General features: G+C 65.7%; 130 protein-coding genes and 25 pseudogenes (1 of these 155 cut by a window edge). 85 read left to right on the top strand and 70 right to left on the bottom strand.

Annotated elements, in window-relative coordinates:
- Nucleotides 1-28 carry the 5' portion of a hypothetical protein gene (locus M1248_RS14835; RefSeq protein ID WP_317148843.1) on the bottom strand. It extends 278 nt beyond the left edge of the window, so the window shows 28 of its 306 coding nt (coding positions 1-28); it begins with the start codon at nucleotides 26-28; its stop codon lies off the left edge, out of view.
- Nucleotides 29-97: 69 nt separating this feature from the next.
- Entirely contained in the window at nucleotides 98-805 is a 708-nt protein-coding gene (locus M1248_RS14840; RefSeq protein ID WP_317148844.1) for a hypothetical protein, read from the bottom strand.
- A gap of 106 nt (nucleotides 806-911) precedes the next feature.
- Here M1248_RS14840 and M1248_RS14845 point away from each other — a divergent pair, with 106 nt between their 5' ends.
- Nucleotides 912-2021 carry a hypothetical protein gene (locus M1248_RS14845; protein WP_317148845.1) on the top strand — a complete coding sequence of 370 codons (1110 nt, stop codon included), beginning with the start codon at nucleotides 912-914 and terminating at the stop codon, nucleotides 2019-2021.
- A 194-nt stretch (nucleotides 2022-2215) separates the two neighbouring features.
- A complete protein-coding gene (tcmP, locus tag M1248_RS14850; RefSeq protein ID WP_317148846.1) occupies nucleotides 2216-3355 on the top strand; it encodes a three-Cys-motif partner protein TcmP in 1140 nt (379 codons plus the stop codon).
- Here the strand turns inward: tcmP and M1248_RS14855 are convergent.
- Both M1248_RS14855 and M1248_RS14860 read right to left on the bottom strand, forming a co-directional pair.
- Nucleotides 3333-4088: a phage Gp37/Gp68 family protein gene (locus tag M1248_RS14855; RefSeq protein ID WP_317148847.1), complete on the bottom strand. Its 756-nt coding sequence runs from the start codon at nucleotides 4086-4088 to the stop codon at nucleotides 3333-3335. The two genes, tcmP and M1248_RS14855, sit on opposite strands and share 23 nt — an antisense overlap.
- A gap of 309 nt (nucleotides 4089-4397) precedes the next feature.
- Nucleotides 4398-4838 carry a hypothetical protein gene (locus tag M1248_RS14860; protein WP_317148848.1) on the bottom strand — a complete coding sequence of 147 codons (441 nt, stop codon included), beginning with the start codon at nucleotides 4836-4838 and terminating at the stop codon, nucleotides 4398-4400.
- 111 nt (nucleotides 4839-4949) lie between these two features.
- Between M1248_RS14860 and M1248_RS14865 the strand changes: the two genes are divergently transcribed.
- From M1248_RS14865 to M1248_RS14950, 18 genes are all read left to right on the top strand, one after another.
- A complete protein-coding gene (locus M1248_RS14865) occupies nucleotides 4950-5438 on the top strand; it encodes a hypothetical protein (protein WP_317148849.1) in 489 nt (162 codons plus the stop codon).
- A 268-nt stretch (nucleotides 5439-5706) separates the two neighbouring features.
- Nucleotides 5707-6780, top strand: coding sequence for a hypothetical protein (locus tag M1248_RS14870; protein WP_317148850.1), 1074 nt, complete (start codon nucleotides 5707-5709; stop codon nucleotides 6778-6780).
- Nucleotides 6777-8321, top strand: coding sequence for a type VII secretion protein EccB (gene eccB, locus M1248_RS14875; RefSeq protein ID WP_317148851.1), 1545 nt, complete (start codon nucleotides 6777-6779; stop codon nucleotides 8319-8321). Before M1248_RS14870 ends, eccB begins: the two co-directional genes overlap by 4 nt.
- Nucleotides 8318-12544: a type VII secretion protein EccCa gene (gene eccCa, locus M1248_RS14880; RefSeq protein WP_317148852.1), complete on the top strand. Its 4227-nt coding sequence runs from the start codon at nucleotides 8318-8320 to the stop codon at nucleotides 12542-12544. The genes eccB and eccCa overlap by 4 nt, the downstream gene beginning before the upstream one ends.
- A 70-nt stretch (nucleotides 12545-12614) precedes the next feature.
- Nucleotides 12615-12911, top strand: a complete 297-nt coding sequence (locus M1248_RS14885) for a PE family protein (RefSeq protein ID WP_317148853.1) — start codon at nucleotides 12615-12617, stop codon at nucleotides 12909-12911.
- Nucleotides 12912-12914: 3 nt separating this feature from the next.
- Complete coding sequence (locus M1248_RS14890; protein WP_317148854.1) at nucleotides 12915-14114, top strand: PPE family protein; 1200 nt, start codon at nucleotides 12915-12917, stop codon at nucleotides 14112-14114.
- 149 nt (nucleotides 14115-14263) lie between these two features.
- Entirely contained in the window at nucleotides 14264-14554 is a 291-nt protein-coding gene (locus M1248_RS14895) for a WXG100 family type VII secretion target (RefSeq protein WP_317148855.1), read from the top strand.
- 38 nt (nucleotides 14555-14592) lie between these two features.
- Nucleotides 14593-14892, top strand: a complete 300-nt coding sequence (locus M1248_RS14900; protein ID WP_317148856.1) for a WXG100 family type VII secretion target — start codon at nucleotides 14593-14595, stop codon at nucleotides 14890-14892.
- A 96-nt stretch (nucleotides 14893-14988) separates the two neighbouring features.
- The gene (locus M1248_RS14905; RefSeq protein ID WP_317148857.1) at nucleotides 14989-15903 is read left to right on the top strand and encodes an ESX secretion-associated protein EspG; all 915 of its coding nucleotides are present in this window, start codon (nucleotides 14989-14991) and stop codon (nucleotides 15901-15903) included.
- 120 nt (nucleotides 15904-16023) lie between these two features.
- Nucleotides 16024-17739: a hypothetical protein gene (locus M1248_RS14910; protein ID WP_317148858.1), complete on the top strand. Its 1716-nt coding sequence runs from the start codon at nucleotides 16024-16026 to the stop codon at nucleotides 17737-17739.
- Nucleotides 17736-19346: a type VII secretion integral membrane protein EccD gene (gene eccD, locus M1248_RS14915; protein WP_317148859.1), complete on the top strand. Its 1611-nt coding sequence runs from the start codon at nucleotides 17736-17738 to the stop codon at nucleotides 19344-19346. Before M1248_RS14910 ends, eccD begins: the two co-directional genes overlap by 4 nt.
- Entirely contained in the window at nucleotides 19346-21040 is a 1695-nt protein-coding gene (gene mycP, locus M1248_RS14920; RefSeq protein WP_317148860.1) for a type VII secretion-associated serine protease mycosin, read from the top strand. Before eccD ends, mycP begins: the two co-directional genes overlap by 1 nt.
- Nucleotides 21041-22651, top strand: coding sequence for a type VII secretion protein EccE (eccE, locus tag M1248_RS14925; protein ID WP_317148861.1), 1611 nt, complete (start codon nucleotides 21041-21043; stop codon nucleotides 22649-22651).
- 59 nt (nucleotides 22652-22710) lie between these two features.
- Nucleotides 22711-24612: a type VII secretion AAA-ATPase EccA gene (gene eccA / locus M1248_RS14930; protein WP_317148862.1), complete on the top strand. Its 1902-nt coding sequence runs from the start codon at nucleotides 22711-22713 to the stop codon at nucleotides 24610-24612.
- Nucleotides 24609-24758: a hypothetical protein gene (locus M1248_RS14935; protein WP_317148863.1), complete on the top strand. Its 150-nt coding sequence runs from the start codon at nucleotides 24609-24611 to the stop codon at nucleotides 24756-24758. The genes eccA and M1248_RS14935 overlap by 4 nt, the downstream gene beginning before the upstream one ends.
- Before the next feature lie 29 nt (nucleotides 24759-24787).
- Nucleotides 24788-26536, top strand: a complete 1749-nt coding sequence (locus M1248_RS14940; protein WP_317148864.1) for a hypothetical protein — start codon at nucleotides 24788-24790, stop codon at nucleotides 26534-26536.
- Nucleotides 26537-26648: 112 nt separating this feature from the next.
- Nucleotides 26649-27356 (top strand): hypothetical protein, encoded by a 708-nt coding sequence (locus M1248_RS14945; protein ID WP_317148865.1) that lies wholly within the window; start codon nucleotides 26649-26651, stop codon nucleotides 27354-27356.
- 64 nt (nucleotides 27357-27420) lie between these two features.
- Nucleotides 27421-27600: a hypothetical protein gene (locus M1248_RS14950; protein WP_317148866.1), complete on the top strand. Its 180-nt coding sequence runs from the start codon at nucleotides 27421-27423 to the stop codon at nucleotides 27598-27600.
- A gap of 5 nt (nucleotides 27601-27605) precedes the next feature.
- Here the strand turns inward: M1248_RS14950 and M1248_RS14955 are convergent, their stop codons facing one another.
- From M1248_RS14955 to M1248_RS14980, 6 genes are read right to left on the bottom strand one after another with little or no spacing between them, the layout of a single operon-like run.
- On the bottom strand, nucleotides 27606-29774 hold the full coding sequence (locus M1248_RS14955) for a DUF3824 domain-containing protein (protein ID WP_317148867.1): 2169 nt from the start codon (nucleotides 29772-29774) through the stop codon (nucleotides 27606-27608).
- Nucleotides 29771-32650 (bottom strand): ATP-binding protein, encoded by a 2880-nt coding sequence (locus M1248_RS14960; RefSeq protein ID WP_317148868.1) that lies wholly within the window; start codon nucleotides 32648-32650, stop codon nucleotides 29771-29773. Before M1248_RS14960 ends, M1248_RS14955 begins: the two co-directional genes overlap by 4 nt.
- Before the next feature lie 39 nt (nucleotides 32651-32689).
- Nucleotides 32690-33004, bottom strand: coding sequence for a glycosyl transferase family 39 (locus M1248_RS14965; protein WP_317148869.1), 315 nt, complete (start codon nucleotides 33002-33004; stop codon nucleotides 32690-32692).
- A gap of 11 nt (nucleotides 33005-33015) precedes the next feature.
- Complete coding sequence (locus tag M1248_RS14970) at nucleotides 33016-33945, bottom strand: conjugal transfer protein (protein ID WP_317148870.1); 930 nt, start codon at nucleotides 33943-33945, stop codon at nucleotides 33016-33018.
- A 12-nt stretch (nucleotides 33946-33957) separates the two neighbouring features.
- Nucleotides 33958-35250 carry a hypothetical protein gene (locus M1248_RS14975; RefSeq protein WP_317148871.1) on the bottom strand — a complete coding sequence of 431 codons (1293 nt, stop codon included), beginning with the start codon at nucleotides 35248-35250 and terminating at the stop codon, nucleotides 33958-33960.
- Nucleotides 35247-35465: a hypothetical protein gene (locus M1248_RS14980; protein WP_317148872.1), complete on the bottom strand. Its 219-nt coding sequence runs from the start codon at nucleotides 35463-35465 to the stop codon at nucleotides 35247-35249. Before M1248_RS14980 ends, M1248_RS14975 begins: the two co-directional genes overlap by 4 nt.
- Nucleotides 35466-35564: 99 nt before the next feature.
- On the opposite strand from M1248_RS14980, the gene M1248_RS14985 reads away from it, so the two are divergent.
- The 13 genes from M1248_RS14985 to M1248_RS15045 all read left to right on the top strand — a co-directional run bounded on the left by M1248_RS14985 (nucleotide 35565) and on the right by M1248_RS15045 (nucleotide 49288).
- On the top strand, nucleotides 35565-35999 hold the full coding sequence (locus M1248_RS14985; RefSeq protein WP_317148873.1) for an XRE family transcriptional regulator: 435 nt from the start codon (nucleotides 35565-35567) through the stop codon (nucleotides 35997-35999).
- 196 nt (nucleotides 36000-36195) lie between these two features.
- Entirely contained in the window at nucleotides 36196-36639 is a 444-nt protein-coding gene (locus M1248_RS14990; protein ID WP_317148874.1) for a hypothetical protein, read from the top strand.
- Nucleotides 36639-38090 carry a type IV secretory system conjugative DNA transfer family protein gene (locus tag M1248_RS14995; protein ID WP_317148875.1) on the top strand — a complete coding sequence of 484 codons (1452 nt, stop codon included), beginning with the start codon at nucleotides 36639-36641 and terminating at the stop codon, nucleotides 38088-38090. Before M1248_RS14990 ends, M1248_RS14995 begins: the two co-directional genes overlap by 1 nt.
- The gene (locus tag M1248_RS15000) at nucleotides 38087-38332 is read left to right on the top strand and encodes a hypothetical protein (RefSeq protein ID WP_317148876.1); all 246 of its coding nucleotides are present in this window, start codon (nucleotides 38087-38089) and stop codon (nucleotides 38330-38332) included. Before M1248_RS14995 ends, M1248_RS15000 begins: the two co-directional genes overlap by 4 nt.
- The gene (locus M1248_RS15005; RefSeq protein ID WP_317148877.1) at nucleotides 38310-38639 is read left to right on the top strand and encodes a hypothetical protein; all 330 of its coding nucleotides are present in this window, start codon (nucleotides 38310-38312) and stop codon (nucleotides 38637-38639) included. The genes M1248_RS15000 and M1248_RS15005 overlap by 23 nt, the downstream gene beginning before the upstream one ends.
- The gene (locus tag M1248_RS15010; RefSeq protein WP_317148878.1) at nucleotides 38636-39178 is read left to right on the top strand and encodes a hypothetical protein; all 543 of its coding nucleotides are present in this window, start codon (nucleotides 38636-38638) and stop codon (nucleotides 39176-39178) included. Before M1248_RS15005 ends, M1248_RS15010 begins: the two co-directional genes overlap by 4 nt.
- A gap of 97 nt (nucleotides 39179-39275) precedes the next feature.
- Entirely contained in the window at nucleotides 39276-39701 is a 426-nt protein-coding gene (locus M1248_RS15015; RefSeq protein ID WP_317148879.1) for a hypothetical protein, read from the top strand.
- 35 nt (nucleotides 39702-39736) lie between these two features.
- Nucleotides 39737-40111 carry a hypothetical protein gene (locus M1248_RS15020; RefSeq protein WP_317148880.1) on the top strand — a complete coding sequence of 125 codons (375 nt, stop codon included), beginning with the start codon at nucleotides 39737-39739 and terminating at the stop codon, nucleotides 40109-40111.
- The gene (locus M1248_RS15025) at nucleotides 40108-40320 is read left to right on the top strand and encodes a hypothetical protein (protein ID WP_317148881.1); all 213 of its coding nucleotides are present in this window, start codon (nucleotides 40108-40110) and stop codon (nucleotides 40318-40320) included. Before M1248_RS15020 ends, M1248_RS15025 begins: the two co-directional genes overlap by 4 nt.
- Before the next feature lie 12 nt (nucleotides 40321-40332).
- Entirely contained in the window at nucleotides 40333-40632 is a 300-nt protein-coding gene (locus M1248_RS15030; protein WP_317148882.1) for a hypothetical protein, read from the top strand.
- The gene (locus tag M1248_RS15035) at nucleotides 40619-41371 is read left to right on the top strand and encodes a hypothetical protein (RefSeq protein WP_317148883.1); all 753 of its coding nucleotides are present in this window, start codon (nucleotides 40619-40621) and stop codon (nucleotides 41369-41371) included. Before M1248_RS15030 ends, M1248_RS15035 begins: the two co-directional genes overlap by 14 nt.
- A gap of 221 nt (nucleotides 41372-41592) precedes the next feature.
- Nucleotides 41593-47589 carry a DEAD/DEAH box helicase family protein gene (locus tag M1248_RS15040; protein WP_317148884.1) on the top strand — a complete coding sequence of 1999 codons (5997 nt, stop codon included), beginning with the start codon at nucleotides 41593-41595 and terminating at the stop codon, nucleotides 47587-47589.
- 139 nt (nucleotides 47590-47728) lie between these two features.
- On the top strand, nucleotides 47729-49288 hold the full coding sequence (locus M1248_RS15045) for a helix-turn-helix domain-containing protein (RefSeq protein WP_317148885.1): 1560 nt from the start codon (nucleotides 47729-47731) through the stop codon (nucleotides 49286-49288).
- Nucleotides 49289-49358: 70 nt separating this feature from the next.
- Here M1248_RS15045 and M1248_RS15050 read toward each other — a convergent pair whose 3' ends face one another.
- From M1248_RS15050 to M1248_RS15065, 4 genes are all read right to left on the bottom strand, one after another.
- The gene (locus M1248_RS15050; RefSeq protein ID WP_317148886.1) at nucleotides 49359-50033 is read right to left on the bottom strand and encodes a hypothetical protein; all 675 of its coding nucleotides are present in this window, start codon (nucleotides 50031-50033) and stop codon (nucleotides 49359-49361) included.
- A 43-nt stretch (nucleotides 50034-50076) separates the two neighbouring features.
- Nucleotides 50077-52848, bottom strand: coding sequence for a class I SAM-dependent DNA methyltransferase (locus tag M1248_RS15055; protein ID WP_317148887.1), 2772 nt, complete (start codon nucleotides 52846-52848; stop codon nucleotides 50077-50079).
- The gene (locus tag M1248_RS15060; RefSeq protein ID WP_317148888.1) at nucleotides 52845-56069 is read right to left on the bottom strand and encodes a helicase-related protein; all 3225 of its coding nucleotides are present in this window, start codon (nucleotides 56067-56069) and stop codon (nucleotides 52845-52847) included. Before M1248_RS15060 ends, M1248_RS15055 begins: the two co-directional genes overlap by 4 nt.
- 146 nt (nucleotides 56070-56215) lie before the next feature.
- Nucleotides 56216-56377 carry a hypothetical protein gene (locus M1248_RS15065; protein ID WP_317148889.1) on the bottom strand — a complete coding sequence of 54 codons (162 nt, stop codon included), beginning with the start codon at nucleotides 56375-56377 and terminating at the stop codon, nucleotides 56216-56218.
- 297 nt (nucleotides 56378-56674) lie between these two features.
- Between M1248_RS15065 and M1248_RS15070 the strand changes: the two genes are divergently transcribed.
- Nucleotides 56675-57268: a hypothetical protein gene (locus M1248_RS15070; protein ID WP_317148890.1), complete on the top strand. Its 594-nt coding sequence runs from the start codon at nucleotides 56675-56677 to the stop codon at nucleotides 57266-57268.
- 374 nt (nucleotides 57269-57642) lie between these two features.
- Nucleotides 57643-57789 (top strand): annotated as a pseudogene (locus tag M1248_RS15075) (histone-like nucleoid-structuring protein Lsr2); the annotation flags it as partial.
- A gap of 502 nt (nucleotides 57790-58291) precedes the next feature.
- On the opposite strand, the gene M1248_RS15080 reads toward M1248_RS15075, so the two are convergent.
- Complete coding sequence (locus M1248_RS15080; RefSeq protein ID WP_317148891.1) at nucleotides 58292-61495, bottom strand: large ATP-binding protein; 3204 nt, start codon at nucleotides 61493-61495, stop codon at nucleotides 58292-58294.
- A 177-nt stretch (nucleotides 61496-61672) separates the two neighbouring features.
- Nucleotides 61673-67501: a MobF family relaxase gene (gene mobF, locus M1248_RS15085; protein WP_317148892.1), complete on the bottom strand. Its 5829-nt coding sequence runs from the start codon at nucleotides 67499-67501 to the stop codon at nucleotides 61673-61675.
- A 253-nt stretch (nucleotides 67502-67754) separates the two neighbouring features.
- Between mobF and M1248_RS15090 the strand changes: the two genes are divergently transcribed.
- Entirely contained in the window at nucleotides 67755-68216 is a 462-nt protein-coding gene (locus tag M1248_RS15090) for a hypothetical protein (RefSeq protein WP_317148893.1), read from the top strand.
- Between the two features lie 175 nt (nucleotides 68217-68391).
- A complete protein-coding gene (locus tag M1248_RS15095) occupies nucleotides 68392-68877 on the top strand; it encodes a hypothetical protein (RefSeq protein ID WP_317148894.1) in 486 nt (161 codons plus the stop codon).
- Nucleotides 68878-69131: 254 nt separating this feature from the next.
- On the opposite strand, the gene M1248_RS15100 is transcribed toward M1248_RS15095, so the two are convergent.
- From M1248_RS15100 to M1248_RS15120, 5 genes are all read right to left on the bottom strand, one after another.
- On the bottom strand, nucleotides 69132-69425 hold the full coding sequence (locus M1248_RS15100; protein WP_317148895.1) for a hypothetical protein: 294 nt from the start codon (nucleotides 69423-69425) through the stop codon (nucleotides 69132-69134).
- 433 nt (nucleotides 69426-69858) lie between these two features.
- Nucleotides 69859-70311: a hypothetical protein gene (locus M1248_RS15105; RefSeq protein ID WP_317148896.1), complete on the bottom strand. Its 453-nt coding sequence runs from the start codon at nucleotides 70309-70311 to the stop codon at nucleotides 69859-69861.
- A 96-nt stretch (nucleotides 70312-70407) separates the two neighbouring features.
- On the bottom strand, nucleotides 70408-70962 hold the full coding sequence (locus tag M1248_RS15110; RefSeq protein ID WP_317148897.1) for a hypothetical protein: 555 nt from the start codon (nucleotides 70960-70962) through the stop codon (nucleotides 70408-70410).
- A 501-nt stretch (nucleotides 70963-71463) separates the two neighbouring features.
- The gene (locus M1248_RS15115) at nucleotides 71464-72051 is read right to left on the bottom strand and encodes a hypothetical protein (protein WP_317148898.1); all 588 of its coding nucleotides are present in this window, start codon (nucleotides 72049-72051) and stop codon (nucleotides 71464-71466) included.
- A gap of 403 nt (nucleotides 72052-72454) precedes the next feature.
- Complete coding sequence (locus tag M1248_RS15120; protein WP_317148899.1) at nucleotides 72455-72976, bottom strand: DUF6166 domain-containing protein; 522 nt, start codon at nucleotides 72974-72976, stop codon at nucleotides 72455-72457.
- 531 nt (nucleotides 72977-73507) lie between these two features.
- Between M1248_RS15120 and M1248_RS15125 the strand changes: the two genes are divergently transcribed.
- Nucleotides 73508-74017 (top strand): helix-turn-helix domain-containing protein, encoded by a 510-nt coding sequence (locus M1248_RS15125; RefSeq protein WP_317148900.1) that lies wholly within the window; start codon nucleotides 73508-73510, stop codon nucleotides 74015-74017.
- A gap of 10 nt (nucleotides 74018-74027) precedes the next feature.
- Here M1248_RS15125 and M1248_RS15130 read toward each other — a convergent pair whose 3' ends face one another.
- The 12 genes from M1248_RS15130 to M1248_RS15185 form a co-directional block, all read right to left on the bottom strand.
- The gene (locus M1248_RS15130; protein ID WP_317148901.1) at nucleotides 74028-74324 is read right to left on the bottom strand and encodes a hypothetical protein; all 297 of its coding nucleotides are present in this window, start codon (nucleotides 74322-74324) and stop codon (nucleotides 74028-74030) included.
- 90 nt (nucleotides 74325-74414) lie between these two features.
- Entirely contained in the window at nucleotides 74415-74963 is a 549-nt protein-coding gene (locus M1248_RS15135; RefSeq protein ID WP_317148902.1) for a hypothetical protein, read from the bottom strand.
- Between the two features lie 371 nt (nucleotides 74964-75334).
- Complete coding sequence (locus M1248_RS15140) at nucleotides 75335-75778, bottom strand: hypothetical protein (RefSeq protein WP_317148903.1); 444 nt, start codon at nucleotides 75776-75778, stop codon at nucleotides 75335-75337.
- Nucleotides 75765-75989 (bottom strand): hypothetical protein, encoded by a 225-nt coding sequence (locus tag M1248_RS15145; protein ID WP_317148904.1) that lies wholly within the window; start codon nucleotides 75987-75989, stop codon nucleotides 75765-75767. The genes M1248_RS15140 and M1248_RS15145 overlap by 14 nt, the downstream gene beginning before the upstream one ends.
- The gene (locus M1248_RS15150) at nucleotides 75986-76276 is read right to left on the bottom strand and encodes a hypothetical protein (RefSeq protein ID WP_317148905.1); all 291 of its coding nucleotides are present in this window, start codon (nucleotides 76274-76276) and stop codon (nucleotides 75986-75988) included. The genes M1248_RS15145 and M1248_RS15150 overlap by 4 nt, the downstream gene beginning before the upstream one ends.
- Nucleotides 76273-76437 carry a hypothetical protein gene (locus M1248_RS15155; protein ID WP_317148906.1) on the bottom strand — a complete coding sequence of 55 codons (165 nt, stop codon included), beginning with the start codon at nucleotides 76435-76437 and terminating at the stop codon, nucleotides 76273-76275. The genes M1248_RS15150 and M1248_RS15155 overlap by 4 nt, the downstream gene beginning before the upstream one ends.
- Entirely contained in the window at nucleotides 76434-77096 is a 663-nt protein-coding gene (locus M1248_RS15160; RefSeq protein ID WP_317148907.1) for a hypothetical protein, read from the bottom strand. The genes M1248_RS15155 and M1248_RS15160 overlap by 4 nt, the downstream gene beginning before the upstream one ends.
- On the bottom strand, nucleotides 77096-77386 hold the full coding sequence (locus tag M1248_RS15165; RefSeq protein ID WP_317148908.1) for a hypothetical protein: 291 nt from the start codon (nucleotides 77384-77386) through the stop codon (nucleotides 77096-77098). The genes M1248_RS15160 and M1248_RS15165 overlap by 1 nt, the downstream gene beginning before the upstream one ends.
- Nucleotides 77387-77414: 28 nt before the next feature.
- Nucleotides 77415-77645: a glutaredoxin-like protein NrdH gene (gene nrdH / locus M1248_RS15170; protein WP_317148909.1), complete on the bottom strand. Its 231-nt coding sequence runs from the start codon at nucleotides 77643-77645 to the stop codon at nucleotides 77415-77417.
- Between the two features lie 671 nt (nucleotides 77646-78316).
- Entirely contained in the window at nucleotides 78317-79993 is a 1677-nt protein-coding gene (locus tag M1248_RS15175; protein WP_317148910.1) for a ParB/RepB/Spo0J family partition protein, read from the bottom strand.
- A 513-nt stretch (nucleotides 79994-80506) separates the two neighbouring features.
- Entirely contained in the window at nucleotides 80507-81328 is an 822-nt protein-coding gene (locus M1248_RS15180; RefSeq protein ID WP_317148911.1) for a hypothetical protein, read from the bottom strand.
- A gap of 92 nt (nucleotides 81329-81420) precedes the next feature.
- Nucleotides 81421-81702: a hypothetical protein gene (locus M1248_RS15185; RefSeq protein ID WP_317148912.1), complete on the bottom strand. Its 282-nt coding sequence runs from the start codon at nucleotides 81700-81702 to the stop codon at nucleotides 81421-81423.
- A gap of 388 nt (nucleotides 81703-82090) precedes the next feature.
- Between M1248_RS15185 and M1248_RS15190 the strand changes: the two are divergent.
- A pseudogene (locus M1248_RS15190) lies at nucleotides 82091-82336 on the top strand (IS3 family transposase); the annotation flags it as partial.
- Between the two features lie 359 nt (nucleotides 82337-82695).
- Here M1248_RS15190 and M1248_RS15195 read toward each other — a convergent pair.
- From M1248_RS15195 to M1248_RS15205, 3 genes and pseudogenes are all read right to left on the bottom strand, one after another.
- The gene (locus M1248_RS15195) at nucleotides 82696-83271 is read right to left on the bottom strand and encodes a carboxymuconolactone decarboxylase family protein (protein WP_317148913.1); all 576 of its coding nucleotides are present in this window, start codon (nucleotides 83269-83271) and stop codon (nucleotides 82696-82698) included.
- Between the two features lie 37 nt (nucleotides 83272-83308).
- Nucleotides 83309-84409 (bottom strand): zinc-binding dehydrogenase, encoded by a 1101-nt coding sequence (locus M1248_RS15200; RefSeq protein WP_317148914.1) that lies wholly within the window; start codon nucleotides 84407-84409, stop codon nucleotides 83309-83311.
- Nucleotides 84406-85900, bottom strand: a pseudogene (locus M1248_RS15205) (acetyl-CoA acetyltransferase). Before M1248_RS15205 ends, M1248_RS15200 begins: the two are co-directional and overlap by 4 nt.
- Before the next feature lie 46 nt (nucleotides 85901-85946).
- Between M1248_RS15205 and M1248_RS15210 the strand changes: the two are divergent.
- From M1248_RS15210 to M1248_RS15230, 6 genes and pseudogenes are all read left to right on the top strand, one after another.
- Nucleotides 85947-86488, top strand: a pseudogene (locus M1248_RS15210) (TetR/AcrR family transcriptional regulator); the annotation flags it as partial.
- A gap of 79 nt (nucleotides 86489-86567) precedes the next feature.
- A pseudogene (locus M1248_RS15215) lies at nucleotides 86568-86940 on the top strand (PaaI family thioesterase); the annotation flags it as partial.
- A 1-nt stretch (nucleotide 86941) separates the two neighbouring features.
- The gene (locus tag M1248_RS15220; protein ID WP_317148915.1) at nucleotides 86942-87556 is read left to right on the top strand and encodes a tyrosine-type recombinase/integrase; all 615 of its coding nucleotides are present in this window, start codon (nucleotides 86942-86944) and stop codon (nucleotides 87554-87556) included.
- Between the two features lie 129 nt (nucleotides 87557-87685).
- Nucleotides 87686-87967, top strand: a pseudogene (locus M1248_RS15225) (ATP-binding protein); the annotation flags it as partial.
- A 77-nt stretch (nucleotides 87968-88044) separates the two neighbouring features.
- On the top strand, nucleotides 88045-88284 hold the full coding sequence (locus M1248_RS33390; RefSeq protein ID WP_410506675.1) for a hypothetical protein: 240 nt from the start codon (nucleotides 88045-88047) through the stop codon (nucleotides 88282-88284).
- An 88-nt stretch (nucleotides 88285-88372) separates the two neighbouring features.
- Nucleotides 88373-88591 (top strand): annotated as a pseudogene (locus tag M1248_RS15230) (acyl-CoA dehydrogenase); the annotation flags it as partial.
- Nucleotides 88592-88602: 11 nt separating this feature from the next.
- Here M1248_RS15230 and M1248_RS15235 read toward each other — a convergent pair.
- The 5 genes from M1248_RS15235 to M1248_RS15255 all read right to left on the bottom strand — a co-directional run bounded on the left by M1248_RS15235 (nucleotide 88603) and on the right by M1248_RS15255 (nucleotide 92290).
- The gene (locus M1248_RS15235) at nucleotides 88603-89256 is read right to left on the bottom strand and encodes a TetR/AcrR family transcriptional regulator (RefSeq protein ID WP_317148916.1); all 654 of its coding nucleotides are present in this window, start codon (nucleotides 89254-89256) and stop codon (nucleotides 88603-88605) included.
- Between the two features lie 168 nt (nucleotides 89257-89424).
- Complete coding sequence (locus M1248_RS15240) at nucleotides 89425-90930, bottom strand: carboxylesterase/lipase family protein (protein ID WP_317148917.1); 1506 nt, start codon at nucleotides 90928-90930, stop codon at nucleotides 89425-89427.
- Between the two features lie 173 nt (nucleotides 90931-91103).
- Nucleotides 91104-91466, bottom strand: coding sequence for a hypothetical protein (locus tag M1248_RS33395; protein WP_410506671.1), 363 nt, complete (start codon nucleotides 91464-91466; stop codon nucleotides 91104-91106).
- 371 nt (nucleotides 91467-91837) lie between these two features.
- Entirely contained in the window at nucleotides 91838-91978 is a 141-nt protein-coding gene (locus M1248_RS15250) for a hypothetical protein (RefSeq protein WP_317148919.1), read from the bottom strand.
- Between the two features lie 15 nt (nucleotides 91979-91993).
- Complete coding sequence (locus tag M1248_RS15255) at nucleotides 91994-92290, bottom strand: VOC family protein (RefSeq protein ID WP_317148920.1); 297 nt, start codon at nucleotides 92288-92290, stop codon at nucleotides 91994-91996.
- Between the two features lie 525 nt (nucleotides 92291-92815).
- Between M1248_RS15255 and M1248_RS15260 the strand changes: the two genes are divergently transcribed.
- The 11 genes and pseudogenes from M1248_RS15260 (at nucleotide 92816) to M1248_RS15310 (ending at nucleotide 101548) form a co-directional block, all read left to right on the top strand.
- Complete coding sequence (locus M1248_RS15260; RefSeq protein ID WP_317148921.1) at nucleotides 92816-93982, top strand: thiolase family protein; 1167 nt, start codon at nucleotides 92816-92818, stop codon at nucleotides 93980-93982.
- Nucleotides 93979-94416: a Zn-ribbon domain-containing OB-fold protein gene (locus M1248_RS15265; RefSeq protein WP_317148922.1), complete on the top strand. Its 438-nt coding sequence runs from the start codon at nucleotides 93979-93981 to the stop codon at nucleotides 94414-94416. Before M1248_RS15260 ends, M1248_RS15265 begins: the two co-directional genes overlap by 4 nt.
- Complete coding sequence (locus tag M1248_RS15270) at nucleotides 94413-95456, top strand: LLM class flavin-dependent oxidoreductase (protein ID WP_317148923.1); 1044 nt, start codon at nucleotides 94413-94415, stop codon at nucleotides 95454-95456. The genes M1248_RS15265 and M1248_RS15270 overlap by 4 nt, the downstream gene beginning before the upstream one ends.
- Nucleotides 95449-95901, top strand: a complete 453-nt coding sequence (locus tag M1248_RS15275) for a MaoC family dehydratase N-terminal domain-containing protein (protein ID WP_317148924.1) — start codon at nucleotides 95449-95451, stop codon at nucleotides 95899-95901. Before M1248_RS15270 ends, M1248_RS15275 begins: the two co-directional genes overlap by 8 nt.
- The gene (locus tag M1248_RS15280) at nucleotides 95898-96329 is read left to right on the top strand and encodes a MaoC/PaaZ C-terminal domain-containing protein (RefSeq protein ID WP_317148925.1); all 432 of its coding nucleotides are present in this window, start codon (nucleotides 95898-95900) and stop codon (nucleotides 96327-96329) included. The genes M1248_RS15275 and M1248_RS15280 overlap by 4 nt, the downstream gene beginning before the upstream one ends.
- 32 nt (nucleotides 96330-96361) lie before the next feature.
- Nucleotides 96362-96853: a MaoC family dehydratase N-terminal domain-containing protein gene (locus M1248_RS15285; protein ID WP_317148968.1), complete on the top strand. Its 492-nt coding sequence runs from the start codon at nucleotides 96362-96364 to the stop codon at nucleotides 96851-96853.
- Complete coding sequence (locus M1248_RS15290) at nucleotides 96850-97320, top strand: hypothetical protein (RefSeq protein WP_317148926.1); 471 nt, start codon at nucleotides 96850-96852, stop codon at nucleotides 97318-97320. The genes M1248_RS15285 and M1248_RS15290 overlap by 4 nt, the downstream gene beginning before the upstream one ends.
- Before the next feature lie 43 nt (nucleotides 97321-97363).
- Nucleotides 97364-98131, top strand: coding sequence for an enoyl-CoA hydratase/isomerase family protein (locus M1248_RS15295; RefSeq protein WP_317148927.1), 768 nt, complete (start codon nucleotides 97364-97366; stop codon nucleotides 98129-98131).
- Between the two features lies 1 nt (nucleotide 98132).
- Nucleotides 98133-98946 (top strand): annotated as a pseudogene (locus tag M1248_RS15300) (TIGR03084 family metal-binding protein).
- Nucleotides 98943-100671, top strand: a pseudogene (locus M1248_RS15305) (acyclic terpene utilization AtuA family protein). Before M1248_RS15300 ends, M1248_RS15305 begins: the two co-directional pseudogenes overlap by 4 nt.
- A gap of 50 nt (nucleotides 100672-100721) precedes the next feature.
- A pseudogene (locus M1248_RS15310) lies at nucleotides 100722-101548 on the top strand (SDR family NAD(P)-dependent oxidoreductase).
- Between the two features lie 65 nt (nucleotides 101549-101613).
- Here the strand turns inward: M1248_RS15310 and M1248_RS15315 are convergent.
- From M1248_RS15315 to M1248_RS15330, 4 genes and pseudogenes are all read right to left on the bottom strand, one after another.
- Nucleotides 101614-102984, bottom strand: a pseudogene (locus M1248_RS15315) (AMP-binding protein).
- A gap of 26 nt (nucleotides 102985-103010) precedes the next feature.
- Nucleotides 103011-104165, bottom strand: coding sequence for an acyl-CoA dehydrogenase family protein (locus tag M1248_RS15320; RefSeq protein ID WP_317148928.1), 1155 nt, complete (start codon nucleotides 104163-104165; stop codon nucleotides 103011-103013).
- Between the two features lie 55 nt (nucleotides 104166-104220).
- Nucleotides 104221-105925: pseudogene (locus M1248_RS15325) on the bottom strand (biotin carboxylase N-terminal domain-containing protein).
- Nucleotides 105925-107527 (bottom strand): annotated as a pseudogene (locus M1248_RS15330) (acyl-CoA carboxylase subunit beta). Before M1248_RS15330 ends, M1248_RS15325 begins: the two co-directional pseudogenes overlap by 1 nt.
- A 152-nt stretch (nucleotides 107528-107679) precedes the next feature.
- On the opposite strand from M1248_RS15330, the gene M1248_RS15335 reads away from it, so the two are divergent.
- Nucleotides 107680-108819: an acyl-CoA dehydrogenase family protein gene (locus M1248_RS15335; RefSeq protein WP_317148969.1), complete on the top strand. Its 1140-nt coding sequence runs from the start codon at nucleotides 107680-107682 to the stop codon at nucleotides 108817-108819.
- Nucleotides 108820-109560: 741 nt separating this feature from the next.
- Here M1248_RS15335 and M1248_RS15340 read toward each other — a convergent pair.
- Nucleotides 109561-110127: a DUF6188 family protein gene (locus tag M1248_RS15340; protein ID WP_317148929.1), complete on the bottom strand. Its 567-nt coding sequence runs from the start codon at nucleotides 110125-110127 to the stop codon at nucleotides 109561-109563.
- 301 nt (nucleotides 110128-110428) lie between these two features.
- On the opposite strand from M1248_RS15340, the pseudogene M1248_RS15345 reads away from it, so the two are divergent.
- Nucleotides 110429-110971 (top strand): annotated as a pseudogene (locus tag M1248_RS15345) (Mu transposase domain-containing protein); the annotation flags it as partial.
- 229 nt (nucleotides 110972-111200) lie between these two features.
- Here M1248_RS15345 and M1248_RS15350 read toward each other — a convergent pair.
- On the bottom strand, nucleotides 111201-111827 hold the full coding sequence (locus M1248_RS15350) for a TetR/AcrR family transcriptional regulator (RefSeq protein ID WP_317148930.1): 627 nt from the start codon (nucleotides 111825-111827) through the stop codon (nucleotides 111201-111203).
- A gap of 445 nt (nucleotides 111828-112272) precedes the next feature.
- On the opposite strand from M1248_RS15350, the gene M1248_RS15355 reads away from it, so the two are divergent.
- The 5 genes from M1248_RS15355 to M1248_RS15375 all read left to right on the top strand — a co-directional run bounded on the left by M1248_RS15355 (nucleotide 112273) and on the right by M1248_RS15375 (nucleotide 118227).
- The gene (locus M1248_RS15355; protein ID WP_317148931.1) at nucleotides 112273-113109 is read left to right on the top strand and encodes an SDR family NAD(P)-dependent oxidoreductase; all 837 of its coding nucleotides are present in this window, start codon (nucleotides 112273-112275) and stop codon (nucleotides 113107-113109) included.
- Between the two features lie 37 nt (nucleotides 113110-113146).
- A complete protein-coding gene (locus tag M1248_RS15360; protein ID WP_317148932.1) occupies nucleotides 113147-114070 on the top strand; it encodes a ferritin-like domain-containing protein in 924 nt (307 codons plus the stop codon).
- The gene (locus tag M1248_RS15365; protein ID WP_317148933.1) at nucleotides 114067-115629 is read left to right on the top strand and encodes an NAD(P)/FAD-dependent oxidoreductase; all 1563 of its coding nucleotides are present in this window, start codon (nucleotides 114067-114069) and stop codon (nucleotides 115627-115629) included. Before M1248_RS15360 ends, M1248_RS15365 begins: the two co-directional genes overlap by 4 nt.
- A gap of 80 nt (nucleotides 115630-115709) precedes the next feature.
- A complete protein-coding gene (locus M1248_RS15370) occupies nucleotides 115710-117251 on the top strand; it encodes an NAD(P)/FAD-dependent oxidoreductase (protein ID WP_317148970.1) in 1542 nt (513 codons plus the stop codon).
- A 4-nt stretch (nucleotides 117252-117255) separates the two neighbouring features.
- Nucleotides 117256-118227, top strand: coding sequence for an alpha/beta hydrolase (locus M1248_RS15375; RefSeq protein ID WP_317148934.1), 972 nt, complete (start codon nucleotides 117256-117258; stop codon nucleotides 118225-118227).
- A 321-nt stretch (nucleotides 118228-118548) separates the two neighbouring features.
- Here M1248_RS15375 and M1248_RS15380 read toward each other — a convergent pair.
- The 6 genes and pseudogenes from M1248_RS15380 to M1248_RS15410 form a co-directional block, all read right to left on the bottom strand.
- Nucleotides 118549-118891 (bottom strand): annotated as a pseudogene (locus tag M1248_RS15380) (DUF6188 family protein); the annotation flags it as partial.
- Nucleotides 118892-118986: 95 nt separating this feature from the next.
- A complete protein-coding gene (locus M1248_RS15385) occupies nucleotides 118987-120069 on the bottom strand; it encodes an IS110 family transposase (protein WP_317148935.1) in 1083 nt (360 codons plus the stop codon).
- A gap of 261 nt (nucleotides 120070-120330) precedes the next feature.
- Entirely contained in the window at nucleotides 120331-121308 is a 978-nt protein-coding gene (locus M1248_RS15390) for an IS481 family transposase (RefSeq protein WP_317148936.1), read from the bottom strand.
- A 121-nt stretch (nucleotides 121309-121429) separates the two neighbouring features.
- Nucleotides 121430-121570: pseudogene (locus M1248_RS15395) on the bottom strand (DUF6188 family protein); the annotation flags it as partial.
- A 58-nt stretch (nucleotides 121571-121628) separates the two neighbouring features.
- Nucleotides 121629-122279 (bottom strand): TetR family transcriptional regulator, encoded by a 651-nt coding sequence (locus M1248_RS15400; RefSeq protein WP_317148938.1) that lies wholly within the window; start codon nucleotides 122277-122279, stop codon nucleotides 121629-121631.
- Between the two features lie 907 nt (nucleotides 122280-123186).
- Nucleotides 123187-123306, bottom strand: a pseudogene (locus M1248_RS15410) (carboxymuconolactone decarboxylase family protein); the annotation flags it as partial.
- Between the two features lie 214 nt (nucleotides 123307-123520).
- Here M1248_RS15410 and M1248_RS15415 point away from each other — a divergent pair.
- From M1248_RS15415 to M1248_RS15450, 8 genes and pseudogenes are all read left to right on the top strand, one after another.
- Entirely contained in the window at nucleotides 123521-124165 is a 645-nt protein-coding gene (locus tag M1248_RS15415; protein WP_317148939.1) for a TetR/AcrR family transcriptional regulator, read from the top strand.
- A gap of 10 nt (nucleotides 124166-124175) precedes the next feature.
- Entirely contained in the window at nucleotides 124176-124646 is a 471-nt protein-coding gene (locus tag M1248_RS15420) for a PaaI family thioesterase (protein WP_317148940.1), read from the top strand.
- A 46-nt stretch (nucleotides 124647-124692) separates the two neighbouring features.
- Complete coding sequence (locus M1248_RS15425; protein ID WP_317148941.1) at nucleotides 124693-125577, top strand: alpha/beta hydrolase; 885 nt, start codon at nucleotides 124693-124695, stop codon at nucleotides 125575-125577.
- A gap of 89 nt (nucleotides 125578-125666) precedes the next feature.
- Complete coding sequence (locus tag M1248_RS15430) at nucleotides 125667-126251, top strand: TetR/AcrR family transcriptional regulator (RefSeq protein WP_317148971.1); 585 nt, start codon at nucleotides 125667-125669, stop codon at nucleotides 126249-126251.
- Nucleotides 126252-126341: 90 nt separating this feature from the next.
- Nucleotides 126342-127661, top strand: coding sequence for a cytochrome P450 (locus tag M1248_RS15435; RefSeq protein ID WP_317148942.1), 1320 nt, complete (start codon nucleotides 126342-126344; stop codon nucleotides 127659-127661).
- The gene (locus M1248_RS15440) at nucleotides 127639-127830 is read left to right on the top strand and encodes a ferredoxin (protein ID WP_317148943.1); all 192 of its coding nucleotides are present in this window, start codon (nucleotides 127639-127641) and stop codon (nucleotides 127828-127830) included. Before M1248_RS15435 ends, M1248_RS15440 begins: the two co-directional genes overlap by 23 nt.
- A gap of 118 nt (nucleotides 127831-127948) precedes the next feature.
- A pseudogene (locus M1248_RS15445) lies at nucleotides 127949-128932 on the top strand (LLM class flavin-dependent oxidoreductase).
- Nucleotides 128933-129648: 716 nt separating this feature from the next.
- Nucleotides 129649-130833: a cytochrome P450 gene (locus tag M1248_RS15450; RefSeq protein ID WP_317148944.1), complete on the top strand. Its 1185-nt coding sequence runs from the start codon at nucleotides 129649-129651 to the stop codon at nucleotides 130831-130833.
- A gap of 282 nt (nucleotides 130834-131115) precedes the next feature.
- Here M1248_RS15450 and M1248_RS15455 read toward each other — a convergent pair.
- Both M1248_RS15455 and M1248_RS15460 read right to left on the bottom strand, forming a co-directional pair.
- Nucleotides 131116-132205: pseudogene (locus tag M1248_RS15455) on the bottom strand (BtrH N-terminal domain-containing protein).
- A gap of 191 nt (nucleotides 132206-132396) precedes the next feature.
- On the bottom strand, nucleotides 132397-133635 hold the full coding sequence (locus M1248_RS15460) for an IS110 family transposase (RefSeq protein WP_317148945.1): 1239 nt from the start codon (nucleotides 133633-133635) through the stop codon (nucleotides 132397-132399).
- A 324-nt stretch (nucleotides 133636-133959) separates the two neighbouring features.
- Between M1248_RS15460 and M1248_RS15465 the strand changes: the two are divergent.
- A pseudogene (locus tag M1248_RS15465) lies at nucleotides 133960-134927 on the top strand (IS110 family transposase).
- A gap of 63 nt (nucleotides 134928-134990) precedes the next feature.
- Here M1248_RS15465 and M1248_RS15470 read toward each other — a convergent pair.
- The 5 genes from M1248_RS15470 to M1248_RS15490 form a co-directional block, all read right to left on the bottom strand.
- Nucleotides 134991-136112 (bottom strand): acyl-CoA dehydrogenase family protein, encoded by a 1122-nt coding sequence (locus tag M1248_RS15470; RefSeq protein WP_317148946.1) that lies wholly within the window; start codon nucleotides 136110-136112, stop codon nucleotides 134991-134993.
- 64 nt (nucleotides 136113-136176) lie between these two features.
- Nucleotides 136177-137805, bottom strand: a complete 1629-nt coding sequence (locus M1248_RS15475) for a fatty acid--CoA ligase (RefSeq protein ID WP_410506672.1) — start codon at nucleotides 137803-137805, stop codon at nucleotides 136177-136179.
- 583 nt (nucleotides 137806-138388) lie between these two features.
- Entirely contained in the window at nucleotides 138389-139849 is a 1461-nt protein-coding gene (locus tag M1248_RS15480) for a cytochrome P450 (protein ID WP_317148947.1), read from the bottom strand.
- Nucleotides 139850-139945: 96 nt separating this feature from the next.
- Nucleotides 139946-140143: a hypothetical protein gene (locus tag M1248_RS15485; protein ID WP_317148948.1), complete on the bottom strand. Its 198-nt coding sequence runs from the start codon at nucleotides 140141-140143 to the stop codon at nucleotides 139946-139948.
- Nucleotides 140144-140332: 189 nt separating this feature from the next.
- On the bottom strand, nucleotides 140333-141208 hold the full coding sequence (locus M1248_RS15490) for a metal-dependent hydrolase (protein ID WP_317148949.1): 876 nt from the start codon (nucleotides 141206-141208) through the stop codon (nucleotides 140333-140335).
- 238 nt (nucleotides 141209-141446) lie between these two features.
- Here M1248_RS15490 and M1248_RS15495 point away from each other — a divergent pair, with 238 nt between their 5' ends.
- From M1248_RS15495 to M1248_RS15530, 8 genes and pseudogenes are all read left to right on the top strand, one after another.
- Complete coding sequence (locus M1248_RS15495; protein ID WP_317148950.1) at nucleotides 141447-142658, top strand: MCE family protein; 1212 nt, start codon at nucleotides 141447-141449, stop codon at nucleotides 142656-142658.
- On the top strand, nucleotides 142655-143686 hold the full coding sequence (locus tag M1248_RS15500) for an MlaD family protein (RefSeq protein ID WP_317148951.1): 1032 nt from the start codon (nucleotides 142655-142657) through the stop codon (nucleotides 143684-143686). Before M1248_RS15495 ends, M1248_RS15500 begins: the two co-directional genes overlap by 4 nt.
- A complete protein-coding gene (locus M1248_RS15505; protein ID WP_317148952.1) occupies nucleotides 143683-145257 on the top strand; it encodes an MCE family protein in 1575 nt (524 codons plus the stop codon). Before M1248_RS15500 ends, M1248_RS15505 begins: the two co-directional genes overlap by 4 nt.
- Before the next feature lie 14 nt (nucleotides 145258-145271).
- On the top strand, nucleotides 145272-146909 hold the full coding sequence (locus tag M1248_RS15510) for a virulence factor Mce family protein (protein WP_317148953.1): 1638 nt from the start codon (nucleotides 145272-145274) through the stop codon (nucleotides 146907-146909).
- Nucleotides 146910-146986: 77 nt separating this feature from the next.
- On the top strand, nucleotides 146987-148090 hold the full coding sequence (locus M1248_RS15515) for a virulence factor Mce family protein (protein ID WP_317148973.1): 1104 nt from the start codon (nucleotides 146987-146989) through the stop codon (nucleotides 148088-148090).
- 3 nt (nucleotides 148091-148093) lie between these two features.
- Nucleotides 148094-149662 carry an MCE family protein gene (locus M1248_RS15520; RefSeq protein ID WP_317148954.1) on the top strand — a complete coding sequence of 523 codons (1569 nt, stop codon included), beginning with the start codon at nucleotides 148094-148096 and terminating at the stop codon, nucleotides 149660-149662.
- Nucleotides 149663-149903: 241 nt separating this feature from the next.
- A pseudogene (locus M1248_RS15525) lies at nucleotides 149904-150621 on the top strand (MlaE family ABC transporter permease).
- 1 nt (nucleotide 150622) lies between these two features.
- A complete protein-coding gene (locus M1248_RS15530) occupies nucleotides 150623-151492 on the top strand; it encodes an ABC transporter permease (protein ID WP_317148955.1) in 870 nt (289 codons plus the stop codon).
- Between the two features lie 429 nt (nucleotides 151493-151921).
- On the opposite strand, the pseudogene M1248_RS15535 reads toward M1248_RS15530, so the two are convergent.
- Nucleotides 151922-152393: pseudogene (locus tag M1248_RS15535) on the bottom strand (PaaI family thioesterase); the annotation flags it as partial.
- Between the two features lie 98 nt (nucleotides 152394-152491).
- Nucleotides 152492-152635: a hypothetical protein gene (locus M1248_RS15540; protein WP_317148956.1), complete on the bottom strand. Its 144-nt coding sequence runs from the start codon at nucleotides 152633-152635 to the stop codon at nucleotides 152492-152494.
- Nucleotides 152636-152878: 243 nt separating this feature from the next.
- On the opposite strand from M1248_RS15540, the gene M1248_RS15545 reads away from it, so the two are divergent.
- Both M1248_RS15545 and M1248_RS15550 read left to right on the top strand, forming a co-directional pair.
- Nucleotides 152879-153577, top strand: coding sequence for a TetR/AcrR family transcriptional regulator (locus M1248_RS15545; protein WP_317148957.1), 699 nt, complete (start codon nucleotides 152879-152881; stop codon nucleotides 153575-153577).
- A gap of 104 nt (nucleotides 153578-153681) precedes the next feature.
- Nucleotides 153682-156762, top strand: coding sequence for an RND family transporter (locus tag M1248_RS15550; RefSeq protein WP_410506673.1), 3081 nt, complete (start codon nucleotides 153682-153684; stop codon nucleotides 156760-156762).
- A 256-nt stretch (nucleotides 156763-157018) separates the two neighbouring features.
- Here M1248_RS15550 and M1248_RS15555 read toward each other — a convergent pair whose 3' ends face one another.
- From M1248_RS15555 to M1248_RS15565, 3 genes are all read right to left on the bottom strand, one after another.
- On the bottom strand, nucleotides 157019-158278 hold the full coding sequence (locus tag M1248_RS15555) for an acyl-CoA dehydrogenase family protein (protein WP_317148958.1): 1260 nt from the start codon (nucleotides 158276-158278) through the stop codon (nucleotides 157019-157021).
- Nucleotides 158279-158327: 49 nt separating this feature from the next.
- Nucleotides 158328-159449, bottom strand: coding sequence for an acyl-CoA dehydrogenase family protein (locus tag M1248_RS15560; protein WP_317148959.1), 1122 nt, complete (start codon nucleotides 159447-159449; stop codon nucleotides 158328-158330).
- Between the two features lie 106 nt (nucleotides 159450-159555).
- A complete protein-coding gene (locus M1248_RS15565; protein ID WP_317148960.1) occupies nucleotides 159556-159768 on the bottom strand; it encodes a hypothetical protein in 213 nt (70 codons plus the stop codon).
- 280 nt (nucleotides 159769-160048) lie between these two features.
- Here M1248_RS15565 and M1248_RS15570 point away from each other — a divergent pair, with 280 nt between their 5' ends.
- A complete protein-coding gene (locus tag M1248_RS15570; protein WP_317148961.1) occupies nucleotides 160049-160729 on the top strand; it encodes a TetR/AcrR family transcriptional regulator in 681 nt (226 codons plus the stop codon).
- A gap of 134 nt (nucleotides 160730-160863) precedes the next feature.
- On the opposite strand, the gene M1248_RS15575 is transcribed toward M1248_RS15570, so the two are convergent.
- From M1248_RS15575 to M1248_RS15595, 5 genes and pseudogenes are all read right to left on the bottom strand, one after another.
- The gene (locus M1248_RS15575) at nucleotides 160864-161757 is read right to left on the bottom strand and encodes an alpha/beta hydrolase (RefSeq protein WP_317148962.1); all 894 of its coding nucleotides are present in this window, start codon (nucleotides 161755-161757) and stop codon (nucleotides 160864-160866) included.
- Nucleotides 161758-161763: 6 nt separating this feature from the next.
- Nucleotides 161764-162720 carry an SDR family NAD(P)-dependent oxidoreductase gene (locus M1248_RS15580; RefSeq protein WP_317148963.1) on the bottom strand — a complete coding sequence of 319 codons (957 nt, stop codon included), beginning with the start codon at nucleotides 162718-162720 and terminating at the stop codon, nucleotides 161764-161766.
- 196 nt (nucleotides 162721-162916) lie between these two features.
- The gene (locus M1248_RS15585; protein ID WP_410506674.1) at nucleotides 162917-163324 is read right to left on the bottom strand and encodes a metal-dependent hydrolase; all 408 of its coding nucleotides are present in this window, start codon (nucleotides 163322-163324) and stop codon (nucleotides 162917-162919) included.
- 179 nt (nucleotides 163325-163503) lie between these two features.
- Nucleotides 163504-163641, bottom strand: coding sequence for a hypothetical protein (locus M1248_RS15590; protein WP_317148964.1), 138 nt, complete (start codon nucleotides 163639-163641; stop codon nucleotides 163504-163506).
- Nucleotides 163642-163881: 240 nt separating this feature from the next.
- Nucleotides 163882-164332, bottom strand: a pseudogene (locus M1248_RS15595) (acyl-CoA dehydrogenase family protein); the annotation flags it as partial.
- A 6-nt stretch (nucleotides 164333-164338) separates the two neighbouring features.
- Between M1248_RS15595 and M1248_RS15600 the strand changes: the two are divergent.
- A pseudogene (locus tag M1248_RS15600) lies at nucleotides 164339-164835 on the top strand (IS21 family transposase); the annotation flags it as partial.
- A gap of 37 nt (nucleotides 164836-164872) precedes the next feature.
- A pseudogene (locus tag M1248_RS15605) lies at nucleotides 164873-165718 on the top strand (IS256 family transposase); the annotation flags it as partial.
- Nucleotides 165719-165801 lie beyond the last annotated feature (83 nt).

Below are 165801 nucleotides of genomic sequence, written 5' to 3' on the forward strand. Positions count from 1 at the left end.
CGGAATCTTCCCAAGCGGCATCGAACATATATTCGATAGTGGCAGATGTCGCGGTGGTTGGGAACCGGTGAGCAGCCCGGTCGTGGAGGTAGGGCGGCTACCAGGGCCAGCCGCCGCGGCCGCCGCTGCCTCCTGGGGCGGCGGTTTTCGCGGGTGTTCGTGGCTCGGGCGCGACGCTGATCGGGGCGCGGGTGACGTCGATGCGGGGTTTTTCGGTCTGCGGTGGTGCGCTGCGCGGCCACTGGGTGTACCCGCCTCCACCGCCTGCCGGTGGGCTGGTCTGTTCGGCGGGCGGCGGTGGCGGGGGAGCCGGTGCGGGTGGTGGCGCGATGGCGGCGGGCGGTGCGGTGGTGCTGGGGGTTGGCGTGAGTTTGGTCGCGCTGGGGCGGGTAGGTGGTGTCGGGCTGGGAGCGTTGTGGTCGTCGGTGGGGCGGTGCAGCGCGAAGACGAGGGCTGTGACGCCGGTGGCGGCCGCGGCGGCGATGACGGCGACCGCGCGGGTGCGATACCACGGCGGTCGGTGTTCGAGGGCTGGGCTCCAGGCACCGATGGAGCGGTCGTCGAGGCCACGTATCGGGGCGTGGGCGGGTGCTGGCGCGCCGGCGGCGGCATCCCAGTTGGTGTCGTGGGTGTCGTCGTCGTCCCAAAAGTCTGTGTCGAGTTGACGGGGCGCAGCTGCGCCGACCGGCCCCATCCGCGCAACTGTGTTGTGGTGGGCGCGGCGCGGTGTGTAGTCGTCGGTGGTGTCGTCGTCGTCCCAGAAGTCGTCGACGTCGGTGACGTGGCGCGTCTGTTCTGGGTCCACGGGTCGATGCTAACGCGGTGACCGCGTCCTTTACGTCGCCGAAAACGGCCGGTTTGACAGGTTTTTGGTGTGGTTGTAGCTGGTGGTGGCCGGTTAGCGTGGGTGGGTGACGGGCTCGGTGGGCGCGTATGTGGCGCAGGTGGACCGGGTGCTGGCCGCAGGACAGGGGTTGTTTCCGGCCTCGACCGGGCCGGGCTCGGTCGGTGGTGGTGGGGAGCCGGCGGTGCCACCAGCACCGCCCAGGAGCGGGTTGAACGTCGGGGCGGCCGGTGCGGGTGAGGATTACCGGGCCAACTGGCGCGGCGTGACCGCCCTTGATGCCCAGACCAATGGTGGTGCCGCCGATGGCCGGGCCGAGAATGAGCGGGGGCAGGCCGGGGCTACCGGGGTGCGTCAGACCGCGCAGTCACAAGCCGCGGCGATCGCCCCGGCGACCGGCTCACCGGCCGGTGTGAAGCTGCTGGTGTCGAGCATGGATGAACGCCTGGCGGCGATGCAGCGCGAGATCGAAACCACCAAAGCTCAAAACCGGCTGCTGGCAACGCGGCTGCGACAGATCGCCGCGGCCTACCGCTCAGCGGCACCGATGACCGGCATGGGCGGCGCATCGGCGCTGGGCGGAATGGGCGGGGCGATGGGCGGCCTGCGCGGCCTCGGCGGCGGCGGAATGCCCAACCTCGGCGCACTGAGCGCACCCATGAGCGCACTCTCGCGGCTGTCGGGGTTCGGCAATCAGCTGGCTTCCGGTGCCGCGGGTGGGGGGCCGGCGGCGGGAATGCCGGCTGGCGGCGGCCCGGTCTTGACACGCAACTCGAGTCCTCGCCAGGTGGCTGCCCGCATCCTTTGGGAAGCTCACCGACGGGGATATTCGCGTCAGCAGGCGATCGCGATCCTGTCCACAGCGATGCAGGAGAGCGGGCTTAATCCGCGCGCGGTGCACCCGAATGGGTTGTGGGAGAGTATTTTCCAACAGGACTCAAGCTATCCGGGCAGGCGCGACCCTAACACGAATATTTCGGAGTTCTTCAACAGGCTTGACCGCAAGGGCGGCCCGGGCTCGACAGACATTTGGAAATCCATCTTCTGGCTGCAGCAGCGCCCCGGCGAGCCGTCGGCGGATGCCGCAGTCGCCAACGGGCGCAAGGGCTACCTGGTGGAGATCCAGAGCCAGCTAATGCCGGCAACCCGGCTCTATAACGAGCTCACCGCCGCCTGAGCAGCAGCAGCAGCAAAAAATGCCCACACACACCTGCTGCTGCCCTCCAAGGCGGACGGCGCATCTACATAATGGCGGGTTTCAGCGCCCAGCGCTGGACTGACCGAACGACGTCCGTCACGGCGGCATACCGCTGTGAACCGCAGACGGCTCAGTTCCCGCTGGTCGTCGTGCCTGACTTGTAATCTCTGGATATGGCAACGGGTGCCGACGAGAATTTCTGGCAGAACGCTCGATTGCGTGGCGTACTAAAGCATTGCATCATCAAGCGTTACTTGCCCGTCTTCCTTTCACGTACCTCCGCCTATTACTCGAAATCCGCTGTCTATTTCGACGGGTACGCGGGGCGTGGTCAATACGAGGACGGCAGGCCAACTTCCGCTGGCTTGATCATGGAGTTCGCCATCAACCAGAAGTACAGCCAAGCCCGGGAATACACCCTCCTCCTGTACGAGCGGGACAGGGGGTCTTTCGAATCTCTAGCAGGCCTTGCTGACCAATACCGCCAGCGCGGGCTCGACGTGCGCGCAGAGCGCAAGGACGTGGCCGCCGTGCTCGACGAGGTCATGGCAGCGGCGGCGGACAAACCGATGTTCGTATTCCTCGATCCATGCGGCGTAGGCATTCCGTTTGACGCCATGACTGGCCTCGTCAATCGAAACGCTCTCAGGCATCAGCCACCCACAGAGGTGTTGTTGAACTTCAACCACGCGGCTGTCAGACGCATTGGTGGCCACCTCCGATCGCCGAGCAGTAACGAGGCGACCATCCGACGTTTGGATGATGCTGTCGGCGGAACCTGGTGGCACGAAGCATTCGAACAAGCGGAGAAGGACGTTGTCCGATTTGTCGTTGATGGATTCAAGCTTCGGCTGGCCGAGGCCACCGGCATGCTTGTCCAATCCGTCCAAGTCAGCGACGGGCCAGAAAAATCACCCATCTACGACCTGGTTTTCGGCACTCGACATCCGCGCGGATTGTGGAACTTCGCTGATGGCACCGCTCTTTGCATCAAGGACTGGTGGGAAGCGTCGGAGGCCGCCGAGACCCAAGGATCCCTCTTTCCGATTCAGCCGCGGGTCGAAGATGTTGAGGCAGAGGCTGTTTCAGTTATCGAGCAGAATATTGAACGGCTACTTCAACAACACGGGGAGTATGCTCTCGGCGACTACCCGGAAGAAGTGTTTGGCGAGTACATCGGCCGGGTGCGAACGCTGGTGGCCCGAGCTGCGGTAAAGCGCCTCTACGCCCGCGGCGGTACATCGTCAAACGGCAAGTCTCCCAACAAACAGAAGCTCGAGGACATGGTGATCAGGCCGACACCACCGTCGTGACCTCCGGCATTTCGTTCCACGTCTTACCGTCGAGCAATCGGCCCATCGCCTTCGGCGTTCGGCCGCCCCACTGCTTGAAGAAGAAGGCCACATCAGACTCGAGGCAAGCGTCTCGAATGTCACTGACCCAACGGGCATCCACTGGGCGATGGTTTGGACCCGACTCACCCCCCGCGATCACCCAATTAATGCCGTCCAAATTCATTCCGTTCAGCGGTCCAAGCAAGGGCTCGCAGGAGAGGAAGCGCACCGCGGCGGGCACCTGACGCAGGTGATCAATTCGATTCAAAGTCATTGAGTTCTCTACGGATACGCCCATCCACAGGTTCGTTGGCCAATCAAGTCTGTCGGCTACCCGACGTAGACGCAGGCTGCGCTTCGTCAAAATCTGGTACGTGTGCTGAGGGGTATCGCGGCAGACGTCGAATACGTCACGAATGAAGTCGAGGGGAACCCGCGCGTGGAACAGGTCGGACATCGAATTGACAAACACGGTGCGCGGATTGCGCCAGCGTAGAGGCTCGCCCAGCGCTGAGCGGTGGATAGTTAGGTCGAACCCGGGACCGGACGTTCTCGCATCCCCGTCATTTTGGTACTTGACGGAACCCATTGCCTTGAGCCGCTTTGCGAGTGTCATGGCATAGCAGTTTTCACAGCCGGCAGAGACTCTGTCGCATCCGGTGACCGGATTCCACGTCGCCTCGGTCCATTCGATCGCTGAGCGGTCAGACATCGTTATATCCTTCCCGGGCTGATCGTTGGCCGACACGAATTGCAGCGGCATATTCGATTGCAAGGCTAGTGCCCGCCACCGACACAGTGTCGCTGATCGCACTCCCCGGGCATGTTGCATCGAGGCTCTAGAACCGGCCGCAACGAAAGAATCCCGGTTCCGGTGCCGGCTGCTCAGCCACGAAAACTGGAAAACGGCTTCCGCCATTTCGACGGGAATTCGGCAAGTGCCCAGCTGGGAGATTGGGCGTCCGCCACGGATGCCCGGAACCTACAGCAGCAGCAGCGGAAGCCGTGGTGAGCAAGTTAGTCAGCGGGTTCCCTTGTCTCCTTGCGGGTTTCGCAAGCGATCGACGGCGTCGGCGAGACGCTCAAGCGCTGCAGCGATGGCCCACAGCGCCTGGGCGTGGGTCTCAGGTAATCGGACATCGTGGGGCTGATGTGGGTGCGCGTCGGTGACCGTGGTCTGTGATGCGGGGCGGTCGGGAGCTGGCCTGGGTGGCCTGGAGTGGCGGCCGGGTGGAGAAGGTTCGACACGCTCAAGGCGTGCTGGACCGGTCTCGGACCAGCGAAGCCAGTGCTGCGGTCCCTCGTCGCGGCGATCGGCCGGTGCACCGTGATCGCCCTGATGGCCGTGGTCCAGGACGCAGCCGTGCACCCACGGCACTGCATGCCCGTTCATAGCGGTGAGCGACTGCCAGAGGTCGTTGTCGAGCAACACACTGCCGTAGCAGCCGCCGCTGTCGTTCACCCCGTCGCCCCGTGGCCGCGACTACCTCTGCACAGAACGCCGCGGGCCAGGGTGGTCGTCCGGACTGTGACACTGGCGGCGGTGGAGCGGCGCACCGCATAAGCTTCATGTATGGACGACGTTGGCGGCTACTTGGCGCACACCGATCGTGTGCTGGCGTCGGCTCTGGCGTTGTTCCCTGACGGCGAAGCTGTTCCTGGAGCTGGGCTGGGCGGGCAGTGGCCGCAGCCGTCAGCTCCGGAGGGGGCCAGCGGGTTGGGCGCGGCGACAGAGGAGGCCGCGGCCGGCTATCGGCAGGCTGGTGGGCGGATCGCAGAGCTGACGGCAGCCGTCGACGCCGCGGCCACGACGGCAATCGAGGACGGGCAGCGGGCCCGCGCGGCCGCGACGGATATTCGGGAAACCGCACGGACACGCGCGGCCGGGATCAGGCCAGAGGCCGACACTCCGGAGGGCCTGGTTCTGCTGGTGCAGAGCATGGATGAGCGGCTGGCGGCGATGCAGCAGCACATCGCGGCGGTGCGTGATCAGATGCGCGCCAACGCCGAGCGGATTCGCCAGCAGTCGGTAGAGCTGGCCGCGGTACGCGCCACCAGCTAACGACGCCGAATTCGCCAAGATCAATCGGACTGCCGGCCGAGCCGGTCGCGGACCTCGGCGACGCCAAGCCTTATCGCCAGCCACGCGCCGAGGCGGCTCCAATTTGGTGTCCCGAGGGGTCGCCGGGCGCGGTTAGGTTGGTTGGGTGACGGCGTCGTGGATGTGTCAGCCGGCAGGGTCAGCTCGTTGGCAGCACGGCGCGGATTTGGCGGTAAGTCGCGTGGTTTTGGTGTGGTTGCGGCCGCTGGTGGCCGGTTAGCGTGGGTGGGTGAGTGGCTCGGTGAGTGCCTACGTCGTGCAGGTGGACCGGGCGCTTGCTGCTGGGCAGGGGTTGTTTCCGGCCTCGACCGGGCCGGGCTCGGTCAGTGGTGGGGAGCCGGCGGTACCGCCGGCTCCGTCGCGTAGCGGGCTGAATGTTGGCGTCAGCGGTGCGGGTGAGGATTACCGGGCCAACTGGCGTGGCGTGAGCGCTCTCGATGTGCAGACCAATGGTGGGGCCGCCGACGGCCGCGCCGAAAACCAGCGCGGACAGGCCGGCGCCACCGGAGTCCGTCAGACCGCGCAGTCGCAGGCCGCGGCGATCGCCCCGGCGACCGGGTCACCGGCCGGGGTGAAGCTGCTGGTCAGCAGCATGGATGAACGCCTGGCGGCGATGCAGCGCGAGATCGAAACCACCAAGGCCCAAAACCGGCTGCTGGCAACGCGGTTACGCCAGATCGCCGCGGCCTACCGCTCAGCGGCCGCACCGATGACCGGCATGGGCGGGGCGATGGGCGGGCGCGGTAGTGCACCTGCTGGCCTCGGCGGCTTCGGCAGTGGGGGCGGGCTGTCTAGCCTGGGAGGGTTGGCCGGCGGCCCGATGAGCGCGATGTCGCAGCTATCGGGGCTGCCGGGCGCGGGCGCGCGCACCGCTGGGGTGACGGTCAACAGCGTGCACGGGCCGCTGCCGCCGGGTAAGGCCTCGGAGAAGGGGCTGCAGAAGGACACGATTCTGGTGAATCGTGTTGTGTCGGCGGCGTTTCCGCAGATCCAGGAGATCGGCGGATACCGGCAGGACAGCTTGCACTGGCATCCGGATGGTTTGGCGCTCGACATCATGATTCCGGGCTCAAACACCCCGGCCGGTAAGGCGTTGGGTGATCAAGTGCTGAGCTTCTTGATGACCAACAAGTCGACACTGGGCGTCGATCACGCCATCTGGCGCCAGGCAATTCATTACGACGGCGGCGGCGGCCAAATGATGGAAGACCGCGGGTCGCCGACGGCGAATCACATGGACCATGTTCACGTGGCCACCAAGGGTGGTGGCTACCCGCGCGGGGGCGAGGTGTATCGGATTTGAGCGAACAGCAGCAGGGTTCGGCGGTTGTCGACGAGCCCGACGAACGTCAGAAGTCGGGCCGCGGCCTGGGGCATGCGACCCGGGTGCAGGTCACCGCGCATCAGTTCAATGCGCGCCGGGCGGCGCTGGGGCTGACCCTGCGGCGGGTGGGGATGGAGACCGAACCGGGGCGGCGTCAGTCGATGGCGATGCTGGCGTCGGTGACGGTGACGGCGGTGATTTGTTTGGGCGCTCTGTTCTGGTCGATTCTGCGGCCGGCCGGTTCAGTGGGCGAGTCCCGCATTATCGCGGATCAGAACACCGGGCAGGTGTATGTGAAGGTTGGCGAAACACTTTATCCGGCTTTGAATCTGGCGTCGGCGCGGTTGATCGCGGGATCGGCGGACAATCCCGTGCGGGTGCGGCGCAGCGAGATCGATTCTCGTCCGCGCGGCGCGATGGTGGGCATCCCGGGCGCGCCGTACTACACGACCCCTACCGCGCCGCTGCGCTCGTCGTGGCTGGTGTGCGATGCGGTAACGAAGGCGTTCGGGGCAGGGGCGCCGGAGCCGGTGACGGTCACGGTGATCGATGGCCAACCGGACATGTCGGATCGGCGTCGGGTCCTCGATAAGCGCGATGCGGTGCTGCTGCGCTACGGCGATGATGTGTGGCTGATCCGCGATGGGCGGCGCTCGAAGGTGGATCCGTCGCAGCGGCCGGTGCTGTTGGCGCTGGGGGTGTCGGGGGAGGCGATCACGACGGCGCGGCCGATGAGCCGGGCACTGTTTGACGCGATTCCGGTTGGCGCGGCTTTGACGGTGCCGAATATCGCGCACGCTGGGGAGCCGGCGCGCTTCGAGAATGCGCCCGGGCCGGTCGGCACGGTGGTGTCGACCCCACAGGTGGGCGGTTCGCCCGCATACTCGGTGGTTTTGGTCAATGGGGTGCAGCAGATTTCGCCGATCGTGGCGCAGATCCTGCAGAACGCCAACGGATCTGGCGCGCCAATGCCGGTGGTGGCGGGTCCGGTGTTGGCGGCGATGCCTTCGGTGACCAGTCTGGATGTGTCGGTGTATCCCGATGAGCAACTGAACCTGGTGGACACCCAGATGAATCCGGCGACGTGCTGGTGGTGGCAGAAGAACGACGGCGAGCCGCGGGCGTCGACGTCGGTGGTGTCGGGGCCGTCCATTCCGGTACCTGCCGACCAGGCGGGCAAGGTGGTGCCGATGGTCAAGGCCGATAAGTCGGGCTGGCAGGCCGATCGGGTGTTCTTCGGGCCGGATTACGCCAACTACGTGATCAGCACGGGCAATGATCCGGCCGCGGCGACCCAGGAAACATTGTGGTGGGTTTCTGAATCGGGTGTGCGGTTCGGGGTGGAGCGCAGTCAGGAGGCGCTGGGGGCGTTGGGGTTGACGGCGCCGCCGAAACCGGCGCCGTGGTCGGTGCTGCGGCTGCTGGCGCCGGGGCCCACGCTGTCGCGCGCTGATGCGCAGGTGCGCCACGACTCGCTGCCCGTCGATGTCAATGTTGGGGAATTGGAGCAACCTAAATGACCAAGCTGGGGTTTCCGCGCAGCACACCGGTGCCACCGCCGGCGGAGATTAAACCGGAGCCGGTGGCATTGCCGACGCCGCTGAAAGTGCCTCCGCCAGAAGGCAAGCCGCTGTGGATTGTGGTCGTGGCGATCGGGGTCATCGGCCTGGTGCTCGGCGTCGTGGTGATCTCGTTCGCCAGCGGCGCGCGCACCTTCAGTGGCGGGTACGCGCTTTTTCCCATCCTGATGGTGGTGGGGGTGTTGGCGATGCTGTTCGGCGGGCGGTTCGGCGGCGGCAATGCCCAGCACATGTCGCGGGGCAAGATGGACTCGCTGCGGGCCCGCTACATGCAGATGCTCGACGAGCAGCGCGAACAGGTTGATCGCGCCGCTGACCGGATGGACGCCAACTATCGCTGGTATCACCCGCAGCCTGCGTCGCTGGAATCGGCTCTGGGTGGGCCGCGGATGTGGGAGCGCAATCCCCAGGGCAAGGATGAGTGGTTCGGGGTGGCGCGCGTCGGGGTGGGCATGACGTCGCTGACCGAGGCGGGCGCGGTGAATTTCGCTGAGCCCCAGGATATGCCGACGCCGATCGAGATGGAGCCGGCGACGGGCAAGGCGCTGCAGGAGTTCGTGCGTTACCAGAGCGTGGCCTATGGCACGCCGGCGCTGATCTCGCTGCTGGTCGAGCCGGGCTATCGGCTCGACGGCGATCGGGAGCGGGTGCTGGCGCTGATGCGGGCGATCGTGTGCCAGCTGGCGTTCTCCCATGGCCCGGATCACCTGCGGCTGATGGTGGTGACCGATGATGCGCCCGCCTGGGACTGGGTCAAGTGGTTACCCCATGTTGGAGATGTGCGGGCCGAGGACGCCAATGGGCCGGTGCGCATGGTGTACCGGTCGGTGGCCGACTTCACCAGCGCCCACCTTGAGGCAGTCATCAAGGGCCGCAAGGCGTTTAGCCCGCGGCATGCGGCGAAGAAGGACCCGATCGCTCCGCTTCCCCACACGGTCGTCATTAGCGATATCGAGGACACCGGCTGGTATGCGGTGGCCGGGCATACCGGTGTGGAGGGGGTGACGTTCTTCGATCTGCGCGGCGGGGTTCCTACCTGCCAGGGCGCGGCGCGGCTGCTGCGCGTCGGCGCTGACGGCGTCATCGATGCGGTGCCACGGGATGCGATGACGTGGGCAGCCTACGAGGAGGACGGGCTGAAGTTCTTCGCGGTGGCCGACCGTGTGGACGCGGTTGACGCCGAGCGGTTCGCGCAGACGATGACGCGCTGGCGGCTGGCCGAGGCCTATGAGGACACTGACGACGGCAGTGGGGCGCTGTTTAGCCGCCCCCGCGACATCATGTCCTACTACGGGATCACCGATGGAGCCGACATCGATTTCAAAGCGTTGTGGGCCCGCAGCGACATCAACTCCGTTGAGCGGCTGATGGTTCCGTACGGCAACCGGGCCGACACCGGTGAGTTGATGGTGCTGGACATGAAGGATATGAACGATGGCGGTGACGGTCCGCACGGCGTGATGACGGGCACGACCGGCTCGGGTAAGACGACGTTTTTGCGGACGGTCAATCTTGCGCTGATGCTGGGCCACGATCCGCAGGACCTGCAGATGGTGCTGGCTGACTGCAAGGGCGGCGCGGGTGTGAAGCCGTTTGAGGGCTGCCCGCATGTGGCCAACGTGATTACCGACCTGGAATCTGATCAGGGCGGGCTGATGGACCGGTTCATCGACGCCTTGTGGGGCGAGATCGCGCGGCGCAAGCAGATCTGCAACGACGCCGGCGCTGATGATGCCAAGGAGTACAACCTGATTCGTGCCGAGAAGGCACGTGAAGGCACGTTCCTTCCGCCGCTGCCGGTGCTGATCGTGGAGATCGACGAGTTCAAGGAGTTGTTCCGGCTGCGCTCGGACGCGCAGGAAGTGCTCGACCAGATCTGCCGGCAGGGCCGTTCGTACTGGGTGCACCTGCTGATGGCCAGCCAGGACCTCGACACCCGCGCCGAGAAGCTGCTGGAGAACGTGGGCTATCGGCTGGTGCTGCGCGCCAATACCGCGGCCAGCGCGTCGGCGGCCGGGGTTCCAGCAGCGGTGAACCTGCCCAAGGAGGTCGGCCTGGGGTACTTCCGCGGCTCGGCTAGCGATACGACAAAGTTCCGCAGCGAATCACTGTGGCGCGATTACCGCAGGCCAGGCGTGGACGGCGAGGACGTTATCGACGTGTCGGCATTGGGCGGCGATTACCTTGAGCCGCAACTGTTTACCGTCGCCTACGCACCACTTCCAGTGGCTTCTGAGCCGCAGGCCGAGTCGAACGGCGAGGTGGATCTGGCTGCGGAGCTCGACGGCGCAGGCAGCGATGACGATGAAGGCGATGCGTTGCGCAAGCCGAAGTTGGGCTTGGTGATCCGCGATCAGTTACGCGCAGTCGACTTCGAGCCCTACCGGCTGTGGTGCCCACCGCTGAACAGGCCCCGCACCATCGAGGAGCTGGTCGATATGTATCTGGGCCGGCCCTGGGATCGCGACTATGCCGCCGGAGCTGATCTGGTGTTTCCGGTCGGGCTGATCGACCGCCCGTACAAGCACGATCAGCAGCCGCTGCTGGTTGATGCGGCGGGGGAGGGCTCCAACGTGTTGATCATCGGCGATCTCGGGTCGGGCAAGACGACCGCACTGCAGGCGCTGATCTGCGCGGCCGCTATGACCCACACTCCTGAGCAGGTGCAGTTCTACTGCCTGGCGTTGTCGTCGGCGGCGCTGGGCACGGTGGCCGGGCTGCCGCATGTCGGCGGGGTGGCCTATGCGCTGGACGAGGACGGTATCCGGCGCACCGTCGCCGAGATGATGGAGCTGCTGCGCAAGCGGCAGCGCAGTTTCGCCGATTGCGGGATCACCTCGCTGGAGGACTTCCGGGCGCGCAAGTTCGCCGGGGCTCCCGGGCAGGTGCCCGATGACCCGTACGGCGACGTGTTCCTGGTGGTCGACAACTACGCCGCGCTGACCGACGAGACGTCGTCGCTGCGGGGCAAGGAAGTGCTGCAGGCCCAGATCAACAAGCTGATCACCGACGGGCGCAGCTACGGCATTCACGCGATGGCCTCGGTCAACAAGAATTCCAACCTGCATCCGCACGTGCGGGATGCCTGGCCCCAGCGCATCGAGCTGCGGCTGGCGGCGGAATCGGATACCCGCACCGGCCTGAAGATGCGCGATTTGGCCAAGGTGCCGAAGCGGGCGGGCCGGGGCATGGTGAAACAGAACTATCCACGCGAGGGCTTTGAGCCGGTCGGCTTGCACACTCTGATGGCACGCCCGGCGCTGCGCGACACCGCGGACTCGGTGTTCGACTCGGCCAGTGTGGTGGCGGCGGTGCAGCGGCTGGCCGCGGGCTACCGCCCCGCTCCAGGGGTTCGGCGCCTGCCCGCGCGGGTGGACCTACCCCAGGTGGTGGCGCTGGCCCGCGACCGCGGTGTGGGCGGGATGGTGTACGGGGTCGACGAGTTCACCGCGCCGGTGACGCTGGACACCGCGCGCGAGCCGTTCCTGGTAATCACCGGTATGGCTCGCTGCGGTCGCACCACGGCGGCCGCGACGCTGATGCGCGAGATCGCACGGATCTATGCGCCGGGCGGCTCACGGGCTACTCGAGCGCCCGGCGATAAGCGCCCGCTGGCGCAGGTGTGGCTGATCAGTCCGGACCGCAAACTTCTGCGGGTGCTCGGCGAGGACTACGTGGAGCGGTTCGCCTACCGGGCCGATGGCGTGCGGACATTGGCGGCCGAGCTGGCGGGGGTGCTGCATGCCCGGCAGCCCGAGACACAGGACGCGCTGTCGGTCGCGGCGAACCTGACCCGCAGCTGGTCGGGGTCGGAAATCTTCTTGATCATCGACGACGCGGAGAAATTGCCGGCGGGCCTGGATTCGCCGCTGGCGCCGCTGGCCGAGGCGGTCAAGTCGGCCGAGGACGTGGGCCTGCGGGTGATCTACACCCGCGGATTCGGCGGCTTCAGCGGCGCCCATCGAGCCGATCCGGTGATAGCGGGAATGCTGTTAGCAAACACGCCACTGCTGGTGATGGATTCGGACCCGGATGAGGGTTTTGTGCGTGGTCGGTGGAAGGGCCACGACATGCCCACCGGCCGCGGATTCCTCATGAATACCGCTGAAGCGGGAAAATATGTGCAGGTGGGATGGGTTTCTGTCGATCAGGTAAACGGATGAAACTGGCGGCAGCATAGGGGTGTATACACCGCTATGATTCTTGCAAGGTCAAAAGTTCGGGAGGGTTTGCATGTTTGTCTCAACAGATCCGGCAGCAATGACCGCTGCGGCCAGCGGCCTGCAGGTGATCGGCTCGACAGTGGTGTCGGGCAATGCCGCTGCTGCCGCGCCGACGACGGGTGTGATACCGCCGGCGCCGGAGCCGACGTCGGCGCTGCTGGCCGCGTCGTTTGCTACCCACGGCGGGGTGTATCAGGCCGCCGCCGGTGTGGCGACCGCGTGGCACGAGCTGATGGTGGCGATGCTGGGCACCAACTCGGCGTCGTATGCGGCCACCGAGGCGATCAACGCCGCGGCGTCGATGTAGCCCATGGTCGGAGTGGCGTTTGGTGCCGATTACGGTGGGCTGCCGCCCGAGATCAACTCGGGGCGCATCTGGGCGGGCCCGGGGTCGGGCGCGCTAGCAGAATCGGCGGCAGCGTGGCAGGCGCTAGCAGCCGAGATGGGATCGGCTGGGATGGCGATGCAGGCCGTCCTGGAGGCGCTGGGCACCTCATGGCTGGGGCCGTCGTCGATGACGATGGCCATGGCCGCCGCCCCGTATGTGGCGTGGATGGTGGCGGTGGCCGGCCAATGCCAGGAGGCCGCGGTGGCGGCCGGGCAGGCGGCGATGGCGTTTGAAGCCGCCCACGCCGGGGTGGTGCCACCGCCGGAAATTGAGGAGAACCGGACCCGTCTGGCCGCGCTGATCGCCACGAACTTCCCGTTCAACCAGAACGCGGCGGCAATCGCGGCGACGGAGGCCGACTACGACCGGATGTGGGCCCAGGACGCCACCGTGCTGTACGGGTACGCCACCGATGCGGCCGGGGTGACCGGCTCACTGGTGCCGTTCATGCCGCCGGCGGCGACGGCCAATCCGGCGGGTTTCGCCGGGCAGGCCGCGTCGGTGGCTCAGGCCAGCGGCACCGCGGCGGGCAATGTCGCGGAGAAGGCATCCACGGCGGGCACGCAGGCCAGCCAGATGGGCGGCACGGATGCCCAGACCATGTTGTCGATGGGGCCGCAGCTGATGGGCACCATCCCCAGCGTGCTGCAGGGTTTCGCGCAGCCGGCGATGGGCGGCTTGTCGGCGCCGATGCAAAGCCTGGGCCAGTTCGGGTCGCTGATGTCTCCGTTTATGGGGATGATGGGCAATCCGGGCTTGACCAGCGGCCTGGGCGCTGCAGCTCCGGTGGCTGCGGCCGCTGGCGGGCCAGCACTGGGTGCGGGCATGGGTGGCCTGGGCGGTGCCGGTGGTGGTATTTCGGCGGGCCTGGGCGGTGCCGGGCGGCTGGGCGGTTTGTCGGTTCCGGCCACCTGGGCAGCCAGCTCGCAGGGCGGCGCAGTCGCCGCCGAACCGCTGTCGGTAACCGGAGGCGCCAGCGCCGCGGCCGCCCCGGCGAGCGGCGGCGGTGCGGGCATGGGTGGTGGGGCTCCGGTGGCGGCGATGGCGCCGCGTGATTCCGAGGGCGGCAGCGGCGAACCCCGGTATGGAACGCCGGTGCGAGTGCTACCGAGACCGCGATGATCACGGCGTGGCGGCGGGCCCGCGGAGGGGGGACGATTCTTTTTTGGCAATAACTCGATGACCGTTGCAGTGGGACAGGCGGTCAGTAGACTTCAAAAGTACGGCAGCAAATTCTTTTGCCACCATATAAGTCCAGTAAGGAGCACCAAATGAATTTGATGACGGATTCGGGCGCGATGCGCGATTACCAACGTCGATTCGCCACTCACGCCGACACAATCGAGGCCGAGTCGGCCAAGGCTTACGCCTCGAGTCAGAACATCTCAGGGGCTGGCTGGTTCGGCAGCGCCGAAGGCGCCTCTATGACAAGTGTCGGCGATATGCAGAAGGCGTTCAACAACATTCGCGACATGATGCAGCACACCAGCGACCAACTCGGCCGCAACGCTGACCAGTACGACGAGGGCGAGCACAACGCCACCGCGACGCTGTCGAGCTAGTCCATCCGAAATACGTTTCAAGACAAGGAGATACACCGATGCCTTCACCAGGCTCTCTGAGTTACCACTTCGACGATGTTCACAGCCACGGCGCGACGCTGAAGGGTCAGGCGGCGGCGTTGGAGGCCGAGTACCACGCGATTATCGCCGACGTGAACGCCGCCGCCGACATCTGGGGCGGCGCCGGCAGCACGGGCTTCCAGCAGTTCGTCGCCGAACTGAACCGCAACTTCCAGACCATCTTCATGGCCCTTGACGAGCACGGCGCCAAGGTCCAGACCGTCGGCTCGAACATGCAGTCGCTCGACCAGAGCATCCAAGGCGGCTGGTCGATCTAGCGCGGGAGACCTCGTCGGCCCGAAAGGCTAAGCGGCGGCACCCTGTTGGACAGGGCGCCGCCGCTGGTCGTATCAGGACTTAAGGAGAACCACATCATGTGGGCGGAATCAACCGAGGTGACACCCGACGTCACCGTCAACCTCGAGGGGCTGTGGCTCTTGCAGGCGCTGCTCGGAATCCCCACGCTGGCACCGGAATTGCGTCTGCGCCCGTACGGGGCGGCTCGCTCCAATGACTGGCAAGTCGACCATCCTGGGATCGAGCTGCTGCGCGAGCAGGGTCTGGTCGACGACACAGGTCAGGTGCTGAGTCAACTCGCCTCGCGGCTGCAGGTGTTGGCGGCCCCCGATGTCGAGGTGGCCGTGCTGATTTCCCGCGGCGGGCCGCTGGCCACCGCGCAGATGAACCTGGACGACCCTGCGACGTGGCGCGCCATCCCCGACGATCAGTTGCGAATTGTGTTGGCGCGCCGGGGCGGTCGGTGGGTTTCGGCGGCACGGGCGGGCGAGGACGTCACGATTGATGACGTGGCCGGCGGGGGTATCGAGTGGCTGGCGGCGGTGGTCTGCGGTCAACTTGATGTGGTGCACCCCGCCGCACCCTCGCGTATACCGGCGCTCAACGTCGCCGTCGAGGACCTGATGTCGGTCGCCGCTGAACGTGCGGCGATGCCCGCTGATGCGCCGGGCCGTGACATGTCGCTGCGCACACTGGGGGTTTCAGGTGCGGCGCTGGCCGAGCTGGCCGCGGTGATTGACTCACCGGTGGCCGAAGCGGTGATGTATGCGCGCGGCTACCTCGACGGCGATATCCGGCCGGGCCGGACGGTGCTGGATGTGCGCGACACCGAGGCCGGGCGAGTGGTGATGTATCAGATGGCGGCGGTACGCGGGTCGGGGCAGGACTGGATGACGATCGCCCCGGCCTCCGGCGCGCAGGTGGAGCAGGGTGTGCGATCGGTGTTGGCGAGCGTTGACGTGGCGAATTGGGACACTCACGAACGGATGTGAGGGGTCAAGAAAATGGGTTTTCTCGATAAGTCTTGTTTGGCCGTAGTTAAGCGGAAAAAGCCGCTTTAGACTGGCCCTACAGGGGTTTTCCAAGACAAATATTCTTAGGGGTTTGTTTCCATGGATCCGGACTTCATGACCCGCTATCTGCCCGAACAGGGACCAGAGCGGGAAGCGGGACAAGGGCACGCTGAGCCGGTCGGTGAACCCGACCTCGGCGAAGCACCCTCTATCGGCGAGTCGCCCTCGCTGGGTGAGGCCGGCGCGGACGTCGAACGCGACGAGCGCGACGACCACACCGCGGTGCTGCCGCCCGACGCGGTCGCACGGGTACGCACCGGTCGGCCGCCGAGCCCTGCGCCCGAAGCTGGCCCAGCACCGCAGGCCCCGCCTGCCCCGCCGGGCGCGGCCGGCCCGCACCACGAGACCGTCCGGACACACCCACGAACGCACGGGCCCGACGACCCGTCGGCCCGCGAGGGCGGCCCTGCGCACGGCCAACTGTCCGGCGGATGGAAGCCCGCCCCCGATCCTGAGCGCACCACCCCGGTGGAGCCCGCCGCGCAGGAGCCCGCGGAGTCCCACCCGCTGGCCGGACGCCCGCCCGAACGCGGCAACGCCCGCCGGCCGGAGATCGGCCCCGACGCCGAGCAGCCCGGCCCGCTCGCGCCGGGCTACGGAGACCCGCGTTACCCGCCACCGCAGCGCCAGCCCGGCGGCTATCACAGCGGCCAAGCCCACAACGGCGGGGCGGCCGCTGGGCGGCCGGCGCGGGTACCACCGCCCGGACCGTCCACCGGGCCGCAGCGACGCGCGACCCAGCCGCCGGGACGTCACGGTCCACCGGCGTGGCAGTCCGCAGAACCCTCGACGAGCGCCAGCGCGGGCTGGACGCCCAACGCCGCGCCACCGTCGCATTTCCGTCCCGATGAGCTGACGAAGTCACGAACCCTGCCAGCCGAAATGGGCTGGCGCAAAGCGGTTTACGTTGGCACAGGGCACCTGATCAACCTCGGCGCAGGCCCGGCTGAGCGCACGCTGCGCGATCAGATCGCCCTGATCGGCTCCAACATTCCCGGCAACTATTCGATCGCGTTTGTGTCGATCAAAGGTGGTGTCGGCAAGACCCGCACCACCGCCGGAGTCGGCACCGTGTTTTCGACCTATCGCACCGAGCCGGTGCTGGCGATGGACGCCAACCCCACCTATGGCAGCTTGGCCCGTGTCATCGACCCGGCAACGACAGCCTCGATTCGCGAGTACATGGCCGACGAGCAGGTCCACACCTACCCGAAGGCGCGCAGCTACACCGGCAAGAACCCGCAGGGGTTGGAGGTGCTGGCCGGCAACCAGAACGTGGCCAACCCGCTGGCGCTGTCGGATCAGCTGTTCATCGACACCCTGGACAGCGTGCAGCGCTTTTATCAGCTCACCCTGATCGACTGCGGCAACCACATCGAACACCGGGTGATGAAGGGCGTGTTCGGTTCGGTCGACGCGCTGGTCATCCTGGGCACGATGAACTACGACGGGGCCGAGGCCGCCGAAAAGACCCTGGAGTGGCTGGCGGTACGCAACATGCAGGACCTGCTGGATCGCTCGATCCTGGTGCTCAACGACGTCAACCGCTGCTACAACAAGGCGTTCTACAAGACGGTGCATGACCGGTTGCGGTCACGGGTGGGCGCGGTGACGACGGTCCCGTTCGACCGGCATCTACGCGACGGCGCCGAACTGGACTTCGGGGCCCTGCGGCGGCGCACCCAGCTCGCCTACATCGAGATCGCGGCCTGGCTGGCCCAAGGGTTCGCGACCGCACGGGCGGGCGCGCGATGACCTCGGTTGCCCACCGCTCCGAAACGACCGCGCCGCCACCGGAACCGTCGCGCCAGTCCCGGCGGGTCCGCGTCGGGCTGCTGGTCGCGGGCGTGCATATCGGGATCGGCGTGGACGCATTGGCGCCGGTGGCCGTGCAGATCCAGGCGATCGTGGATTTGGCCAACGCCCATTTGGGTCAGATCGGCCAACCCCGGCTGGCCGCGACCGGCAGCCGCGATGTGGCCAAGAAGGACAGCGCGCCGGTGCGGGGCCGCTGGGCGCTGTGCTGGGTGGACGGCACCCCGCTGTCGCCCAACCGATCACTGACTGATCAAGGCATCGTCGACGGTACCCAGCTGTGGCTGCGGTTCATCGACGACACCGAAGCACGCAAACCCGTGATCGAGGCGGTGACCACCGCGGTCGCCACCGAGCTGCGCAAGCACTGGAAAGACCTCAAGCCGGCGTTCGGCACACGAGTCGGCACGGCGATTCTGGGTGCCGCCGTCGTGATAGTGCTCGCGGTGCTGGCGCGGTGGCGCTTCGGCCACCCCGACTGGCTGGCCGGCGCAGCTGCAGGCGGTCTGACGCTGATGCTGCTGATCGCGGCCGCTGTGATCGGCATCCGATCCGCGCGCCACCGGCGCGCAGCCGCCCGCGACGGCCAGCCCGATCAGAACGTCGCCGACGAGCTGGCTGCCGAGCTGGTGTTGGCCGATGCGCTGCTGCTGATGGGAGCCGCCGCCGCCGCGGTGACGGCGGTGCTGGCGGTGCCCGGCCCGCTGGGCGCCCCGCACGCGGCGTTCGGCGCGGCGATCGTGCTGGGCGCCGCCGCGCTGATCATCCGGTTCACCGGCCGCCATATCGCCTGGTGCACAACGGCGATCGTGCTCGCGTCTGCCGCGCTGGGCACCGGGTTGGCCCGGGCGCTGTGGATCACCTCGGCTCCGGTGCTGCTGTGCATCGTGCTGCTGGCGGCCACGGTGCTGATCAAATGGACACCCAACCTGGCCCGCCAAGCCGCGCGGATTCGGCTTCCGGTCTTCCCGTCCCCGACGGGCCAATGGGTGTTCGACACCCGACCGGATTTGCCCAGCACGGTGGTGGTGGCCGGCGGCAAAGACCCCGAGCTCGACGGGCCGGAGTCGGTACGCAACGTCGTGGTGGCAACCGACCGCGTCCACAGCTATCAAACGGGTCTGCTGGCGGGACTGAGCACACTGGTGGCGATCGCCGCGGTGGGCCTTGCCGACCCGCACACCGATCGACGGTGGCTGCCGCTGATCATCGCCGGAGTGTGCGCGGGCTGGCTGGTGCTGCATGCACGCTCCTATACCGACCGCTGGCAGGCCACCATCTTGACGGTGGCCGGAGTGACGATCGTGGCCGCAACCTCGGCGCGCTACGCCCTGGAGCTGTGGACCGCCCCGACACTGCTGATCACCTGCGCGGTGACGGTGGCCATCCCCGCGGCCGGGCTGATCGCGGCGATGGTGGTGCCCAACAGCTTCTACACGCCGGTGGTCAAGCAGGCCGTGGAATGGCTGGAATACGCTCTGCTGCTGACGATCTGGCCGCTGGCGTTCTGGCTGATGGACGTCTTCGCCGCCATCAGGTACCGATAATGACCCCAACGACGAGCCTATTGCGTGCCAGCGCATCGGTCGGTGCGGTGTGCGCGCTGGTGAGCCTGTCGGCGCTGTGCGGCACACCCACGGCAGCCGCAATCGGGCCCCCGACAATTGATCCGGGCGCAGTCCCTGCTGACGGGCCGCCCAGCCCGCCCGAAGAGATGCGCCAGGGCGCCTACTGCACGCGGGTGTCCACCATGCCCGACACCGACTATCGGGTGCAGCCCAAGTACATGGACATGCTCAACCTGCCCGAAGCATGGCAGTTCGGCCGCGGCGCGGGGGTGACGGTGGCGGTCATCGACACCGGTGTCAGCCCGCACCCGCGCCTGCCCAATCTCGTAGGGGGCGGCGATTACGTGGTCGACGGGGGCGACGGTCTGTCCGATTGCGATGCACACGGGACGTGGGTGGCCAGCCTGATCGCGGCCGAACCGGCCGACGGCAAGACACCGCTGCCGCCGCCGCGCGAAACCCGCCGACCCGACCCGGTGCCCACCACCGAAGCGCCGCCTCCTCCGCCGCCACCACCGGTCCCGACGACGATCATTCAGCAGGTGCCCGCACCGGCCCCGCCACCTCCGCCGCCGCCTGAGGCCGCTCCGGCGGCCTACCGCGGCGATGCCGACGGGCCGGCGGTTCAGCTGGTGAGCACCGAGGTCAAACTCGCCCCACCCGACGACAACCCGCCACCGGCACCGCCACCCCCGCCGCCGGCGGGCAACATTCCGCCCGCCGATGGGTTCTCCGGGGTGGCACCCGATGTCGGGCTGATCTCAATTCGGCAGTCCTCCAAGGCGTTTAGCCCCAAGGATGCCTTCGGTGAGCAGGACCCGGCGCTGCGCCGCAAGGCCGGCGACATCTCCTCGATGGCCCGCGGAATTGTCCACGCAGCCAACATGGGCGCCAAGGTGATCAACATTTCGCAGGTGTCGTGCATGAGCGCACTGAACATCGTCGATCAACGCGAGCTCGGCGCGGCGATCTACTACGCCGCCGTGCAAAAGGATGCGGTGATTGTGGCGGCGGCCGGCAACACGGCCAACACCGATTGCAAACAGAACCCCATCTATAACCCGTTGACCCCCAACGACTCTCGCGACTGGGCGGGTGTCACCACGGTGGTCACCCCAGCGTGGTTCTCCGACTACGTGCTGACCGTGGGCGCGGTGGACTCCACCGGAGCGCCGCTGTCGAACCTGTCGCTGGCCGGGCCGTGGGTGTCGATCGCCGCGCCGGGCACCGATGTGGTCAGCCTCTCGCCGCGCGACGACGGTCTGATCAACGCCTCCGAGGGCCCCGACAACACGATGGTGCGACCGGAGGGCACCTCGTTTTCGGCGGCCATCGTGTCCGGAGTCGCGGCGCTGGTACGCGCGAAGTACCCCGATCTGACCGCCCACCAGGTGATCAACCGGCTGATCCGCACCGCCCGCCCGCCCGCGCGCGGAGTGGACAACCAGATCGGGCACGGCATCGTCGACCCGGTGGCCGCGCTGACCTATGACGTGCCGACAGGGGAAGCCGTTGCACCGGCACGCCTTTCGACACCGCTGATTCTTCCGCCGCCCCCGGTGGGCCGCGATATGACCCCGGTCTGGGTGGCCGTAGGCGGGGTCGGCGCGGTCGCGCTGCTCTCGGCGGTGGTGGTCGGCCTGGCGGCCATGGCCCGATCAAGGAGCGACTAAATGAAGCCGATGTTTCCGCTGGGATTGGCGCTGCGCGATATGCGGGTCATCACCGCGTTCGTGGCGGCGGTGGCGGTGCTGTGGGCGGGCACGTTTGTGCACGGGCCGTGGGTGGTGTGGGTGTTCGCCGCGACGGCGACTCTGGTGGTGATGCTGATCCTGGTGACGTGGCGGCGCGCCCCGTTGTCGAGGCTGTTGGGCCGCTGGGCCGCCCGCCACCGCCCGGGCCGCACCGCCCCGGATCTGCGCGCGGTGCCCGCGGCCATCGATCACCGGCTGCGGTGGACCGACGCTCAGGCCGCGCTGCGCGCCGAGGGCGATGAACTGGTGGCCGTGGTGGCCGTCGACGGCCCCTCACACACCCCGTCGGCGCTGGATAACCACCGGGTGCAGTCGGCGGCGACGCTGCCGGTGACGGTCATCGCCGACGCGCTGAGCCAGTTCGATGTGACCCTGGCTGGTATCGATGTGCTGTCGGTGGGTCGGCGCCGCGCCCCCAAAACGCATCATCACTACGCGCAAACGTATTCCGGGCACGTCGCCGACCACGGCGCTGTCGGTCGCCGGCGCACCGTGTGCGTGCTGCGGATGAACAGCCTGGACAACGCCGCGGCTGTGGTGTGCCGGGATTCGCTGGCCGCCACACTGGACGCGTGCGCCCACCGGCTGGCCACCGAACTGAGTGCGCGTCATCTTCCTGCCCGGGTGGTCGCGGCCGAGGAGCTCGCCGACATCGACGCGATCCTGCCCGCCGGGCTGGGTCTAGACGCCGGTCGACCCCGCTGGGGAGGTGTGCGCCACGCCAACGGGTGGGTGTCGACGTACTGGGTGTCGCCGCGCGACATCAGCACCTCGGCGCTGGAGCGGCTGTGGGCACCTGACACCGATTACACCGCGACCGCGCTGCAGCTTCGCCCGGCACCCGATGGCGGTGTGGCCGTAGGGCTGTTGGTCCGCTATGCCACGGCCGGGCCACAAAAGCAGCCGCCGCTGACCGGACTCAACCCGCTGTCGGGCCGCCACGATCTGGGTGTGCGGGCCGGGCTGGCTGGCGCCCGTACCCCGGCCATCACCGCGCCGCATCGGCGTTTGGAGGCCGGCGAGGAGATCAAAGCGCCGATCGGGGCGTCGGGAATCATCGTGGGCGCCACCCTCAAGGGCCACCCGCTGCTGGTGGACCTGGCCGCGGCCGCGCCGGGGGCACGCTCGACGGTCACGGTTGCCGGCGAGGTCGCCTATGTGGTGCAGCTGGCCATGCGCAGCGCCGCGATCGGCTACCACGTGTTGGTGGTCAGCGCCCGCGCCCAGTATTGGCGCGAGGCCAGCGCGCCGGGGCTGCGGGTGGTTGGTGCGATTCCTGAGCAGCTGCCCGACGACGGGCGCGGCATCATGGTCGTCTATGACCATGCCAATGCGCCGGCGACCTCGAGCGCGGCGATCACCATGCGCATCGTCGCCCCGGGCACGGCCAGCGTCGCCGACGTGCATTTCGAGCAGGATTCGGCGCGCACCGCGGTCATCCGCACCGCCGATTTCCAGTCCCGCATCAACATCAACGTCGAGTCCGAGCGCAACCTGATCAAGTGGCGTCCGCGCCGACCGGCCGCCTAGACCGACCGGGGTTTGACTCACGTCCGACCGCACGCAGAAGAAGGGGACAGTCACAACACATGAGCAGCGTGGACGCCTCCGCTACCGAGACCGCGCGCACCGCGTTCACCCGCGGTCTGCTGGCCTCAGGGGTCAGTGTCAACGGGCTGATGCCCAGCCACAACGAGGAAGTGGCCGACAGGATGTTCCGGCAGGCCACCGAGGCTGATCCGGCGATGTGTGATGCGTGGCTGGCCCGGGTCATCGCCGGCGACGACTCGGTGGCCGTGTTGGCCGGGGCGTGGCAGTGCCGCGAGGCGATGGGGTGGGAGACCCGCCGGCTGGGTGTGCTGGCCGGCAGTTTCACCCCGCTGGTCTACGACGGCTTGTTCGCGCGGCTGGAGATCACCTCGGAGGCCTCGCTGGGCGCGGCCTATGCGGTGGTGCTGGCCCGCGAGGGCCGCTACCGCGACGCCGATGTGCTGCTCGATCAGATCAACACCACCGATCCGTTCGACGCCGATCTGTTCGTCTACGCCCACGGGCTGGTGCATTTCCGGGCGCAACGCTGGTCTGATGTGCTGGCCGACTTCCCGGCCGAGAAGCGGTGGCGCAAACCGGTGTACGGGGCGGCCGCGGCGGCGATGGCCACGACCGCGCTGGCGTCGCTGGGAGTGTTCGAGGACGCGTTTCGCCGCGCCAAACTGGCGATCGATGGCGATCTGTGTCCGCAGGCGGCCACCGTCGCGCTCTATACGCAGGCGATGTGCCTGCGCCATCTGGGCAAGGAAGACGACGCGGTGCAGCTGCTGCGCCGGGTGTATTCGCGGGATTCAAAGTTCGCCCCGGCGCGCCAGGCCCTCGATGACCCGACACGCATGCTGGTGCTGACCACCCCGGAGGCCATCGAGGCCCGCACCGATCCGTGGGATCCCGCCAGCGCCCCCTCGGCCAAGGAAGCCGAAGCGGCCAAGCACGCCGACGAAGCTGCACGGTATCTGGCCGAAGGTGAAGCCGAGCTGGACGCGATGCTGGGGATGGCCGCCGCCAAGCGCCAGGTCGCGCTGATCCGTTCGACGACAAAGGTGAACCAGGCCCGCGCCCGGGTGGGCCTGCCGGTGTCGGTGACCTCCCGGCACACCATGTTGCTGGGGCCGCCGGGGTCGGGCAAAACGACGGTCGCGCGGGCGCTGACGATGCAGCTGTGCGGGCTGGGTGTGCTGCGGCGCCCATCGGTGGTGGAGACCAAGAAGTCAAAGCTGGTGGGTCGCCACCTCGGCGAAACCGAGAACACCACCCGCGAGCTGCTCGAGCGGGCGCTGGGCGGGGCGGTGTTCATCGACGAGATGCACAACCTTTACGACCAGGGCTATTCGCACGGCGACCCGTACGGCACGGCGGTCATCGAAACGCTGCTGCCCTATTTGGAGGATAACCGCGACGACCTGGTGGTGTTCGGCGCCGGGTATCCCAAAGCGATGGAATGCATGCTCAGCGCGAATCAGGGTCTGCGGCGACGGTTTTCGACCACGATCGTGTTCGACTCCTACACCCCCGATGAGCTGTGGGAGCTCACGGGCGTGATCGCCGCGCGCGACGAGGACATCGTCGACCCCGCCAGCGAGGAGGTACTGCGCCCGGTGTTCGCGCACTACTACAACGAGCGGTCGCTGACACCGGACGGCGACGTCATCCGAGGTGTGGACTGGCTCGGCAACGGCGGATTCGTGCGCAACGTGGTGGAAAAGGCCCGCGATCACCGCAATCAGCGCATCGACACTCCAGAACTCGACGAGATGCTGACATCAGATCGCCTCGACGCTGCTGATGAGCGGCTGCTGTTGGCGCTGCGCCAGCTCACCCGCGAAGACTTCGCCGAGGGCCTGTCGATGGCCATCGCCGATGCCGAACGCAGCCGCGCCGAAGAGGCGGCCCAGACGGGTCCTGAAGGCCCACCCACCCCGGCCGAGGGCGAGCGGTGAACGCTCCCGTCGCGGCCGCAGCCGAAACCGCCACCGCCGCATCGCATCCGGCTACGGTGTATTTCGGTCGCCAGCTGCACCTGTTCGGTGTGCCGCCGGAGCATTTCCTGCCCGACCCCACCGAACAGTCGCCCGATCTGCACTAAAGCTGCGCGTGCTGGCGGACAATAGGCCGGTGACCGAGCTCGCGTCGAGGACCTCGTGGGACGAGGTGGACACGCGCGCGGACACACCGATTCAAAAACTGGTGGCCGGATTCGACGAAATCGGCGAGGTCGCGATCCCGTACGCGCGGCTGCCGCGCCGGCTCCGCAAGGTGTGTGCGGCCGACTTCTCGTGCTGGTCTGATATCGGCGGGCAGTCGGCGGCGTCGCTGCTGAACCGACCTAGCGTGGGAGTGGGCGCGGTGCGGGCGTTGTTGGAGGCAGCCACAGATGCCGTCGCGGCGCGGCGCGCGGCCGCAGGTCGCCCGGTTGGGGCTGTCGCGGCGGTGCAGCGGCTCCTGGATCAATTCGACGATCTCGATCGGGCGATCCTGTCGGGGCGGGTGTGGGCGGCGCGGCCGCAGACGACGTACGCGATCGCGGAGCGCCTCGGTGTGGCGAGCGTTCGCATTCAGCGCAATCAGCCACGCGCGCAGGCCCGGCTAGCCGAACTACTCGCCGAGCCCGCGCACGAGGAGGTCGCGGAGCACGCGGAGCTGCTGCGCGACCGACTGGGCCCCTACGTGCCTGCCGACGTCGTCGACGCCGAGCTATGTCGCCTGGACGTGGACCCGTCCAGTGAAACCGCGCAGGTGCTGCTATATCTTGCCGGGCCCTACGTGCAGACAGGCAACTGGTTCGAGAACACGAAAACGTCTGGGAAACAGCACGTCGTGGCCGCCGTCGATGCGGTGTTCGGTCGGTGCCCGGCGCCGTCGACTGCCCGACTCCTGGAGGCTTTGACGAGGCTGGGGATGCCCCACGAGGTCGCCGCTACCTACCTGCAGACCCGGGTGGCGCTGCGGCGCTTTGACGATGTCTGGGTGCGGTGGGGTGAGTCGATTCCCGACAGGGCAGAGGCACTGCTGCACGTGCACGGGGCTCCCGTGACCGCCGAGGACATCCTCGCCGGAATCGGCGCTGAGACAACGGCTTTGCGCGGGGTGCGCGAAGCGCTATATGCCGATGACCGGTTCGTGCGCGCCAGCCGTCTGACGTGGGGCCTGCGGACCTGGCGCATCGACCCGTATCGGGGGGTCTTCGATGAAATCGCGACTCTGATCGACAGCTCGGGCGGATCGATGAAGATCGAGGATGTGGTAGCCGATGTGGTGGCCCGTTTCCCGGATGTGGCGGAGGGCTCCGTTAGGAGCTACCTGGGCACCCTGGCGTTCGTCACCGCCGGCGGGCGGGTCCGCCGGCGTAATGACAGCGACGCGTTGCCGCCGGTGCCAGCCCTGAGGACGGCGCCCGGCGCATTCCGCAACGGCGACAAGGAGATTCGGCTAGCGGTCGAGGTCACCGTCGACACATTACGAGGCTCCGGGTTGAAACTTCGCCCCGCTGTAGCTGCCGCGCTCGGGATCGACCCTGGGCAGCGACGGGTGTTCAACAGCTCCCACGGTGATGTCGCGGTGATCTGGCGGCTGTCGTCGCCCAACGGGCCCAGCATCGGTTCGCTGCGACCGGCGGCGCTGGCGACCGGCGCCAACCTTAAGGACAGCTTGGTGCTCGCATTCCGGCTCGATGACGAGTCGATTCAGTTCGACCGGATCAGCGCCGAACTCACCGGACGCCAACGGCTTAGGCTGCTGCTCGGCCGCACCGTCCGTAACCCGCTCGCCGCACTAGCCGCCAGCCTGGATTGCCGACGCGACGACGTCGCAGCGGTACTGCGCAGCCGCGGCGATCACGACCTGGCCGACCTCATCAGCGACTAGTTGAATTGGCGCTTTTTCGTTGGGCACCCTGCGTCGAGCGGGCACTCCAGCGCAGTCCGTGGAACGGGCGATATCCGCTCAAGGGATGGGGCGATCGAACGATACTGACGTCATGCCGGTGGTCCAGGGTTTTCAGCAGTTGTGGCCGAATCCTTTCGGCATGGACGCCACACCGACGGGGGTCATGCCCTGGTTGGCGCCTGGCCAAGTGGCGCGCGAAGCGTTGGCGTGTCTGGAATTTCCGCCGAGGGCGTGTCAGACGGGCAGCTACTTCGATGCCGCTGACTTCTATTCGCAGTGGCCGGTACGTCAGCTGAAGGCTGTGGAGCGCGCTATTCGCGACGCGGGCCCGCGGCTGGAGTGGCGTTTAGAGCGAGTCTGGGACGTCGACGTCGAATCGTCACCAGAGGAGGTCGCGGAGTACTCGAAGGCCGCAAAGCCCATCGGCGGCTACCGCATCAACCCGCGCTGTTTGGATTCCTACGCGTCAACTGCGTGGGAGCTTGCCGAGCGGGCGGGCATGGACCCCGACGCGCTGGACACCGAAGACCAGCTCGCTACCGCTCCCAAAGATGCCGCGGTGTTCGACGCGGCGCTGGACTGGGCGCGGGCCGGGGTTGTCATACTGCAGCAGAGCCTTCCGTGGCCGTTCACCGGGGTGTTGGCCTACGACCAGCTGGACAATCGGCCAGCCCATCGGGTGCTCTACGCGTATGCGCGTCTGCTGAAGGTGCGGTCGAAGCGCCACGCGCAGCCGTGGTTTCGGGCCATGCTCTACATGAATCCGATGGACAACATGGGTGCCAGGCTTCACCTCTGAAAGAGGGCGTACCTGGCTGTCACCTTGACTCCGCACCACGGGACGCCCCGCATACGCTGAGCGCATGGACGAGCACGGCGAACTGGATGCAATCCACGAGCACAACCGGCGCTCATGGGAGGCGTTCATAGGTGCGCCTTTGGACGAGGTGCTGGCCGCGCTTTCCGAGGACGAGGCGCGAGCAGCACTGGCCATTCTGAAACCGGCACTCGAGCGCAAGCGACGGGACGCCGACCGAAACTAGAAGCATCAGCGGTGTGGGCGGCCGGGGTCGGGATCGAACGGGCCGTCTCCGTAGGGGTCGGGATCGAACGGGCCCTCTCCGTAGGGCTGGTCGAACGGCCCGCCGTAGGGCTGATCGAACGGCCCGTACGGCTGGCTGAACGGTCCGCGGGGGTCTGCGTTTGGCTCGGGCGGGTATGAGCGGGCTGAGTGACCGGTGGAGGGATTGCTGGCGCGTCCCCGGGCAGGCGGCTGGCCTGAATCGGGTGCGGGGCGGTGGTTGGACCGGCCGCCGTTGCCATGCGAAGGGCGTTGGCCGTTGTGCTGCTGGTTTGAGCCGCGGTGGTGGCCACCGGTTCGGCGCTTGACTTCGCTGGCGGCGGCGACTCCGGCGACGACCTCTGGGGCCACGACTGCGGCGCCGGCCTCGGCTGCGGTGGCGGCGCCGCCAGCTGTTGCGGCTTCCCCGCCGACGCCGGCGGCCGCGCGACCGGTGGCGGGTGCGGTCGTGGTCGCCGGGCCGGTGGGCTTCGGTGAGGAGCCCGGGGTGGCGCTGGCTGGGCGGGACTGGCTGCCGCGGGGGCGTTTACGGCCGCCGGGGCGTCCACCGCTGGGGCGGCCAGGTATCGGGTCGCCGGTCAGTGGCTGGTCGGAGTCGTCGCCGTCATCGTCCTCGCTGTTGCGGCTGAATCGTTGGCGGCCACGATCGAAGAGGTCGCGGCCACGGTCGATGCCGCGCTGGCCGCGGTCGTATCCGGAGCGCACGTTGTGAACGAGGTTGCGCACGGCGTGGGTGAGGTCCTGGCGGGTGTGGTCGCCGAGCTCTTTTTTGAGCCACCAGAACAGGCCGGTCGCGACGATCGACATCAATGCGATGAGCACGAGCAGGGCCACGGGGTGGGTCATGTGGACCTGTGCTCCGTATCCGCCGGGTGCGGCGATCTTGAGCAGGATGACGGCGGCGAATGAGATGTAGACGACGTAAACGAAGACCAGGAAGGCGTGTTTGAAGAACTCGCGCAGGCGGCGCATGGCGCGCCTGCGGGGGGTGCCTTTGATCATGGCCGGGCCGGCGGCGAACAGGGCCATGATGGCGTTGAGGAACGCTGCGCCGCACACCATGATGTAGCTGTAGGTGACGTAGCAGATGAAGATGGTCAGGCACAGCCCCAACACCCAAAAGAGGATTCCGATGCCGATGTTGCTGCCGTCGAGGTGCTGGGCGAAGGAAAGCGCTTGGGGCGCACCGCATCCGCCCTCGGAGGTGGGGCCCATCGCGTGTGCGGGACCGGAGGGTTGGCCGGTGAGCAGGGCTTGGGAGTAGGCACTGCCGCAGCTGCCCAGGCTGTCGATCGGGCTGCCGAAGTTCCACAGCTGCAGCGGCATCCGGATGGTGGCATCGGCGATGCCGGCGGTGAGGTGGCTGAGCTGGCCCTGTGTGCCTCCGGGGGCGATGGCCCCGTTGTTCATCGCGCCCTGGGCAACAGTGAAGCCAAGGTTGCGGCCCTGGTTGAGCAGGCCGTTGTCGCTGTACAGCTCGGAGAGGGGGTCTTTGGTCAAAACCATGCCGATGATGCCGATCATGAAGGCGCTCAACATGATTCCCCAGCCGCTGCCGCGGCGGCCTTGTCCGATCAGGTAGTAGGCGCCGACGCCGATGCCCAGCACGAGGCAGATGGGAAAGACGTAGAGCTCGACGAGTAGGTTTCGCAGGACTTCGAATAGCGGCCGAAACCAGGTGGCCAGCCAGTAGAGCCAGGTTGAGGACATCGCGAAGCGCAGCAGCCACAGCGACAGGGTGATCATCACGATGTAGATCGAGGCTTGGGCCTGCAGCGCGGTGGCGACGCTGTCATGGGTGAGGCTCTGAGTGAGCGCGTTGCCGGCCCACCGAAACCACGAGGTGGGGTTGAGGCTGAGGTCGGGGCCTGCCTCGGTGATGGCTTCACGGGTGGAGACCACCGATAGGTAGTAGGAGCCGATCGGCACGCCGTAGCTGTCGGTGATTCCGGTCCAGTTCAGCGCTCCGGCCATGGTGGAGGCGAAGGCCGGCGGTGCGGCGGCTATGGACCACAGCGCCAGGACGTGGGTGGTCAGCCAGAAGGTGAGGACGTGGCGCAGTCGGGGGTGGAGGGCGAGCTGGTAGCCACACCATTCGGCGATCTGTTGGGCGCGGGTTGTGGTGTTGGCGATCATGCGGCGGCCCGGCCGGGGGTGGTGTCGTAGGCGGCGTGCAGGACGGGGTCGGGTTCGGCGGCCACTCTGATCGGGGCGGGTCGGCGGAACTCGTCGACGAAGAAGCCGTATCCTTCGCGGTCGCCGCGACTCGATGCGCCGGCGGGGGTGACGGTGGTGAGTTCGTCGTCGTCGAATGCGGTGGGGTCGCGCATGTGCTCTGGAGAGGGCTCGGCGAGGAAGTATTCCTCGATGTCGTCGTAGTCTTCGACGCGGATTCCGGCGCGCCGCGCGACTTCTTTTGCCAGCTCATCGGATTCGAACGGCATGATCAGCTGCTGGGTGATGAACTTGTCGCCCATGAGTTTCAGGTCGGCCACCGGGTCTTGGGTGATGATCACCAGCCCGGTGTAGTGCTTGCGGGCGCGGCGGCTGATCAGGTGCGCGTCGGAGGCGCCGGCGCGTGAGTTGAGCAGGGCGCCCGCTTCCTCGAGGACGATGAGTCCGAAGCGGTTTTTGTTGGCGAAGAACGTGATTCGCGCCAGACGCACCAGCATGCCGTAGATGGCCACGGAAGCTTTCTTGCGGTCGGAGAGCGCTTCGTAGAGGTGCGGGGTGCTCATCTCCTCGGCGTCGGGCAGGTCCAGGCTGCTGGTGAGCCAGATGGTGACGTCGAGGGCGTTGAGGTCGGGCACGGGCAGGGTGTCATCGAAGATGGCCTGGGTGAAGTCGTAGGTGGCCCACGATTGCAGGGCGACGAGAACCGGCTGCAGGTCGGCGGCGAGTTGTGCGACGTGGGCGGGTCGGGTGTCGGGGCCCTCTTGCGGTGCCTGGATGCTGGCGAGGTAGTTCATCAGGGACGCGGTGCTGGTGATGCCGAGCCGTCGGCGGGCTTGGATGGTGAGCAGGGTGCGCAGCCGCTGCACGGCGGTGCTGCGCGAGTCGAGCTGCATCATCGGCACCATGTAGTCCAGCCAGTAGCCGCCGGCGACTTTCTCGGGGAATAGGCGCAGCGGGCAGCAGCCGAATTCACTGCCGCCCATGTCGATGATCGCTTTGTTGGGGATGTCGGCCAGCGCGTCGGCCCATTCGGCGATGTCGGGGTCGACAATGAATCCTTGGGCGCCGCGCTGAATTTCGGCGCGCGCGATGCGTTTGGCGGCGTAGGACTTGCCGTAGCCGGGGGCGCCGCCGCACACCAGGCACGGGTTGTGATTGCGGCGGGCCGCAGCTGGCAGGTCGATGAGCACGGCGCTGTTGAGCGCGTTGCTCTGGTTGAACCCCAGCAGGACTCCGGTGCTGTTTCCGACCTGTGAGGAGGTAATCGGCACGAACCGCGACCACTTTCTGGTGGTGGTCGGGTAGAGGAACTCCTCGACGCTGCTTTTGTGGTGGGCCACACCGGGGTTGAACGCGGCCCACAGGCGCTGCTGGGCGCCGCGGTAGTAGCGCACGACGACTTGACCCGATCCGCTGAGTTCTTCGCGCAGCCGCTTGATGCTGTAGTCGACGGTGTGCTCGTCGGCAGCGCCGATGGCGATGAAAAACCCGGTCTCTAGCGGTCGTTCGTCGGTGTTGGTGGCCAGCAGCCGTTGATATTCGGCGAGCTGGCGGCCAGTTCTGCGCAGCTCGGCGTCGCCGTCGCGGGCGTCGCGGCGCATGTAGAACTGCTCGTTGATGTTCTCTTTGGCCCGATCGTTGCGCACGGTTTCCATGTCGCGGCTACGCATCACCAGAGGGATGGCGAAATCGAAGGTGGCGCCGGTGTCGAGGTCATCGAGTGCAGCCAGGATCTCCGAGCCGGGGAACGCGATGCCCTGGCTGGGCATGTCGACCACGGGCAGGATGGCTTGATAGCTGTCGGGATGCACACCCTGCGGGCTCGATACCCGCAGGACCTTTTTGAACGACGGTATCCAGCGCAGCCACCATGACCGGGCCGGGCGGTTGGCCTGGTCGCCGTCGTCGAACTGCGCGAGCGGCAGCTGGTCGCCCGACAGCCGCCCGGCCGCGCGGCGACGTGGCAGCGGGTTGGTGTAGACGCCGCGGAAGGCGTTGTGGCGCCAGAACCAGTCGACCATCTCGTCGGTGGCTGGGATCGGGGCGAATTCCTCGGGCAGGGCGGTGATGACGTCTTCGGCCAGCCGGTGGTAGGCCTGCAGGGAGGAGTCGGAGTTTTTGTCGCGCCCAGCCAGCCAGTCGCCGACTTTGGTGAGTTGGCCGGTGGGGCTGTGTCCGGCGCGGCCGGCGTCGACCGGGATGGACAGCCAGAAGATGCGGGTTCGGGGGTTTTCGGCGGCGAGGGTGGCCTGCATGTGTTGGCAGGCGGTGACCCAGTCGTATTTGTCGCGGTGCCCGTGCAGCATCGCGCGGAGCAGCTGGCGCTGGTCTTGGGGGACTTCGAGGCCGTAAATCCATGGGCCGGAGGGCAGTTCGCGGCTCAGGGTGACGTGGCGTTCGGCGACTCCGAGGCGGTTTTTGGTGGGTTGCAGGTAGTAGCGCAGACCGGAGAGCAGGAAGTGGGCGTACACGCCGTGCTCGGTGAAGGACAGGTTGCCGATGACCTCGCGCGGCGGGGCGAGTATCGAGGTGTCGGCGCTGCTGCGGGTGCGGGGCCGCAGGGTGCGCCACAGGCTGCGCGCCCGAAACTGCAGGGAGGGTCGTCGGTGCGGGATGATGGCGCCGATGCCGGCGGTCAGCGCGGTCAGCAGTACGCCCCAGATGAAAACGGCGCGCACGTACCCGGAGTTCAGCAGCAGCACGGTGGACACGACGGTTGCGGTGGTGCCTAGGCCCAAGGGGATGGCGACCCACAGCCGCATCGGTTTGTTGAAGAAGATGTCGGTGTAGTTGGGGGTGTCGTGCACACCTTTGAACACCTGCGCGGACTCGGTCATGCGCGGCGCGGGCCTTTCTCGCGGTCGGTAGGTGCGGTGCTATTGGCCGAATTGGCCTGTGGTGAGGCCGGTTTGGTCGACGGTGCGCTTGGTCGACACGTAGATGGGGTAGCCGGCGCCGACGACGACAGCCACGATGACGGCGACCATGGCCCAGGCGATGGTGGAGCCGATGCGGCCGCCGAAGAATGAGATCGCCGCGCGGGTGCCGCCGCCGGCGAGGATGAGCAGCACCAGCAGGTACACGAGGATGGTGTAGAGGGAGCGGCCGCCGGAGAGAAGGTCGGTGGCGGCCAGCACCGTGACGTTGGGGTCGGCGGCGCTGGCGGTCAGGGCGATGGTGGTGAGTTCCATTGTGACTCCGTTCATTTCGATGTAGAGGCGGTGGTGGGGATGACGGGGGTCAGTTCGGCGTCGGCGGCCAGCAGTGGGGCGTAGTCGAGGGCGGCGACGGTCCAGCGGCCGCTGACGACCTTCAACGTGATGGGGTAGTCCTCTTGGCGGGGGGCGAATTGGCTGGTGACGGCGCTGACGGTGGCCAGCACGTGCACGGTGGTGGCTTCGGCGGGCACTCCTTGGTCGGGCACCGCGGCGCTGGCGAGCAGTTTGGTGACTTGGGCGGAGCGGTAGTCGGCGGCGGGCAACAGTTTGGAGTCGGTGGTGACGTAACGCTCCAGGCCGCCGGCGTTGGTCAGGTAGCTGGTGATGAATCCCGAGACGGTGGTGAATGCAGCGCTGTTGGCGGCCAGGGCGCTCGGGTAGCCCAGGGGCGCGTCGGCGCCCGGGCCGGGGCCGGTGATGCGGGCCGGTAGCGCGGTGGCACGCACCCCGTAGCTGCTGTAGAGGACCGGCAGCCGGTAGAAGCTGGTGTGCGGTGCGGCGCTTTGGTAGGGCCGTTCGGAGACCGAGATGACCACGCTCCACTGCTGGGTGGCCGCGGAGTCGCTGACCAGGGTGACCGCGGCCACGGCGGGGGAGGTGATGACGGCGGCCGGGGTGGTGGGCAGCCGCATCGGGTCGCGCAAGGACCAGCAGTCACGCAGCGTCTGCTGCTGGGTTTGGGTGGCGGTCAGCCAGCGGGTGACGCAGTCTTGGGCGTAGGAGCCCACCAGGGCGGTGCGGTTCACGGCGGTGCGCGCGGGACCGGATACGTCGATGGGGGTGTTGAAGATCCAGCCCCAGATGGTGGCGATCGCCACGATGCTGCACGACGTGAGACCGATGATCAGCCCGGCGCGGCGCAGCCAGGTTTGGGTGCCGTCGAGGCGGCGTTGCCAGGTGTTGGTGATGGGCATCGGTGCAATCTCCTAGCGCGGTGGGTGGCCGAGAATCTTGATCGAGGACACGGCGAAGGTGTTGTCGGCGGGATCAGAGGCGCTGCGCTCGCCGGGCAGCCCTGTTGCAAGCGGCGGGCCGGGGTCGCTGGTGGGTGACGGTGGCGGGCCGAGGGGGGCGCCGAGGACGTCGTCTAGCAACCCGCCACCGCCGCCGGGGGCGTCGGGTCCGGTGGTGGGCGGCGCGGTGTCGGCGGGTGCGCGCGCGGTTTCCTGCACGATCATGGTGATGCGGGAGACCAGCACCCCGCCGTTGGGCATGGGCTGGGCGGCTTCGCCGCGCACGTTGCCGGTTTTCTGGCGCACGACGGTGGGAGTGTCGTTGCCGTTGAACAGATTCCACTGCACGCGGGTCAGCACCCGATGCTGCAGCCATTGGTCGGCGCCGGTGGCGTCGGCGCCGACCCAGCCGGGCGTGATGGAGATGGCGGTGACGACCATGGGGCGCCCCAGGTCGATCTGCAGGATTTGGCCGTCGACTCCGTTGCGCACGCACACCCAGGCCTGGGTGGGGTCGGTGCCGGCGACGGCTTGCGCGGCGCTCGAGCCCGGCAGGCAGCCTGGGGCTGACGGGGTGTAGGGGATTGGGGTGTCGGCGCCGGCGTCGGGCGGCGGCGGGGCCGATGGCGCGGCAGCGACGCTGATTTGTGTTGTGGGGCTGGCCTGTTCGGCGGCGGGCTGCGGGCTGCTGCGCATGGCCAGCAGCGCGGTGGTGACGATGACGATGGCGACCACGGTGGCCCCGATGAACCCGGCGGCGACGGCCCTGTTGAAGCGGGGCGGCTCGGCGGGCTCGTTACCCGTGGCGGTGCTGTGGGCTGAATCGTGGTGGGCGTCAAGAACATCCGGTGCTCCGACCACAGCGCCGGCGAGGTCGGTGGGCTCTGTGTCGTAGAGGTCGGCGTCGTCAGCGTCGTCGAAATAGGCCGGACCGCTGGGCGCATCGTCGCCGTCGCCGGGGCCGGCGGGGGTGTAGTCGCGACCGAACGCGTTGTCGAGCTTGACGGTCGCCTGCTCGGCAGCGTTGCCGAGCGGCACGGTGGGCTGTTCGTAGGCCCCGTCGTTGAGATGCTCGTCGGCGGGCGGCTCGTCGTCGTCGATGACGTCGAGCTCGGTCGGTTCGGCGTCGTAGTCGGGCTCAGCGGGCCAGCCGTGCTCGTCGCGGGGACTAGGCCGGGCGGGGGCGTCCTGGTCGAGTTCGTCGAGCCACTGCTGGGTGGCCGCCCAGCTTGGCGGCGCTGATGGGGAGGCGTTGCGGTCGCTCACCGCGACCTCACCACGACGTGTGCCCGGTGAGGCAGCCGGGCGGGCGCGGCGCGGGCGCGGCGCCGGCGCATCCGCAGAGTCAGCAGCGCGGCGGCCATCACCACAGCGATCACGCTCACAGCAACGATGTGGTCCATGACAATGCCCACCAGCGTGACGATGACCGCCAGCCACAGGAATACCGCGGCGGTAATGGCGGCAAGAATCAGTCTCATCGGGTCTCCTCAGCTCCTTAACCATGAGGCTAAGTTGCGCTGCTACCGATTTTCGACGGCCATAGCGAAATAACTTCACCCGTTGCTACGGTCACGATTATGAGAGCGATACCGGAGGCGGGAATGGCGCGCCTGCTGTTTTTTGTCCAGCACCGTCTGGTGCAGCTGCAGTGGACGCGCAAGAACCTGGCCGCCGCCGGCGGACCGAACCCTTCGACGCTGCGTAAAGCCCACCGCGAGCACCGCGAGCTCGCCCCGCGCACATTGGCGCGGCTGGATCGGGCGCTGGGCTGGCAGCCGGGCTCGGCCCAGCGCGTCGTGGATGGCGGCAGCCCAGCGGTGCGGATATCTGAGCAGGTAGAGACCGTGACATCCAGCATTGACGCCGCGTTGAGGGATGAGGAGGAGGCCGGGGTGCGTCACACCGCAGCCGAGCTGCGCGACTTTTTGATGACCGTCGCTCAACAGCTGGACGGCTTTTACACTAGAGCTGCGCAGGTGCCGGGGGAGGTCGCCGATGTCGGTGCCTGCTGACCGGTTCGACGAGATCCGCCGCAGGTGGATCGCCCGGCATCAACACACTTTCATATTTCAGAAAAGGCGCGCCGAAGTCTTGGCTCGTCAAATTCGCGACCGCGCGACAGAAAAGAGCGGCGCGCGTGACGATCCAGCCGACGACGACGTTATTCATCCGCTTATTGCCCGGCCGGTGAAAACGGTTTATGCGGGCGTGGATCTTGCCATTGTGGGCACTGCAGCGCTGCTGGCTCCGCTGGGCTGGATGGGCGGCAAGCTGATCTACCGGGTCCTGATTCAGCTAATCCCCGGCGAGCTGCGCTCGTATCCTGTTGCGGCGTGTATGTGGGCCGCGGTGGCGGTAGGGACTCCGCTGGCGCTGCTGTATGAGCCCACCGATTCACTGGCGGGTACGGTGCTGGCGCCGTGGCTGTTCGCGCAGGTTCCCGCGGCGGCGCTGGCGGCCGGTGTCTACGGCATCCTGGAGGGCTGGCTGGCCGTCGACGGGGCCCGTGACTGGTGGCCGATGCGTCCACCGCCGGAAAACGACGAGATCGACTTCGGCCTTCAGGCAGACGATTTGACGATGCCGGGGGTGTTCCCGACTCACGCCGCTGAGCCCCCCGGTGAGCGCACACCGATCAAAAGGGAACGGTGATGGCTGACTTGAGGGCGTATAAGCCGCCGGCGCGACCGTATTGCGGGTTCGTCCGCAACGACGCCGATCAGCGGGAGCTGGCTGAGGCCCCCGCCCATGTATTGGTCAGCGGTCCCACCGAGATCGGCAAGACGCGCCGAGTGCTGGCGCCGGCCACGGTGCTGTGGGGCGGTCCGGCGGTGGTGGTGTCCAGCAAGGACGACTTGTTCCAGCTGGTCATGCAGCGCCGCTACGGTCCTAAGGCGCTGATCGATCTGCGCCCGGATTACGACGCCGACTATCCCGACATCACGATGATGTCGTTTGACCCGACCAAGCTGATCCGCACGCCGGATCAGGCGGTGACGGCGGCCAACACGATGATGCAGATGTCGGCGGTCGGATTGGGCTCGGGTATCGATCAGGTTTCCGACGGCGGCATCTGGGAGTCCAACACCGAAGGCCCGCTGGCGGCGATGCTGTATGCAGCCTCGCCGAGGGGCATCAACGCCGGCATCGAGTGGGTGCTGTTGGCGGTGGACAACATGACCGTCGTGACGCCCGACAAGAAGAACCCGACAGAGCAGCTGTCGCTGGAACCGGGCTGGCAGATGGCCGCCAACATCGTTGGCGATATGCCGCTGTTTCGCAACGCGCTGGTGCGCACCCTGGCGATGGACCCAAAGCAGCGCGACAGCATCGCGTTGACGATGCGCAAAGCGGTGATGCCGTGGATGCGGTTGGCGCTGCGCGGGGTCAACCATCCGGCGTTCGATGAGTCGTTTCTCGACGACCCGACGGCCACCCTGTATGTGCTGGCGCCCTCGGAAGGCTCGGTGGCCGGTGCGGCGGTCACGCTGCTCGAACACCTGGTGAAGGTGTGGCGCGCCAAGACAGCGCGCAAGGAAATGATGCACCGCCTGCTGTATGTCATGGACGAGGCCACCAACGTGGCCCCGATGCCGGCGCTGCGCCGACACATCGGTGAGGGCCGCGGCCTGGGCGTGAACTTCCTGCTGGCGGTGCAGGCGTCGTGTCAGTTCGACACCGTCTACGGCCGAGACTATGCCGACGAGCTGCGCGCCATTTTTCCCTCGGCGCTGATCATGTTCGGCGCTGCGGAGATGGAGATCTTGCGCCGAGCCGAGGAGTGGAGTCTGCAGACCACCCGCCGGCAGGAGAGTTTCGATCAGGCCAGCGGCGCGAAAACGCTGTCCTCCCAACTGGGTAGCACGCTGGATTATCGGCGGCTGCTGCCGGGCAACACCGATCACGCCCGGCTGGTGCGTCGCGGCACACCGGGCGTGCAGACCGAGATCCCCGACTGGTCAGACTTCATCAAGTCCTACGACGCGGCGGTGCAACGTGCACTGCGCGGCACAGGTGCACAGCGCCCACCGCAGAACTTGTGGGAGTGGATCGGCCAGCGGCACCGAAAAGCGTTGGCGTCCGTACGAAACGAGCAGCGATGAGCCCAAAGCAGCTGCAGGCCGACATCCTGGCAATTCTGGAGACCTCGCGGACACCGCTGAGTACCACCGATCTGCGTCACCGGCTCAACGCGCAGCACACCGGGCCGGTACCGGTGGTCGCCGAACAGGTCTATCGGGCGCTGTGCACGCTGCACCGCCGCGCCCTGGTAGGGCGTGCCGCGGCGGGCACGACCCGAAACATCTACTGGCAGGCAGTGTTTGAGCAACAAGAGGCTGGCTGAGATGGCCGCGCCCGACGGCTACCCGATCACCGAGCCGCATCGGTGCGCGCACTGCGCCCAACAACACGACAGGCGCGGGCCGGGGCAGATCGGGGCGCTGTGCGGCTTTGTCGCGGGGCTGGCCGCCGCCCTGGTGTCGGTGCTGATCGTCACCATCATCGACCCCGCTGGCGGCGAACTGACAGTCGCGCCGCCTGCCGACGCGCACTACTGCGGCGCGTTCGGCTGGGCTGATCACAACCCGCACCCAGCGGGCACGCCCGCCGCCGGCCTGCCGCCCGTTGCCAGCTTGGCGACCCGACCATGACGAACGCAGTCGAGAGAGCAGACATGATCTCGATGGCACACCACGGCGCAACTCTTGGCCGCGCCCTGCGAAACCTGCTGCACGGAAACACGTTTCGCCGCGCACCGCGCCCGACACCGGTATGGGGTGGCGGCGCTGACCCGACCAGGACGATCGAGTCGCCGGCCGACGCCCTGCGGGTCGCTGAGGCGCTGCTGGGATCGGTGCGACGCCGACAGGCCTGCGAGCGATTCTGGTGCACCGCCGCAGTGGGACCGTTGGCTGCGCTGCTCTACGCGTCGTCCCTGCACGGCGAGCGGGCCGGTATCGGCTGGGTGCACCGCGCGGTGGACAACATCTACACCGACCCGACCGGCCCGGGCTGGTATCACACCAACGAACTGTGCCGCGCCAGCGCTGACCCGGCCGCGGCACAGCTTTCCCGTCAGGTGCTGCGGGTCGCCTCACTGTCGTCGCGGCAGCGGGAGTCCATCCGCGTCATGATGCGCGCGGCGATAGCGCCGCTGCGACCATGCGACAGCACTGCGAGGTCGGCATGAGCCCGGACCTGATGAACACCCCGAGGATCGAGGATCGTTGGCCGATCCAGCCGGTGTGCGAGAGCCGACTGCGATCCGGTGATCGGGCGAGGCAACGATGAGCGCGACCATCAGTCAGCCCGCGGCGGGTGGCTGGCTGCGGCTGCTGCTGCGCCGCCAGCCCCACCAGGTCGTCGAAACCTCGCGTGCACCGTACTTGGTGCGCTGGTTTGTGCTGCCCCGCAACCGATTCCTCAACGTATATCTGCACAAGTTCATTGCCTCCGACGATCCGGTGGCTCACGACCATCCGTGGTGGTTCGCCTCGATCGTGTTGTCGGGGCGGTATGTCGAGCACACCGCCGCCGGGGAGCGGCTGCGCCGCCGCGGCAGTGTGGGGCTACGCCCGGCGGCTTTCCGCCACACCATCGAGCTCGCCGACGGCGCCGACGGCCGCGCGATCCCCTGCTGGACGCTGGTGGTGACCGGGCCGAAGGTGCGCGCGTGGGGATTCTGGTGTGCCGGTGAACGTTTCGTGCGATGAGATGAGTTCGACGGTGGATGCGGAGAGGAACAGCAATGAAGACAGACGTCTATACCAGCAGTGCGGTGCTCGACGACCAGGCCGCAACCATCGATCAGCAGCGTACGGCGACCGAGTTGATGCCGGGGGAGGTGATCATCGCCGACGCCCACGCCAGCGAGCGTGACATTGTGGAGCGGCTGGCGCGCCGCGGCCGCTGGACGAGTCGCAGCCTGGACCGCACCGACGTGTTCATCGCCTACGAGCACGCCGAGTCCGGCGCCACGATTCGGGCCAGGTATTGCCCGGACGGCGCGATTGAGGTCGCCGAGTTCTCCAAAACCTCCTCTGATCGGCCTCGCTACGCCCACTGCCTGATGGCAGTGCTCAGTTTCCTTCGCGAGCCCACACCAGCAGGGGGGCCGCGGTGAAGACGCGGCGCGGGCCGTGGCTGGCCGGGCTGATCCTGGCCCTGGCCGGATCGGTGTGGATGATCGGGCAGGTCGTCGGCGGCGTGGTGTCACTGATCACCGATGCGCTGTCGGTGGGCTCACCCGAACCGGCGACGACGCTGCCATTACCGGCAGCCAGCGGACTATTGCTCCAATTAGACAGCGCCGCAATGGTGCCCGACCGATAAGCGAGATGCGCGATGAGCCAGCCACGAACCCAAACGCCGCCGCAGCAGCGCCGCGCCACCCACCACCAGTGCCCCGGGCGGTGTGGGCGCACGGTGCCCAACCATCTGTATGCCTGCGGGGCATGCTGGCGGAAACTGCCGGGTGCACTGCAGCGGGCAATCCGGGCCAGTGCATCAGATCCGGTGCTCAGTCCCGCGCGTACCCGCGCATTCACCGCCGCCGCCGCGTTCTACACCACCGCGCACCGCGAGCGGTTCTACACCGCCCTGCAGCAGCGGGCGCCGCGCAGGGCGGCCGATGATCATCACTGACCGGCGTCTGCGCAGGTTCTTCGCGGTGCGCGGCTACCCCGACCCCGCCACGATCAGCCAGGAGAGGACAATATGGCCCGCAGGCGCGACGGTTCGGACCAGCCGGATCTGTTCAGCCTCCTCGATGGGGAAGGTGGCGGTGACCAGTCCGGAGATCAGGCAGATCGTGGCCGACATCTACACCCATCATCTGGAGCTGCCCCCGGAATGGCCGTCGACGCGGCGCCAGGAGTTCATAGAGGTCGAGGCGGCGCGGATCAGCCGCCAAGTGGCGGAGGTGGCCGCCCAGATGGGCGAACGGGCGATCGCGGATTGGAAGGCCAGCCGCGGGGATCATCCGGATTACATGACCAAGGTGGGCCTGCTGAACACCGCAGCGACCTCGGCCAAGGAGATGGTGCTCAGCCAGGAACTCTACGAGCTGATCCCGGAGCCTCCCGAGGAGGAGACGCTGGAGCACAGCGAGCCGATACCCGATCGCAGCCAGGTGCCATGGGATCAGCGCTGGATACGCAGCTACTGGCGCAGCGACCCGAGCGAGGAGCTCGAGGACCTGGCGGCGCGGGTGTGGCCGGACCCGGACTTCTCGGACGTGTTCCGGATCAAGGCGGGCTATCTGCTGGCGGCGCTCGCCGAGGACCAGCTGCCGCTGCCCAGCGACCCGGTCGACCCGCTGGCCGCACAGCTAGCCCAGCTGGTGTACAGCGACCTGCGCCGCGACGGCCTGCCCGAACGGTAACCGCCCAACCGTCGCTGTTTGACGACGCCGATCAGCCCACCGATCCGCGCAGCATCGACCCCGGCGGCGACGAGCTGCCCCCACCCGCGCGCCGGCCCGCTGCGACCGTCGAACCCGCGACCCCCGTTGAAGTCGCGGAAACCGTCGAGCCTTCCGTCGACGCCCCGATCGATGCGGCCTTCTACAGTGCCACCGATTTCCCGGCGTCCACCGAAACATTGGTGCCATCGGGCGCTAAGGCCCGCGCCCGCGCGAACATCGCCGCCATCGAGACCCTGCACAGCGTGCGCGCGGCCGATCGGCCGGCGACCGCCGCCGAGCAGCGGGTGCTGGCAGCGTGGTCGGGGTGGGGCGCGGTGCCCGAGGTGTTCGATGCTCGCAACGACTCGTTTGTCGCCGAACGCGACCGGCTGCGCACGCTGCTGTCGCGCGAGGAATACAGCCACGCCGAGGCGTCGGTGCTCAACGCCCACTACACCGATCCAGCGATCGTCGCAGCGGTGTGGGCCGCGGTACGCCGAGCCGGATTCAGCGGCGGCCGGGTGCTCGAACCCGGTTGCGGCAGCGGCACGTTCATCGGGCACGCTCCCGCCGACGCGGTGATGGTCGGTGTGGAAAACGACGCCATCACCGCCGGCATCGCCGCCGCGCTCTATCCGTCGGCGCAGATCCGCAACGAGGGCTTTGAGACCACCCGGGTACCGGAGAACAGTTTCGCGGCCGCGGTGGGCAATGTGCCGTTCGGCCGCTACGCCGTTCACGACCCGGCCCACAACCCGGGACGCCACAGTATCCACTCCCACTTCATCCTGAAGGCGCTCGCACTGACCGCACCCGGCGGCTACGTCGCGGTGCTGACGAGCCGATACACCTTGGACTCGGCGTCGGATCGGGCGCGTCGCGAGATGGCCGCGCGCGCGGATCTGCTCGGCGCGGTTCGTCTTCCCTCGCAGGCGTTCTCGCGGGTGGCCGGCACGCAGGTGGTCACCGACCTGCTGGTGTTCCGGGTCCGCGAGGCCGAGCAGGCCGCGCTGGAGGAGGAGCCGAGCTGGCTGGAAACCACGACGACGGTGCTGGCCGACCCTGCCAGCGGCGCGACCGACGAGATCACCGTAAACGCCTACTACAGTGAGCATCCCGACCACGTCCTGGGCACTGCGCAACTCGGGCGCGGCCTGCATGGGTCACCCACCTTGGTCGTCGACGGCGTCACCGGCGCGCAGCTCGCCGACCAGTTGGGCGAGCAACTGGGGGGCATCGTCGATGCGGCGCTCGCGCGCGGGCGCGGGCTGAGCGCCACGGCGGAGTCACTCACGGTCGTCTCCGAGCAGTCCTTTGATGCCGGGCTGATCACCGCCGCCGACCGCGGACCGCAGACCCCGCTGTACACGCTGCGCTACAACGACCAAACCAGCGCGATCGAGTACTGGGCCGGACACGACTGGCAGCCGCAGAACACCCCGAAAACCCTGCTGGCCGAAACCCGTCAACTCATCGATCTGCGCGATGTGGCGACCAGCTTGATCACCTCGCAGCGCGACGGCCGACCCCAGTCCGAACGCGATCAGCTGCGCGGGCATCTGAACTACCTCTACGACAACTACGTACGACGCCACGGGCCGATCAACCGATTTAGCTGGGTGCATCCCAAAGAACCCACTCAGGAGCGCCACGACGCGCGGGTGGCCGAGTTCGAGGCGCGCTGGCGCGAACGCGAAGGCGAAGCCGGCGTGCCCTATCGGGGGCCGGTGCCTGACGGGCTGGCCGAGGAATGGGACACCGCAGCGTGGGAGAGCCCAGCGCCGTATAAGAAGCGCCGCCACCTCGACGGCGGAATCCGCCACGACCCCGGGTGGGCCATCGTGTCGGCGCTGGAGATCTTCGACGATGACGCCGGCACTGCGGTCAAGGCGCCGATCTTCTCCACCGACCTGCTGAGCGCGTCAGTCGAGCGAGTCACTGCCGACAGCCCGGAAGAGGCGCTGGCGATCAGCCTGGACCGGGCTCGCCGCGTCGACATGGAGATGATCGCCGGACTTCTGGGGGTCGGAGCTGACGATGCCCGCGCCCTGCTGGCCGGCCTGGTCTATCCGAGCCTGGATGATCCCGATGAGCTGATCCCGGCCGCTACAGCCCTGTCGGGCAATGTGCGCCAGAAGCTGGCTGACGCAACCGAGCTCGCGCACCACAACCCGGTCTACGGCGAGTACGCCGCAGCGCTGCGCGAGGTTCAGCCAGCGGATCGGTCCGCCGAGCAGATCAAGGCCCGCCCCGGCGCGCCGTGGATACCGGCCGCCCTGGTCGCCCAGTTCGCCCAGGAGACGTTCGATCTGACCGGTGTGGCCGCCGAGCACCTCGGGGGGCGCTGGGTGGTCGAGGTCGAGAACTACAAGCGTCACGGCCGGCTGATGACCGAAGAATACGGGTTGGCGCGGCGCGGCTGTGACGCGGTGAGTCTGCTTGAAGCCCTGTGCAACTCGCGCGCGGTGGTGGTCAACGACGACAAGGGTGTCCTCGACACTCAAGCAACGTTCGCCGCGCAGGCCAAGTGCGCCCACATCAGCGAAGAGTTCGGGCGCTGGCTGTTCGCCGACGAGGACCGCCGCGACATGCTTGTCGCCGAATACAATCGGCGATTCAACAGCTTGCGTGCGCCGCGCTACGACGGCTCCCATCTGCGTCTGCCGGGGCTCTCGGATCACTTCGTCCCGCACTTCTATCAACGCAACGCGGTCGCGCGGATCATCAACGAGCCCACCGTTCTGCTGGATCATGTTGTGGGAGCGGGCAAGACGGGCTCGATGGTGATGGGAGCCATGGAGCTGGTTCGGCTGGGTCTGGTGCGCCAACCATGGATCGTGGTGCCCAACCACATCATCGAACAGGTAGGGCGCGAGGCGCAGCAATGGTACCCCGCCGCCCGCATCCTGGTCGGGTCGGCGGCCACCACCGCCGAAGGACGTCGACGGCTGGTCGCACAGTCGGCGGCCAGCCAGTGGGACATGGTGATCGTGGGGCAGTCGGCGTTCACTGCGATCGGTGTCTCCGACGATATGCGTATCGACTACATCGGCGAGCAAGTTGACACTCTGCGCGCCCAACTCGCGCAGGCCGAAACACCGCGCACCAAGAAGCGCATCGAGCTGGCGATCAAGTCCACGGTGGAACGCCTCGAACGGCTCACTGCCCAAGAGAGCAAAGACACCGGCCTGCGATTCGAGCACACGGGCGCGGACTACCTGTTCGTCGATGAGGCACACCACTACAAGAACAAGCAGCGGGTGTGCAATATCGAGGAGTTGTCGTGTCCGACGGCAGCCCAACGCGCAGAAGACCTTTCGCTCAAACTGACGGTGCTGCGCCAGCGGCGACGTGATGAGGCTCGCGCGGCCGGCATCCCCGAACACCGCATCGTTGAACGTGTGGCCACCTTCGCCACGGGCACCCCGATCGCCAACTCCCTGGGCGAGTTGTGGGTGATGCAAACCTACCTGCGTGGCCTGCTGCTGGAGGCCGCCGGTGTGGCCGATCTGGGCGACTGGGGCGCGGCGTTCACCGACACCGTGACCACCGTCGAAGTCAACGCCACCGGAACAAAGCTGCGCCCGGTCACCAGGATCGGCAAGTTCACCAACCTGCCGGAGCTGCTGGCGCTTTCGGCGGCATACACCGACGTCGTGACGCGCGACCAGGTGCCGGTGCAGTTGCCGAAACTCGTTGGTGGACAGCGCCGCATTGTCACCTTGACACCTGACATCGAAGTCCTGGACCTCATCGCCGACCTGGGTTATCGCCTCGATCATCTCGACGCTAAGGACCCGGCCAGAGACAACCAGCTCAAGATCGCCAACGATGGGCGCAACGCCTCGCTGGATCCGCGCCTCGCGCATTTGCCTGCGCCGACGCGTAGCCGTGCGGCCGCTGTCGCTGACGACATCATGCGCATTCAGCGTGCAAACGCCGATCGCGTCTACCGTCACCCCGACACCGGTCATCCGCTGGCGCTGACCGGGCCGCTGCAAATCGCGTTCTGCGATCGGGGGACTCCCTCGAAGAACCCGCGCCAGTTCAGCATCTACCAGGCCATTAAAGACGAACTGATCGAACGGGGAATGCCCGCTGGGGCAATCCGATTCGTCCACGAGGCACGCAAACCCTCCGAAGTGGCCGTGCTACGAGCGCAGTGTAATCGCGGCGAGGTGTCGGTGTTGATCGGAAGCACCGAGAAGCTCGGAACGGGCTGGAACGTGCAGGCGCGGCTGCGGGCGCTGCATCACGTCGACGTCCCGTGGCGGCCGTGTGACCTGGAGCAGCGCGAAGGCCGCATCATCCGTCAAGGCAACCAGAACGATGAGGTCGACATCGTCAACTATGTCACCGAGGGCACCTACGACACGGTGATGTGGCAGAAAGTAGAAGCCAAGACGATATTCATCGAGCAGACGCGCCGCAACGAGGTCACCGACCTGGAGATCGAGGACCTCTCCGGCGGCGACCTCGGCGCGGCGGCGGCCGAAACCAAGGCCCTGGCCACCGGCGACCCCCGCTATGTGCGTCAGGTGCAGCTGACTGAAGACGTCAAGCGGCTGAATGCGCTGGCGGGCGCGCATATCGAGGCGGGGCGCCGCCGCGACTTCACCGTCGCCACACTGGAACGCGCGGTGCCGAAGCGGGAGGCGGATCTGGCGACGCTGGCACCGGTGGCCGCGCGCGCAGCCGATCGCACCGCCTCAGGGAGTAGCCCGATGATCGCCGTCGCGGGCCACACTCACGCTGAACGGGCCACCGCCGTTGAACCGTTCGCGGAAGCCTGCCGGCAGGCATACATCGCCGGAAAGGACCGCGGGGCCTCACGTTTCGCCCCACTTGGGGTGTCGATCGACGGGGTTGAGGTGCTGGCCGCACGCGATTTGATGCATGACATGCTGCTGCTGCGGCTGGCGGTACCTTCACGGATCACCGAGATCAAGAAAGACGATCTGATGGCGACCACCGGCGATGGTGCAGGTGCCAAATCACGGGGGCTGCTCAAGCGCGCCGAAAATCTCTACACCGACCTGCCTCGTCATCACGAGGCCCTGCGCGGTGAACTCGAGCGCGACCGCGCCGAACTCGATGACCTGCTGGCCAATCCGCCGGGTGGTTTCGAGCAGCTCGGCGAGTTGACCGACAAGAAGGCCGAATTGGCGTCGCTGACCCTGGAGCTGAGGCTGGCCTCCGAAAGCCCGGAAGCCAAGGCCAAGGCCGCGGCCGCCGAACAACGCTTGGCCGAGCGGGGCCGCCAACCGGGATGGTCGCTGCTGCTCAACCCGACCCCACGCGTCCTTGAGGAGCTCGGCTACACCAGCGCTGACGAGCTGCGCGCCGATGTGCGCGCAAACGAGCGGTCCAGTGCGGCCGCGTACGAGGTACGGCGGCAGCAGGCCGCGGCGGCGGAGGTGTCGGTGTTGCGGTCGGAGGTGGAGGTGTTGGAGGCCGCAACCGTGCGGGCTCCGGCGGGCATGTACCGGGTGCCCGAGCAGGCGCTGGGCTCCCTGGATGAGCCGACGGTGCGGACGGTGATCGCGATCGCCAACAGCGCCCAAGCCGTGCAGCCGCTGACCCTGGGTGTCGGCGCCGACAAGCCCGCGGTGCTGGCTGCGATCACCGCGGCCGCCCACCAGCATCAGCACCGCGTGCTGGCGCTGACCGCCACCGAGGCCGCCGCCGTCTACGCCGGCGAGCACCGCTACGCCGACACCACCACCGCCGCCGAAACCGGGATCGAGAATCTGCAGTCGGGGCGCTGGCGCCCGGTGCCGATCGGCAGCCTGCTCATCGTCGACGACGCCGAGCACCTACCCGCCACCCAGCTGCGCTGGCTCATCGACAACGCCGCCATCACCAACTCCAAACTGCTGCTCATCACCAACACCACCGGCGACGAGCACCGCGAACCCGCCCACACCCTCACCCACGCCCTGCACCGGCATCTGCCCTGGGCCCAACACCTCGGCCAACCACCGGCCCAGCAGCGGACCACCGCCATCGAGGCCGCCACCAGCCACCAGACCGCCACCACCGAGACCGCCGACCAGTCCCAGACCCAGCGGGAAACCACCGAACTGCTGGCCCGCCACACCCAGATACACGACCTCTACCAACAAACCCACACCCGCACCGACCTGCACCACCACACCGACCAGCACCACGACCGCGACACCGGACTCGAACTCTGACACCCACCCACCACCAGGGATCGATCGACAGTGACGCGAGCTGTGCACCACACACCGTCGCGAAACATCCAGAATGACTATGGATTCTGGACGCCGAGGTGCGTATTATCCAGAATGATTATGGATTCTAGGGGGCTGAGTGAGTATCTGGAGCGACCGTAGCTGCTGGGCTTCGATCTGGTTCGACGTCGAGAAAACTGCGGCGCTCACGGGCCTGAAGCCGGACACCATCTATCACTACGTCTCACGCAAGGATGCGAAGTTCCCACAACCGAGCACTGAGGGGGGGCGGATCTACTTCTCGAGTGAGCAAGTGTTCCGCTACATCCTCGAGCGTCGGCGCAAGGCCCGCGATGTTGTCCCACGGCTGTTCCCGCGAACTGCTGAGCCACCACCGGCCCAGTTCGTCCACGCGCAACGAGCGAGGGTGCCAAAGGTCGGCAATTTCGCCGTCCACACGTGGCAGCCTGCAGATAACGGTGCGCTGATCGCGGTCGCCTACCCGGATGGTGAAAACACCATGAACATCCACGATGTGGAGGAAACCGCGGCCGAACTTCTCAAATGTGTCCCACCGAAGATCGAGGCTGTCGCCGTGCCGAACGGCGAAACCACCTCGCCGCCTCTCTCCGCGGGCGGTGAGAGGCGAGAGGAGCCGACTGTTGTTGTCGTCGAACGCAATCGGGTGTATCGCGGCGACCCGGTTCGGTGCGGCGGCGCTCGCTACAAGTGGTCGGATCTGGCCAACCTGCTGCGCGTCGATATCCCTTGGTGGTCGCCGTTATTGAGGGATCTCGACATCATGCTGAGCTGGCAGCCTGGCGCGCCCGTCGTGCCTCTGGCGCCGTACGCACCTGAGGTTGACACCGGCCATATCACGGCGTTGGCCGGTGCCAACCATTCCGCTGCGGTGCGCGACGCCCTCGACAAGCTGGCCAGCCGGGTCCTCGCGCGGCTCAATGGCCGCACGCTTCACGACCGGAATTGCCTGACACCTGGACTGATCCAGGCCGCGATCAGCACAGTCGACATCACCCAACCCGAGCCGGTGCTCACCGCCGACGAGGCCGCGACCATCCTTCACCATCGCGCACCCGAACATGCCGCCAGACACGCTCTGCGGGTGGCCGGCCACTGGGCGTTCATGCCCGTCCTGACCCATGTCATCCGCATCAACCGGACGTCGGCGACGTCGATGGCGATTCGATGGGTCCAGCGCCTGGTCGACGTCGCGGAGGATCGCCACAGTGAACTCGGGTTCTGGTTTGTCCGCGGTTACCTCGGGCGCGGTGCGCTCCCAGTGCGCTGGCTCACCGACCCCGACAACGAGAACACGTGGATCATCCAGGGCGACAACGGCATTGTTTACGCGGGGGTCGGCACCAGCACCCCTGGTGCGCGTGGGCAGCTTCTCGACGCCGAGATCAACGACGAAGCAGCCTTCTTCCGCGACGGAGCGCGCCACATTTGGCCACTGCCTGATACCGGGTTCGATTACTACCGCACCGGCTATGAGGGCAGCGGCCCGCAACGCCTTGCCGAAACCCTGGCCACTCTGCTGCGCGACGCCACTGCCGATGTCCATAAGCCTGAATTGGACGACGAAAGCCAGGCGCAATTCGAGGCCCTGTACCGACTCGTCAGCGAACGTGAAGCGCCGATCACCATCACCGCCGATTCGGTTGGGGCACAACGATAGGGCGTTAGCTCTAGCCGTAAGACACGTCAGTGCTCAGGTCACCGTCGGCATCTCCCCTAGTGTGGCGCCGCTATTCCTCTCCGATTTGAAACAGCCGCCGCTCGATGACGTCGGCGGCGACGTTGAACTCGAACGCCCAATCGGCTGCCGTGTCGAGGTAGCGCATGTAGTCGGCTGCGGATGCCTCCCAGGGCTTTTTGGTCACGTCCTTCAACGCGGAGATGACATTGTCATCCATGATCAATGGTTGGGGCATATAGGCTTTGGCGCCGTAGCCGCCGAAGTACAAGAATTTTGTGAAGTAGGAGGGTCCGAGGTTGGCGATCCACAGTCGGCCTCGCCGACTCAACGCTTTGTACGCACTTTCGGCGCCCTCCCCGCGTACGAGTGCCAGTGCCTGGGTAAATCGCTGCGCTGCAGCATCTTCGGCGAACGGGCGTACTGCGCGCACCATCGACTGTCCAGGAGGCGCGCCCCAGAACACGATCGCTGCGTGTAGCTGGATGGCCGCCCAAGGATCAGTATCGGTTGTGGCACGTTCGGCGATCTCGAACAGGGTGCGCCGAGCGATGCGGCCGCGGCCATTGTCGGTGGCGAGATGATCCAGTTCTGCCGGCCACATGCGTGTGTCGGGCAGGAGGCCCCTGCAGTAGCCGAGGTCGCGGGTGAAGCCCTGGTTGAGCACGAACTGCTCACGCTCGGGCGGCTTTGCGCCGTCGAAGAGCTCGGGGACGTCGACGCTCACGGGTTTCGCCTCTCGTTTCGCCATCACTCTGTTTGAAACGGCTCTATGCGATGAGTTCTGCGTACCGCGCGAATAGGATCTCTTGGCGCTGCAGCTGGTTGTCGCAGCCGCTAGTGGCGCCGAACGCGGCGTCGACGAGCCCATCGAGTTGTTGGTGGGCGGCAACGAGTTTGGGATCCATGCTGTCCGGGTCGTAGTGCTCGGCGAGGGATCGCGACGAATGTAGCGCTCGAGCGGCGAGGACTTGTTGGCCGGCCTGCACGATCTGATTGCGCAGCTGGGTGTCGATGGTGGGTAGCGGCAAGGTGTTCCAGGTGTAGGTGCTTGCGAAGCGTGGATCTGATTTGATGCGGCCACCGACGGTTTTTTGCCAGGTCATAAACATTGATGAGGAGAGGAGGGCGAAGAAGAATCCGTCCGGGTCGTCAACGACGAAGTTGTGGTCGCCGGAGATGATGTCGGGCTCGAATCGTGCGGCCGGGTAGTACCGGTAGTTCTCGGAGACGTGCCTGGGGATGCAGAGGTAGGCCGAGGTTGGCTGCTGGACGCGGTTGAAGCGCCATGGGGTGGCGGCGGCGGCGCGGACGCCGGCGTCTTTGGCTACCTCTGAGCGGAAGTGGCGTACGTGTTCGATGCGGGCTTGCAGGAACGGAGAGTTGGCCACGTCGGCGGGCAGCTTGTCGTCGGGGATCCAGATGCACCAGCGGGGTGTGCCGTGCAGGAGCTCGCGTGCTCCGACGAACGGGCGCAGGTACTTGGCGGCGACTGTGTCGCTGGGGTCGAGCTGGGTGTAGTCGGTGTGTTTCACGAGCAGGCCACCACCGTCGCTGTCCTCGGCCGTCTGCCGTCCGTCGGCTGCCATTGATCCGAAGCGGATGTCGCTGTCGAGCTGCGGGTTGAGGGCGTGGCGGCGGTCGGTGACCAGGACGTTGGGGCCGTCGACGAGGTAGGCGTTGATCGTTGGCACGTCGAGCTCGATGGGCTGTGAGGTCGGTGTGGGGTATTCGAACAGTCGATGCCGCTCGGCGGGTCGGTTGCTCATCCCGATGATGACGCAGTGCACGATCGCCTGGCCGACGGCTTCTGATGACCATGCGAAGGTGCGGTGGGCGAAGGTGATGCGCCAGCCGCGGGCGAACAGGTCACCGAAAACGGGTGCGACGACGACGCCTTGGGCCACGGAGTTGGTGCTGACGAATGCCCAACGGCCGGCGGTGTCGCAGAAGTAGTCGACCGCTTTGGTGAACCAGCTTGTGACGTAATCGGCTTCGCCGGAGTAGGCGCTGCCCCAGACGTACTGCATGTCGGCGGTCTGTTGGGCGGTGCGCTGCTTCTTACCCGCGTACGGCGGGTTGCCGAACACCACCATGGCCGGTGACGCGGGCACGACTGTGTTCCAGTCGACGCGCAATGCGTTGTCGTGAATGATCGTGGGCGCCACAGTGATTGGCAGCGGGTCGGGTGCCACGCCGAACTCGATAGCCATCTGCTGGTTGGCGAGGTGGTCGACGAGCAGCATGGCCGTCTCGGCGATACGGGCGGGCCACTCTTCGATCTCGATGCCGAAGAAGTGGTCCATCGTGACTTTGACGTCCTTGGTGACATCCAGGCTCAGCTGCGCCCTTTCGACCTTCTTTGTGCTGGCGTGCACCATCGCGAGGTCGCGTAGCCGTTTGAGGATTTCCAGCTCCAGTGCACGCAATTCGCGGTAGGCGACCACCAAAAAGTTCCCGCACCCACAGGCCGGGTCGAGGTATCGGGCCTCGGCGAGGTCGTTGTGAAGTTTTTTCAGTTTGGTTGGGCTGTCCCAGCTTTGGTCGAGGCGGTTGCGGTACTCGTCGAGAAACAGCGGGCGGATGGTCTTGAGGATGTTGTGTTCGGTGGTGTAGTGCTCGCCGGCGGTGCGGCGTGCTTCGCGGTCTTTGACGGTTTGGAACATCGACCCAAACACGGCCGGGGAGATGGTGGACCAGTTGAATTGGCATGCCTCAAGCAGTGCGTCTCGAAACGCCGCCGGCAGTGGCTGCAGCGGCAGCGGGTCGGCGAACAGGCCACCGTTGATGTAGCGGAAGGGTTGAAGTGGGGAGTCTTCGGGCAGGCGGCGCCGGGTTTCGGGGGTGTTGAGGACCTCGAACAGGTCGACCAGGTTCTTGTGCAGGGTGTCGGGTGCCGTGTGCTCTGATAGCCACCGTTCGAAGAGGTTCTCCGGTTTCCACATGTCGGCGTCGTCGCCGAACAGCACAAACAACAGCCGCGCCAGCAGGAGGGTGGCGTTGTGGGCGTCGACGTGGGCTGCGTCGAGTTCGCTGTAGAGCCGGCCCATGAGGCGGGCGGCCGCGACGGCGGCGGTTTCGGCTTCTCGGTCAAAGGCGTCGCGCATCTGCTCGAGCAGGGTGACTAGGGAAATGTCGTGATCGAGATCGAGTGCGATCGCGCGCAGACGGGTGGTCAGGTGTGTGTTGCGGTCGCCGGTGATGTGTTCGTGGACAAGCAGTTTGGCGTTGGCCCCATTGAGTTGCGCCCGGCGCGGCCATCGCCAGTCCTGGCGGTTGTCGTCGGTGAAGACGATGAGCCGTTCCTGGTTGTCTTTGCCGACTAGGACGTCGATTTGGCGTTGGATCTTGCGCGGGGGACGTTGCGGGCAGTGCCAGATACGTAGCCCTTTGTAGCTGGCCACCGGTGTGAGGGTGTAGGGCGATTCTTCGACGGTGACGGTGACGTCGGGGTGGTCGGGGTTGTTCCATCCCAGCTCGTCGACGAACAGGTCTCGGAACTCGTGGGCGTCGACCAAGTCGAGCAGTCTGTCCTCACTCACGACCGAATTCCCATGCTGGACACAATGCGGATCGGGTCGTTGCCTGCTCGGGCCGCTACCACGAGGTCGCCGTCGCGGTGCAGCGCAGCGATGCGTACGGCGAGGTCTTCATCGCTGGCGCCGTTGCGGATTGCGCGTCGCAGCCGTTGGTCGGCGTCGTGGGTGAGCGGGTATTGGTAGAGCGCGTCGAGCGCGGCCTGGGTGTCGGCGTCGTGGTTGTTGAGGGTGGCGCCCAGGCGCTGCCAGATTCGGCGCCGGACGCCGCGCAGCCTGCCGGCGGTGGCGTGGGGGGTCGCTAGCTTGCCGCGCACCAGGGTCTGCAGGAGGTCGTCGTGGTCGTCGCGCAGCGCCAAGCCCGGTTCGTCTGGGTGAGCTTCGAATGCGCGCAGAACTTCATGGCCGGTGAGTTGTCGCGTTTCGCCGTCGGTGGTGGCTTCACCGAAGCCGTCGACACCGGATTCGGTGCGCACGTAGCAGAGCACTCCGTCGCCGCGGTCGGTGAGACGCCGCGTTCTGGTGGCTGAGATGAGGTCTGGTAGCGCCGCGACGCGGCGTGCGAGGTCGGGGTCGTCGCGTTGGGCGGCGTGCCAGATCTGGTAGGCCAGGCTGGAGGCGTCGACGTCCTCGGCGCTGTCGTCATCGGGCAGGGTGCCGTTGTACAGGTCGGTGATGGCTTGGACTTCGGTTGCGGTGCCGAAGAACTGCTCGTCGGAGCCGAAGGCCTCGGCGTTTGCGTGCAGGCGGTCGGCGATGCGCTGGCGCAGGCTGAGCACGGTGTCGACGGATTCATGGAAGAACGAGTAGACGAGCACGGTGGCGGACTCTTGGCCGACGCGGTCGACGCGGCCGGCGCGCTGGATGAGGCGGATGATGGCCCAGGGCAGGTCGTAGTTGACGATGATGTGCCCATCTTGGAGGTTTTGGCCTTCGCTGAGCACGTCGGTTGCGACCAGGATGCGCAGCTCGTTGTCGACGGCGTGGTGGCGTTCTTGGCCGGGCAGGACGTTCGAGCGCGGCGAGAACCGATGGGCCAGCGCGGTCGGGTCTTCGCTTTCGCCGGTGGCCACGGCGATGTCGGCGATGCCGTGGGTCTGTAGGGCGCTGCCGATGTAGTCGGCTGTGTCTTTGTACTCGGTGAAGATGAGCAGTTTGTCGTCGGGGTGGCGGTCGGTGAGCAGTTCGATCAGGGCGGCGAGTTTGGAGTCGCGGGCCGCCTCCCAGCCGCCGTAGGCCTCCAGTAATGCGGTGAGCGCGTCGGTGTCGCGGGCCAGGTCGGTGCGCAACTGCTCGGTGAAGATCTCGGGGCGGATCCAGGTCACTGAGGGCGGGTTGGCGGTTTGGAGCGCCTGGTAGCGGCGTTCGGCGGTGTCGCCGAGCTGTTCGGCGTCGGCAAGGTCATCGGTGGTGGGATCCTCGTCGCCGTCGGGTCCGGTGGCGCCGTCGTCGAGGGCGAAGCTGGTGTCGACGATCGTGCCGGTGGGCACGGCAAGTCCCTGGTCGATGGCGTAGCAGAACAGCTCGTTGCGCGCGATGTGGCGGCGCAGCGACAGGGTGAAGGAGTGCCCGCACGACGATAGGCGTTTGTAGAAGGTAGTCCGCACGAACCCGGCGACGTGGCCGCGGCCGCGGGTGAGGTTGTCGACGAACTCTCGTTCGGCCTCGGTCAGGGCCGCGGCGGGGTTGATGTACTTGCCGAGCTCGTAGCGCGGGAGCAGGAGCCGGTTGAGGGTATCGAGCGTGGTGTTGCTGGCCATGATGGCTGCCGGGTCATCGGTGCCGAAGGAGTGGTTGATCGGGATGGGGACCCGCTGGGGGAAGGAGAATCGGCGGCCGTCGGTGAACTCCAGGTATTGGTGCCCGTTCTCGTCGATGAGGGCGTAGTTGTTGCGGATGAACGTCCGGGTGCGCCGCACGAGGTGCTCGCTCATGAGGCGTTTCCAGTCGTCCGGATCCTCGGAGCGGCGAAACGCCAGCATGGTGGTGGTCTTGCCGTCGACTCTGTCGACGAACCGGGGGTCGGCGGCGATCGCGTTGGTCGGTGCGATGCCGAGGTCCTCGTCATCGTCGAGGTACAGCGAAAGCTGGTTGGCGACGTCTCTGAACCGGATGTTGTACGGGGTGGCCGTGAGTAGCAGCACCTTGCTGTCGTTTTCGCGGATGTAGGTTTGGACGGCGCGGTAGTCGCGGCGGGTCTCGTGACGCAGCGTGTGGGACTCATCGACGATGACCAGCGGGTAGCGGCGGATGTAGTCCGACGGCAGGATTGAGTGCGCCTGGCTGTAGGGCACAACGCGGCCGTCGAGGTCGTAGGCGGCGAAGTGTTCCTCCCACATCGAAACCAGGTTCTTGGGACAGACCACCAGCGGGCGGTAGCCATGTTCCTCGCGCAGCATGAGCGCGACGGCGATCGCGGTGAGCGTTTTGCCCAGCCCGACGACGTCGCCGAGCATGGTGCCGCCGCGAGTCATCAGGCGACGGGCCAACGTCTGCACCGCGGTGGACTGATACTCGAGGAGTTGGTGGCCGATCTCGACGGGCACCGAGTACTCGGCCAACCCTTCACGCACGTCGCGGGACAGGTCGTAGCAGACCTTCAAGAACACCTCGTAGGGGCGGCGCGGCTGCTTTGTGGCCCAGGAGTCATCAAGCAGGTCGAGCAACTCCGCATCGATCGGGCGGGAGAACCGATCATTCCAGCGGTCCTCGAACCATGTGGCCAATGCCTGGGCCCCGACCGTCTCCACGACATCGACGTTGAGTTCGTAATTGGTGGTCAAGCCGGGTCCGGTGAGGTTGGATGACCCGACAAACCCGGTGATCGGGTTGTTGAGGTCTTGGCGATAGCAGATGTACGTCTTTCCGTGCAACGGTCGGCGGGTGAAGACCTTCAGCTGCACGGCGCCCTGGTCGATGAGGTCACGAAGTGACTGCAGGGCGGCTCGGTCGGCCGCTACCGGAAGGCCACGCATCAGCTGTGTGCGAAGTTGTTCGAGCAACAGCGCTTTGCGTTCGCGGGCGGCGTTGCCGTCAGCGTCCGGCTGTTGGGTGCCGTCGACCATCGACTGGAGGTTCTCCAGTGCCTCCTGCTGAGGCCCGCCGATCACCATCCCGATCAGGATTCGAACGACGGGTCCTTCGACGCCGGCCTCGACTTTCTTCTTGACCAGGCTGTCGAACGCTCTCCAGCCTCGCAGGTTGAAATAGCCGACGGCTACGTCCATTCGGTCAAAGTCGGCGAAGGTCGCCTGCAGGTGGACGCCAAGCTGTGAGTCGGCCGTAATGTTGTCGAAAAGCCGCGTCACCGCGTTCTGAATCCCCTCGCTGCTCGCGGACGGAAGCTGCGGCGTCAACCGCCTGCGCTGGGAGTTTAGCCGCGCTGCGCGATCGCCGCGGTGGATTGCACTGCTCGGCTGGCCGGATCGGTGAAGTATCCGGGCCTGCGGGAAGAGGTTCCGTCGCGTTCCCCCGCCCTAGCGGCGCGCGCAGATGCCGGTGGCACGGCGTGCCCCTGGCGAGGATCGTCATGCATGCCGCGATAGTCGGCCCTCCGCTATACCGGCAGATCTGGACTTCCATGCCGCCACCGATAACAGGCGGAACTCACAATGGTGGCCGAGTCCGCGGCTAATATTCGGGCTTTGGTGCGCCGATAGCGCAGCCCCAGAATTCTCGGTGGTTCCGTCGTATACATGGCACTGACGCATAGAGCAGCTCAAGCAGCACAATCGGTGTCAGACGCTAGAGATAAGCGGTAGCGCGCTGAGCGTCGACACGCCCCACGGGCAGCAAACGTCATTCGACTGAGCGAGCTCGGTAGGGTTTGGAAATGGCTGACGCGCCGCGGCACCGCATGACCCTGCCTGGCCCTGTGCGTTGGGCGATCGGCATTGTCGCCGTGCTGGCTATCTTTCTCGCGGGCTTTATGTTCGGACGGGCTACGCAGATCCCGTTCAGCACAGCGTGGTGGAAGGACTTCGCCCAGCCGGTGGCCACCGGCACGGCAGGGGTGTTTGCGTTATCCGCCGGGCTAGCTGCGTTATTGGGCTCGCATCTGATTAGCAGCCGCAGCCACGCCGCGACCATGATCGACATTGAGCACCGCGACAATGCCGCCAAAGCAGACGTTGAGCACCGCGACAATGCCGCCAAAGCGGATCAGCTGTGGAAGCGGTTTGAGTGGGTCGTCAATGCCGCGACCGTCGAAAACGACGACGATCCGGTGATCGACGCCGTACAGGCGTCGGAGATGGTGGTGTCGATACGCGACGCGGCCAAAGGGGTGCAGGACACGCATCTCGTGTCGATGCTCAACGTGTTCATGGATGAGCAGCAAGGCAGCCTGGCGGCCGAGATGGGCCTTGGTGGTGACACTGCGCCGCTGGAGCCGGACAATGGAGCCCAGACAGAGGAGACGCGATGAGCTTCAACAGGCTGCTGGCTGATGCGCCGCCGGCCAAGGCCGCGCAGGCAGCGCTGGTGATGGCGCGCGCCACCGTCAACGAACCCGGAGTGTCGGCGGAAGCACAGCAGGTTGCACAGCAGTTCATCGATCTCGGTCTCGATGAACTGACAGAGCTGATACGGGCGCGTCGCGTCGAGGCCGTGACGGCTGACCTGCTCACCTCGCTGCACGACGCCGACGCGGACGCCGAGTCAGCCGACGTCGGCGAGGAACGATCTGAAGGCGAGGGCGGTGCGATCGGCGCTACGCATGAGGTGCAAGGAGTACCTCAGGAGCCGAAGGAAAGCCACCGGGTGCGTGCCTTTGAGGCGCCCCGGAAGTATGTGGTTCGGGGTGGCCGCGTTACCGAGATTGATCGTGAACAGACCGAGGCGATCCGTGAATGGGCTCGCCGCAACGGACACAACGTGTCCACCCGTGGGCGCATTCCCGCCGACGTCGTCGATGGATTTATTCGTGCAAACAGGCGCAGGTACTGACGGGTGGCACGCCCTGCGCCCGCTGTGCCCCTCACTCATCGACTGGACGTTTGAGCTGTGGGCCGATGGGCCAGCGGGCGGGGACTGGCCAGTAGGAGCGGGCGAGCATGGAGCGTGCCGCCCAATCACTGGGTTCCAGTGTGTCTAAAGCGATTTGAAGGGCGGCGCTGGCATCGGGGTCGGTTAGCGCGGCGTGCAGTTTGGCGCAGTTAAACACCTTGCCCGATGACACCGCCCATAGGTCTCCGGAGGCGGTTCGCCGTAGAGCGAGCTGGTCGCATTCGGCGAGTGTTGAAGCACGGCCTTGTTTACCGGTACGTCGGTGTCTGGTCTACGTTGAGCCACTTCTCTCGACGCGCGATGGCGGCGAGCGGGGCTGGCTGGTCGCCAGCTTGGCGGGAGACTTGTTCGGCAGGCCGTCCAGGCGCAGGCGTGGGCGTGTCGCGGTGCTTGAGTAGAGAAGATGTGCGCTCGCTTGTGGGTGTCGATGTGATCTGGCGATTCACCAGGAATCCGGCGTCACCCAGCCTTTCGGCTGCGACCTGCACGGCCTGCTGGAGTCGCAATGGCAGATGGGTGAGTAGCTCTTCGAACTCGCCGAAATGGTGGTCGATGACGTGGCCGTCGGCGACTCCCCAGAGCGCGAACGCCCACTCGGCCTTGGAGAGGTTGTCGGGGTGCATGCGTGGAGTCGTTCCCGCCACCAGTTCGGGTCGTTTCTGTTGGCCCGGGTCAGTGCTATGAGTGCGGCGGGGTGGCCCGAAGGGCCGAGGGCGTCGGCGCCGGGGCGCAGTGTGTAACCGTTGCGCAGCGGTGAGGCGGCGCCGATCACCGCGATTTCTGTTACGAGCCAGCAGCGGCCGACGTGTTCGAATAGGGCGGTGGAGGTGTTCGACCACGGGTATGTGGTCCCTTTCTCGCCGCGGCGAAATCGGCGAAGCGCTGCGATGGTGGCGTAGGGCGATCCGAGTTTTTTCAGTTCCTGGATGGCCTGCGATCGAGGTTCGCGGGTTGTCTTGGGCGCTTTGAAGGTTGTCCCGGACGGGTAGAAGGTGGCAGGGCTGAGAGCGACGGCGATCTTGCTCAGTTCGGAGCGCAGCGAAGTCGTTTCCGGGCACTGCCCGTCGAGGACGGCGCGGCGGAGCTGTTGTTCGAGCGCGCTGTTGGGGGCGGGGACTGCACCGGTGTTGAGAATGAGTTGGGCGCGTCGTCTGTCCTGAGCGTGAAGGCCCGGGATGTCAATGGCGTCTCCGGCGGCGACTTCGCAGTGAGCGCCGATCTCGAGCCATGCGATTTCGCTGCTGTCGCCGATGGCTGCTTGTAGGCGGTCGACCCACCAGTCGGCGAACTTTCGCCTCAGTCCGAGCAGGTCGCGAAGGACACGCACCCGGGTGTGATTGTCAGGGTTGCCGGGGTCTGCGGCGATGGCTGTGGTGAGGCGTTGCCATGCGGTGTCGGTGTGGCTGGCGTCGGGCAGGGCTGTGATCTGTTTGTCGTCCAGAGCGGCCAGCAAGACACGACCACTGTGGTCGTCGGTGAGCGCGTCCACGATGGCCGCCGCTTCCATGGGGCGACTGTTGAATACGCCGTCGGTGAGGAGGCTCCACGCCGCGACTCGTACCTGTCTGTTGGGGTTTTCGGCAAGCTCGTAGGCGATCCCGGCGCGAAGCGAGTAGATGTCGGCACCCGAAGCGTTGCCGCCGTAGAAACGGGTTGTGTTGAGCCAGTATGGCCGGCGGAGCAGCTCGCGCAGTACTACGGTGCGATCGAAGTGTGGGTCGCCCTCGCCGGCGTTGAAGTACAGGAACCGGGCGGCGAAGTACTCCCGCAAAGACTGCACATCGAATTCGAAGTAGCCGACTTCTTTGCTGGTGAGCGCCCACAATCGATCTGTGGCTGCCTCGAAGAGTTCGTCGACGGTGTGCTCGGGCTTTCCGTAGGTCCGCTGGAAGTGCTTCATGGCGGCCTCGACCTCGGCCTGGGGCATCCGACCCGTGTGGCCGTCTTCCTCGGCTCGTGATTGCAGGTACCAGCCGAGGAATGGAATGATTTCCATGAGATCTGTTCGGTGCTTTCGGACCGAGTCGGGATGTTTGTTTGCTTCTCGGGCAAGCAACATGGTCATGTAATAGTCGTAGAGCTCTGTGCGCTGACTCGGCGTTGCGTCTCCGTGCTGGCGTAATAGGGACAAGAGAATTGTCAGCTGCATCGGGTTGCCTGCCAGCTCGCCGATATAAGGTTCTCGGGTTTTTTCGTGAAAATTGCGGCGCAAAGTGCGGCTGTGGGTGGCGGTGAGTTTATGCACGCCGCACCACTTGCGCAGGTATTGGTCGCGCAGGGCATCGTCGAGAGGGCTTAAAGAGATAATCTCGAACATTCGCGAATCGGGCTCCGGGAGCCCCGCCGAATTTGGTCGTGATGTAACAATTACTCGCGGTTCGACGGCATAGGAGTTCCCTCGGGCGCAGAACAAGCCAATCTCCCGCACGACGCGCTGACGTGCCGATATGCTGCCCACTTCGTCCAGTCCGTCAAGGACGAGCAGGCTCGGTACCCGTTTGAACATGTCCTGCACGTCTGAGGCGTTGACGGTGCTGCCGCCGCCGTAATGGGAGATCAAGTCAGCGAGGAAGCATTCGACGGTTGCCTGCGCGGCAGGCCGCTTTTTGCCCTTCTGGACTTTCACCGATTCTGAGGTGTCAAAGACGTCGATTCCCCGCATCCATGCGGCGTAGTCGCCGAGGTCGAGACGGAGGGGGAATCGCGGTTCCTCGATCGTCGGAAGACCAGCTGTCGCTGTGTTCTTCGGCATGAATGCGACGCGGAAGGTCTGGCAGATGAATTGCCCGAGCGTGGACTTGCCCTGGCCGGGTGCGCCCCTGACGAGGGTTAGCGGGTAGGGGGATCTGGTCATGATGTATGCGGCGGCGCCGCCGAGCTCGGGATCGCTTAGACCGCCTCCCGCCCGGCGCTCCATAGCGCGCCGCGGCGCTTCGATTCGTTGCGCGGGCACGTCAACGAACAAGTCGGACAGGCGTTCTCGGTCAAGATCTCGGTCGAGATCTGTTACCTGACTAAATTTGATGCACACGTCCTCAGCCCACTGCGCGGCCGCGACTCGCCGCAGCACATCACGAAGGTTCGCGTCGCGTTTGGCCTCCACGTGATCGCTGACGAGATAGCGAATGAGGTCCCAGCCGGCGAGCATGTCGGCATAGGCCCATTTCGTTTCTGTCGGCGCCGAGTCGACCATGGGGTCGAGCGCTTCTCGCCAAAAGGCCCCCATCTCCAGGCCGAAGTCCTTGGTGTGTTGTTTGAGCTTGCGGTTGAGCTTGTCGAAAGTCCCTGACTGCGCCTTTCCGGTGCTCGACACGTTCGTGACGATGACGTATTTGCGTGTGCCCTCGGACGCGAGGCGGCGGATGGTGTCGGCTTCCTGGGTGATCGTCTTATCGAGCCAATCGACGGGATTCTTGTGCGTGCCGTCGGCTGACCACTTGACCTGGTAGACAAGGCGCTTCTGGGGCGCGATCTGAACCCCGTCTCGGCCGCCGTCAGCTTGGCGCAGCGGCAGCGGCACGAAGTCGGAAAATCGCAGCGTCAGCAAGGCGCCGACGAGCTGCTGAAAGTCGTGGTCTCCAAGTCGCTCGTATAGATACTTGTGACGGCTTTCGGGCAACGGCACCTTCCTCACGATCGTTGCCACCAGTTTTCAGTCGCGTTCGCTCGCAACCATTCACCGCAGCTTATGCCCGTCTCAGTCGCGGGACGTCGCCGCAGACCCGAGTGTCTGGATCACGCGAGACCGATGCGAGTCGGTGATAGCCCGCCGCCCGTCGTCGAGCGGGAGCGCTGTCGATCGCCGGTTGGTGGTGGGTGGGTGTCAGAGTTCGAGTCCGGTGTCGCGGTCGTGGTGTTGGTGGGTGTCGTAGTGCAGGTCGGTGTGGGTGTGGGTTTGTTGGTAGCGGGTGTGTATCTGGGTGTGGCGGTCCAGCAGCTCGGTGGTTTCGCGCTGGGCTTGGGACTGGTCGGCGGTCTCGGCGGTGGCGGTCTGGTGGCTGGTGGCGGCCTCGATGGCGGTGGGCCGCTGCTGGATCGGGACCTGGCCGAGGTGTTGGGCCCAGGGCAGGTGTCGGTGCAGGGCGTCGGTGAGGGTGTGGTCGCGTTGGGTGTCGCCGGTCTCGTCGGGTGTGGTGATGAGCAGCAGTTTGGAGTTGGTGATTGCGGCGTTGTCGATGAGCCAGCGCAGCTGTTCGGCGGGTAGGCGATCGGCGTCGTCGACGATGAGCAGGCTGCCGATCGGCGCAGTGCGCCACCGCCCCGATTGCAGGTTGTCGATGCCTGCTGCGGCGGCGGTGGTGGTGTCGGCGTAGCGGTGCGCGCCGGCGTAGCCGGCGGCGGCCTCGGTGGCGGTCAGCGCCAGAATGCGGTGCTGGTGATGGTGGGCGGCCGCGGTGATCGCAGCGAGCACTGCGGGTTTGTCCGCCCCGGCACCCAGGGTCAGCGGTTGGATGGCTTGGGCGCTGTTGGCGATCGCGATGACCGCGCGCGCGGCCTGCTCGTCAAGCGGCGCCAAGGCCTGCTCGGGCACCCGGTACATGCCCGCCGGAGCGCGCACGGTCGCGGCCTCCAACACCTCCACCTCCGACCGCAACACCGACACCTGCGCCGCCAGATCGATGCTGGCGTGTGGTTGATCCTCGCGGGTGCCGGCGAAGGCCCGCGCGGCCGCGGCTTCGGCGCGGGCCAGCTGGCTGGTGAGCTCGCGGGCGTGGGCGCGTGCCTGGGTGAGGGTGTCGATGTCGGCGCGCTGGACTTGGGCGCGGCGGGTGTGGATGTCGCGTTCGGTGACGATGTTCTCTGCGCCGCCGGCGGCCTCGATGAGCGCGGTGCGGGCGGCGTCGAGGCGTTGCCGGGTGGTGCCGATTGCGGCGTCGATGTCGCTGGTGTGCGCGCCGAGCTCGTCGCGGTGGGCGCGGTAGGTGGCGGCCAGCGTGCCATCGCCGGCGCCCTCGGCTGCGCCGATTTGGGCGGCGAGGTGATCGAGTAGTGCGCGATGTATTTCAGCGGTGTGTTCGGCACTGACCCAGTCACCGTGGGCGTGGGCGAGGCTGTGCTGGTGGTGGCGCTGCTGCTGGTGGCGGTCGTGCAAGTCGGCGAGCTCGCTGGCGGCGGCCAGTTCGGCGGGACCGGCGCCGCGCAGGATTGCCTGGGCGAGCGCGGCGGCGTGGGCGTGGGCGGTGTCGCGCTGGGCGCGCAGCGCGGCGATGTCGGCGTCTACGCCGCCCGCCAGTGGTGCGGAGCGGTGTCGGGGCAGGTCGGTGAAGTCCAGGCCGTCGAAGGTGTCTTCGGCGTAGCTGTAGGGGTAGTCGTGGGGGTCGGGTGGGGGTTCGACGTCGTGGAACAGGTCGAGCTGCTCGCCGGGTTCGGCGACCACGGCGGCGTGGTCGGCGGCCTCGGCTGGGTGGGGGATGTCGGTGTCGATGGTGGCGGCGTGGTGGGTGAGCAGTTCGATGCGGTAGGTGAGTAAGCGGGCGTATTCGTCGGGCCGCAGGTGTTCGGCTTCGGCGATGTCGCGCAGGTGCTCGGCGGCCGCGGCGAGCAGGTCGTGCGGCGGCCAGCCGGACGCGGCGACGGCGGCGACCAGTGACGGCCAGGCCGGGTCGGCGATGATGGTTTCGGCGATGGGTGAGCCCAGCAGGCGGTGCAGCTCGGGGGTCCAGGTTGGGCGCAGCCCGGTGTTGGCGGCCGCGAGGGTGGGTGGTTCCAGCGTGCCGGATAGCCTCCACCACAGGGCTGCGGCGGGCAGCTCGTCCGGCAGCGGCCCGTGACGCTCAATCGCCTCGGTGAGCAGGGCGGCGACGTCGGCGCCGGCGCGCGCGGCTTGGTCGAGGTGGGTGGCCAGTTGGGGCCAGTACGGGTCGGTGGTGATGTGGGCGTCGATGCTCTCGGCGAGGCTGCGCCAGCGTTGCGCGCCGGGTTCGCCGACGCGCAACGCGGCGTCGACGCGGGCGTCGATGAGCTGCTGGATGGCCGCCGAGCGGTTGGCGTGTTGTTCGGGGCCGGTGATGCGGGTGTCGGCGGTATCGACGTTGTGGGCGGCGCGGAATACCGCGATCTCGGCCATCAGCTGGGGTTGGTCGGCCAGCAGTGGGCGCGCCCACGGCGGGACGGTGGCGGGTTGCCAGTCACGGGCCGCGGCGCGGATCTGGTTGGCCAGATCGGTGACCAGATCTGATCGCGCGTGCAGGTAGGGGCCCCAGTGCGGGTGGGCGCGCAGGGCGTCGGGGACGGCGGGTAGCCAGCGCAGCGGACCGACTTGTTCGGCGGCTGATCCGGGCGGGGGCGTGAGCCGCCAGTCGAGCAGGGCGGCGACGTCGATGGAATTTCCCAGCGGGGTGGCGGCGGCGCGGTGGAGGGCGTCGATGGGGTCATGTCCGTCGATGGCCAACAGGGCGAGGTTGCGCCGCAGCACCGGCCAGGCGCCGTATTCGGTGATGTTGGCGCGGATCGCGACCGCGGCGGCGTCGATGGTGGCCATGGTGGTTGGGCCGGCGGTGTGTTCGGCGGCTGCGGTGAGCGCGTCGGCGTACATGGCGGCGGCCGGGTGTAGCCGGGTGAACGGGTCGTGTTCGGCGGCTTGGGCGGTGTGGGCGGAGACTTGTGCGCCGTCGCGGCGCAGGATCGCGGAGAGGATGTCGACCGCTGTTGGGGGGTGGGTGGCTTTGGGCGCCAGGATGCGGTGCGGGTCGGCTTCGGCGGTGGAGAAGTAGATGTGGTTTTCGTTTTTCCCGCGAGTGCTTGCCACGTACAGCAGTTGTCGGGTGAGCCGATCGGAGCCGACGATGTGGCAGGTCCCTGCGATGTCGCGGCCGCCGGCGGTGATGCCTTGGGCGGTATCGATGGTGCTGGCGTAGCCCAGGATGGTGTGGGCGGCGAGGTAGTCGGCGGGCAGTCGCACCGTCTTGTTTTTGGCGCGCCCGCGCAGTGGGGAAACGGTGACCGAGCCGTCGCGGTTAACGCTGCGGATGACCCATCGGTGACCGTTTTTCACCCATCCCTTGCTGCCTTTGAGGTGCAGCCAGCGGGCGTTTTTGCGGGTGGCGATCCAGTCGCCGGCTGAGGCGGTCAGCCCGTCGCCGAGGGTGACGGTGGCCGAGGAGGTGGTGGTCTGTGTGGTGAGGCGGTCCAGGCGGGCGCGTTCATTGAGTTCAGCGACCTGTTCGTTGGTGGGGGCCAACAAGATGGAGTCTTTTCCGGCTTCGATGTCGGCGGCCCACGCGGCATACGCCATGTCGGTTGCGGTCTGGTCGGCGCCGACATGCACGCGGCCGTTGTCGATGTAGTAGGCGATGCCGGCCGGGTCGCCTTCGCGCATCGCCAGGCTGGCTGCGCTTTCGGCCGGGTCGGCGAAGCGCACCACCGTGGAAAGGGTGAGTGTTTCGTGGCGGGCGGCGATGTCGCTGATGATGCCGCCGGCCGAGATGGAGGCCAGTTGTTGATCATCGGCGACGAGCCGCACATCGGCGCCGTGGGCCTGCGCGTAGCCGATGACAGCGTCGAGATCGAACGTCGATGCTTTGGCTGCTTCGTCGACGATGAGCAGGGTGCCGCGGCCGATGGTTCTGAACCATTTGCGGGCGGGATCGTCGGGCGCGGGCGGGGGGCCGCTGCGGCGGTGCGCGGGTTCGGCGAGCTGGACGAATTTGGCCATGGTGTCGGTGGTGACGCCGGTGTCTTCGGCGAGAACTTCGGCCGCTGAGGCGGTGGGGGCCAGGCCGATGACGTTGCCGCCGCCGTTGCGCCACGCGGCGGCCAGCGCGCCCATGGCGGTGGTTTTGCCGGTGCCCGCCGGGGCCATTGCCAGCTGCAGCCGGGCCCCGGAGGTGGCCATCGTTTTGACCAATTGTTGTTGGCCGTCGTTGAGTTCGAACCCGTGTTGGGCGTGGGCTTCCAGCAGCGCCAAACCGATGCTGGCGTCGTCGACGACACGGCCGCCACGCTTGGCGGCGGCGGCCAGGATGCGCCGCTCGGCAGCCATCACGTCGGCATTGGTGTAGGTGGTGGTGTCGTGTCCGGTGTACACACTTGCGCCATCGCGGCGGCGCAGCGCCGCGGGCTCGCCCATCTCGGTGTCGGCGTGGGTGGTGATGGCGATGCTGTGCTCGGAAAGCGCGGTGGTGACGATGCGGTTGATGGCCTCGGGGCCGCCGGGGTGATCGAGGTAGCGCAGCAGCCGTTGCGCTTCGGCGCGGATGTGGTTGATCTGCCAGGTGGAGCGGGTTTCGGCGACGTTGGCGATCACGGCGGCGGCCTGTTCGTGCACCCACTTTTTCGTGATCGCCACCCGCTGCCGACCACGGTTGTGGCTGGTGATGTCGGCGATGAGTTTGGACAGTTTTCGTTGACTGCCGAGCACTTCGACCGCTTGGGTGCGCCAGGTGTGGCGCTGTTCGGCCAGTGAGCGTGGTTCGTGTTTGGCCTGCCGGGTTTCCAGGGTGGCCTGCTGGGATAGGGCCAGCATTTCCACGACGCTGGGTTCGCGGCCGTGCTCGGTTTGGAATTGCTTGGCCAGCTGGCCGACGCGGTGCTCGATGGCGGCTCGCCGCGAGGAGAACGCGTCGTTCAATTCGGTGGGGATGCCGACGATTTCACGCACCGGTCGCTTGCCGGGTTTGGTGTCGGCGGCGTCGGCGAATTCCACTTTGGCGCGCTCGATGAGCAGCGCTTCGAGGCGGGTGTTGTAGAGCTCGGAGGCGGCGACGGTGGCCTTGTGCAACGGGGTGCCGTCCAGGGCCAGCCAGCGCGGTATTCCGTCGGCGCCGATGACCTGGACTTTGTTGCTTACCGCGACGTGGGTGTGCAGGTTGGGATCACCTGCCCGGCTGTCGCGGTGGTCGAACGCCGCGGCGATCAACCCGGTGGTGTTGACCTGGGCGATGCCGTCAGCACCCATGCGGGAAAAGGCCGCGTGGTCCTCGATGAAGGCGATCGCTTCGGCGACGGCTTGGTGGTGGCATTCCTCGATCACCCGGGCGATTGAGCGCGGCGCCAGCCCCCACAGCACCGACACGGATTTGACCGGGGTGAACGTCAGGTCATAGCCGGCGACTGCGGTGGTTTGGGCGCGTGATTGGCGGGCTATGAAGCCGGACAGTTCGCGTTCGTCTTGCGTTGGGCGGCCGTAGGTTTCGGCGAACATCTCGTGGGCCACGGCGGTGCGGATGCGGGCGCGGATGTCGTCGGCGACCGGCGCGGTGCGGTCTTCGCCGATGGTGGTGTTGTAGTCGCCGTAGGCGGCGCGCAGGCGCCGCGTCCACTCGTTTTCTTCGCTGTTGACGCGAAACGGGCGGCCCAGCCGCGCGCCCGCGAGCGCTCCGGATTTGGCGACGCCGACGCCGGTGAGGTGGCGGGTGATCTGCTCGGCGTTGGGGTGTAATCCTTCGCCGAAGAGGGCCTTCATCTGGTCTTCGCGGACCTGTGACCCAGGGGGCACCGACCACAGCTGCCCGACCAGCGGATCAGTGGGGTCGCGGCCGATGGGGTGGCCGAGGGCGGGCAGTCCGCGGCCCATCCAGCGACCTGGTGTTTCACCTTTGGAGCTGTAGTAGTCGGCGAGGCTGGGGCGGCCCCGATCGGTGGCGTCGGATGCAGCGACCTGCCGGATCAGGTACATGTACCCGTCGCCGGCGGTCAACTTGTGCAGACCCATCATCGCCACATCACCTGGTGCCGACGTTGTCAGCGGCCTGCCCCTTATGCGACGGCCGTTACCGTTTCGTGACCTGAATGCAAGAGGTGTGATGGAGATTGGAGGCCCGGTAGGGGGTCGGTGCGTGGACGGGCTGGTGCGGCAGGGACGGGCTGGCTGGTGGGCAGCGGTAGCAGGCGGTAGTGGGGTAGCGCGGAAAGTTGTTGGGTTTGGGTGCGGCATAAGGCGATTGGGCGGGCTTAGTGTGTGGGGCATGGCAAGTGGTGCAACGACGAAGGCGGCGCGCCGGGCCGCGCGGGAGGCCGTGGTGGCCGCGCAGGCTGATCTGGCCCGGCGCAACCGCGCGAACATGGATGACCTGGCGGTGTTCCTGTCGGCCCGCCAACGGGCCGATGCGGTTGACGACTGGTTCAAGGAGCGGGTGGCGGGGCTGAAGGTGCAGGCCGACGAACGACGGGCCGGGCAGCTGCGCGAATGCGGCGTGGCGTTGCGGGCGATGAGAGACCGCGGGGAGAGCGTGCGCGAGATCGCCCGGATGGCCGGGATCGGAGAGAAGACGGTGCGCGAGCTGATCCGGTCGGCCGGCGCCGAGGACGCGACGGCTGACGAGGCCGCGCCTGGGGCGGGCGGTCCGGAGGCCAACGGGCACAACGGCGTAGTCAATGCGCCGCATCTGGGCGCCGCGGAGCGGGGCGCGGCTGACACCGCGAACTGAGCCCGGGCCGAGCGGTATGACGGCGACGACATCGCTTCGGTGTCGGTGGGCGCGCGCAGGATGGCACTGCAGCCCGAGGCGGGCGGCGTGGCTTGGATGAGATGTCGTCAGCGAGGGAAAGCGGGCAACAGGTTTGGGGGTTTCGCAACCACTACGGCTGCTGGTGGATTCGGCCGTGCACAGTGAGGAACTGGCGCGGTTCGATTCGTGGGTGGTGCGCGGGCCTGAGGCGGACGACTGCGCGATCTGGATCGGCGCGATCGGCGGCGACGGGTACGGCCGGTTCTGGGTGCGCCGCGGTTGCAGTGAACGCATCATGGTGCGCGCCAACCGGTATGCCCTGGCGGCCGCGCAAGACGGTGAGCCGCTGGCGCCGACGGTGCGGGCACTGCACGGCTGCGATAACCCGGTGTGCGTGCGAGTAAGCCAGGCCGGCGATACGGGTCTGCTGCACGTGATCGGCGGAACGCAGCGCGACAACATGGAGATGATGGGCCGGGCCCGGCGCGGCGGAGGCCGCGCGGTCGTGCGGAGCGGGTCGTGGGGACTGGCGCAGCGCCGCGCACGCGCGGTCGCGCTGCGGGAGGCGGTGCGCGGTGGCTGGGACGCCGAGGCCGTGGCACAAGCGCTGCTGACGCTGCGCGAACCGACGCTGTGGTGAACCCGACGAGACGGCGCGATGGGCGCTGCGCAGGCCCCGGCGGCGGAGCGACGGCGACGCGCACCCACCAGTGACCGGACAACCGTGATTTTGCGACTATCGGTGCGCGGCAACGGGTTCGACCGCGGATGGCTCGGCGAGGCGCGGCCGGGGCGCGGCGGGTGGGCACGGCAGGGCTGTGTCATGACGGTCAGATTCAGGGGCGACCGGGGCCGCGCTGCGTGGGCGGGCCCCGGTCGGTGGCGGCTCCTGGATTAGGCGCCAGCGATCATCGCCAGCGCGTCCTCGCGGTAGAAGCCGGCGTAGCGGCGCTGCTCGTCGGTGGCGTCGGCTGCCAGCAGCACCGTGTTCGCGTACGACAGCGCCGAGCGCGCGTACTGGACACGCCGGTGCGGGTCGTCGTGGGCTCCGACCGCGGTGTGAATGTCAGCGCGGGCCAGCGCGAGAGTCCGTGTGGTGCTGTGGCTCTGGCTGCTGTCGGTCACGGCTTCAGTATTGCTGCTGGGGTCGTGATCGGTGCTCGCCCACGGGTTGATGGGGTAGGTCATGGTGTGCTCCGTTCTGTGATGGGTGGTGCGCCGGTCAGCGCTGGGTGGCGGTCCCACCGCGGGGTGGCGCCGTCAACTGGAACGAGGCGGAAAAGCTGGAAGCGGATTTTCGCCCGCGCGCGCCGGCGCGCCAGCGCCGTTGGCGCGCTTGCATAGGGCGCAAATGCCGCTGGAGCCGCACGGCGTAGCGGGAGCCGAGCCTACGGCGAGGCGGGAGCGGAGACGGGCGAGCCCGCCGATGTGGAGGTTGACGGTGACGGGGTCCCCGCGGTGTACACTCTGCGACCCTGCTGACGGCTAAAAGGTGAGGGGCTACGGAGCCTGAGATGGCCGCCGGCGGCGGCCAATTCGCGCGCAGCGCGCAAACCACGCCGGGCGTGCGACGGCGCGCCGCCGGCCAGCCCCGTGTGTAGGACCGGCCGGCGGATCGATGTCAGCGCCGATGCTGCGCGCGCGGGGCGCTGGTCGGGGTGATCGCCCAGGGCCCATCGGTGTAGCCGGGCAGCAGGTGAATCAGGCGCTGCTGCAGGGCTTGGCAGAACGCGTGCGCTTGGCTGGTGTGCCAGCCGGGATGCTCGCACGCCTGGTGTTCGTAGCAGTGCAGCGCGTTGAGCAGCTCGGGCAGCGACCACCCGGTGTGGCGGGGCCGGCGGTAGGTGTAGCTCGCGGCGCCGCTGTCGTGGTGCTCGTCGTAGAGGTGGTTGACCGATGCGGTGTTCTCCTCGAGCAGGATGCGCCCGACCCCGGTGGCGTTGTCGGGGGTGAGCTCTGCGATGTCGCTGGGATTGCCGAAACCCCAACGCAGCGGGGCTTTCCCGCGGAGGTGGTGTAGGCCAGCCCAGATCAGGACGTTGATGTGTTCGGGGTGAACGACGAATGCGCTCATGGTCGTATGTCTCCGTTTCAGTGGTGAGTGGGTGCGGGTTGAAGTGGCGGCGTGACCGGGCCGGGCGCGGTGGCGAGCCCGGTGCACGTCGGGTTGTTAGACAGCGACCAGGTGGCGGTTGTCCAGCTCGGCCGCGTAGTGGATGGCGGTGTCCACGTCGACCTTGGTGCGGGCCAGCACCAGACCCGTGTGGGCCGTTCCGACGAGCAGCGACCAGGTGGTGTCGCGTGGGGAACGGCCGGGCGCCCAGTCGTGGCTGAGGTAGTAATCGGCGCGCCCGCAGGCGTGGAAGCCGATCTCAGCCTGGCTGGGGTGGCTGGGGAGCTCGGCGGGGTTGCGATATTGGGCCGCGGTGGGGATGACGCGGCGTTCCCAGCGCAGTGGGCCGCTGCGGAATGCGGTGACGTGGCTGGCGATGATGCCGCCGCCGGCGGGTGTGGACGCTTCGGCGGATCCGAGAAGGTGTGCCTCGGCGTCGCGGGCCCACATCTGCACGATGCGTTGATCAGCTCCGGTGCGGTAGCGGGCTATGACGGTGATGTCGGCACCGAAGGTGTGCGCGATCGTGTAGACGCCGCCGTGGTGTAGGTCGATGTCGTCGATGGCCTTGGCCTGCAGCGCGACTGCGAGTCGGTATGTGTTGGTGATCATTTCGCTGTTCTCCGTTCGGGTTGGTGATCGGTGCGCCGGTTAGCGCTGGCTGTGGGCGGACCGGCGGGGTGGCGCTGTCAACCCCGAAGAGCCCGGCGGAAATGCTGGAAGCGGATTTTCGGCCGCGAGCCGGCGCGCAGCGCCTCGGCGAGTTGTTGGGGCTGCAAATGCCGCTGGAGCCGCACGGGCGCAGCAGAGCCGAGCGGCAGCGAGGCGGCGCGGAGAACGGGCGAGCCCGCCGGGCGGGGGTTGACAGTGACGGGTCCCGGTCGGTCACACTTGGTGCCAGCTGACGGCTAAAGATGGTGAGGGGCTACGGATTTGGCCGACCGCAGGGCGGCCATCCCGCGCGTGAGCGCGGCCCCGGGAACTGGAAGGCACCAGCAGCGACTGGCCAGGTTCCGCATACCAGCGCGCGGTACGGCTGGATGCGGGGCTCGACGGCGGAACAGGCGCTAAGGCCGGGACTGTCGTGGCCCCGGCCTCGCGCCCGTCGATGGCCTAGCGGCGGCTGAAGTCGGTGTGCCTCCAGGGGTGGCTGTCGGCCGGCGGCGTGGATGCGGCGCGGCGGCGCCGGCGGACCGCAACGGTGCGCTGTTCAAACGTGTCATCGATGTAGGTGACCGCTGAGACGGCTCCGGCGAACAGCGGATGGTCGGCGTCGAGGTCGTCGGTGCTCAGGTGCCAGATCGGATGCGCGTCTGGACACGGTTGGGCGTGCAGTTGGTAGCAGTGACGACCCACCGCGGTGTAGCAGTCGGCGCAGGTGGTGGCGGTGACGGGCAGCGCCGCCGATGTCGCGGTCCAGAGGAGGTTCCCTGAGCGGAAATGGCGGATGCGCGCGTTGATCGAGGCTGCGAGCTCGGGGGGCGCGGCGGTCGCTTCCGCTGATGCGAGCAGGTCGCCAACGGTGTTGCGGGCCCACAGTTGGGCACTGATGCCCCAGGGCTGGGTGGCAAATCGTGCGGTCACGAAAATGTCGGGCAGGTCCTCGGCGGTGAGGTTGGCCCGGCCGGGCTGGAAGCTGTGCAGGCTGTCGCAGGCGATCGCGCGCAGTCGTGTTGCGAGGTGGTAGGTGTGTTCGGTCATGATCTGTCTCCGTTCAGGGTGGTGATGGGTGCGCCGGTCAGCGCTGGGGTGCGGTCAATCGGCTGAGGGTGGGCGGTCAACCCCGAAGAGCCGCCGCCGCGCGTAGCGGGGTTTTCGGCCCGGGCCCGCTTGGCGCGCAGCGCCTTTGGGCGTTCTTCCGTAGGGCCGAAAAGGTCACCCGGCCCGCGTAGCGCGGTGTCGGCGTGGGTTGACCGGTCGGGCCCCCGGCCGATTAGGCTGCGACCCCTGCTGACGGCTTAAAGGTGAGGGGCTACGGATTTCGGCCACCGCCGGTGGCCCTCCGCGCCCCGAGGGGGCGCGTCCACACAGGCGGACAGATGGGGCCCGGTCACCCCGTGGGAAGGGTGTCCGGGCCCGGCTGGGTGCGCGGTTAGGCGCGGCTCTAGGTGGGGTTGTCCTTCTGGTAGCGCTGGTACCAGGACAGGACCTCGGTACGGGTCAGTGTCCATCCGGCTTCGGGCAGGCCGGCGATCACGTCGAATTTGAAGTGCTGGTAAGCGGCTGGCGGCAGCGCCCACCCGCCCTCGCACGCCAGGCAGGGCATCGGCGGGGAGAACCGCGCGGAGGCGAGCTGTTCGTCAATACGGCGCACGTCGTCTGCCCGTTGGGCGGGCACGTCGCTGTCGGTGGCGGTGTCGTAGACGACGTTGTTGCTCCCGTCGCAGACGGTGCAGCGCGCATCGCTACCGAGGGCGTGGATGAGTAGCGATCGGGCCAGGTCGGCAGGACCCGCGCCGCAGTAACCCCATGTCATTCCGGTCGGGCTGTGCTTGACGATGTGAGGCAGGTGCACGAGGACGCGTAGGGGTTGTGAGGTGCCGCGTTCGACGGTGACGGTGCGCCCGTCGGGGTGGCCGCGGTAGATGACGCCGGTTCCGGTGATGGGGGTGCTGGCTGTGGTCATGATGTTCTCCGTTTGGTTGGCGATGGGTGCGCCGGTTAGCGCTGGCTGTTGGGGGACCGGCCGGGTGGCGGTGTCAACCCCCGCCGGCGGGAATGCTGGAAGCGGATTTTCGGCCGCGAGCGGCAGCGAGCTGGGTAGGGCCGAAAATGCCGCTGGAGCCGCACGGCGCAGCGCAAGTGAGCGAAGCGAACTGGAGCGCAGACGGGCGAGCCCGCCGATCAGCGGGGGTTGACGGCGACGGGTCCCGGTCGGTCATACTTGGCGGCCAGCTGACGGCAAAAAGGTGAGTAGGCACCCAACCCGATGGCCGCCGCGGCGGCCAATCCCACGCGCATTGTCTCAGCGGATGTTGGAACTTCGTGCCAGGTCTGCCGCCTGCCCTGATCGGGAGCCGGCAGCTTTCCAGACGTCGCAAACACTCGCTGCATAACCAAACTTGGGGGAACACCGCGACTTTCAGGTGCACGGATCTACCGGTTTCTGCGGCCAACTGCCGAGAATTGCCGCCTCGCGGGGCACAATGTGTTCACTATGTCCTGGGAGAGGCTCGGCGACGCAGTGCGCGACCGGCGCACCACGCTGGGCATGACGCAAGGTGAGGTGTCCGACAGGGGCGGACCGTCGGTGGAAACTGTGCGCGCTATCGAGAACAACCGCGCAGGCCGGCTCAGCCCACGGATGCGCCGAGCACTCGAGCGGGCGCTGGAGTGGGGGGCAGGAAGCATCGACGCTGTGATCGCAGGCGGGGCCGCGACAGTTGTCCAGACCAAACCCGACACTGCGTCGGCGGTCGATCGATTCGCGCTCGCACGCCAGGTGGTGTCGTTGAAGGCGACGCTCATCAAACACCTCGATGGGATGGCTGACGATACGCGTCGCGCGCTTGTCGGCGAAGTGACCCGATCAGCGCGCGAGGCCGAGGAGTCGATCATCACCGTGATGCCGCGTCTGGATGACAACGAACGCGGGCAGGCCATCGAACTTCTTGTGACGCTGCGAGATCCGATCGAGTCTGCGGAGGAACCGCGACCAACCTCGTGAAGCAGCCCAGCTAGCGGTCGAACGGATTTGGCGATGTGTGCTCGATTGCGTCGAGCAGCTCGGCGGTGGCGCAGTGGTCGGGTACGCCAAGCTCATCGTCACCGGTCTGGATGATCGCGACGAGCTGATCGCCGAGTTGCAGGGTGTAGCGGGGTCGTTCGTCGACGTCGCTGTGGGCGATCATCGTGGCCGCGGCAGCCAGCAGCTGCTCGCGCGCTTGGTCGGTGTTCTCGTCGGCGCCGATGATGGCGCGCAGGCTGTAGCCGCTGCTGTTGGTGCTGGCGATGGTCAATGTCCAGGTCTTCATGGCTGCATGGTCGCCCAGGGCGGGCGTGACCGCGAGGGGCCGCACTGCGGTCTGTGGATAAAGTGCGGCCCCTCGGTGTTGGGCTGTGGATTACCGCTGTGGGCGGTACGCGTCGGCGGTCGGGTCGAACCGGTGCTGTGGTCCGTCAAGACAGACCGCAACTGCGGTTTTGTGGGCCAACCGCAGCACCTCGAGCGCGCTGTGGAAAGCGGCTACGTCAACGATCTGGAAGGTCACCGGCCGCATGTACACCTCGACCCAGTGGACCCATCGGACGATGCCGTGTTTCTCGGTGATCGTGGCCTCGCGCGGCGTGATCGCGTAGGGCGGGCGCCGCGTCCAGTCGACGGCGATGGCCGGACCGTCGTAGGGCTGCTGATCGGGCGGTGCGATGTCGGCCGGCACTCCGGCGAGGGCATGTCGGGCGGCCGAGAAACCCTCGAGTACGCCTTGGGCGGCTTCGGCGTTGAAGAAGCTCATCAGGATGCGGCCCCAGGTCAGGTTGACTCGCGCGATGTCGGTGTGGGCGTGGTGCACATTGATGTCGGCGCTTTGGGCTCCTCGCAGGCGCACGTAGGCCTGCGAGATGGCCCCGGCTGGGACTGCGATGTGTGCCTCGCTGATTGCGATCTTGGACATGGCGTTGTTCTCCGTTTGGTTGGTGATGGGTGCGCCGGTTAGCGCTGGCTGTTGGGGGACCGGCCGGGTGGCGGTGTCAACCCCCGCCGGCGGGAATGCTGGAAGCGGATTTTCGGCCGCGAGCGGCAGCGAGCTGGGTAGGGCCGAAAATGCCGCTGGAGCCGCACGGCGCAGCGCAAGTGAGCGAAGCGAACTGGAGCGCAGACGGGCGAGCCCGTCGGAAGCGGGGGTTGATGCCGACGGGTCCCGGTCGGTCATACTTGGCGGCCAGCTGACGGCAAATGAAGGTGAGCGGGCACCCAACCCGATGGCCGCCCAGGGCGGCCAATCCCGCGCGCCAGCGCGGGGTTTCGTTGCCGGGGCGGCGGTGCTTAGTCTGCGGCGTCGACTCCGAGTGTTGCGACGGCAGAGCTCAGCGCGGCGAAGCGTCCGTAGTCGTGTCCGTCGGCGGTGGTGCGCCCGCCGAGCCAGATCCCGATCACCTGCGCGCCGCCGTCGACGGTGCTGGTCCATACGGGTGCGCCGGAGTCGCCGCCGCGACTGGCGGGCATGCCGGTGGTGAGGTACTGCTGATCGCCGTAGACGGCGGCGATGGTCCCGCATTGGTGGCCGGTGGTGATGCCGGCGCGGCATACGGTCTGGCCGGGGTGGGGCCGCGGCGGGTTCTTGGCGGCGATCGGCCGGTTCCCGATGAATCCCAGCGGCAAGCTGTTGGGGCCGAAGTCGATCAGACCGTAGTCGGCGCCGCCGGAGCGAGGCGGGTCGACGATGCTGGCGATGAAAATGCCTGTGGCGCCGCTGCTATGGTCGCGCACCGGCTTGTCCGTTGGCGCAGTGGCCGGCGGTGATGGCGTAGGTGTGCTCGTTGAGGCCGGTGTAGGTGTAGGCGATGGTGCACATGTTGGGGGTGTCGATGCGGTCGCCGGGGCTGACGGTCATCAGCGCCGCGGCCGCGGGCGCGGGCGGCTGCGCGATGAGGGCGGCGCTGGCAACGACCGCGGCCGCGACGGCCAGGGCAGGTTTCATGTCGCGCCCCCTCTGGTGTCGAGAACCGCGCTGAACGCGTGGTCGGTTTGGTCGGCGCGGTTGTAGCGCCAGTGCACCTCGGTGGGCGGGTCCGGCGGGGTGCGTGTGATGACGCCCAGTCTGGCCAGCGCGCACAGCTGCGGGTAGGCGTAGGCGTGGTGCTCGAAGTTGTTCAGCCCGGCGCGTTCACAGATTTGTTTGGTCGACAGGTCCGCGCTGCCGGCGGCGTCGAGAACCTCAAGCAGACGTCGACGCAGCGCGACGGTGCGCGGAAGCGGGCGGCTCATCGGATGCGGCGTTCGGCGCGGCGCTGGGCGCGGGTGTGTAGCGATTCGATCATTTGGGCGGCGTCGCTGTGGGAGCGGCCGGGCTGGAGGTAGGTGGTGGCGGCCAGGTGGCGGGCGGTGTGGCAGGCGATCGCGGCCTCGAGGTGGTCGGTGCGGGTCATGGGCGCCACCATCCGGGCTTGGCCGCAGATTCGGCGCGGCGCCACAGGTCGGCGAGCTCGTCGCGGATCGCGGCGAACTGTTCGGTGATCAGTTCGCGTTCGGCGCCGCAGCCGGCGAGCTGCTGCATGCGGATTCCGTTGTCGCGGAAGGCGCGTCGGTAGGCCTCGTCGAGGACCTCGCGGGCGTAGTCGCCGGCGGCGGCCGCCGGCGAGAGGACCTGGGTGTAGGCGGCGGCAAGGTAGAGGGCGAGCCGGTGATGCTGGCATGGAGTGGGCGGCTGGTCGGCGCTGGCGGCGTGGCTCCATGCTCGTTGGCGCGCGGCGGCGAGCACGACCACGGGGTTGGGGTCGCGCCCATCATCCACCAGCGCCCGAATGATCTCGTAGGTCCACTGTCGCATCGGCTGCCAGATCGCGGTGTCGGGGACGAGCTCGAGTATCGGGCGGGCCTGCTCGGCGGTCAGCCACATCAGCGCGCCTATGAGCTGGTGTTCCGGTGCCCATTGGTTGAGAACCGTTTGGGCTTGCCAGGTTTCGGGGCGCTCGGCGGCCGGATCCGCGGTGTCGGCGGCTTCGCCGGACAGCCAGTCGGTGTCCTGGTCCGCGTCGGAATCGGGAACCAGTTCCAGCGGTGGGCGCCGCTGGGCAGGGGCGCTCATTACGGGGTCTCCTTATCGATGATGGCGTGCATGACGGCGTAGGCGGCGCGCCCGAACCGGATGCTGTCGTCGATGAAGGTGGCCAGGTCGCGTCCGTCGCGCCCTTCGACGAGTTCGACGTCGTGCACGCCACTGCTGCGCAGCTCGGCGATGCCGTCGCTCGCGCGTTTGAGTGCCTCGAGTCCGGCGGCGAGCTCGTCGAGGACCTGCCCGCGGGCTTGGCTGATCACCTCGGCGTGTTCGTCGTAGCCGTTGGGCTCGTAGCCGGTGGGCAGGGTGTGCAGGGTCATGGCTGTTGGGTCCTTTCGGGTGTGGAAGTTAGGCGGCGAGGTTTTTGAGCTGATCTGGCCTGAATCCGGAGAAATGGTTATCGGGGCCGGCGTACACCACGGGCGCCTGCAGGTATCCGAGCGCCATGACGTATTCGCGGGCTTCGGGATCGGTGGAGATATCAACCTTCCGGTATTTCTTACCCATTTTGTCCAGTGCAAGGAATACCGCTTTGCACTGCGGGCAGGCAGGCTTCGTATAGACGGTGATTTGCGACATTTTCAACCCTCCTCGGAATGGCGCTATTTTTGGCGGTTCTACCGCTAATTTTAATGGTTGGACGGGGCTTATGCTATGGTCATTCGGGATTTTTTCGATTGTTTTTGTTACGAATTCCTATCGCGTTTCTGACGACGTCATTCCAACCCGATAAATCCTCTCGACGGCCGGTATTTCTCCCTTATCGGGAGTCGGCGCTCGGTGCATCGGTGTCCTGTTTGAAACCGTTCAAATGTGGTGCCAGATATTTGTCATGGCGTCCTTTTCAGATTGGGTGTTGCCACCTGTTCTTTTTGCCTTCTGGCAATGCAGTTGTGGGCCGGTATAAGGGCCGTGAAGTGCAAGGTTCGGGCGCGAAGTTTCCCGGTGACCCGCAGGGGAGCGTCTTTCGGGGAAAGTTCGCGAGCCGAAGGCCCGAAGCGTTAGCGCAGGCCGCGGCCTTGCGCGCAACGGACCGCCGGCCACAATCGCTGAACCAGAAAGGCAAATGAGGCAGCGCTGGACCCGAATGGGGCCAGCGTCGTCGAGCAGCGCCGCACAGGCGCTTCCGCATCGTGGAGGGTGTGGCGGACGCCGGCGGCGGCCGCTCCGCTGGACGTGCATGACGGTTGGCCGGTGGCGGGGTGTGGGACCGGCCCCGCGCGCATCCGGTCCCACACCCGTCACCGCTGTTATTCGTCGTCGTCGGATGGTGCCTGCTTGTCCTGGAGGGTGCGGTCATACACGGCGTCGGCGTCTGCCGTGCCGATGATGACCTCTTCCACCGCTGCCAGCGAATACCCAGCTGCGGCAAGGAATTTCAAGTAGTCAGCCGATTTGACGTGCTGGCCCCACGCGGCCGAGTTGCGCCAGGCGTCCTTGGGTGTGCGCGCCTCAAGAGCACCCAGCACAAGTGCGAGGGTGATCACCTGAGCGCGAGGGTCACCGGTTGCGCCCAGGCCTTTGATCAGCTCCCGGATGCCGGTGCTCTTACCCAATCCGAGCAGATCGGCTGCGGTGTCGTCGCCACGGTTTTCCTGCAGGAGGTACTTGTCGCGAGCCAGGCAGTCGGCGACGAACACCGCCGCCCCTTTGGGTGGGGCTTTGCGTGCCAGGAGCTTACGCACGTAGTCGCGGCGCACGGTGGCGGCTGCGTCGCCGAGTTTGTTGAGCGCGATCACCTTGCGGCGTTCCCGCTTGGCCGCCTCAGCGGCTTCGGCTTCGCGCTGTGCCCGTGCTTCGGCGTCCTCACCACCCGCGCCGTTCGTGGCCTCGTCGCGGCCGTGCACCCCCGGGCGGGTGTTGGTCAGGAACGAGTCGAGCTGCAGGCCCGCACCTTCGGCGTCGATGCAGTACCACTCGGCGGCGAACACCGTTGTTTCAAGCACCGTCGAGAAGTGACGCAGGCCTTCCTCGGCCTCGGCGTTGGGATCGTCTTCGGTGGCGAAGTCGATGCAGTCCTCCTCAACCCGCTCGCCGGTAACGCGGTCGACGAACCCCATTTCCTCGTCCAACCACACCGCCCAATGGGCCGGGTCGGTGATCTCGTCCTCGGTGACCGCTTCCCCGTCAGCGGTGCGCAGCCACCGCAGCTCAACGCAACTGGTGTCACGCCAGGCTGGCTGCTCGTCGAGGACCAGGTAGCCCTGCGCCCGGTAGGACTCGGCGGCGTCGTCACGGGCCTTGGCGCTCTGGCGCTGCTGGCGCAGCTGGGCGAGGGTGTGCTCAAACTGCGGGCCACCAGCGGCATCGATGAGCTGCTGCAGCGTGCCCTCGTCCGCGTCCTCGAACTCGGTCAGCGCGGCGGCCTCGACCAAGCTGAGCTGCCCGGCGTCGAGGGCATCCATCGCCACCGCCGAACCGGTCGCTGTGGCAGCGGCTTTGACGGTGTCGCGCGGGACTGCCAGACGCTTGGCGACCTTGGTGACCGACACCCCGGCATCGAGCAGCTGCTGGATGCCTCGGGCGCGCTGGGCGTCGGTGAGGTCGCGGCGCTTGTCGTTTTCAACGATCTGCTGGCCGATGCGATCGGTGAGCTGTGTGCGGTCGTCGGTGGCGGTCGCGGGCCGGATGTACACCGGGATGGTGGCCAGCCCGGCAGCACGCGCGGCCAGGGTGCGCCGCTGCCCTGCGCGGACCCGAACAATCGCGTCGTCACCGCGTTCGGCGACAACCGGGGTCAGCACTCCGTGCTCGCGGATGCTGTCGAGGAACTCCTTGTCCAGGTCGGCCTCGTCACGCACATTGTCCTCCAGCACCAGACTGGTCGGATCCAGGTGCTCCAGGGTGCCGCCCAGCGGAGCGTCCGGACCTTCCTGATGGTCGGTGCCGTATTCGGGGTCGGCCGCCGTGGTGATGGTGTCGGTCATTGCACTACCTTTCGGTGAGGGGCGTTGCCGCCCGTTCTGTTTGCCTTCTGGCACTGGAGATTTGGGCCGGCATTAGGGCCGTGGAGTGCAAGGTCCGGGCGCAAAGTTTTCCTCGCGAGCGCCAGCGAGCGGAAAAGTTTGCGAGCCCTTGGGCCCGAAGCGCAGCGGAGGCCGTGGCCTTGCGCGCAGCGGACCGCCGGCCACAATCGGAGGGCCAGAAGGCAAACAAACCAACGCTGGGCCCGCAGGGCCCGGCGCCAGCAGCGCCGCAGGCGCTTCCATTAGGGCGCGGGCCGCGGCGCGGTCCGCCTAGTGGCACCAACGCTGCAGCGCCCCAGCCGCCGACGTCGGGAACCGGCCTCGCGCGATCGACTACCGGCTCGACGAGGTGGCCAGAACCGCTTACCGCACGGGACGCAAGGATTGTCCGGAAGTGTGGGCGCTATTGACAATTTGGCAACGAGATACGGCGGCGCGGCCGAGCGGAAGGACCAGCGAAGCAGACCGTGTGAATCAGGAGTGCGCAGACCACCAGTCGTAGAGCTCGTCGAGCGGTGGGCCGTCTGCATCGGCCAGAACGTCGCTGACCAGGAGATCGGCATCGGTGGTCCAGCTCACTGCTGGGCGCCCGGCGCGATAGCTGCATACCAGGGTGCCGCTGATGTGCTGGGGCGTGGCGTTGCGTCGCCAGGGACCGGGTGACTGGATGTTTCCCGGACACGTCACGATTGCTGAATTGCGCACGATGTCGTCGAAAACTGGCCGCACCGAGGACTTCTCGGCGACCAGGGTGTAGCTGGCCGCGGGCGGTCCGCCGCGGTCAGTGTTGCGTGTGCAGAGGACTTTGGCAACGGCGTGCGCGGGCGCCGGCGCGGGTGTGCACGCACCGGGGGAGTAGCCGGCTGGTAGCAGACGCTGGAGGCGGGACTGCGCCGCGGTGGGTGCAGGCGTGGGGTCGTCGGAGCGCTGCGCTGGGGCCGCCGCGGGCGCCGGCGACTCAGGCGGACGTAGCAGCAGCCAGGCCGATAACGCGCCCACGGCGACCATAACCGCCGCGGTCACCGCGACCGCACCCCGGGCGCGACCGCCAGCCGCGTTTGGTGTCCGGCTGGCCAGCTCGTTCCACAACGGGCTGGCCACCGGCGCCGCTGCCGTCACCGGCGGCCGCATCGGGTCGTCCTGCCGCTGGGCGCTGTGCCCGGATTGGCCCAGGGTGGCGGCCCACTGGCCGAGCACCGGGAACGGCTCGGTGTCGTATTCATCATCGAGACCGAGGTCGACGGGGAGATCCGCATTGTCGGGCGCCGGCCGGGCCGGACCCTGCGACCCGGCCAACCGGTTGGTTTCGTCACTGTGATGAAATGATAGGTGCGTTGCGTGCTCCGATGGCGACCCGGCGCCGCGACTCCTGGGGTTGTCGTGCACCACTAGGAGAGGCGCAGCAGTTGGTCGCGGGCCGCGGCCAGATCGTCGATGAGCTCCTGGACTGCGGCGAGATCGAGCCCACCGACTACGTCAGCCTCGAGGTGGACGGTGCGTTCCTCGGTCGTCCCGTCGCCGCGCTGGAAGCCGACGATTTCGACTCCGACTCGCGTCCCGCGGCGCGTGCCGCGAAAGAATCGGAACTTCTCTCCGTCGCGGCCCTCCCAGACGTCGAGGGTCTGGGCGTCCGGCGGCGCGGCGATGCCGCTGAGCGGTTGTGCGTCCATGTCGTTGATCGTGCAACAACACCGGTGCGTGATGCCACGCCGACCCGGATATCACCGTGGTACGCCGCCGTACCGATAAGTACGATTATGGTCAACCCGCAGGAGCGGCGCGTACGGCGCATCGGCCTGGGGTTCAATCTTCACGTCGCGGTCGCCGTTGCTGGTCGACTGGAGCCTGGTGGCCGCCATCCCTTGCCGGGCCTAATAACCAGCATCACCAATCGGGCGCGGGCGGTCGGCTGGTCGTGGCACTTGGCGCTGGCGCAGAGTTTATACGTCACTGTGACGGTTCTAACCGGCCCAATCCTACTGTCCACCAACAGCTTCCACGCCGTTTCATGGATAATAGTCATTATCCATGAAATTGCCGCACTAGACTCTGCGCCCGCGGCACTGCCAGGCCTTCTTCGGCTGGTACAACAACGACCATCGCCATACCGGTCTGGGCCTGCACGTTCCCGCTGACGTGCACTACGGCACCGCCGCCATCATCCGCGAGAAACGCGCCGGCGTGCTCGACGCCGCCTACGCCGCCCACCCGGAACGATTCGTGCGAAAGCCGCCCGAGCCACCCAAACTGTCCAGCGGCTCGTGGATCAACAAACCCGACGACACCGAAGAGGCCACTCAGTAAATGCCGCTCAACGGTGCCTCATTCAGGTTGACAAATTCCGCGTGGGCAGCGTTGGGGCCTGCGGCGAACCCGGATCCTTCCGCCGACCGAGGTTGGGCGAAGTGACATGGTCACGCTTCGCACCCGCTTGGTTGAACAATACCGCGAAAGCTCTTCGCCGACCTTCTGCAAAGCAAAGAAGTCTCGAGAGTTGATGCCTGGGCTCGACGTCGATTTGGCGATCTGCCAACTCGTCGGTCCGTTGGTCTTCGCCTGACTCACCGGGTTGCACAGCATGGCTGCCGCAGATTGCGCTCGCATCGTCGACGACCTACTCGAGGCGCAGCGCAGCGCGTCCGCCGCATCAGCATAAGTTCAGCTCAGCTGCGCGTCGGCAAAGTGCCGTCCGGCGGCCACGCCTCAACGCCTTCCTCGAGCGGCACGTCGGTTGACCTCAAAAAAATCGAGAAGAGCCGCCAGTTCGCGATGACCGCGACAAGCTCGACCAGCAGCGAGTAATCGCCGCCGAACGCGTCGACGCACGCCGACCAATGCGAATCCGAGATAGCTCCATCGCGCAACACGTCATCAGTCGCCGCTAGGATTGCTTTTTCAACAGAGCCGAATAGGTCGGATGTCTCCCACTCCCGCACAGCAATGATGTCGTTCTCCGGCACGCCAAGCAGCCTCGCGACGCGCCAGTGCTGGGTCCACTCGTAGGCAGAGCCTGTCGCCCATCCGATTCGCATGATGATGAGCTCCCGCAGACGAGCGTCGAGTGAGCCGTTGAATAGCAATGCCTCCAACATTCGGTGCAATGCGACGGCGACTTCAGGCTGGTGAAGCGCGACGCGGAACACCGATAGCTCGGTCATGGCTTCGGGCAGCCCACAATCGACCCCTCGTTGGCTTGCCACGTCGACGTCTAGCAAGGGCACGCGTTGGTTCATCTTCACGGTGCGGACTCCTTCATCGCGAATTACATTGCGTCGGTTAGACAGTCGGCACGAACACGTTGTGCAGTGCCGGATGGGCATGAGGAGAGTCGCCTGCCAACGAGCCGAGCAGCGCTGGGAGCGCATCGAATCCTACGACGTCTCGGGAGATTCGATCGAACGGCCACCGTCTCGACACCAGCAGCTCGATCGCACTGCGATACGCGGGGTAGTCCACTCCGAGAGATCCCAACACCCGCAATTCCCTGTATACGAGCAGATCGGGTTCGAATCCAGGCGCTCCCCCGCCACCCCGTGTACCCGCGACCACCACCGTCCCGCCTGGACGAGCTAGTGCGACAGCGTCCGCGAAAGCGTTGGGCGCCTTGGCGGTAACGTCGACGACGACGTCGGCGAGCTGCCCCCCGGTCGCGGCTTGCAACGCCGAGACGGCGTCTTGCCGGGATACATCGATTGCGAGGTCCACACCAAACGACTCGGCTGACGCCAAACGGTTCGCATCGCGCGGGCCAACGCCGGTCATCGCGACGAACCCTGCTCCGGCCTCCTTGGCTGCGACTGCTGCGCAGATTCCGCGGATGCCCGGGCCGAGAATCGCGACCACGTCTCCTGCCGCGGTTCCGGGCAATGTCGCGCCCCACTTGATGCCGGCACCGAGTGGGTTGAACAACGTGGCCATCACGGGATCGAGGTCGCCGGGAATGGGCAACAGCATTGCGTCGAAGGGAAGTTCCACGTGCGTGGCGTAACCGCCCCACAATCCCGAACCGATCGCAATGTCGACAAAACCGAACATCGTGGCGAGTCCGTTCTTGACACAGCGCCGGTACTCTCCTCCCCGGCACGCACTGCATTCGCGACAGGAGCGAAACACCTCGACTGCTACACGTTGCCCATTCTGCACCCCCCAGCGCATGGCGGCCGCCGGCGTGATGCTCTCGATCGTGCCCACGATTTCGTGGCCTGGCACAAAGGCGAATCCGGCGGGCAAGTGCCCGCTGAACTGCTCATGATCGGTACCGCATAGTCCACACGCATCGACTCGAAGGACAGCGGTGTCGTCGCTGACGTCGGGTACGGTCATCCGGCGACGCTCGAGCGTTCGCGGCCGTGTGAGGACCAACGCATCGGCATTCATGCGGGCTCGAAAGTCGTCGCGGGTCCGGATTGCCGAAGCGATACTTTGCGGCCGACAAACATTTCGGTGCACATCGCCGCCGCAACATCAGGGTCATCACTGCGTGCTGCGACACGACGGCCATCGGCGAGGTGAGCGATGACCGGTGTCCACGCAGGGTCACCGGATCTGGCGTAGACAACGGTGTAGGCGTCGATCGTTGCTGCTCCGTTCGCTTCCTCTCCTGTGACCACAGGTAGCTGCGAAGCGTCGATTTCAGCCTGATCTTCAGCGGTGCTCAACGCGTGCCAGCCCGTCGGCGGAGGCGTCGCTGACCAAAGTCCGATCGAGTATTTAGTCATGAACCAGCCGAGCCCGCTGATCAATCCAAGTCCCCGCGGTTGGTGTCGGCACCGCCGAACCATCTCCACGATGGAGTGGGTGACGTAATTGTTTCCCGGACCCCCGTGGTAGGGCAGCCCCCCGGGTAACAGTGAAACCGCGCGCGTCCGCTGGGTCCAAATCGAGTTCGTCGATCGCGATCTGCACTGCGGATGGGAAACAGGAATAGAGGTCCAACCACGTGAGGTCGTCGACTGCTACCCCACTTCTGGCAAGGACGTGGCGAGCTGCGGCGCGTATCCCCGGTGAGCGGCTGAGGTCAGGTCTCTGCACCGGGTAGAACACGTCGTTGCAACTGGCCGCCGCCCACGGGAATACCCACCGATCACGAGGCACGCCGAGCTTGTCGGCGACTTCTGCTGCAACCATGAGGAAGGCGGCACCCATATCGACGGTGATGATGCTGTTGAGCAGCTTGGGATAAGGTTCACAGACCATGCGGTTGTTCGGCCTCACGTCACTGAGTTCGGATGCTGTGCGGGCCTGCGCGAACCACGCTTGCTCAGGGTGGCGTGCAGCTTCCTGAGTGAAAGGCGCCATCAGCGCACCAAGCCAGTCACGCTGGGTGCTGAAGTCTCGCCCATGACGTGCTGCGATCGCTGACTCGAACATCGGATACACCTCATGGGGCCATCTGAGTCCCGCCGACGTCTCGACGTCGCTCAACCCCGGGCGGGCGTCTCCCAAGGCTTCGTCCCGCGCCTCACACGGCGACGGTGCAGCGATTGCTTTCCTGCCGTTGACGTTCCGCGCGGAATGACCACTCTCGGCACCCACTACCAGCACGCAGTCCGCTCTGCCCACAGCAATCTCAGCGCCCAGCACTTCGACGAGATACTGCGGGGTGTTACCTCCGACCGGGCAGCTGATGCGGCGTCGCGGCTTGATACCGATGGCTTCGGCAACCCTCGTGGCCGGATTGTCGCGCGGGATCATCAGAATGCCGGGCGTAGCTAGAACATCGATACGATCCAAGACCGGGCGCCCAACATCGGCCGCAGCACGCATCGCCGCCTCCACAGCGAGATCGATCGGATCGGTGATGGCATGGCCGCGATGGGTAATCTCGCCGACCCCGCAAATCACCGGGTTGCGAGGGTCTATCGACATCGCCCGCCGCTCTCAGCCCGGTGCGATCAGATGAGACATGATGGTCATAGTGTCACGGCTCCTCTCTGCCCACAATATGCCTTCGGTCGGTCACACTGATTGCGTGCCGGACAAATCGACACGATGGGGCGCATCTGCGCCCGCAGATCGAGACACAGCCCGCGATCGGCTACTCGATGCAGCCGAACGATGTCCCGAGGCCCGAGGTGTCGCTGACATCACCATGGAGGAAATCGGCAGAACGGCGGGCGTCTCGCGAGCCACCGTCTACCGCTACTTCCCCAGCAGGGAAGCAGTCGTGTGCGGTGTCATCATCCGCGCCGCCGAACAGTACCTACTTCAGATGAAGCCGCGAATCGCCGCGCGCGGCGATTTAGGCTCCGCGCTCATGATTTCGTGGACCACACCGTGCGGGCCGCACGACGAGAGCCGATCATCGGACTGCTCTCCGGCAGCGACCGTGAGCTCGAGTGGATTCTGCGCACCACTCTCAGCCTGCTCACCGTCCGGGGGCCGCGAGAGCGTAGCCGCGAGGGTCTATGGACGTATCTCAGCCGGTTGCTGCTGCCGGCCATGATCGTGACGGACTCTCCGATATCTGATGTGACGCTGCAGGCGTGGTGTCTCAACCACGTCGCATCAGAAACGAGGTCGCCGAGTTATGCCCGTGAAGTTCACCGAGTTCGACGAAACAAATCGCCGCGCAATTGCAAAGCGCCGCGACCTCGGCCGGGGGTCTTGCCGGTTATCTCGGTTTTCGACACACCGAGTTCGTAGCCGGACGGCTGACCGCACAGATGGATACACGCGAGGATTTAAAAGCGCCGTTCGGTTTCCTCCACGGGGATGCTTGTCGGCAATGGTCGATCACTGCCTTGGAGTTGTCTTCTATCCGGTGACCGGCGGGGTGTTGGGTCGCGACAACCGAGTTCAAATTGAATCTCCTGCGACCGGTAGCGACCGGGACCTGCGTGGCGGTCTCCGAGATCATCTCTCTTGGCAGAACAGGTGGCGTGGCAAGAATCGACATCACCAACGACGATGACCCAGCTCGCGCCTACCCTGCAGCTGTTCTTCGGCGAGCGGCTGGTCAAACAGCGTCAAGCCAGCCCCGCCACGATCGTGTACTATCGCAACACGTTTCGGCTGCTGCTGAAGTTTGTGCAGGACCGCACCGGCACGGCACCCTCGGCGCTGGACTGGGCCGACCTTGATGTCGCGGTGATCTCGGCGTTCCTCACCCCCGCCACCATTGCGATCCTGCCGGTTTGGTTGAAGGAACGAAACGGACTGCACGACGAACCCGGATTTCCCACTCGGACCGGGCGCCGCCCCAGCGACGACGCCGTGGAAGCACGGCTCGTGACCCACAAATCCGTTGCCCAGCAACAATATCCATCACCTGCCGGTAAGAAGCTCACCCCACACACGCTGCGGCACACCTGCGCGATGACGCTGCTGCGTAGCGGAGTAGACGTGGCGGTCATCGCCCTCTGGCTTGGCCACGCCGACAGCCGCTCCACCGCTGCCTACCTGCACGCCGGCATGACCATCAAGGAACGCGCCCTCGCCCGCACCGCAGCACCCACCGGCAAACCCGGGCGCTACCGCTACCGACACCCGGACAACCTGCTCGCCTTCCTCGAAACCCTGTGAAGTATCCCGACATCACGCCTCCGATCACCGCGAGAAGACCTGCCTCACAACCGAATACTCACAGCGCCAAGCCTTGGTCGGGATAATTGCGGGGTCGGGATAAGTCGAGTAATCCCGATGTCGGGATTAGTCGATGACTTCGCAATGCTCGAACACACCGCCATGCACGCCGACGATCTCTACGAGCTGACCTCCGACCGCGCCGTGAATGAACGGCAAGCCGCTCATTCTGACGTCTAACCGGTCGCCCAAGACTGGTACAACCTGTTCCCCAACCCCGTCGTCGCCGAGTCGCTGCTCGACCGACTGATCAACACCAGCCATCAGATCCTGATGGACGGCCCCAGCTACAGACCCCGAAAACGACCCGGCGTTACCGCGCCCGTAGACAACGCCAAGCCCTCCCGGTAGACCTACACCGAGGCCCACCGATGGCGGAATTACGCGACGGGAACCCCGGCGGAATTACATGACGGTCGACACGGAGGCTGCAAGCGCAGGGCGGCCAGACGATCGCCGAGGCTTTGGATTCCGAAGCGGCTTTCCGGGCAGGGCAGGTCGCGATGACCGCTTCGCGGCTATGGACAGATCTTGCGGCCGTCGCTTACGACTCCGCTGTGGACCCCCGCCAGCGGGCGCGTGACGCTGCGCTAACGGCAGCGAGGCTGCCTGAGGCCGAAGACCAATTAATGAGAGCACTTCGCGATGCGGCCGACGAACTACGTTGAGGTCGACATCATTACGGTACTGATGTCCAAATGTTGGCGAAAATGGATTCTGCGGGGCAAACATTGCCGAGGACCACGGTGGCGGCGCTTAGCGCATGCAAAGATTCAGGTCGAGCTTGCAGCCTGATGACGCAGCGAGCAGCGGCCTTGCATGATGAAGGCGATTGCGGTGTGGGTGAGGGTGCGAACATGGCAATTAGGCGTCTGCCGAGTACGGATTGGCGACTGTCGCGAGCCCGCGCGGCTACTACGAACGGCACCGGTTAGCTATGAAGTGATCCTCAACTACGTTGCTCAGCACAGCCTTTCGCAAAAACGTCAGCGTTTTGGCATGTCCGTATCGGGGTCCCTCTGCGTCGACGCAATTCCCTCCGGGCAGAATCGTTGCACACCGAGAACAGAGTGACCCATCCGAGCAAGCAACGTAGGGACGCGGTCAGGGGCCATCCCGGTGTCGCGGTACTGCAAAATCGACTGAACCGCGCCAATGGCGCCATGAACGGTAGCCCTGAGTTCAGTCTCATCGAGTTCGGGCCGCAGCTCGCCTAAGACGTGCACCCATTCGTCGAGGTACAGGCGTTGCTTACGGCGCAACCGGCTGCGTTGGCTTTCGGCCAGGTTGTGGACTTCCCGGTAGTACACAATAGCCAGTTCGCGCTGCTCGATCACCAAGCTCACATGATCAGCAACCAGCTGGGTCAGCGCCAGATTGTCGTCGTGGCTTTGCTCCACGATCGCCGATGCGCGCACAAGCAAGGTGTCGATAACTTGCTCAAACAACGCAGCCAGCAAATCTGCTTTGCTGTTGAAATGCCTGTAGATCGCGGGCCCAACCACGCCGGCTGACACCCCGATATCCGTCATCGATACAGCGTGGTATCCACGGTCGGCGATCAGTTCCGCCGCCGCAGCAAGAATCCTCAGACGACGTTCGTCTCCCCGACTACGGCGAGCGGTGACTGTCTGAGCCACGGCTAACCGTCCTTTCACGTTCTTCAGGTCCCGTGCTCGGTGGAGAACTCCGGGAGGTGCAATCGCTACCAAAACGTTAACACCCATTAAGGACGCTATTGGGGAGGTGCCTCGCGCGACGGGAATGCGAAGTTACGTCACCGCGAACTCATTGAGTCGACAGTCCATTCAGGGGATTCCCCGAACACCCTGCCACGCTTTACGTCGGGAAGCCTCTGGATCGTGCGCCACATAGGATGTCTCGTCGATGATCATCACCGCTCGTTCGGCGCAGACATAGCGTGGCCAATCCTCCCCTGGCGTACCGGTTCGGGCGAATGCGTTCCACCGGCGTTGCACGTCGTGGGTCACGCGCTCGGCAGAACGCTTGTCGCCAACTGCGCTTATCAACCGACCCAGCCGTGTCTGGTAGCCGCCGAACACTGCCAACAGCTCAGTTGCATGGGTAGCGCCCAACCCGAGCCAACGGAGAGTGCGCGGCGCATAGTCATATCGGTAGACGTAAGTAGGAGCATATGCGCTGCGCGCGTCGGCGATCTGCCACACCAACGATCCGAACGTGAAGTCTCCCCCGATCTGATGGCAAGCAGCGACCGCGGGATACGTAGGGTACGCGGCTGTGATTCGTGCACGATCATAGGGAGTAGCATTCGCGAGAAGATGCTCGATCGCCGGTTCGTTGGTTGGCAGGAGCTTGAGAACACGCGTAAACAACTTGGCTTCTTCGGCATTGGTACCGATCAGAAGAGGCACCCGATGCGCTCTACCTGATTGCAGCGATTCCAACGGATCCAGCGGTAGGTAGGCGGTCCCGTACGTTGGACCCACAGGATACGCACCGGGTTTCTCACGGCTCTCTCGCTTGAGCAATTGGTCGAACGCTTTCACCAGTTCGCTTGTCGATGCCTTCATCACCGCGGCGGCAGCATCCTGCCGCGGGACGCCGAGTATCGCCGCGAATTTTTCAGCATGCTCTTGAGCTTGTTCGGGTGAGCTCGCCAGACCTCCCGCAGGGCTTTCCGAGATAGCCCGATGAAAGAGACCTTTGGCAGCGGGGAGCGCCAGCAACGTCGTTACGGCGTGAGCTCCAGCGCTTTCGCCGAAAATTGTCACATTGTCGGGATCCCCGCCGAAACGCGCGATATTGCTATGTACCCATTGCAACGCCATGACCAGGTCGCGCAGATAGATGTTGTCGTCGATGCGGCTTTCGTCGGTTGATAACGAGGAGAGATCTGCCGCTCCCAAAGCGCCCAATCTGTAATTCACCGAGACGAACACACACCCTCTGCGAGCGAGCGATGCACCATCGAACAGTGGTGTCGCCGAGCTGCCGAAGAAATATCCGCCACCGTGAATGAACACCATAACGGGTAAAGAACTCTTTGTTTCCCCCTCCGCGGCAACCACATTCAGCGTCAGGCAATCTTCGCTCATAGGCTGGAACTTGCCCACGCCTACCGCTGTGTACCAGTGCGACTGCGGAGCGCAGTACCTAAAATCGTGGCATTTCAAGACTCCGTCCCACGGCCTGACCGGCTGAGGAGCCTTCAGACGCAGCCTGCCGACTGGCGGTTGGGCGTAGGGGATAGACCGCCACCTGGTCACCCCGTCGCGCGACGTGCCCTCGACCAAGCCTGACCTTACCGCCGTGCAAACGGCGCTGGAGTGCATGCGTCAAGTATAGCTAATGATGATTCACATTATTAGGCGGCCAAGACTGAGGCAGGCAGGATGCAGAGCGGAGGATTCTCCTGCGCTCTCTGCACGGCCGCCAAGTCCCCGTAACCAGGAGCACCACGCCCAGTCCGCCAGCCGCCGCCAACGCGTACGGCACGAACACAGCCCTACTCATCTACCAGGTCCTGCTCAGCTGCTATCACCGAGCCCATCTGCAACTGCGGCCAGCCGTGCGTCATCTGCCAGAACAAGCTCGGCAACGCGCTCATCGTGAAGACCACAGCCCCAAGCCACAGCACCGGCCTGGGCAGCATCTCCCGCGGGCCGAAGACCAGGATGCTCACGCCCGCGCAAATCCAGAAGAACGGGATCTGCCATTTCACCTGGAAATCCAGCGCGCTGACCACCGCGGCGAACATCAGGAGCCGATCTGCCCGTGTACGCACCGAGCGAACCACCAACCACGTGACGACTGTCCATGAAACGGTGTCGAACGTGTTGGTCGACAGCAGGGCACCTTGCGCCAACAACAGCGGCGAAGTCGCATAACCGCCCGCCGCCGAACTCCCTGGCGATCAGCCCGGCAACCAGGATCGCGCAGACAGTCACCAGTGCCGCCTGAAGGCGCAGCACGAACAACGATTCCGGCGCGATAAGGTCCATCGTGTGCGCGATCACCGGAAGCAATGGCCCCATGATCGGCGTAGCCGACACCAGCCGTTCCCCTGCCGCCATGAAGTACAGCTCATGACCGAAATAGCCGTAGCGACCCAGCGAACACAGAAGCGCCACCAGGGCGAAGGCGGCGATCACCGCCAACATGATCCACGCAGGCGCGGGCACCCTCGGTGCCGGACGGGCGACCGTGCGCTCCCGCGGCGGTGTTTGGCGTCATGACACCCTAGTTGATATCGGCGTCTCGGTCGCTGCCTTCAATGGTGGGTGCGAGGAGGGGGTGCACGTGCTCGGCTTCGGTGCCGCCGCTGCCGTACGAACGGGTGAGGATTTCAAGCCTGTGCCCGTCGGGGTCGTCGAAATACACGCCCCTCCCGTCGTCTCAGTGATTGATCGAATTCGGATCGTCGTGCATCGGGTCAGACCAGTAGGGCTGACCGCCGTCCCTGACGCGAGAGAAGGCCTCGTCGAACTTCTTCTCCGTCACGAGGAAGGCGTAGTGCTGCCTGTCGAAGTCACCGCTGACGTCTACGAAGTCCCGCGTGGTGTCGGCGCCCACTTTGACGACCGCGAAATGTTCCAACTTCACCGCGGGCTGCAACCCGAGTACGTGGCAGTAGTAGCGCGCGCTCGCCTCGCTGTCGGTCGCAGAAGCGATGTGATGGTTCACAACCGCCATGGGAGTTGCCTTTCCCGTAGCGAGGCCTGCTAAACGCCGTCATACCCTGGGTGTCAGACGCTCGCGGCTCGGCCGGCTGTTGGGCGCACGCTGGACCGCATCTGCGGATTCCGCTGCGATGTCCCGCCTGACCGTTCGCGCGGTGCCCGGCCGGATGTCGATTGTACAGACGCGCCATGTCCTGCGGGATCGCTCGTTCGACAAGAACTTCCGCAGTCACGCGCAGTTTGGCCCTACCCGGATCCAGTCGGTGCCCGCCCACGCGCGGCACCGGCGAAATGAAGTCGATGTGAAAGCCGGCTGACCGCTGGATCCGGCCCACCCGGTTTCAGAAAACAAAGTGACCGGGCGTGGCCTGAGTCGTCATGACGTCCTTTCGTTAAGGGGCACAACGAGTTCTGCAACAAGTTCACCGTTGAGGATGCGGGAAGCAGGCCGAGATTTACCAGGACGAGTTGAGAACGCTATGCTAATCGAGGTTCACTTTGGGACCGGCGCTGAACGCGTGGGTCGATAGGAGCGCGGATGCCACACGACCAGCCGGCCATAATCGGTGCCGCCGAACTCACTCCGGGTAGGAAAGCCCCGTACACCTCCACCGAAATGCACGTACGCGCCGCGGTGGCGGCACTCGCCGATGCAGGGGTGGCCCTAGACGAGGTCGACGGCCTCGTGTGCGCCGGACCGATGACGAACGAGGGCTCGATCTTCCTGTCCGAGGACCTGATGGACTACCTCGGTCTGCACAATTTGAACCTTCAGATGACCTGTCAACTCGGTGGCGGGACCCATCTGGCCATGACGCGAATGGCGAGCAACGTCATCGCGCGGGGCGAGGCCGAAACGGTGCTGGTCGTGTCGGCGGGCAAGTTTCCGCCGATCCGCGACGGCGGACGCGAACTGATGTCGCTCGTGTGTGACCACGCGTTCGAAATGCCCTACGGACCGTCCGTTCCAGCGCTCTACGGCTTGATCGCGCAGGCGTGGATGCACGAAACGGGCCAGGGCAAAGCCGACATCGCCGAGGTCACCGTGTCGCAGGACCGTTGGGCTGCGTTGAACCCCGCGGCGATCGCACACGGCGCTCAACGCCTCAGCGTCGAAGATGTGCTGTCGTCCCGCCCGATCGCTGGGCCGTTCCACTTCTACCACTGTTCGATTCCCTGCGAGGGTGGCGGCGCGCTCGTGCTGGGCTCTGCCCGCAGAGCCCGCGAGGGCAAGCACCGGCCAGTGCATTTGCTGGGCTTTGGAGAGGGCCACACCCACGGCTTCCTAACCTCGTTGTCCCGGCCGGGTCGTTCCGGGGCGGCGCGGTCGGGTCCGATGGCCTTCGAGCGCTCCGGAAGGGCGCCGGCCGACGTCGATGTCGCCCTGCTCTACGACGCCTTCGCCTCCAACCCAGCGATGATCCTCGAGGAAGCGGGCTTCGTAAAGCCCGGCGGTGCTGGCGATTTCTATCGTGACGGCCGCGCGGATCCCGGCGGCGACCTTCCGGTGAATACCGACGGCGGCCTGATCCGGTTCGGCCACACCGGGACCTCCTCCGGTATCTCGCAGATCCTCGAGGGTTACTGGCAGTTATCCGGTCGTGCCGAGGGTCGCCAGGTGCCCGCGGCGGACACCGCGTTCGTCCACAGCTACGGCTCGATGTTGTGTAGTCACGTCAGCATGATGATGGAGGGGGCGTCATGACCGCAGTTTCGGGTTCCCTCGACGGTCTGTACGATCCCGAGGCGCTGCCGCCGCTGACCGACGTCAACCGTCCATACTTCGCCGCTGCGGCCGGCGGCGAACTCGTCTTCCAGCGGTGCGCGAACGGCCACCCGTTCCTCTACCCGCGGCTGGTATGTCCCGTCTGCCATGACGCCGAGCTGGCCTGGGAGACCGCGGCGGGCACGGGAGAAATCCTCAGTTTCGCGCCGGTGTACCGCCCTCCGTGGGATTCGTTTCCACGCAGCGAGCCGTACGTCGTCGTGCTCGTCCGGCTCGACGAGGGGCCGCAATTGTTGGCCAGCCTGGAGGACGTGGCACCCGACGACGTCGTCACCGGCGCGCGAGTGCGCGCAGTGTTCGAGCGTGTGAACGAGGACCTCGGGCTGGTCCGATTCGGGCCGGCGGCGTCGTGAGCACGTACGGCGTCTCCGTGCTCGGCGCGGACTTGGCCACCCTCGTCGAGACGGCCGAGGCCGCCGACCGCGCAGGATTCGAGGCCGCCTGGGCATCCGAGTTCTACTCGCGCTCCGGCTCGATCTCGATGGCCGCGATGGCCGCGCGAACACGGCACTGCCGCCTGGGATCGTCGATCCTGTACGGCGTCGGGCGCAGTCCACTCGTGCTGGCCACCGAGGCGCGCGACCTAGACGAGCTTTCAGGCGGGCGCGTCGTCCTCGGCCTCGGCAACGGCACACGCCGCATGATGAGCGACTGGCACGGTATCGGGGACACCTCGTCACCCGCTCTGCGCATGGAGGAACTGGTTCCGCTGGTCCGACGGATCTGGAACCTGCACGAGGGCCCTGTGAGCCACGAGGGGCGCTTCTACCGGCTGAACCTTGTTCCCACGGGCGACGTCGCGCCGCCGAAGCGAGCGATCCCGATCATCACCGCCGGAGTGCGTCCGCGGATGTGCGAGGTGGCTGGGCGCGTCGCCGACGGCTTGGCCGGTCATCCGCTGTTCACCACGGCCTACGTCGAGGAGGTCGCCCGCCCCGCGGTCGTCCGCGGCGCGGAACGGGCCGGACGCGATCCCGCCGACGTGGAGATCGTCTCCATGGTCATCTGCTCGGTGCACGACAACCCGCAGATCGCACGTCGCGAGGCCGCGCAGCAGATCGCCTTCTACTCCTCGGTGAAGACGTACGAGCACGTGCTCGATGTGAGCGGCTTCGCCAGACAAGGGGCGGCGATTCGCGAGGCGTTCGCGCGGCGCGACCTACCCGCCATGTTCGCAGCCGTCACCGACGACATGATCGACGCGATGGCCGTGGCGGGTACCGCCGCCGAGGTTCGCGACGGGTTGCGCCGGTACGAGGGCGTGTTGGACCACATCGTTCTGTACTCACCCTCGATCGGGCTCGCACCCGAACGCATCGCCGAGAACCTCGGCAGCCTCATCCGCGAATGCGCGCCGGCTCTCGCCGGCGGGAAAGGCGAACACAATGGCTGACCCCTCTCTCGTAGGGACGCACCTGGGCACCACCACGTTCCCCATCGACCGTTCCAAAGTGCGCGAGTTCGCGCTTTCCCTCGACGACCACGACCCGGTGTACCAGGACGCCGCAGCCGCACGGGCCGCTGGCTTCGCCGCGATCCCCGCTCCCCCTACCTTCGTCGTCTCCTCGGCGCACTGGCGTGACGACGACATGTTCGGCGCCCTCGGCCTCGACCTGCGACGCGTACTCCACGGCGAGTGCGGCTGGGAGTACTTCACACCGGTACTCGTCGGCGACGAACTCACCGAGACGCGCCGAGTCTCCAACGTGACCCGTCGGAAAGGTAAGCGCGGCGGCACCATGACGATGGTCACGATCGAGACCGACTTCACCAACCAGCGCGACGAACTCGTCGTACGCCAGACCGACGTCCTGATCGAGACGGGAGGTGCCGAATGACGACGTCCGTGCCCTCCACACCGGTGGCGTTGGCCGACGGCGACGAGATGCCGACCTCACGATTCGGTCCGCTGACTCGCTCACACATCGTCCGCTACGCCGGCGCCGGCGGCGACTTCAACCCGATCCACCACGACGAGGAGTTCGCCCGCGCAGCCGGCATGCCCGGAGTGTTCGGCATGGGACTGCTGCACGGCGGCATGCTGGCGCAGCGGCTGACCGGCTGGGTGGGACTGGCCAACATCCGATCGTTCCGAATCCGTTTCACCGGCCAGGTGTGGCCCGGCGACGTACTCAACTTCGCCGGCAGGGTCACCGGCGTGCGTGAGGCCGGAGGGCAGCAGGTGGCGGACCTCGAACTCGTGGTCACGCGCCAGACCGGCGAACCCGCGATAAGGGCGAGCGCCGTCGTACAGGTGGCCCCGTGAGCGCGCCGACGAGCGACGTCACAGGCCTGGGCATGACGTTCGGGACCTTCGAAGAGGGCCGGGCGTGGGTCGGTCATCGCTCCGAACCGCGGCGTGCGTGGTTCCCGATCGACCGCTCGATGGTGTTGTACTACTGCTCGCTCGTCGAGGATGCCAACCCCAGCTACTGGGAGGGTGAGGACTGCCCGCCAGGGTTGCTGATGACCCTCGGCTTCTCGCCGCAATGGGTGCCCGAGCACCTCACGCGCACGGACATGATGCTCGCGCTCAGCGTGCCCCTGCCCGGCCACCACATCATCAACGCCTCAACGACAACGGAATTCGAACGCCGCCCCCGCGTAGGCGATCACGTCTCGATCGTGGAGGAGGTCGCCTCGATCTCCGAGCCGAAGACAACTCGGGTGGGCACCGGCGTTTTCATCACGACGGTGAGCACGTTCTCCGATCAGCACGGCGAGATCATCGGACGAAACACCAACGTGCTGTTCCGATACGACACCGACGCCGACGAGGAACCGTCGTGAACTCGAGCAACGAGCGGTCCGCCGCCCGCCCCGCCCTGCGGTTCGACGACGTCGCCGTCGGCGACTCGCTGCCTGCGGTGTCCATCGAAGTCACCTACAAGCGCATCTGCATGAACGCGGCCTCGACGTGGGACTGGTTCCCCGGTCACCACAACCCCGAGTACGCCCAGAGCCAGGGCCAGCGCACGATCTACCTGTCGACCCTCTTCTATCACGGCTTCATCGACCGCGGCCTCAACGAGTGGGCCGGCCCCGACGCTCTCATCCGACGCCGCACGATCTCGATGATCCGGTCGATCTATCCGGGCCAAACCGCGACCCTGAGCGGCAAGGTCGTCGGCAAACGGCGCGACGGGGGGCGGCACCTCGTCGACCTCGAATTGCTCGTCTCAAGCGAGGACGGCCCCTGCGTACCTAGCGAAGCCACCGTCGAACTGACCGACGAATCCGCTGAGGCGCCGACGTGAACCACCGACCGCGTCCGCGGCGACGTTAAGAGACGGAGGCCCAGTGGGCGAGCAACCGATCCGCTACGAGGTCGTCGGCGGCGTGGCGTGGCTGACGATCAACCGCCCCGAGGCGCGCAACGCGCTCAACTACGCCGTGCGCACGGGGCTGTTCGACGCGGTGCGCCGCTTCAACGACGACGACGCGGCGAAGGTTCTCGTCCTCACCGGCGCGGGCGACAAGGCGTTCTGTGCGGGCGGTGACTTGAAGGAGATGGCGCAGAACGCGCTGAAAGTGCCGCCGAAGGACTTCGCTCCGCAGTTCGGCCGCAACATCGACGTCGCGAAGCCGACGATCGCGGCGGTCAACGGTATCGCGTTCGCCGGGGGCTTCCTGCTCGCACAGCAGTGCGACCTGGTGGTGGCCGCCGAACACGCGACCTTCGCGGTCAGCGAGGTCAAAGTGGGTCGCGGGTCGCCGTGGGCGGCACCGCTGTCGTGGCTGGTGCCCCCGCGCGTTGCCATGCAGATCCTGCTGACCGGCGACCCGATCACCGCCGAGCGCGCCCACCAGGTCGGCTTGGTCAACGAGGTGGTGCCGGCCGAGCAGTTGCGCGAGCGTGCTCACCAGTTGGCACTTCGGATCGCCGCGAACGCGCCGCTATCGGTGCTCGCGTCCAAGCGCACCGTGTACCTCTCGGCACAGCATCACCTCGCCGCCGCCTACGACCTGGCAGACGAGATCTGGGAGCCGGTCTACCTGAGCGACGACGCGCAGGAAGGCCCGACCGCGTTCCGCGAGAAGCGCCCACCACAGTGGAAGGAACGCTGACATGGCGGTGACAATGCAGTCGCTAATCGCCGACATCGAAGCGGAGACGGCAGCCCAACGCGGATTGGTCGCGCCGCTGCCCGAAGGTCCGCACGGCTGGGACGCGCCGACTCCGGCAAAGGGCTGGACGATCCGCGACCAGATCAGCCATCTGGCCTTCTTCGACGACGTGGCGGTCCGCTCGGCCAGCGACCCCGAGGGGTTCAGCAGCGAGTACCTCCCGATGATGGCCGACGACAGCATCTCACCCGACGCCATCGCCGCGCGCTACCGTCTCATGCCGGCTGCTGACGTCCTCGCGTGGTTCGACACGTCGCGTGGCGTACTCGTCACCACTTTCGCGGGCATCTGACCGGCGACGCGCCTGCCGTGGTTCGGCCCGCCGATGAGCGCGGTCTCGTCACTCACCGCTCGCCTCATGGAAACGTGGGCGCACGGCCAGGACGTCGTCGACGCGCTCGGCGCGACCAGCGAGGCCACGTCACGGCTGCGGCACGTGGCCCACATCGGGGTGGGTGCGCGCGCATTCAGCTACCTGGCCAACCGGTCTTGAGCCACTTACCGACCCGGTCCGCGTCGAGCTGGCGGCCCCTGACGGCACTGTCTGGACGTGGGGGCCAGCTGATGCCAACGATCGCGTCAGGGGGCCCGCGCTGGACTTCTGTCTGTTGGTGACTCAGCGCCGCCACCGCGACGACACGTCCTTGGTCGCTGACGGCCCGGTGGCATACCAATGGCTCTCGATCGCCCAGGCCTTCGCTGGACCGCCTGGCGGCGGGCGTGCCGCGGGCCAGTTCGCAGGGGTGTCGCGGTGAGCGTCCCGATCCGCATCGGCAAGTGTTCCGGCTTCTACGGTGACCGCATCGCCGCGGCCCGAGAGATGGTCGAGGGCGGCCCGATCGACGTGCTGTGCGGAGATTACCTGGCCGAACTGACCATGCCCATCTTGGCCAAGGCCCAGGCCAAGGATCCGAACGGCGGATACGCGCGCACGTTCCTTACTCAAATGGAGCAGGTGCTAGGCACCTGTCTCGACCGTCGCGTCAAGGTCGTCGCGAACGCGGGCGGGCTGAATCCCGCTGGCCTGGCCACCGCGTTGCGGGAGCTGGCCGGACGTCTCGGCCTCACCGCGCGCGTCGCGTACGTCGAGGGCGGCGACCTGCGCGGCGACTTGGCCGCGATCACGCCGCCTGTCGGCGAGACCAAGCCGGTGTCGGCCAACGCCTACCTCGGCGCGTGGGGCATCACCGAGGCGCTGCGCTCGGGCGCCGACGTCGTCGTGACCGGCCGGGTCACCGACGCCGCACTGGTGGTCGGTCCTGCCGCCTGGTGGCATGCCTGGGCACCCGACGACTGGGATCGGCTCGCGGGTGCGGTTGTCGCCGGGCACGTGATCGAGTGCGGGCCGCAGGCGACGGGCGGCACCTACGCGTTCCTCGATGAGAGTCACAGACCGCCGCTATCCGGGGTTCCCGATCGCCGAGGTCGCTGAGGACGGCTCTTCGGTGATCACGAAGCATCCGGGCACCGGTGGGCTGGTCTCGGTCGGGACGGTCACCGCCCAGCTGCTCTACGAGATCGCCGAACCCGCCTATCTCGGCCCCGACGCCGTGACCCACTTCGACACCATCCGCCTGAGCCAACAGGGTGAGCACCGTGTCGCCATCAGCGGCACCAAAGGCAGTCCCCCGCCCGACACGCTCAAGGTCGCGCTGAACGAGGTCGGCGGATTCCGTAACACGATGACCATGGTGCTCACCGGCCTCGACATCGAGGCGAAGGCGGCCTTCGCCGAGCAGCAGCTTTTCGACGTTCTCGGCGGACGCGACGCCTTCGACGAAGTCGATGTGAGACTGCTGCGTTTCGACGTATCCGATGCGCCGACGAACGAGCAGGCGTGCGCGCATCTGCGTGTCACGGTCAAGGACGCCGATCCGCGCAAGGTGGGGCGGGCGTTCTCCGGTGGGATCATGGAGATCGCCCTGGCCGGTTTCGCTGGCTTCCACACCACCATGCCGCCGTCTCCTCGGGAGACTGCTTTCGGTATCTACCGGCCTGCCTACGTGCCGCGCTCGGCAGTTACACACGTGCTCGTCGACGGCGACGGCACCCGGCACGAGATCTCCGACCCACCGACTGGTGCCGTCCCCCCAGCCGGAGTCCCCGGGCCAGCGAATCTGCCAGCACCGTCCGGACCGACGCGGCGTGCGCCACTCGGGTCGGTACTCGGCGCGCATTCCGGGGACAAGGGCGGCAACGCCAACGTCGGCCTGTGGGCGCGCGACGACCCCGGCTACGCGTGGGCACGCGAGTATCTCAGCGTCGAGCGCCTGCGCACGCTGCTCGGGCCGGAGGCGGCGAACCTGCGTATCGAGCGCTTCGAGCTGCCGAACCTACGAGCGCTCAACGTGGTGGTGTACGGCCTGCTCGGTGATGGGGTGGCATCCTCGACCCGGCCGGACGCGCAAGCCAAGGGGTTCGGGGAGTACGTGCGGTCCCGCGTGGTGGACATCCCCGAATCGCTGCTCAACGCACGCTGAACCGTTCGGTACGGCACCGGCGGTACCCCCTAAGAGAAGGTGGAACGCACATGGGCAAGCTGGACGGCAAGATCGCGCTCGTCTCCGGGTCGGGGCGTGGCATCGGCCGCGCCATCGCCGAGAAGCTGGCCGGAGACGGCGCCAAGGTGGTCGTGAACGACCTCGACGCCGGGCCGCGAAGGAGACGGTCGCCGCGATCGAAGCTGCCGGTGGCACCGCGGTCGGGTGCGCCGGCAGCGTCACCGAGGACGGCTTCGCCGAACGTTTCGTGCAGACGGCCGTCGATGAGTTCGGCGGAGTGGACATCATCGTCAACAACGCCGGCTACACGTGGGACTCGGTATTGCAGAAGATGAGCGACGAGCAGTGGGACGCGACCCTCGACGTGCACCTCAAGGCGCCGTTCCGTATCCTGCGCGCTGCCCAGCCGGTGATCAGCGCGGCGGTGAAGAAGGAGCGCGAGGCCGGTAACGTCACGTGCCGCAAGGTCGTCAACATCTCCTCGATCGCGGGCACTGGCGGCAATGCCGGCCAGGCGAAGTATTCCTCAGGAAAAGCCGGCATCCTCGGGCTCACGAAGGCGATGTCGAAGGAGTAGGGCCGCTACAACGTGACCGTCAATGCTGTCGCGTTCGGGCTCATCCGCACCCGCCTCACCGAAACTCCCGCCGGTGGCGACGGCAAGATCGAGATCCAGGGCCGCGAAGTGGCGGTCGGGGTCAACCCCGATCTGCTCGCGACGATGGAGCGCGCTATCCCGCTCGGTAGGGCCGGAACGCCAGCCGACGGCGCCGGTGCCGTATATCTCCTGTGCATCCCCGAGTCCGACTACATCAGCGGCCAGGCGGTGATCTGCGGCGGCGGCTTCAACGCCTGACGTGTCAGCTGGCTGCTCCGTTACCCGATCATCGCGCACCGTGGCCGAGCTGCTCGGGCCCGAACTCAGCGCAGGACGACTCCGCCCTCGATGCCCGCGAACCGCTTGCGCAATTCGGTCTTGAGAAGCTTGCCGGTGGCGTTGCGTGGCAGCTCGTCGACGAAGTGCACGTCGCGCGGACACTTGAAGTGCGCCAGCCGCTCCCGGCACCAAGCCACGATCTCCTCGGCGCTCGGCGCCTGTGTCGCCGGGTCGGCGACCACGATCGCGACGACGCGTTCGCCCCACTTTGCGTCCTTACCGCCGATCACGGCGGCGTCGAGCAGCCGGCGAACACGTTCGGCCCGCGCACGATCAGCTCACCCACGGTCTCGGTCGCAACGTCGCGATCGTGCTCGTCCACGATGCGGGCGTCGACGTGCATCGCCACGCGGCCCATCGACCCGGCCCGCTTGCTGATGTTCTCGGCATCGAGGACGGTCACCAACGGAGCGGTCTCGGTCATGCCGAAGCCCTCGGTGAAGGGCACGCCACGCTCACGCATGAAATCGATGACCGTAAGAGGGACGGGTGACCCGCCACCCATGGCGAAACGGAGCGCGGACAGATCGAAGGAGTCGAAGTCGGGCGCCTTCATGAGCGCGGCCCACATGGCCGGCACCATGAACTGAATCGTGACGTGGTGGTCGGCCATCGCCTGCAGCGTCGCTCGCGGGTCGAAGGACGGCATGATGACGCTGGTGCCGCCGACGTAGAGCAGCGGCAGTGTATGCACTCCCAATCCGCCGATGTGGAACATCGGCGCCACCGCGACCGTGACGTCGTCGCCCCGCAAACCCAAGTCGGTGCCGAGGACGTTGATCGCGTTCCACAGCAGGTTGTCGTGGGTGAGGATCGCCCCCTTGGGCCGGCCCGTCGTCCCCGACGTGTACATGATGAACGCCGGGTCGCGGCCGTCCACGTCGCCGCCGAGCGGTTGGGGTGCGGCCCCCGAGACGATGTCGTCGAAGCCGAGCTCACCCGGCATCGGTACTCCCCCGGCGCGCACGATGTGGCGCACGCGGACCGACCCCAGGCTCGGAGACAGCGGTCCTGGGCTGCGCGGCGAGCTGCTCGTGGAAGACGAGGACATCGGCGCCTGAGTCGGCCAAGTTGTAACCGACCTCGGGGGCGGCAAGGCGCACATTGACCGGCACTGTGACAGCACCGATCTTGGCGCAGCCAAGCAGAACCTCGATGAACTCGGCCGAATTGACCAGCAGCACCGCGACCCGGTCACCCCGGCGCACGCCGAGCGCGATCAGGGCGGCGGCGAACTGGTTCGTGCGTCGGTCGAGGTCGGCATAGGTTGTGTGCCGACCGTCGGTGACCAACGCGGTGCGCCCCCCGTTGAGGAAGGAACGCCGGGTAACCCAATGACCGATGCCGCGTTGCATGTGATCCTCTTCCCGCAGGTACGGACTCAGTAGGACGCGGGAAGGTTCAGGCTGTGCTGCGCCACGAAATTGAGGATCATCTCTCGGCTGATCGGCGCGGTGCGCATGAGCCGGGCCGGACCCCAGAGCGTGGCGAGGCCGTACTCGGTGGCCATGCCGTTGCCGCCGTGGGTCTGAATCGCCTGGTCGAGCGCCAGGATGCCCGCCTCGGCCGCAGCGTACTTCGCCATGTTCGACGCCTCACCCGACCCGGGGTCGCCGGCGTCGTGCAGGGCGGCGGCGCGCTGGGTCATCAACCGGGCCAGCTCAACCTGGATCTTGGCGTGGGCGAGCGGGTGCGACACGCCCTGGTGCGAGCCGATCGGCGCGCCCCACACGTGGCGCTCACGGGCGTAGTTGGCCGCCTTGTCGAGCGCGTAGCGTCCGATGCCGTTACCGAGCGCCGCGCCCATGATCCGCTCGGGGTTGAGGCCCATGAACACCTGGCGCAGGCCCTCGTTCTCCGCGCCGATGAGGCTGGCTGCCGGGACTCGGACATCGTCGAAGAACAGAGTGAACTGCTTCTCTGGAGTCACCGCCTGCACCGGGATGAGGGACTTGGTCAGCCCTGGGGCAGCGGTGGGCACGACGAGCAGGCTCAGAAGCCCGCGACCACGGTCGTTGGTGGACGTGCGCGTGACGACCAGGATCGCCTCCGCCTCGTCGACGCCGGAAATGTAGTACTTGGTGCCGCTGATGACCCAGTCGTCCCCGTCGCGTTTGGCGGTCGTGGAGATGTTGTGCGAGTTCGAGCCCGCGTCCGGTTCCGTGATCGCGAAGGCCATGATCGTCTCGCCGCTGGCGATGCCCGGCAGCCACTGCTGCTTGAGTTCCTCGCTACCGAAGGCTTGAATGATCGTGCCGCATATGGTCGGTGAGACGACTGTCATCAGCAGCGGGCAGCCCGCCGCGGCGAGTTCCTCACCGACGATCTGCATGTCGTAGATGCCGCCGCCACCGCCGCCGTACTCCTCGGACAGGCTCACGCCGAGGAAGCCCTGCTTGCCCACGGCCTGCCACAGTTCGGTGCTCTTCTCGCCTGCCAGCGACTTCTCAAGGTAGTACTCGTGTCCGAAGTCCTTGGCGATCTCGGCGACCGCCTTGCGCAGGTCCCGGCGTTCCACCGTTTCGTGCAGTTCCATGACGCTCCTCACATCGGTGATGACGCGCCACCGGTCGGCAGCGCGCCGGGTTCATCTAGGGCTCTGTGGCGTCGGATGCCACTTCACTGCCGTCCGCCGCCCCGACCACGGCGAGTACATCGCCGGTGGAGACCTGGTGGCCGACCTCGACCGGCAGGGCGCCTAACACGCCGTCAATCGGGCTGGCGACGGTGTGCTCCATCTTCATCGCCTCCAGCACGACGAGCGTTTGTCCGGCTGACACCGTCTCGCCCTCGGAGACTGGTAGTCGGATCACCGAGCCGGGCATCGGCGCGGTCAGCGAACCCGGCGGGATCAGCGTGCTCGGGTCGAAGAAGCGCGGCACCACTCGTAAGGCGGAGTAGCCGAGGACGGAGTCGACGTGGGCAAGATCGCCGTCGATGAGTACGTCGAACGCGCGGCGCACTCCGCCCACGCGCAGCACGACACGATCGGTGCTTCCCTCGACCACCTCGACGTCGGTCGACAGTTCGTCGTCGACGCCCAACGATGTTCCCGTCAGATGCAGGGTGTAGCCGACGCGCACTTCGCGGCCGGTCTGCGTCTGCCAGGTTGTGGTCTGCGGTTGCGAGGGGTTGTTGCGCCAGCCGGCGGGGAGTGACGCCTGTAGCGGCGCGACGGCACGCCGCGCGGCCACGCTGGCCACGCAGGGTGCCGGTGCAGGGCCGGTAGTCGTCGGCCGGATCCTCGGCGCACAGACGGGCCTCGACCGCGTGACCGCGGATTCGCGGGCTGTGCATCTCCTCGGGCAGCACGCGGCCCATGGCCACGAGCAGCTGGGCGCGCACCAGGTCGAGTCCGGTGATCAGCTCGGTGACCGGGTGCTCGACCTGCAACCGGGTGTTCATCTCGAGGAAGGCGAATGAGGCGCCCTTGCCATCGTGAGCGGCGTCGCAGACGAATTCGACCGTGCCCGCGCCGACGTAACCGACGGCGCGCGCGGCAGCGATGGCGGCCTCGCTCATCCGACCGCGTAACGCCTCGTCGACAACAGGGGACGGCGCCTCCTCGATCACCTTCTGGTGCCGACGCTGCACGGAGCACTCGCGCTCGAACAGAGAGACAACGTTGCCGTGCGTGTCGGCCATAACCTGGATCTCGACGTGGCGGGGGCGCTCGACGTAACGCTCGAGGAAAACGGTGCCGTCGGCGAACGCGACCGCGGCCTCACGCGACGCGGAGGCGACCGCGTCCTCGAGTTCGTCCGGCGACGCGACAACGCGCATGCCCCGGCCGCCACCCCCGGCGCTGGCCTTCACCAGGACCGGGTAGCCGACGTCGGCCGCCAGCTTCGCCAGTTGCTCGGCGGATAGCCCCATCGTGTCGCCACCGGGAAGCACAGGCACCCCCGCGTCGGACATCAACTTCTTGGCCTGCAGCTTCGAGCCCATCGCGTCGATCGCCTCGGGAGGCGGGCCGATGAAGACGAGGTCGGCGGCAGCACAGGCGCGCGCGAACGCGGCGTTCTCCGAAAGGAAGCCGTAGCCGGGGTGTACGGCGTCCGCGCCGGTGAGCGAGGCCGCGGCGATGATCCGTTGGATGTCGAGGTAGGTCTCGGCGGCAGACGAGCCGGGCAGGTGCACGGCCTCGTCGGCGTCGGCGACATGCCACGCGTCGGCGTCGGCATCGGCATAGACCGCCACAGTGGCGATCCCGAGGGCGCGGCAGGTGCGGAACACCCGCCGCGCGATCTCGCCACGGTTGGCGACCAGGACCTTGCGGATCTTGGGAATCGCCATCACATCCGGAACACGCCGTAGCCGCGCTGGCCACGGACCTCGCCGTTGTGGACCACCGACAGGCAGAACCCGAGAACCGTCCGCGTGTCGCGGGGATCGATGATCCCGTCGTCGTAGAGTCGTCCGCTGTTGGCCAGTGCGACGGATTCGCGCTCGATCTGTTCCTCGACGGCGGCGCGCATCTGCGCGTCTGCCTCCTCGTCGAAGGGCAGTCCGCGGTCGGCGGCGGACTCGCGCGCCACGATGGACAGCACTCCGGCCAGTTGTGCCGGACCCATCACCGCCGACTTCGAGTTGGGCCACGCGAACAGGAAACGCGGCGAGTACGACCGCCCGCACATGCCGTAGTTCCCGGCACCGTAGGACGCACCCATGGTGATCGTCACGTGCGGGACGGTGCTGTTGGACACGGCATTGATCATCTTCGCGCCGTCCTTGATGATGCCGCCCTGCTCGTACTCGGCGCCGACCATGAAAACCGGTGGTGTTCTGCAGGAAGATGAGAGGCGTGTCGATCTGTTTCGCCAGTTGGATGAACTGCGAGCCCTTCTCGGCCTCCTCACTGAACAAGATGCCCCGGGCGTTGGCGAGGATACCGACCGGGAAGCCGTGGATCGAGGCCCAGCCGGTGACCAGTGACGTGCCGTAGAGCGGTTTGAACTCGTCGAAGGCCGACCCGTCGACCACCCGGGCGATGACGTCGCGGGTGTCGAAGGGCACCTTCGGATCGACCGAGGCGATGCCGAGCAGCTGATCGGGGTCATGCACCGGCGGGTGCGGCGGCAAGGTGGGTCCGGTGCCGCACTTCCGCCAGTTGAGCCCCGCCATGATGCGACGGCCGATGCGGATCGCGTCCTGCTCGTCCTCGGCCATGTAATCGGCCAGCCCCGAGGTGCGGGCGTGCATGTCGGCGCCGCCGAGCGATTCGTCGTCGGAGACCTCGCCGGTGGCCATCTTGACCAGCGGCGGACCGCCGAGGAACACCTTGGAACGGTTACGCACCATCACGACGTAGTCGCACATGCCCGGGATGTACGCACCTCCCGCGGTCGAGTTGCCGAAGACCACCGCCAGTGTCGGCAACCCCGCCGCGCTGTGCTGGGTCAAGTCGTGGAACAGCTGCCCGCCGGGCACGAAGATCTCCGCCTGTGTGGGCAGGTCGGCGCCGCCGGACTCGACGATGTTGATGATGGGCAGCCGGTTCTCCCGCGCGATGGCCATGCCGCGGAACACCTTGCGGAACGTGTACGGGTTCGATGCGCCTCCGCGCACGGTGGGGTCGTGAGCGATGATCATCGACTCGATGCCCTCGACCACGCCGATGCCGACCACCACGCTGCCGCCGACGGGGAACCTGCTGCCCCAAGCGGCGAACGGGCACAGTTCGAGGAACGCCGTGTCGGAATCGAGCAGCAGCTCGATGCGCTCTCGGACGAGTAGCTTGCCCCGCTTGCGGTGTCGCGCAACGTACTTCGCCCCACCGCCAGCGTTGGCCAGCGCCAGCTGCTCTGCAATGGCGTCGAGTTGCGCGCTCAGGCCGTCGCGGTTCTCGAGGTAGCCGGGCGCCGTGTCGTCGACCCGATCGGGTAGGACGTGAACCAAAAGTTTCCTCCGAGCGAGCATCGACGCCGATCTGCTGGCAGTAATGTTAGCCGCTATTAACGTCAGGTGACAACCGTGGCAGGACGGGCCTCGGGTCGAGCAGAAGGAGCGTCAACATGGCCCAATTGGACGGGCAGTCGGGCACGGCGGTGATGAGCCCCTGGGAGACCCCTGAGCGGCGTGCCCTGACCGATCTCGCGCAGGCCTTCACCCGCAGGGAGATCACCCCGTACATCACCGAGTGGGAGGAGGCCGGAGAACTGCCGCGCGAGTTGCACCGCAGCGCGGCTCGGGCGGGTCTGCTCGGTATCGGCTTCGCGGAGGAGGTCGGCGGAGCCGGCGGCGACCTGCGCGACCTCGTCCTTCTCACCGAGGGCGTGATGGTGGCCGGCGGCTCGTCGGGGGTGTTGGCGAGCCTGTTGACGCACAACATCGCCTTGCCGCACATGGCCGCGCACGGCGATCCTGACCATGTCCGCCGGTTCGTCGCCCCGGCACTCGCCGGCGAGAAGATCGGTAGCCTCGGCGTGACCGAACCCGATACCGGTTCCGACGTCGCCGGGATCCGCACGACCGCGGTCCGTGACGGCGAGTACTACGTCGTCAACGGAGCGAAGATGTTCATCACGTCGGCGGTGCGCGCCGACTTCGTCACGACGGCCGTGCGCACCGGCGGCCCTGGCGCAGGCGGAATCTCGTTGCTCGTCGTCGAGCGCGGTACGCCCGGGTTCACCGTCTCGAGCAAGCTGAACAAGATGGGCTGGTGGTGCTCGGACACCGCCGAGCTGGGCTACGCCGACGCGCGGGTTCCCGCAGGCAACCTCGTCGGCCCCGAGAACAGCGGCTTCATCCAGATCATGCAGCAGTTTCAAGTTGAGCGCGCCTTCATCGCCGTGCAGTGCTATGCCACGGCGCAGCGCTGCCTCGACCTCACCCTGCAGTGGGTGAAGCAGCGCGAGACATTCGGGCGCGCACTTTCGACCCGTCAGGTCATTCGCCACAAGGTCGTCGACATGGCTACGGCCGTTGACGTGGCACGCACCTACACCCGTGCCGCCGTCGACCGTATCGTCGCCGGCGACACCGACGTGCGCATGGTGTCAATGGCCAAGAATGCGGCGGTCGCCGCGTGCGACCTCGCTGTCGATACCGCCGTTCAGTTGCACGGCGGTATGGGCTACCTGCGTGAGACCGAAGTCGAACGCCATTACCGTGATTCGCGCATCCTCGGCATCGGCGGTGGCACCACCGAGATCATGAAGGAGATCATCGCCAAGCAGATCGGGCTGTGACCGCCGCACCGCTGCGCCACCCTGCCCGGTGGAACAACACTCGGGTGGTTGACAGCGCCTGCAAACACGATTCCCGTTTTCCTCCAGGCGAATACAGGTGCGCCGACCGCCCGGCGATTCACTGAACTGATCGTTGACCTCATGTAGCGACGAACACCCGAGTCGTGACGCGGGCATGTGTTTGAGCGACTACGCTCTTCGCTGAGGATCTGAATAGTTGTGCCGCATCGGCTATGGCGTGCGGTCAGCGCGGATTGCATTCTTTGGCGAAACTGCGCCCACTCGGTCACCGCGAAGGCCCAGGGTGTCATGTCATGCTACGCCAGCGTTCCGGAAGCCCGCACGGTTCCACCGGGGACGAATCGGGTGACGGTGACGTCACCGATTGCGCAACTGACAGCGACGCCGCTCGGCGTACTCCCCAGCACGAGCACCGGACATGTCATAAGAATCCTACTCGACATGTCACTGTCCATTCCGGACACGCCGTTGCCGCTCCAGCCTTCGATAGCTCAGCGTGACATCAAAGCAGAAGTTGCCCATTGCGTTGGCGGGGTGATGTCCCCGCTGTTGGATGCGAGTTGGCGCAGATGTGGTCGGTGCACGAGTCGCGGGCGCGGCGGTGACATCGCGGCGTGACTGTGGGGCTACAGCCACGACAGGGCCCCTTCCAAATTCCGAGGTGGAACGTCCGTCCGACCTGGACATCAGCAAGATCCGAGGCCCGCCAGGGCACGAGGTTTAGAGTCGACGCATCTCGCGTTGCATGCTGGCGCGCTCAAGGTAATAGTAATGCCGCGGGTAGTGCCGGCGAGGCTCCGGCCACGCCCGGAACATCCGGTGCAAGGCCATGCGGACAGCACAAGTCGCCCCGGTCCACCAGCGCATGGTCGTCAGCCGCTGCGGCGGCGTTGCGGCAGTGCTGGATCCAACCTCTTTCTGGGTGATGAGAATCGGTGCGACCATGTCGCCGTGGTTCTTGCCGTACAGCTCCCATGCGGCGTCCTCGTCGCCCGCAACATCTATCTGATGGCCACTCGAGAATTCGAGGTGTAGGTAGCCGTCCTCGTCGCAGGCCGCCCGGGTGCACTTCGCTCCGGTGATATCCAGCAGCTGGGGTTGACTGACAGGCACGTTGCCCGGGTCGATGGCGATTTCCTCGACCCGGTAATTGCCCGTCGCCGGCAAAGTAAGGCGCAGCGTGCTGCAGATAACCAGTTCGTTGTAGTTGTCGAGATCGAGCACGATGCAATCCCCAAGCGCAACATGCTGCACGGCGCATCCCTCGATCCGCTGGGTAAGCATCATGCTCCCTTCGACGCGGCATCCGATCTAGCAGTAAGTATACAAGCAGTAGCGTTCCGATACCACTAGTTTCGTTCGTGCTGCGTGACGGACGTGTCGACCGGTTCTTCGCGTGGGCCCATGAGCCCGCATTTGCCGACTCATGAACGCTACGAACCTGGCGGCCGTCACCCGGGTTGAGAAGTCGAAGGGCAAGATGTCTCCGCAAAGGTCCCGGTCGACCTCGGAACTCCCACACCTTCAACGAGTTCCTAGCGGTATAGGCCGAATCGGCAAGCACTCGAGCTAAGCTGAGTTCAGAGAATACGGGTTCGACTCGGACTTCTGCCGCGGTGCCGATCGATCGAAGGGCATCGTCGAGCATCTGTGCGGCTACGCCCAACAACACCTAGCCATCCCGATGCTCACCGAAGTCGCCCTGACCGGTGAGCAGGTCGATCTGCGTGCCCTCCAGGGCCAGGCCGCGTCGTGGTGCACCGAGGTCAACGCCGCGGAGCATGCGGAGATCTAGGCCGTGCCCGATGTGCGGCTGGCGGAGGAACGCACGGTGCTGGCGGCTCTGCCGTCGCTGCGGCCCGGGATCGGCGCCGGGTCGGTGCGCCGCAAGGTCGACAGCCTGTCGTGTATCCGCTGCGGCTCAGCTCGCTACTCGGTGCCCACACGGCTCGTCGGCACCACCGTGGCGGTTGTTGTGGATCACGGCGCGTTGATCCTGCTGGAGCCCGCGTCCGGGGTGATCGTCGCCGAGCACGAACTGGTCAGCCCTGGCGAGACCTCGATCCTCGATGAACACTACGACGGTCCCCGGCCAGCACCCTCACGAGGGCCACGCCCATCGTTAAACCCGGATTGATGCGCTATCCGGGTGACTCGGCCGAAGTAACATCACCCGCCGAAGCAACAACCTGCGCCCGCCGATTTGCACCGGAATCTGGACGCCACCATGCCAACGATCAGGTCGCGCTGCTAGGGACCACGTCACCCTGTCGACGACGGACCTCCCTGTATTGCCATTTCAACGCCATCATCATCGGCATCGAGAATGACGGGCGACAACGGCGCTATTCCGCTGGTTCTTAACAGAGGTATCGATCCGACAGCGTCGCTGCCCATCGGCTTGCGTGATCGACGATTTGTTGTGCGTCCACATCGAGCAGCTTCGCCTGCCACGCGCTGATGAGTTCGACGAACCCACCCACGGCGACCAGTGCGTCCATCCGCAAAGCGGTCTGGTCGGTATCGGGCTTCAGGTGCGGATGGGCAGCGAGTAGGACTAGTTCGGTCGCCTGTTGCACTGCTGCGATCCGACGTTCTTGAAGAGGCGAGCTGCCGGCATGGTGTGTTATCAAGATCTGCGCCCGCCCGGGGTTCTGTGTGATGCGCTCGACGACCATGAGAATTGCTGCGCGAACGGCGTCCAGCGGGGGCCGATCTGCGTGCGCCGCAAAGACGTTTTCGATCTCTGCGAGCATGTCGTCCCGGACGCTGTCCCATGCGGCGACCAGTAATCCGTCACGGCCGCCGAATTCTTCGTAGAAGTAGCGGTCATTGAGCGACGTTCGGGCACACACCCCGCGCATCGTGACTGCGGCCCAGCCGTTTTCACTCCAGATTTCGATCGCTGCCATGATGAGACGACTCCGACGCTCGGCGCGGCGTTCGGCGGTGGTACGGCCACCCCAGATCCTTGCCTTCGCGCGCATATCCTCATCCGTGATGCATCACGTCAATATGCCCGCGAAATCGTGACAAACGTCCGTGCCCGGCAACCAACTGACAGTACGGTTCCCGATTGTCGCACATGACCTCAATTGGGCCTCATCATTCACGTCGAGATGGGGTCGTAGTCCAGTCTCGCGACCCGTCGTCGCTGCGCGGTACTCGGCGTCGCAACGGCGTGGACTTTACCCTTATCGAACAGGAATGGCTGCACGTAGCGACGATGGACCACTGCCGTCTACCGGATGGCGAACTGCAACATTTTCTTCCAGATCGTGGAGCGTGGGTGTTTCCCTCGAACTGATTGAGGGTTTGCTTGACAAAGCCGTTGAGGCGGGACCAAAGTGGTGTCATGCGCCCACACTTATGGCCTGCGCCACCAGTTGGTGGTGTCGAATCATGCTGCCTCCCGGATGAGAGGTGTCGCCAATGAAGCTGATGCCATTCGGCGGCTCGGACGGCGCCACTTACGGTGCGGACGCTGTGGTTACGGGCGCAGGCAGCGGCATTGGCCGCGCCTTCGCTGTCGAACTTGCCCGTCGGGGTGGGCGAGTGGTCTGCGCCGATATCGACCCGGTTCGGGCTAAGGAGACTGTTGGACTTGTCGTCGAAGCCGGCGGTCGGGGTTGGGATATAGCGTGCGATGTTTCCAAAGAGGGGCAGGTCCGGGAACTTGCAGAGGCCGCTGAACGATGGTTCGGCAGTGCTGCCGGGCTGGTGATCAACAACGCGGGTATCGGCGTGGGTGGGAACGTCGTCGGCGAGACGTCCATGCGTGACTGGCGATCCACGCTGTCGGTCAATCTGTGGGGGGTCATCTACGGGTGCGAGGTCTTCGTGCCCCGGCTGCGTAGCCGGGGAGGCGGAGGAATTATCAACGTTGCGTCGGCCGCGAGTTTTGGCGCGGCACCCCGGATGGGCGCCTACAACGTCAGCAAAGCCGGCGTCCTTGCGCTTTCGGAAACATTGGCCGCCGAGCTGAGCGGCACCGGTGTCAGGGTCACCGTCTTGTGCCCCACATTCGTTAAGACCAACATCGTCGACAATCCGCACATCGAGGAGTCGGCGGCGAAACTGGCGACCAACCTGATGAAGTGGACCGGAGTATCGCCAGAGTCAGTGGCGCGAACGACCCTGGACGCCCACGACCGCGGTCGACTCTACGTTTTGCCGCAGCTCGACGCCACGATCGCTTGGCAGGTCAAAAGGATGTTGCCCCGGACCTATACCCGTGCGCTCGGTCTCGTCGAGCGGATCGCGCGATAAGCATTCATCGAATACTCGAAGAATCGGAGAGAACAAGATGGCCTTTGAATACAGCGAAATGCTCGAGACGATCAAGAATCGGCAATGGGCGTTGGCCGACATCGACTGGGAGGCACCGGGCGCAGAGTTGATCACCGACGAGCAACGCCCCAACCTCAAACAGTTCATGTCAGACGTGGTCTGGATCGAGCACGTCGGAGCCCAAGCATTCGCGGCGATGGCGCCGAAGGCGCCGTTCGAAGCGTTGAAAGAAATCTACAAGTACTTCCACGCCGAGGAGCAGCGGCACGCCAACGCCGAACTCGCCCTCATGCATCGCTGGGGAATGCTCGCGGAGGGGGAAATCCCCATGCCCAGCAAGAATATTCGGCTGGCGATCGAGTGGATCAACAAATATAGCGGAGCGCTCCCGTTGACGGTAATGAGCTCTGCAATCCCGGCACTGGAATGCGCCCTGGACGGCGCATTGCTGAAGTTCCTGCTGGACGAGGTGGCAGACCCGGTGTGTGGCGAGGTCTTCAGCAAGGTCAACAACGACGAATCGCGGCACCTTGCGGTGGGTTTCCAGGTTCTCAACGACCTCGGGGCCAGCTCTATGCGAATCCACGCGATCGAGACGGTGGGAGCGATCCTTGATCCGAGAATTCTCATGGGCGCCCTCCTGTACATACCTCTGCTCACCAGGATCATGGGCAACCTCACTGCGTGGGGCCTATCCGAAGACAAGCTCTACAACGCCGTCAGCCGCTATTCGAATGTCGGCGATCGAAGCGAGTTCAGCCGCCGCGTTCCCGCCTATCACATTCTGAGAACCCACATGTCCGCGACCATCAACCGTGCCCAGCCATTCCATTTCGTCTCCCAGCGACTGGGTACCGTCATCGACTACTTCCCGACTCCAGTGCTCGGCAAACTGCCCTCCTGGGCCGGGGACATGACCCACGAACCGGTGTCCAAGTGAGCGATCAATCGGCGGTTCTGATCATCGGTGCTGGTCTTTCTGGCCTTGGTACCGCAATTCGGTTGCTGCAGACGGGGGTTGATGACTTCGTCATTCTCGAACGGGCAGATGACGTCGGGGGCACGTGGCGAGACAACACGTATCCCGGTGCGGCCTGTGACGTTCCCTCTCTGCTCTACTCGTATTCGTTCGAGCAGAATCCAGACTGGTCGCGCGCATACTCGGACGGTCGCGAGATACTCGACTACGTCAAAGACGTGGTGGAGCAGTACGGGCTCAGCCCATTCCTCCGATTCGGCGCCAACGTCACCCGTCTTGAGTTCGACGACGACTCCGGCACGTGGACCGCCCATACTGAGAACGGCCGGCCGTATCGTGCGCGAACTGTGGTGATGGCCAGCGGTCCGCTAGCCAATGCAAGCTTTCCAGCCATTCGCGGCCTGGATTCCTACACCGGCCACAAGATCCACAGCGCCCGATGGGATCACGACTACGATATGAGCGACAAGCGGGTCGCAGTCATTGGAACCGGCGCCAGTGCAGTGCAGATCATTCCCGAACTGGTCAAGACGGCGCGGGCGGTGAAGGTCTTCCAACGAACCCCGGGTTGGGTGTTTCCACGTCCAGATTTCTCCTACCCCGGCTGGGCAAAGTCTGCGTTCCGTCGACTGCCAACCTCGGAGAGGGCGGCTCGTCAGGCGTGGTTCTGGGCGCACGAGATTATGGCCGTCGGCATCGTGTGGGATACGCCGGTCACGACAGCGATCCAGTGGGCAGCGAAGGCGAACCTGCGTCGGCAGGTGAAGGATTCGTGGATGCGGCGACAGCTGACCCCCGACTTTCGTCCCGGCTGCAAACGCATGCTGATGACCAGTGACTATTACCCTGCACTGCAGCGCGACAACTGCAAACTCATCACCTGGCCCATCGCGACGATATCGCCGAACGGGATCCGGACTGCCGATGCAATCGAACACGAAGTTGACTGCATCGTGTTCGCGACTGGCTTCGATGTGTGTAAGGCCGGCACACCGTTTCCCATCAAGGGCTTGAACGGTCGGGAACTCGGGAACGAATGGTCGCGCGGCGCCTACGCCTACAAGAGTGTGAACGTGTCCGGCTACCCGAACCTGTTCTTGACCTTCGGCCCGAACTCCGGCCCTGGACACAACTCTGCGCTCATGTACATGGAAGCCGAGATCGACTACATCGTCAAAGCGATCAAGGTGATCATCGACGAAGACTTGAAGACCCTCGATATTCGGGAGGACCGCCAGAAGAAATACCACGGTCAGATCCAACGACGTCTGGCCAGCACCACCTGGAATTCGGGTTGCAAGAGTTGGTATCTCACCGACGACGGTTACAACGGCACTATGTATCCGGGGTTTGCGATGCAGTTCGTGCGACAACTGGCGAAATTTGAGCTGGATGACTACGTGAGCAGTTCGAGGCCTGCTCGACACAAGGAAGTGACGACACGGCGAGCATCCGCAGCGGTGAAGACTTCCCACAACAGGTCGACCCCGAGCCGCAAGAAGAGCACAGCCAAGCAGTAGAAAAGAGCCGTGCTTGGCCCCGGTTGGTCGGGTAAGTGGCCGACCGGTCCACCCGCGACCATTGCGACAGGTCATCTTCGATGGAGCATACAGACGTGACGAAATGTGCGGGTGCGCCCGACTACGAGATCATTGTGATCGGTGCCGGCTTCTCCGGAATCGGCGTGAGCATCAAACTCCTACAGGCCGGCTTCTCGGACTTCCTCATCATCGAGGAAGCCACTGATGTGGGTGGAACGTGGCATTGGAACACCTATCCAGGAATCGCGGTCGATATCCCGTCGTACAGTTACCAATTCTCCTTCGAGAAACGCTCAGATTGGTCGCGTACCTATGCGATGGGCACCGAGCTGAGGAACTACGCAGAGCATTGCGCGGAAAAGTACGGTCTGCGGTCACGAATCCGGTTTTCCACCACGGTTACCGAAGCTCGTTTCGACGAAGGCTCGACGTTATGGCGCCTGAACACCTCGTCTGGGGAGGAATTGACGGCTCGGTTCATCGTTAACGCCTCGGGCGTGTTGACACGGCCAAACTGGCCGGACATCCCCGGCGTCAAAGACTTCACCGGCGTAACCATGCACACGTCGCGGTGGGACCACGACGAGGACCTGGGCAGAAAGCGCATTGCCGTTATCGGTACAGGAGCCTCAGCGGTGCAAGTCATCCCCGCCATCGCGCCTGAGGTCGACGAGCTGACCGTGTTCCAACGCACACCGATCTGGTGCTTGCCCAAACCAGATGTCGCCGTGCCGCGCCTTTTCAGCCGGATACTCGATCATCTGCCGGGCAGTCAATTGGGGGTGCGGCTGGCGAGTCAGTCATTCGTCGAACTCACTTTTCCGGTTGCTGCCCACTACTACAGCGCCATACCCTTGGCATCGGTGCTTGAACGCGCGGCTTTGGCCTACATGCGTCGACAGGTGATCGACCCGATCGTGCGTGACAAGCTGACACCGCGCTACGCGCTCGGGTGTAAGCGTCCCGGCTTCCACAACGAGTACCTCGCAACATACAACCGCGACAATGTTCACCTCGAGACCAGCCCGATCACCCATATAGATAGCACCTCAGTACACACGGCTGACGGCACGGCACACGAAATCGATGTGCTGGTTTTGGCGACCGGTTTCAAAGTCATGGAGCCGGACAACATGCCGACCTACAAGCTCACTGGTATCGGGGGACGGGATCACGCCCAGTGGTGGGACGACAACCGGCTGCAAGCCTATGAGGGGGTCAGTGTGCCCGGATTCCCCAATCATTTTTCGATCTTCGGTCCCTACGGGTATAACGGGTCGTCCTACTTCACCCTCATCGAGGCCCAGTCCGCACACATCCTCCGATGCCTGCGGCACGCTCGCGACCGCCGCGCCAGGTATGTGGAGATAACCCAGGAGGCCAACGGACGCTACTTCGCAGAGATGCTCAAGCGTCGGCACCGTCAAGTCTTTTGGCACGCCGGCGGCTGCGCCGGCGCGAATAGCTACTACTTCGACAAGCACGGCGATGTTCCACTACGGCCAACGACGACGATCGAAACAGTCTGGCGCAGCCGCAGATTCGACCTGGCTGACTATCGTTTCGAAAGCTCCTGTGGCGTAAGCGCCAACGGGGAGTGAAGCCGTGCTAGAACCGGTTTCAGCGCCCAGGGACCCAAGCCTAGCTAGCTTTGCTGTCGCCGCGTCCCTCCGCGGCCTGCTCCGCCCGCTGACGCTAGTCCTTCCCGCTAACCGCGGCGGCATCGCGGTCTTAGACCGGGTGCTGCGCGCAGCCCTCGTCGCCTCCGCGCCGCGCCGAGGAATACGTGTGGAACAGGTCGACACGCGCTTAGACGGCGATCGGGTACGCGGCGACTGGATCATCGCTCCCGGAGTCGACCCGGATGATCCGCCCATCCTCTACGTGCACGGCGGAGCGTTCTCGATGTGTTCCCCGAAAACACACCGCGGGTTGCTTGGCGAACTATCGGCCACGTCGGGGCGACCGGTCTTCGCGGTCCGGTATCGGTTGGCGCCACAACATCCGTACCCGGCGGCCGCTGATGACGCCCTCACCGCCTATCGGTGGCTGATCGATGACAACGGGCACAGATCAAGCCGCACGGTGGCGGTGGCCGGAGACTCCGCGGGCGGACAACTTGCGGTGGCTACTTCGCTGGGGGCGCGCGCGCACCGGCTGCCGATGCCCGATGCGATGCTGCTGATGTCGCCTGTGCTGGATTTGACCTGCCGGCTTGCGCTGGCCCGAGAGGCGCGCCGGCGCGACCCGTTCGCGTCGGCACGCTCGGCTGTGCGCGCGCTTGCTCTATACACTGCCGGAGCTGACCCTAGTGACCCACGGGTCAGCGTCCTCGACGCAGACCTTGCCGGGATGCCCCCGACATTGATCCAGGTCGGCGGACGCGAAATGTTGCTCGACGACGCACGGCAGCTTGCCGATCGGATGCAAGCAGCGGGGTCGGCGACACAGCTTCAGGTCTGGCGCGGGCAGGTCCACGTCTTTCAGGCCATGTTCCGGGTGCTGCCGGAAGCCCGCGACGCGCTGCGGCTCAGCGGAGCGTTCCTCGCGCGCACACCCGAGGATTCGACACGCTGATTGCCACACGAATTAAAACGGCCCACAGTGCAGCAAACGCCTCCCACTTCACCGATGGCGGTCGTCATCATCGCCGCGAAGCCGGCCCTTCGGGCGAAGGCCGCCAGATACACCGATCTCGTCACCCTTCGAGTATGGGGTTTCGCCAGGTCTGGTAAGGCGCCGTCTGGCTGTCATGCGGTCCTCCAACGGGATATCCAGCGACCGGAGGAGCAACGGAGAACAGCCGCCCAGTTTTTGATCGCCGCTGACAGCTCGAGCAGCACGGCAGGTCGTAATCAAGCGCAGCCCCGGCATCAATGAGAGATCGGCATCGCTTCGCTATGACAGTTGGCTGACCCCCGGCTGTACTCCCAACCGGTCGGCGCCGCGGCCCGTCTGGGGCTGGCAACCTGTTGCGACGGCGCCAGCATCATCGTCTTCGGGCATGTCGTGGCGGATCACCCGGACCCGGCCACGAGGCAGGCACGCCATATAACCGTGGCGCTTGCCGTAGAGCTCCCAGGCGGCCGCGTGCGGGTCGGGTCGACATCGATGCGGTGCCCGCGGGAAAACCGAAGATGCAGCGCGCCGTTGTCGGCGCAGCAGGCGTCTGTGCAGACCGAACCGGCCAGGTCCAGCAGCGGGCGTTCGTGCTGCTCGACATGATGGGATCGATCAGCACGTCCTAGGTGTGATGTCCAGGGAGGTTGGTCAGTCGTGTGACTGGTGGCTGACCTCCGATGGCGGAGTGGGCTCGGTGGACTCTTCTATGTCTTGTCAAGCGGCCTTGGGGGTGTGGGTTGGGTCCGCATGGAGTCTTTCGAGGGTCCGGTAGAGATGGCGCGCGAGGTAGCGCTTGAGGCAGCGCCGGATCTCTTTGGTGGTGCGTCCTTCTGCGCGGCGCCGTTCGACGTAGGCCTTGGTGTCGGGGTCGTGGGTCATCCGGGTGATGACGGCCATGTGCAGGGCTCGGTTGAGCCGCCTGTCACCGCCGCGGTTGAGTCGGTGGCGCACGGTGTTTCCTGAGGAGGCGGGGATCGGGTTGACGCCAGCCAAAGCGGCGAATGCGGCCTCGGAGCGGACCCGGCCGGCGTGGGACCAGGCGGTGTAGACGACCGCGACGGTGACTGGGCCTATGCCGGTTTTGTCGAGCAGTTCAGCGGCCTTGCTGGTGTGGATGAGATCAATCATGTGCGTGTGGTTGGTCGCGAGTTGCTCGTTGAGATCGACCACGCGCTTGGCCAGCCGTACTGCCTCGGCGCGTGCAGTGATGCTGACGAGGTCTTCGGCTCGGGTGCGCCAGCGGGCGACCTCAGCAATCTGGCTGGCGGTCAACGGCTTACGGGCGTCAATACCCAGGGTGGCCACGCGCAACAACGCAGTGAGCGCGTTGACAGTTGCGGTGCGTTCGGTCGTCATGTGCTCACGGGCAGTGACAAGAATGCGTAATGCAGCCCGGATACCGTCGTCACTTCGGGGGCGGCGTAGCTCCTCAGGCTCAAGGGACACCGCCGAAGCTGCGATCCGGCGGGCATCGAAGGGGTCGGATTTGCCAGTCCCGCGATGGGCTCGTGCGTTCATGGCCGCCGCCTCCACAACCTCATAACCAGCTTGCTTCGCTGCCGAAGCCAGGTGGGCTCCGTAAGTGGCGACGCCTTCGATGACCCACAGGGTGGCCAACTCGCCTTCGGTGCGGCGCGCGGCCCAGGCGATAGCCCGGTCCATGCCCGCATCGGTGGTTGGGAACTGCTCGGTGGCGACCAGTTCGCCAGTGGCTGCTACCAAGACGGCCAGGGTGTGAGTTCGGGCGTGGGTGTCCACTCCGACGACGAATGGGTGGGCGTGCGCAACGATGGTCATGGTGGCGGGGGTTCCTTCCATAGGCGGGACACATCCGGCCGCCAAAGCGGCCGGCGCCGGCCTGGATGGAAGTCACTTCGGGGCAGCACTGTGATGAGCCACGATCCGCTTTCAGCGGGGACGGGCAGTCTTCTGATCAAGTCACCGAGGTGGAGCCGGGTCAGCGTCGGCCGCCCGCCCCAGCGCTGGACAAGTCCACCGAAACGCACCCAACGGGGCGAATGATTGTAAGAGTCACAACCCGAAGCGAGGCGACCGACGCTAACCCTGCCAGCCAGTCCCAGACCAGCCACTCGAAGACTCACAGTGATTGTAGAAGTGCAGCCAGCCCAGTAGAGCGGCGTCGCGTTGTGCGGTGGATTCGTATAGGCGGGCGTAGGCCCAGCCGTCGGCCAGGGTGCGGTGGAATCTTTCGATCTTGCCGTTGGTCTGAGGCCGGTAGGGACGAGTGCGCTTGGGTGTGATGTGTAGTTCGGCGCAGGCGTCGCGCCAGGCGTGGGCCATGTATGCCGACCCGTTGTCGGACAAGACTCGCTCGACGATGACGCCGCGCTCGGCGAACCACATCACCGCGCGCTGCAGTACACCGATCGCGGTAGCAGCCTTCTCGTCGGTGCAAATCTCGGCGTAGGCCATTCGGGAGTGGTCGTCAATCACGGTGTGTACAAACGATGTTCCGATCCTGGGACGCCAATTCTTGGTGCTGTCGCCTCGATCGCCGGTGCGGTGGGCGGTCTGCTGTTTATTAAGCCGGCCTTGTCGTCGGCCGAGGAACTTATGGCCGCCGCCGTCGGGAATGTTGCCGAACTTGGTGACATCGACGTGAATCAGTGCACCTGGATGGGGATGCTCGTAGCGGCGCAGCGGTTCGCCGGTGATGCGGTCAATGCGGGATAGGCGGTTGATGCGGCACCGTCTTAGCACCGCGTGCACCGTCGAGGCCGCCATGCTGAGACGGCCAGCGATCTGAACGGGGCCTAGCCGGTGACGCCAGCGCAACTTCACGATCTGGCGCACGACCCCGGGCTTGGTTGTGGCTGGGCAGGTATGCGGGCGCGAGCTGCGGTCGGCCATCCCAGCTGGCCCTTCGGCGCGGAAGCGATCGGCCCACTTCTTGGCGGTGCGCGGTGCAACCATGAACATCTTGGCTGCTGAAGCGTAGGTCCAGCCACTTTCCACAACGAGTTGAGCAAGCCTCAATCGAGCGCGCGGGGTCAAAGCAGCATTAGCGTGGGACACGAAGGCCTCCTGGTTGGCGAAGCGGTTCCTTGACAGCTCCACTTCACAACCGGAGGCCTTCTCTGTCACACAGGCTCACCGACCCGAAACGGGACAACGTCTCTGGACATCACACCTAGGCAGGGTAGGCGCCCACCGGCGGCAGGGTCAGTCGAAGCCGACCGGAGATGACGAGCTCGTTGTAGCCATCGAGGTTCAGAACAAGGCCGTCCTGCAGCGATATGCGCTGGACCATGCAGCATCCGATCCATTGGTTGAGCATGGGAACTCCTTTGACACAATTATTCGGCTACCCCTAACAATACAACAGTATCGCTTCGCTACTCGAAGTAGCGTTCGCGACAATTCTTGGTGGCGTTATCGGACAGCAGCAGCTGTACGGCGCGGTCGATGTGGTCACGGGCTTGTGCCGCCGTGGCGCGGTTGCTGATGAAAGCGATCAAGTTGGCCAGCCACACATCGGCGATCAGACCGGCGATCTGACGGTGGTGGTCGGTGGGATCGCCGCCGGCGAGCGCTGTGGCGAGAAGTTGTTCGATCACGTTGGCTGCCTGGTTGACCGCGCTGGCGGCGGCGGTGTCGGCGATCACGAACGCCCGCGTCATCGCCTCAGTCAGCTGGGGATCGCGCTGCCAGTCGTCATGCAGGCGCGAGGTGAGCCTTGCCAGTCGCCGCTGGGGCGTGGCGCCGATGGACCAATCGCAGGCTGCGTCGAGTCGCTGGAACTCACGGGTCAGGGCCGACACCAGCAGCTGCGTCTTCGACGGGAAATATCGGTACAACGTGCCCACCGCGATGCCCACCCGGTCGGCCACCTCTCGCATCTGCACGGCGTCGTAGCCACCTGTTGCCGCCGCCGTCAACGTCGCATCCAAGATCGCGTCGCGACGACGCGCCCGCGTGCGGGAGCGCCTCGTGCGCGTCGACGTATGAGACGGCAACCGCGCCCGCTGTGACGCGCTGTCGGCCAACCCCCACCCCCAGTACGATCAGTTTCGCTCCGCTACTGTAGTACCACAACTGCTCCAGAACCCGGGCGACATCGCCTGAGGATCGACCGCGAGGTAAAAAATGATGGCGGCGACATTGCCCCCGAGGCGAATCCGGTCGCGCACCGATTGCTGGGTGCGGATGCGATCCTTCTTAGCGCCGCAGGGGTCGGAGCCGTCACCATCGAGGCAGCCACCAAACGCTTCAAGGTCGCCCGCACCACGCTGTACGCCATTTCACGAGTTCGTCGCATAGGCTGGCAGCCACGGTCGAGCGCCTGCTCCGCAGGTCACCGCCCCGGCACCAACCATTGGCACCTTGTCCAGCATTTGGTGGTCTCGCGCGAGGATCGTCGCCTGGAAGTCGCGAGCACCTGCGCGAGCGCTCAACATAGGAGGTGTTGTTGAGCGGCTGGTAGTCGCGGGTGGGGGGCATGCCGGCCTATCGCCGCGTCGCGACGGGGGCGACGTCGGGGTCTGCCCCGCGATCATCCCGGCCGGGCGGGCGTGACGCGCCGAATATGTCGACCAGGCGAGACCCGAGCTTTTCTAGCCTCTTCAAGGAAAACGGCTGCGTCATGCGCCGATTGATGCCCGGGTTCCGGCTCACCGAATTGAAACCGTATCCGGCGAGTCTTCGGGGACGCCGATCTTGGTTGCTTGGTCTTCGCGACAGGCGCCTTCGCTGCCATTGGCATTGCCGCTCTTCGTCTGTCGATCGACCCCTCAGACGATCGACCAGGACGCCCTGTCCACCGGTGCATAGGATCATTGCCGAACAAACAGTAGCTAGTACCTCTGGTACCCCACGCTGCGTACGCTACCGTCGGCCGCATCCCGGACGCAAGGGTTCGATTCGCACATTTGTCGACGAAGGCGTTCGCTTAATGTATAGTGCCGCCGCCACGCCCGGCTGGTGCAGCGCGATCCGAAACACCGACAGCGCGGCCATCCCTTCTGGGATTCCCGATCGAGCCGCGCGCAGGCGGGCTTCTGCGAGGTCGAGCATCCCAATCCGGTTCCCGTGGGCCTAATGTCGCCACACCGATCTTGTCGCTACACACGATCAGATGGCGACCGCGGTCGCGGATCGGGCGCGGAAACCCGGCCATGTTCGGGATGCCACATGAAAGCGACATACTCTCGCTAGTGTCATGTCGGGCTGGAGGGGGCAACGTTCAGATTGGCGAGTGCCCGGTGATCGGACACGCATACTGAGCCACGTGAGGAAGAAATCGTTGCGGTGGGGCAGCGCGCCGCCGGTGGATCGCGACTCGGCTCGAGACCTCCTGCTCGATGCCGCCGAGGCATGCTTTGAGCACAAGGGGTTGCCGGGGGCGACCATGGAGGACATCGCAAGCCAGGCCGGCGTCTCTCGGGCCACTGTGTACCGCTACTTTTCCAGTCGGGAGGCCGTCGTGGCGGGCGTCATCCTCAGAGTGACCGAACGCTATCTCGAGCGCGTGCGTGGCCGCATCGTCGGACAACCCGACTTGGGCTCTGCTGTTGTGGAATTCGTGGAAGTGACAGTCCGCGCTGCCAACCGTGAGCCGACGATCGGTCTGGTGTTTGGCAGCGGTGACGATCTCGCCAGTGTCGGCCTACCCCGGGACACCTCGGTTTCGTTGTTCGAAATTGTCACGGCCTTTTTGCGGCCTGTGTTCGCCGCGTACTGGGACCAGTTGGAGCCGGGGGTTTCCGTGGACGACGCCGCGGAGTGGATTTTGCGGATCATCTTGAGCCTGCTCTCGGTTCAAGGTCCCCGGCGGCGCAGCCCCGACGGGCTGAAGGCCTTCCTGCGAAGTTTTCTGCTCCCGCCGATACTGGCCCCGATTGGGCCCTGTATCGATGCAACATGTGAGGAGTAATGTCTCAAACATGGCCGACACGAATGCTCCGGGGGTGGGAGTGGACTCTTTTCAATTCGATGAACGAATCGCCGAGACGCTGCTCGATGAAGCGGCGAGCGCGGGCGGACTCACGACCTACCTCGGGTTCCGCCACACCGAGCTCGTCGCGGGCCGGTTGATCGCCGAGATGGACGCCCGCCCGGATCTGCTGACACCATTTGGCAACCTTCATGGCGGATGCCTGTCGGCGATGGTGGATCACTGCCTGGGCGTGCTGTTCTATCCGGTTATTCCATCGGGGTCATGGGTGGCGACCACGGAGTTCAAGGTGAACCTGCTGCGCCCGGTGTCAAGCGGGGTCTGCGTCGCCGTGGCCGACATCGTTTCGCTGGGCAGGCGCACCGGTGTGGCACGGATCGATATCAGCAACCACGGCGTGCCTGTCTGCGCGGCCCAAGGCAGCGTGACCATCGTGTCTGCCAAGGCGGCTGGGTCATGACGGCGGCGGCTCCGTGCGCTGGTGTCGGCGGTGGTGATAGCAGCCGATGAGCGTCATCCAGGAGCGTATCCGCGCCGCGGACGGCATCACCCTGGCGGCGGACTGCTATTGCCACGACTCCGACCGTCCTGCGGTCGTCCTGCTGCATGGCGGTGGTCAAAATCGTCACGCGTGGGCGGCCACGGCGCGCCGATTACACGCGCATGGCTACCACGTCGTCGCCTATGACGCGCGCGGCCACGGCGACAGTGACTGGGACAGCGATGGGCGATACCACGTCGATCAGCTGGCATCTGATCTGATCTCGGTGCGGGCACACGTCAGTCCTGACGCTCCGATTGCGGTCGTGGGAGCGTCTCTGGGCGGCATGACGATTCTGGGCACGCACCTTCTCGCATCGCCCGATCTGTGGAAGGCGATCGTGCTGGTGGACATCACGCCACGAATGGAACTTCGCGGGGCACGCCGCGTCGTGTCGTTCATGGCCGCGCACCCCGACGGGTTCCCTACGCTCGACCACGCCGCCGACGTGATCGCCGGCTATAACCCGCATCGTGCCCGGCCCGACAATGTGGAGGGCCTGCACAAGGTTCTGCAGCGGCGAAGTGACGGCCGCTGGATCTGGCGCTGGGATCCGGCGTTCGTCAACTCCAATTTCGCTTTCCTGCAGCAGGATTCGGCGAACGGTACTGAGGAATTCGACGCCATCGGCGAATTGCTCGTCGAAGGTGCCCGCGGCATCACCGCGCCGGCACTGCTGGTTCGCGGCGCACTGTCGGATGTCGTCTCCCAGGAGAGTGTGGAGGAATTCCTCGAGTTGGTCCCGCACGCCGAAATCGTCAACGTGGGCGGAACCGGACATATGGTCGCCGGCGACAACAACGATGCGTTCACCGAAGCGGTCATCGAGTTCCTCGACCGCACTATCTGATTCCGTGCGAGGCGCCTGACCGGACATCACCGGCGCCTATCCTGCTCATCATGTCGAGTGAATCGCTTCGCATGTCCTTCCGCCGACACATGCGCGAACAGGTGCTGATCGCCGCGCGCGCGCTGACCATCGAGAAGGGCTGGGAACGCGTGCGCATGAGCGAGATCGCCGAACTGGTCGGTGTGTCACGTCCGACCCTGTACAAGGAGTTCGTCGACAAGCAGGGGCTCGGCGACGCGCTGGTCGTGCGGGAAGGCGAACGCTTCCTCGACGGCATCCGCGCCGTGCTGGATGAATACATCGGCGACGTTGGCGCCGGCATCACTGCCGCGGTGCGCTACACCCTGGAAGAGGCCGAGGCCAGCCCCCTTCTCAAGGCGGTGTTGACGTCGAACCGGTCCACCGACGATGTCGCGGCCACCGGTGTGTTGCCGCTGTTGCCGACGTCGGCGTCGCTCTTGGAGTTGTGCTCGGCGGCCCTGGTGAAGTGGTTCAGCGAACACTTCCCCGACCTCGAGACAGGCGATGTCACCGACATGGTCGATGCCCTGGTAAGGCTCACGGTCAGCCACGTGGTGCTTCCCGCCGCAGACGCGAAGACGACCGGCAGCCGTATCTCGCGGGTGGCGCTGCGCTACCTGGGAGTCGATGCCGCCGCGGCCCCGGTCGATTAACAGAAAAGGTCTTTTGTTCTGATATTGACTAATTGGTGGCGAGTGTAAAGAATCGAGTGTAGCCAGCCAGCGCAACTTTTAGGAGCAGGCATGACTGTCGACGAATCGGTAGATCCCGAGGCCTCGGCCACCCGGGCCTACGACTCCGTCGATCTCTCCTCGACGGCGTTCTGGGCAGGCACCGCCGCAGACCGTGAGCACACATACGCCGAGTTGCGCCGGCGCGCTCCCGTCAGTTGGCACCCCCGCGTCGAGCACACGATGATCGACGACGAGAACGATCGTGGGTTCTGGGCGGTGGTGACCCACCCGCTGCTCGTCGAGGCGACCAGGCGCCATGACGACTTCGTTTCCGGGCAGGGCATCGTCATGGAATCGATTCCCCAGGAGTTGCTCGACAGCGCTCAGGGGTTCATCGCGATGGATCCGCCACGCCACACCAAGATCCGACGACTGCTGGCCTCTGCCTTCACGCCCAAGCAGATGCGGCGTATCAGCGACCAGATCCACGCGAACGCCAAACGTGTCGTCGACGACCTGGCGCCCCGCGGGCAGGCGGATTTCGTGGACGAATGCGCGGCGCTGCTTCCCATGCACAACATCTTCGACATGATGGGTGTACCCGAATCGATGCGTCGCGACCTCGCCGCGGAGTCCCGCTTCGCCGGCGGGTGGAGTGACCCGGAGGTCATGGGCGACAACGAGGTTCTTCCCCGGCTCTTCCAGTCGATGGCGTTCCTGCGTGAGGCCGCGCAGGAGATCATTGCGGCCCGCCGCGCCGCACCGGGGAACGACTTGATGACCAGCCTCGTGCATGCCCAGGTCGACGGCGAGAAGCTCACCGACGACGAGATTGTCTCCTTCTTCGGGCTGCTGAATATCGCCGGCAACGACACCACCCGGCAGAGCACCAGCCACGCGATGAAGGCGCTCACCGATTTCCCAGGTCAACGCGCGTGGTTGATGGAGGACTTCGAGGGGCGGATCGCGGGAGCCGTCGAGGAGTTCGTGCGCTGGGCCACGCCGATCATGACGTTTCGCCGTACCAGTGCCCGTGACTGCCTACTGGGTGGCCAGGAGATCGCCGAGGGCGACAAGGTGATCCTCTTCTACAGCTCGGCCAACTGGGATGAAACCGTATTCACCCATCCGGAGAAGTTCGATCTATCACGCGACCCGAACCCGCATGTGAGTTTCGGCGGCGGAGGAATACATCACTGCCTCGGCAATCAACTTGCCCGCCAACAGCTCGCCGCGCTGTTCCGGGAACTGCTGCACCGCTTGCCCGACATCGAGGTCTGCGGACCGCCCAGCTACACCGTCAGCACCTTCTTCCACGGTGTGAACCATCTACCGGTCCAATTCACCCCCACGAAGCGAGGCTGCCGTGAAGATCACCGTCGACCGTAATCGTTGTTCGTCCATCGGCGCGTGCGAGGGCCTGGCCCCGGAATTCTTCGAGATCAACGACGCCGGCGAACTCAACATCCTCGACCCGCATCCGGCGGCATGCCACCGCGCGCTGATCGAGGATGCCGTCGCGAGTTGCCCGACCGCTGCCCTTCATGTCGAGGACTGAGGACCACGCCCTGGGTCCCGTCCGGGAGGCCGTCAAGCCCGCTGGGTTCGTCATGGTCAACACGCTCCATGCTGCTGACGATCAGGCGATTTAGCGGCCTGGCGGTCGGGTGCTCGGCGTGAGCACGTATGGGCTCTCGGTGCTCACGCCGGACCTCGCGGCGATGACGGCGACTGCAGCGGCCGCCGACCGGGGTTCGACACCGTGTGGGCGTCGGAGTTCTACACGCGGTCGGCGACCGCCAACTGCCGTATCGGGTCGTCGATCCTCTACGGCGTGGGACGCAGCCCGCTGGTGCTGGCCACCGAAGCACGCGATCTCGACGAGCTGTCGATCGGACGGATTGTGCTGGGCATCGGCAACAGCACTGCACGCACGATGAGCGACTGGCACAGCGTGGGCGACACGAGCGCCCCCGCGCTGAGAATGGAAGAGCTGGTGCCGCTCATCCGCCGTATCTGGAACCTCCACGAGGGCCCCGTGCGCCATGAAGGCCGCTTCTACCGCATGAATCTCGTCCCGAGCGGACCGGTAGAACCTCCCCCGCGCGAGATCCCCATCATGACCGCCGCAGTGCGCGCGCGGATGTGCGAGGCCGCCGGCCGGGTCGCCGACGGCGTGGCCGGGCATCCGCTGTTCACCACGGCCTACGTCGAGGAGGTCGTACGGCCCGCCGTCGCCAAGGGCGCCGCCCACACCGGGCGCGACGTCGCGGACTTCGAGATCATCTCCATGGTCATGTGCTCGATCCACGACGACATCGACATGGCGCGCCGCAGAGATCGCTCAGCAGATCGCGTTCTACGCGGCGGTCAGGACGTATGAGCCGCTGCTGGATTTCTGCGGGTTCGGCGAACAGGGACGCGTCATTCGAGAAGCGTTCGCGCGCAGGGACTTTCCGTCGATGTTCGACGCCGTCACCGGTGACATGATCGATGCAATGGGAGTCGCCGGAAACGCCGGCCAGGTCCCCGAGGGGCTCCGCCGCTACGAAGCGGTGCTCGACCACATCATGCTCTACCCACCGTCGGTGGGCGTCTCACCTGAACGCGTCGAACACAATATCCGCGAACTCATCACCCATTGCGCCCCCACCCGATAGCCGCGCGCCCAGCAGCTACGTCGGGTGGTTATGCGAATCGCGGGTGGAAACCTGGACGCCGTCGCCTAGATCCGTGCCGGAATTGATTCACGACCCGATTCTGCTACGTGGTCCGAGTTTTCGCAGTGCATTCAGACTGACTAACAAAGCCCCGAGCCTGCACACCAATCGTCAACCACGCAAGGGTATTTCAGGGTCCAGAGGATGCGACGAGGCGACTCAACGCGGCCGGCCACGCCGGCCTTCCTCAAACGTGTTGACAAGACACGAAGCATGAGGTCAAGCTGGTGGCATGCGCCCACAATTGCGGCTGGCAACACCGGCTGCCCGTGCCCGCACCAAAGGTCTTCCCGGTGAAGTCATCGGAGCCGAACAAGGGCTGCTGAGGTTGTTGACTCTCGGCGCGCGAGGGCGCCGACCCTGATGGCCAGCGCGGTGGTTAACGGAACGGGTAGCGGGATCGGTCGCGCTATCGGCGTGGAGCTTGCCCGTCGGCGGGGGCGCGACGTCGGCGCCGTGCGCGCCAAAGAAACCTCACATCTCATCGTCCAGGCAGGGCGCGAAGTTTCTCGCCCTCGCGTGTGACGTAACTGATGAGCAGCAATCTGGGCGGTGGTGATGCAGTAATCGCGGAGATAGAACCCTCAGCGCCGCACAGTTACCCAAGAATCTCTGCGAACCCAGTTCGCTGCCAAGTGCCGTGGGAGGAGACGCCGATGTCCGAGGCGCAGCTTCGCTACGATCCGTTCGACGCGGACATCATCGATGACCCCTATCCAACCTACCGGCTGCTGCGCGACGAGGCCCCTGTGTTTCGTGCGGAGGACTCCCACAGCTGGGTGCTCAGTCGCCACCGCGATGTCACGACCGCCTTGCTGGATCACCACAGCCATTCGTCGGCGAACGGTATCTTCCCCACCCCACCGGGATCGAGTTTCGTTGAGTGGTTTCTGCCGATGATGATCACAATGGATCCTCCTCGCCATGATCAGCTCCGCGCCCTGGTGAGCAGGGCGTTCACCTCACGGCGCATCGCCGCACTCAGCGATGGAATCGAGGATTTGGCCGACCGGCTATGCCAGCTGCTCGACCAGGGCGCTGAATCGGCGGACTTTGTGAAGGATTACGCCGGTGTGCTCCCGGCGATGGTGATCGCCGATCTGCTCGGCGTGCCTCGCGAGGACCGGGACCAGTTCCGGCAGTGGTCTACTGCGCTCATCCAGTCGAATCCCGCCCGAAGCGGTACCGGGGCAGGACTGGCTGCCGCTGCCGCGGTGTATGCATATTTCGCCGACTTCCTCGCCGAGCGCCGCCGAGTCCCGCGCGAGGATTTGATGTCGGCGCTGGTTACGGCCGAGATCGACGGCAAGCAACTGACCGACGACGAACTTCTCGGGTTCTGCCTACTGTTATTGATCGCCGGCCACGAGACCACCACCAATCTGCTCAGCAATGCGATTGTGGTGTTGGCGCACTACCCCGAGAGCCGCCACCGGCTTGCTGCCGACCCGTCGCTGCTCGGCACCGCTGTCGAGGAATTACTTCGCTATGACTCTCCTGTGCAGGGACTTGCCCGGACCCTACTCTGTGACATCACGCTGCACGGCACGAAAATGGCAACCGGTGATTCGGTGCTGCTGTTGTTCGGGTCGGCCAATCGTGATGAACGCGTGTTCGCAGATCCTGATGCTTTCCGCATCGATCGTCGACCCGAACACCAAGTCGCTTTCGGTCGGGGGATCCACTTCTGTCTGGGGGCCGCGCTCGCACGTATGGAGGCACGAATCGCACTGGGCGCCTTTCTCGTTCGGGTACCGGACTGGGAGGTAGATTTGGACAGTGCAATCCGGCTGCGATCCGGGCCCATCCGGGGTTTTCTGTCGCTGCCGATGGTTTGGTAGGTGGATGCAGCGTGCCTGCACTTGGGCATCACCGACGTTCTCAGCGCTGCCCGTCGGGTGCTGTGGCGCAATCACGCGAGACGAGTTCGTGATAGCTCAAGCGCACCGCGTGTGTGGAATGCGTGACGGGACCACTGACGATACTGCACGGGCACCACACTGTGCGAATTGGCATTGCACTTGCCGATGACGTGTAGGCGCACGGTGGCCGGTGTCGAAAGGAGCGGTGGGTGAGTAGAGCCGCACCGCCGACTGGGTGCATGGTCGGTGAACCCGATAGGATCAGGTCCCGCCGCGTACGCCATCACCGCTGTCGAGCAGTGTTGCACCGGCCAGTCTGAGTGCCTCCGTGAGCTCCTCTTCGGCACGAGGAAGCTCTATGGCCATCTCTGCCGTTGCCGCCGCCCTACGCCTGACTGACGCACTGGAGTCGTAGGCAGCAGCCGCCACCTCGGTCCACATGTGTGCGGCATTTCGGGCCGCATCAGCCGCTGCTGCCGCAGTGTCACAATCGAGTAAGTCCGCGACTTCCTGCAAGCCGTCTGCTTGGAGCCTGCGGAACAGTCCGCCACCTGTGCCAGCCTTCTCGATGAGCGCGCTGAGGGTGATTAGGGCCGATTCAAGGGTCTCGTCATCGAATACCTCGGGCCACACTGCTAGGTCATCGGCGAAGACCTTCACACCGCCGGTGTCGTTGCCCAGCGCCGCGGCGTCCACCGTCACGGCGATTGGTGCGGTTTCGATCGTGGTGGCCAGCGCTTCGGCGCTTCGTGTCAGAGCCGCTCCAGCGATGGGTGCCAGACTTGGTGGCTCAGCGGGCCAATCGACAGCGTAGGTGGTGTGGCGTGTCGGCACCGGAAAGCCGGTCGAAGATCGTGCCCTGCGGAGGTTTTCGTAAGGAACGGCCTGAAGTTGTGTCCCGGTCGTTGTCGACGACGTAGGCGATCTGCTGATCGTCGTCGTAGCCGGCGATGACGATGTCGTGACGGCTCATGCTCAATTGTGCCCGCAAGTATGGCAGCTCGGCGATATCAGCCCATACCATCACCGGCGTGCCGTGGTCGATCTGGTCGGTAACCCACTTCCAGCCCAGATCGGGGTCATCGGTGGAGCGCACCTCGAATCGGGCGCCCAGGTTGGTCAGAAAGTTCTCCTCTAGATCAGCCCCTCGGCCAACCAGGTAGATCGGCGGGAGCAATGCATTTGAGCGGACATATGAGAAATCCAGTCCCCCGCTGAGCGCGAAAACGAGTCCCTCGGTGGGTGGGTGGGCAATCCACCGCAGTCCCGCCCACTCGGTGAGGTCGCGAAGCGCACCTGATCCGCAGTGGCCGCCCCGTTCGTGCCGGTAGGGCGCTTGTGCACGGGTCATGATTGTCCTTAAGTTCGTAGTTGCAGTTACTTCGTGTTGTTACGGTGTGCTGTGACCCGGGTGGGTCGGGTGAGGCTGCATGATTCGTTGTCGACCCGTGGGCGCGGCTTGAAAGGACTGGCCGCCCGGCCTGCCTCTACTTCCTCGGGCCGCTAATACGAAAATCGACGTGCAATAGGCTGTTTGGTGATTCAAGCGGCTCCCAACGGGTTGAGGGTGACTTGGTAGCCCAGATGGTTGAGTTGACCGATGAGTCTTCTGGTGGCGGTGGTCTTGGCGGCGCGGTCGAGGAAGTAGTTGGCGCCCAGGTCGTGGTAGGGCGTATCGGTGGTGAACATGTGCCAGATGGCGATGAGCATGGAATGTTGCAGCGCGACAAGGGCTCTGGCACGTCCGCGGCGGATGACCAGACGTCGGTAGCGGGCGCCTAGGTAGGTGTCCTTACCGCGGGCAGCTGAGATTGCTGCCTGGCCTAGGACGCCTTTGAGCCACGGATCGCCAGGACGGGTGGTGCCCGCGGTGTGCTTGCCGGCCGATTCGTGGTTGCCCGGGCAGATCCCGGCCCACGATGCCAGGTGCCCGGCACTAGGGAATTGGGTGATGTCCGCACCGATTTCGGCCAGGATCGCCTGTGCGGTCGTCGCGCTGATTCCGGGGATGGTGGCCAGCAGCTCGATCTCGCGCCCGTAGGGCTCGATCAGTGCGGCGATACGCTCGTCGAGGCGAACCACCATGGCGGTTGCGGTGTCGATGCGGTCGAGCATGGTCCGGGCCAGAAACGCGTGGTGCTCTTCGAACCGTCCGGTCAACGCCTCGATCAACGTGGCGCTCTTGGCTCGCAACCGGCCCAACGCCAGCTCGGCCAGCGCATGGGGGTCACGCTCACCGGCGATCAGCGCCTCGATCATGGCACGCCCGGACTTGCCCAGCACATCGGAGACCACCGAGGTGAGCTTGATCCCGGCGTCTTCGAGCATGTTGTGCAGTCGTTGGGCCTCGCGGCCGCGGTCGCGCACGATCGCGGTGCGATACCGGGTCAGATCTTGCAGCCGCCGGATCGGCGGTGGCGGCACGAAGCTGGGCCGCACCAGACCGTGTTCGATCAGCTTGGCGATCCACTCGGCGTCCATCACATCGGTCTTGCGACCCGGAACCGCCTTCATGTGCTGAGCGTTGAGCAGCCAGCACCGCATCTGGTCCTCCAGCAGATAAAACACCGGCTTCCAATACGGCCCGGTGGCTTCCATCCCGACCACCGTCACCTGTTCGGCGATCAGCCAGTCCCGCATCGCCAGCAGATCACCTGTCATCGCCGAAAACGTCCGAACCGCGCTGTGACGCTGCTTGTTCCGCGACGGCGTGCGAACACACACCTTCACATCTGCCTTACTGATATCGATGCCCGCGCATCGCTCGTGCAGCACATCCATCACCGGGACCTTCCTGTCGCCGCTACCAGGGGCGTGGCCGCCCGGTGGGGACGGGAAAAGCCGAAGAGTCTGATACTCGTGCTCGAAGCAACACTTCCAGGAACCTGTAAAACATCCCCGCGTCCTGCTAATTGCCGGGCTCCAACGCGCCAAGAGGCCACGACGTCGACCAAGGCGACCACGATCAGATTTTCCTGCCGCCAGGAAGGGCCCACCAGGCCCGGGTGATGCTGATTGAGATCTGCGATGTGATCGCTTGTTTAAGGAAATGCTGGCGAGGTTGTCCGTGGGGATCATGTTGGTAGACAAGTGAAAAGAGGTTCGATGACGACGGGCCAGTTGTGGGCTGGTGTGGATGTCGGCAAGGAGCATCAGTGGGTCTGCGTGGTCGACGATAAGGGCGCGGTGGTGTTGTCGCGCAGACTCGTCAATGACGAACAGCCGATCCGTGAACTGGTCACCCTGACGACGACCTGATCACCGAACTGCGCATGCTCACCGCCCACCGCGCTGACCTGGTCGCTGACCGTACCCGCACAATCAACCGGCTGCGTCAACAACTCACCGCAGTATGCCCAGCGTTGGAACGGGTCGCGCAACTGACCCAGGACCGCGGCTGGGTCGTACTGCTGACGCGGTATCAGCGACCGAAAGCTATTCGCCAGAGCGGTGTTTCGCGAATAACAAAGATGCTCGTTGATGCCGGGGTACGTAATGCGGCGATGATCGCTGCCGCAGCGGTGGCGGCCGCAAAATCGCAGACGGTGCGCCTGCCAGGAGAAGAAGTGGCCGCCGGACTCGTCGCCGAACTGGCTGGGGAGGTGGTTGCCCTCGATGACCGCACCAAGTCCACCGACACCGACATCGAGGACCGATTTCGCCGCTATCCCGCAGCCGACGTGATCACCAGCATGCCCGGCATGGGTTTCCGGCTCGGCGCCGAATTCCTCGCCGCAGTTGGTGACCCAGCGTTGATCGGCTTGGCCGACCAACTCGCCGCCTGGGCCGGTCTGGCTCCGGTCTCCCGGGACTCGGGAAAACGCACCGGACGATTGCACACGCCCAAGCGCTACAGCTGACGATTGCGCCGGGTCATGTACATGTCCGCGCTGACCGCCATCCGATGCGACCCCCACTCCAAGGCCTATTACCAGCGCAAACGAAACGAAGGAAAACGGCCGATCCCCGCCACCATCTGCCTGGCCCGGCGACGCACCAATGTCCTCTACGCGCTCATCCGTGACCGCACCTGGCAACCTGATTCACCCCCGATCACCAAATCAGCGGCTTGACATCTTCATTGAGAGTCCTTTCCCCACCGCGCCCGACGTGTGCTCGACGACCGGGGTGTCATGTCAGAGGGAGCGGGAGATGATTTCCTTCATCACCTCATTGGTTCCCGCGTAGATCTTCTGCACGCGCTGGTCGACCCAGAGGCGCGAGATCGCGTATTCGGTCATGTATCCGTATCCGCCATGCAGTTGCATGCATTGGTCCAGAACGTTCATCGCCCGCTCGGTCGTCCACCATTTGGCCATCGCGACCGTTGGCACGTCAAGTTCGCCGTGCAGGTGAAGACACATGCAGTGATCGAGAAAAACGCGCGCGATACGCGTCTCGGTTGCGGCCTCAGCGAGTGTGAACTTTGTGTTCTGGAAGCCGAAGATTGGTCGGCCGAACGCTTCTCGCTCGCGCGTGTACTTTATCGTCTGCTGCACCGCCAATTCCATGGCGGCAACCGCCCCGACGGCGACAATCAGGCGTTCCTGGGGCAGCTGAGTCATCAGCTGGATGAAGCCCTGACCCTCCTCATCTCCGAGCAGATGTGACTTCGGCACGCGTACATCGTCGAAGAAAAGTTCCGAGGTGTCCTGCCCTTTTTGGCCGATCTTGCTCAGCACACGCCCCCGCCGAAATCCCGGGCTATCAGCTTCGACGACGATCAGCGAGATGCCGTTGGCCCCCTGTGTGTGATCGGTCTTGGCAACGACAACGATCAGGTCTGCTTGCTGACCGTTGGTGATGAAGGTCTTTGAACCAGAGATGACGTACTGGTCGCCATCGGTGACAGCACGTGTCTTGACGCCCTGCAGATCGGAGCCGGTGCCTGGCTCGGTCATTGCGATGGCACCGATCAGGTCGCCAGAGGCCATCAGAGGTAGCCACTTCTGCTTCAGCTCTTCGCGTGCGTACTGCAGGATGTAGTGCGCCACGATGCCACTGTGCAGACCAGCGCCCCAAGAACTGTCGGCTATTCTGGCTTGTTCTTCGAGTAGGACTGCTTCGTGCGCGAACGTGCCGCCGCCGCCGCCGTATTCGACGGGTATGGACATGCACAGGAGGCCGAGTTCACCAGCTCGTTTCCACAGCGACCGATCCACCTGGTGTTGCTCCGCGAAACGTTCCGCGTGGGGCTGCAGTTCAGTTGACAGGAACTTGGCCGCTAGCTCGCGAAGCGACTCGAGTTCGGGAGTCATCCAAGGGGATTTGACCATCAATTGAGGTTCCTTTCGTTGGAGGATGTAATGGCTGCCGGCCTGGTTATCCGCAGACGTGGACCTGATATTCGCCGGCGTGATGCCGGGCCCGGAGCAGCTTCTTGTCGTACTTGCCCACACTGGTGCGCGGAATCTCGCTTACGAAGGCCCAGTGGTCAGGAACCCACCATTTGGCGACTTTGCCGTTCAGAAAGGCTTGCAATTCAGCGATATCGGGGTTCGCTTGTGATTTTGCGACGATCAGCGCAAGCGGTCTTTCCTGCCACCTCTCGTCAGGTATAGCGATCACTGCGGCTTCATGGACGGCCGAATGGGCGATGAGGAGATTCTCAATCTCCACCGACGATATCCATTCTCCGCCGGACTTGATGACATCTTTCACCCGGTCGGTGAGTGTGAGGAAACCGTGCGCATCTATGCGGCCCACGTCACCGGTGCATAACCAGCCTTCGTCGAATTTGTCGGAGCCGTCATCACCGAAATACGAGCCGGTCACCCAAGGGCCGCGGGCTTGGATCTCACCGACGGAGCGGCCGTCCCAGCCCAGGGTGTTGCCGTTCTCGTCGCGCAGCCGGATCTCGACTCCGCAGGTTGGGCGGCCCTGGCTGGCGCGTTGCTCCCAGCGCTGTGGCCCGTCGATCCCGCTGCGTGGTCGCGCCACTGTGGCCAAGGGTGAAGTCTCTGTCATACCCCACGCCTGGACGATGGGCACACCGAACTCGTTCTCGAACTGCCGAATCAGCGACAGCGGTACGGCTGATCCACCGCAGGCGACCAGCCGCAGCGACGAAATATCGTGCCTGGGCTCCGATTCGAGAAACTGCGAAACGTCATTCCATATGGTGGGCACCGCACCTGCGATCGTCGGCTGTGTGTCCTCGATGATCGCCACCAACGGTGCGGCCTGCAGGTTGCGGTCTGGGAGTACCAGGTCGGCCCCAGCCATCAACGCTGAATAGACCAGGCCCCAGGCATTTGCGTGAAACATCGGCACGATCGGCAATACACGATCGGTTTCGCCAATCGATAGGGCATTGGGGGTGCATCCAGTCAATGAGTGCAGATAGACAGAACGATGGCTGTAGACAACGCCTTTCGGGTTGCCGGTCGTGCCGCTGGTGTAGCACATCGCGGCCGCGGATCTCTCGTCCACTTCTGGCCAATCGAACTCCGGGTCCTGCGCAGCGACCAGATCGTCATAGCGCAGCACCACCTTGCCACTGGCCTCTAGCGGCCCGAGATCTCCCTTTCCAGCGACGATCACGGTATGCACTGATGGCATCGCCGGGAGAGCCTTCGCCAGGACCGGCGAAAGAGATGCGTCGGTGATGACGACCCTGTCGTCGGCGTGGTCGGCGATGTAGCCCAGCTGCTCTGGTGTCAGTCGGATGTTCAAGGTGTGTAAGACCGCACCCATTGACGGGACGGCGCAGTAGGCTTCCAAATGTTCCTGGTTGTTCCACTGAAAGGTCGCGACTCGCTCATCCGCGACGATGTCGAGACCATGCAAAGCATTGGCCAGCTGATTAACCCGGCGACCAAGCCGGCCATATGTCGTTCTCCGGTATCCGTTGTCGGCGGGGGTGATGATCTCGCTGTCGGGATGGATCGAGCTTGCGTGCTTGACAATAGATCTGACCGTCAGCGGAACGTTTTGCATCGTGCTCTTCATTCAGGAATCCTCATTTCGAGCTGGGTAGCGAAAATGCCGGGGAGTAAGGGTGACACGGTGATAGATGGCCGTGTGCGGCGCGAAATGTGCCGACGGATGTGGGCCAACAGGATTCTCGAAAGAGCTTCGGTCGCAAGCGGTACTCCGAGGAAACTGTGAACCATCCCCGGCACGTTCGCGAGATAGCGCTTCCTGCGCGTCGTGGATTCGATTGGCGTGACGCCGAACCGGCCACCGTTTGCGTGATCAAAGGCCGCTGTTGCCTTATCCCGGTAGTCATAGAGGAACACTTCCTGCGGCCGTGACAGACGACCCCACATCACAACCGACCGTCCGGTCACGCAGGGGGTGGGTATGCAAGTGGTTACGAATGTCGGCGAATCCCCGTCGCGCCGGAATCTCGGCCGCTGCACAGTCGGGGTCAAGAGCACTGCCGTTGGCAGGCAGCAAGCACGCTCGGCAACCGCGACGACGTCGGTACGGGTCGTTGGAGACGGCACCGGCGTTGCATCTGATGCGTTGGCGCACTGCGGTACGGATGCATCGTCCCTGCTGCACTCAAGGTACTCCTCTGGGCCGTTCGTCATCGGCGGCGCAGCGAAACCGGTAGCCCGTCTACCGGGATGGGCAACGATGTATTGTCCCAGCGGACCCTGTAGTCCGGATGCAGGCTCCACGTGAACGTACGCAGCATTTCATGAAGGATTGCCTTTACCTCGAGGTTGCCGAAATGCATGCCGATGCATTTGTGTGCACCACCGCCGAAGGGCAGCCACGCGAAGCGGTGTGTCTGATCCTCGCATCGCGGACTTTCGAACCTGGAGGGGTCGAACCGATCGGGATCAGTCCAGACCCCGGGTGCGAAGTGATTGACTGCCGGCGTGATCGCAGCAAGCGTGCCGGATGGAATGAAGAACCCGTCGATCGCGGTGTCCTCCACGGTCTTTCGCATCACGAGGGGGACCGGCGCAACCAGCCTCATCGATTCTTTGATCACAAGTTCCAGCGCGGTGAACCCATCCAGATCATCGATTTCCGGGGGTCGATCGCCGAAGGCGTCGATCTCGGCGCGAACTCGTTCCTGCCAGTCGGGGTGTTTGGCAAGGTAGTAGGTCACTGCTGTGGTCGTGATTGTCGATGTGTCATGGGCAGCCATCATGAGAAAGATCATGTGGTTGATCACGTCGGCGTCGCTGAAGCGTTCGCCGTTTTCTCCGTGTGCGTGGCACAGCGCGGAGAATAGGTCGTTACTGTCAGCTGCTCGAGCGGATGGAAGGTGGTGTGCGAAGTACTGCTCAAGCACTAGCCGCCCGCGCACGCCCGCGCGAAAGCGTGTGCCCGGAAGAGGTGCACGGACAAGCGAACTGGCCGCGCGTACGGTAGCTACGAACGCTTGGTTAATGGCGTCACTGGTATTTTCGCCCCTACCGCCCATGAACACGTCCGTGGCGATGTCGAGGGTCATGTTCTTCAGGAGCGGGTACATCCGCACGGATGATCCGGTTGGCCACGTGGATACCGTCGAGCGGACTCGTGGTGTTACTTGCTTGACGTAACCGGCGAGTCGTGGCCGCGTGAAGGCTTCCTGCATTATTCGCCGATGCATTCGGTGTTCGTCGAAGCTCATCAGCATCAGGCCGCGGTGGAAGAAGGCGTCAATGAGAAAAGCCCAGCCTTCTTGCGAGAAAGCCTTTGCATTGGACGTGAGCGCCTCTTGGGTTGCTTGAGGGCCGGCGATGACCACCATCTTGGTGCCGAAAGCTCCCATCCAGGAGACCGAACCAAATCGTTGGGAACGCTCTCGGCTGAGACTAGATCCGAACCGGATGTAGTCGAGGGTGTGGCCGACGAGTGGTAGCCCCGCGTCACCAAGAACCGGCTTTAACTTACTTCCGGTGGGCGGTGTGGCGAGTAGACGGACCGGGAAGCGCCTACTCCAGCGACGGAAGCGGTCATCCACTCGTTCAGGCGCGGGAATCAAGATCACCGACGAAAGGCGTTCGCGCGCCTTTTTGATCGGTGCGCCTAGCGGGCCGCTAGCCATGGTTGCTCCTCGACCTCATGGGCGGTGGCGGGTCTACAGCGTCGCGTTTACAATAAAGGCAGCGCTGACAATATTTCGACACCTTGGTGCATATTGTCAACAAACTGTCGCGAGGGCGACCGCGCCACGCTGGCAAGGAATGCTCCGCTTTAGCGCCTCGGGTAGGAGTCGGAAGAGGGTCTGGAAGACGTGGATTTGACCACGAAATTCCTGAAGTTCCACTGATGCTTCTGCGGTCCGCCTTCGGCGGGCGAACAGACTGGAATCGTCCAACAGCATCTCGTTTCCGCCCATCTGAATGAGCGTCGGTGACGCCCCGGGAGCGTTCGGAATACAACACGTTGAGTCGCGGACGGTCCATATCCGCGCCGGTCACGTGTGGTCGATCGACACACGGACCACATCCGTGTGCCGATCGACCACGAAACGACGCCACCCGATCAGGTGCCCACTGGCCGACCGGGCGCCGTCCAACCGTGGTGATCAAACGGCCTGGTCGATGGCTAATCGTTGGGTGCCGTCGGGGTTGAAGAGTTCCTTGGCCCAGTGTTCGAGGACATCGGTGCTGTCCCAGTCGTTGGGGTGGAATCCGGAACGGTTGTAGGACAGGAAGCGTCGCCGCGCTTCCCGGCTGAACATGGGTGAACGGCGCAGGCCGTTGAGGCTGCGCAGCAGCCGAAGCGGATTGTAGGCCGCGCGGTCGCCGGCCAGCGACCAGCTGGTCTGGAAGATCACTTCGGCGAAGAAGATCAGCGAAGCGATCCGCATCGCACGGACTCGGGTGCGCTCGGTTCCGCCGACCTCTCGGTAAACGTCGAAAGCAACGGCCTTGTGTTCAGACTCTTCGAAAGCGTGCCAGAGCAGAATGGGACGGACCTCGGTATCGCCGATCAGCTCTTGGGCCTCGTCGCTGGTCAAAATGATCTCAGCAAGGGTCGCCGTGTAATGCTCGAACGCAGCCGTGACAGCGAGGCGCATCTTGTCTGAGAAGCGGTGCTCCAGCAGGTTGATCAACCGGATGATGTGACGCTCGATCCGCTCGGTTGGGTAGCCCATCGCCTGCAACCGCTCGTTGAGGAGCCGATGCTGGTGTCGATGGGTGGCCTCCTGCGCAATGAACCCCTTGATCGCCGCTTTAAGTTCGGGGTCGCTCACCTCGTCACGATAGGTGCGCACTGACCGGATGAAGAAATCCTCCCCCTCGGGGAAGGTCGCCGAAAGCACTGCGATGAAATGGCTCATCACCAGGTCGCCGTTGACGAAGTGCTGGCGATGAGTGCCTGAGGGCAGCGCGAAGCGAACCCGTCGGGCGTGCAGGGCCGACGATGCGCCTTGTCGGGCAGATCGGTCACTGGTCATGCTCATGCTCCTGTCTGGATTGACGGACATCATCTGACGTCACTTCAACCTTACACATTCGGTTGTGCATTAGCGAAACCCTTCGTATAGTTCGGCTACCGATAGTAGCGTCACTACTGACCGAAGAGGATGCGGTGACACCCAGCACGCAGGCAGAAGGTGGCGACGAGCACACACGCGCGCTGACCGGCGATGAATGCGCGCCGGGCACATCGGTCAACCGTCCGGTCGTGCCGACATGACCGCACCGCTCAACGATCCCCGCACCCCGCCGTACAAGAGGGCGGGGTCGGTGCTGCTGGTGGTGGTGGTGGTCGCGGTGGCGCTGGTGTGGCTGCAGTTCCGCGGGGAGCTGACCCCGAAAACACAGCTCACGATGCTGTCCTCGCGGGCAGGATTGGCGACCGATCCCGGGTCGAAGGTGACCTACAACGGGGTCCAGATCGGCCGAGTCGCCGACGTCGAGGAGGTCGGTGTCGATGGGGTGCCCAAAGCCAAACTCACCCTCGATGTGGCACCCGAGTACATCCCCTTCCTTCCGGCCAATGTGGAAGCCGACATCAGGGCCACCACCGTGTTCGGCAACAAATACGTGTCGTTCACCTCACCGAAACGCCCTTCGCCGCAGCGGATCACCAGCTCCGACATCATCGATGCATCCAACGTGACCACCGAGTTCAACACCGTGTTCGAGACGGTGATGTCGCTGGCCGAAAAGGTCGACCCCATCAAACTCAATCAGACGCTGACCGCCACCGCCCAAGCCCTTGACGGGCTGGGTGATCGGTTCGGGCAGTCACTCGTTGACGGCAACGAGATCCTTGCAGACCTCAATCCCCGGATGCCTCAGATCCGCCACGACACCCAACGATTAGCCGATCTGGCCGATGTGTACACCAGCGCAGCACCCGACCTCTTCGATGGCCTGCACAACGCGGTCACCACCGCCGCCACGCTCAACGAGCAGCAGGGCAACCTCGACCAGGCGCTGATGGCCGCCGTCGGGTTCGGCAACACCGGCGCCGACATCTTCGAACGCGGCGGCCCCTACCTGACCCGCGGCGTCGAGGATCTGCTGCCGTCCTCGGCGCTGCTCAACGAGTACAGCCCCGCCCTGTTCTGCGCTGTGCGCAACTTCCACGACGCCGAACGCAAGGTCGCCGACGCCGAAGGCGCCAACGGCTACTCGATCAATGTTATGGCCGCCATCACGGGCGCCGAGAACCCCTACGTGTATCCGGATAACCTTCCCCGGGTCAACGCCCAGGGTGGCCCCGAAGGCCGCCCGGGGTGCTGGCAGGAAATCAAACGCGATCTGTGGCCGGCCCCGTTCCTGGTGATGGACACCGGCGCCTCGATCGCCCCGTACAACCACTTCGAACTCGGCCAGCCGCTTCTAACGGATTACGTCTGGGGACGCCAAGTAGGGGAGCACACGATCAACCCATGAAAATCACCGGAACCGCTATCAAACTCGGCGCCTTCTCGCTGGTGCTGCTGCTGTTCACCGCCATCATCATCGTGGTGTTCGGTCAGGTGCGCTTCGACCGCACCACCGGCTACTCGGCGATCTTTTCCAACGCCAGCGGACTGCGCGCCGGGCAGTTCGTGAGGGCCTCAGGTGTGGAGGTCGGCAAAGTCTCCAACGTGACGCTGATCGACGGCGGGCACCAAGCCAAAGTGGACTTCAGCATCAACCGGTCAGTTCCCCTTTTCCAGGATACGGCAGCATCGATTCGCTACCTCAATCTCATCGGCGACCGATATCTCGAACTGCTCCGCGGTGACAGCGATACCAAACTCGATGCGGGAGCCACGATTCCGATCGAACGCACCGAACCGGCGCTCGACCTCGACGCGCTGATCGGCGGCTTTCGGCCACTGTTTCGGGCACTGGATCCCGAGAAGGTCAACAGCATCGCGCAATCGCTGGTCACGATCTTTCAGGGCCAGGGCGGCACCATCAGCGACATCCTCGACCAAACGGCTTCGCTCACCTCGACGCTGGCCGACCGCGACCAGGTCATTGGCGAGGTGATCAAGAACCTCAACACCGTGCTCGACACGACCGTCAAGCACCAGCAGCAGTTCGACGACACCATCAACAACTTCGAGAAACTGGTCAGCGGCCTGAACAACCGCGCCGACCCGATTGCCGAGTCGGTGGCCAACATCAGCGATGCCGCGGGCACCCTCGCCGACCTGCTCGACGAGAATCGTCCGCTGCTGCAGAGCACCGTCGGTCATCTCGAGGCCATCCAGCAGCCGCTGATCGATCAACGTGTCGAGCTCAACGATTACCTCGTCCGGTTGCCGTCGGCATTAAAGATCATCGGCCGCGCCGGGGGTGTGTACGGCGACTTCTTCAATTTCTATGTTTGCGATATCGCATTAAGACTTAACGGATTACAGCCTGGCGGTCCGGTCCGAACCGTCAAGGTGACCTCCCAGCCCTCGGGTAGGTGCACGCCGCAATGAGAGTCCTCGAGGGATCGAATCGGATCCGCAACGGGTTGATGGGCATCATCTTGCTGCTCCTCGTTATCGGCGTGGGCCAGAGCTTCGCAAGCGTGCCGATGCTGTTCGCCACACCAACCTACTACGCGCAATTCGCTGACACCGGTGGCATCAACACCGGTGACAGGGTCCGCATCACCGGCATCGACGTCGGCGCGGTGCGTTCGCTAACCATCGACGGCGACCGCGTGGTGATCGGCTACTCGCTGGGCGGCACCGAGATCGGCACCGAGAGCCGGGCGGCCATCCGTACCGACACCATCCTGGGTCGGCGCAACATCGAAATCGAGCCGCGCGGATCGGATCCGTTGCGCGCCAACGGAATGCTGCCGCTGGGCCAGACCACCACGCCGTATCAGATCTACGACGCGTTCTTCGACGTGACTAAGGCGGCGTCGGGCTGGGACACCAAGAAAGTCAAGGAGTCGCTGAACGTGGTGTCGCAGACCATCGACCAGACCTACCCGCATCTGAACGCGGCACTGGACGGCGTCGCCCGGTTCTCCGACACAATCGGTAGGCGCGATGAGGACATCGGCCAGTTACTGGCCAACGCCAGAAACATCGCCACTATTGTGGGAGATCGGGGCGAACAGATCAACGCGCTGCTGGTCAACGCTCAGACCCTGCTGGCCGCGGTGAACGAGCGTAACTACGCGGTGAGCCAGCTGCTCGAGCGAGTGTCGGCGGTGTCGCAGCAAGTCAAGGGACTCGTCGATGACAACCCGAACCTGAACCGGGTGCTCGAGCAACTGCGGGTGGTCAGCGACATCCTGGTCGAACGCAAGACCGAACTGGCCGACGCGCTCGTCACGGTCAGCAACTTCATCGGCTCGCTCGCCGAGGCCCTGGGCTCTGGGCCCTACTTCAAGGTGCTGCTCGCCAACCTGCTCCCCTACCAGGTGCTTCAGCCGTTCGTCGACGCCGCGTTCAAGAAGCGCGGGATCAACCCCGAGGAGTTCTGGCGCAACGCGGGCCTGCCGGCGTTCCGGTTCCCCGACCCCAACGCCGCGGGCTTCCCCAACGGCGCCCCGCCGCCGGCGCCGACACCGATCGAGGGCACCCCCGAGAACCCCGGGCCCGCCGTTCCGCCCGGCTCGCCGTGCTCCTACACCCCGGCCGCCGACGGGCTGCCGCGGCCCGGCAACCCGCTGCCGTGCGCGGGCCTGTCGGTCGGTCCGTTCGGTGACAACCCGTTCGGTCCGAACTATCCGGGACCCAACGTCGCGACCTCGGCACCGAACGCCCATGGGCCGCAACCGTCGCCGGGTGTGCCGTCCGCCGCGATCCCGGGTCGGCTGCCGCCCGATGTGCCCGGCGTGGGGGCGCCGCTGCCGCCGGCCCCGCCCGGTGCGCGCACCGTGCCGCTGGAGCCGCAGCCATCGCCGCCGGACTTCACGCCCGCCATCGCGCCGCTGCCGCCCGAGCTGCCCGCGCCCGCGGTGCCCGGGCCCGGACCGCAGGTACCGCCGGTCGGCGCGCCGCTGCTGCCGGCCAATCCACCGTTCCTCCCACCGGGATCACAGGGCTAGGGGGTCTGTAGCAGATGTCGACGGTATTCAATGTCGGAAACCTGAGGCTGCCGGGCGTATCTCGCGCCACGGTGATCATCGGTGTGCTCGTGGTGATCCTCGGGATCGTTGCCGCCTTCGTCGGCTGGAACCTGTACCAGCGGCTCACCACCAACACCGTCGTCGCCTATTTCAGCCAGACGTTGGCGCTGTACCCCGGCGACAAGGTCCAGATCATGGGCGTGCGGGTCGGCTCGATCGACAAGATCGAACCCGCCGGCGACAAGATGCGGGTCACGTTCCATTACGACAACAAGTTCAAGGTGCCCGCCAATGCGACCGCGTCGATCCTGAACCCGAGCCTGGTGGCGTCGCGCACGATCCAACTGGCCCCGCCCTACACCGGCGGACCGGTGATGAAGAACAACGCCGTCATCGACACCGACCGCACCCAGGTGCCCGTCGAATACGACGACCTGCGTAACTCGATCACTCAAATTCTGACCGACCTGGGCCCAACCCCAGACCAACCCAAGGGCCCCTTCGGCGACATCATCGAGTCGGCCGCCGATGGACTTGCCGGCAAGGGCCGCCAGATTAACTCCACGCTCAACGCGCTCTCTGATGCGCTTAGCACGCTTAACAAGGGGCGCGGCGACTTCTTCGGCACAGTGAAGAGTCTGGCGCTGTTCGTCAACGCGCTGCACAAGAGCGATCAGCAGTTCGTAGCACTCAACAACGACCTCGCGCAGTTCACCAACGCGTTCACCAACACCGACCAGGAACTGGCCACGGCGTTGGCCGACCTCAACGAGGTGCTGTCGACCACCCGCGAGTTCCTCGACACCAACAGCGAGGTGCTGGTCCACGACGTCAACAACCTCGCCGAGGCGACGACCGCGCTTCTTCAGCCGGAAGCCAAAGACGGGTTGGAGAAAATCCTGCATGTGATCCCGACGTACGGGGCCAACGTGCTCAACATGTACGAGCCGACGCACAGCAGTCTCAGCGGTCTACCGGCGATCACCAACTTCGCCAATCCGATGCAGTTCATCTGCAGCGCGATCCAGGCCGGAAGCCGGCTGGGCTACCAGGAATCCGCAGAACTGTGCGCGCAGTACCTGGCGCCGATCCTGGACGTGATCAAATTCAATTTCCCGCCGTTCGGCGCCAACGCTGTGTCCACGGCGAGCACTCTGCCCAAGCAGATCTCTTACTCCGAGCCGCGCCTGCAGCCACCGCCCGGCTACAAGGACACCACTGTACCGGGGATCTTCTCCCGCGACACCCTGTTCTCCCACGGCAACCACGAGCCCGGCTGGACGGTCGCGCCCGGCATGCAGGGAGTCAACGTGCAGCCGTTCACCGCGAACATGCTGACCCCCGAGTCGCTGGCCGAGCTGATGGGCGGTCCCGACATCGCGGCGCCGCCGGCGCCGCCCGCATTCGGCGTCGCGCCCGGCGGTCAATTGCCCGGCCCACCGAACGCCTACGACGAGAACAATCCGCTGCCCCCGCCGTGGTACCCGCAACCCGCGCCACCGCCGGGTCCGGCGCCAGGCGTCATCCCGGGCGACCCGCTCGCCGCAATCGCGCCCGCGGTGCCCACGCCCGCACCCGGCTCCTCAACACCGTTGCCTGCCCCACTGCCCGCCGAGTTGGGAGGCAGGTGATGGACCGCACGGCAGCGACGAGAAGCGCGACGAACTTGCGCACATGCACGACGACCATCCGGCGGGCGATCGCGCTGATGGCGGCGGCGGCGATGCTGACCGCGTGCGGAAGCTGGCGCGGCATTGCCAACGTGCCACTGCCGGGTGGGCCCGGCACCGGCCTAGACCGGCTGACCATCGATGTGCAGGTCGCCAATACGTTGGCGCTCAACGTCAACAGCCGGGTCCGGGTCGCCGATGTCTACGTCGGCCGCGTGCGCGCCATCGAGCTGCGGAACTGGGTCGCCACTTTGACCCTGGATCTGCAACCGGACGTGAAGCTGCCGAAGAACACGCTGGCCAAGATCGGGCAGACCAGCCTGCTGGGCAGCCAGCACGTGCAACTCGACCTGCCGCCCAACCCGTCGCCGCAGCTGCTGAAAAACGGTGACACCATTCCCCTGGCGAACTCGGCGGCCTTCCCCACCACCGAACGGGTACTGGCGAGCATCGCCACCATCCTCACCGGTGGCGGTGTCCCCAACCTCGAGGTGATCCAGACCGAGCTCAACAACGCCCTCACCGGGCGCGCCGACCAGATCCGCGACTTCCTGAACCGGCTAGACACGTTCACCGACGAAGTGAACAAACAGCGCCAAGACATCACCCGCGCGATCGATTCAACTAACCGGCTGCTGGCCATCGTCGCGCAGCGGAACAACACCTTGGACCGCGTGCTGACCGAATTCCCGCCGCTGATACAGCATTTCGCCGACACCCGCGATCTGTTCGCCGATGCGGTGGAGGCACTGGGCCGGCTCAGCGTCGCCGTCGACAATGCGGTGGCACCTGCCCGTGAGAACCTGCACACCAACCTGGTCGACCTGCAGCGCCCGCTCAGGGAATTGGGTAAAGCTTCGCCGTACGTGCTCGGCGCGCTGAAGCTTCTCCTGACCGCGCCGTTCAGCATCGAAAACGTACCGAAGATCGTTCGCGGCGACTACCTCAACGTATCGGCGACCATCGACCTGACGCTGAGCACGGTGGACAACTCACTGCTGACCGGGACCGGTTTCTCCGGGGCGTTACGGGCTTTGGAGCAGGCCTGGGGACGTGACCCGGCCACAATGATCCCGGACGTGCGGTTCACGCCGAACCCGCACGACGTGCCGGGTGGCCCGCTGGTGGAACGGGGTGAATGAGCAGTGCCTCTCACCCGCTTCATCAAGATCCAGCTCGTCCTCTTCACCGTTTTGACGATCATCGCGCTCACCGCGCTGGGCTGGTATTACCTTCGCGTGCCCAGCCTGCTCGGGATCGGCCAGTACACCCTCTACGCCGAGCTGCCACGCTCGGGCGGCTTGTACTCCACGGCCAACGTCACCTACCGCGGCACCCAGATCGGCAAAGTCACTGCAATCGCGCCCGACGACATCGGTGTGCGGGTGACGATGCGTATCGAAAGCGGCTACAAGATCCCGACCGACGCGACGGCGAACGTGCATTCCATCTCGGCGATCGGCGAGCAGTATCTAGACCTGGTATCGACAGGCGAGCCCGGCCAGTACCTGCGTGAAGGTCAAACGATCACCGACAGCACGGTACCCGCCGAGGTCGGGCCCACGCTCGACGCTGCCAACGAAGCACTCGCCGTGCTGCCTCAGGATCGGATCGACACCCTCCTCACCGAGACATCAGACGCGTTCGGCGGACTGGGCCCAGCGCTGCACCGGTTGGTCGACTCGACGACGAACATCGCCGAGGATTTCAAGAACAACTTGCCCGCAGTCAACGACATCATCGCGAACACCGCGCCGATCCTGGACAGCCAGGTCACCTCGCGCGACCCGATCGAGCGGTGGTCGGCCAACCTGAACACCCTGGCCGCGCAATCCGCCGAGCAGGATCAAGCGCTACGCAGCGGGCTGCAGCAGGCCGCGCCGACCGCCGAACAGCTCAACGCGGTGTTCGCCGCTGTCCGGGAGTCGCTGCCACAAACGCTGGCCAACCTGACCGTCGTCATCGACATGCTCAAGCGCTACAACAAGAATCTCGAACAAACCTTGGTGATCTTGCCCCAGGGTGGAGCCGTCGCGCAATCGGTCGTGCTGCCGTTTGACAATTACGCCAAGATCGATTTCAACCTGGCTGTCAATCAGCCTCCGGCGTGCCTGACCGGATTCCTGCCGGCATCGGAATGGCGGTCACCGGCCGACACCAGCACCGCGCCGCTGCCCAAGGACTTGTATTGCAAGATCCCGAAGGACTATCAGGCCAACGTAGTGCGTGGCGCCCGTAACTACCCGTGCGCCGACGTGCCGGGCAAGCGGGCGGCCACACCCGAGGAATGTCGCAGCGAGGAGCCCTACCAGCCGCTGGGGACCAATCCCTGGTATGGGGATCCCAACCAGATCGTGTCGTGTCCGGCCCCGGGCGCGCGGTGCGATCAGGGCGTCGAGCCCGGACGCCTGATTCCGGCGCCGTCGGTGAACAACGGAACCAACCCGCTGCCCGCTGATCAACTGCCGCCCACGTCGTCACCGGCACCGGTCAGTGACCCACTGACCCCGCCGCGCGAGGGCACGGTCACCTGCAGTGGACAACAACCCAACCCCTGCGCCTATAGCCCGCCAGCAGGGCCGCCGGGATCCACCGCGGTATACCGCCCCGGCAGCGGTGAGGTCGTCGGACCCGACGGCGTCAAGTACTCCGTCAGCGACTCGGCGCACCTTGGCGAGGACGGCTGGAAACACATGCTGGCACCCACCGGCTAACCGCCGGTGACCATCCACGACAACTGGGCCCCGCGAGAAGGCCCCCAGGGACCGGAGGCGAGAAATTGACCACCAATGCTGCCGGCCAAGAAAATGCGATCTCGGTCAACTATCGTGAGGTGCGCGACACGAGCCGCGGTTTCGTCGTGGGGGTGTGTCGGTGACGGCACAGACCGGCATCGTCGGTTACGTTCGCGACCAGGTTCGTCCGGGCCTGACCGCCGTCGGCGGATTCGTGCGGATGTGCGTGCTCACTGCCAAGGCGTTGTTCAAGCCGCCGTTTCAGTGGCGTGAGTTCATCCTGCAGAGCTGGTTCCTGATGCGGGTGGCGTTCCTGCCGACGCTGGCGGTGTCGATTCCGCTGACCGTGCTCCTCATCTTCACCCTGAACATCCTGCTGACCGAGTTCGGCGCGGCCGACATCTCCGGCGCGGGTGCCGCGTTGGCCGCCGTCACTCAGCTCGGCCCCCCGGGTGACAGTGCTCGTGGTGGCCGGCGCTGGCTCGACGGCCATCTGCGCAGATCTGGGTGCCCGCACCATTCGTGAGGAGATCGACGCGCTCGAGGTGCTCGGTATCGACCCGATCCATCGGCTGGTGGTTCCACGCGTGATCGCCTCGACGTTCGTCGCGCTTCTGCTCAATGGCGCCGTCATCACCATCGGCCTGGTCGGCGGCTTCATCTTCGGCGTGTACCTGCAGAACGTCTCCGCAGGCGCCTACGTCTCCACCCTCACCTTGGTGACCGGGCTGCCCGAGGTGCTGATATCGGCCGTGAAGGCCATGACGTTCGGCTTGATCGCCGGTCTGGTCGGTTGCTACCGCGGCCTCACGGTCGCCGGTGGTGCCAAGGGTGTCGGGACCGCGGTCAACGAGACGCTGGTGTTGTGCGTGATCGCCCTGTTCGCGGTGAACGTGGTGCTGACCACGATTGGTGTCCGATTCGGAACGGGGAGCTGACGTGTCGACTACCCAGGTCCTGCGTTCTCGGTTTCCGCGGGCGTTTTCCGGTGGGGCGGGCGTTGTCAGCGCCCCGGCGCGGTTCCTCGACAGCGTCGGGCACGTGGCGTGGTTCGTCGTCACCGCGATCGGTTCGATCGGCCACGCATTGCGCTATTACCGCAAGGAGACCCTGCGGCTGATCGCCGAGATCGGTATGGGCACCGGTGCGATGGCGGTCATCGGTGGCACTGTGGCGATCGTCGGGTTCGTCACGCTGTCGGGTTCATCGCTCGTCGCGATCCAGGGCTTCGCCTCGCTGGGCAACATCGGTGTTGAGGCGTTCACCGGCTTCTTCGCCGCCCTGATCAACGTCCGTATCGCGGCACCGGTGGTCGCCGGGCAGGCGCTGGCCGCCACGGTCGGTGCCGGCGCCACCGCAGAGCTTGGCGCCATGCGGATCAGCGAGGAGATCGACGCGCTGGAGGTGATGGGCATCAAGTCCATCTCCTATCTGGTGTCGACGCGCATCATGGCCGGCTTCATCGTGATCATCCCGCTGTACGCGATGGCGATCATCATGAGCTTCCTGTCGGCGCAGGTGACCACAACGGTCTTCTACGGCCAGTCGATCGGCACCTACGAGCACTACTTCCGAACGTTCCTGCGCGCCGACGACGTCATGTGGTCGTTCGTGCAGGCGATCATCATCTCGGTCATTGTGATGCTCAACCACTGCTACTACGGCTACTTCGCCAGCGGCGGGCCGGTGGGCGTCGGCGAGGCCGTCGGTCGGTCGATGCGCGCCTCCTTGGTCGCGATCGTCTGCGTGGTCCTGTTCGCATCGTTGGCGCTCTACGGCGTCGACCCGAACTTCAACCTGACGGTGTAGCGCCATGACCGCGCCGCACAACCGTAAATTGTTGGCCGTCACAGGTCGACCGTCTAACACACTTAGACCCGAATTTCGGCCCGACGGCGGTCAGCGCCGTCGTTGCCGACGAGTACTCGAACGGCTGTGTCGAGTCGCTGACACACCTGGGGCTGGAGACTCGCTGCCCGATCCAGGCGATCCTGTCGGCCAGCTAAACACTACCGACGATTTGAACGATCTGATACCACTGCGCTGTGCGTTCCCCGCCGCTGATAGCCCTGGCCAGCGCGTAGTCGATGATATACCGCGTCGAGTAGCTCTTCCCGCCTCGATGTCCTCGCGGTGGATCGGACCGACCCCGATGCCGACCAGTGCGGTTGAGGTCATCTGGGACCAAACTCCGGGGTGATGGATCTTGTCGTGGCGCCTGAGGTCCCCGGTGATTGCCCCGTTAGGGCCGCCGTCACCGCTGAAGCGATCCAGCAGGTCGCCGAGGCCGCCGAGGTCACCGTGGGCGGCGAAATGTTCGGCGCTCACCGCGATGAACACCGCTGTGGCGGTGAAATGGGTGACGCCACCGGTGTCGGTGCCGGTGCCGGCCACGTGGATCGCGCGTTCTTCCCGTCGGTGATGTAGGCGGTGATCCGATGTGGCACGTGCAGTGGGACGGGCAGCAGGTAGTCCACGGTCAGGCTGCGCGTGACCCCAGGGGTTCGCGCAGTCCACAGCGTGAAGCGAAACAGAGATCGTCACCCGCGGCGGCGACGGCGCCGCCATATGCCAGGCCTGGTGCGCCGACGTGTCGCTCTTCGAAGGTCGTGTCGCTGTAGACGCAATCTTCGTGCCGGTAGACCACCAGGCCGAAGCCGTGAGAATTGTCCGGACCGCAACCCAGGCAGGTCTGCGTGTGCGGGAGCAAGCACGACGTATTGTGGCTGTTCGCCTTGGCGCGCCGAGTTCACGCGACGCCTCCGGCCGAAGCCGCGTCTCGGCCGGCGTGAACGCCTCGGGGACATTTCACCGGAAGGCGATATCGACGTCCCAGAGGTCGGGCCAAGTGAAGCGACTTGACCACACCGCGGCGTCAGCGTTCACCGCCGGCATCATCGGCACGAACCCCACCGCCGGGTAGCGGCCGTCAACCATGACGCGTGGCGTCATGAGGCGAGCCCCACCGGCATGTGCTCGTAGACAACCGAGCGAAGGGCGCTGCGGGTGACCGATGACTCGGCGACGATATCCGCGCAACGGAGTGAGCAAGGCTGATCCGCCAATGGCTGTGTTACGACGGTAGCTGTACGATACTAAAAGTGTCGCTACTACACTACAAAGGAATACTGTCAAGGATGGACATGCCCATGATAGCGGCGGTGAGCTTCGGCTATGGTGGCGATATGGGTTGCGATGAGTGACTTGGACCACGGGTTGCCAGTCGATGCTGACGACGACGTTGACCCGCGGTGGGTGAGGTCACGTACCCGGCTGCTAGACGCGGCCGCCAACCTTTTGCGGTCTGGAGGAATCGAGGCCGTGACGGTCGAGGCCGTCACCAGAGCCTCCAAGGTTGCGCGCACCACCCTCTACCGACACTTCGGCAGCTCATCTGAATTGCTCGCGGCGACATTCGAACGGTTGCTGCCGCCCGCCGCGCCGCCGCCGTCAGCCGACTCGGTGCGAGACCAGCTGATCGACCTGCTGAGCCAGCAGGCGCACCTTCTCGATGAAGCGCCTTTGCACCTCACCACTCTGGCGTGGGTCGCGTTGGTGCCGAACTCCGCCGGCCACCGGTCCAACAGCAGCTTGCGGGCACGCGTCGGCGAACAGTACCGACAAGCATTCGACGCAGTGCTGCAGAGCCCACAAGCACGTGTCGAACTCGGCGAGCTCGACGCTGCGCTGGTGTTGTGCCAACTCCTCGGTCCTTTGGTATTCGCTCGGATGACCGGGCTTCGTTCGATTGACCATCGCGATTGCGTTCGTCTCGTGGACGACTTTCTCGCTGCCCACCGAAGCGACAGCATTAATGTTTCGCCGCTCAAGGCGGACAGTCGAACGCACGCGAGCACCGCCGGCGAAGTGTACGAGAGGACTAGCCCGAGCTAGGTGTCAGCGACGTGCTTTGGACCGCCCGCGTCGCCGTCACCCAACAGCGGCAGTTAGAGTAGCGGTACGCTACTGGCAGTGTCGTACTGCTACGGAGGTATGGGGTGACAAGCGGCGGTTCAGACGGGACGGTAGGCGCTCTGCCGCGGCGCACGAGCCCGGGAGTTCCCACAGCCGCATCTGAGTACAGCGCGCGGCTGGCGGCGCTAGCGAAGTTCACCGTTGGGCACAAGACGCTGGTGATCGGGGCATGGATCGCGGTCGCGGTCGCGCTCGCGTTGCTGTTTCCCCAGCTGGAAACGGTGGTGCGGCAGCAGTCGGTCGATCTCATCCCGCGCGAAGCCCCCTCACTTCAAACGGTGGACCGGATGAGCGCGGCCTTCGGCGAACAGGGTTCCAAGACCACAGTGTTCGTGGCGATGGAAGACCCCGCTGGCTTGACCCCGCTGGCGCGGCAGCGTTACCAGCAGCTGGTAGACCGGCTGCGCGCCGACACCGCGCACGTCTTGCTGGTGCAGGACCTGCTGGCCGACCCGGTCACCGAAGCCCAGGCCGTCAGCGCCGACCGCAAATCCTGGTATCTGCCCGTGGGGGTGACCGGCACGCTGGGTGACCCCACCGCCGCCGAATCCGTGCAAGCGGTGCGCGACATCACCGCCGAGGTGTTCGCCGGCTTTACCATCACCGCGCATGTGACGGGGCCGCCGGCCACGTTCAGCGACATGATCGCCTCCGCCGAGCACGACCTGCTGCTGATCTCGATCGCCACCGCAGTCATGATCGCCCTGATCCTGCTGATCGTCTACCGGTCGGTGTTCACCGCGCTACTACCGCTGCTGGTCATCGGCCTGAGCCTGGCCGTCGGCCGTGGTGTGCTCTCCGCGCTCGGCGAGGCGGGCATGCCCGTCTCCCAATTCACTGTCGCGTTCATGACCGCGATCCTGCTCGGCGCCGGTACCGACTACACCGTGTTCCTGATCAGCCGCTACCACGAACAACGCCGCGCGCAGATACCCGCCGATCAAGCCGTCATCCACGCCACCGCCAGCATCGGGCGCGTCATCCTGGCCTCAGCAGCCACCGTCGCCTTCGCGTTCCTGACCATGGTGTTCGCCCGACTCAGTGTCTTCGCCGCCCTCGGCCCAGCGTGTGCCATCGCGGTGCTCTTCGGATTCCTGGCCACCGTCACCCTGCTACCGCCGGTGCTGGCGCTGGCCGCCAAACGCGGCATCGGTGAACCCAAATCAGATCGCACCCGCCGCTACTGGAACAGCGTCGCCGTGGCCGTGGTCCGCCGACCAGTACCGCTGCTGATCGTCAGCCTCATCATCCTGCTCGCGCTGTCCGCCGTCGCCGCAACCATCAGAATCAGCTACGACGACCGCAAGGGCCAACCGGCCACCACCGCCAGCAACCAGGGCTACCAAATGCTGGACCGCCACTTCCGCAAAGACGTCGTCATCACCGAATTCCTCGTCGTCGAGAACCCCACCGACATGCGCACCGGAAAAGGATTGGCAGATCTCGACGAAATGGCCTCCCGCATCGCCCAGGTTCCCGGGGTCACCAAAGTGTCCGGAGTCACCCGCCCCACCGGGGATCGGCTCGAGCAAGCGCAACTGGCCTGGCAGAACGGCCAGATCGGCGACAGAATGGCCGGCGCGGTCGCCGACGGAAACGCTCGAAGAAGCGACCTCACCAAACTCACCAACGGCGCCGACCAACTCGCCGGCGGCCTAGCCCAACTCGACACCACCGTGCGCACCGCCCTGACGCCACTGACCGGGATCCTGACCCAAGCCCAATCCGCGGGAACCCAGGTCAACCAGTTCCGCCCGCTGCTGCAACAACTTTCAGCCACCGCCCCCGCCGTCGACCAAGCCATTCAATCCGGCCCCGGTCTGCGACCGCTGGCCGACCAAGCGCAGAACGCCATCACCATGCTCGACCCGCTTGTCGGCGCCCTCAACACCTCGCCGTGGTGTGCGACCACACCGCAATGCGCCCAGATCCGCGACCAGGTCCAGATCCTGGTCACCCTGCGCGACAGCGGCTTCTTCAAACAGGTCGCCAACCTCGGCGACCGTTACAACCCCGCCGCCAACGCCACCGTCGCCGACACACTCAGCGATGTGCAGACCGCGGTTAGCTCCCTAGACAGCGCGTTCGGCGCGCTGGGCAACCCCGACGACGTCGCCGGCAACATTGGTCGCCTGCAGGACGGCATCGGTCAGCTGGCGTCGGGCGCGCAGGCCCTGGCCACCGGAGTACGAACACTTGCTGACAGCAACATCCAGATGCTGTCAGGGATGAGTCAGGTCGCCACCCAGCTGCAGAATTCCGCCCGCGCCAGCGCCGATTCGGATTCCTCGAGCGGCTTCTACCTGCCGGTCAACGCCTTCGAGAACCGCCAATTCGCCGATGTCGCCGAGCAGTTCCTTTCCGCCGACGGCAAGACAGCGCGCTTCGCGATCGAATCTAACCACGACCCGTACAGCGCCGAAGCGATGAACCTCGCTCATGAGATCACCGCCATCGCCAACACCGCACGCCCCAACACCTCGCTGGCCAACGCCACCGTCTCCGTCGCCGGGTTCCCCGCCGTGAACTCCGACATCGCCCGGCTCCTCTGGACCGACTTCGCCCAGCTGGCCGTCGCCACCACGATCATTGTCGGCATCATCCTGGTCCTGCTGCTGCGCGCCCTACTGGCACCGATCTACCTGTTGGGCACCGTCGTGCTCAACTACCTGGCCTCCCTGGGCATCGGCGTTCTGATCTTCCAATGGGGACTTGGCTACGAAATCGCCTGGCCGGTACCGCTATTGGCGTTCATCATCCTCGTCGCCGTCGGCGCCGACTACAATATGCTGCTCGTCTCCCGACTACGCGAAGAATCCGGACGCAATATCCGCGTCGGCGTCCTGCGCACCGTCGCCAACACCGGTGCCGTCATCACCTCCGCCGGCCTGATCTTCGCCGCCAGCATGTTCGGCCTCATGGTCGGCTCGATAGCCATCATGATCCAAGCCGGCCTGATCGTCGGCTGCGGACTACTCTTGGACACCTTCCTCGTCCGCACCCTCACCGTCCCCGCCATCGCCACACTCCTGCGTGAAGCCAGCTGGTGGCCCCACCGCCACCTCAAGAAGAAATCGCGGCGCACCGTCGACCAAGCCAGTTAGACTGGTGTTCTCTCGACGGTGCGCCTCGTGGACGGCGCGATGCGTCCGTCTGACTTGCCTGGATGCGTCAGGGCAGGGCCTCTCCAACTGGCTCCCTCCGCTGTACCGCCGCTCGCGACCGGACCCGAGCAGCAAGCCTAGGGCGGTCTGCTCTGCCACAGGCTGGCGTACGACGCGGAAGACATTCCTCCCTGAAGCCGTGGGGTACTCGCTGGCGCAGGTCGTTAGACGACAGCGCAATCTCGCACCGATCCGTCTAATTGCCTTGGCGGGCCACGCTGACGGATGGTGAGCCCGCGTCGAGGCGTGGTTCCTTTGGTAGCCCCAGCAACTTCTCGCCGATGATGTTGCGTTGCATCTGAGAGCTACCGGCATAGATCGTGGCGGCGCGGGCGGACAACATCGACTCAACCCACGCCAGCGACGAATTCGGTGTACCGACGTCGGCAGTGATGATGGCACCGTGTGTTCCCAGACCAGTCGGTGTCAACACTTCACGTCCGAGGATGTCGATCGCCAATTCCGTCTCGCGCTGCAAGAATTCGCTCCATAAGACCTTGGTAATCGCGGCCTCGGCACCGGGGTACTCGCCCTTGAGGAAACGTGTCAAGGCTTGATATCCGCGACACCGCATCACCTCGACGCGGCCGTAACACCAGCCGAGTTGCTCACGGATGTTGGGATCGTCGGCGCGACCCCGTTCACGCGCCAATTCGGCGAGCCGGTCGACGTCACCTTGAAAGCGGATTGCGTCGGTGGTCACACTGGCCCCGCGCTCAAAACCCAGCAGCGTCATGGCTACCGACCATCCACCATTGACCTCGCCTACGACATTGTCGGTGCTGGTACGGGCGTCCGTGAAGAAGACCTCGTTGAACATCGACTCACCCACCATATTCTTGATGGGCCGGACCTGCACGCCCTGCTGATCCATGGGCACAAGCACAAATGAGATCCCCCGATGCTTGGGGGCCTCGACGTCGGTGCGGCACAAAACGAAGATCCAGTTCGCCAGATGTCCCACGGAGGTCCAGATCTTGGACCCGTTGATCACCCATTCATCGCCGTCGAGAACCGCTCGCGTGCGCAGGCTTGCCAGATCCGATCCGGCGTCCGGCTCGGAAAACCCCTGGCACCAGGCGTCTTCGCCCGACAGAATTCGCGGCAGAAACTGTTGCCTTTGGTCTTCGGTGCCGCACACCGTCAGCGTATTGCCAAGTAGTTGGATGCCGAACATGTCGTTCTCGGTGCCCATGGGCACACCGGCGCGAGTGAACTCCTCGGCGACGACGACCTGTTCGAGCAGAGTCAGTCCCGCTCCGCCGTAGCGCTGAGGCCATGACACCGCCAGCATGCCGTTGTCGGCCAGTGCCTTCCGCCATTCCCGCATGAACTCTGCTCGCTGGTCGTGTTCCATCGCCCCGATGCCAGCGAATTGCGGAGGGACGTTGGCAGCGATGAATTCGCGGACTCGACCCCGGAACTCCTCTGCTGCCGGTGGATAGGTGAGATCCATTGCGTACGATGTCCTTTCACAAGTGGGGGCGGTCGGAAACGTGGGCGCGCTAGATGCCGACTTGGTCGGCCACGTCGAGCCAGTGATCACGTACCGAGCCCAGCAGCACGCGGTCGGCCTTGGCTCGCCGATAGTAGAGGTGCGCATCGTGTTCCCACGTGAACCCGATCCCGCCGTGGATTTGCAGGTTCCACGATGCGGTGAAGTCGAATCCGGCAGCGGCGGTCGCCACGGCCATCGATGCGGCCTTGACAAGCCCGCTATCGCCGACTGCTGCTAGGTGGGCGGCGTAGAGGGCGACCGCGCGGGCGCTGTCTAGTTCGATCGCCATTTCGGCGCACCGATGCTTGATCGCCTGGAATGAGCCGATGGGCCGGTTGAACTGATGCCGAATCTTGGCGTATTCGACTGACATGCACATCGCGCCGTCGATACCGCCTACCATTTCGGCGGCAAGGAGCGTCTTCGCTACGGCAAGGACGCGTTGCATGGACGTGGCGGCGACGTCGCCTGCCAGGGGCACTGCGGAGACCGCGTCGAACTCAAGGGTCGCCATGGGACGGGTGACGTCCAGAGTAGCGACCCGGCTACGGCCCAGGCCTGCCGCGTCGCCGTCGACAAGGTAAAGCTGCGGCTCGGTGGAATCGCCGGGCGGTAGCGCGAGCACCAGAACGATGTCGGCGCTGTGGCCGTCGATCACCTGCATCTTGGTCCCAGTCAGCAAGACCGTATCGCCCTGTGAGACCGCGCGCATCGCTACGGCACTACCCGATCCACCGGCGCCGGGCTCCTCGAGGGCTGCCGCTGCGGTTATAGTGCCGGCGGCCATTTGCGGAAGCAGATCCTTCTTTTGCTGCTCGTCGGCCATCATCAGCATCGGCACCACGCCAAGTGCAACGGTGGCGAACAGCGGGCTGGGTACGACGCCCCGTCCAAGCTCCGCCATTGCGATCGCCGCCTCGATCATCGTGGCACCCGCCCCGCCGTAATCCTGCGGAATCACGAGTCCCACCAAGCCAAGCTCCTCAGCCATGCCAGACCACAGATCGCGGTCGTAGCCAGGCTCGGTTGCCGCCGCCTGGCGAACCGCTGGCATCGGTGACCGTTCGAGGACGAACCGCCGGATGATCTGACGGAACTCTTCTTGTTCGCCGCTCAGCGCGAATTCCATCAGCTCTCTCTTTCACATCGGACGATCTCACGACAACGCCGAACCGCCTGGCCGGAACGCCCCAGCGACACAGGATTCGGCTTCCAATGTTTGAGCCATCGGTGAATCACGCGGGGTCGCTCTCGACGAAGCGGGCGCATGCGGTGGCCAGTACTACATTGCCGCCGGCTAGGCGCAGCTCGGCGTCGATCGTCCAGTGGCCGCGCGAGTCTTTACGGTGTGGCCACGCCCGGCTCGGCGTCGAGTGCGCCAAAACAACGTCACCCTCACGACACTGCCCCTTGGCGCCGCGATAGGACGCCTGGGTGCCCGATGCCATTCGCATATCGAACCGTGACATCCGTCCACGAGGCGCCACGCCTACGCACCCAGTCGGCCTGCCCGTGCGTCCCGCCCACGCTGGCGGACCCCAGCACCCCTGCACTCGGGCGTGCCGCTCAGGGCTCGCCACCGTCGTAACCGGCCGCAACCCATACCAGCTAACCAGGGAATCCATGCGCGCAGCGCCAGCCCGTATCTACGTTTGGTGGCGTATGCGGCAACTGTCGGCGCATGCCGCCAGTTTGGTCTCTGGTTGCGCGGTTTGTCAAGATGTGTAGATGCGGACAATCGCAGGCAAGTGGGGTGGCCGTAGCGCCGCCGAACGCCGCGCTGAACGTCGGCAGCGCCTCATCGACGCGGCAACCGAAATATGGAGCCGCAGCGGCTGGGCCGCGGTGACCATGCGCGGTGTGTGCGCTCGGACCTCACTCAACGATCGCTACTTCTACGAGCAGTTCAGCGACCGCGACGGCCTGCTGGTCGCGGTCTGGGACAGCGTCCGCGACGACATGCTGGCAGAGATCCAGACGGTATTCGACACCAGCGCCGACCAACCCCCGTTGGATGCCATATGCGCTGTCATCAGGATTGTTGTCGAGCGCGTTCAGCAAGACCCTGGCCGGGCGCAAATCCTGCTGACCCAGCACGCTGGCAGCACACCGCTGCAGGATCGACGGGCCGCCGCCCTGCAGCAGGCATCTGACCTGGTGATGCTCGCCGAGCAATCGGATCTATTGCCCGACGCCGACCGCATCGGATTGCGGATGGACACTTTGGTCGGTGTCGGTGGGTTCGTCGAACTCATCTCTGCCTGGCAGGCCGGCCTGCTCGACGTGGACGCCGACCATGTCATTGACCATGCGTGCCGGTTGGCGGGCACCTTGGCAAACCCGTACCTGCGCCACGAGATCGCGGGCGCCGCGCCGGATCAGGCAGGTAAACATTCCGTCGGGAGCTGAAGGATGGCCGGAACACGTCGCCGACCGGGCGGCTGCTCAGTGTCGCAGGATCTGCGCTGTGACGATTGATGCGAGGCGGTCACGGCTGATCGTCAACCCCGCGGCGCGAACCGCGACAGCATCGCCGCTGGTACTCAAGCGCGGCGGCTGTGCTGGGTCGAGGTATATGTGCGGGCTTTGTCTGTCAGTGTCAGGAGGTGCGTTGTCACAGCGTGGCGCCGCTCATAGGGTAGATAGTGTCCGGCATCGCTGAGGATGACGAGTTCACTGTTGGGTAGTCGGTCGGCAATGCGCTGAGCGTGTAGCGGTGGTGTGAGCCGATCCTTATTGCCCGCCATGACGACCACGTCGAGACCGCAGAACGCTTGCAGGTCATCATATCTGTGGTGCTGCATAATCGAGCGGCCCAGAGCCGCGACGGCGCGTGGGTCGCTTTGGGCGGCCTGTCCCAGGATGCGGTCCATATCGTGGCGCCGTGGACGTTTTCCGAATGTGCCACGCACGCCGTGGCGCAAGAGGAACACGGGCCGGCCCCCCTTCTGAAGTGGTCCTAGCGAGCCCAGCACCGCATTCATCAGGTATTCCGTTGCCCGGATCTGTCTGATCACCCCCAGTAGTTCCCCGGCGCTGGTGGCGACGAAGGCCGCCCCGGTGGCGCGTTGGCTCACCAGGTCGGGGTGGCGCTGGGCCAGCGCGATGAGCGTCATGCCGCCCAGGGAGTGGCCGCCGAACACGATCGGCCCGTGAGGAGCTGCCCGGGCGACAACGGCTGCCAGGTCATCGGCGAGCTGCTCGATCGATGCGGTCGGCACCCGCGCCGACCGGCCGTGACCCCGATGGTCATAGGCCAGTACGCGCAGGTTCGGATCTGCGGTGACCATGTCAGAAGCGACGTCCTGCCAGATCCGGCTCGACAGCGTCCAGCCGTGGGCCAGGACAACTGTCACCTCGGGGGTTTCTGAGCCCCATTCGGTGATGTTGAGCCAGGTGTCGTTGAGCGGCAGCTGGTAGTCGCGGGTGGGGGGCATGCCGGCCTATCGCCGCGTCGCGACGGGGGCGACGTCGGGGTCTGCCCCGCGATCATCCCGGCCGGGCGGGCGTGACGCGCCGAATATGTCGACCAGGCGAGACCCGAGCTTTTCTAGCCTCTTCAGGGAAAACGGCTGCGTCATGCGCCGATTGATGCCCGGGGCGATACGCAGCATGAAGTAGCCCAGCCACGCCTCGGTGCGCACCGGCACCACCGCGAGGTCAAACCGTACCGCGCGCACCGCCGCGCGCGCGACCAGGTCAGGGCTCATCGGCGCCCACGGAAACTTCTCGGCGAATTCCTGCAGCCGGCGCTGCACCTGCACACCCTGCGCAACGAGACCCTGGTCGACACTGACCATCACGGCGTGCTCGGCGATGTTGGTGCTGATCACCCCCGGACAGATCGCACTGACGCCGACGCCCCGGGGCCCCAGCTCCAGCCGCAGGCATTCGGTCAACATCTTCACCCCCGCCTTGGACACCGAATACGGCGCCATCACCGGGGTCGGGGTGAACGCAGCCGCCGACGCGATGTTGACGATGTGCCCGCCGGCGCCCCCCTCGATCATCTGCGCGCCGAACACACGACACCCATGAACCACGCCCATCAGGTTGACGCTGAGTTGACGCTCCCAATCCGCGGGCGTGAGCTCCAAAAACGGCCCAGCAACCAATATTCCGGCGTTGTTGACCAACACATCGGCATACCCGTGCTCGGCGAGCACATCGCGGGCGAAGACGCTCCACGCGTCGGGATCGGTCACGTCAAGCTGCGCCGCTGACGCGCGCTGCCCATGACCGCAGATCATCGCCGTGGTCGCCGACGCCGCATCCAAATCGATGTCAGAGACCACGACATGGGCACCCAGTCGGGCGAACCTGATCGCGATCGCCCGACCGATACCGCTACCGGCACCGGTCACCACCACCAGACGCGGCCGCACCCTATGCAATCTCATGCGTGCCCCTCCGACCCGACAACCACGCCCCGCGCCCCGGAACCCAAGCTGTAGCGATACACATCAAGAGCATAATTACGGTTCTGCCAATACATTTCGGCGTGTGTCGACGGACGAAACGGAGAATCGTTCGCATCCTCAGTCGTCGGGGGTCGTCCGACACCAATCGTCGTATCCAAGTCGATTCTCCCGCAGCCTATTTGAGATGACCCACGAGCGCGCCGTCAACACCGAACAGTTCCCGCTGCCGGTCCCTCGGCCGTTTCCCATCCCACCACGCGACCGGGTGCCCCATCTCGATCAGCTTGTCGTTGACCTGCCGGTACTGCGGACCGTGCATGGATTCCTGCCCGATGAAGCGGGCGACCCGATTCTTTAGCCCCGGATCGGTGATGTGGTCGCCGACACGGCGCACCGACCCGGTGAACGACTCCTCCCCAGGCGGAAAGGCACCCGACAGGCCCGCCGCGAAGTGGCTGAACACGATGTCGTCGTTGACGAAGTATTTGCCGTACCCGTCGTGCTCACCGAATCGGAAACGAATCTGGCGAGTTTTCGGGTATCTCGAACCCCAGCCCGTTGCGTCGCCAACGGCCACTGACACGCGCCCGTGTTCATTGCTTACCATTACCGACTCTTTTCCCGAACATACAGTAACTAGTACCACTGGTACTAAATGTTGGGCAACCATACCGCCGCGGGAACCGGTGCGCAAGGTTCTGCGGATGACGCGCAGGTCTGGAAAGTGGGTACGGCTCAAGGCCGGCTACCACACCGCTGCGATCAGAACTGCCTGATCAACGCCGGGTCAGCCGTCCAGTGATGATTCAAATTCCTGGTCGGCAGCCAGGAGAGGTAGCCGACCTCGTTGAAGCCGATGCCTGCATCGGCGAGCGCGTTGACACCCGCTTCGAAGCCCAAGTCGGCGACGTTGGCGTCCGGCTGCCGAACGGCACCATCCCGACGAGGATCACATAGACGTCGCGGGCCATCACCGGAGTGCCTCCGACGGCGGGGCCAAAGCGAGACGAGCACAGCTCGGTCGAAGAGGGATGTCGAGTTCGAGGATAGTGTCGCGGGACGGTCGTCAACGGTTCGGCCTGGGTGGGTCGGAGCTGCAGAACCGCCCGCACGAACCCACCCAGCCCCAGCGCCCGACGATCAGCACGACCGAGGCAAACCCAGGCTGTGCCGGGCCACGTAATTGAGGATCATTGCCCGGCTGATCGGCGCGGTGCGCATCAGCCGTGCAGGTCCCCACAGCGTCGCCAACCCGTACTCGTTGGCCATCCCATTGCCCCCATGGGTCTGGATCGCCTGATGCAGCGCGAGGGTCCCCGCCTCGGCGGCGGCGTACTTCGCCGTGTTGGCGGCCTCCCCCGTCTCCGGCATCCCCGGCGTCATGCAGCTCTGCGGCACGCTGAGTCATCAACCGCGCGAAACTTCACCTGGATCTTGGTGTGCGCCTACGGATGCGCCACCCCCAGGTGCGACCCGATCGCGTTGCCCCAGACTTGACTTGGCGTTCCCGGGCGTAGGCGCACGCCTTGCCCAACGCGTAGCGGCCGATCCCGATACCCAACGCCGCACCCATGATCCGCTCCGGGTTCAACCGCAAGCGGTGCGTCCGGTGCGGCCGGATGGTCATGGTGGGGCGTGGGAACAACCGCTGGGGTTCGAGAAGCAGATCACCGCGTGGGTGGCCGGAGACGGCGAGCAGCGCCCGTTGAGGATCACCAAGATCCAGATCTTGCTGGACCGGCGGGTTGTGTGGTGCCGCATCGGACGTTGCACCGATTCGCCAGTGAGCGTTGTGGTTTCGGCCGCAAGGACACCACGGTGCGGGTCGCTGATGGTGATCCGGGAGTGGAGTGCCAGGTCGATTTCGGCTACCTGAGAATACTCACCGACGCTGCTGATGGGCGGCGCCGCAAGGTGTATGCGTTGATCTTCACCGCGGTCTACTCCCGGCACATGTTCGTGTGGTTGTCGTATTCGCAGACCCTGGCCGCGGTGATCGCCGGATGCCAGGCGGCGTGGGAGTTCTTCGGTGGCGTGTTCGCGGTACTAATCCCGGACAATCTGAAACCGGTGATCGCCGCCGCGGATGCGGTCAGGGCGTGTCAGATGGTTTGTGTAGGGGTGGTTCCTGATGAATGTAGCAGTATCGATGGATGTGACCACTGACGAGCCGATGTCGGGTGCTGAGGCCATGGAGGCGTTGAAGTCCGCGGGTGTGTTGGACGACGTGTTGGCCAAGATCGACGCCGGCCAGTTGCAGCTGACCGGCGAGGGCGGCTTTCTGCCCGAGATGGTCAAAGCCGTTCTGGAGCGCGGACTGGCCACTGAGCTGACCGACCATCTGGGTTATGAAAAGGGTGATCCGGTCGGGCGCGAATTGCCCAACGCCCGCAATAGGTTCACCGCCAAGACGGTCGCCAGTGAGGTCGGCGATGTCGGGTTGGCGATCCCGCGTGATCGCGACGGGAGTTTCACCCCGACGCTGGTCCCCAAGGGCGCCCGGCGCCTGGGCGGTCTGGACGACATGATCATCTCGCTTTACGCCGGCGGGATGACGGTCCGCGATATTCAGCATCATCTGGCCACCACGATCGGCACCGAGCTCTCCCACGAGACGATCTCCAAGATCACCGATGCGGTGCTCGAAGAGGTCCTCTCGTGGCAGAAACGGCCGCTAGAAGAGCCGTACCCGATCGTGTATCTCGATGCGCTGGTGATCAAGATCCGCGACGGTCACCAGGTTAAGAACCGGGCGGCCCACATCGCCGTCGGCGTCGATCTGGACGGTATCCGGCACGTGCTGGGGATCTGGGTGACCGCCAACGAGGGCGCCAAGTTCTGGGCCGGGGTGTGCGCTGAGTTGGCCAACCGTGGCGTCAAAGACATCCTGATCGTGTGCACCGACGAACTGACCGGCTTCGCCGAGGCGGTGGAGGCGACCTGGCCGCAGACCACCGTGCAGACCTGCGTGGTGCATTACGCCGATGTCCGGATTATGCCGACCTCGATGGTGAACCCGCTGGCGGCGGGCGTGGACGGGCTGCTGAAGTCGGCATAATC

The sequence above is a fragment of the Mycobacterium sp. 29Ha genome (genome assembly GCF_032883055.1).
Taxonomy (GTDB): Bacteria; Actinomycetota; Actinomycetes; order Mycobacteriales; family Mycobacteriaceae; genus Mycobacterium; species Mycobacterium gallinarum.

Coding starts and splice junctions, on each gene's coding strand:
- tcmP (WP_317148846.1), top strand. CDS start 2,216: ATGGCAACGGGTGCCGACGAGAATTTCTGGCAGAACGCTCGATTGCGT.
- M1248_RS14855 (WP_317148847.1), bottom strand. CDS start 4,088: ATGTCTGACCGCTCAGCGATCGAATGGACCGAGGCGACGTGGAATCCG.
- M1248_RS14865 (WP_317148849.1), top strand. CDS start 4,950: ATGGACGACGTTGGCGGCTACTTGGCGCACACCGATCGTGTGCTGGCG.
- eccCa (WP_317148852.1), top strand. CDS start 8,318: ATGACCAAGCTGGGGTTTCCGCGCAGCACACCGGTGCCACCGCCGGCG.
- M1248_RS14885 (WP_317148853.1), top strand. CDS start 12,615: ATGTTTGTCTCAACAGATCCGGCAGCAATGACCGCTGCGGCCAGCGGC.
- M1248_RS14890 (WP_317148854.1), top strand. CDS start 12,915: ATGGTCGGAGTGGCGTTTGGTGCCGATTACGGTGGGCTGCCGCCCGAG.
- M1248_RS14895 (WP_317148855.1), top strand. CDS start 14,264: ATGAATTTGATGACGGATTCGGGCGCGATGCGCGATTACCAACGTCGA.
- M1248_RS14900 (WP_317148856.1), top strand. CDS start 14,593: ATGCCTTCACCAGGCTCTCTGAGTTACCACTTCGACGATGTTCACAGC.
- M1248_RS14905 (WP_317148857.1), top strand. CDS start 14,989: ATGTGGGCGGAATCAACCGAGGTGACACCCGACGTCACCGTCAACCTC.
- M1248_RS14910 (WP_317148858.1), top strand. CDS start 16,024: ATGGATCCGGACTTCATGACCCGCTATCTGCCCGAACAGGGACCAGAG.
- eccD (WP_317148859.1), top strand. CDS start 17,736: ATGACCTCGGTTGCCCACCGCTCCGAAACGACCGCGCCGCCACCGGAA.
- mycP (WP_317148860.1), top strand. CDS start 19,346: ATGACCCCAACGACGAGCCTATTGCGTGCCAGCGCATCGGTCGGTGCG.
- eccE (WP_317148861.1), top strand. CDS start 21,041: ATGAAGCCGATGTTTCCGCTGGGATTGGCGCTGCGCGATATGCGGGTC.
- eccA (WP_317148862.1), top strand. CDS start 22,711: ATGAGCAGCGTGGACGCCTCCGCTACCGAGACCGCGCGCACCGCGTTC.
- M1248_RS14945 (WP_317148865.1), top strand. CDS start 26,649: ATGCCGGTGGTCCAGGGTTTTCAGCAGTTGTGGCCGAATCCTTTCGGC.
- M1248_RS14950 (WP_317148866.1), top strand. CDS start 27,421: ATGGACGAGCACGGCGAACTGGATGCAATCCACGAGCACAACCGGCGC.
- M1248_RS14955 (WP_317148867.1), bottom strand. CDS start 29,774: ATGATCGCCAACACCACAACCCGCGCCCAACAGATCGCCGAATGGTGT.
- M1248_RS14960 (WP_317148868.1), bottom strand. CDS start 32,650: ATGACCGAGTCCGCGCAGGTGTTCAAAGGTGTGCACGACACCCCCAAC.
- M1248_RS14965 (WP_317148869.1), bottom strand. CDS start 33,004: ATGGAACTCACCACCATCGCCCTGACCGCCAGCGCCGCCGACCCCAAC.
- M1248_RS14970 (WP_317148870.1), bottom strand. CDS start 33,945: ATGCCCATCACCAACACCTGGCAACGCCGCCTCGACGGCACCCAAACC.
- M1248_RS14980 (WP_317148872.1), bottom strand. CDS start 35,465: ATGAGACTGATTCTTGCCGCCATTACCGCCGCGGTATTCCTGTGGCTG.
- M1248_RS14985 (WP_317148873.1), top strand. CDS start 35,565: ATGAGAGCGATACCGGAGGCGGGAATGGCGCGCCTGCTGTTTTTTGTC.
- M1248_RS14995 (WP_317148875.1), top strand. CDS start 36,639: ATGGCTGACTTGAGGGCGTATAAGCCGCCGGCGCGACCGTATTGCGGG.
- M1248_RS15000 (WP_317148876.1), top strand. CDS start 38,087: ATGAGCCCAAAGCAGCTGCAGGCCGACATCCTGGCAATTCTGGAGACC.
- M1248_RS15010 (WP_317148878.1), top strand. CDS start 38,636: ATGACGAACGCAGTCGAGAGAGCAGACATGATCTCGATGGCACACCAC.
- M1248_RS15015 (WP_317148879.1), top strand. CDS start 39,276: ATGAGCGCGACCATCAGTCAGCCCGCGGCGGGTGGCTGGCTGCGGCTG.
- M1248_RS15020 (WP_317148880.1), top strand. CDS start 39,737: ATGAAGACAGACGTCTATACCAGCAGTGCGGTGCTCGACGACCAGGCC.
- M1248_RS15030 (WP_317148882.1), top strand. CDS start 40,333: ATGAGCCAGCCACGAACCCAAACGCCGCCGCAGCAGCGCCGCGCCACC.
- M1248_RS15035 (WP_317148883.1), top strand. CDS start 40,619: ATGATCATCACTGACCGGCGTCTGCGCAGGTTCTTCGCGGTGCGCGGC.
- M1248_RS15060 (WP_317148888.1), bottom strand. CDS start 56,069: ATGGACGTAGCCGTCGGCTATTTCAACCTGCGAGGCTGGAGAGCGTTC.
- M1248_RS15065 (WP_317148889.1), bottom strand. CDS start 56,377: ATGCATGACGATCCTCGCCAGGGGCACGCCGTGCCACCGGCATCTGCG.
- M1248_RS15070 (WP_317148890.1), top strand. CDS start 56,675: ATGGCTGACGCGCCGCGGCACCGCATGACCCTGCCTGGCCCTGTGCGT.
- mobF (WP_317148892.1), bottom strand. CDS start 67,501: ATGGGTCTGCACAAGTTGACCGCCGGCGACGGGTACATGTACCTGATC.
- M1248_RS15090 (WP_317148893.1), top strand. CDS start 67,755: ATGGCAAGTGGTGCAACGACGAAGGCGGCGCGCCGGGCCGCGCGGGAG.
- M1248_RS15100 (WP_317148895.1), bottom strand. CDS start 69,425: ATGACCTACCCCATCAACCCGTGGGCGAGCACCGATCACGACCCCAGC.
- M1248_RS15105 (WP_317148896.1), bottom strand. CDS start 70,311: ATGAGCGCATTCGTCGTTCACCCCGAACACATCAACGTCCTGATCTGG.
- M1248_RS15110 (WP_317148897.1), bottom strand. CDS start 70,962: ATGATCACCAACACATACCGACTCGCAGTCGCGCTGCAGGCCAAGGCC.
- M1248_RS15115 (WP_317148898.1), bottom strand. CDS start 72,051: ATGACCGAACACACCTACCACCTCGCAACACGACTGCGCGCGATCGCC.
- M1248_RS15120 (WP_317148899.1), bottom strand. CDS start 72,976: ATGACCACAGCCAGCACCCCCATCACCGGAACCGGCGTCATCTACCGC.
- M1248_RS15125 (WP_317148900.1), top strand. CDS start 73,508: ATGTCCTGGGAGAGGCTCGGCGACGCAGTGCGCGACCGGCGCACCACG.
- M1248_RS15130 (WP_317148901.1), bottom strand. CDS start 74,324: ATGAAGACCTGGACATTGACCATCGCCAGCACCAACAGCAGCGGCTAC.
- M1248_RS15135 (WP_317148902.1), bottom strand. CDS start 74,963: ATGTCCAAGATCGCAATCAGCGAGGCACACATCGCAGTCCCAGCCGGG.
- M1248_RS15145 (WP_317148904.1), bottom strand. CDS start 75,989: ATGAAACCTGCCCTGGCCGTCGCGGCCGCGGTCGTTGCCAGCGCCGCC.
- M1248_RS15150 (WP_317148905.1), bottom strand. CDS start 76,276: ATGAGCCGCCCGCTTCCGCGCACCGTCGCGCTGCGTCGACGTCTGCTT.
- M1248_RS15155 (WP_317148906.1), bottom strand. CDS start 76,437: ATGACCCGCACCGACCACCTCGAGGCCGCGATCGCCTGCCACACCGCC.
- M1248_RS15160 (WP_317148907.1), bottom strand. CDS start 77,096: ATGAGCGCCCCTGCCCAGCGGCGCCCACCGCTGGAACTGGTTCCCGAT.
- M1248_RS15165 (WP_317148908.1), bottom strand. CDS start 77,386: ATGACCCTGCACACCCTGCCCACCGGCTACGAGCCCAACGGCTACGAC.
- nrdH (WP_317148909.1), bottom strand. CDS start 77,645: ATGTCGCAAATCACCGTCTATACGAAGCCTGCCTGCCCGCAGTGCAAA.
- M1248_RS15175 (WP_317148910.1), bottom strand. CDS start 79,993: ATGACCGACACCATCACCACGGCGGCCGACCCCGAATACGGCACCGAC.
- M1248_RS15185 (WP_317148912.1), bottom strand. CDS start 81,702: ATGGACGCACAACCGCTCAGCGGCATCGCCGCGCCGCCGGACGCCCAG.
- M1248_RS15200 (WP_317148914.1), bottom strand. CDS start 84,409: ATGAATGCCGATGCGTTGGTCCTCACACGGCCGCGAACGCTCGAGCGT.
- M1248_RS15220 (WP_317148915.1), top strand. CDS start 86,942: ATGACCCAGCTCGCGCCTACCCTGCAGCTGTTCTTCGGCGAGCGGCTG.
- M1248_RS15240 (WP_317148917.1), bottom strand. CDS start 90,930: ATGCACTCCAGCGCCGTTTGCACGGCGGTAAGGTCAGGCTTGGTCGAG.
- M1248_RS15255 (WP_317148920.1), bottom strand. CDS start 92,290: ATGGCGGTTGTGAACCATCACATCGCTTCTGCGACCGACAGCGAGGCG.
- M1248_RS15260 (WP_317148921.1), top strand. CDS start 92,816: ATGCCACACGACCAGCCGGCCATAATCGGTGCCGCCGAACTCACTCCG.
- M1248_RS15265 (WP_317148922.1), top strand. CDS start 93,979: ATGACCGCAGTTTCGGGTTCCCTCGACGGTCTGTACGATCCCGAGGCG.
- M1248_RS15275 (WP_317148924.1), top strand. CDS start 95,449: ATGGCTGACCCCTCTCTCGTAGGGACGCACCTGGGCACCACCACGTTC.
- M1248_RS15280 (WP_317148925.1), top strand. CDS start 95,898: ATGACGACGTCCGTGCCCTCCACACCGGTGGCGTTGGCCGACGGCGAC.
- M1248_RS15285 (WP_317148968.1), top strand. CDS start 96,362: ATGACGTTCGGGACCTTCGAAGAGGGCCGGGCGTGGGTCGGTCATCGC.
- M1248_RS15320 (WP_317148928.1), bottom strand. CDS start 104,165: ATGGAACTGCACGAAACGGTGGAACGCCGGGACCTGCGCAAGGCGGTC.
- M1248_RS15335 (WP_317148969.1), top strand. CDS start 107,680: ATGAGCCCCTGGGAGACCCCTGAGCGGCGTGCCCTGACCGATCTCGCG.
- M1248_RS15340 (WP_317148929.1), bottom strand. CDS start 110,127: ATGATGCTTACCCAGCGGATCGAGGGATGCGCCGTGCAGCATGTTGCG.
- M1248_RS15350 (WP_317148930.1), bottom strand. CDS start 111,827: ATGCGCGCGAAGGCAAGGATCTGGGGTGGCCGTACCACCGCCGAACGC.
- M1248_RS15355 (WP_317148931.1), top strand. CDS start 112,273: ATGAAGCTGATGCCATTCGGCGGCTCGGACGGCGCCACTTACGGTGCG.
- M1248_RS15360 (WP_317148932.1), top strand. CDS start 113,147: ATGGCCTTTGAATACAGCGAAATGCTCGAGACGATCAAGAATCGGCAA.
- M1248_RS15370 (WP_317148970.1), top strand. CDS start 115,710: ATGGAGCATACAGACGTGACGAAATGTGCGGGTGCGCCCGACTACGAG.
- M1248_RS15385 (WP_317148935.1), bottom strand. CDS start 120,069: ATGACCATCGTTGCGCACGCCCACCCATTCGTCGTCGGAGTGGACACC.
- M1248_RS15420 (WP_317148940.1), top strand. CDS start 124,176: ATGGCCGACACGAATGCTCCGGGGGTGGGAGTGGACTCTTTTCAATTC.
- M1248_RS15425 (WP_317148941.1), top strand. CDS start 124,693: ATGAGCGTCATCCAGGAGCGTATCCGCGCCGCGGACGGCATCACCCTG.
- M1248_RS15430 (WP_317148971.1), top strand. CDS start 125,667: ATGCGCGAACAGGTGCTGATCGCCGCGCGCGCGCTGACCATCGAGAAG.
- M1248_RS15435 (WP_317148942.1), top strand. CDS start 126,342: ATGACTGTCGACGAATCGGTAGATCCCGAGGCCTCGGCCACCCGGGCC.
- M1248_RS15450 (WP_317148944.1), top strand. CDS start 129,649: ATGTCCGAGGCGCAGCTTCGCTACGATCCGTTCGACGCGGACATCATC.
- M1248_RS15460 (WP_317148945.1), bottom strand. CDS start 133,635: ATGGATGTGCTGCACGAGCGATGCGCGGGCATCGATATCAGTAAGGCA.
- M1248_RS15470 (WP_317148946.1), bottom strand. CDS start 136,112: ATGACTCCCGAACTCGAGTCGCTTCGCGAGCTAGCGGCCAAGTTCCTG.
- M1248_RS15475 (WP_410506672.1), bottom strand. CDS start 137,805: ATGAAGAGCACGATGCAAAACGTTCCGCTGACGGTCAGATCTATTGTC.
- M1248_RS15480 (WP_317148947.1), bottom strand. CDS start 139,849: ATGGCTAGCGGCCCGCTAGGCGCACCGATCAAAAAGGCGCGCGAACGC.
- M1248_RS15485 (WP_317148948.1), bottom strand. CDS start 140,143: ATGGGCGGAAACGAGATGCTGTTGGACGATTCCAGTCTGTTCGCCCGC.
- M1248_RS15490 (WP_317148949.1), bottom strand. CDS start 141,208: ATGACCAGTGACCGATCTGCCCGACAAGGCGCATCGTCGGCCCTGCAC.
- M1248_RS15495 (WP_317148950.1), top strand. CDS start 141,447: ATGACCGCACCGCTCAACGATCCCCGCACCCCGCCGTACAAGAGGGCG.
- M1248_RS15500 (WP_317148951.1), top strand. CDS start 142,655: ATGAAAATCACCGGAACCGCTATCAAACTCGGCGCCTTCTCGCTGGTG.
- M1248_RS15505 (WP_317148952.1), top strand. CDS start 143,683: ATGAGAGTCCTCGAGGGATCGAATCGGATCCGCAACGGGTTGATGGGC.
- M1248_RS15510 (WP_317148953.1), top strand. CDS start 145,272: ATGTCGACGGTATTCAATGTCGGAAACCTGAGGCTGCCGGGCGTATCT.
- M1248_RS15515 (WP_317148973.1), top strand. CDS start 146,987: ATGGCGGCGGCGGCGATGCTGACCGCGTGCGGAAGCTGGCGCGGCATT.
- M1248_RS15540 (WP_317148956.1), bottom strand. CDS start 152,635: ATGACGCCACGCGTCATGGTTGACGGCCGCTACCCGGCGGTGGGGTTC.
- M1248_RS15545 (WP_317148957.1), top strand. CDS start 152,879: ATGAGTGACTTGGACCACGGGTTGCCAGTCGATGCTGACGACGACGTT.
- M1248_RS15555 (WP_317148958.1), bottom strand. CDS start 158,278: ATGGATCTCACCTATCCACCGGCAGCAGAGGAGTTCCGGGGTCGAGTC.
- M1248_RS15560 (WP_317148959.1), bottom strand. CDS start 159,449: ATGGAATTCGCGCTGAGCGGCGAACAAGAAGAGTTCCGTCAGATCATC.
- M1248_RS15565 (WP_317148960.1), bottom strand. CDS start 159,768: ATGGCATCGGGCACCCAGGCGTCCTATCGCGGCGCCAAGGGGCAGTGT.
- M1248_RS15570 (WP_317148961.1), top strand. CDS start 160,049: ATGCGGACAATCGCAGGCAAGTGGGGTGGCCGTAGCGCCGCCGAACGC.
- M1248_RS15575 (WP_317148962.1), bottom strand. CDS start 161,757: ATGCCCCCCACCCGCGACTACCAGCTGCCGCTCAACGACACCTGGCTC.
- M1248_RS15580 (WP_317148963.1), bottom strand. CDS start 162,720: ATGAGATTGCATAGGGTGCGGCCGCGTCTGGTGGTGGTGACCGGTGCC.